Source organism: Taklimakanibacter albus (genome assembly GCF_016595235.1).
GTDB lineage: Bacteria > Pseudomonadota > Alphaproteobacteria > Rhizobiales > Aestuariivirgaceae > Taklimakanibacter > Taklimakanibacter albus.
This window is the reverse complement of the sequence record NZ_JAENHL010000007.1, coordinates 1,726,970-1,929,942: the sequence shown is the minus strand read 5'-3', so window position 1 is coordinate 1,929,942 and position 202,973 is coordinate 1,726,970. Positions and strand designations below refer to the sequence as shown.

190 protein-coding genes (1 of these 190 cut by a window edge) are annotated in these 202,973 nt (G+C 63.0%); 126 read left to right on the top strand and 64 right to left on the bottom strand.

Annotated features, from left to right (window positions below; translation table 11 throughout):
• The first annotated feature begins 147 nt into the window (after positions 1-147).
• On the top strand, positions 148-1,440 hold the full coding sequence (gene rhaI, locus JHL16_RS20680; RefSeq protein ID WP_200186722.1) for an L-rhamnose catabolism isomerase: 1,293 nt from the start codon (positions 148-150) through the stop codon (positions 1,438-1,440).
• A gap of 59 nt (positions 1,441-1,499) precedes the next feature.
• Complete coding sequence (locus JHL16_RS20675) at positions 1,500-2,606, top strand: alanine racemase (protein WP_200186721.1); 1,107 nt, start codon at positions 1,500-1,502, stop codon at positions 2,604-2,606.
• 115 nt (positions 2,607-2,721) lie between these two features.
• Here JHL16_RS20675 and JHL16_RS20670 read toward each other — a convergent pair whose 3' ends face one another.
• From JHL16_RS20670 to JHL16_RS20655, 4 genes are read right to left on the bottom strand one after another with little or no spacing between them, the layout of a single operon-like run.
• A complete protein-coding gene (locus JHL16_RS20670) occupies positions 2,722-3,216 on the bottom strand; it encodes a hypothetical protein (protein WP_200186720.1) in 495 nt (164 codons plus the stop codon).
• Positions 3,217-3,242: 26 nt separating this feature from the next.
• Entirely contained in the window at positions 3,243-4,124 is an 882-nt protein-coding gene (locus JHL16_RS20665; protein ID WP_200186719.1) for an SIS domain-containing protein, read from the bottom strand.
• Complete coding sequence (locus tag JHL16_RS20660) at positions 4,121-5,194, bottom strand: ABC transporter ATP-binding protein (RefSeq protein WP_200186718.1); 1,074 nt, start codon at positions 5,192-5,194, stop codon at positions 4,121-4,123. The genes JHL16_RS20665 and JHL16_RS20660 overlap by 4 nt, the downstream gene beginning before the upstream one ends.
• Positions 5,191-5,958, bottom strand: a complete 768-nt coding sequence (locus tag JHL16_RS20655; RefSeq protein WP_200186717.1) for an SDR family NAD(P)-dependent oxidoreductase — start codon at positions 5,956-5,958, stop codon at positions 5,191-5,193. The genes JHL16_RS20660 and JHL16_RS20655 overlap by 4 nt, the downstream gene beginning before the upstream one ends.
• A gap of 265 nt (positions 5,959-6,223) precedes the next feature.
• On the opposite strand from JHL16_RS20655, the gene JHL16_RS20650 reads away from it, so the two are divergent.
• From JHL16_RS20650 to JHL16_RS20520, 27 genes are all read left to right on the top strand, one after another.
• Entirely contained in the window at positions 6,224-7,459 is a 1,236-nt protein-coding gene (locus JHL16_RS20650) for an ABC transporter substrate-binding protein (RefSeq protein ID WP_200186716.1), read from the top strand.
• A 124-nt stretch (positions 7,460-7,583) separates the two neighbouring features.
• Positions 7,584-8,459 carry a carbohydrate ABC transporter permease gene (locus tag JHL16_RS20645; protein ID WP_200186715.1) on the top strand — a complete coding sequence of 292 codons (876 nt, stop codon included), beginning with the start codon at positions 7,584-7,586 and terminating at the stop codon, positions 8,457-8,459.
• Entirely contained in the window at positions 8,459-9,280 is an 822-nt protein-coding gene (locus JHL16_RS20640) for a carbohydrate ABC transporter permease (RefSeq protein ID WP_420884555.1), read from the top strand. The genes JHL16_RS20645 and JHL16_RS20640 overlap by 1 nt, the downstream gene beginning before the upstream one ends.
• A gap of 13 nt (positions 9,281-9,293) precedes the next feature.
• Entirely contained in the window at positions 9,294-9,662 is a 369-nt protein-coding gene (locus JHL16_RS20635; protein WP_200186714.1) for a RidA family protein, read from the top strand.
• 11 nt (positions 9,663-9,673) lie between these two features.
• Positions 9,674-11,143, top strand: coding sequence for a M81 family metallopeptidase (locus JHL16_RS20630; RefSeq protein ID WP_200186713.1), 1,470 nt, complete (start codon positions 9,674-9,676; stop codon positions 11,141-11,143).
• Positions 11,144-11,322: 179 nt separating this feature from the next.
• Positions 11,323-11,574, top strand: coding sequence for a type II toxin-antitoxin system RelE/ParE family toxin (locus JHL16_RS20625; RefSeq protein ID WP_200186712.1), 252 nt, complete (start codon positions 11,323-11,325; stop codon positions 11,572-11,574).
• A complete protein-coding gene (locus JHL16_RS20620) occupies positions 11,571-11,867 on the top strand; it encodes a helix-turn-helix domain-containing protein (protein ID WP_200186711.1) in 297 nt (98 codons plus the stop codon). Before JHL16_RS20625 ends, JHL16_RS20620 begins: the two co-directional genes overlap by 4 nt.
• Before the next feature lie 61 nt (positions 11,868-11,928).
• A complete protein-coding gene (locus tag JHL16_RS20615; RefSeq protein ID WP_200186710.1) occupies positions 11,929-12,495 on the top strand; it encodes a thiamine phosphate synthase in 567 nt (188 codons plus the stop codon).
• Complete coding sequence (locus tag JHL16_RS20610; RefSeq protein ID WP_200186709.1) at positions 12,492-13,394, top strand: tetratricopeptide repeat protein; 903 nt, start codon at positions 12,492-12,494, stop codon at positions 13,392-13,394. Before JHL16_RS20615 ends, JHL16_RS20610 begins: the two co-directional genes overlap by 4 nt.
• A 174-nt stretch (positions 13,395-13,568) precedes the next feature.
• Positions 13,569-14,717, top strand: coding sequence for an OpgC family protein (locus JHL16_RS20605; protein WP_200186708.1), 1,149 nt, complete (start codon positions 13,569-13,571; stop codon positions 14,715-14,717).
• A gap of 128 nt (positions 14,718-14,845) precedes the next feature.
• Positions 14,846-15,148, top strand: a complete 303-nt coding sequence (locus JHL16_RS20600; protein WP_200186707.1) for a hypothetical protein — start codon at positions 14,846-14,848, stop codon at positions 15,146-15,148.
• 41 nt (positions 15,149-15,189) lie between these two features.
• Positions 15,190-16,821, top strand: coding sequence for an acyl-CoA synthetase (locus JHL16_RS20595; RefSeq protein WP_200186706.1), 1,632 nt, complete (start codon positions 15,190-15,192; stop codon positions 16,819-16,821).
• A 79-nt stretch (positions 16,822-16,900) separates the two neighbouring features.
• The gene (locus tag JHL16_RS20590; RefSeq protein ID WP_200186705.1) at positions 16,901-17,662 is read left to right on the top strand and encodes a DUF1444 family protein; all 762 of its coding nucleotides are present in this window, start codon (positions 16,901-16,903) and stop codon (positions 17,660-17,662) included.
• A 43-nt stretch (positions 17,663-17,705) separates the two neighbouring features.
• Positions 17,706-18,524: an FkbM family methyltransferase gene (locus JHL16_RS20585; RefSeq protein WP_200186704.1), complete on the top strand. Its 819-nt coding sequence runs from the start codon at positions 17,706-17,708 to the stop codon at positions 18,522-18,524.
• Positions 18,525-18,559: 35 nt separating this feature from the next.
• A complete protein-coding gene (locus JHL16_RS20580) occupies positions 18,560-19,885 on the top strand; it encodes an adenylate/guanylate cyclase domain-containing protein (RefSeq protein WP_200186703.1) in 1,326 nt (441 codons plus the stop codon).
• Positions 19,886-19,890: 5 nt separating this feature from the next.
• Positions 19,891-20,859: a polysaccharide lyase family 20 protein gene (locus tag JHL16_RS20575; protein WP_420884565.1), complete on the top strand. Its 969-nt coding sequence runs from the start codon at positions 19,891-19,893 to the stop codon at positions 20,857-20,859.
• 85 nt (positions 20,860-20,944) lie between these two features.
• Positions 20,945-22,831: an ABC transporter ATP-binding protein gene (locus JHL16_RS20570; RefSeq protein ID WP_200186701.1), complete on the top strand. Its 1,887-nt coding sequence runs from the start codon at positions 20,945-20,947 to the stop codon at positions 22,829-22,831.
• Positions 22,828-24,726 carry an ABC transporter substrate-binding protein gene (locus JHL16_RS20565; RefSeq protein WP_200186700.1) on the top strand — a complete coding sequence of 633 codons (1,899 nt, stop codon included), beginning with the start codon at positions 22,828-22,830 and terminating at the stop codon, positions 24,724-24,726. The genes JHL16_RS20570 and JHL16_RS20565 overlap by 4 nt, the downstream gene beginning before the upstream one ends.
• 2 nt (positions 24,727-24,728) lie before the next feature.
• On the top strand, positions 24,729-25,727 hold the full coding sequence (locus JHL16_RS20560) for an ABC transporter permease (protein ID WP_200186699.1): 999 nt from the start codon (positions 24,729-24,731) through the stop codon (positions 25,725-25,727).
• Positions 25,728-25,732: 5 nt separating this feature from the next.
• Positions 25,733-26,905: an ABC transporter permease gene (locus JHL16_RS20555; RefSeq protein ID WP_200187208.1), complete on the top strand. Its 1,173-nt coding sequence runs from the start codon at positions 25,733-25,735 to the stop codon at positions 26,903-26,905.
• Between the two features lie 107 nt (positions 26,906-27,012).
• Positions 27,013-28,224, top strand: a complete 1,212-nt coding sequence (locus JHL16_RS20550; RefSeq protein ID WP_420884564.1) for a glycosyltransferase family protein — start codon at positions 27,013-27,015, stop codon at positions 28,222-28,224.
• Positions 28,225-28,369: 145 nt separating this feature from the next.
• Positions 28,370-29,605: a glycosyltransferase family 4 protein gene (locus tag JHL16_RS20545; RefSeq protein WP_200186697.1), complete on the top strand. Its 1,236-nt coding sequence runs from the start codon at positions 28,370-28,372 to the stop codon at positions 29,603-29,605.
• On the top strand, positions 29,602-30,729 hold the full coding sequence (locus tag JHL16_RS20540) for a glycosyltransferase family protein (RefSeq protein WP_200186696.1): 1,128 nt from the start codon (positions 29,602-29,604) through the stop codon (positions 30,727-30,729). Before JHL16_RS20545 ends, JHL16_RS20540 begins: the two co-directional genes overlap by 4 nt.
• A gap of 139 nt (positions 30,730-30,868) precedes the next feature.
• Positions 30,869-33,598, top strand: a complete 2,730-nt coding sequence (locus JHL16_RS20535; protein ID WP_200186695.1) for an ABC transporter ATP-binding protein — start codon at positions 30,869-30,871, stop codon at positions 33,596-33,598.
• A gap of 32 nt (positions 33,599-33,630) precedes the next feature.
• Complete coding sequence (locus JHL16_RS20530) at positions 33,631-34,095, top strand: cyclic nucleotide-binding domain-containing protein (RefSeq protein ID WP_137859619.1); 465 nt, start codon at positions 33,631-33,633, stop codon at positions 34,093-34,095.
• Positions 34,096-34,113: 18 nt separating this feature from the next.
• Complete coding sequence (locus JHL16_RS20525) at positions 34,114-35,808, top strand: adenylate/guanylate cyclase domain-containing protein (RefSeq protein ID WP_200186694.1); 1,695 nt, start codon at positions 34,114-34,116, stop codon at positions 35,806-35,808.
• Positions 35,809-35,846: 38 nt separating this feature from the next.
• Positions 35,847-36,680, top strand: coding sequence for an MBL fold metallo-hydrolase (locus JHL16_RS20520; RefSeq protein ID WP_210346037.1), 834 nt, complete (start codon positions 35,847-35,849; stop codon positions 36,678-36,680).
• A gap of 159 nt (positions 36,681-36,839) precedes the next feature.
• Here JHL16_RS20520 and JHL16_RS20515 read toward each other — a convergent pair whose 3' ends face one another.
• Together JHL16_RS20515 and JHL16_RS20510 are read right to left on the bottom strand one after the other, a co-directional pair.
• Entirely contained in the window at positions 36,840-37,607 is a 768-nt protein-coding gene (locus JHL16_RS20515) for a polysaccharide deacetylase family protein (RefSeq protein WP_200186693.1), read from the bottom strand.
• Positions 37,604-38,689, bottom strand: a complete 1,086-nt coding sequence (locus JHL16_RS20510; RefSeq protein ID WP_200187206.1) for a glycosyltransferase — start codon at positions 38,687-38,689, stop codon at positions 37,604-37,606. The genes JHL16_RS20515 and JHL16_RS20510 overlap by 4 nt, the downstream gene beginning before the upstream one ends.
• A gap of 82 nt (positions 38,690-38,771) precedes the next feature.
• Between JHL16_RS20510 and JHL16_RS20505 the strand changes: the two genes are divergently transcribed.
• Together JHL16_RS20505 and JHL16_RS20500 are read left to right on the top strand one after the other, a co-directional pair.
• Positions 38,772-39,905: a DUF3095 domain-containing protein gene (locus JHL16_RS20505; protein WP_200186692.1), complete on the top strand. Its 1,134-nt coding sequence runs from the start codon at positions 38,772-38,774 to the stop codon at positions 39,903-39,905.
• 76 nt (positions 39,906-39,981) lie between these two features.
• Complete coding sequence (locus JHL16_RS20500) at positions 39,982-41,307, top strand: UDP-glucose dehydrogenase family protein (RefSeq protein ID WP_200186691.1); 1,326 nt, start codon at positions 39,982-39,984, stop codon at positions 41,305-41,307.
• A 1-nt stretch (position 41,308) separates the two neighbouring features.
• Here the strand turns inward: JHL16_RS20500 and JHL16_RS20495 are convergent, their stop codons facing one another.
• From JHL16_RS20495 to JHL16_RS20475, 5 genes are read right to left on the bottom strand one after another with little or no spacing between them, the layout of a single operon-like run.
• The gene (locus JHL16_RS20495; protein WP_200186690.1) at positions 41,309-42,151 is read right to left on the bottom strand and encodes a protein phosphatase 2C domain-containing protein; all 843 of its coding nucleotides are present in this window, start codon (positions 42,149-42,151) and stop codon (positions 41,309-41,311) included.
• Positions 42,148-43,287 carry an N-acetylglucosamine-6-phosphate deacetylase gene (gene nagA / locus JHL16_RS20490; protein WP_200186689.1) on the bottom strand — a complete coding sequence of 380 codons (1,140 nt, stop codon included), beginning with the start codon at positions 43,285-43,287 and terminating at the stop codon, positions 42,148-42,150. Before nagA ends, JHL16_RS20495 begins: the two co-directional genes overlap by 4 nt.
• Positions 43,284-44,285 (bottom strand): SIS domain-containing protein, encoded by a 1,002-nt coding sequence (locus JHL16_RS20485; protein WP_200186688.1) that lies wholly within the window; start codon positions 44,283-44,285, stop codon positions 43,284-43,286. The genes nagA and JHL16_RS20485 overlap by 4 nt, the downstream gene beginning before the upstream one ends.
• Positions 44,282-45,046 (bottom strand): GntR family transcriptional regulator, encoded by a 765-nt coding sequence (locus JHL16_RS20480; protein ID WP_200186687.1) that lies wholly within the window; start codon positions 45,044-45,046, stop codon positions 44,282-44,284. The genes JHL16_RS20485 and JHL16_RS20480 overlap by 4 nt, the downstream gene beginning before the upstream one ends.
• A complete protein-coding gene (locus JHL16_RS20475; protein ID WP_200186686.1) occupies positions 45,043-45,933 on the bottom strand; it encodes a glucosamine kinase nucleotide-binding domain-containing protein in 891 nt (296 codons plus the stop codon). Before JHL16_RS20475 ends, JHL16_RS20480 begins: the two co-directional genes overlap by 4 nt.
• Before the next feature lie 128 nt (positions 45,934-46,061).
• On the opposite strand from JHL16_RS20475, the gene JHL16_RS20470 reads away from it, so the two are divergent.
• From JHL16_RS20470 to JHL16_RS20405, 14 genes are all read left to right on the top strand, one after another.
• Positions 46,062-46,802, top strand: coding sequence for an SDR family NAD(P)-dependent oxidoreductase (locus JHL16_RS20470; protein WP_348647240.1), 741 nt, complete (start codon positions 46,062-46,064; stop codon positions 46,800-46,802).
• 133 nt (positions 46,803-46,935) lie between these two features.
• Positions 46,936-47,949, top strand: coding sequence for a sugar-binding transcriptional regulator (locus tag JHL16_RS20465; protein ID WP_246770987.1), 1,014 nt, complete (start codon positions 46,936-46,938; stop codon positions 47,947-47,949).
• 29 nt (positions 47,950-47,978) lie between these two features.
• Positions 47,979-49,418 carry an ABC transporter substrate-binding protein gene (locus tag JHL16_RS20460; protein ID WP_200186684.1) on the top strand — a complete coding sequence of 480 codons (1,440 nt, stop codon included), beginning with the start codon at positions 47,979-47,981 and terminating at the stop codon, positions 49,416-49,418.
• 90 nt (positions 49,419-49,508) lie between these two features.
• The gene (locus tag JHL16_RS20455) at positions 49,509-50,435 is read left to right on the top strand and encodes a carbohydrate ABC transporter permease (RefSeq protein WP_200186683.1); all 927 of its coding nucleotides are present in this window, start codon (positions 49,509-49,511) and stop codon (positions 50,433-50,435) included.
• Between the two features lie 3 nt (positions 50,436-50,438).
• On the top strand, positions 50,439-51,296 hold the full coding sequence (locus tag JHL16_RS20450) for a carbohydrate ABC transporter permease (RefSeq protein ID WP_200186682.1): 858 nt from the start codon (positions 50,439-50,441) through the stop codon (positions 51,294-51,296).
• Between the two features lie 2 nt (positions 51,297-51,298).
• Positions 51,299-52,378 (top strand): ABC transporter ATP-binding protein, encoded by a 1,080-nt coding sequence (locus JHL16_RS20445; RefSeq protein WP_200186681.1) that lies wholly within the window; start codon positions 51,299-51,301, stop codon positions 52,376-52,378.
• The gene (locus tag JHL16_RS20440) at positions 52,375-53,499 is read left to right on the top strand and encodes an ABC transporter ATP-binding protein (RefSeq protein WP_200187204.1); all 1,125 of its coding nucleotides are present in this window, start codon (positions 52,375-52,377) and stop codon (positions 53,497-53,499) included. Before JHL16_RS20445 ends, JHL16_RS20440 begins: the two co-directional genes overlap by 4 nt.
• Positions 53,496-55,061, top strand: coding sequence for an FGGY-family carbohydrate kinase (locus tag JHL16_RS20435; protein WP_200186680.1), 1,566 nt, complete (start codon positions 53,496-53,498; stop codon positions 55,059-55,061). Before JHL16_RS20440 ends, JHL16_RS20435 begins: the two co-directional genes overlap by 4 nt.
• 37 nt (positions 55,062-55,098) lie before the next feature.
• A complete protein-coding gene (locus JHL16_RS20430; RefSeq protein ID WP_420884563.1) occupies positions 55,099-56,094 on the top strand; it encodes a 2-hydroxyacid dehydrogenase in 996 nt (331 codons plus the stop codon).
• A gap of 10 nt (positions 56,095-56,104) precedes the next feature.
• Positions 56,105-57,607 carry a glycerol-3-phosphate dehydrogenase gene (locus tag JHL16_RS20425; protein ID WP_200186679.1) on the top strand — a complete coding sequence of 501 codons (1,503 nt, stop codon included), beginning with the start codon at positions 56,105-56,107 and terminating at the stop codon, positions 57,605-57,607.
• On the top strand, positions 57,600-58,631 hold the full coding sequence (locus tag JHL16_RS20420) for a class II aldolase/adducin family protein (RefSeq protein WP_200186678.1): 1,032 nt from the start codon (positions 57,600-57,602) through the stop codon (positions 58,629-58,631). The genes JHL16_RS20425 and JHL16_RS20420 overlap by 8 nt, the downstream gene beginning before the upstream one ends.
• 322 nt (positions 58,632-58,953) lie before the next feature.
• Positions 58,954-59,400 carry a GNAT family N-acetyltransferase gene (locus tag JHL16_RS20415; RefSeq protein ID WP_200186677.1) on the top strand — a complete coding sequence of 149 codons (447 nt, stop codon included), beginning with the start codon at positions 58,954-58,956 and terminating at the stop codon, positions 59,398-59,400.
• Positions 59,401-59,418: 18 nt separating this feature from the next.
• Positions 59,419-60,303: a DMT family transporter gene (locus tag JHL16_RS20410; RefSeq protein ID WP_200186676.1), complete on the top strand. Its 885-nt coding sequence runs from the start codon at positions 59,419-59,421 to the stop codon at positions 60,301-60,303.
• Between the two features lie 239 nt (positions 60,304-60,542).
• Entirely contained in the window at positions 60,543-60,863 is a 321-nt protein-coding gene (locus JHL16_RS20405; protein WP_200186675.1) for an addiction module antidote protein, read from the top strand.
• A gap of 127 nt (positions 60,864-60,990) precedes the next feature.
• Here the strand turns inward: JHL16_RS20405 and JHL16_RS20400 are convergent, their stop codons facing one another.
• The 4 genes from JHL16_RS20400 to acnA form a co-directional block, all read right to left on the bottom strand.
• On the bottom strand, positions 60,991-61,671 hold the full coding sequence (locus tag JHL16_RS20400; protein ID WP_200186674.1) for an HAD family hydrolase: 681 nt from the start codon (positions 61,669-61,671) through the stop codon (positions 60,991-60,993).
• 123 nt (positions 61,672-61,794) lie between these two features.
• On the bottom strand, positions 61,795-62,637 hold the full coding sequence (locus JHL16_RS20395) for a universal stress protein (RefSeq protein WP_200186673.1): 843 nt from the start codon (positions 62,635-62,637) through the stop codon (positions 61,795-61,797).
• A 169-nt stretch (positions 62,638-62,806) separates the two neighbouring features.
• Entirely contained in the window at positions 62,807-63,574 is a 768-nt protein-coding gene (locus JHL16_RS20390; RefSeq protein ID WP_200186672.1) for a DUF1223 domain-containing protein, read from the bottom strand.
• A 104-nt stretch (positions 63,575-63,678) separates the two neighbouring features.
• A complete protein-coding gene (gene acnA / locus JHL16_RS20385; RefSeq protein WP_200186671.1) occupies positions 63,679-66,387 on the bottom strand; it encodes an aconitate hydratase AcnA in 2,709 nt (902 codons plus the stop codon).
• A 335-nt stretch (positions 66,388-66,722) separates the two neighbouring features.
• Between acnA and ccmA the strand changes: the two genes are divergently transcribed.
• The 5 genes from ccmA to JHL16_RS20360 are packed head-to-tail and all read left to right on the top strand — an operon-like array spanning position 66,723 to position 69,450.
• Positions 66,723-67,325, top strand: coding sequence for a heme ABC exporter ATP-binding protein CcmA (ccmA, locus tag JHL16_RS20380; protein WP_200186670.1), 603 nt, complete (start codon positions 66,723-66,725; stop codon positions 67,323-67,325).
• Complete coding sequence (gene ccmB, locus JHL16_RS20375; protein WP_200186669.1) at positions 67,322-67,978, top strand: heme exporter protein CcmB; 657 nt, start codon at positions 67,322-67,324, stop codon at positions 67,976-67,978. Before ccmA ends, ccmB begins: the two co-directional genes overlap by 4 nt.
• Positions 67,979-68,001: 23 nt before the next feature.
• Positions 68,002-68,724, top strand: coding sequence for a heme ABC transporter permease (locus JHL16_RS20370; RefSeq protein WP_200186668.1), 723 nt, complete (start codon positions 68,002-68,004; stop codon positions 68,722-68,724).
• Positions 68,724-68,882, top strand: a complete 159-nt coding sequence (ccmD, locus tag JHL16_RS20365) for a heme exporter protein CcmD (RefSeq protein WP_200186667.1) — start codon at positions 68,724-68,726, stop codon at positions 68,880-68,882. The genes JHL16_RS20370 and ccmD overlap by 1 nt, the downstream gene beginning before the upstream one ends.
• Positions 68,875-69,450 (top strand): DsbE family thiol:disulfide interchange protein, encoded by a 576-nt coding sequence (locus JHL16_RS20360; RefSeq protein ID WP_200186666.1) that lies wholly within the window; start codon positions 68,875-68,877, stop codon positions 69,448-69,450. The genes ccmD and JHL16_RS20360 overlap by 8 nt, the downstream gene beginning before the upstream one ends.
• On the opposite strand, the gene JHL16_RS20355 is transcribed toward JHL16_RS20360, so the two are convergent.
• The 5 genes from JHL16_RS20355 to dapF form a co-directional block, all read right to left on the bottom strand.
• Positions 69,428-69,928: a MarR family winged helix-turn-helix transcriptional regulator gene (locus tag JHL16_RS20355; protein WP_200186665.1), complete on the bottom strand. Its 501-nt coding sequence runs from the start codon at positions 69,926-69,928 to the stop codon at positions 69,428-69,430. The two genes, JHL16_RS20360 and JHL16_RS20355, sit on opposite strands and share 23 nt — an antisense overlap.
• Positions 69,929-70,293: 365 nt before the next feature.
• Positions 70,294-70,848 (bottom strand): septation protein A, encoded by a 555-nt coding sequence (locus JHL16_RS20350; protein ID WP_200186664.1) that lies wholly within the window; start codon positions 70,846-70,848, stop codon positions 70,294-70,296.
• Complete coding sequence (gene ftsY / locus JHL16_RS20345; RefSeq protein ID WP_200186663.1) at positions 70,845-71,927, bottom strand: signal recognition particle-docking protein FtsY; 1,083 nt, start codon at positions 71,925-71,927, stop codon at positions 70,845-70,847. Before ftsY ends, JHL16_RS20350 begins: the two co-directional genes overlap by 4 nt.
• Positions 71,924-73,186 carry a tRNA (N(6)-L-threonylcarbamoyladenosine(37)-C(2))-methylthiotransferase MtaB gene (gene mtaB, locus JHL16_RS20340; RefSeq protein ID WP_200186662.1) on the bottom strand — a complete coding sequence of 421 codons (1,263 nt, stop codon included), beginning with the start codon at positions 73,184-73,186 and terminating at the stop codon, positions 71,924-71,926. The genes ftsY and mtaB overlap by 4 nt, the downstream gene beginning before the upstream one ends.
• A gap of 2 nt (positions 73,187-73,188) precedes the next feature.
• Positions 73,189-74,046, bottom strand: coding sequence for a diaminopimelate epimerase (dapF, locus tag JHL16_RS20335; protein ID WP_200186661.1), 858 nt, complete (start codon positions 74,044-74,046; stop codon positions 73,189-73,191).
• Positions 74,047-74,153: 107 nt separating this feature from the next.
• On the opposite strand from dapF, the gene olsC reads away from it, so the two are divergent.
• From olsC to JHL16_RS20285, 10 genes are all read left to right on the top strand, one after another.
• On the top strand, positions 74,154-74,996 hold the full coding sequence (olsC, locus tag JHL16_RS20330) for an ornithine lipid ester-linked acyl 2-hydroxylase OlsC (protein WP_200186660.1): 843 nt from the start codon (positions 74,154-74,156) through the stop codon (positions 74,994-74,996).
• Positions 74,997-75,132: 136 nt separating this feature from the next.
• Positions 75,133-76,392 (top strand): MFS transporter, encoded by a 1,260-nt coding sequence (locus JHL16_RS20325; RefSeq protein ID WP_200186659.1) that lies wholly within the window; start codon positions 75,133-75,135, stop codon positions 76,390-76,392.
• A 191-nt stretch (positions 76,393-76,583) separates the two neighbouring features.
• Positions 76,584-78,155, top strand: a complete 1,572-nt coding sequence (gene ffh / locus JHL16_RS20320; RefSeq protein WP_200186658.1) for a signal recognition particle protein — start codon at positions 76,584-76,586, stop codon at positions 78,153-78,155.
• A 1-nt stretch (position 78,156) separates the two neighbouring features.
• Positions 78,157-78,663: a GNAT family N-acetyltransferase gene (locus JHL16_RS20315; protein WP_200186657.1), complete on the top strand. Its 507-nt coding sequence runs from the start codon at positions 78,157-78,159 to the stop codon at positions 78,661-78,663.
• 20 nt (positions 78,664-78,683) lie between these two features.
• Positions 78,684-79,055 carry a 30S ribosomal protein S16 gene (gene rpsP, locus JHL16_RS20310; RefSeq protein WP_137858888.1) on the top strand — a complete coding sequence of 124 codons (372 nt, stop codon included), beginning with the start codon at positions 78,684-78,686 and terminating at the stop codon, positions 79,053-79,055.
• Positions 79,056-79,064: 9 nt separating this feature from the next.
• The gene (rimM, locus tag JHL16_RS20305; RefSeq protein ID WP_200186656.1) at positions 79,065-79,598 is read left to right on the top strand and encodes a ribosome maturation factor RimM; all 534 of its coding nucleotides are present in this window, start codon (positions 79,065-79,067) and stop codon (positions 79,596-79,598) included.
• The gene (gene trmD, locus JHL16_RS20300; protein WP_200186655.1) at positions 79,595-80,287 is read left to right on the top strand and encodes a tRNA (guanosine(37)-N1)-methyltransferase TrmD; all 693 of its coding nucleotides are present in this window, start codon (positions 79,595-79,597) and stop codon (positions 80,285-80,287) included. Before rimM ends, trmD begins: the two co-directional genes overlap by 4 nt.
• Positions 80,288-80,339: 52 nt before the next feature.
• Positions 80,340-80,762 carry a 50S ribosomal protein L19 gene (gene rplS / locus JHL16_RS20295; RefSeq protein ID WP_200186654.1) on the top strand — a complete coding sequence of 141 codons (423 nt, stop codon included), beginning with the start codon at positions 80,340-80,342 and terminating at the stop codon, positions 80,760-80,762.
• Between the two features lie 73 nt (positions 80,763-80,835).
• The gene (locus JHL16_RS20290; protein WP_200186653.1) at positions 80,836-81,654 is read left to right on the top strand and encodes a class I SAM-dependent methyltransferase; all 819 of its coding nucleotides are present in this window, start codon (positions 80,836-80,838) and stop codon (positions 81,652-81,654) included.
• Between the two features lie 68 nt (positions 81,655-81,722).
• The gene (locus JHL16_RS20285; protein WP_200186652.1) at positions 81,723-83,018 is read left to right on the top strand and encodes an amidohydrolase family protein; all 1,296 of its coding nucleotides are present in this window, start codon (positions 81,723-81,725) and stop codon (positions 83,016-83,018) included.
• Between the two features lie 6 nt (positions 83,019-83,024).
• Here the strand turns inward: JHL16_RS20285 and JHL16_RS20280 are convergent, their stop codons facing one another.
• The gene (locus JHL16_RS20280; RefSeq protein ID WP_200186651.1) at positions 83,025-84,188 is read right to left on the bottom strand and encodes a WG repeat-containing protein; all 1,164 of its coding nucleotides are present in this window, start codon (positions 84,186-84,188) and stop codon (positions 83,025-83,027) included.
• 116 nt (positions 84,189-84,304) lie between these two features.
• Positions 84,305-85,462: a WG repeat-containing protein gene (locus JHL16_RS20275; protein ID WP_200186650.1), complete on the bottom strand. Its 1,158-nt coding sequence runs from the start codon at positions 85,460-85,462 to the stop codon at positions 84,305-84,307.
• A 180-nt stretch (positions 85,463-85,642) separates the two neighbouring features.
• On the opposite strand from JHL16_RS20275, the gene JHL16_RS20270 reads away from it, so the two are divergent.
• The 3 genes from JHL16_RS20270 to JHL16_RS20260 all read left to right on the top strand — a co-directional run bounded on the left by JHL16_RS20270 (position 85,643) and on the right by JHL16_RS20260 (position 89,212).
• On the top strand, positions 85,643-86,974 hold the full coding sequence (locus JHL16_RS20270; protein ID WP_200186649.1) for an NAD(P)-dependent oxidoreductase: 1,332 nt from the start codon (positions 85,643-85,645) through the stop codon (positions 86,972-86,974).
• 11 nt (positions 86,975-86,985) lie between these two features.
• Entirely contained in the window at positions 86,986-88,296 is a 1,311-nt protein-coding gene (preA, locus tag JHL16_RS20265; protein WP_200186648.1) for an NAD-dependent dihydropyrimidine dehydrogenase subunit PreA, read from the top strand.
• 61 nt (positions 88,297-88,357) lie between these two features.
• On the top strand, positions 88,358-89,212 hold the full coding sequence (locus tag JHL16_RS20260; protein WP_200186647.1) for a sugar phosphate isomerase/epimerase family protein: 855 nt from the start codon (positions 88,358-88,360) through the stop codon (positions 89,210-89,212).
• Between the two features lie 4 nt (positions 89,213-89,216).
• Here the strand turns inward: JHL16_RS20260 and JHL16_RS35545 are convergent, their stop codons facing one another.
• The 3 genes from JHL16_RS35545 to JHL16_RS20245 form a co-directional block, all read right to left on the bottom strand.
• Positions 89,217-89,402, bottom strand: coding sequence for a YjiS-like domain-containing protein (locus JHL16_RS35545; RefSeq protein ID WP_200186646.1), 186 nt, complete (start codon positions 89,400-89,402; stop codon positions 89,217-89,219).
• An 87-nt stretch (positions 89,403-89,489) separates the two neighbouring features.
• Complete coding sequence (locus JHL16_RS20250) at positions 89,490-89,831, bottom strand: MmcQ/YjbR family DNA-binding protein (protein ID WP_200186645.1); 342 nt, start codon at positions 89,829-89,831, stop codon at positions 89,490-89,492.
• Entirely contained in the window at positions 89,828-90,514 is a 687-nt protein-coding gene (locus JHL16_RS20245) for an alpha/beta hydrolase family protein (RefSeq protein ID WP_200186644.1), read from the bottom strand. Before JHL16_RS20245 ends, JHL16_RS20250 begins: the two co-directional genes overlap by 4 nt.
• 80 nt (positions 90,515-90,594) lie before the next feature.
• On the opposite strand from JHL16_RS20245, the gene JHL16_RS20240 reads away from it, so the two are divergent.
• The 14 genes from JHL16_RS20240 (at position 90,595) to JHL16_RS20175 (ending at position 101,841) form a co-directional block, all read left to right on the top strand.
• Complete coding sequence (locus JHL16_RS20240; RefSeq protein WP_200186643.1) at positions 90,595-91,071, top strand: helix-turn-helix transcriptional regulator; 477 nt, start codon at positions 90,595-90,597, stop codon at positions 91,069-91,071.
• Positions 91,068-91,469, top strand: coding sequence for a VOC family protein (locus JHL16_RS20235; RefSeq protein ID WP_200186642.1), 402 nt, complete (start codon positions 91,068-91,070; stop codon positions 91,467-91,469). Before JHL16_RS20240 ends, JHL16_RS20235 begins: the two co-directional genes overlap by 4 nt.
• A 3-nt stretch (positions 91,470-91,472) precedes the next feature.
• The gene (locus JHL16_RS20230; RefSeq protein ID WP_200186641.1) at positions 91,473-91,856 is read left to right on the top strand and encodes a DUF1801 domain-containing protein; all 384 of its coding nucleotides are present in this window, start codon (positions 91,473-91,475) and stop codon (positions 91,854-91,856) included.
• Positions 91,857-91,917: 61 nt separating this feature from the next.
• Entirely contained in the window at positions 91,918-92,184 is a 267-nt protein-coding gene (locus JHL16_RS20225; RefSeq protein WP_137858904.1) for a DUF2277 domain-containing protein, read from the top strand.
• A 22-nt stretch (positions 92,185-92,206) separates the two neighbouring features.
• Positions 92,207-93,193, top strand: coding sequence for an MBL fold metallo-hydrolase (locus JHL16_RS20220; RefSeq protein ID WP_200186640.1), 987 nt, complete (start codon positions 92,207-92,209; stop codon positions 93,191-93,193).
• A 119-nt stretch (positions 93,194-93,312) separates the two neighbouring features.
• Positions 93,313-94,440, top strand: coding sequence for an ABC transporter ATP-binding protein (locus tag JHL16_RS20215; protein ID WP_200186639.1), 1,128 nt, complete (start codon positions 93,313-93,315; stop codon positions 94,438-94,440).
• A complete protein-coding gene (locus JHL16_RS20210; RefSeq protein ID WP_200186638.1) occupies positions 94,440-95,324 on the top strand; it encodes an ABC transporter permease in 885 nt (294 codons plus the stop codon). Before JHL16_RS20215 ends, JHL16_RS20210 begins: the two co-directional genes overlap by 1 nt.
• Before the next feature lie 2 nt (positions 95,325-95,326).
• Positions 95,327-96,121: an ABC transporter permease gene (locus tag JHL16_RS20205; RefSeq protein WP_348647261.1), complete on the top strand. Its 795-nt coding sequence runs from the start codon at positions 95,327-95,329 to the stop codon at positions 96,119-96,121.
• A gap of 8 nt (positions 96,122-96,129) precedes the next feature.
• Complete coding sequence (locus tag JHL16_RS20200) at positions 96,130-97,179, top strand: ABC transporter substrate-binding protein (protein WP_200186636.1); 1,050 nt, start codon at positions 96,130-96,132, stop codon at positions 97,177-97,179.
• A gap of 74 nt (positions 97,180-97,253) precedes the next feature.
• Entirely contained in the window at positions 97,254-97,925 is a 672-nt protein-coding gene (locus JHL16_RS20195; RefSeq protein ID WP_246771102.1) for a GntR family transcriptional regulator, read from the top strand.
• On the top strand, positions 97,922-98,467 hold the full coding sequence (locus JHL16_RS20190; RefSeq protein WP_200186634.1) for a cysteine dioxygenase: 546 nt from the start codon (positions 97,922-97,924) through the stop codon (positions 98,465-98,467). Before JHL16_RS20195 ends, JHL16_RS20190 begins: the two co-directional genes overlap by 4 nt.
• A complete protein-coding gene (locus JHL16_RS20185) occupies positions 98,445-99,695 on the top strand; it encodes an aminotransferase class V-fold PLP-dependent enzyme (protein WP_200186633.1) in 1,251 nt (416 codons plus the stop codon). Before JHL16_RS20190 ends, JHL16_RS20185 begins: the two co-directional genes overlap by 23 nt.
• Complete coding sequence (metC, locus tag JHL16_RS20180; protein WP_200186632.1) at positions 99,692-100,840, top strand: cystathionine beta-lyase; 1,149 nt, start codon at positions 99,692-99,694, stop codon at positions 100,838-100,840. The genes JHL16_RS20185 and metC overlap by 4 nt, the downstream gene beginning before the upstream one ends.
• A gap of 32 nt (positions 100,841-100,872) precedes the next feature.
• A complete protein-coding gene (locus tag JHL16_RS20175; RefSeq protein WP_200186631.1) occupies positions 100,873-101,841 on the top strand; it encodes a succinylglutamate desuccinylase/aspartoacylase family protein in 969 nt (322 codons plus the stop codon).
• Here JHL16_RS20175 and JHL16_RS20170 read toward each other — a convergent pair whose 3' ends face one another.
• On the bottom strand, positions 101,842-102,516 hold the full coding sequence (locus tag JHL16_RS20170; protein WP_200186630.1) for a TetR/AcrR family transcriptional regulator: 675 nt from the start codon (positions 102,514-102,516) through the stop codon (positions 101,842-101,844).
• A gap of 67 nt (positions 102,517-102,583) precedes the next feature.
• Between JHL16_RS20170 and JHL16_RS20165 the strand changes: the two genes are divergently transcribed.
• The 6 genes from JHL16_RS20165 (at position 102,584) to JHL16_RS20140 (ending at position 107,122) form a co-directional block, all read left to right on the top strand.
• Positions 102,584-103,888 carry a phenylacetate--CoA ligase family protein gene (locus tag JHL16_RS20165; RefSeq protein WP_200186629.1) on the top strand — a complete coding sequence of 435 codons (1,305 nt, stop codon included), beginning with the start codon at positions 102,584-102,586 and terminating at the stop codon, positions 103,886-103,888.
• Positions 103,885-104,640, top strand: a complete 756-nt coding sequence (locus tag JHL16_RS20160; protein ID WP_200186628.1) for an enoyl-CoA hydratase/isomerase family protein — start codon at positions 103,885-103,887, stop codon at positions 104,638-104,640. The genes JHL16_RS20165 and JHL16_RS20160 overlap by 4 nt, the downstream gene beginning before the upstream one ends.
• 33 nt (positions 104,641-104,673) lie before the next feature.
• On the top strand, positions 104,674-105,405 hold the full coding sequence (locus JHL16_RS20155) for a hypothetical protein (protein WP_200186627.1): 732 nt from the start codon (positions 104,674-104,676) through the stop codon (positions 105,403-105,405).
• A gap of 80 nt (positions 105,406-105,485) precedes the next feature.
• Positions 105,486-106,298, top strand: a complete 813-nt coding sequence (locus JHL16_RS20150; RefSeq protein ID WP_200186626.1) for a methyltransferase domain-containing protein — start codon at positions 105,486-105,488, stop codon at positions 106,296-106,298.
• Between the two features lie 78 nt (positions 106,299-106,376).
• Positions 106,377-106,727, top strand: coding sequence for a GFA family protein (locus JHL16_RS20145; protein ID WP_200186625.1), 351 nt, complete (start codon positions 106,377-106,379; stop codon positions 106,725-106,727).
• Between the two features lie 35 nt (positions 106,728-106,762).
• Complete coding sequence (locus JHL16_RS20140; protein WP_348647239.1) at positions 106,763-107,122, top strand: DUF302 domain-containing protein; 360 nt, start codon at positions 106,763-106,765, stop codon at positions 107,120-107,122.
• Between the two features lie 7 nt (positions 107,123-107,129).
• Here the strand turns inward: JHL16_RS20140 and JHL16_RS20135 are convergent, their stop codons facing one another.
• Entirely contained in the window at positions 107,130-107,621 is a 492-nt protein-coding gene (locus JHL16_RS20135) for a GNAT family N-acetyltransferase (RefSeq protein WP_200186623.1), read from the bottom strand.
• A complete protein-coding gene (locus JHL16_RS20130; RefSeq protein WP_200186622.1) occupies positions 107,618-108,244 on the bottom strand; it encodes a TetR family transcriptional regulator C-terminal domain-containing protein in 627 nt (208 codons plus the stop codon). The genes JHL16_RS20135 and JHL16_RS20130 overlap by 4 nt, the downstream gene beginning before the upstream one ends.
• 93 nt (positions 108,245-108,337) lie before the next feature.
• Between JHL16_RS20130 and JHL16_RS20125 the strand changes: the two genes are divergently transcribed.
• From JHL16_RS20125 to JHL16_RS20100, 6 genes are all read left to right on the top strand, one after another.
• Positions 108,338-109,123, top strand: coding sequence for an ABC transporter ATP-binding protein (locus JHL16_RS20125; protein ID WP_200186621.1), 786 nt, complete (start codon positions 108,338-108,340; stop codon positions 109,121-109,123).
• 9 nt (positions 109,124-109,132) lie between these two features.
• Complete coding sequence (locus JHL16_RS20120; protein WP_200186620.1) at positions 109,133-110,041, top strand: ABC transporter permease; 909 nt, start codon at positions 109,133-109,135, stop codon at positions 110,039-110,041.
• Positions 110,038-111,009 (top strand): ABC transporter permease, encoded by a 972-nt coding sequence (locus tag JHL16_RS20115; protein WP_246770986.1) that lies wholly within the window; start codon positions 110,038-110,040, stop codon positions 111,007-111,009. The genes JHL16_RS20120 and JHL16_RS20115 overlap by 4 nt, the downstream gene beginning before the upstream one ends.
• A gap of 30 nt (positions 111,010-111,039) precedes the next feature.
• On the top strand, positions 111,040-112,032 hold the full coding sequence (locus JHL16_RS20110; RefSeq protein WP_200186619.1) for an ABC transporter substrate-binding protein: 993 nt from the start codon (positions 111,040-111,042) through the stop codon (positions 112,030-112,032).
• 67 nt (positions 112,033-112,099) lie between these two features.
• The gene (gene hydA, locus JHL16_RS20105) at positions 112,100-113,557 is read left to right on the top strand and encodes a dihydropyrimidinase (protein WP_200186618.1); all 1,458 of its coding nucleotides are present in this window, start codon (positions 112,100-112,102) and stop codon (positions 113,555-113,557) included.
• A 133-nt stretch (positions 113,558-113,690) separates the two neighbouring features.
• The gene (locus JHL16_RS20100; protein ID WP_200186617.1) at positions 113,691-114,053 is read left to right on the top strand and encodes a hypothetical protein; all 363 of its coding nucleotides are present in this window, start codon (positions 113,691-113,693) and stop codon (positions 114,051-114,053) included.
• A 79-nt stretch (positions 114,054-114,132) separates the two neighbouring features.
• Here the strand turns inward: JHL16_RS20100 and JHL16_RS20095 are convergent, their stop codons facing one another.
• Together JHL16_RS20095 and JHL16_RS20090 are read right to left on the bottom strand one after the other, a co-directional pair.
• Positions 114,133-115,062 carry a COG3904 family protein gene (locus tag JHL16_RS20095; RefSeq protein ID WP_200186616.1) on the bottom strand — a complete coding sequence of 310 codons (930 nt, stop codon included), beginning with the start codon at positions 115,060-115,062 and terminating at the stop codon, positions 114,133-114,135.
• Positions 115,063-115,155: 93 nt separating this feature from the next.
• Positions 115,156-115,782 (bottom strand): TIGR02466 family protein, encoded by a 627-nt coding sequence (locus JHL16_RS20090; RefSeq protein WP_200186615.1) that lies wholly within the window; start codon positions 115,780-115,782, stop codon positions 115,156-115,158.
• A 230-nt stretch (positions 115,783-116,012) separates the two neighbouring features.
• On the opposite strand from JHL16_RS20090, the gene JHL16_RS20085 reads away from it, so the two are divergent.
• The 9 genes from JHL16_RS20085 to mmsB all read left to right on the top strand — a co-directional run bounded on the left by JHL16_RS20085 (position 116,013) and on the right by mmsB (position 125,617).
• Positions 116,013-116,822, top strand: a complete 810-nt coding sequence (locus JHL16_RS20085) for a lytic murein transglycosylase (RefSeq protein ID WP_200186614.1) — start codon at positions 116,013-116,015, stop codon at positions 116,820-116,822.
• Entirely contained in the window at positions 116,812-117,051 is a 240-nt protein-coding gene (locus JHL16_RS20080) for a DUF3329 domain-containing protein (RefSeq protein WP_200186613.1), read from the top strand. Before JHL16_RS20085 ends, JHL16_RS20080 begins: the two co-directional genes overlap by 11 nt.
• A 22-nt stretch (positions 117,052-117,073) precedes the next feature.
• Positions 117,074-118,318: a Zn-dependent hydrolase gene (locus tag JHL16_RS20075; RefSeq protein WP_200186612.1), complete on the top strand. Its 1,245-nt coding sequence runs from the start codon at positions 117,074-117,076 to the stop codon at positions 118,316-118,318.
• Between the two features lie 7 nt (positions 118,319-118,325).
• A complete protein-coding gene (locus JHL16_RS20070) occupies positions 118,326-119,927 on the top strand; it encodes a M20/M25/M40 family metallo-hydrolase (RefSeq protein ID WP_200186611.1) in 1,602 nt (533 codons plus the stop codon).
• Between the two features lie 16 nt (positions 119,928-119,943).
• Complete coding sequence (locus tag JHL16_RS20065) at positions 119,944-120,294, top strand: RidA family protein (protein ID WP_137858925.1); 351 nt, start codon at positions 119,944-119,946, stop codon at positions 120,292-120,294.
• A gap of 108 nt (positions 120,295-120,402) precedes the next feature.
• Positions 120,403-121,476: a lysine-2,3-aminomutase-like protein gene (locus tag JHL16_RS20060; RefSeq protein WP_200186610.1), complete on the top strand. Its 1,074-nt coding sequence runs from the start codon at positions 120,403-120,405 to the stop codon at positions 121,474-121,476.
• Between the two features lie 248 nt (positions 121,477-121,724).
• Positions 121,725-122,795 (top strand): multiple monosaccharide ABC transporter substrate-binding protein, encoded by a 1,071-nt coding sequence (chvE, locus tag JHL16_RS20055; RefSeq protein ID WP_200186609.1) that lies wholly within the window; start codon positions 121,725-121,727, stop codon positions 122,793-122,795.
• A gap of 97 nt (positions 122,796-122,892) precedes the next feature.
• Entirely contained in the window at positions 122,893-124,425 is a 1,533-nt protein-coding gene (gene mmsA / locus JHL16_RS20050; protein WP_200186608.1) for a multiple monosaccharide ABC transporter ATP-binding protein, read from the top strand.
• 1 nt (position 124,426) lies between these two features.
• Entirely contained in the window at positions 124,427-125,617 is a 1,191-nt protein-coding gene (mmsB, locus tag JHL16_RS20045) for a multiple monosaccharide ABC transporter permease (RefSeq protein ID WP_200186607.1), read from the top strand.
• A gap of 16 nt (positions 125,618-125,633) precedes the next feature.
• Here mmsB and JHL16_RS20040 read toward each other — a convergent pair whose 3' ends face one another.
• Positions 125,634-126,977 (bottom strand): NAD(P)/FAD-dependent oxidoreductase, encoded by a 1,344-nt coding sequence (locus JHL16_RS20040; protein ID WP_200186606.1) that lies wholly within the window; start codon positions 126,975-126,977, stop codon positions 125,634-125,636.
• Positions 126,978-127,048: 71 nt separating this feature from the next.
• Between JHL16_RS20040 and JHL16_RS20035 the strand changes: the two genes are divergently transcribed.
• Positions 127,049-128,290, top strand: a complete 1,242-nt coding sequence (locus JHL16_RS20035; RefSeq protein ID WP_200186605.1) for a D-amino acid dehydrogenase — start codon at positions 127,049-127,051, stop codon at positions 128,288-128,290.
• Between the two features lie 190 nt (positions 128,291-128,480).
• Positions 128,481-128,840, top strand: coding sequence for a septal ring lytic transglycosylase RlpA family protein (locus tag JHL16_RS20030; protein WP_420884553.1), 360 nt, complete (start codon positions 128,481-128,483; stop codon positions 128,838-128,840).
• Between the two features lie 44 nt (positions 128,841-128,884).
• Here JHL16_RS20030 and JHL16_RS20025 read toward each other — a convergent pair whose 3' ends face one another.
• The 7 genes from JHL16_RS20025 to JHL16_RS19995 form a co-directional block, all read right to left on the bottom strand.
• Entirely contained in the window at positions 128,885-130,093 is a 1,209-nt protein-coding gene (locus JHL16_RS20025; protein WP_200186604.1) for a serine hydrolase domain-containing protein, read from the bottom strand.
• Positions 130,094-130,140: 47 nt separating this feature from the next.
• On the bottom strand, positions 130,141-131,175 hold the full coding sequence (locus JHL16_RS20020; RefSeq protein WP_420884552.1) for an ABC transporter substrate-binding protein: 1,035 nt from the start codon (positions 131,173-131,175) through the stop codon (positions 130,141-130,143).
• A gap of 12 nt (positions 131,176-131,187) precedes the next feature.
• Positions 131,188-132,225: an ABC transporter substrate-binding protein gene (locus tag JHL16_RS20015; RefSeq protein WP_200186603.1), complete on the bottom strand. Its 1,038-nt coding sequence runs from the start codon at positions 132,223-132,225 to the stop codon at positions 131,188-131,190.
• Positions 132,226-132,453: 228 nt separating this feature from the next.
• Entirely contained in the window at positions 132,454-133,260 is an 807-nt protein-coding gene (locus tag JHL16_RS20010) for an ABC transporter permease (protein ID WP_200186602.1), read from the bottom strand.
• Complete coding sequence (locus JHL16_RS20005; protein ID WP_200186601.1) at positions 133,253-134,194, bottom strand: ABC transporter permease; 942 nt, start codon at positions 134,192-134,194, stop codon at positions 133,253-133,255. Before JHL16_RS20005 ends, JHL16_RS20010 begins: the two co-directional genes overlap by 8 nt.
• A 2-nt stretch (positions 134,195-134,196) precedes the next feature.
• Positions 134,197-135,306 (bottom strand): ABC transporter ATP-binding protein, encoded by a 1,110-nt coding sequence (locus tag JHL16_RS20000; RefSeq protein ID WP_210346036.1) that lies wholly within the window; start codon positions 135,304-135,306, stop codon positions 134,197-134,199.
• 249 nt (positions 135,307-135,555) lie between these two features.
• Positions 135,556-136,299, bottom strand: a complete 744-nt coding sequence (locus tag JHL16_RS19995; protein WP_200186600.1) for an SDR family oxidoreductase — start codon at positions 136,297-136,299, stop codon at positions 135,556-135,558.
• 74 nt (positions 136,300-136,373) lie between these two features.
• Between JHL16_RS19995 and JHL16_RS19990 the strand changes: the two genes are divergently transcribed.
• The 6 genes from JHL16_RS19990 (at position 136,374) to JHL16_RS19965 (ending at position 140,257) form a co-directional block, all read left to right on the top strand.
• Positions 136,374-137,810: an amidase gene (locus tag JHL16_RS19990; protein ID WP_200186599.1), complete on the top strand. Its 1,437-nt coding sequence runs from the start codon at positions 136,374-136,376 to the stop codon at positions 137,808-137,810.
• A 4-nt stretch (positions 137,811-137,814) separates the two neighbouring features.
• Entirely contained in the window at positions 137,815-138,519 is a 705-nt protein-coding gene (locus tag JHL16_RS19985; RefSeq protein WP_200186598.1) for a hypothetical protein, read from the top strand.
• A gap of 82 nt (positions 138,520-138,601) precedes the next feature.
• The gene (locus tag JHL16_RS19980; RefSeq protein WP_200186597.1) at positions 138,602-138,928 is read left to right on the top strand and encodes an ArsR/SmtB family transcription factor; all 327 of its coding nucleotides are present in this window, start codon (positions 138,602-138,604) and stop codon (positions 138,926-138,928) included.
• Positions 138,925-139,437 carry an SRPBCC family protein gene (locus JHL16_RS19975; RefSeq protein ID WP_200186596.1) on the top strand — a complete coding sequence of 171 codons (513 nt, stop codon included), beginning with the start codon at positions 138,925-138,927 and terminating at the stop codon, positions 139,435-139,437. Before JHL16_RS19980 ends, JHL16_RS19975 begins: the two co-directional genes overlap by 4 nt.
• Positions 139,438-139,447: 10 nt before the next feature.
• Complete coding sequence (locus JHL16_RS19970) at positions 139,448-139,828, top strand: VOC family protein (RefSeq protein WP_200186595.1); 381 nt, start codon at positions 139,448-139,450, stop codon at positions 139,826-139,828.
• Positions 139,829-140,257, top strand: a complete 429-nt coding sequence (locus JHL16_RS19965; RefSeq protein WP_200186594.1) for an SRPBCC family protein — start codon at positions 139,829-139,831, stop codon at positions 140,255-140,257.
• Between the two features lie 225 nt (positions 140,258-140,482).
• Here JHL16_RS19965 and JHL16_RS19960 read toward each other — a convergent pair whose 3' ends face one another.
• Together JHL16_RS19960 and JHL16_RS19955 are read right to left on the bottom strand one after the other, a co-directional pair.
• Positions 140,483-141,511: a histone deacetylase family protein gene (locus JHL16_RS19960; RefSeq protein ID WP_200186593.1), complete on the bottom strand. Its 1,029-nt coding sequence runs from the start codon at positions 141,509-141,511 to the stop codon at positions 140,483-140,485.
• A gap of 58 nt (positions 141,512-141,569) precedes the next feature.
• On the bottom strand, positions 141,570-142,337 hold the full coding sequence (locus JHL16_RS19955) for a DeoR/GlpR family DNA-binding transcription regulator (protein WP_200186592.1): 768 nt from the start codon (positions 142,335-142,337) through the stop codon (positions 141,570-141,572).
• Between the two features lie 202 nt (positions 142,338-142,539).
• On the opposite strand from JHL16_RS19955, the gene JHL16_RS19950 reads away from it, so the two are divergent.
• The 5 genes from JHL16_RS19950 (at position 142,540) to JHL16_RS19930 (ending at position 149,979) form a co-directional block, all read left to right on the top strand.
• Positions 142,540-143,505 carry an ABC transporter substrate-binding protein gene (locus JHL16_RS19950; protein WP_200186591.1) on the top strand — a complete coding sequence of 322 codons (966 nt, stop codon included), beginning with the start codon at positions 142,540-142,542 and terminating at the stop codon, positions 143,503-143,505.
• Between the two features lie 120 nt (positions 143,506-143,625).
• A complete protein-coding gene (locus JHL16_RS19945) occupies positions 143,626-144,675 on the top strand; it encodes a quaternary amine ABC transporter ATP-binding protein (protein ID WP_200186590.1) in 1,050 nt (349 codons plus the stop codon).
• Positions 144,672-146,651 (top strand): ABC transporter permease, encoded by a 1,980-nt coding sequence (locus JHL16_RS19940; protein WP_200186589.1) that lies wholly within the window; start codon positions 144,672-144,674, stop codon positions 146,649-146,651. Before JHL16_RS19945 ends, JHL16_RS19940 begins: the two co-directional genes overlap by 4 nt.
• On the top strand, positions 146,648-147,535 hold the full coding sequence (locus JHL16_RS19935) for a choline kinase family protein (RefSeq protein ID WP_200186588.1): 888 nt from the start codon (positions 146,648-146,650) through the stop codon (positions 147,533-147,535). The genes JHL16_RS19940 and JHL16_RS19935 overlap by 4 nt, the downstream gene beginning before the upstream one ends.
• Positions 147,532-149,979: a GcvT family protein gene (locus JHL16_RS19930; protein WP_200186587.1), complete on the top strand. Its 2,448-nt coding sequence runs from the start codon at positions 147,532-147,534 to the stop codon at positions 149,977-149,979. The genes JHL16_RS19935 and JHL16_RS19930 overlap by 4 nt, the downstream gene beginning before the upstream one ends.
• Positions 149,980-150,070: 91 nt before the next feature.
• On the opposite strand, the gene JHL16_RS19925 is transcribed toward JHL16_RS19930, so the two are convergent.
• Genes JHL16_RS19925 through hutI form a run of 6 tightly spaced genes read right to left on the bottom strand, consistent with a single transcriptional unit; the run spans position 150,071 to position 156,270 of the window.
• Complete coding sequence (locus tag JHL16_RS19925) at positions 150,071-150,673, bottom strand: HdeD family acid-resistance protein (RefSeq protein WP_200186586.1); 603 nt, start codon at positions 150,671-150,673, stop codon at positions 150,071-150,073.
• Positions 150,674-150,713: 40 nt separating this feature from the next.
• Positions 150,714-151,121 carry an AprI/Inh family metalloprotease inhibitor gene (locus JHL16_RS19920; RefSeq protein WP_200186585.1) on the bottom strand — a complete coding sequence of 136 codons (408 nt, stop codon included), beginning with the start codon at positions 151,119-151,121 and terminating at the stop codon, positions 150,714-150,716.
• 18 nt (positions 151,122-151,139) lie between these two features.
• Positions 151,140-152,654 carry an aromatic amino acid lyase gene (locus JHL16_RS19915; protein ID WP_200186584.1) on the bottom strand — a complete coding sequence of 505 codons (1,515 nt, stop codon included), beginning with the start codon at positions 152,652-152,654 and terminating at the stop codon, positions 151,140-151,142.
• An 8-nt stretch (positions 152,655-152,662) separates the two neighbouring features.
• Positions 152,663-154,339, bottom strand: a complete 1,677-nt coding sequence (gene hutU / locus JHL16_RS19910) for a urocanate hydratase (protein ID WP_200186583.1) — start codon at positions 154,337-154,339, stop codon at positions 152,663-152,665.
• 9 nt (positions 154,340-154,348) lie between these two features.
• The gene (hutC, locus tag JHL16_RS19905) at positions 154,349-155,074 is read right to left on the bottom strand and encodes a histidine utilization repressor (RefSeq protein WP_200186582.1); all 726 of its coding nucleotides are present in this window, start codon (positions 155,072-155,074) and stop codon (positions 154,349-154,351) included.
• On the bottom strand, positions 155,074-156,270 hold the full coding sequence (gene hutI, locus JHL16_RS19900) for an imidazolonepropionase (protein WP_200186581.1): 1,197 nt from the start codon (positions 156,268-156,270) through the stop codon (positions 155,074-155,076). Before hutI ends, hutC begins: the two co-directional genes overlap by 1 nt.
• 44 nt (positions 156,271-156,314) lie before the next feature.
• Here hutI and JHL16_RS19895 point away from each other — a divergent pair, with 44 nt between their 5' ends.
• Together JHL16_RS19895 and hutH are read left to right on the top strand one after the other, a co-directional pair.
• Positions 156,315-157,700, top strand: coding sequence for a formimidoylglutamate deiminase (locus JHL16_RS19895; protein ID WP_200186580.1), 1,386 nt, complete (start codon positions 156,315-156,317; stop codon positions 157,698-157,700).
• 15 nt (positions 157,701-157,715) lie between these two features.
• Positions 157,716-159,251 (top strand): histidine ammonia-lyase, encoded by a 1,536-nt coding sequence (gene hutH / locus JHL16_RS19890; protein WP_200186579.1) that lies wholly within the window; start codon positions 157,716-157,718, stop codon positions 159,249-159,251.
• Here hutH and JHL16_RS19885 read toward each other — a convergent pair.
• Positions 159,225-160,415: a methyltransferase family protein gene (locus tag JHL16_RS19885; protein WP_200186578.1), complete on the bottom strand. Its 1,191-nt coding sequence runs from the start codon at positions 160,413-160,415 to the stop codon at positions 159,225-159,227. The genes hutH and JHL16_RS19885 overlap by 27 nt on opposite strands.
• Before the next feature lie 47 nt (positions 160,416-160,462).
• Here JHL16_RS19885 and JHL16_RS19880 point away from each other — a divergent pair, with 47 nt between their 5' ends.
• Entirely contained in the window at positions 160,463-161,380 is a 918-nt protein-coding gene (locus JHL16_RS19880; protein WP_200186577.1) for a hypothetical protein, read from the top strand.
• 286 nt (positions 161,381-161,666) lie between these two features.
• Here the strand turns inward: JHL16_RS19880 and JHL16_RS19875 are convergent, their stop codons facing one another.
• The 9 genes from JHL16_RS19875 to JHL16_RS19835 all read right to left on the bottom strand — a co-directional run bounded on the left by JHL16_RS19875 (position 161,667) and on the right by JHL16_RS19835 (position 181,898).
• Positions 161,667-162,266 (bottom strand): hypothetical protein, encoded by a 600-nt coding sequence (locus JHL16_RS19875; protein ID WP_200186576.1) that lies wholly within the window; start codon positions 162,264-162,266, stop codon positions 161,667-161,669.
• Positions 162,267-162,278: 12 nt separating this feature from the next.
• Positions 162,279-163,235: an OmpA family protein gene (locus tag JHL16_RS19870; protein WP_246770985.1), complete on the bottom strand. Its 957-nt coding sequence runs from the start codon at positions 163,233-163,235 to the stop codon at positions 162,279-162,281.
• Positions 163,236-163,254: 19 nt separating this feature from the next.
• The gene (locus JHL16_RS19865; protein WP_200186574.1) at positions 163,255-163,782 is read right to left on the bottom strand and encodes a hypothetical protein; all 528 of its coding nucleotides are present in this window, start codon (positions 163,780-163,782) and stop codon (positions 163,255-163,257) included.
• Positions 163,783-163,815: 33 nt separating this feature from the next.
• Positions 163,816-170,769, bottom strand: a complete 6,954-nt coding sequence (locus tag JHL16_RS19860) for an SMP-30/gluconolactonase/LRE family protein (protein WP_200186573.1) — start codon at positions 170,767-170,769, stop codon at positions 163,816-163,818.
• Between the two features lie 165 nt (positions 170,770-170,934).
• Entirely contained in the window at positions 170,935-177,675 is a 6,741-nt protein-coding gene (locus JHL16_RS35300) for a hypothetical protein (RefSeq protein ID WP_200186572.1), read from the bottom strand.
• 271 nt (positions 177,676-177,946) lie between these two features.
• Positions 177,947-179,023: a helix-turn-helix transcriptional regulator gene (locus tag JHL16_RS19850; protein ID WP_200186571.1), complete on the bottom strand. Its 1,077-nt coding sequence runs from the start codon at positions 179,021-179,023 to the stop codon at positions 177,947-177,949.
• Positions 179,020-180,102, bottom strand: a complete 1,083-nt coding sequence (locus tag JHL16_RS19845; RefSeq protein WP_200186570.1) for a helix-turn-helix transcriptional regulator — start codon at positions 180,100-180,102, stop codon at positions 179,020-179,022. The genes JHL16_RS19850 and JHL16_RS19845 overlap by 4 nt, the downstream gene beginning before the upstream one ends.
• Positions 180,099-181,007: a helix-turn-helix transcriptional regulator gene (locus tag JHL16_RS19840; protein ID WP_246770984.1), complete on the bottom strand. Its 909-nt coding sequence runs from the start codon at positions 181,005-181,007 to the stop codon at positions 180,099-180,101. The genes JHL16_RS19845 and JHL16_RS19840 overlap by 4 nt, the downstream gene beginning before the upstream one ends.
• 300 nt (positions 181,008-181,307) lie before the next feature.
• Entirely contained in the window at positions 181,308-181,898 is a 591-nt protein-coding gene (locus tag JHL16_RS19835; RefSeq protein ID WP_200186568.1) for a CGNR zinc finger domain-containing protein, read from the bottom strand.
• An 88-nt stretch (positions 181,899-181,986) separates the two neighbouring features.
• Between JHL16_RS19835 and hutG the strand changes: the two genes are divergently transcribed.
• Positions 181,987-182,775 (top strand): N-formylglutamate deformylase, encoded by a 789-nt coding sequence (hutG, locus tag JHL16_RS19830; RefSeq protein WP_200186567.1) that lies wholly within the window; start codon positions 181,987-181,989, stop codon positions 182,773-182,775.
• Positions 182,776-182,836: 61 nt separating this feature from the next.
• On the opposite strand, the gene JHL16_RS19825 is transcribed toward hutG, so the two are convergent.
• The 3 genes from JHL16_RS19825 to cysD are packed head-to-tail and all read right to left on the bottom strand — an operon-like array spanning position 182,837 to position 186,686.
• The gene (locus JHL16_RS19825) at positions 182,837-183,844 is read right to left on the bottom strand and encodes an ornithine cyclodeaminase family protein (protein ID WP_200186566.1); all 1,008 of its coding nucleotides are present in this window, start codon (positions 183,842-183,844) and stop codon (positions 182,837-182,839) included.
• Positions 183,841-185,778, bottom strand: coding sequence for a sulfate adenylyltransferase subunit CysN (cysN, locus tag JHL16_RS19820; RefSeq protein ID WP_200186565.1), 1,938 nt, complete (start codon positions 185,776-185,778; stop codon positions 183,841-183,843). Before cysN ends, JHL16_RS19825 begins: the two co-directional genes overlap by 4 nt.
• Positions 185,778-186,686, bottom strand: coding sequence for a sulfate adenylyltransferase subunit CysD (gene cysD / locus JHL16_RS19815; protein ID WP_200186564.1), 909 nt, complete (start codon positions 186,684-186,686; stop codon positions 185,778-185,780). The genes cysN and cysD overlap by 1 nt, the downstream gene beginning before the upstream one ends.
• A gap of 111 nt (positions 186,687-186,797) precedes the next feature.
• On the opposite strand from cysD, the gene JHL16_RS19810 reads away from it, so the two are divergent.
• The 7 genes from JHL16_RS19810 (at position 186,798) to glnT (ending at position 193,220) form a co-directional block, all read left to right on the top strand.
• Complete coding sequence (locus tag JHL16_RS19810) at positions 186,798-187,463, top strand: helix-turn-helix domain-containing protein (protein ID WP_200186563.1); 666 nt, start codon at positions 186,798-186,800, stop codon at positions 187,461-187,463.
• Positions 187,464-187,465: 2 nt separating this feature from the next.
• The gene (locus JHL16_RS19805; protein ID WP_200186562.1) at positions 187,466-188,233 is read left to right on the top strand and encodes a hypothetical protein; all 768 of its coding nucleotides are present in this window, start codon (positions 187,466-187,468) and stop codon (positions 188,231-188,233) included.
• 98 nt (positions 188,234-188,331) lie between these two features.
• Positions 188,332-189,231: a class II glutamine amidotransferase gene (locus tag JHL16_RS19800; RefSeq protein ID WP_200186561.1), complete on the top strand. Its 900-nt coding sequence runs from the start codon at positions 188,332-188,334 to the stop codon at positions 189,229-189,231.
• 46 nt (positions 189,232-189,277) lie between these two features.
• Positions 189,278-189,961, top strand: coding sequence for a GltB/FmdC/FwdC-like GXGXG domain-containing protein (locus JHL16_RS19795; RefSeq protein WP_200187198.1), 684 nt, complete (start codon positions 189,278-189,280; stop codon positions 189,959-189,961).
• Positions 189,962-189,968: 7 nt separating this feature from the next.
• Positions 189,969-191,297, top strand: coding sequence for an FMN-binding glutamate synthase family protein (locus JHL16_RS19790; protein ID WP_137858962.1), 1,329 nt, complete (start codon positions 189,969-189,971; stop codon positions 191,295-191,297).
• A gap of 122 nt (positions 191,298-191,419) precedes the next feature.
• A complete protein-coding gene (locus JHL16_RS19785; RefSeq protein ID WP_200186560.1) occupies positions 191,420-191,887 on the top strand; it encodes an OsmC family protein in 468 nt (155 codons plus the stop codon).
• 25 nt (positions 191,888-191,912) lie between these two features.
• Positions 191,913-193,220 (top strand): type III glutamate--ammonia ligase, encoded by a 1,308-nt coding sequence (gene glnT / locus JHL16_RS19780; protein ID WP_200186559.1) that lies wholly within the window; start codon positions 191,913-191,915, stop codon positions 193,218-193,220.
• Here glnT and JHL16_RS19775 read toward each other — a convergent pair.
• Complete coding sequence (locus JHL16_RS19775) at positions 193,217-194,008, bottom strand: NAD(P)H-dependent oxidoreductase (protein WP_200186558.1); 792 nt, start codon at positions 194,006-194,008, stop codon at positions 193,217-193,219. The two genes, glnT and JHL16_RS19775, sit on opposite strands and share 4 nt — an antisense overlap.
• A gap of 84 nt (positions 194,009-194,092) precedes the next feature.
• On the opposite strand from JHL16_RS19775, the gene JHL16_RS19770 reads away from it, so the two are divergent.
• Positions 194,093-195,013 carry a LysR family transcriptional regulator gene (locus JHL16_RS19770; protein WP_200186557.1) on the top strand — a complete coding sequence of 307 codons (921 nt, stop codon included), beginning with the start codon at positions 194,093-194,095 and terminating at the stop codon, positions 195,011-195,013.
• 2 nt (positions 195,014-195,015) lie between these two features.
• Here JHL16_RS19770 and JHL16_RS19765 read toward each other — a convergent pair whose 3' ends face one another.
• The 4 genes from JHL16_RS19765 to JHL16_RS19750 form a co-directional block, all read right to left on the bottom strand.
• A complete protein-coding gene (locus JHL16_RS19765) occupies positions 195,016-196,029 on the bottom strand; it encodes a LacI family DNA-binding transcriptional regulator (RefSeq protein WP_200186556.1) in 1,014 nt (337 codons plus the stop codon).
• A 17-nt stretch (positions 196,030-196,046) separates the two neighbouring features.
• Complete coding sequence (locus tag JHL16_RS19760; protein WP_200186555.1) at positions 196,047-196,922, bottom strand: phytanoyl-CoA dioxygenase family protein; 876 nt, start codon at positions 196,920-196,922, stop codon at positions 196,047-196,049.
• 99 nt (positions 196,923-197,021) lie between these two features.
• The gene (locus tag JHL16_RS19755) at positions 197,022-197,948 is read right to left on the bottom strand and encodes an SMP-30/gluconolactonase/LRE family protein (RefSeq protein WP_200186554.1); all 927 of its coding nucleotides are present in this window, start codon (positions 197,946-197,948) and stop codon (positions 197,022-197,024) included.
• The gene (locus JHL16_RS19750) at positions 197,945-198,901 is read right to left on the bottom strand and encodes a GlxA family transcriptional regulator (RefSeq protein ID WP_200186553.1); all 957 of its coding nucleotides are present in this window, start codon (positions 198,899-198,901) and stop codon (positions 197,945-197,947) included. Before JHL16_RS19750 ends, JHL16_RS19755 begins: the two co-directional genes overlap by 4 nt.
• Positions 198,902-198,992: 91 nt before the next feature.
• Here JHL16_RS19750 and JHL16_RS19745 point away from each other — a divergent pair, with 91 nt between their 5' ends.
• The 3 genes from JHL16_RS19745 to JHL16_RS19735 all read left to right on the top strand — a co-directional run.
• Positions 198,993-200,243: a sarcosine oxidase subunit beta family protein gene (locus tag JHL16_RS19745; RefSeq protein ID WP_137858971.1), complete on the top strand. Its 1,251-nt coding sequence runs from the start codon at positions 198,993-198,995 to the stop codon at positions 200,241-200,243.
• Positions 200,244-200,469: 226 nt separating this feature from the next.
• On the top strand, positions 200,470-200,760 hold the full coding sequence (locus JHL16_RS19740) for a sarcosine oxidase subunit delta (protein WP_200186551.1): 291 nt from the start codon (positions 200,470-200,472) through the stop codon (positions 200,758-200,760).
• Positions 200,760-202,973 carry the 5' portion of a sarcosine oxidase subunit alpha family protein gene (locus JHL16_RS19735; protein WP_200186550.1) on the top strand. It continues 726 nt past the right edge of the window, so the window shows 2,214 of its 2,940 coding nt (coding positions 1-2,214); its start codon is at positions 200,760-200,762; its stop codon lies off the right edge, out of view. The genes JHL16_RS19740 and JHL16_RS19735 overlap by 1 nt, the downstream gene beginning before the upstream one ends.

Sequence of the window (202,973 nt, the reverse complement as noted above, 5' to 3'; positions counted from 1 at the left end):
GAGAGGGCAGGGTGAGGGGGAACCGGCATTGCCTATGGATGTATCTCGGAAGAGGTTGCGAGACTGGTTCCCCCTCACCTTCCCATTGCTTCGCAATGGGCCCCTTCCTCTCCCCCGCAGGGGGAGAGGGGAATTACTGGAGGCGTCATGACCTTTTCCATATCCGCCGACTTCATCGGCGCGCAGAACCGCAAAGCGGAAGCGGCATTGGCGGAAGATTATGCGGCGCTCGGGCGGCAGCTCGAGCGGCGCGGCGTCGATATCGAAAAGATGACGGCGCGGGCCATGGCCTATGCGGTGGCGGTGCCGAGCTGGGGCGTGGGCACCGGCGGTACCCGCTTCGCCCGCTTTCCGGGGCCGGGCGAGCCGCGCAACGTCTTCGACAAGATCGATGATTGCGGCGTCATCCATCAGCTCGGCCGGGTGACGCCGACGGTCTCGCCGCATATTCCGTGGGACAAGGTCGACGACTACAGTGCGCTGCGCCAAAAGGCGGCCTCGCATGATCTCACCTTCGACGCGGTGAATTCCAACAGCTTCCAGGATGCCAAGGGCCAGAAGCTCTCCTATAAATTCGGCTCGCTCACCCATGCCGATCCGGGCACGCGGGCCCAGGCGGTCGAACACAATCTCGAATGTATCGAGATCGGCCGCAAACTCGGCTCGTCAGCGCTCACCGTATGGATCGCCGACGGCTCGAACTTCCCCGGCCAGTCCAATCTCAATGCCGCCTTCGATCGTTACATGGCGTCGCTCAGAGAGATCTATGACGCGCTGCCCAAGGACTGGTCGGTGTTCCTCGAGCACAAGCTCTATGAGCCGGCCTTCTATTCGACCGTGATCTCCGACTGGGGCTCGAGCTTCATGGCGGCGAGCGAATTGGGGCCCAAGGCCAAATGCCTGGTCGATCTCGGCCATCACGCGCCCAACACCAATATCGAGCAGATCGTGGCGCGGCTCATCCGGGCGCAGAAGCTCGCCGGCTTCCATTTCAACGATTCCAAATATGGCGATGACGATCTCGATTCGGGCTCGGTCGATCCGTTCCGCCTGTTCCTGGTCTTCAATGAGCTGGTCGATGCCGAATTGCGCAAGGCACCGGGCTTCAACCCGGCCTATATGATCGACCAGTCGCACAATGTCACCGATCCGATCGAAAGCCTGATCCAGTCGGCCAACGAGATCCAACGCGCCTATGTGCAGGCCTCGCTCATCGACCGCGCGGTGCTCGCTGCCGTGCAAGCGGAAAGCGATGTGCTGGGCGGCCATCTCCTCGTCAAGCAGGCCTTCGTCACCGATGTGTCGCCCGTCCTGGCGGAAGCCCGGCGGCGCAAGAGCGGCGCCATCGATCCGATCGCCACCTACCGGGCGTCAGGCTACCGCCGGCATAAGGCCGAGGAGCGGCCTGATAGCGGCACGGCATCAGCCGGAATCGTCTGAGCATTTCCCTGCTGCGCCGAAATGCTCTAAAAGCCTCGGGCCGCATAGAGGATAAGAAAATGAGCAGCAAGGACATCACCAGCTTTTTCCGTTTCGAATCGGTGGGCAAGAAGATCGCGGATCTGGAGACGCCGACGCCCGTCATCGACATCGACGTCGTCGACCGCAATCTCAAGCGCTGGCAGGCGCGCTGCGACAAGCTCGGAATCGCCAACCGGCCCCATATCAAGACCCACAAGCTGGTGCCGCTGGCCAAATACCAGCTGGCGCTGGGCGCCAAGGGCATCACGGTGCAGAAGCTCGGCGAGGCGGAAGTCATGGCCGATGCCGGCATCCGCGACATGCTGCTGACTTTCAATGTGGTGGGCGAGCATAAGCTGAAGCGCCTCGCCGATCTCGCCAAACGCAGCGACATTTCGGTGGTCGCCGACAATGAGGCGCTGCTCGAAGGCCTCGGCCGCGCCGGCGTCGCGGCGGGCCGCGACATCGCGGTGCTGGTCGAATGTGATACCGGCGCCAAGCGCAATGGCGTGCAGTCACCGGAGGCCGCGGCCGCGTTGGCCAAGGCGATCGAGCGGACCAAAGGTCTCTCCTATGGCGGCCTGATGACCTATGCGGCGCCTGGCCAGCGCCGGGAAACCGAGGCCTTTCTGGTCGCGGCGCGCGAACGGGCCGCGGAAGCCGGGCTCGCGACGAAGGTGATCAGCACCGGCGGCTCGCCTGATATGTGGAAGGACGAGGGGCTCGCGGTCCCCACCGAATATCGCGCCGGCACCTATATCTATTTCGACCGCTCGCTCGCCGAGCGCGGCACCTGCACTTACGAGGATTGCGCGCTCAATGTGCTCGCCACGGTGGTGAGCCGGCCGACGGATCAGCGCGCCATGATCGATGCCGGCAGCAAGTCGCTGACCAGCGATCTTCTGGGCCTGCAAGGTTATGGCGTCGTCCATGCGCTGGGCAAAGCGCAAATCTATGCGACCAGCGAGGAGCATGGCTTCCTCGATATTTCGAATGTCGCGGAGAAGCCAAGGGTCGGCGATCTGGTGCGCATCACGCCCAACCATGTCTGCCCGGTGACCAATCTCTTCAACCGCGTCGTCTTCGTGCGCGGCGATGAGGTGCTGGGCGCCGTCAAGGTCGATGCGCGGGGATTGGTGCAGTAGAAGGACCGTCACCCCGGCGAAAGCCGGGGCCCAATGAATAAGTGCAATATGGGCGGCACTGCCCGCGTGGCGGAAATTTAATGGGCCCCGGCTTTCGCCGGGGTGACGGATAGGGTTACGTTCTCGCCTTGCCCATCGGGAAGGGCATGTAGCCGACGAAGCCGGTCATCTTCCACACGCCGTTGAAGCGGCCGCAGAAATAGAGCGTCTGCCAGCTCAGCACGTCCTGGCCGCCATCGGCCCGGGCGACGACGCCGTCGAATTTCTTGTGGCAGACGGCGCGGTCGCCGGCGATGTCGATGTCGCGCATATTGGTGGCGCGGAACAAGGCCTCGCGCAAAGGCTCGGCATATTCGACCTTGGCGGTGGCGGCGGCCTGGCGCAGCCATTCGTCGCGATAGGCGTCGAGATTGGGGAAATCGAGCCGCCAGCTGTCGGGCAGCTCGGATTTGTGCGCATTCACGCCGAAGAAGGATTCGGCATGGAAATCAGGGCCGTGCTTCGACCAGTCGGCGGCGATGAACGCGTCGATGTCGCGCTCGACCAGCATGGCCCAGATCTGATGCCGGTCGGTGTCGTTCGGCGCAAAGGGGTTCTTCGTGTAGTCCATTTTTCTCTCCCTGTATTATCGGATGGTTAGTCGCCGAGCGGCAGACGCGGATCGTCGACCTTCAGCGTGTTGAGGCTCTGCTTGATGCGGCGCATGCCCTCGATGACGCGCGGGCCCATATTCTCGGCGACCATGGTGGCGATGATGTCGACGATGGCGAGGAGGGCGTAGCGCGACGAGGTCGGCTTGTAGATGTGGCTGTCCTCATAGGTCTGGAACGGCACCACGATATGCGCCGCCTCGGCCAGCGCCGAGGGTTGAGCGGTGACGGCAGCCGTGTGCGCGCCATATTGGCGGGCCACCATCACCGCATCGACCACGGAACGGGCGTAACCCGACACCGAGAAGCCGATGACGAGGGTCGATTTGTCGGCGACGGCCGAGGTCATGCGCTGCATCTGGCCGTCTATATGCGAGACGGCGTTGATGCGGAAGCGGAACAGGCGGTTCTGCAGTTCCACCGCCATCATCGAGGAAATGCCGCCCGAGCCGTAGATCAGCACATGCGGGCTCTCGGTGATCTTGGCGCTCAATTCGGCGATGGCGCCGATATCGAGGGTGGGCTTGAGCTTCTCGATGGCCGAGACGGCGCCGTCGCAGATCGCCTGCAAGGTGCGCTCTTCGCGGGCGTCGCGGTTGAGCGGCACCGGATTGAGATAGAGGGCGCCGACCGCCAAAGCCTGGGCGAGCTTGAACTTGAAATCGCGGGTGCCTTCGCAGCCGAGACCCCGGCAGAAGCGCGTCACCGTCGGCTCGCTCACCTCGGCGCGGGCGGCGAGGTCGGCGATCGCCGCCTTGGAGGCGAAATCGATATCGTCGAGAATGAGCTGCGCCAGGCGGCGGTCGGATTTGGAGCCGTCCTCGGAGCGCTCGCGCAGACGCGCGACGATATCGATGATGTCGTTCACACCGGGCGCCCCGTCTCGCGGTCGAAGACATGGGTGAGCTGATGGTCGATGGCGAGGCCGATCTCGGCGCCGGGCGCCAGCTTGAGCCGTTCGCGGAAGACGCAGCGCACCGGCGTACCGGCGATGGCGCCGTAGAGATGGGTCTCCGAGCCGGTCGGCTCGATGACGTCGACCTTGAACGGCATGCCCTGGCCCGTGTCGGCGAGACGGAAATGCTCGGGCCGCATGCCGACCTCGACCTGGCGGCCATCATTGGCGGCGGCGAGTGTCCGGGTCGGCAGGACGACGCCGTCATCGGTGACGACGGCGGCGCCGTCGGCAGTCTTCTTCACCCGGCCGGGCACGAAGCTCATCGAGGGGGAGCCTAAGAAGCTCGCGACGAATTTGGTGGCGGGATGGTCATAGAGCTCGAGCGGCGAGCCCGCCTGCTCGATGCGGCCCTTGTTCATGACGACGATGCGGTCGGCCATGGTCATGGCCTCGATCTGATCATGCGTCACATAAACGATGGTCGAGCCCAGCCGCTGATGCAGCGCCTTGATCTCGGTGCGCATCTGCACGCGCAATTGCGCGTCGAGATTGGAGAGCGGCTCGTCGAACAGGAATACCTCGGGGCTGCGCACGATGGCGCGGCCCATGGCGACGCGCTGGCGCTGGCCGCCGGACAGCTGACGCGGAAAGCGGTCGAGATAATCATGCAGATTGAGGATGCCGGCGGCCTTTCCGACCTTGTCGGTGACGGCGCTTTCGGCCTCTTTGCGGATACGCGGACCGAAGCCAATATTGTCCTTGGCCGTCATATGCGGGAAGAGCGCATAGGACTGGAACACCATGGCGATGTTGCGTTCCTGGGGGCTGAGCCCATTGGCGCGCTTGCCACCGATCATGAGCTCGCCGTCGCTGATCTCCTCGAGACCGGCGATCATGCGTAGAAGGGTGGACTTGCCGCAGCCCGAGGGACCGACCAGGACGACGAATTCGCCATCGGCGATATCGAGATCGAGGCCCTTGGGAATGATCGTCACCGCCCCGAATTGCTTGGCGATGCCGCGCAGATGGACCGTGCTCATGAGACGCCTTTCAGAACCGTGTCGATGAAGGGAAGGAAGCCCGCCGTGGCGCCGGCGTCAACCGGCAAAGTCACGCCGGTGATGCCGCTCGACAAAGGCGAGGCGAGGAAGACGACCGCATTGGCCACTTCCTCGGGACTGACCAGGCGCTGCAGCGGATAAAGCCTCGTGACGCGTGGCAGAAGCAAAGGCTCGGCTTCGAGCCGGTGATCCCAGGCATGGGTGCGGGTCGAGCCCGGGCAGACGCTGTTGGAGCGGATGCCTTGCGCGCCATGCTCGACCGCGATGGCGCGCGAATAGGCCTCGATGCCGGATTTGGCCGCGGCATAAACGGGATTGCCGAAATGCATCAGCGCATTGACCGAGCTGATGAAGACGATGCTGCCGACCTTGCGCTCGACCATCGCCGGCAGGAGAGCATTGGTGAATTGCATGACGCCGCCGAGATTGAGCTGCAATTCACGCGCGATGACCTCGTTGGTCACGTCTTCCATCAATTCGGCCCGCGTCCAGCCGGCATTGTTGACGAGACAGTCGGGGGCGCCGAATTTGGCGGTGATGTTCTCCACCGCCTTGCCGATGGAGGCGGGATCGAGAAGGTCGAAGACCTCCAGGTGATCGGGCCTGATCGGCTCGGCGGTTTCCGCCGTGCGGTCGCAGGCGATGACGGTGGCGCCTTCATTATGGAAGGCCTGGACCAGGGCCGAGCCGATGCCGCCGCCCGCCCCGGTGATGATGACTTTCTTGCCCTTGAGACCCGTCATGTTTCCTCGCCGTATTTGGTGCCAGTTACGATCGCTCCAGCTTGAGCGAACCGCAAGCAACCTTGCCGGGATTCCGGTCGAAACCGGCCCCTCGCTGTTCCTGTCTTCATTCCAGTCTGTGCGCAATTTTGTAAGTTGGCAACATAATTTCAGCTTGTTTTCCTTTATTTTTGAAAGTATGTAACTCGGCAACATCGAAAACGATGTCCGTGAAAGCCCGAAAACGGGCTCCCAAAATCCCCATTTCCGACTGAGGAGGAACTCCATGAAAAGCCGATTTCTGAAGACTATTCTGACCGCGGGCTTGAGCCTCGCGGCGCTCACCAGCGTGGCGCTCGCCGGCACCGTGCGCGTCACCGTCGCCGAATACAGCGCCAAGACCGGACCCTATTTCGCCGAGGCCGAGAAGGCCTTCGAAGCCGCCAATCCGGGCGTCGACATCCAGATCGAAGTGGTGCCGTGGGACGTGCTGCTGCAGAAGCTCACCACCGATATCGGCGCCGGCTCCAATGCCGATCTGTCGATCATCGGCACGCGCTGGCTGATCGACTTCGTGAAGCAGGATGTCGCCGAGCCGCTCGACCAATTCATCACGCCGGAATTCAAGGACCGTTTCATCGAAACCTTCCTGTCGCCCTCGGTGATGGACGGCAAGACCTATGGCCTGCCGATCGCCGCCTCGGCGCGCGCCATGTATTACAACAAGGAATTGTTCGAGAAGGCCGGCATCACCGAGCCGCCGAAGACCTGGGACGAGCTCAAGGCCGCGGCTGAGAAGATCTCCGCATTGGGCGGCGGCGTCTATGGCTACGGGCTCCAGGGCAAGGAGATCGAGACCGACGTCTATTACTATTATGCGATGTGGTCGCAGGGCGTCGAAATCCTCGACAAGGACGGCAAGTCCGGTCTCGGCAGCGACGGCGCCATTGCCGCCGCCAAGATCTACAAGGAGCTGATCGACAAGAAGCTCACCCAGCCGGGCGTCACCTCCTTCTCGCGCGAGGATGTGCAGAACCTGTTCAAGCAGGGCAAGATCGGCATGATGATCACGGCGCCCTTCCTGTCGAATCAGATCAAGGAAGAAGCGCCGAACCTCAAATATGGCGTCGCCGCCATTCCGGCCGGCCCGTCGGGCGCGCGCGGCACCTATGGCGTGACCGACTCGATCATCATGTTCAAGAACTCGCAGAACAAGGAAGAGGCGTGGAAGTTCCTCGACTATCTCTTCACCACCGACATGCGCGCCAAGTTCACGCAGGGCGAAGGCTTTCTGCCGGTGAACAAGGAAGAGGCGAAGATGGACTATTATGTGAATAATGCCGATCTCAAGGCGTTCACCGATCTTCTGCCGTCGGCCCGCTTCGCGCCGGTCATCCCGGGCTGGGAGGAAGTGGCGCAGAAGACCTCCGACGCGCTGCAGAAGATCTATCTCGGCGATGTCGAGCCCGACGTGGCGCTGAAAGCCACCGCCGAAGAGATCAACGGCATCCTGCAGAAGTAAGTCATACGGAAACCCCTCTCCCCTGCGGGGGAGAGGGTGTAAAAGACATTCCGTAAGCTTCATCATCTTTGTTTGCGCATCGGCTTATCCGAAAACCGCTGCGCACTTTTCGGGCCGATGCTTGATGACCTCGCGCCAGACCGCCATTCCCTATCTCCTGATCCTGCCGAGCCTTGTGCTGGCGGCGGCGATCATCTTTTGGCCGGTCGGCAGCCTGATCGAAATCGCCACCAATGACGTGAACCGTTTCGGACAGCTCAAAGGCTGGAACGATTTCGCCAATTTTTCAGCGCTCTTTGCCAATGCCGATTTTATATCGGCCTTGTGGCGCACCGGCTTGTGGACGGTTCTTGTGGTCGGCGGCGCGCTGCTCGTCTCGGTGCCGGTGGCGCTCATTCTCAATGAAGATTTCTACGGCCGCGACATCGCGCGGGTGATCCTGATGCTGCCCTGGGCGGTTTCGCTCACCATGACGGCGGTGGTGTGGCGCTGGTCGCTCAATGGTGAAAGCGGCATGCTCAATTCGGCGCTGATGGGCTTAGGGATCATCAGCGAGAATGTGCAGTGGCTGGCGAGCGGCGATCTCGCTTTCGCCATGCAGGTGCTGATCGGCATATTGGTGACGGTGCCCTTCACCACCACGATCTTTTTGGGCGGCCTCTCCTCGATCCCGCAGGATCTCTATGAAGCCTCGGCACTCGAAGGCGCCTCGCGCCTGCAGCAGTTCCGCCATATCACGCTGCCGCTGCTGAAACCCTTCATCAATATCGCACTGGTGCTCAACACCATCTATGTGTTCAATTCCTTCCCGATCATCTGGGTGACGACGCAAGGCGGGCCGGCCAATTCGACCGATATCCTGGTCACCCATCTCTACAAGCTCGGCTTCCGCATCGGGAAGCTCGGCGAGGCCTCGGCGGTGTCGCTCATCATGCTGGCGATCCTGCTCGTCTTCACCATCATCTATGTGCGGCTCGCCATGAAGGAGCGTGAGGCCTGATGAGCAAGCTCAAACGCTCGATCATCGCCTGGGCGCTGTTGTCACCGTTGGTGGTGCTGTCGCTGTTTCCGTTCGCGGTGATGTTCATCACCGCGGTCAAGCCGCAGGCCGAGGTCTTGAACCCGACCTGGTGGCCGAGCGAGATCCGCTGGCAGAATTTCATCGACATGTGGACGGTGACCAATTTCGGCCGGGCGTTGTTCAACTCGCTCTATACGTCGCTCATCGCCACGATCGGCGCCATCCTGATCTCGATTCCGGCGGCCTATGCCTTGTCGCGCTTCCGTTTCCGCGGCCGCGGCGCCTTCAACCAGTTCCTGCTCATCTCGCAGATGCTGTCGCCGATCGTGCTGGTGGTCGGCCTGTTCCGGCTCATCGCCGCCCTCGGCCTCGTCGACAATGTGCCGACCGTCGGCGTCATCTACATGGCCTTCAACATCGCCTTCACCGTGTGGATGCTGCAGAGCTATTTCGCCACCATCCCGAAGGACCTCGAGGAGGCGGCCTGGATGGAAGGCGCGTCGCGCGGCCAGACGCTGATCAAGGTGTTCCTGCCCCTGGTGACGCCCGCCATCGCCGTCACCGCCATCTTCACCTTCATCAATGCATGGAACGAATTCGTCATCGCGCTGACGCTGCTCAGGCGCCAGGAGAGCTACACCCTGCCGATCCAGGTCTTCTCGCTGGTCGCCGGGCGCTACACGGTCGAGTGGCATCATGTGATGGCGGCAACCCTCGTCGCCACGATCCCCGTTGCCATTCTCTTCGCCTGGCTGCAACGTTACCTAGTGCGCGGCCTTTCGCTCGGCGCAGTCAAATAAAAAGGAACGATCCATGAAGAAGCAGGTTTTCGGCACATCGCATGTCCCTTTGTCGCCCGCCGTCCGGGCCGGTGATTTCGTCTATGTGTCGGGGCAGGTACCGGTCGACGCGCAAGGCAATGTCGTGCCGGGCGGCATCAAGGAGCAGACGCGCCAGGTACTGGAGAATGTCAAAGCGGCCCTGGCGCTGGCCGGCGCCACAATGGATGAAGTGGTGAAAACCACCGTGTGGCTCGATGATGCCCGCGATTTCGGCGGCTTCAACCAGGTCTACGGCACGTTCTTCGCCAAAGAGCCGCCGGCGCGCACCACCGCCGAAAGCCGGCTGATGATCGACATCAAGGTCGAGATCGAAGCCATCGCCTTCTCGCCCAAGAAATAATCCGGACAGCCATGCGCATCTTCACGGCGTCGCTCGCGACGGAGACCAATACTTTCTCGCCGGTGCCGACGGATCGCGCCAGCTTCGACATGGCGTTCTATGCCGCCCCGGGCAAACATCCGGAGACGCCGACGCTGTGCTCGTCGCCGATGCTGGTGCTGCGCCGGCGGGCGCGTGAAGACAAAAGCCTCACCGTGATCGAGGGGACCGCCGCCTGGGCCGAGCCCGGCGGCCTCCTCAATCGCCAGGCCTATGAGGCCTTGCGCGACGCTATTTTGGCCGAGCTCAAGGCCGCGCTGCCGGTCGATGGCGTCGTGCTCGGCCTCCATGGCGCGATGGTGGCGCAGGGCTATGATGATTGCGAAGGCGATCTTCTTGAGCGGGTGCGGGCGATCGTCGGGCCGAAGGTCGTCATCGCCGCCGAGCTCGATCCGCACAGCCATCTGACGCCGAAACGCGTCGCCAATGCCGATATCCTCGCCGCCTTCCTGGAATTCCCGCATACGGATTTCTATGAACGCGGCGAGCATGTCGTCGATCTGGCGCTCCAGGCGATCAGAGGTGAGATCAAACCGGTGATCTCCGCTTACGATTGCCGGCTGATCGATGTGTATCCGACGAGCCGCGAGCCGATGCGGTCCTTCGTCGACCGAATCAAGGCGCTGCAGGGCAAGGACGATATCCTGTCGGTCTCCTTCATCCATGGCTTCATGGCGGCGGATGTGCCGGAAATGGGCAGCCGCATGCTGGTGGTGAGCGACAGTGCGAAAGAGAAGGGCGATCGTCTCGCCGAAAGACTCGGGCGCGAGATCTATGCGCTGCGCGGCAAGACGCTGATGCCCAATATGAGCATCGATGAAGGGCTCGACCGGGCGCTTCAGGTGACGCGGCCGGGGAAGCCGGCGGTCATCGCCGATATGTGGGACAATCCGGGCGGCGGCGTCGCCGGCGACGGCACGCTCCTGCTGCGCCGCATGATCGAGCGGAAAATTCCGAAGGCGGCGCTGGCGACGATCTGGGATCCGATGGCGGTCAATTTCGCTCATGGCGCGGGCGCGGGGGCGGAGATCGATCTGCGCATCGGCGGCAAGTCCGGGCCTTTGGGCGGCGAGCCGGTCGATGCGCGCGTCATCGTCCGCAAGGTCGTGCAAGAGGGCTGGCAAAGCTTCGGCGGCAGCCGCGTCACGCTCGGCCCCGCAGCGGTGGTGCGTATCGCCGGCACCGAGATCGACGTCATCCTCAACACCAACCGCACGCAGACTTTCGAGCCCGACATCTTTGCCAATCTCGGCATCGATCCCAAGGCCCAGCCGCTGCTGGTGGTGAAGTCGACCAATCACTTCTATGCCGGCTTCGCCCCGATCGCCTCGGAAGTGATCTATGTGGCGGCGGGCGCCACCTATCCGAACAATCCGCGCGTCACCAATTACCGCAAGCTCACCCGCAAGCTGTGGCCCCGGGCAGAAGACCCCTTCGCGTGAAGGTGATGATCCGGATTGCGGAGCTTCCGTAGCTTTCGGTATTGACGAATCTACGGAGATTCCGTATATATGATTTGCGCACACGGTAGTCGAGACTCCTGCGTTTCTCAGCGCGCCCATCTGGCGGGAATTTCTGAAGCTGAGCGCGAACGGATCGTCGAGACCTGGCACGAGATCCTATGCTGGGCGTCGAGATCAAGGGGACAGGCGGGTGCCGAAAATTTCGTTTCGCCGGCCGCGGCAAGGGTAAGAGTGGTGGCTACCGGGTTGTTACCTTCTTTACGGGAGAAGCCTTGCCCGTCTACCTGATCACGGTCTTCGGCAAGAACATGAAGGACAATCTCTCGGACGCCGAAGCCAACGAGTTGAAGAAACTCACCAAGCAGATTGTCCTGGCCTACGCAGCGAAAGCACGGAGAAAAAAGTCATGAGCAAAGCTTTTGAGATGATCAAGGCCGGTCTCGAAGATGCGCTGGTTCATGCCAAGGGGCGCGCGGATAAATCGAAGTACAAGATTCATGTTCCTACCGAGATCGACGTCAAGAAGATCAGAACCGAACTCGGCCTGTCCCAGGATGAGTTCGCCCGACGATACAGCCTCACCGCCGCCAGGGTGCGCGATTGGGAGCAGGGCCGATCCAAGCCGGACAGCGCTGCCCGAGCCTACCTGACGGTCATCAAGAAGGAGCGCAAAGCGGTCGAGCGGGCTCTCAAGGCCGGTTGAGACCGTTTGCCTTCCGGGGCCATCTCTGATTGAACGGGGCGAGGAGGCCTTCGAATCAGCCATGGCGCAGCCCCGACTTCATCTTATCGTCCCCGAAACGACTGGCCCCCATGCGGTCCGCTGCTTTGCGGCGGCCTGCGAAGCGGGCGATGTCGCGAGCGCGCTGGCGCCCGGCGAGCTGGTCAGCCTGCTTTTGCCGACCGCCCATAAACATGGTGTGGCGCTGCTCAGCCTCGATGAGAAACATGCCCAGGCCTGCGACGGCATCGAGGTGACCGAGCGCGCCGATTACGAACATGCCCGCAAGCTTCTGGGGCCGGACAAGATCATCGGCGCCCTGTGCGGCACGTCGCGCCATATGGCGATGGATCTGGCCGAGGCGGGCGCCGATTATGTCGCTTTCCATCAGGCCCGGCTCCTGCCGCATGACGAGCCGATCATCGCCTGGTGGACGGGGCTGTTCGAAGTGCCCTGTATCGCCGCCGATCCGGTGGGCCCCGAGGGGGTTGCCGCATTATTGACGCAACAACCCGATTTCATCCGGCCGCCGGAGTCGATTTGGACCTCGCCCGAAGAGGCCCGGCGCATCGTCACCGAGCTCATGCAGGCGATTTCGACGACCCCATGAACCGCCTTCCCGCTTATCTGCTGGCCTTGGGCCTGGCTTTTGCCGGCCCAACCCTGGCGCAGGCCCAGGCCCAGCCGCCTTACGAGGAAGCGGTCTCGCTCTACGAAGACAAGGATTACAAAGGCGCCCGCGTCATCGCCGAGGCACTCGCCAAGAAGGGCGATGCGCGCGCCATGGCGATGATGGGCGTGCTCTACCAGAAGGGCCAGGGTGTCGAGGCCGATCTCAACAAGGCGGCCGACTTCTATGCCCAGGCGGCCGACAAGGGCAATGTCGGGGCGCAATATTCACTGGGCGAAATCTATCTCAACGGCATGCTCGGCGAGGCGGATCCCGACCGTGGGCGCTACTGGATGGAAAAGGCGGCCAAGCAGGGCAAGGCCGAGGCGCAGCACCGGATGGGGCTGCTCGCCGCCAGCGAAACGCCGCCCGACTGGCTCGAGGCGGCCGAATGGTTCGACAAGGCGGCCCTCCAGGGCTACGCCGATTCACAATATAATCTGGGCGTCCTCTTCACCGAGGGGCGGGGCGTCGAGCAGAACAAGATCAGGGCCGGCGAATGGTTCGCCAAAGCGGCGGTCAAGGGCCATCGCGACGCCGCCCTCGATTACGGCATCATGGTCTTCCGCGGCGATGGGGTGAAGAAGGACGAAAAGGTCGGCGCCCAGTGGCTCCTGGTGTCGGCCAAGCGCGGCAATCCGGTGGCGCAGAACCGGGTGGCGCTGCTCTTCGCGACCGGGCGCGTCTTCGCCGTCAATCCGGTCGAGGCGGTGAAATGGCACACTCTCGCCAAAGCCGGCGGGCGCAACGACGCCTGGCTCGATGAATTCGTCGGCCGCCTGCCGGAAGCCCAGCGCCAGGAAGGCGAAGCCAAGGCGAAGGCCTTCAAGCCGGATTGACGTAGCGCATCCCGGTGACGTGGATCCGCTTCGCCCACAGGGATTCGCGCCAAATCAATATGTTGGAGCAAATTTTCGTCGCCGAGGTCTTCAATTTCGGCGGAATTTGTTCTACTTATTATGCCGCAATAACAATGCCTTGATCCTGCCATCCCGGTCCTTCAAGCACGCCTTATGACGACTGCCGCCGCCCCCTCACGCCGCGACCACCGCATCGATTTTCTGCGGGGACTGGCGCTCGCCTCGATCTTCATCAATCACGTGCCGGGCAACTTCTACGAAAAGTGGACGCATAAGAATTTCGGCTTCTCGGATGCCGCGGAAGTCTTCGTCATGCTGGCCGGCTTCGCCTCGGCCTATGCGTATTTCGCCCGCTTCGAGCGCGGCGAGACCTGGGATGCGACCGTCAAGGCCATCAAGCGCGCCTGGACGCTCTATATGAGCCATATCGTGACGACGATCATCGGCATCTCGCTGTTCTGCGCCGCGACGCTCTATTTCATGCATCCGGGCTATCTCGACGACACCATCGTCTATATGGATATCAAGCCTCTGGCGGAGGATCCGGTGCGCGGCGTCATCGGGCTCGTCACGCTGGGCCACCAGCTCGGCTATTTCAACATCCTCCCCATGTATATGGCGCTGCTGCTGATGCTGCCGCTGTTCATGGTGCTGGCGCGCTACAGCCTGTCGCTGTTGCTCGCGGTGTCGGTGACCTTGTGGTTCGCCACCGGCGTCTTCGGGCTCGATGTCCCCAACTATCCGATGCCGGGCGGCTGGTTCTTCAATCCGCTCGCCTGGCAGCTGCTGTTCGTCGTCGGCTTCATTCTCGGCCAGCGCCAGCGCGAGAACCGGCCGATGCCATTTTCGGCGCTGCTCTATGGCCTGTGCGTCGTCTATCTGCTGCTCGCCTATTGGTGGGTACCGTTCGACTGGGTGATCAATTTCTCCGGCATCAAGCTGCCGTCGACGATCTGGAGCTTCGACAAGGGCTTCGTCGCCTGGCCACGCCTCCTGCATGTGCTGGCGCTCGCTTATGTGGTGATGATGTCGCCGCTCGGCCGCCTGATGCACCGCATCCCGGCGAGCAATTTCCTCACCGCCATGGGCCGCCATTCGCTCCCGGTTTTCTGCGTCGGCTCGCTGATGTCGATGACGGGCGCCATCGTGCGCCATGAATGGGGCGGCAGCTTCGCGCATGACACGGTCATCATCGCGACCGGCCTTCTGGTGATGGGCACGCTCGCCGTCGTCCTGGACGGGCGCAAGCCGTCGAGGCCCGACCAGCAGCCCTTGCGGCAGCCCTATCCCGCCACCACATAATGAAGTGGGACTGGTGAAGTCCTGGTCCGGCCTGGCCGGATCGCCGAAGTCTCTACAACCGGGCGCCGTGCTTCGCCCGTGATGACGTTGCTGCCGGGCAAGAAGGCGCTCATTCGAGAGTGGCTCACATGGCTCGCATCCTCATGAAATGGCTTTTGGTGGCTGCCGCTTTCCTGTTTCTTTCCTCGATCGCCAAGGCGGAGATGCTTCCCTGCGCCTCGCATGATGATCTCGTCAGCCTGCTGGCAAAGCAATACAAGGAGACGCCAGAGGCCATCGGCATCACCCAGGATGGCACCCTGCTCGAAGTGTTCGTTTCCGAGCAGCGCAGCTGGACCGTGCTGCTCACCACGGCGACAGGGGTCTCCTGCATCGCCGCCAGCGGCGAGAACTGGGAGCGCGAAAGGCGTAAGCCCGAGGCCGGCCTGTAAACCGTCTTCCGCCGCGAAAGCGGATGGAATATGACGGCTCCATGAGCACCTCCATCTATGACCGCGATTTGCCCAAGACCCCGGCCAACTACCAGCCGCTGACGCCTCTGTCCTTCCTCGCCCGCGCCGGCGCCGTCTACCGGGATCACACCGCCATCATCCATGGCCGGCAACGCATCACCTATTCGGAATTCTATGCGCGCGCCCGCCGCCTCGCCTCGGCGCTCGGCAAGGCCGGCATCAAGCGCGGCGAGACCGTCTCGGCCTTGCTCGCCAATACGCCGGCGATGCTCGAGGCCCATTACGGCGTGCCGATGGCGGGCGCTGTCCTCAACACGCTCAATACCAGGCTCGATGCCGCCATCATCGCCTTCTCGCTGGAGCACGCCGAAACGCGCCTCGTCCTCGTCGACACGGAATTCTCCGGCCTCATGAAGGAGGCGCTGGCGCTCCTCAAGGGCAAGAAGCCGATCGTCATCGATTATGTCGACAGCGAATTCGTGCCCGACGGCGCGCGTCTCGGCGCCATCGATTATGAAAGCTTCATCTCAGGCGGCGATCCCGATTTCGCCTGGGTGATGCCCGAGGACGAGTGGGACGCGATCTCGCTCAATTACACGTCGGGCACCACCGGCAATCCGAAAGGCGTCGTGTGCCATCATCGCGGCGCCTATCTGATCGCGCAGGGCAATGTGCTGACCCAGCAGATGCAGCGCCATCCGGTCTATCTGTGGACGCTGCCGATGTTCCATTGCAACGGCTGGGGTTATCCGTGGTCGATGTCGGTGATGGGCGGCACCCATGTCACCTTGCGGGCGGTGCGCGCCAAGGCGATCTGGCAGGCGCTCGCCGAGCACAAGGTCACGCATCTGTGCGGCGCGCCGATCGTGATGGCGACCATCCTCAATGCGCCGGAAGATGAGAAGACGAAGCTTCCGCATGCGGTCGAGTTCACCACCGCGGCGGCGCCGCCGCCCGAAGTGGTGCTGGCGCGCATGGCCGAAGCGGGCTTCAACGTCACCCATGTCTATGGCCTCACCGAGACCTATGGGCCGGCAGTGGTCAATGACTGGGATAGCGCCTGGGACGCGCTCGCGCCCGAGGCGCGCGCCGCCAAGAAGGCGCGCCAGGGCGTGAATTATATTCCGCTCGAGGCGTTGACCGTGATGGATCCGGAAACGATGACGAGGGTACCGGCCGATGGCGAGACACTGGGCGAAGTGATGTTTCGCGGCAATATCGTGATGAAGGGCTATCTCAAGAACAAACAGGCGAGCGAGGATGCCTTCAAGGGCGGCTGGTTTCATTCGGGCGATCTCGCGGTGCTGCATCCCGATGGTTATGTGCAGCTGAAGGACCGCTCGAAAGACATCATCATTTCGGGCGGCGAGAACATCTCCTCGATCGAGGTCGAGGAAGTGCTCTACAAACATCCGGCCGTCCAGGCCGCCGCCGTCGTCGCAAAGGCGGATGAGAAATGGGGCGAAAGCCCGTGCGCCTTCATCGAAATCAAACCGGGTGCGAGCGTCACGGCCGACGAGATGCTCGACTGGTGCCGCAAAGGCCTGGCGCGCTACAAGGTGCCGAAACATGTGGTCTTCGCCGAATTGCCGAAGACGTCGACCGGCAAGATCCAGAAATTCAAGCTCCGGGAAATGGCGAAGAACGTTTGAAACGATGTGGGGGCGGCGTTTCCTGACGGCCATCTTCTCGTGGTTTTCGTCTTCCGAGGCCACGCCAACAGAAACTGTAATGACAGCCGAACAGTTTACCCACGTCTACGCCGAAAGGGCCGAGACGCTCCTGCCGGGTATGAAAGCGACGATCAAGGGAGCGCTGGAGGTGCATGTGGGGATGATGTCACATGATGACGACGATGGCGTCGCCAAGGTCTTTCTCGAGAACGCTTTCCGAGAATATGCGGAAAATCCTGCGGAGATCGATGCGATCATAAGCCGTTATCTCGTCGGCCTTCGAGGCGCATTGACGGAGGTGCCGACATTCACACGCGAGCACCTTGTGCTCGTCGTTCGCCGCGAAATCGCTTTCGAATGGCAAGCGTTGCTTCATTGGCCGCTGGCGGGAGATGTCCATGCTATCTATGCTTTTGATGCGCCTGATACCGTGCATTATGCACCAAAGGAAAAACTGGATGAACTGGGGCTCGGCGAGAGCGCACTGAAGGCCCTGGCGCTCAAGAACCTGAAACACAATCGGGTGGTGCCCCGAATCGAGACGCACCCCACTTTCGCGATTGTGAGCAGTGGAGATTCCTATTCGCCGTCGCTGCTTCTCGATGACGATTTCTGGTCGACGGAGCGGCTTCACTTTCGTGGCGATATTGTCGTCATCGTTGCGGCCAACGATCTCGTGTTGGTGACCGGCAGTCAGGAAAACGAAGGATTGGAAGCCATTGCGGAGATGGCGCACGAGGCCGCAGGCGAGGCGGTGCACGCCATTTCAACCACGCCTATCGTCCGCCGAGACGGCGCATGGCAGTCATTCGTCCAGTAACCTTTGCGTCAACCGCATTGAACTGCCGGCCCAGTTGGCGCAAATGACGGCCATGAAGCATTTCGACATCACCTATCACGGAGAAACCGTCACCCTCGCGGACCTGCCGGAATACCGAAAATTCTATGCAAAACTGGCAAGCGGCCAGTGGGAGCCGCGGACATTCCGTGCCCTGAGCGATCATCTCGGCCCCGACGTCACCTATATCGATATCGGCGGCTGGATCGGCGTCACGCCGTTCTGGGCCAGCAAGAGGGCCAAGCGCGTCCTGGTGGTCGAGCCCGATCCCAAATGCCGGGAGATCCTCAACAGCCTGCTGCCGCTCTATCCCAATGTCACGCTGCTCGAATCCGCTTTGTCGCCGGAAGACTGCATCAAGCTCAACGCGGTGGAAGGCTTCGGCAGCTCGGAGACGAGCGCGCTCGCCATCGGCGACGGCGCCTCGGTCGAGGTCCAGGGCTGCTCGATGAAGAAGCTCCTCAAGACGGCGGGGCCGGGGCCGCTCTTCGTCAAGATCGACATCGAAGGGTATGAATATGTCATCGCCCGGGAGCTCAAGGCGCTCGATGCGCCGCAGGTGAAGGGGGTGCAACTCGCCGTCCATCCGGCCCTGTATGAGAAGACACAGACCGGGCCGGCACTGTTCCGCCGGGGCAAGGCGCTTCTCGCCACATTCCGGCTGGCGCGGCTGTTCGAGCGCCTCGAGCGGCAGACGACGGTCGGCAAATATCCGAGCCTTGTTACTTATTTGTCGCAAGGGATCGCTTTGGCACCCACGCCCCGGGGCGCAGATATTCTTTTCCTTAACAGGGCGACCCCGTTGCAATCGAGCGTCCCGGATCACACATTATCGGGCCAATAGTCCCGATTCCCTCGCCCTTTCCGGAGCACAAGCCCATGGCCGTCGACCACGCCATTTCCGATACCCTCATGGATGAAGTGTCGGCCTGGCTCAAGCAGGCCTCGTTGCGCAGCACCGATCTCGAGACGGTGATCCGCGGCTGCTGCGAAAGGCTCGCCGCCACCGGCCTGCCGCTCAAACGCATCAATATCTCGCTGTCCATCCTGCATCCGCTCTATCGCGCCATGGGCTTCACCTGGCGGCGCGGCGAAGGGCTCAAGGTCGAAGGTTATCGCCATGTCGAGCCCGGCCAGGAAAAGGACGACATGCTGATCAAGAGTCCCTATTACCAGCTGATCAATAACGGGCTCGAGCACATGCGCCGGCGCATCGACGTCGACTGCAAGCCGGAATTCCCGATCTTCGAGGATTTCAAGAAGGAAGGCATCACCGACTATCTGGCTTTCTTCCTGCCCTTCGGCGAAGATTCGGGACAGGGCATCGTCGGCTCATGGTCGACGGACCGCGCCGGCGGCTTCAATGAAAGCGAGATCGCCGCCTTGCTGCGCATCCAGGGACGGCTCGCGGTGGCGACACGTGTTGCGGTTCTGAGCCAGCTCGCCGGCAACATGCTCACCACCTATCTCGGCAATGGCGCCGGCAAGCGGGTATTGTCCGGACAGATCCAGCGTGGCGACGGTGAAACGATCCGCGCCGCCCTCATCATGGCCGACATGCGTGACTCGACCGCCATCGCCGAGCAGGCCGGCCGGCAAGTCTTCATCGACACGCTCAATCAGTTCTTCGATGCCATCGCGGTGCCGTTCAGCGAGGGTGGGGCCGAGATCCTGAGCTTCCTCGGTGACGGGTTCCTCGCCGTTATTCCCTGCGCCCGCCATCGCGGCCCATCCGAGATCGCCTGCCGCCAGGCGCTCTCCGCCGCGCAGAACGCGGTGGCGCGGATGAGCCAGCTCAACGAGCAGCGCAAGGCCGAAAATCTGCCAGCGGTCGGTTATGGCCTCGGCCTTCATGTCGGCAATGTCATGTTCGGCAATGTCGGGTTGAAGGAACGGCTCACCTTCTCGGCTTTCGGGCAGGCGGTGAACGAGGTGCAGAGGCTCGAGGGCCTGTCGAAGAAATACAAGACCCCGATCATTGCCAGCGACGAATTTGCGCTTTATAGCGGCGGTGACTGGAACATGCTGGGGATCGAGACCTTGCGCGGCACCGATTATGACATGAAGGTCCATGCGCCCCTGGCGGGCAAGGGCACGGTCAGCGATTATGTGCCGGCCAGCAAAGGCCGCGAGCTCACCGATGCCGAGCGGCTCATCCTGCTGCATCGCGACAATGTCGTGCCGGCGCGGCGCAAGGCGAGCTGATGGGGATCTTCCGCGGAACCGTGCAAATCGGCGCAGTGTTGACGGGCCTGTTTCTGGCCACGGCCGCAGCACCCGCCGCCGAGCTCACCTATAAGGACAAGCTCGCCGACGGCTTCGAGGCCAAGGATTTCGCGCCGGAAGGCGGTCTCTACTACAAGAAGAATTACGAGCAGAGCGCCGGCACCGTCGAATTTCAGGACAAGGTGGTGAAGACCGGCAAGGGCGCGCTCCGGTTGTCGGTGAAGCCCCACTGTCCGGTGACCGAACGCTTATGCAGCGAACGCGCCGAGGTCTGGGAGCGCAGCAAGCTCCGCGTACCTTACGACCAGGGCGCCTGGTTCGGCTTCGCGGTCAAGTTCGAGGAGCCCTTGCCGCAGGACGATCACCGCTATCTGGTCGCCCAATGGAAACGCGAGATCAATGCCGGCGCCGACGGCGATTTCAGCCCGTTCCTGGCCTTCCGCTTCAACGAGGGCAAGTTCTTCATTACCGTCGAGACCAATCTCGTGCCCGGCAAGGAAATCGAAAAGGGCAAACGGGCGCATTGCAAGGACGGCGAGACGGCGGTGTGGCTCAGGCCTGACACCAACCAGACAAGGGCGCTCGTCGCCTATGACAGGAATTTTGGCCCTGACAACGGGGATGAATTCACGGCCTGCACCGACAAGATCACGGTGATCGACCGCGGCAATCCGCTGCCGGCGCCGGAGACGGGGTGGATCGATTTCGCCGTCTATACGAAGCCGGGCCCCGAGGGCACCGGCCATATCGAAATCTTCGCCAATGGCAAATGGATCGTCACCGTCAAGGGACGCATTGGCCACAATGACAAAGGCCTTGGCGAGAACCAATATTTCAAGTTCGGGCCGTATCGGGCCGGTGGTCCAGGCGTCTGGGCGCTCTATTATGACGACTTCCGCCGAGGTCTTGCCTGCGCGGATGTGCTCGACCCGAAGATTTGCCCCTTTCCATGAGACCCGAAAAACGGCTAGGCTTCCCCTTAACTTAAGGGGAAGGCGTTTGGTTAGCCATGCTGGCAAGGCGTAAGTCCGTTCGGCAATGACGGCGGCAGGTGATATTCTCCGCATCGAAGATCTGGGCATCGGCTTTGCGCTGCATGCCTGGGATTTTGACGCGGTCAAAGGTGCCAGTTTCCGGGTCCTGCCCGGCAAAGTGACGGCGCTTGTCGGCGAATCAGGTTCCGGCAAATCAGTGATTGCCCAGACCATCATGGGCATCCTGCCGCGACCCGGCCGCATCAAACACGGCCGGATCGTGTTTTCCGACCCCAAAAAGGGCAAGGTCACCGATCTCGCCGCTCTCGATGTCGACAGCGACAAATACCGCCATATCCGCGGCGGGCGCATCTCGATGATCTTCCAGGAGCCGATGACGTCGCTGTCGCCGCTGCACACGATCGGCGACCAGGTCGGCGAAGCCTATCGCATCCACTTCGAGGCCTCGGAAAAGGAAGTGCGCGAGCGCACCGAGGAGATGCTGGGGCTGGTCGGCTTCCCAGACCCCAAACGCGCCTATGGCATGTATCCGTTCGAGCTGTCGGGCGGCCTGCGCCAACGCGCGATGATCGCCATGGCGCTGATCTGCCGGCCGGCTCTGCTCATCGCCGACGAGCCGACCACGGCGCTCGACGTCACCATCCAGGCGCAGATCCTGCAGCTCCTCAAGGAACTGCAGCAAAAGCTTAACATGGCTGTGCTGATCATCACCCATGATCTCGGCATCGTCGCCAATATCGCCGACGAGGTGGTCGTCATCTATCGCGGCGAGATCATGGAAGCAGGCACGGTCACCGACATCTTCACCGACCCGCAGCATCCCTATCTCAAGGCGCTGCTGGCGGCGGTGCCGCATTTCAACATGACGGCGGGCGAAAGGCTGAAAGCCTTGCGCGAAGTGCCGGTCAATGCCGGGGCGCTGCTCGGCGGCAACGGCAAGCGCGAGCGCAAGAAAGTCGGCGTCCTGCTGTCGGTCAAGAACCTGGGCAAGTCCTTCGCGACGCGCCAGTCCGGCTGGTTCGGCAAGGGCGATGGCCACGAGATCCGCGCCGTCGACAATGTCAGCTTCGACATCAAGCAGGGCGAATGCTTCGGCCTGGTGGGCGAATCAGGCTGCGGCAAGACCACCGTCAGCAAGATCATCATGCGGGCGCTGACGCCCAGCCAGGGAACGGTCACCTTCGACAGCGGCGAAGGACCCGTCGATCTCCTCAAGGCCGAAGGCGACAAACTGAAGGATCTCAGGCGCCGCATCCAGATGGTGTTTCAGGATCCGTTCAGCTCGCTCAGCCCGCGCATGACGGTGCAGAACATCCTCAGCGAGCCGCTCGAGATCCACAATATCGGCACGGCGGCCGAACGCCAGGCGACGGTGGAAAGACTGATGCAGGCGGTCGGCCTCGATCCGCGTTATCTCAGCCGCTATCCGCACAGCTTCTCGGGCGGCCAGCGCCAGCGCATCGGCATTGCGCGCGCGCTGGCGCTCGGTCCCGATCTTCTCATCTGCGACGAGCCGGTCTCCGCCCTCGATGTCTCGGTGCAGGCGCAGATCCTCAATCTGCTGAAGGACCTGCAGAAGGAGCTCGGGCTCACCTATCTCTTCATCTCGCATAATCTGGCGGTGGTCGATTACATGGCCGACCGCATCGCGGTGATGTGCCGCGGCCGCATCGTCGAGGTGGCGCCGCGCGAGACCTTGTTCCGCAATCCGGTACATCCCTATACGCGCGCCCTTCTCGCCGCCGTGCCCTATCCCGATCTGGGCCGGCCGCTCGATTTCAAGACGCTCAAGCTCGGCGGCGCTTCCGATGACAGCGCCTGGGGACAGGATTTCCGCGATGGGGGTGGGGGCCTCGACTATCGCGATCTCGGCGGCTCGCACTGGATATTGGCCCGGCGCGAGAAACAATACGGGGAGTTAGCTCAATGATCTCGCGGCTTCTTTACGGGCTCGTGGCCCTTGTCCTGTGCGCCCTGCCGGCCATGGCAGGATATGTCGAACCGGATTCGCTCAAGGACAAGGTGGCCAAGGGCGAATTGCCCCCGGTCGATCAACGCCTGCCGAGCGAGCCGCTCAAGGTCACGATCGAAGGCGAGGGCAAGTCCGTCGGCCAATATGGCGGCACGGCGCGCATCCTGATCGGCGGCCAGCGCAATATCAGCCTGATGACGGTCTATGGCTATACGCGGCTCGTGCGTTATGACGACAAGCTGCAGCTGCAGCCGGATCTTTTGAAATCCTTCGACGTCCAGGACGGCCGCGTCTTCACCTTCCATCTGCGCCCAGGCCTCAAATGGTCGGACGGCGAGCCGGTCACCACCGAGGACTTCCGCTACGCGCTCGAAGACGTGCAGCTCAATGAAGAGCTGAGCAAGGTCATCTCCCCCTATCTCCTAGTCGACGGCAAGCCGCCCAAATTCGAGATCGTCGACGACAATACGCTGCGCTACAGCTGGGATGCCCCCAATCCGGATTTCCTGCCGCAGATCGCGGCCCCCCAGGCGCTGAGCCTGGTGATGCCGGCCAAATATCTGAAGCAGTTCCACAAGAAATATCAGAGCGAGGACAAGCTCGCCGAACTGATCAAGGCCAATGGCGAGAAGAAGTGGACGGGCCTCCATATCAACAAAGCCCGGCAATACCGGCCGGAAAACCCGGACCTGCCGACGCTCGATCCGTGGCGCAACATCACCAAGCCGCCCTCCGAGCAGTTCGTCTTCGAGCGCAACCCGTATTTCCATCGCGTCGACCAGGAAGGACGCCAGCTTCCCTATATCGACCGCTTCGTTCTCAATGTGAGCTCCTCGTCGCTGATCGCGGCCAAGACCGGCGCCGGTGAGACCGATCTCCAGGCGCAGAATATCAGCTTCGCCGACTACACGTTCCTGAAGGAATCGGAAGCGACCCATCCGATCCGCGTCAAATTGTGGGAAAGCGGGCGCGGCTCGCGCGTCGCTCTGTTCCCCAATCTCAACTTCGCCGATCCGGTGTGGAGCAAGGTGCTGCGCGATGTCCGCTTCCGCCGGGCGGCATCGCTGGCGATCAACCGCGACGAGATCAATCAGGCCAAGTTCTTCGGCCTGAGCCGGCCGAGCGCCGATACGGTGCTGCCGGCGAGCCCGCTCTATCGCGAGGAATATGCGACGGCCTATACCGCTTACGATCCCGACAAGGCCAATGCGCTTCTCGATGAAATGGGCCTCGACAAACGTGGCAGTGACGGCGTCCGCCTGCTTCCCGACGGAAGGCGCGCCGAGATCATCATCGAGACGGCGGGCGAGGATTCGGTCGAGACGGACGTGCTCCAGCTCATCACTGACCATTGGAGCAAGGTCGGCCTCAAGCTGGTGATCCGGACGTCGCAGACCGACGTGCTCAGGAGCCGGGTCATCGGCGGGACGACGATGATGACCGTCGCTTCCGGCCTCGACAATGGCGTGCCGACCGCCGACATGAATCCGAAGGCCCTGGCGCCGACGAGCCATGAGCAGATGCAATGGCCGCAATGGGGCATCTTCGTCGAATCGGCCGGCGAGAAGGGGACGCAGGCCGATGTGAAGGAGGCCCAGGAGCTTTTCGATCTCTACAAGCAATGGGAGAAAGCCGCCGACAGCGCGGCGCGGGCCGAGATCTGGCACAAGATGCTGGCGCTCTATACCGACCAGGCCTTCTCCATCGGTATCGTGAATGGCGCCAAGCAGCCTATCGTCATATCGGCGAAATTGCGCAACGTGCCTGAAACGGCGTTGTTCAGCTTCGACCCGACCGCCTATTTCGGCGTCTATGGCATGGACACGTTCTGGTTCGACAAGAAGGGCCCCTGAGGATGTTGCGTTACATCATCGGGCGCATCTTCATGATGGTGCCGACGCTGGTAATCATCTCAGCGCTGGTCTTCACCATCATCGAGCTGCCGCCGGGCGATTATTTCGAAAGCTATGTGGCGGAACTGCAGGCGCAGGGCGAAAGCGTCAATGCCGAACAGATCGAGGCGCTGCGCCAGGAATATGGTTTCGACAAGCCGCCGGTGGTGCGTTACTTCCATTGGGTCGCCGGCATGCTGACCGGCGATTTCGGCTATTCCTTCGAATACCGGCTGCCGGTGATGGATGTGGTGGGCGACCGGCTGTGGCTCACCATCCTGGTGTCCTTCACCACCATCATCTTCACCTGGCTGATCGCCTTTCCGATCGGCATCTATTCGGCGACGCATCAATATAGCTGGGGCGATTACGGCCTCACCTTCCTCGGCCTCATGGGCATCGCGGTGCCAAACTTCATGATGGCGCTGGTCTTCATGTATCTCGCCAATGTGTGGTTCGGCACCTCGATCGGCCATCTGATGGATCCGCAATATATGGATCAGTCGATGAGCTGGGAAAAGTTCAAGTCCATCATGGCGCATCTGTGGATCCCGGTGGTGATCATCGGCACGGCCGGCACCGCCGGCATGGTCCGGCGCCTGCGCGCCAATCTGCTCGATGAATTGCAGAAGCAATATGTGGTGACGGCGCGCGCCAAAGGGCTGCATCCGTTCAAGGCGCTGGTCAAATATCCGTTGCGTATGGCGCTCAATTTCTTCATCTCCGATATCGGCTCGATCCTGCCGGCGATCATCTCGGGCGCCGAGATCACCGCCATCGTGCTGTCGCTCGAGACGACCGGACCGCTTCTGATCCGGGCGCTCAAGAGCCAGGACATGTATCTGGCGGGGTCGTTCCTGATGTTCCTCGCCTTCCTCACGGTCATCGGCGTCCTCATTTCGGATCTGGCGCTTGCCGTGCTCGATCCGCGCATCAGGCTGCAGGGCGGAAGCACGAAATGAACGACATGACGCCGCTGCCGCCGCCGGGCCAGCCGCTCAGGCATTATGTCTCGACGGCTCCCTTCGATCCGACGACGACAGAGACGATGAGCGAGCAGCAGAAGCGGGTGTTCCTCGCTTCGCAATGGAAGCTGATGTGGTGGAAGTTCAAGCGCCACAGGCTGGCGCTCATCTCCGCCATCATCCTCGCCATTCTCTATGCGATGATCATCATCGCCGAATTCCTGGCGCCCTATAATCTCGCCACCCGGAATGTTAGCGCCATCTATGCGCCGCCGCAGAGTGTCCGGCTGTTCCATGAGGGGAGTTTCGTCGGGCCGTTCGTCTATGGCCGGACCGTCCAGCTCAACATGGACAATCTCAAGCGCGAATATAAGGACGACACCAAAAACGTACAGAAGCTGCGCTTCTTCTGCTCAGGCGACAAATACAAGTTCTGGGGCCTGATCGAGGCCGACCGTCATTTCGTCTGCCCGGCCGAGGGTGGCCAGTTCTTCCTGCTCGGCACCGATCAGCTCGGCCGCGATGTTTTCTCGCGCATCATCTACGGCGCCCGCATCTCGCTCACCATCGGCCTTCTCGGCGTCTCGGTGAGCTTCATCCTCGGCATCGTGATCGGCGGCATTGCCGGCTATCGCGGCGGCATCATCGATCTTTTGACGCAACGTCTCATCGAAGTGCTGCAGTCACTGCCGAGCATCCCCCTGTGGCTGGCGCTCGCCGCCATCATGCCGGTCACCTGGTCGCCATTGCTTGTCTATTTCGGCATCACTTTCATCCTGGGTCTGCTCGACTGGACCGGACTTGCCCGCGCGGTACGCTCGAAACTGCTGGCGCTGCGTGAGGAGGATTACGTCCTTGCGGCACAGCTCATGGGCGCCAAGGGCAGCCGCATCATCGGCCGTCATCTGGTCCCCGGATTCATGTCGCATTTGATCGCCTCGGCCACCATATCCATCCCCGGCATGATCCTCGGTGAAACCGCATTGAGCTTCTTAGGCCTGGGCCTGCGGCCTCCCATCGTCAGCTGGGGGGTGCTGCTCAATGAGGCCACCAATATCAACGTCGTGGCGCTCTATCCCTGGCTCATGCTGCCGGTCATTCCGGTGATCGTCGTCATATTGGCCTTCAACTTCCTGGGGGACGGACTGCGCGATGCAGCCGATCCGTATAAGTAAATGAAAGAGCGGACCGGCCAGCAACAGGGATTTGACGCGTTCATGCCCTGTGGCATAGTCCGCCGTTTCGGGGCGAGCGAGGTCGGCATGGAGAGAGGGGAATGACGATGCGTCGGCTGGAACATGCCCGCATTCTCATGTACAGCCACGACACGTTCGGGCTCGGACATTTGAGGCGGTGTCGCACTATTGCACATTCTCTGGTCGAGAATTACCGGGGCCTGAGCGTTCTCATCATCTCAGGGTCCACCATCGCCGGCGCCTTCGATTATCGGGTGCGCGTCGATTTCGTTAAAATCCCGTCGATCATCAAGCTGCACAACGGCGATTATACGTCGATCGACCGGCATACCGATCTTCACGAAACGCTGGAGATGCGCCAGGCGATCATCCGCCACACGGCCGAGTCCTTCCAGCCCGATCTCTTCATCGTCGACAAGGAGCCCCTGGGCCTGCGCGGCGAGCTCGAGGAGACGCTCTCCTATCTCAAGACCCACGGCACCACGCTGGTGCTGGGCCTGCGCGAGGTCATGGACGCACCCGAACTGCTCAAGGCGGAATGGGCGAAGCGCGACGTGCTGCGCAAGATCGGTGTGTTTTATGATTCGATCTGGGTCTACGGACCGGAGGATTTCTACGATCCGCTGACCGGCTTCGACGTTTCGCCCGCGGTGCGCTCACGCATGCACTATGTCGGGTTCCTGCAGCGTCACATGACGCAGGTCGATGTGCCGGTGCGCGACGTCGAAGGCAGTTACATCCTGGCGACGACGGGTGGCGGCGGCGACGGCGCCGATCTCATCCACAATATCTTCGACGCCTATCATCATGATCCGTCGCTGAAGCACAAGATGCTGATCGTGCTCGGCCCTTTCATGCCGGCACGCAAGCGGCGCAAGCTCGTGAAAAAGGGCTCCGCCATTCCGCATGTCGAGATCATCGAATTCGACAACCGCATGGAAAATCTCATCGCCGGCGCCCGCGCGGTCGTCAGCATGGGCGGCTATAACACCTTCTGCGAGATCCTCTCTTTCGACAAGCCGGCCTTGATCGTGCCGCGCGTCACGCCGCGCGAGGAGCAATTGATCCGCGCCAGCCGCGCCGCCGAGCTCGGCGTCATCGACATGCTGCGGCCGGAAGAGGCCGAAGATCCGGCCAAGCTCGCCAACGCGCTCAAGGCGCTGCCCGAGCGGGCGCCGCCGTCGCAAGTGACCTCCAAGCTCAAGCTCGACGGGCTCGAGAAGATCACCGATCTGGTCGGCGAATGGCTGGAGCCCGGCTCGCAGAAACGCCTGACCGTCGTCGAAGGCGGCAATTAGAGCATGATGAGTTTATCCCGGCTCTTCACCCTGAGGTGCCTGCCGAGGGCGAGAAAAGAAGGGTCTGCTTCACCATCTTCGCTCTGTCCTGATGGATGCTTCGAGGCTCGCTGCGCTCGCACCTCAGCATGAGGGGCATTGAGAGATGACGAAGATCGTCATTGTGCTCAAGGGGTATCCGCGTTTGTCGGAAACCTTCATCGCCCAGGAATTGCTCGGGCTCGAGCGCGCCGGCCATGAGCTTTATCTCGTCTCGATGCGCCATCCGACCGACAAGAAGCGCCATCCCGTGCATGACGAGATCAAAGCGCCGGTGCGCTATCTGCCGGAATATCTCCATGACGAGCCGTGGTGCGTCATCCGCTCGTGGTGGAAAGCGCGGCGGCTGCCGCAGTACAAACGCCTGCGCAAAGCCTTCCTCGCCGATCTCAAACGCGACTGGACGCGCAACCGCTGGCGCCGCTTCGGCCAGGCCCTGGTGCTCGCCGCCGAGTTTCCCAAAGATGCCGACTGGCTCCATGCGCATTTCATTCACACGCCGGGCTCGGTCACGCTCTATGCGAGCCTCGTTCTCGATATCGGCTGGAGCTGCTCGGCGCATGCCAAGGATATCTGGACGTCGCCCGACTGGGACTTGCAGGCCAAGCTCGGCCAGGCCCGCTTCGTCGTGACCTGCACCAGGGCCGGCTTCGACAAGCTCAGAAGCCTCAGCCCCTATCCGGCACGCGTCCATTTGAGCTATCACGGCCTCGATCTCTCCCGCTTCGCATCCTTCGCAGGCACGCGTCCGGCACGTGATGGCACGGATGCGCATGATCCGGTCCTGCTCCTCAGCGTCGGCCGGGCGGTCGAGAAGAAGGGCTATGACATCCTGCTCGCCGCTCTGGCGCTTCTGCCGAAGACGCTCGCCTGGCGGTTCGTCCATATCGGCGGCGGCGAAGAATTGAGCAAGCTCAAGGCGCAGGCTGAGACATTGGGACTTGCTTCGCGCATCACCTGGCTCGGGTCACGGGCGCAAGAGGAGGTGCTGGCGCAATATCGCGAAAGCGATCTCTTCGTGCTGCCCTGCCGCATCGCCAGCGACGGCGACCGTGACGGCCTGCCCAATGTCCTGGTCGAAGCGTCGAGCCAGGGGCTCGCCTGCATATCGACGACGGTCTCCGGCGTGCCGGAGCTTTTGAGCGACGGCGTCAACGGGCTCCTGGTGCCGCCTGAGGACGCCCAAGCTCTGAGCGGCGCTTTGGCCAAGGCGATCACAGATCCGGAATTGCGCCTGAGACTCGGGGCCGCGGCGGAGACGCGCGTGCGCGCGAATTTCGATCACAAGAGCAGCATAGAAGAGCTCACCCAACTCTTCCGCGCCGCGCGGGGGCATTCATGAAGGTGCTCGTCTATGTGCAGCACCTCCTGGGCATCGGCCATCTGGCGCGGGTCAGCCGGATCGCGTCGGCGCTTGCCAAAGCGGGCGCCGACGTCACGCTGGTGAGCGGCGGCGCCGTTGTCTCAGGCTTCCCGCCACCCGGCGTCAAGCTCGTCCAACTGCCTGCCATCCGCGCGCGCGACATGTCCTTCTCGGCGCTCATCGACGATGACGGCAACGCCATCGACGACGTATTCAAGGCCAAGCGGCGTGACCGGCTCATCCAGGTTTTCGACGCGGTGAAGCCGGATGTCCTGATCGTCGAAGCCTTTCCCTTCGGCCGGCGGCAGATGCGCTTCGAATTGCTGCCGCTCCTGACGCATGCGCGCGCAACCGCCAGGCCGCCGCTCATCGCCAGCTCGGTGCGTGACATATTGCAGGAGAACCGCAAGGTCGGGCGCGCCGAAGAGACGCTCGGCACGCTGCGAGATTTCTTCGACCTCGTGCTCGTCCATGGCGATCCTCATTTCGCCCGCCTCGAGGAGACTTTCCCGCAGGCGCGCGAGATCGCCGACCGCATCGTCTATACGGGGCTGGTGGCGGGGGAGGCGGCGACATCGCCCGACCGTTTCGACGTGGTGGTCTCGGCCGGGGGCGGCGTGGTCGGCCGCAAGCTCATCGATGCCGCGCTTGCGGCGGCGCCTGGCCTTCTCGGCCGCTGGCCGCGCTGGTGCGTGCTCACCGGACCCAATTTCCCCGCCGCCGAACGGGCCGCACTCCAGGCCGGCCTGCCGGCCGGCGTCGTCCTCGAGACCTTCCGGGCCGATTTTCCGGGCCTTCTCGCCAAAGCCCGGCTGTCCGTCTCGCAGGCCGGCTACAATACGGTCTGCGACATATTGCGGGCCGGCTGCCCGGCGGTGCTCATTCCCTTCGCGGAAGGCGGTGAAACCGAGCAAAGCGACCGTGCCCGGCGCCTGGCCAGGCTCGGGCTCGCGGCGGTGGTGACGGAAGACCGCCTCACGCCCGGCAGCCTGGCGGATGCCATGGCGGCGGCGCCGGCTCCCGGCGGCCTTGCGCTCAATCTCGACGGCGCGGCCGAAACGGCGCGTATCCTCGAACACCGCCTGGCTCCGCCCTTGCCGTGAAGAACCGGCTTAACCTTGATTCCAATGGATTTTCGGCAGTAGCCGGGACTGGATCGATTTTGTATGCTGAGGCGAGCGGTCATGTATAAAACAGTTTCACCATCCCATCGGCTCCCGCCCTTCGAGCGCTTCCTCCTGCATGGATAAGAATCTCGCCAAATATATCTGGAGGCATACGAGCCGGCATCAGATCTGGATTCTGTTCATCATCCTCCTGTCGATGCCGACTTATTTCCTCTCGCTCGACCTGCCCAAGCAGATCGTCAACGGGCCGATCCAAGGCGACGGCTTCAACACGCCCGATGCGCAGCAAGTCTTCCTGCGGCTGGTGATCGACCTGCCGGACTGGCTCTCGAAGGCCGAGCCCTTTGTCCTGTTCAACGGCTTCAGCCTCGACCGGCTGCAGATGCTGATGGCGCTGTCGGGCGCCTTTCTCGTTCTCGTCATCATCAACGGCCTGTTCAAGCTCTATATCAACACCTTCAAGGGCCGGCTCGGCGAACGCATGCTGCGCCGCCTGCGCTTCCAGCTCATCGACCGCGTGCTGCGCTTTCCGCCCAATGTCTTCAAGCGCGTGAAGGCGGCCGAAGTCGCCACCATGGTGAAGGACGAGGTCGAGCCGCTCGGCGGCTTCATCGGCGATGCTTTCGTGCAGCCGGCCTTTCTCGGCCTCCAGGCGGCGACCGCGCTGTTCTTCATCCTTCTGCAGAATGTCTGGCTGGGCCTTCTCGCCGCCTTCATGGTGGGCATCCAGGGCGTCGTCATCCCGAAGATGCGCCGCCGCCTCATCCGGCTCGGCAAGGAGCGTCAGCTTACCGCGCGCCAGCTCGCCGGCCGCGTCGGCGAGATCGTCGACGGCATTTCCTCGATCCATGTCCACGACACGTCGAACTACGAGCGCGCCGATGTCGCCGACCGGCTGGGGCGCATCTTCAAGATCCGCTACGACCTCTATCAGTGGAAATTCTTCGTCAAGTTCCTCAACAACTTCCTGGCCCAGGTCACGCCGTTCCTGTTCTACGCGATCGGCGGCTATCTGGCGCTGCGCGGACAGCTCGACATCGGTCAGCTCATCGCGGTGATCTCGGCCTATAAGGACCTGCCGTCGCCGATCAAGGACCTGATCGATTGGGACCAGCAGCGCATCGACGTTCAGGTCAAATATGCCCAGGTCTATGAGCAGTTCCATGTCGACCAGATCATCGAGCCGGCCATACAGGACGTGACGAGCGGCCCGGTGGCGCCGATCAAGACGCCGATCTCCGTCGTCAACTTCTCGGCCAGCGACGACAGCGGCGCCAGGCTCCTCGAGAACATCACGCTCGACATGCGGCCCGGCGAAAGCGTCGCCGTCATCGGCACGGCAGGCGGCGGCAGCGAGGCGCTCGCCGATACGCTGGTGCGTCTGGTGTGGCCGGAACAGGGCCGCGTCAGCATCAATGGCGAGGATCTGCTTTTTCTTCCGGAAGCGCTCACCGGGCGGCGCACCGCCTATGCCTCGGGCGACGCTTTCCTGTTCCAAGGCACCATCTACGACAATCTGACCTATGTGCTGAAGCATTATCCGGTGCGCGAGCGTGTTTATGAGGGCGCGGCGCTGGCGCATCGCGATTGGGAAAAGGCAGAAGCACTCAATGCCGGCAATCCCGATCACGATCTGCATGGCGACTGGATCGACTATGCGACGATCGGCGTCGACGGGCCGGACGAGCTGTTCACGGCCATGGAGCAGACGCTCGAGGCCGTACAATTCTCGGACGATGTTTTCGATCTGGGCCTCAGGGCATCCGTCGACGAGAAAGTCCATCCGGCAATCCCCGAGCATATCGTGGCGGCGCGCAAGGCGCTCCGGACACGGCTCGAGGAAGAGAACCTGGCGAGCCTCGTCACCTCCTTTGATGCGGCGCTCTACAATGCCGAGGCGACGGTCGCCGAGAATCTGCTGTTCGGCACGCCGATGGGGTCGGAGCTTTCGAATGTGAATCTGGCGTCGAATGCCTATTTCCGCTCGGTGCTGGCGCAAGCGGGGCTCGATGAGGCGCTCTACCGGATGGGCGTCGAGATCGCCCGCAACGCCGTCGAGCTGTTCCGCGACCTGCCGCCCGACCACCCGTTCTTCCAGCAACTGGGTTTCATGACGGCGGACGAGATCCCCGATTACCAGGCGCTGCTGCAAAGGCTGCAGGACAAGCCCTTCGCGCAAGTCGCCGAGGCCGACAGCAAGCGAATGATGAAACTCGCCTTCTCCTATGTCGAGCCGCGCTATCGTTTCGGCCTTCTCGACCAGGAGATGATGGATCGCATCGTGGCGGCGCGCGCCGCCTTCCATGACAATCTGCCGGAGAGCCTCAAGGGGGCGATCGAGCCTTACGATGCCGAAGGCTACAACAAGTCCGCCAGCATCCTCGATAATGTGCTGTTCGGTCGCATTGGCCATCGCCATGCCGACGCCGCAGACCGCATTCGCGCCATCGTGCGCTCGGTTCTCGACGATCTCGATGTCAGCAGAGATGTGGTGAGGGTCGGGTTGGAGTTCAATGTGGGCGTCGGTGGCCGCCGCCTCACCTCGGTGCAGCGCCAGAAGCTGCATGTCGCCCGCGCTTTGCTCAAGCGCGGCGATTTCATCATTCTCAACAAGGCGTTATCCTCGGTCGAGCAGCGCACCCAGGAGCAGCTGGTGCGCTCGGTGCTGGGCGAGGCGGCGCGCGACGGGCGCAAGCCGGCGGTCATCTGGGTGCTGAGCAATCCAAATCTCGCCCGGCTGTTCGATCGGGTGGTGGTGCTCGACCGCGGAACTGCGGTCGAGGATGGGAATTACGACCAGTTGATGGCTCGAAAGGGCGTATTCGCCGGGCTTCTGGCGTCGTAATATGGATGGAGTGGAAATGGGAGTGATGAGACATGCAGCTCAAGGATGAAGTGGAGCTGTTGCGGCGCGTGCCGCTCTTCTCGAATGTCGCGCCGGCCAAGCTCAAGCTTCTGGCCTTCACGTCGGATCGCGTCAACTTCGACCAGGGCCAGACGCTGTTCAAGCAAGGCGACCCGGGTGATGCCGCCTATGTGGTGTTGTCGGGCTCGGCCGATGTGCTGGTCAATTCGCAAAGCGGCGAGATCAAGGTGGCGACACTCGAGCCCAATTCGATCGTCGGTGAGATCGCCATTCTTTGCGATGTTTCGCGCACCGCAACCGTCAAAGCCAATGCGCCGCTCGAGACGCTGCGCATCCGCAAGGATCATTTCCTCAGATTGCTGGCGGAGTTTCCGGAAATGGCCGTCGAGATCATGCGGGTGCTCGCCGATCGCCTGAGCCACACGACCGCCGAGCTCAGCGAAGCGCGCAGCGATCTCCGGCGAAAGGCAAATTAACGCGTCAGGAGGCTCGGGATGACCGCTCCCGATTCTGCCGTGCGGTACAGGCCCGCCCTCCGTATAACACTGCGCCAGCTGCGGCTGGCGACGGGGCTTGTGCTGTTCGCCTTCGCGGCGACGCATTTCCTCAATCACGCCGTCGGCCTCGTGTCGATCGACACGATGGAGGAGGTGCGCTCATGGCGCATCGCCGTCACCCGCAGCGTTCCCGGCACGGCCATCCTGCTCACCTCGTTCCTCGTCCACTTCGTGCTCGGGATCGTGGTGTTCATCCGGCGCCGCAGCCTGAAGATCAGCACGCATGAATGGGTGCAACTCGGTTTCGGCCTGCTCATCCCGCTTCTGCTGATCCGCCATGTCACCGCGACCCGCGGCGCCCATATCTATGCCGGTGTCGATGACAATTACTTTTATGCATTGTGGGCCATGTGGCCGGCCGAGGCCTGGCGGCAGGCGTCGCTGATGACGCTGGTCTGGGTACATGGGCTCATCGGCCTGCATCACTGGCTGGAATTCAAGCCCTGGTACCGCCGCCTGAAGTGGCTTTGGGTGGTGCTCGCGACGTTGATTCCGACGCTTGGTTTTGCCGGCTTCACCTCGGCCGGGCGCGCCATCCGTTATGAGACGGATTTCCAGCCGCCGATGAGCCAGGAGCAGTTCGACTTCCTGCATGGGCTGCTCGACTATGAATTCTACGGCTATCTGGGATTGCTCGCTTTGATCGTGGCGGCGCGCCTTGGCCTCGGATTGCTCGACCGCTACCGGCACACGATCGCCATCACCTATACGGGCGGGCAACGCGTGTCGGCGCGCCGCGGTCTTTCCATCCTCGAAATCAGCCGCCTCAACAACATACCGCATGCCTCGGTCTGTGGCGGACGTGCCCGCTGCTCCACCTGCCGGATCCGCGTGATCGAAGGACCGGCGGATCAGCCCCCGGCCGATGCCAATGAGCAGAAGGTGCTGAAACGGGTGGGCGCCCCCGCCAATGTCCGTCTCGCCTGCCAATTCCGGCCGGAGACCGACCTCACCATCACGACACTTCTGCCGGCGGTGACGGCCGATACAGTGAATGGACTCGTCGATAAATATTTCTGGGGCGTGGAGCAGGAGGTCACCGTCATGTTCTGCGACCTCAGGGGCTTCACCAGATTGTCGCAGCAACGTCTCTCCTATGACGTCGTTTTCCTTCTCAACCAGTATCTGGGCCGCATGAGCGAAGTCATCATCGATACCGGGGGCTATGTCGACAAATTCATGGGGGACGGGATCATGGCGATCTTCGGCATGGACAAGAGCGGCAAAGCCGGGGCCCGGGAAGCGCTGGGCGCGGTGCGCGCCATGGGCGGTGTGCTCGATGCTCTCAATCAAAGCCTGCATGACGAAATGCGCGGCATGCTCGAAATGGGGATCGGGCTTCATTCGGGGACGGCCATTCTCGGCCGTATCGGGGCGGCCGGCAAAGGCTCGGCGGCGCTGGGCGTCACCGCGCTCGGCGACACGGTAAATACGGCGAGCCGGCTGGAGGGCGCCTGCAAGGAGCTCAACATGCAAGCCATCATTTCGCGGGCGGTCCTTGACAAGGCGGAAGCGGAATTCGCCGGGCTCGAGACCCAGAGCATCGAGATCAGGGGGAGGGCCGGGGCGCTCGATGTGATCATGGTGAAGCGGGCGACGCAATTGCCCGCTTTAGAGTCGCCTAAGCCGTAGAACCTGCTACGATAAGGCCTGAGCGAGGGTTCAAGTCGTTGAAAGAAAAGAGTGAATTCACAGTAAAATTCTGGGGCTCCAGAGGCAGCATTCCGGTGTCGGGACCGGAAGTCTCGCGCTATGGCGGTGATTCGTCCTGCGTCGAGATGCGCTGCGGCGAGCATGTTCTGATGTTCGACGCCGGGTCAGGCCTCAAGCGCGCCGGCCAGGAGCTCGAGCGCGAAGGCGTCGAGCGTCTCGACATGTTCTTCTCGCACTGCCATTGGGATCATATCTTCGGCATTCCCTTCTTCATGCCGTTCTATCGCGGCAGCAACAAGATCCGTATCTGGTCGGGCCATCTCGCCGGCGTGATGACAACGCATGAAATGATCTCCGGCATCATGAAGGCGCCCTACTTCCCGATCGCGCCGGAAATTTTCATCGCCGATGTCGACTACAAGGACTTCAAGCCGGGCGATGTGCTGAAACCCCATGCGGGCATCGTGCTGCGCACCGCGAGCCTCAATCATCCCAATGCCGCGGTCGGCTACCGCGTCGAATTCGCGGGCAAGTCCGCCTGCTATATCACCGACACCGAGCATGTGCCGGGCAAGCCCGATCAGAATGTGATGAAGCTCATCGATCATGCCGATCTCGTCATCTATGACGCGGCCTTCACCGATCATGAGATGCCGCGCTATCGCGGCTTCGGGCATTCGAGCTGGGAAGAAGGTGTGCGCCTGTGCAAGGCGGCCAAGGCCAAGCAGCTCGCCATCTTCCATCATTCGCCTTTGCGCAACGACGATGAGCTGGACAGGATCGGCGTCGAGGCGAAGGAAGCTTTCCCCGGCGCCGTCGTGGCCAGCCAGGGATTGGTGATCAAGCTCTGATCAGTTTGCACCGACCTATCATCCTCACCCTGAGGTGCGAGCGCAGCGAGCCTCGAAGGGTCACTCTCCGCAACCCCATTCTATCCTGAGGGATGCTTCGAGGGCCGCTTCGCGGCCACCTCAGCATGAGGGGGGAGGGAATATTCTTCGCCTTGCTGATCAAATGCTTCTGGGCGCAACACTCTGAAGCAGATCAGCAGGACTTTTCCAATTGACTGTGCCGCTCTGCGCCGCGAGCGCGAACAGATCGGCGAGGAAGCGGAAGGCGTCGTCATCGCTGACCAGATGGTGGCTGAGCACGCCGACCGGCCTGCTGCCGCCCACGGCGCGCGCTTCCTGCAGTTCCTGAACAAGCCCCGCGATCAGCATGCCGTGATCGCGGCAGCGATTGCCGGCGCGCGAATCGACGATGTCGATATGGGTGTTGATGACGGCGAGGCCCGGCCGCGAGGCGAGCTTGTGGCCGAAGGCCGACAGGCCGGTGAAGCCGGTTTCCGGCAGATCGTCGAGCAAGGAGGGATCGATGCGATTCCAGGGCGGCACCAGCATCGGCGTCAGCCTGTCGCCATAGAGCGCGCGCAGACGCGCCAGGCCGTTGGCCAGCTCGCCCAACAAGGTGGCGCGCGGGCGATGCGGCCCAAGCTCCTGCTTCTTCTCCGGCGCCGGCGCGTGATTGGCATGCGACCAGCCGTGGATGACCGGGTGGATGATCGTCTCCGCCGCGAGACGGCTCGCCAAATCAGGGCCGGTGCGGGCCGGAATGATCGCCAGCGCCACCGGCACGTCATGGCCGCGCGCGAGATCGGCGAGCCGGTCGAGCGCCGGCGTCGGTGCGATGGCGTCGTCGTCGCGCAGCCACAGCGACGCGCTGCGGCCGGCATCGCGCCACTGCGCCAACTCGTCCTGGAGCGGCTGCCAGAGAGTCATGCCCGCGCCTTATCGAGGAGGGCCGCGAGGCGTTGCGCCGCGTTGGTCAGCGAACGCTCCTCGAGCACGAATGCGCGTGCGGCGCGGCCATAGGTTGCACGCCGGGCATCATCGGTGAGAAGCGCGCGGATCGCCAATGCATAGGCTTCGACATCACCTTCCGGCGTCAGGATGCCGGTCTCGCCATGGCGCACCACGGCGGGAACGCCGGCCGTCTCCTGCGCCACCACCGGCAGACCGGCGGCCTGCGCCTCGAGATAGGCAATGCCATAGGCTTCACCCGAACCCGGCCAGACGTAGACACCGCCGTCGGCCAGAGCGGCGGGCACTTTTTCGGGCGCTATCTCGCCGCGCCAGTCGAGCCGCCCGGACGGAATGCCGGCAAAGAGGGACATCGTCTCGGCGCGCAAGGGACCATCACCGATGACGGTGAGCCGCCACGGCAGATCGAGGAGCAGGGGCAGCGCCCTTGCGAGCATGGTGAAGCTCGTGAATTTGTCACCCTTGCGCATCATCGCCACCGTCATCAGGCGCGCCGGCGGGGTGTTCGCGAAACCATCGGCGAAAGCCTGCGTATCGATGAAAGGCGGAAGGGCTGCCAGGCGGGCGCCCGGCACCGCCTTCTCCAGCCCGGCGCGGTCGCGCTCGGTGAAACAGAGATTGAGCCTGGCGAGGCCGATGGCGTCGCGGATCAGCGCCTGGCGTTCGGCCCAGCCCTGGCGATCGCGTTTGCCCGCATAAGAGGCCTCGGCGGTGACATAGGGAATAGCGAGATGACGCGCGAGATCGGGACCCAGAAGATCGGGCGCCTTGTAATAAGGATGATAGGTGAACCACAGATCGGGTTTTTCGCCGGCGTGCCAAAGCGCCTTGAGCCGCGCCTTCTCGTCATCGGCCGCCTGCCGCACGGGCGCGAAGGCCTGCGGCTCGGGATCGGGTGTGAAGGCGCGCAAGGTGCTCACGACATCGGCCGCGAAACCGGCGAGATGCAACGCCCGCAGGAGCAGCCGCGCCATCTGGCGGTCCCCGGAGGGAACCGGATGGTCGGGCGCTTTGAGCGGGGCGTAAAAGGCGATCCTCACCCCTTTGCCTATGGCGATGTCGCGTCCGGGCGTCAATCGGGGATCGGTCGCCAAGGTCCTCCCAGCATGCTAGCTTTTCGCCATGACTCATGATGATTTCTTTGCGGCGCTGCCCACTTTCGAGAAATTCTCCGGCGTCGCCGATGCGGCGAATTATCAACCCTTGCCGGACGACTGGTCGCTGGCGACCGCCGACATCGTGAGCTCGACGCAGGCGATCGCGCGCGGCGAATACAAGGCCGTCAACATGGCCGGCGCCAGCGTGATCTCGGCGGTGCTCAATGCGCTGGGCGGCGCGCATAAGGTTCCGTTCGTCTTCGGCGGCGATGGCGCGCTCCTGGCGGTGCCCGAAAGTGTTCTGCCCAAGACGCGCGAGGCGCTGGCGCTCACGCAAGTCTGGGTGAAGGAGGATCTCGATCTCGATCTGCGCGCCGCCATCGTGCCGATGCGCGATATCCGGGCAGGCGGCCATGATGTGCGGGTGGCGCGGTTCCGCGCCAGCCCCGAAGTCACCTATGCGATGTTTGCCGGCGGTGGCGCCAGTTGGGCGGAAGCACAGATGAAAGCGGGCAAATACCGCGTGCCGGCCGCCGCCGCGGGGGCGCGCCCGGATCTCTCCGGCCTGTCCTGCCGCTGGGACCCGATCGCGGCGAAGAATGGCGAGATCATTTCCCTCATCGTGACCCCGGTCTCGGCGGAGCGCAGCGCGGACTTCACCCGGCTCGTCGACGACATCGTCGCCATCATCGATGGCGAGGACCGGGCCGGCCTGCCGGTGCCGCGCAAATTCGGCTTCCCGCCCAAGGGGCTCAAATATGAGACGCTCGCCACGCATCGCGGATCACCCTTGTTGCGCAAGCTTCATATCCTGGCCGAGAGCCTCGCCGGCTGGCTGGTGTTTCAAGGAAACCTGAAGGTCGGCCGCTTCGACGCGGCGGTCTATAAGAACGACGTGGCGCAGAACACCGACTTCCGCAAATTCGACGACGGTCTCAAGCTCACCGTGGATATCGAGCCCGCCCTCATCACCCGCCTCATCGAGCGCCTCAAGCAGGCTTATCAGGCCGGGCTCTGCCGGTATGGCCTGCACCGTCAGGACCAGGCCCTGATGACCTGCTTCGTTCCCAACCCGTTCGCGCGGGATCATTTCCATTTCATCGACGGCGCCGCCGGTGGTTACGCCATGGCGGCGGCCGATTTGAAGGGCCGCGCGTGAGCTTGCAGAGCTTCTTAAGCTCCTCTAGCGTAACATGTAACGCAATTGATCTTCTCAAAAGGGCGAGCCAGCCGTCATGAAAATAGCTGTTATCGGGGCCGGTTATGTCGGGCTGGTCTCAGGCGCGTGTCTCGCGCAATTCGGCTTCGATGTGTTCTGCGTCGATCATGACGCGGCCAAGGTCGAGGCGCTCAATGCCGGCCGCGTTCCCATCCACGAGGCGGGGCTCGGCAAGCTCATCCATGACAATGCGCGGGCCGGCCGGCTCCATTTCACCATGGATCTGAAAGCGGCCGTCTCGAAGGCCGAGGCGGTGTTCATCGCGGTCTCGACCCCGACCAGGCGCGGCGATGACGCCGCCGATCTCGCTTATGTGCATCAGGCGGCAAGCCAGATCGCCGCGGCGCTCGACGGCTACAGTGTCATCATCACCAAATCCACGGTGCCGGTCGGCACGGCGCGCAAGATCAAGGCACAGATCACGGCGGAACGGCCCGATGCCGATTTCGATGTCGCCGCCAATCCGGAATTTTTGCGCGAAGGCTCGGCGGTCGATGACTTCCTGAAGCCCGACCGCGTCGTCATCGGTACCGAAAAGAAACGGGCGCAGGAAGTCCTGCGCAAGATCTATCAGCCGATCGCCATGACGGGCGCGCCGCTCATCTTCACCGACTTCGAATCGGCCGAGCTCATCAAATATGCCGCCAACGGCTATCTGGCGATGCGGCTCGCCTTCATCAACCAGCTCGCCGATCTGTGCGAGGAAGTGGGCGGCGACATCGCGGTGGTGGCCAAGGGCATCGGCCATGACAAGCGCATCGGTCATCACTATCTGCAGCCGGGGCCGGGATTCGGCGGCTCATGCTTCCCGAAGGACACCAAGGCGCTGGCCGTCACGGCGCGCGAGGCGGGCGCCCCCTTCAGCCTCATCGAGGCGGTGGTGAAGGCCAATGACAAGCGCAAGCTGGATTTGTCGACGCGCGTCACCCGCATGCTGGGCGGCTCGGTCGCCGACAAGCGCATCGCGGTGCTGGGGCTTGCCTTCAAAGCGGATACCGACGACATGCGCGACGCGCCGGCGCTCGATCTCATTCCGGCGCTCACCGCCGCGAAAGCTCAGGTCGTCGCCTATGACCCGGTGGTGAAGCCCAATGGTGTGTCAGCCTTTGAGGGCGTGGAATGGGCGAAGTCAGCCTATGCGGCCGCCAAAGGCGCCGATGCGGTCATCCTGCTCACGGAATGGAACGAGTTCAGAGGGCTCGATCTGGCCAAGCTCGCCAAGTCGATGCGCGCGGCGGTGATGATCGACCTGCGCAATCTCTACTCGCCGACCGACATCGCCAAGACGCCTTTCGCCTATCACAGCATCGGCCGGCAGGCGATGGGGCCTTCGTCAAACTGAATCATGCGATGAGCGCAATCGCGCTCGCATCGTCCTTGGGCTTGAAGCGCGGATACCTGGCACCGTCGGGATCGCCGTCCTCGAGCTTGCGCATCATGTCATAGAGGCGCGCAAGCTCGCCGTCGCGGCCTGAGCGCGCGAGGAGATCGGTCTCCGACATCTGGCCGTAATAGTCGACCAGGCGGAAGAAGCCATCGCTGGTCAGCAGCACCGAGGAGGGCTCATCGAGCTCCATATACTCCGCGAAAGCGAGACAGGCGCGGTCAGCCTCGATCACGCCATAACCGCCCGGCCGGTTACGGCGGCGGCGATTGTCGAACTGGACTTGCCGCATGGCGCGCGCGATTTCCTTGAGATCGCTCATGCCGGTGCCGCGCAGGCGCATCGCCTCGGCGGTGACCCAGTGATCGAAATCATCATTGGCGAAATCGACGATGCGCTGAAGACCGTTGCGATCCTCGGCCAGAAAGCGGCAATCGCCGAGGCGCACCGCCTGCCATTGCCCCTCGATGCGGCAAACGGCGGCGATGCAGGCGGCCGGCGGATCATATTTGTCGGGCAAGACATGCTGGCCGAGATCGGCGATGAGATGGTCGATCAGATCGGACATCACAAGCGGCAGATCTTTTGCGCCGGGAAGAAGACGGCGCAGATGGTGATCGATGCGCGCGACGAACCATTGCGCGTCGCTGCCCATGAGCCCCAGGCCCTTGTCATTGATGCCGGTGACGCCGTCGAGAGCCCAGGCGGCCTCGATGTCATGGGGATCGCCGACGAAGCCGACCGCGTCCTCGTTCACCTTGCCGCTGCCGAGGCTCAATTGCCCGGCGAGTTTGAGTTTCATGAGCTCTTTCCGTCGATCCAGGTCCGGGTGACGGCGAGATCATCCGTCAGATGCACGAGATCGGCGCGGTAATCTGGGGCGATTCGGCCGAGCTGGCGATCCTTTCCGAGGAAGGCGGCGGGATAGAGTGAAGCCATGCGCAGGGCCTCGGTGACATCGAGCTTCAGGACATCGACGCAATAGCGCAAAGCATCGTCCATCGTGATGATCGAGCCCGCCAGCGTGCCGTCGGCAAGCTCGAGGCGGCCATTGCGGGCGAGAACCATGCGGCCCTGGAGTTCGAAGCGATCAGGACCGCCGGCGGCGGGCGGCATCGCATCGGTGACCAGGAAGATATGGCCTCTGGGCTTCGCGGCGATCGCCACCTGCAAAGCGAGTGGGTCGACATGGTGGCCATCGGCAATGATGCCGCAATAGCTCGCGCGATCGGCGAGCGCCGCGCCGACCATGCCAGGCTCGCGATGCTGCAGCTGGCTCATGGCGTTGTAGAGATGGGTGAAGCCGCAGGCGCCGGCGGCGAGGGCGGCTCGCGCTTGTTGTGCAGTGGCATCGGAATGGCCAAGCGAGACGATGATGCCGGCCTTGGCCAGGATTTCGATCGTCGCGGGCGCGACATGCGACGGCGACACGGTGAGGAGGACGATGCCGCAATCGAGCTTCGTCAGCCAGGCGATATCATCGGGCGTGATGGCGCGGATATGTTCGGGCGGATGAGCGCCGCGCCGGCGCGGATCGAGGAACGGGCCTTCGATGTGAATGCCGAGAATGCCCGGCACTTTCTCCCGGCGCGCAGCGGCCACCGCCGCAGCGGCTTGGTGGATGATCCGGGTGTCGTCGGTGATGACGGTCGGCAACAGGCCGGTGGTGCCGAAAACGCGATAGGCCTCCGCCATGCGGCGCACCGTGGCGACGGTCGGCGCCTCGTTGAGCAGCACGCCGCCGCCGCCATTCACTTGCGCATCGATGAAGCCCGGCGCCAGGAGGCCGCCCTCGAGATCGATCGTCGAGACACCGGCCGGCACTTCGGATGCAGGGAGGATGCGGTCGATCCTCTCTTCCTCGATGAGGACAGCCATATCCTTGTGGATCGTCTCCCCGTCGAAGAGACGAGCACCTGTCAGCGCGATGCGGGTCATCTGGTCTCCGTCACCTTTTTCAGGAGCCGCGGCCGGTCGGGATCGCGCCCGCGCAGGCGGGCGATGCGCTCGGCACTGCCATAGAAGCTCTGGATCATCGAAATCGGATCGAGAAGCGGATCGCTGGTGCGCGCGAAATCGGGCGTCATCACATGGGCGCCGGCATCGGCGAGCCGTTTGGCCGTGTCACGCGTGGTGGCGAGCGCCTTGTCCTCGGGCGCCAGCACGACGACCGGGAAGCCCGGGCCCACGAGCTCCATCGGTCCATGAATGACTTCGGCGGCGGAATAGGCTTCGGCATGAAGGCCGGAGGTTTCCTTGAGCTTGAGCGCAGCTTCCTGCGCCATCGGCAAAGAGGGGCCGCGGCCCAGCACGTAAGCCGAGCTCGCCACGGTGAAAGCGTCCTCCATCTCGGTCCAGCGGATGGCGAGCGCCTTGTGCAGATCCTCGGGCAGTCTTTCGACCGCCTTGGCGAAACGCGCGTCCCCGCCGCAAGCGGCGACGAGGGCGGCCGCCATGGCGGCGGAAGCGATGAAGGTCTTGGTCGCGGCGACGCTCTTTTCCGGGCCGGCGCAGAGCAGCAGGCAGAGATCGGCGTCGCGCGCCAAGGGCGAATCCTCGGTGTTGGTCACCGCAAGAGTGGGAATGCCGGCACGTTTCGCTTCCGCCTGGAAGGCCAGGATGTCGGGGCTCTTGCCCGATTGCGAGATGGTCAGCAGCAGCGTATCGCGTAAGCTGAGCCTGGCGCCATAGACCGAAACGACGGACGCGCCGACCGAGCAGCAGGGCAGGCCCAGCGTGATCTCGATCAGATATTTGAAATAGGACGCGGCGCAGTCGGAGGAGCCGCGCGCGCAGGTGACGATGTGGCTCGGCTTCTTCGCCTGATAGAGCCTGCCCAGCTCGGCAAGGCCGGCGCGATTATGGGCGAGCATGCGGGCAACGGCTTCGGGCGCTTCGGCGACTTCGCGCGCCATGTCGGTCTGATGGTCTGTCATGATCCTTCCGAGAGATGAAGTTCGGCGACGAAGTCATAGGAATCGCCGCGATAATGTGAACGGGTGAATTCGACGACACGTCCGTCGGCGAGATAGGCCACACGTTCGGTGAACAGCGCCGGACTTCCTTCCGGAAGGCCGAGCATTTCGCCATCGCCTTTGCTGAGGGCGGTCGCGTGGAGGCGCTGCAAGGCGCGCACCGGGCGCAACCCCCGGTCGGTGAGCGCCTCATAGAGCGAGGTTTCGATGGCGAGGGGATCGGGCAGGAAGCGATGCGGGATGGCGGCGCGCTCGATGGCGAGCGGCTTGTCTTCGGCGCGGCGCAGGCGCTGCAGCCGGCTCACTTTCTCGCCGGGCGACAGCGCCAGGACGAGCGCCTCCTCGGGCGTCGGCAGGCCGACGGAACGTTCGATCCAGTCCGATGTGGTCGGAAGACCGCGCAGGCGCATATCCTCGGTGAAGCTCGTCAGCCGCGACAGCGGCAGTTCGATGCGCTCTTCCTTCGCGGCTACGAAGGTGCCGGAGCCGCGGCGCTGCACCAGCACGCCGTCGGCGACGAGATCGGCGAAGGCCTTGCGCACCGTGACGCGCGAGATGCCGAGCATGCGGGCGAGATCGCGCTCGCCCGGAATGGCGTCGTGGTCGGCGAGGTCGCCTTGCGCAATGGCGTCGGTGACGAGCCGCTTGAGCTTCAGATAAAGCGGCGCCGGCCCGCCATCGGCGATGCGGGCGCGGGCGAAGATCTGTGGCGCGGCGCTCATATGTTCCAGCCGGTGAGGCCGGCGGCGCGGCGCGCCATCATGATGGCGCCGTCGAGCGCATCTCGCTTCGGGGCGATCAGATGAGCCGTGAGTTCTTCCGGCATGAAAGGCGTCAAGGGTTTGGCGAGGCCGCCGACAAGGGCCACGCTCGGCGCGCCGCGGGCGAGAAGCTCGCGCGCGAGGCGGGCGACGGCGCGCGCCGCTTCCTCGACGAGCTCAGCTCCATAGCGGTCGCCTGATGTGGCGGCGGCGAAGATACGCGGCGCGTAGCGGGCATAATCGCGCGGCAGCGCGTGGCGGGCCCAGTCGGCGAAGCCGTCCCGGTCGCGGTGGAATTCGGCGAGGATTTCCTCGAGCAGCGGCGAGGAGGGAATGAGATTGTCGAGAGCGAGCGCGGCGCGCCGCAAGGCGCCGCGGCCCAAAATGGCGCCCGAGCCCTGGTCGCCGAGCCAGAAGCCGAAACCGCCGATCCAGTGGCGCTCGCCTTTGACCACCGCGAGGCCGGCCGAGCCGGTGCCGGCGATGACGATGCCGCCATCTCCGCCGTCATGGGCGCCGAGAAAAGCGGCGTAGCCGTCGACATCGACGCTGGCGCTGCCGAAGTCCTGCAAAGCCTGGCGGACGGCGCTCGTCGTCTCCTCGGTGACGGCGCCGGCGAGGCCGAGGCCGACATGGATGGAGCGCCGGTCGGTTTCGGTGAGCCCGGCCTGGCGCAGGGTCTCGGCCATGGTGGCGCGGATGGTGGCGATGGCCGCCTCGAGATCCTGATAGAGATTGGCGAGGCCGCCCACGGCCTCGGCGACGGAAGCGCCGGACCGGTCACGCAGGCGGACCCGGCATTTGGTGCCGCCGCCGTCGACGCCCATGAATAGAACTCTATCGATCATGCGGCCACCTATAATACCAAAGCAATACCTGTGTATAGTGGTATTGTAGTGGTATTGTCTCGGGTTGAAAGCCGGGATGGGACAGGTTAAGCGCAAGCGTATCACGATCACATCTCGGAGAGGCTCTGGTGGCTGGACAGCAGAAAGACCGCGTCATCCTGGTCACCGGCGCCTCGCGCGGCATCGGCCGCGCCGCTTTGCGGGCGCTGGCCGAAGAGGGCGCCCATGTGGTGGCAACGGCGCGCAGCCTGGAGGCGCTGGCCGGGATCGAAGCCGAAGCTAAGGCCTTGGGCGGTGCGGCGACACCGGTCGCCTGCGAGATGAGCGAGGCCTCCGACATCGACCGGCTGGCGACAGTGATCGCCGCGCGGTTCGACCGGCTCGACGGGCTGTTCGGCAATGCCGGCATTCTCGGCAAGAAGCAGGCGGTCGGCGACTTGCCGCCCCAGGAATTCGAGGCAGCGCTCGCCATAAATCTCACCGCCAATTTCCGCCTGCTGCACCGGCTCGATCCATTGCTCCGGAAAAGCCCGGCGGGTCGGGCGCTGTTCGTGACCTCGGGCGTCGCCTGGAAACGCCATGCCGGCTGGGCGCCTTATTCGGTCAGCAAAGCCGGGCTCGAAGCGCTGGTCGGGGTCTATGCGCATGAGATCCAGGACACGTCGGTCCGCGCCAATCTGATCAGCCCGGGCCCGATCCGCACCGAATTGCGGGTCGAGGCCTGGCCCGAGGAGGATCCCGAAAGCGTGCCACTGCCGGAAGCGCTGGGGCCCGCCATCGTCACCATGCTGAGCTCCGACTTCGCCCAGAACGGTGTGATTTTCGATTTCAAATCAGGGCGTTACACCCGCTGCCGGGCGCCGGCTTAGGCGCTTTCCTACGCTCTCTTCCAAGCTCTGATTACGCGCCTGTGCTGCAGCGCCGCGACGAATTTCGTTGACTCATATTCGCTATTGCAAAATATTGCAGGCAACGAAAAAAAATTCAAAATGGATGGGAGCCTTGGATCAGCCGCGATCACATCTGCAGATCGACGAGGAAGCGACGCTGGCGGCGCGCGCCGCCTGGCTCTATTTCGCCGGCGGCCAGACCCAGGGCGAGATCGCCGAGAAGCTCAATATCCCCAACACCAAGGCGCACCGCCTCATCGCACGCGCCAGCCGCGACGGGCTGATCCGGGTCTTCGTCGAAGGCCCGATCGCCGGCTGCGTGGCGCTGGAAGAGGGGCTCAAGGCCAAATTCGGCATCAGCCATTGCGAGGTGGTGCCCAATATCGATGACGGCGCCTTGCCGCTGCGCACGCTCGGGATGGCGGGCGCGCGTTACCTGCGCAATGTGCTCGACCGCGCCACGCATGAGATCATCGGCGTCGGCCATGGCCGCACCCTCGCAGCGGCGATCGACTTCCTGCCGTCATCGCCCGCCCCGCATGTGAAATTCGTGTCGCTGCTGGGCGGCCTCACGCGGCGCTTCGCCGCCAATCCCTATGACGTGATCCACCGCTTGTCCGAGCGCACCGGATCGGAAGCCTATCTGCTCCCCGTTCCGTTCTTCGCCAACAGCGTCGAGGACAAAGCGGTGCTGCTTTCGCAATTCGGCATCGCCGATGTCGTGGCTTTAGCGCGACAAGCGAGCCTGCATCTCGTCGGCATCGGCGAGGTCGACAATGCCGGCTTCATCACCTCCGCCGGCATGATTGCCCCGGCCGAGATCGAGGAAGTGGCGCGCGATGGCGCCTGCGGCGAAGTGCTGGGCTCGTTCTTCGCCGAGGATGGACGGCTTGTGCCGACCGATCTCTCCGACCGCGCGCTCGCCCCCGATATCGAAGTGCTGCGCGGGCGCGAGATGGTCGCCATCGCCGGCGGCCGCAACAAGATCAAAGCCATTCGCTCGGTGCTGAAGAGCGGTCTCCTGACCGGCCTCATCACCGACGAGACGACCGCCCGGCAATTGACGGGCGAAGAGCCGGGCGCAGAAGCCGGCAATAAGAACGGCAACAAAGCCGCATCCGCCTGACGACGTTCAACCAACGGAGGAAAATGGGAATGTACGAGAAAGAAAAAGGGCTGTTCGACGCCTTCGTGGCGGGGAAGCTCTCCCGGCGCGAATTGCTCGCCGCTTCGGCCAAGCTCGGTATTTCAGCGGCCGCCGGCGGCATGCTGCTGACCCAGGCGCAGACCCGCGCCATGGCGGCGGAGTTCGACTGGATGGCCTACAAAGGCACCAAGCTCAAACTCCTGCTCAACAAGCACCCTTACGCAGATGCGATGATCGCCAATCTGCAGACCTTCAAGGACATGACCGGCATGGACGTCACCTATGACGTCTTTCCGGAGGACGTGTATTTCGACAAGGTGACGGCCGCCCTCTCCTCGGGCTCGAGCGAATACGATGCCTTCATGACCGGTGCCTATATGACCTGGACCTATGGTCCGGCCGGCTGGATCGCCGATCTCAACGAATATATCAAGGATCCGGCCAAGACGAACCCGACCTATAATTGGGACGACGTGCTGCCGGGCCTGCGCGCCTCGACCGCGTGGAACGGCGTGCCGGGCGGTGAACTGGGCTCGGCGGATGCCAAGCAGTGGTGCATCCCGTGGGGCTATGAGCTCAACAATCTCTCCTACAATGTGAAGATGTTCGAAAAGGCCGGCGTCCAGCCGCCGAAGAATCTCGATGAGCTCGTCGCGACCGCGGCGAAGCTCACCAAGGATCTCGGTGGTCCCTATGGCGTCGGCGTGCGTGGCTCGCGCTCCTGGGCGACGATCCATCCGGGCTTCCTGTCGGGCTATTCGAATTTCGGCCAGAAGGACTTCTCCGTCGCCGACGGCAAGCTGACCGCGGCGATGAACACGGCCGAATCGAAAGCTTTCCACAAGCAATGGGTGCAGATGATCCAGGAATCGGGGCCGAAGAACTGGTCGACCTATACCTGGTACCAGGTCGGCACCGATCTCGGCGCTGGCGCTTCCGCCATGATCTTCGACGCCGACATTCTGGGCTACTTCATGAATGGCGGCGACAACAAGGAGAAGGGCAATATCGGCTATGCGCCCTTCGCCGCCAATCCGAAGGCCACGGCGCCCACGCCCAATGTGTGGATCTGGTCGCTGGCGCTGTCGAACTTCTCCGGCCAGAAGGACGCCGCCTGGTACTTCATGCAGTGGGCCTCTTCGGTCGAGCATGATCTGTTCGGCGCCCGCAAGATGGACTTCGTCAATCCGGTCCGCGCTTCGGTGTGGAAGGACGAGGAGTTCAGGGGCCGCATCGACAAGTCCTATCCGGGCTATCTGAACCAGCACGACACGTCGGCGCCGGGAGCGAAGATCTACTTCACGGCGCAGCCTCTGTTCTTCGACCTCACCACCCAATGGGCGGAGACGTTGCAGAAGATGGTGGCCAAGGAGCTTCCGGTCGATGAAGGCCTCGATAAGCTCGCCGCCAATGTCGACAAGCAGCTGAAGGATGCCGGGCTCGGCTAGGCATCGAAGCGCAGTCCGGCCGATCCTCCCCGGCCGGGCTGCGCACCCCCTAAATATGACCTATACTCGGATGGAGAACGGGCCAGGATCATGACCGCGGCAGCCGATCACGTGACACGACCGAAGACGAGCAGCCGGTTCATGCGCCGGGCGCTGCCCTATCTTCTCAGCCTGCCGGCTTTGCTCGTCTGCATCGGCATCCTCATTCCGTTCTTCACCGCCGTCTATTATTCGCTCTTACGCTTCCGGCTGAACCTGCCGGCGATGAAAGGTTTCATCTGGTTCGACAATTACATCAACTTCCTGAGCGATGCGGCCTTCTGGAACACGGTCAAGATCTCGCTCGTCTATGCCGGCCTCACCGTCGGCGTCGAATTGCTGCTGGGCCTCGGCATCGCCCTCCTTCTGCAGAAGCCGACCCGTTTCAACAATATCGCCTCGATTCTGCTGCTGCTGCCCTTGATGACGGCGCCGGCGCTCGCGGCGCTGATGTGGAAGCTGATGACCAATCCCAATTTCGGCATCCTCAGCTACTTCGTGAGCCTGCTCGGCTTTCATGATTTCAAATGGGCGTCCGATCCCTCGACGGCGCTGTTCACCGTCACTTTGGTCGATGTCTGGGTCTATACGCCCTTCATCATGATCCTGCTGCTTGCCGGGCTGCGCTCGCTGCCCAAGGCGCCTTTCGAAGCGGCGGCGCTCGACGGCGTGCCGCGCAGCTTCGTCTTCTTCCGCATTACGCTGCCGATGCTGCTGCCCTATATCATCACCGCGTCGCTGTTCCGCCTTCTCGACTCGATCCAGCAATTCGACATCGTCTATTCGATGACGCAGGGCGGGCCCGGCGACCGGCTCATGGTGTTCCAGGTCCAGTCCTATCTCGAATTCTTCCAATATACGAATGTCGGGCGGTCGGCGGCGCTGCTGATCGTCCTGTGGGCTATCACCTATCTGCTGTCGAACATCTTCATCAAGCAGTGGCTCAAATTGCGCGAACGCGCGCATGGAGGAGCGTGAGACATGGACCACACCTCCACTCTCGAGCAGGTCATCCGCGGTGTTCTCATCACCTGCGTCCTGGTCTTCTTCCTATTCCCGATCTTCTGGATCGTCCTGATGTCGTTCCAGACCAATGAGACGATCCTGCGCATTCCGCCCAGCATCGTCTTCGAGCCGACGCTGTCCAACTACTCGGCGCTGATCACCGGCCGTCTCGAAAGTGCGGCCGGCAATCTCGACATCGCCTTCATGAAGAACCTGTGGAACAGCTTCTTCCTGTCGGCCTCCTCCGTCCTGATCGCGCTTGTCCTCGGTATTCCGGCGGCCTATGCCTTCGCCCGGTTCCGTTTCCGGCTCGGCGAGGACATCGCCTTCACGCTGCTGTCCTTCCGCTTCGCGCCGCCGCTCCTGGTGCTCTTACCGCTCAGCCTCTATTTCAAGCAACTCGGCCTCACCAACACCTATATCGGCCTCATCTGGGTCTATCAGCTGATCTGCCTGCCGCTCATTCTGTGGATCGTGCGCGGCTATTTCGAGGATATCAGCCCCGACATCGAGCACGCCTATCGGATCTCCGGCAACAGCTGGCTCAAGACCTTCTGGAAGATCGCCGTGCCGCTCGCCAAGCCGGGCATCGCCGCGGCGGGGCTGCTCGCCTTCATCTTCGCCTGGAACAATTTCGTCTTCGCGCTCATCCTCGCTTCCGCCGACAAGCAGCCGGTGACGGTGGGCGCACTCGCTTTCGTGACCGCGTCCGGCATCCAATATGGGCAGATCGCGGCGGCCATCGTGCTGTCGATCGCGCCGACCTTGGCGCTCGCCCTCTATGCGCAGCGCTACCTGGTCGAAGGCCTGTCGCTCGGCGCGGTGAAGGGTTGATCATGCCGCATCTCGAACTCGCCTCGATCTCCAAGTCCTTCAAGTCCAACAAGGTGCTGGACGACATCTCGCTCGCCGCGGATGCGGGCGAGATCGTCGTCATCTTCGGGCCGTCCGGCACCGGCAAGACGGTGCTGCTCCGCCTCATCGCCGGCGTCGAGGAGCCGACGGCAGGCACGATCAGCATCGACGATCAGGACATGGCCGATGTGGCGCCCGAACATCGCGATGTCGGCATGGCCTTCCAGAATTTCGCGCTGTTCCCGCATTTCGACGCTTTCGAGAATATCGCCACTCCCTTGCGCGCGCGCGCCCAGAGCGCCGCGCAGATCAAGGAGGGCGTGGCGCGGGTCGCCAAACTGCTCAAGATCGACCATGTGTTGAGCCATGCGCCACGGCAATTGTCGAACGGCCAGAAGCAGCGCACCGCTTTGGCGCGCGCGCTCGCCTCATCGCCGAAGCTCCTGCTGCTCGATGACCCCTTGCGCAATGTCGATGCCAAATTGCGCTTCGAGATGCGTCTCGAATTGCCCAGGCTTCTGCGCGAGGCGAAGTCCACCGTGCTTTACGTGACGCAGGACTACAAGGAAGCGATGGCGCTCGCCGATCGCATCGCCGTCCTGGCCCATGGCAAATTCGTCCAGGTGGCAACTCCTGAGGAAATCTATCGTCATCCGGCGACGGTGAATGTGGCGCGGCTGTTCGGCGATCCGACGATCAATCTCGTCGAGACCGTGGTGGGCGAGGGGGCGACGATCGATCTGGCCGGCGAGACAGTGGAGATCGACAAGGCCTATGCCGGGCTCAAAGGCAGGTCCGTCACTTTCGGCGTCCGGCCGGAAGCAGTTGCGCTTGGCGACGGCGCCGGCCTCAAGGCGCAGGTCATGGCGGTGACACCGCTCAATGAGCGCACCGTGCTGCTGCTCCAGACCAAAGGTGGGGCGGAACTCCTGGCGTCGCTGCCTTCGTCCTCACCCGCCATCCCCAAGGCGGAAAGCGAGGTCACCATCAGCTTCAATCCGATCGGCAGCCATCTCTTCGATCGCGAGACAGGCGCCACACATGCCAAGGGTCGTGCCTGATGTCGTCCGAACTCGTCCTCCAGAATGTCGACAAGATCTATGGCGCGGGCACCGTGCATGCGGTGAAGGATCTGAGCTTCACGGTGAAGCCGGGTGAGATCACGGCACTGCTCGGCTCATCGGGCTGCGGCAAGACCTCGACCTTGCGCATGATCGCGGGTTTCGAGACGGTGACCAATGGCGCGATCGCGCTCGACGGTCGCGCCATCCACGAGCTGGCGCCGGCGCAGCGCGGCGTCGCCATGGCGTTTGAAACCTATTCGCTCTATCCGCCGCTCACCCTTGCCGAGAATATCTCATTCGCGCTCAAGGCGCAGAAGCTTCCGAGTGCCGACGTCGACAAGCGGGTCAAGGCGATGGCCGAGATGCTCGAAATCGGCGATGTACTTCATAAATATCCAAGCTCGGTGTCGGGCGGCCAGCAGCAGCGCGCCAGCCTTGGCCGCGCGCTGGTGCGCAAGGCCGGCCTCTATCTGCTCGATGAGCCGATGGGCCAGCTCGAGCCGCAATTGCGCGCCGTCTTGCGCGGCCGCATCAAGCATTATCTGCGCGAGCATCACTGCACGACGATCCTCGTCACCCACGACCAGACCGAGGCCAATGCTCTGGCCGACCGGATCGCGGTCATGGAGGGTGGCGTGCTGCAGCAATATGCGACGCCGGCGGAGCTGAAAGTGCGCCCCGCTAATCTTTTTGTCGGCACCTTCATCGGCGAGCCGCCGATGAATGTCTTGCCCGTCCGGGTCAAGGACAATGGCCAGACGATCGACTTCGTGCTCGAGGGCAGTGACGGCCAGGTGCTGTCCTATGCGGCGCAGGACTTTCCGGATGCCGTGCGCCGGCGCCTGAAGAATGACGACGGGCTGGTGCTGGGAGTCCGGCCGCATGCGGTGCATATCGGCAAGAAGGGACTGATGGCGCGCGTCGTCACCTGCCAATGGCTCGGCGATCAGACCCATATCGCCGCCGAGATCGCCGGACGCACCGTCGTCTCGGTCTCGCATGAACAGATCAAGGCGGCGCCCGGCAGCAGCCTCTTTCTGCGCATCGCGCCGCAGGACCTGCACATCTTTGCCGCCGACAGTGGTGCGGCCATCGCGCATGGGGCGGAGCTCGCATGAGCGACGGCATCATCATCGGTATCGATGCCGGTACGTCGGTGATCAAATCCGTCGCCTTCTCGACGGCCGGAGATCAGCTCGCCGTCGCGGCCATCGCCAATCACTACAAGACGCTGAAAAACGGCGGTGTCGAGCAGGACATGGCGCGCACCTGGAAGGATGCGGCGCAGACCTTGCGGGACCTCGCCGACAAGATCGAGAATCTCAACAACCGTGTCGTCGCCATCGCGGTCACCGGACAAGGTGACGGCATGTGGTTGATCGACAAGGACGGTGAGCCGGCCGCCCCCGCCTGGCTGTGGCTCGATTCACGCGCCGCGTCGATCGCCGAGGACTTCACCCGGTCCGCCGCCTATCCGGCGCATTATGAACGCACCGGCACCGGCGTGAATGCCTGCCAGCAAAATGTCCAGCTCGCCTGGTTGAAGCGACATGCGCCGGAGGTTCTGGCATCGGCGCAGTCGGCGCATCACTGCAAGGACTGGCTTTATTTCAAGCTGACGGGCGAACGGGTATGCGACCCTTCCGAAGCCAATTTCACCTTCGGCAATTACCGCACCCGCCAATATGCACCCGACATATTGGATGCGCTCGATGTCGCCGATGCCAAAAGGCTGCTGCCGCCGATCATCGAGGGAACGGAGGTGGCGCATGGCTTGAGCCTCGAAGCGGCTTCGGCCACCGGCCTCGCCGTCGGCACGCCCGTCGTGCTCGGTTATGTCGATGTCGCCTGCACGGCGTTGGGCGGCGGATTGTTCGACCGCGAAGGCCGGGTCGGCTGCTCGATCGCGGGCTCGACCGGCATGCATATGCGGCTCGCACCTTCGGTCGACAGTGTGCGCCTCAATGACGAGCGCACCGGCTATACGATGGCTTTTCCGGTGCCCGGCATGCTGGCGCAGATGCAGTCCAACATGGCCTCCACCCTCAATATCGACTGGCTGCTCGATATGGGCCGCGAAATTCTGGCGAGCCAGGGTGTCGAGCGCAGCCGCCGCGACCTCATCGAAGGGCTCGATGACCGCATATTGGAGCGGCCGGGTGGCCGGCTTCTCTATCATCCCTATATTTCGCAAGCGGGCGAACGGGGACCGTTTCTCGATGCGGGCGCGCGGGCTCAGTTTACCGGGCTCGAAGCCGGCATGGGCTATGCGGATCTGATGCGCGCGGTGTTCGAGGGCCTGAGCTTCGCCGCGCGCGATTGTTATGCCGCGATGGGGCCTTTGCCCAAGGATATCCGTCTCACCGGGGGCGGCGCCCGCTCCAAAGCGCTGAGACTGCTTTTCGCCAGCGCGCTCAATGCGCCGGTCAGCAGCGTGCTGCGCGAGGAAGCCGGGGCCGCCGGCGCGGCGATGATCGCCGCCGTGCAGCAGAAGATCTATCCCGACATGGCGGCATGTGCCGCGCAATGGGTCGATCCGGCGCTCGGACCTGAGACGCAACCCGATGCGGCACTGGTGAAGATGTTCGATACGATGTTCCCGATCTACAAGGAAACCCGCGACCGGATGCGGCCCATCTGGCGCGGGTTGCAGAGTGCGAGGCAAATAAGTGAAACGTAAGCTTGTCATCATCGGCGATCATTTCATGCGGTCCGACATGTTCGAGACGGCGTTGCGGCAGAAATGCCCGCAAGCCCCGCTCGACATCGTGCGCCATGATCTCGACTGGCCGGACAAGCCGATGGAGCATGGCTATGCGCATGCCGGCATGGACGGTCTCAAGGAATATATGGGCGGTGCCGACGACACGGTCGCGCTGATCGACGGCGCCGAGATCCTGGTCACCCATCTGGCTCCCCTGTCGGCCGGCATCATGGACCGCTGTCCATCGCTCAAATTCGTCGCGGTGTCGCGCGGCGGGCCCGTCAATATCGACATGAAGGCGGCGCGTGAGCGCGGCATCACCGTCGTCAACACGCCGGGCCGCAATGCGTCCGCCGTCGCCGAATTCACCATCGGCGCCATTCTCGCCGAGACGCGCCTCATTACCAGGGGGCACGACGCTCTGCGCCAGGGCCTATGGCGGGGCGATCTCTATCGTGCCGACCGGACCGGCGAGGAGCTCTCGGAGATGACGGTTGGCGTCATCGGTTATGGCGAGATCGGCATGCGCGTGGTGCGGCTGCTGAAAGTTTTCGGCTGTCGCATCCTGGTCGCCGACCCTTATGTGCAATTGTCGGCGGGCGACCTGGCTGACGGTATCGAGCAGGTCTCGCTCGAGACGCTGCTGGCGCAATCCGATGTGGTGACCTTGCATCCGCGCGTGACCCAGGAGACGGAGAAGCTCATCAATGCCGAGACGCTGGCGCAGATGAAGCAGACGGCGATCCTGATCAACACGGCGCGCGGGCCGCTCGTCGATTATGATGCGCTCTATCAGGCGCTGGCCAATGGAAAACTGCGCGGCGCGATGCTCGAAACCTTCGCCATCGAGCCGGTGCCTGCGGACTGGCCGCTGCTCAAGCTCGAAAATGTGACGCTGACGCCCCATATCGCCGGCGCCTCGGTCAAGACCGTCACCTATGCCGCGGGTCTCGCCGCGGAAGAGGTGCGTCGTTATCTGGCGGGCGAACCGCCGGTCAACCGGTGCTGAGGCTCGCGTGATGGCGAAGCGCGATCCTTATGATCTCGTGGTCATCGGCGGCGGCATCAACGGGGCCGGGATCGCGCGTGACGCGGCGGGGCGCGGCCTCAAGGTGCTGCTCTGCGAGAAGGGCGATCTGGCGCAGGGCACCAGCTCGCGCTCGGGCAAATACATTCATGGCGGCCTGCGGTATCTCGAATATTACGAATTCCGGCTGGTGCGCGAAGCGCTCACCGAGCGCGAGGTGCTGCTCAAGGCGGCACCGCATATCATCTGGCCGATGCGCCTGGTGCTGCCGCATTCGCCCGAGCAGCGGCCGGCCTGGCTGATCCGGCTCGGCCTCTTTCTTTACGATCACCTCGGCAAACGCGAGACCTTGCCCGGCTGCCGGCGCATCGATCTGCGCCGCGATCCGGAAGGCGCCATCATCCGCGATCAGTTCAAGACCGGCTTCGAATATTCCGATTGCTGGGTCGATGATGCGCGCCTCGTCGTCCTCAATGCCATCGACGCCCGTGACCGGGGCGCCACGATCCTCACCCGCATGGAAGCCATGTCGGCGCGCCGGGATGAGGGCCTGTGGCAGGTCGATCTCAAAGGCTCGGAAGGTGGGCGGCGGGTGACGGCGCGGGCGCTTGTCAATGCGGCAGGGCCCTGGGTGCAGGATGTGCTGGGTCAGGTGAGCGGCGTCAATTCCAACCGGCGCGTCCGCCTTGTCAAAGGCAGCCATATCGTGGTGCCGAAATTCTGGGACGGGCCGCAGGCCTATCTCTTCCAGAACGACGACAAGCGGGTGATTTTCGTCAATCCCTATCAGGACAATCTCTGTCTCATCGGCACCACCGACATTCCCTATGAAGGTCGCGCAGAAGATGTCGCGATCGACGACCGTGAGATCGATTATCTGCTGGCGGTGGTCAACCGTTACAGCAGGCGCGAGCTGAAACGAGCCGACATCGTCCAGGCTTTTTCGGGCGTGAGACCGCTTTATGACGACAATGCCGCCAACCCTTCCGCCGTGACGCGCGACTATGTCTTCGATATCGATGGCGGCGAAGGCATGCCGCCTCTGCTGTCGATCTTCGGCGGCAAGATCACCACCTATCGCAAGCTCGCCGAACATGCGCTCGAGAAGCTCAAGCCTTATTTTCCGGCGATGGGCGGCGCCTGGACCGCGACGGCGCATCTGCCGGGCGGTGATCTGGGGGTGCCAAGCTTCGAGGCGTTTCTCGGCGATCTGGCCAGGCGCTATCCGTGGCTTCCGGCGCCACTGGCGCAGCATTATGCACGGCTCTATGGCAGCATGGCGCATGGCCTGCTGGCGGGTGCCCATTCGGTGGGTGATCTCGGCCGGCATTTCGGCGCGCTTCTCTATGAGCGGGAAATCGCCTATCTGCGCGAGGCGGAATGGGCGCAGACGGCCGAGGACATATTGGAGCGGCGCACCAAGCATGGCCTGCATCTCAGTCCCGGGGAGACCGAGGCGGTCAGGACCTATCTGAAGGGCTGGACGAATGGATGAGATGACGAGGCTCAAGGCGCTCTCCGCCAAGGTCGGCGCCAATCCGCTCCTGGTGCAGGCGGCGGGCGGTAACACCTCGCTGAAGCAGGCCGGCGTGATGTGGATCAAGGCCTCCGGCACCTGGCTCCAGCATGCGCAGGAGCGCGACATCTTCGTGCCGGTGGCGATGGCGCCGCTGCTCGCAGGTCTCGAACGGGACGATCCGGCCTGCGAGAGCTGCACTGATTTCGTGCGAACCGATCTCAACGCCTTGGGCTTGCGCCCCTCGATCGAGACGACCGTGCATGCAAGCCTGGCGCATCGGGTCGTCGTCCATGTCCATTGCGTCGAGACGATCTCCTGGGCGGTGCGTGCCGACGCCGAGGCCATGCTCGCCCCGCGTCTCGCCCGCTTCAGCTGGGCCTTCATTCCCTATCGCCGTCCGGGTCTTCCGCTCGCCAAGGAAATCCGCCTCAGGCTCAAGCCCGACACGGATGTGCTGGTTCTCGGCAATCATGGTCTCGTGGTGGCGGGTGACAGCGTCAGCGAGGCGGAGAAGCTGCTGCGCGAGGTCGTGAAAGCGCTCGTCCGGCCAGCCCGCGCGGCGGCGCCGGCCGATGTGGCGGCCCTGGATAAACTTACCGCAGGGAGGCCGTATGAGCCGGCGCGCGACCCTGCCATTCATGCCCTGGCGCTGGATGAGGTGAGCCTTGCTCAGGCCGGCAAGGGTACGCTCTATCCCGATCATATCGTCTTTCTGGGGGCCGGCATCGCGGTCGTGCAACCCGGCGAAAGCCCGCGGGCGGCGGCGGAGCGCGTCGGTCTTTCCGGCCGGCCCGAGCCCAAGCTCGTCGTCCTGCCGGGTAAAGGCGTGGTCCTCCCCCGCGATGCGACGCCTTCGGTGCTCGCCATGGCGCGCTGCCTCGCCGATGTCGGTCTAAGGCTCGGCGCCCAGGACCCGGTCCGCGCCCTGTCGCTCGAAGACGAGCTCGCTCTGGTCAACTGGGATGCGGAAAAATACCGGCAGTCGCTGCCGGCGGCCTGAAGCGTGATCGCCTTAGAGCCCTGCCCGTTTTGATCGAATCGTTCCGCTTCGATCAAAATGGGTAAAAGGGCTCGAAAGCATATAAATCTGGAGCGCTTCCTTATCGCCAAAGTCGAGCAACTTTGGCGGGAAGCACTCTAGGAAGGAGCCATCTCGCTCTATTTTCCTGTTTGCGCATGATCTTTCCGGAAAACCGTTTCGCACTTTTCCGGATCATGCTCTCGGTGGACTGAATTCCTTTTGCGAAAGTGGCTCTGTCTGGAGCAAGGTGAACCGGCGATGGTCGCGCCTCCCGGACCGCCACCGCTTTGAGAGGATTGCCATGCCCGACGTCGTCATTCGCCCCGCCGCGCCCAAGGACGAAGCCCGTTGGCGCGAGCTGTGGGCCGGCTATGTCAAATTCTATCGCGGCGCGGTGCCGGAAGAGGCGACCGCCAATACCTGGCGGCTCATCCTCGATCCGGCCAGCAATATCGAAGCCCTGGTGGCCGAAAGCGACGGCCGGGTGATCGGCATCTGCAACTATCTCTTCCATGACAGCACCTGGAGCACCCAGCCGATCTGCTACCTGCAGGATCTGTTCGTCGACCCGCAAGCGCGCGGCGGCGGCGCGGCCAAGAAACTCATCCTCGCCTGCGAGGAGAAGGCCAAGGCGAAAGGCGCTTTCCGACTCTATTGGCAGACCCAGGAATATAACGGAGCGGCGCGCTCGCTCTACGATACGATCGTGCCGCGCTCGTCCTTCATCGTCTATCGCAAGAGCCTGTAGCCCGGACGCTACTGACATATGAGTAAGCGCGAGGCCTTCTATCCCGTTTTGCTGGCGCTGCTCTGGGGCTTCAACTGGCCGGCGGTGAAGATCGTGCTGGGCGAAGTCCCCGTTTTCGTCCTGCGCAGCATCGGCCTGACCAGCGCCGGCCTCCTGCTCCTCGGCGTGGCGCTGCTCATGGGCCGGCGGCTTCTCGTGCCCTCCGCCTCCTGGCCCGCGCTTGCTTTGGCCGGCTGTCTGAATATCGCCGCGTTCAACATATTGAGCGCCTTCGCGCAGCTCAACACCACGACCTCGCGCGCCGCCATCCTGACCTACACGATGCCGATCTGGTCGACCTTGCTGGCCGTCATGGTCCTGCGCGAACCGGTCGGTCGCGACAAGCTCGTGGCGCTTGCCGCCGGCGCCGCCGGCGTGGTGCTGCTCGCTTTGCCGGTGCTCGAATCGGGCCGATTCCTCGGGGTAATTATGCCGCTGCTCTCCGCTTTTGCCTGGGCGCTCGGCATCGTCGTGCAAAAGAAATGGCCGATCGAGGGCGATCCTCTCGCCACCACCGCCTATCAGCTTCTGATCGGTGCGGTGATCGCCATCCTTTGTCTTTTCGCCACCGGCCAATCGCTGCCGGGCACGCTCTCAGCCCCCGTTCTGGGCGCCTTTGCGTTTCATATCATCGGCGCCACGTCGACGGCCTATCTCCTGTGGTTCACCATTCTCGACCGCAACTCGGCCTCGACCTCGGCATTGCTCAGCTTTGCCGTTCCGGTGGTGGGAGTCCTTTCCGCCATGCTGCTGGTCGGCGACCGGCCGAGCCTTGCGGATATTGCGGGTTTTGCCGCGATTCTCTTCGCGGCGGGCCTGGCCATGCGATCGAGCCTGCGCCAGAGGAACGCTCCAGACGCGTAACTTGCCTTATGCGTCAATGTAAGAATCCGGTCACCTTATTGCCGGGCAAATCCCGCCAAAGTTGAAAGGATTTATTCCACCCTTGGTAACCGGGTATGCCTCTATTTGACCGCAAGCCGCTTTTCCCAATGATGTGATGGCGCTACCTGCAATTTTGTGCTTGCTAAAATTGTTGCAATTGTGCTCTGTTGGATAACGGCGACAGGGAGATCGCCCCGGATCCGGGGAGAATCATTGCAATGAAAAAGAGGAAAGTGGATGTGTCTAAAAATCTGGACACTCCTGAGCGGCAGAAAGACTTTATCGGGAAGGCGATTGCGTCGGGTGACGCAGATGCCATCCGTGACGCGCTGGGATTGGTCGCGCGCAAACGCGGGATGACCGATATCGCCACCGCCACGAACCTGAACCGTGAGAGCCTCTACCGGTCTCTCGGGAGTGGCGGCAATCCGGAATTCGCGACGGTCATGAAGGTCATGAAAGCGCTCGGCTTGCGCCTGTCGATCGCGCTGGACAAAGCGACGTCCAGCCGCACCGGGCGCGGCAGGTCCAGCGCCTGACCGGCAAGAGCGGCGGCTCAGCTTGAGATTCCGATCACGTTTATCAGTTCAGGTCGAACCGATCTGAATTGATCGTGATCTGTTTTGCTGCGCCGCAATAGTCCGAACGACCATCAAGGCGCCGGCCTCAAACCTGGCGGCCGCCGATCTCATCGATATGGCGCAGCATGTCGGCGGGCTCAGCGAAGACGCGATAGGCGCCGGAGCGCACCAGCTCCTCCTCGCCATAACCGCCGGAAAGAAGGCCTATGCCCAGGGCCCGGGCACGCCGCGCCGCCAGCATGTCCCAGATGGCGTCGCCCACCACCGAAGCAGCGGTGATGTCGATGCCGAGACGATCGGCCGCTTCAATGAAAAGATCGGGATCGGGCTTGGCGAAACGCACCTGGTCGCGGGTCACCACCGGGATCTTCTTGAGATCGACGCCCAAGGTCTTGAGCACCGGCCCGGCGGTCTCCATCCGGCCACTGGTGGCGATGGCCCATGGAATCTTGTTCTTGGTCAGATAGGCCAGCAGCTCCTTGGCGCCCGGCAACGGCCTGACCTTGGCCGAGCGTTTCGCGTAGGATTCGGCATGGACGCGGCGCAGATGGTCGATGCGTTCCTTGCTGATCTCCTGGCCGACTTCCCGAAGCAGCATATTGGCGAAAAGCCCGCCCGACATGCCGATGCGGCGGTGGATGCGCCAGACCGGCAGCTCGATATTCTCGGAAAGCAAGGCGTCGTGCCAGGCGAGCACGTGATCATAGACGCTGTCGACGAGGGTGCCGTCGAGATCAAACAGGAAGGCGGGTTTCGCTACGGGCATGGCTTCCTTCAGCAAGTACGCATCGGCTTATCCGAAAGGTCTGCAACTTTTCGGGCCGATGCTTTTAGATCATTGGCGCGGGATTCTCGCGAAAAACCGGTATCCATTTTTTCGCATCCCGCGCTAATGCGACATGAGGACGGGCCGAGTCATGTCGTCGAGCACATGACGGGTGGCGCCGCCGAAGACGAATTCGCGCAGGCGGCTGTGGCCATAGGCGCCCATCACCAGAAGGCCGGCATTGATCTCCTGGGCACGCTTGAGAAGCGCCTTGCCGGCGCTTTCGCCGCCACCTTCCATGGTGCGCGCCTCGGCCTTCACGCCATGGCGCTGCAAGGTCGCCACGATGCGGCGCCCCGGTTCTTCCGGTGTGACCCGTTCCTCGTTCTTGGGGTCGACACAGACGATATCGACGGCTTGCGCGTCCTTGAGCAGCGGTATGGCGTCGAAGACCGAACGGGCGGCCTCGCGCCCGCCGTTCCAGCCGACGACGACGCGCGACAGATCGAGCACATGGTCGTTGCGCCGTGGCAGGACAAGCAGCGGACGGCCGGCGCCGATGAGCACACGCTCGATACAATCGAGCTCGACGCCCGAAACCTCGGCCGGGTCGGTGGCGCTGGCGATAATGAGATCGGCGGATTTGCCGTGGCTGATGATCTCATCCGAGATCAAAGGCGAGTGGCCTTCAATGGCGATAAACTCGCCCTGCAGACCGGCCTTCTGCAAAGACGCTTCGAAAGCGCTTTTCACCTTGGCGAGATTGTTCTTGAAAAAGGTCTGATGGCCTTCGAACATCTGCGGCACGGCCTCGAAGCCGGTCGAGGGATAAATCTGCGCGGCCGGGATCGTATAGAGGCCGCGCACGAAAGCGCCCCCGAGCTTGGCGATCTTGACGGCGGCTTCGTTCAGGGCATCGAGTCGGTTGATTTCATTGAGGGCGACGAGAACGGTCTTGTAAGACATCATCATTCTCCGTGTTGGGCACGATCCATGCGGCCATCGCGTCAGGCGCGATAACGGCGTCCCCAATATATAATCATTGAGATAGGAATTGCGAGCCCTGGCGCAGGGTTAGTAAATGCGGGCGCCGGCTTCGGTCAGGCGGCACAAAGCGCCCAAGATACCGGAACGGCTATGAATTCAGGCGGCCCCAGATGGCGCAGCCCAATATGCGGCCCAAAGGCTTCATCTGCAGCAAAGCGACGCAGCTGGTGCTGTCCTCGGTCATCACGCTGTCTTTGGGCAAAGCCAAGGTTGTCCGCTCGCCATGCCACATGCCGACCGGCACAAGCTTGCGCACGACATTGAGATAGATGATGTGCTGGCCGGCATTCTCGCCCTTTTCGATCTCGACCGGCACTTGCGGCGCGACCGACACGAACCACAGGCTCGCGGTGGGCGCCGGCGTGTCGAGCGGCGCCTGATCCACGGTGATCTGGAATTCCGTGTCATTGGCGAGGATCGAGACCGGAACCCACATCGGCGGCGGATTGGCGAGCGAATGCTTGATCGCCGAGACGACGGCGCTCTTCTGGCTGCCGACCACATGGGTGGCGCCGTCGATGATCATCTGCGGCGTATAGACATCCATGTCGCCGCGCGCCTTGGCATATTTGTACTGGCGCTTGGAATTCTCAGGCGAGGCCAGCGTGTCGCGCCAGCCGCGATAGTCCCAGTAGTCGACATTGTAGGTGAGCGCCACGACATCCTTCATGGCGCGTACTTCCGCCATATAAGCATCGGCGGGCGGGCAGGAAGAGCAGCCCTGGCTGGTAAAGAGCTCGACGATCGTCGGCCGTACCGTGTCGGCCTTCACGACCCGGCCCACGGCACCGGTCGCGACCGCACCCGCGGCCAGCCCCAGCACCTGTCGGCGGGTCAGTTCAATCGCGTTCTGCATGCGGCCTATATGACGTAAACATGACACCCCTTCGAGTCACGTTCAGGTGAGCCCGCTCACGAGGGAGTGAGGGGCCATTCCTGGACTTGGCACATGATCATATCTCACGCCGCCTTGGCGAGACTCCGCAGAACATAGGGCATGATCCCGCCGTTCTTGTAGTAGTCCAGCTCGTCGAGCGTATCGATCCGGCACTGCACGTCGATGACGCGGCCAGCTCCATCCGGCGCCGTGATCATCAGCTGCAGCATGGCCCGCGGTTTCAGCCCTTCAGCTAACCCATGAATGGTTACTATTTCGTCACCCTTGAGGCCGAGGGTCTGCCAGGATTCACCGTCCTTGAACTGCAAGGGCACCACACCCATGCCGACGAGGTTGGAGCGGTGGATGCGCTCGAAGCTCTGCGCCACGACGGCGCGCACGCCCAGGAGCTTGGTGCCCTTGGCCGCCCAGTCGCGCGATGAGCCGGTGCCATATTCCTTGCCGGCGAAGATGACGAGCGGCACGTTCTCGCGCGCGTAGCGCATGGCCGCGTCATAGATCGGCATCTGCTCGCCGGACGGGTAATGCTTGGTCACGCCGCCTTCGACGCCCGGCACCATCTGGTTCTTGATGCGGATATTGGCGAAGGTGCCGCGCATCATCACCTCGTGATTGCCGCGGCGCGCGCCATAGGAGTTGAAGTCGACCGGGCGCACCTGATGCTCGGTGAGATAGGTGCCGGCCGGGCTCGTCACCTTGATGTTGCCCGCAGGCGAGATGTGGTCGGTGGTGATCGAGTCGAGGAAGAGACCCAGGATGCGGGCATTGACGACGTCGGTCACCGGATCCGGCGTCATCTTCATGCCCTCGAAATAAGGCGGGTTCTGCACGTAGGTGGAGGACATGCTCCATTTGAAGGTGAGGCCGCCCTCGACCTTGATCTTGCGCCATTCGGCGTCGCCCTTGAACACGTCCTTGTATTTGGTGGCGAAGGCCTTGCGCGTCACGTTCTTGCGCACCGCGGCGGCGATCTCCTTGGTGCCCGGCCAGATGTCCTTGAGAAATACGGGCTTGCCGTCCTTGCCGGTGCCCAGCGGGTCCTTGCTCAGATCGACATTGAGCGAGCCCGCCAGCGCATAAGCGACGACGAGCGGCGGCGAGGCAAGATAGTTGGCGCGCACATCCGGATTGACGCGGCCTTCGAAGTTGCGGTTGCCGGACAAGACCGCGGCAGCGACGACATCGTTCTTCTTGATCGATTCCGAGATCGCCTCGGGCAGCGGACCCGAATTGCCGATGCAGGTGGTGCAGCCATAACCGACGAGGTCGAAGCCGAGCTTGTCGAGATCCTTCTGCAGGCCGGAGGATTTCAGATATTCGGTCACCACCTGGCTGCCGGGGGCGAGCGAGGTCTTGACCCAGGGCTTCACGGTGAGTCCCTTCTTCACCGCATTGCGGGCGAGAAGGCCGGCGCCGATCATCACCGAGGGGTTGGAGGTGTTGGTGCAGGAGGTGATCGCGGCGATCACCACATCGCCGTGGCCCAGATCGAAATTGGCGCCGTCGACCTTGAAGCGCGTATGCAACTGCTCGGCCTTCTTGAACTCATTGGCCATGACATTGGCGAAGTCGGGGGCGGCGTTCCTGAGGGTGACACGATCCTGCGGGCGCTTGGGACCGGCCATCGAGGACTCGACGGTCGAGAGGTCAAGCGCGAGCGTGTCAGTGAAGACCGGATCTTCCGACTTCGGCGTCCAGAACATGCCCTGCGCCTTGGCGTATTTCTCGACCAGCGCGATCTGGGCTGAGGGCCGCGCGGTTCCCTTCAGATAATCGAGCGTTTCGGTGGAGACCGGGAAGAAGCCGCAGGTCGCGCCATATTCGGGCGCCATATTGGCGATGGTCGCCATGTCCTCGAGGGTCAGATTGGCGAGGCCGGGGCCGTAGAATTCGACGAATTTGCCGACGACGCCCTTCTTGCGCAGCATCTGCGTGACGGTGAGCACGAGGTCGGTGGCGGTGGTGCCTTCCGGCAGCCTGCCGTCGAGCTTGAAGCCGATGACTTCCGGAATGAGCATGGAGGTCGGCTGGCCGAGCATGGCGGCTTCCGCCTCGATGCCGCCCACGCCCCAGCCGAGGACGGCCAGGCCGTTGACCATGGTGGTGTGGCTGTCGGTGCCGACGAGCGTGTCGGGGAAGGCATATTCGACCGTCTTGCCCTTCTCCTTGACCTTCTTGGTCCACACGGTGCGGGCGAGATATTCGAGATTGACCTGGTGACAGATGCCGGTGCCGGGCGGCACGACGCGGAAATTGTCGAAAGCGCCCTGGCCCCATTTGAGGAAAGTGTAGCGCTCGCCATTGCGGTCATATTCGAGCGCGACATTCTGCTTGAAGGCCTTGGAGTTGGCGAAGAAGTCGACCATGACGGAGTGGTCGATGACGAGGTCGACCGGAGCCAGTGGGTTGATCTTCTCGGGGTTGCCGCCGAGCGCCTTCATCGCATCGCGCATGGCGGCCAAGTCGACCACCGCCGGCACGCCGGTGAAGTCCTGCATCAGCACGCGCGCCGGGCGATAGGCGATCTCGTTCTCGGCCTTGCCGCGATTCTTGAGCCACTTGGCGAAATTGACGATGCTCTCCTTGGTGACCGACCGGCCGTCCTCATGACGCAGGAGATTCTCGACCAGGACCTTCAGCGAATAGGGCAGGGAGGAAATGCCCTTGAGGCCGTTCTTCTCGGCCGCCTTGAGGCTGAAATAGACATAGGTCTTGGCGCCTACCTTCAAAGTCTTCCGGCTTTTGAAGGAGTCGAGGGACATCGCGGTCATGGCTGATCCTTGGTGCAAATTGGTCCAGGCGGGATTTGTCGAGCATATAGGTCCATTTCCATGACAATGCCAAGGCTGCATGTCACACAAGCGGGGTGGGGGATTGGAGGGAATCCCTCCCATTTTTCCCTTCTCCCGCGCGCAGCGTGGGAGAAGGTGGCCGACAGGCCGGATGAGGGCTCCTTAGTAAAACTTGGAAGCCCAAGAGCCCTCACCCGCCCTTCGGGCACCCTCTCCCATTGCTGCGCAACGGGAGAGGGGGAATGCTGGCGAGTGCGGGGCGAGGCGAGGGTATCGCTTTGCCTCACGCCTCCCGATGGGTTAAGCGGGGGCCGATGGTCCAACTCCACGCAGACTCGCTTGCCTGCCAGCGCGGCGGCCGGACGGTGTTCACCGATGTGAATTTCACCCTGTCCTCCGGCCAGCTCCTGGAGCTCAGAGGTCCCAATGGGGCGGGCAAGTCCTCGCTCCTGCGGCTGATCGCCGGGCTGGGCGAGGCCATTTCCGGCCAGATCACCCTCGCGGGCGGCAACGGCGATCTCTCGATCGGCCAGCAGGCGCATTACGCCGCCCATCAGGAGGCAATCAAAGCGCCGCTGACGGTGGCTGAAAACCTGAAATTCTGGGGCGACTTCCTGGGCGGCGGGGATATGGCGGCGGCGCTTGCCGCCTTCGACCTCGGTGCACTTGCCGATTATCCGGCCGCTCTTCTTTCGGCCGGGCAGAAGCGGCGCCTGTCGCTGGCGCGGCTCGCTCTGGTGCCGCGTCTCCTCTGGCTTCTCGATGAGCCGACGGTCGGCCTCGATGCCAATTCGCTCGACCGGCTGACCAGGCTGCTGCGCGGGCATCTGAGCGGTGGCGGGCTCGCGGTGGTGGCGACGCATGCGCCGCTCGACCTCACCGCAGACGCGACGCTTGTCCTGGGGACCGCCCGATGAAGCTCATCTGGGCGCTGATCCGCCGCGATCTCACGCTGGCTACGCGGCAGGGCGGCGGCGCCGGTACGGCGATCGGCTTCTTCGTCACGGTGATCGTGCTCTTGCCCTTGGGGCTCGGGCCTGACCAGGCGTTGCTGCAGCGCATCGCGCCCGGCGCCCTGTGGATCGCGCTCCTTCTGTCGGTGCTGCTCTCGGCGGAACGGATCTTCCAGGCCGATTACGAAGACGGCTCGCTCGATGCGATGGCCCTGGGCGTCGTGCCGCTCGAGCTCGTGGTGCTGGCCAAGGCGATGGCGCATTGGCTCACCACCTCGCTGCCGCTTGCCGTCGTTGCCCCCTTGTTCGGTTTCCTGATCAATCTCGATCCCCAGGACATTCTGCCGCTCTGGCTGGCGATGATGCTGGGCTCGATCTTCCTGTCGCTGCTCGCGGCGCTGGGGGCGGCGATCACCGTGGCGCTGAGGCGCGGTGGGTTGCTGGTGTCGCTGCTGATCCTGCCCTTCTACGTGCCTTGCCTGATCTTCGGAGTGGCGGCCAGCCGGGCGTCCGAGCTCGTCCAGCCGTCGCTTCTGATCCTGACGGCGCTGGTGCTTGCCAGTTTCGTGCTGGTGCCGGTCGCCGCCGCTGCGGCGTTGCGCGCCTATCTGAAATGAAGCGGGGTCCCTAAAATAGAGCCATGCAGAAATTCGCCAATCCGGCCCGGTTCCTCAAGCTCGCCGAGACGCTGCTACCTCCCATCTGGGGGGTAACGATCCTCGCTTTCGCCGCCGGGCTTTACATGTCGCTCGTCACCGCGCCGCCCGACTATCAGCAGGGCGAGACGGTGCGGATCATGTTCGTGCATGTGCCGGCCGCCTGGATGGCGCTGATGGTCTATACGTCGATGGCGGCGGCGAGCATCATGGCGGCGATTTTCCGGCATCCGCTCGCCGACATGGCGGCCAAGGCGGCAGCGCCGATCGGCGCCATGTTCTGTCTTCTGGCTCTCATAACGGGCTCGCTCTGGGGCAAGCCGATGTGGGGCGCCTGGTGGGTGTGGGACGCGCGCCTCACCTCGGTGTTCGTCCTGCTGCTTCTATATCTGGGCTATATGGCGGTGTGGCAGGCGATCGAGGATCCGCATCGCGCCGCACTCATCGCCCGCATCGTCGCCATTGCCGGCTTCATCAATGTGCCGATCGTGAAATTCTCGGTCGACTGGTGGAATTCGTTGCATCAGGGCGCCTCCGTCTTCCGCATGGGCGGACCCACCATCGATGCGCGGATGCTGTGGCCGCTGCTCATCATGGCGCTCGCTTACACGCTGCTATTCGTCGGGCTGCTCCTCGTCGCCATGCGCAGCGAGATCGCCCAGCGCAAATTGCGCCAGCTGCGGCTCGCCGGCATCGAGGGGCGTTGATGGACTGGAACGCCGCCCATATCGATTTCGTCATCGCCGCCTATGCGGTGAGCTTTGCCGGACTCGCTTTCCTGATGGTCTTCATCCTGCTGCGCGACCGGAAATTGAAGCGCCAGATCGCCACCCTCGATCGCGAAAGGGACCGCAGGGATGGCTGACCCGGCTCCGCCGCGCAAGACGCGCGCCTGGCTCACGCTTCTGCCGGTCGCCGTCTTCGCCCTCTTGGCGGTCCTCTTCTATCGCGGGCTGTCGGGCAATCCGGCCGACGTGCCGTCGGTGCTCATCAACAAGCCGGTGCCGTCCTTCACCCTGTCCCCCATCGCCGGGCTGGATCTGCCGGGGCTTGCCGATGGCGACCTCAAAAAGGGCGAGGTCACGCTCGTCAATGTCTGGGCATCCTGGTGCGTGCCGTGCCGCGAGGAGCATCCGCTGCTCATGGAACTGGCGAGCCGCGGCGATCTGCGTGTCGTCGGCATCAATTACAAGGACGATCCGGAGAATGCCCGCCGCTTCCTGGTGACGCTCGGCATTCCCTTCACCGCCGTCGGCGCCGATCCCAATGGCCGGGCGGCGGTCGACTGGGGTGTCTATGGCGTGCCGGAGAGCTTTCTCGTCGACGGCACGGGCACCATCCGCATGAAATGGATCGGGCCTCTCACCCGAGAAGCCCTGACAAAACAAATCATTCCGAAGATCGAAGAGATCAGGCGCGGCGGCGGTTCTTGATCTTGAGGGCGGGCTTCGCGTCGCTCTCTTCCTCGACGCGGTCCATCTCGGCGGCGAGCAGAGCCAAGGCCTCGGTGAAGGACTTGCGGTGGCTCACCGGCACCGCGGCCAGCACCTGCTTGTCCACTTCATCGGCGCCGGGCTGCGCCAGCTTCAGCATGCGCTTGCCGGAGGAGGTGATGCGCACCGAATTGGTGCGGCCGTCATCCTTGGTACGGCGACGCTGCAGATAGCCTTGCGCCAGGAGACGCGCGACGAGATCGGCCAGCGTCGAACGATCGATACCGGTCATCTTCACCAGAGCCGTCTGGCTGACGCCTTCATTCTGATCGACGGCGATGAGAACGGTAAATTGGCGCTGTGTGAGTCCGGCCTTGCCGACCTCACCTTGATAGACATAGGCGGCATACTGAGCCGCTCTCTTCAAAAGATGATATGGCGAGCGTGAAAGCTGCTTCACGTCTTTGTTGCCTGTCATCGACCCCTACTCCTGCCACGCCGCGAGCCGCCAGCCCCGCCACGCGTCTAACTTTGATGCCTCACTCCGGATGGTGTTGCTCCGCTTCCTCGCCCCGAAAAATGCGAGAGCTTATCGTTGCCGTCACCCGAAGCCATTTGTCCTAGCGCCTCGCAACGGCGACGGCAAGAGGATAAAGCAAAGCGCTCTTGTGCAATTGCGAGAAACATTTTTGTGATGGTCGGATGGCCGCATCGTCAGCATACGGAACGGTCTCCGGAGTATAGGACGTTCTCATAGAATCGTCCGGCGCTCTATCTCTTTGTTTTACGCATCGGATTGCCCGAAAAATTTCGGTCCATTGCTCCAATTTGTGACAAGGCTAGTTACTGAGGCGACTTGGGGTCGTCCTGAATCATGTGTTTGGTCATCATTGGCGCCTGGGACAGGGCGAAGACCAGCGTGACCGGCAGAAGGGCCACCTTGAAGTTCACCCATGTGTCGGTCGTGACCATGCGCCACACCACTTCATTGACGATGGCGACGATGATGAAGAAAATTCCCCAGCGTATGGTGAGCGCACGCCAGCCGGCTTCGGTCATCTTGATGGCTTCACCCATGACATATTTGAGGAATGTCTGTCCAAAGAGCAAACCGCCGAGGAGCAGCACCCCGAACAGGGCATTGATCAAAGTGACTTTCACCTTGATGAAAGTTTCGTCATGCAGCCACAGAGTGAGCACGCCGAAAACAGCGACGAAACCGGCGCTGATCAGCGGCATGACCGCGAGCTTGCGGGTGAGGATCCACGAAAGAAGCAAAGCGACCACCGTCGCCGCCATGAAGATGCCGGTGGCCCAGAAGATGCCGGCGAGCCAGTTGGACAGGAAGAAGGCGACCAGTGGGCCGGCTTCGATGATGATTTTGACCAGAGGGTTCATTCGGCAAGACCTGCTATCGCGCGGGAGAACGCCTCGGCGTCGAAAGGCTGCAGATCCTCGATCTGCTCACCGACGCCGACGGCATGGATGGGAAGCTTGAAGCGCTCGGCGATGGCGACCAGGATGCCGCCGCGCGCGGTGCCGTCGAGCTTGGTCATGATGAGGCCGGTGACGCCCGCGACCTTGGTGAAAACATCGGCCTGCGAGATCGCATTCTGACCAGTAGTGGCGTCGAGCACCAGCAACACAGCATGTGGTGCCGTCTCGTCCTGTTTCTTGATGACGCGCACCACCTTGTCGAGCTCGGCCATGAGATTGGCCTTGTTCTGAAGACGTCCGGCGGTGTCGATGAAGAGAATGTCGGCGCCGTCGGCCTTGGCCTCTTTCATCGCATCAAAAGCGAGACCGGCGGCGTCGGCGCCGGTCGGGCGGGAAATGACCTTGGCGCCGATGCGCGTGCCCCAGACGGTGAGCTGCTCGATGGCGGCGGCGCGGAACGTGTCGCAGGCCGCCAGCACGACCGAATGACCCTCGCGCGCCGCGATGGCGCCGAGCTTGCCGATGGTCGTCGTCTTGCCGGCGCCGTTGACGCCGACGACGAGGACGACGAAAGGCTTCTGGGTGCCGAAATTGAACGGAACCTCGACCGGCTTCAGGACTTTCGCCACTTCGCCGGCAAGAATGGACTTCACTTCCTCAGGCTCGATCTCCTTGTCGTAGCGCCCGGCCGAGACCGCCTGGATGATGCGACCGGTCGTCTCGACACCGAGATCGGCCTGGATCAGCGCATCCTCGAGCTCCTCGAGCGTCGCCTGATCGAGCTTGCGCTTGGTGAAGATGGCGCTGATCGATCCGGTGAGCGAGCGGGAGGATTTCGCCAGACCGTCCCTGAGCCGGCCGAACCAGCTGCCGCGCGGTTGCGATTGCGGCACAGGATCGGGCGAGGGGGCAGTTTCCGGTTCAGGCTCGGGCTCTGGTTCCGCGGCGGCCGCGGCCGGGACTTCCGGCTCCGGCGGCGGCACTGCCTCATCGATGCGATCTGATCCTCGGCTGAAGAGTTTCTTGAAGAAACCACTCATGCGGCCAGGCTCGCCTCGAGATGGTCGGTGCCGCGTCCCGTCACCATGGCGCGGACGATGGCGCCGGCATTCATGCGCTGCACAAATTTGACCGCGGCGAAATGCTCGGTGCGCCCGGTGCTCTCGGTCTCGATCAGGATCGAGCGCGAGGTGCCGACTTCCTGCCCCAGGAACGCATCGAGGCGCTGCTTGCCCCTTTCACGCAATTGCCGGGCGCGCTCCTGGATGACCGGTTTCGCCAGTTGCGGCATGCGCGCCGCCGGGGTGCCGGGCCGGGGAGAAAAGGGGAAGACATGCAGATAGGTGAGGCCGCATTCCTCGACGATCTTCAGCGAATTTTCGAACATCGCCTCGGTCTCGGTCGGGAAGCCGGCGATGATGTCGGCGCCGAAGACGATGTCGGGGCGCAGCTTGCGCACCTCTTCGCAGAAGGAGATCGAGTGATCGCGCAGATGCCGGCGCTTCATGCGCTTCAGGATCATGTCGTCACCCGCCTGGAGCGAGAGATGGAGATGCGGCATCAGCCGCTCCTCCTCGGCGATCGCCTGCATGAGATCGGGATCGGCCTCGATCGAATCGATCGAGGAGAGACGCAGGCGCTTCAGCTCCGGCACCGCCTTGAGGATGCGGCGCACCAGATTGCCGAGGTGTGGGCTTCCAGGCAGGTCGGCGCCCCAGGAGGTGATGTCGACGCCCGACAGGACGATCTCGGAATAACCATTGGCGACGAGGCGGCGGATCTGCTCGACCGCTTCGCCGGCCGCCACCGAGCGCGAATTGCCGCGTCCGAAGGGGATGATGCAGAAGGTGCAGCGATGGTCACAGCCATTCTGGATCTGCACGAAGGCGCGGGTGCGCTCGGAGAAGCCTTCGATCATGTGGAGCGCCGTCTCGCGCACCGCCATGATGTCGTTCACCTTGACGCGCTCTTCGCCGGCAAGTCCGAAATCGGCGAAGCGGTAGTTGCGGGCGTCGAGCTTTTCCTGATTGCCGAGCACCAGATCGACTTCCGGCATCGCGGCGAACATCTTGGGATCGGTCTGGGCGGCGCAGCCGGTAACGATGATGCGCGCGTCCGGGTTCTCCTTGCGGGCGCGGCGGATGGCCTGGCGCGCCTGCCGGGTGGCCTCGGCCGTCACCGCGCAGGTGTTGAAGATGACCGCGTTTTCGAGGCCGGCTTTCTCGGCCTCATCGCGCATCACTTCCGATTCATAGGCATTGAGGCGACAGCCAAAGGTGATGATGTCCGGCTTCGACATGATCACACCGCGAGATGAGCGGGCAGGACACCCTCATATTCATAGGTGACGGGGCCAGTCATCAGGATGTGATCGTCGGCCTCGCGCCATTCGACGAGAAGATCGCCGCCCGGCAAAGTCACGGTGGCCTTGCGATGGGTGAGCTTGATGCGGGCCGCCGCCGCGAGGACGGCGCAGGCGGCCGTGCCGCAGGCGCGGGTCAGGCCGGCACCGCGCTCCCATACTTTCAGCGTGATGTGATCCTTGGCGTCGACCCGGGCGAGCGAGATATTGGCGCGCTCGGGGAAGAGCGGATGATGCTCGAGCATAGGACCCGCCTTGGCGAGATCGACGACGGCGAGGTCCTTCACCCAGAAGATGCAATGCGGATTGCCGACATTGACGACCGAGGGCGAATGGATCAGCGGCGCATCGATCGGACCCAGCTGCAATTCGATATGGCGGGTGTCGGCGAAAGGCTCCGACAAGGGAATGTCCTGCCAGCCGAACCGGGGGGCGCCCATATCGACCCGCACCAGCCCGTCGCCGGCTTTCTCGCAGGTAAGGTAACCACCCAGGGTGTCGATGGTGGCGACCGTCTGGCGCTTCTCCGCAAACAGCATGTCAGCTATGCAGCGGGAGGCGTTGCCGCAGGACTCGACCTCGAAGCCTTCATTATTCCAGATGCGCATGCGCACATCGGCCGTGCGCGACGGCTCGAGGACGATGAGCTGATCGCAGCCTATGCCGGACGTGCGATCGGCGATAGCGCGCGCCAGTTCAGTGCTGATCGACAAAGGGCGCAAGCGGGCGTCGAGCACGACAAAGTCATTGCCGAGCCCGTTCATCTTGCGGAAGTCCATGGGAGCCAACCCGTTCATGGCCGGTTTATATGGTGAAAGCTTCGGGAAAGGCTAGCCTTTTGCTAACTCTTAGGCAAAGTTTCTGCCATAGAGCCGCCACGATGCGGCCATATCCGGGGGTCGTCATGACCGCAAATCCTACGGATGGTGCATTCACTCCTGCGCAGCAGGGGGAAGCCCAGCAGCAATTCGGCACCGCCGGCGTCGCCCCCCTGGACCGGCCCAGTGCTCTCACCCGCTTCTTCATGGGCATCGTCGCCAAGGCGGAAAAGCTCAATCTGAAAAGCGCCAGGCTCGGCAACCCGCCGGTCTACGACAACAAGGTCTTCCCCTGGGTGGGCGAGATCGAGAAGGCCTATCCGGCGATCCGCGCCGAGCTCGAGCGGGTGCTGGTGCGCAAGTCGGAGCTGCCGAATTTCCAGGATATCTCGTCCGACGTGAAGACGATCAGCACCGATCAGGGCTGGAAGACCTTCTTCCTGCTCGCCTTCGGCATGAAGTCGGAACAGAATATCGCGCAGTGCCCCGAAACCTGGAAAGCCGTGCAGCATATTCCGGGGCTCAAGACCGCGATGTTCTCGATCTTCGAGCCGGGCAAACATCTGCCCGCCCATCGCGGCCCCTATAATGGCGTGCTGCGCCTCCATCTCGGCATGATCGTGCCGGAGCCGCGCGACAAGATCGCCATCCGGGTGGACAAGCAGATCTGCCATTGGAGCGAAGGCAAGGTTCTCATTTTCGATGACGCCTATGAGCATGAAGCCTGGAATCATTCCGACAAGACTCGGGTGGTGCTGTTCGTCGATTTCGTGAAGCCGATGCGTTTCCCGGGCAACTTCGTCAACTGGCTGCTGATGAATATCGCGCTGTTCACGCCCTTCATCCGCGAGGGGCTGGACAATCACAAGGAATGGGAAAAGCGCTTCTACGCGGAAGCCGAAAGGCTGCGTAATCAGCCGAAGGGCTGACCCCCTACCGTCATCCCGGCGAAAGCCGGACGGGTTGTATTTGGGCGAACGCAAGTTTGGACTCATCAGCGGCCGCGATGGGTCCATCAAATAAATTTGCTGGACGGAAGCTTGCCCGGCTGGCCATCTGCCGGGCATGACCAGCATTTCCGCCCCGACTCGAGACAGCACCCGCCACGTCAATCCGTGGATCGTCGTGTGGCTGTGCTTCTCCGTGCTCTCCATCGTGATGTCGGCGCGCCAGGTCGTCGCCATCATGACCGACGACTGGACGCGCACGCTCGGCTGGTCGAAAACCTTCATCAGCTCGGGCCAATCGGTGGCGCTGGTGATGATCGCCATCGTGGCGCCGATCGCCGGCAATCTCGCCGACCGCTATGGCGCCAGGCTCATGCTCACGGTGGGGTTGCTCGTCGTGGCGGCCGGCCTTCTGATCTTCGCCGCCTATCCGATCGCCGCTCTTTATATCATAGGCTACGGCCTCGTCGGCGGCGTCGGCTTCGCCACCGCCAATATGCATCTGATCTCGACCGCGGTCGCCAAGCTGTTCACCGAGCAGCGGGGCCTCGCCACCGGCATCGCCAATTCGGGCGCCACCGCCGGACAGTTCATCACCGTTCCTCTGGTCACCGCGGGGCTTGCCTATATTAGCTGGCGCTGGAGCATCCTGGCCGTGGCGGTGGTCTGCCTGGTGATGGCGGCGGTCATCTGGGTGGCCCTCAAGCCGCCGGCAGGCGCCGATGCGGGCGACAAGGAAGCTCTGGCCGAGCCGCAGGAAGCCCTGTGGACACGGCTCAAATTCCTGCTCACCAACCCGACCTTCCACATTCTCTATTGGAGCTTCTTCATCTGCGGCGTCACCACCACCGGCGCCATCGAAACGCATTTCCTGCCCTATGCCGCCTTCTGCGGCTTCCCGCCGGTGCCGGCCTCGGGCGTCTATGGCGCCGTCATGGCCATCAATCTCGCCGGCATGTTCCTGGCCGGCTGGCTCACCGACCGGGTCAACCGGCCGTTGCTTCTGGGCTCCATCTATATCGTGCGCTCGTTCTCCTTCCTGGTGCTGATGCAAGTGGGCACCAGCTACGAGATGCTGATCCTCTTCGCCTTCATCTACGGCATCTTCGACTATTCGACGGTGCCGCCGACGGCGAGCCTCGCCGCCTCGCATCTGGGGCTCAAGATCATGGGCCTTGCCATGGGGCTCATCAGCGGCGGTCATGCGCTGGGCGGCGCGCTCGGCTCCTTCATGGGCGGCTATCTGTTCGACCTCTTCGCCCGCTATACGGAAATGTGGTGGGCCGCCTTCGGCACCGCGGTGCTGGCCGGCATCATGGTCTTTTTCCTGAAAGAGGACCGGCCGGTGAAAAGGTTAATCTGGGCGCCAGCGAGCTGACGCGGGGCCCATATCGGGCCAGAATTGACTTTCTCGGGCCGTTTCCCTAGAACACCCCTCGAATTTCAAGACGCTTGAACGTCTTCAGGCCTTATCACACATGGGACATGATCCCGGGAGGTGATGAGCCGGCATCCGGCAGCGCGTGGCGCCCCCGGGTGTTTTTGCGTTTGGGCGAAAGGACTTAGGGTATGTTTGACACACTGCAAGAGCGGCTTTCCGGCATTCTCGACAAGCTCACCGGGCGTGGTGCGCTGTCGGAGGCTGATGTCGACACGGCGATGCGCGAGGTCCGCCGGGCCTTGCTCGAAGCCGACGTGGCGCTCGATGTGGTGCGCGGCTTCATCGACAAGGTGAAGGAACGGGCGGTCGGCGCCGAGGTGGTCAAATCGGTGACCCCCGGCCAGATGGTCGTCAAGATCGTCCATGACGCGATGGTCGAGATACTGGGCTCGGAAGGCTCCGCCCTCAATCTCCGGGCCTCGCCGCCGGTGCCGATCCTGATGGTCGGCCTGCAGGGCTCGGGCAAGACGACCACCACCGCCAAGATCGCCAAGCGCCTGCAGGAGCGCGAGAAGCGCAAGGTGCTGATGGCCTCGCTCGATACGCGCCGTCCCGCGGCGCAGGAGCAGCTCGCCATTCTAGGTACCCAGACGGGCGTCGAGACGCTCCCCATCATCAAGGGCCAGACGCCGATCGAGATCGCCAAGCGGGCGATGTCGGAAGCCCGCCGCGGCGGCTTCGACGTCGTCATGCTCGACACCGCCGGCCGTCTTCATATCGACGAGGAGCTTCTCGCCGAAGCGGCCGCCGTCCGCGACATCGCCAAGCCCAATGAAACGCTGCTCGTCGCCGACGCGCTGACCGGCCAGGACGCCGTCAATCTGGCGAAGAGCTTCGATGAGAAGATCGGCATCACCGGCATCGTGCTGACCCGCATCGACGGTGATGGCCGTGGCGGCGCGGCGCTGTCGATGCGCGGCGTCACCGGCAAGCCGATCAAGCTCATGGGCACCGGCGAAAAGCTCGACGGGCTCGAGGATTTCCATCCGCAGCGCATCGCCGGGCGCATTCTCGGCATGGGCGACGTCGTCAGCCTCGTCGAGAAGGCGGCGCAATCGATCGACGCCGAGAAGGCGAAGCGCATCGCCGAGCGGATGAAGAAAGGCGCCTTCGATCTCGAGGATCTCGCCGATCAGCTGAACCAGCTGCAGAAGCTGGGCGGCATGTCGGGCATGATGGGATTGCTGCCCGGCATGGGCAAGATCAAGAAGCAGCTCGATGGCGTCGATCTCGATAATTCGGTGCTGAAGCGCCAGATGGCGATCATCAAATCGATGACGGTGTTTGAGAAGCGCAACCCGAAAGTCATGAACGCCTCGCGCAAGAAACGTGTGGCGGCGGGCTCGGGCACCAAGGTCGAGGAAATCAACCGGCTGCTCAAGATGCATATCCAGATGGCGGATATGATGAAGAAGATGGGCGGCAACCGGGGCCTGATGAGCCGCATGTTCGGCGGCAAGGGCGGGCCTGATGCGGCCGAGATGGAAAAGATGCAGGCCGAGCTCGCCAAGATGGATCCCAATGCGATCCCGGCCGAGCTCAAAGATATGATGCAGGGCGGTGCTTTGCCCGACATGCCGAAACTGCCGGCGAGCCTGCCGGGTCTCGGCGGCGTCAAGCTTCCCGGCCTCGGCGGATTGCCGGGCCTTGGCGGCGGGTCACCCTTCAAAGGCTTGCCGGGGCTCGGCAAGAAGAAATGACATGGCTTTTCCAGAATTCGAGACGGAAAGACTGCGCTTGCGCCAGTGGCGCGAAAGCGACGTCGATCCGTTTCTCGACTTCTATCGCGATCCGCAGTCGGTCGCGGTCTATGACAGCGGCGACGTCACGCGCAGCGATGTCTGGCGCCGTATCGGGCTGTTCATCGGCCACTGGACCTTGCGGGGCTTCGGGCCGTGGGCGCTCGAAGAGCGCGCGAGCGGAAAATTCGTTGGCCATAGCGGCCTGTGGTTTCCCGATGGCTGGGGCGATCCGGAAATCGGCTGGGGCATCATGCCGGAATTCCGCGGCAAAGGTTTCGCGCGTGAAGCGGCGGAACGCGCCCGCCAGCATGGCTATCGCACGCTCGGGCTGCCGCGTCTCGTCAGCTACATCAATCCCAGCAACACGGCCTCGCAACGCGTCGCCGAGAAGCTCGGCGCCAGACGGGAAGGTGAATTCCTTCTCCATGGCACACATCACCATGTCTATCTGCATTCCCAATACTGAAACATCCAAGGAGAACTAGAATGTCCCTCAAGATCAGACTGTCGCGCGCCGGCTCGAAGAAGCGGCCCTATTACCACATCGTGGTCGCCGATGCGGCGTCGCCGCGCGACGGCAAGTTCATCGACGTGGTCGGCGCCTTCAACCCGATGCTCGGCAAGACCGACGAGAAGCGCGTTCAGCTCGATGCTGAGAAGGCCGCGGCGTGGCTCAAGAAGGGCGCCCAGCCGACCGATCGCGTGCTGCGCTTCCTCGACAAGGCCGGCCTCAAGAAGCGTGAAGCCCGCAACAACCCGAACAAGGCTCTCCCCGGCAAGAAGCGCCTGGAGCGTGAGAAGGCCCAGGCCGACGCTGCCGCCAAGGCCGCTGAAGCCGCTGCCGCGCCGCAGAGCTAAGCATCACGGATGGTCTCGCCCGACGATAACGTGCTGGCCGGTGTCATCACCGCCGCGCATGGCATCAAGGGCGAGGTGAAGCTCAAGAGCTTCACCGCCGATCCGGAAGCGATCGCCTCCTATGGCCCGCTTCGCACCTCACGCGGCGAAAGCCTCGTGATCGAGAAGCTCCGGGCCCAGAAGGACGGTTTCATCGCCGTGCTGAAAGGGGTGCGGGACCGCAACCAGGCGGAGACGCTGAAAGGTGCGGAACTGTTTCTCAAGCGCGGGCAGCTGCCGGAGCCCGAAGATGACGAGGTCTATGTGCATGACCTCATCGGGGCCTCGGTGGTGACGGTTGCAGGCGAGAAATTCGGGACAGTGATCGCGATGCCGAATTTCGGCGCCGGCGATCTTCTCGAGATCCGCCGCGACGGGGTGAAGGAAACCGTGCTGGTGCCGTTCGCCGATGCGTATGTGCCGAAGATCGATCTCGCCAAGCCCGAGCTGACGCTCGATCTGCCCGAGACCTATCTGGATGAGGGCGAGCCGGACGACCCATGAGCTGGCAGGCCACCATCCTGACGCTGTTTCCGGAGATGTTTCCGGGACCGCTCGGCACCTCGCTCGCCGGCAAGGCGCTCAATGCCGGCATCTGGTCATTGGCGGTGCGCGATATTCGCGCCTCCGCCACCGACCGCCACCGCACGGTGGACGATTCCCCGGCGGGCGGCGGACCCGGCATGGTCATCAAGCCCGATATTCTCGCGGCGACGATCGACCAGACCGAGCATCAGGGGCCCAGGCTTCTGATGAGCCCGCGCGGCGAACGTCTCACCCAAGGCCTGGTCCGCCATCTGGCGGCGGGGCCGGGCGCCCTCATCATCTGCGGCCGGTTCGAGGGCGTGGATGAAAGGGTGATCGAGCGGCGAAGCTTGCGCGAGGTCTCGCTTGGGGATTTCGTCCTGTCGGGCGGTGAACCGGCGGCGCTGGCGCTTTTGGACGCAGTGGTAAGGCTTTTGCCGGGCGTCATGGGCGATGAGCGGTCAGGCTTCGAGGAAAGCTTCGAGGACGGGCTTCTCGAGCAGCCGCAATATACCCGCCCGCGGACCTGGGAAGGCCTTGAGATTCCTGAGGTTTTGCTCTCCGGCGACCATAAGGCGATGGCCCGCTGGAAGAAAGAGCAGCGGGAGCGACTAACCGAGAAACGCCGCGCCGATCTTTGGCAGGCTTATGTGCAGAGAAAGAATTGATTTTACCCGGCTCAGCAGGTAAAGAGCCGCAACTCCAAAAGGATTTAGTGCCATGAATATCATCGAGCAGCTCGAGAAAGAGCAAGTAGCGGTGGTGGCCGCGAAGCGCGCCGTTCCCGATTTTGCCCCCGGCGACACGGTCGTCGTGAATGTGAAGGTCGTCGAAGGCGATCGCAGCCGCGTGCAGGCCTATGAAGGCGTGGTGATCGCGCGTTCGGGCGGCGGCCTGAACGAGAACTTCACGGTCCGCAAGATCTCCTATGGCGAAGGCGTGGAGCGCGTCTTCCCGGTCTATTCGCCGCTGATCGACTCGATCAAGGTGGTGCGCCGCGGCCATGTCCGTCGCGCCAAGCTTTATTATCTGCGCGGCCGCACCGGCAAGTCGGCGCGTATCGCCGAGAAGCAGCGCGCTCTGGTGCCGGGTGCGTCGGACGCCGTTCCGGTGACGCAGGCGAGCGAAGCCGACAAGGCGTAATTCAAGCATCAGCTTGTTGAGATTTGGCGCGGGCCGGCTCATCGAGCTGGCCCGTTTCCTTTGGGGGGAACACATGGACAAGCAGAGCTATTTCGACGCCAACCGCAAGAGCTGGGACGAGCGCGTGGCGATCCATCGCCGCGACGACACGAAGTTCTATGACGTCGAGCAGTTCATCGCCGGCAAGGACAGCCTGAGCCCGATCGAGGCGGCCGAAATCGGCGACGTGAAGGGTTTGCGCATCGCGCATCTGCAATGCCACTTCGGGCTGGACTCGATTTCGCTGGCACGGCGCGGCGCGTCGGTGACCGGGCTCGATTTCTCCCCCGCTGCTGTCGCCGAGGCGCGCGCCCTCGCCGAAAGGCTTGGCGTCGATGCGCAATTCGTCGAAGGCAATGTCTATGATGCGCGCGATCTGCTCGCAGGCGAATTCGACAGGGTCTATGTCACCTGGGGCGCCATCAACTGGCTGCCCGATATCGCTTTGTGGGCGAAGGTCGTCGCTTCGCTGCTCAAGCCGGGCGGCAAGCTCTATCTCGCCGAGACGCATCAGACGATCCTGAGCCTCGACTGGGTCGAGGAGCGCATCGTTCCGCGCTATGATTGGCGCACGCCCAAGGAAGCGCCGATCGTGGAAGAGGTCGCGACGACCTATACGGGTGCGGCAGACGAGCTCGCCAACAAGAAGACCTATTCCTGGCAGCATCCTCTGTCCGACATCATCAACGGCCTGATCGCGGCGGGGCTGACGCTCAACTGGTTCCGCGAGCATGCGGCATTGGTATGGCCGCTGTTTCCCAATATGAAAGCGGGCGAAGACGGGCTCTACCGGTTGCCCGCTGATCACGTGCAGCTGCCGCTCGCCTTCTCACTCGAGGCGCGCAAGGGCTGACGAGACGAGCGCATGGACGACCGCGGAGAATCCTGCTCACATGGCTTTTTTCAGAATGAGCGGAGCCCATGACCAGCGATCTCATCATCAGAAATGCGAGCCTGCCGGATGGCCGGACGGGACAAAGCATCCTGTGCCGCAATGGCCGTATCGCCGAGATCGGCACGGTGCCGGCGATCGCCGGGGCGCGTGAGATCGACGCCAAGGGTTATCTGGTCTCGCCACCTTTCGTCGACGCGCATTTCCATATGGATGCGACGCTCTCGCTCGGTCAGCCACGGCTCAACCGTTCGGGCACCTTGCTCGAGGGCATCGCGCTGTGGGGCGAGCTCAAGCCGCTCCTCACCCATGAGGCGGTCATCGAGCGGGCCTTGCGCTATTGCGACCTCGCGGTGTCACAAGGGCTCCTCGCCATCCGCACGCATGTCGATGTGTGCGACGACCGTTTGCTGTGCGTCGAGGCGCTGCTCGAAGTGCGCAAGAAGATCGCGCCCTATATCGACCTGCAGATCGTCGCCTTTCCGCAGGACGGCTATTACCGCTCACCGACGGCAGCGAAGAATCTCGAACGCGCCCTCGATCTCGGCGTCGATGTGGTGGGCGGAATCCCGCATTTCGAACGCACCATGGCGGATGGCGCGCAGAGCCTGAAGGCGCTCTGCGAGATCGCGGCCAAGCGTGGGCTCCTGGTCGATATCCATTGCGACGAGACGGACGATCCGATGTCGCGCCATGTCGAGGCGCTGGCTTATGAGACGCAACGGCTCGGTCTCCATGGCCGCGTGGTCGGCTCGCATCTCACCTCGATGCATTCGATGGACAATTATTATGTGTCGAAGCTCATCGCCTTGATGGTCGAGGCGCAGCTTCACGCGACACCCAATCCGCTGATCAACATCACGCTGCAAGGCCGCCATGATACCTATCCCAAGCGGCGCGGCATGACGCGGGTGCCGGAACTGCGCCAGGCCGGCATCAACGTCTCCTTCGGCCATGATTGCGTGCTCGATCCCTGGTATTCGCTGGGCCAGGGCGACATGCTGGAGGCGGCCCATATGGGCGTGCATGTGGCGCAGATGACGAGCCGCGAAGGCATGCGCTGGTGCTTCGATGCGGTGACGGTCAATCCCGCCAAGGCGATGCATCTCGACGGTTATGGTCTCGACAAGGGCTGCCATGCCGACATGGTGGTGCTGCAGGCCAAGGATCCGATCGAGGCGATCAGGCTCAAGCCGCAGCGGCTTTTCGTCATCAAGCGCGGCAAGGTGATCGCCGAAGCGCCGGAACGACTATCGACGCTTCATCTCGACGGCCGACCGAAGAGCGTGAACGGCGCCGACTATGCGCCGAAGCCGGCGAGCTGACGGCGATCAGTTCACCTGGATGGGGCGGCCATCCAGGGCGAAATAGTGATAGCCGCCTTTCCAGGCCTTGATGAGGTCGCCGTTGATCTCGAGTGATTCATATTGCGGCTCGATGATCCATTTGCCGGACTTGTCGATGACACCCCACAAGCCCTCGGCTCCTTCGGACATGCCATACTCATCAAGGCTGCCGCCGCGATTGGCGCGGGCGATGTCGTTGACGAAGGAGTCGATGTAGTCGAGCTCCGGTTTGACGAGGAAGCGGCCTTTGCGGTCGATCACGCCCCATTTGCGCTTCTGGGCGACAGAAGCGACGCCGTTCGAGAAGGCCTTGGCGGAATCGTATTTGAAGGGAATGGCGAGCTTGCCGTTCCTGGCCATGTAGCCCCGCTTGCCCTTGGCATCGACGATGGCGAGACCTTCGCTGAAATCTCCTCTGACACCGAATTTGGATTTGATGACCCATTTGCCGGTCCGGTCGATATAACCTTGCTCCTTGTTGCTCTTGAATGCCATGGCGAGGCCCTCCGACAACGGCCCCGTCACCGTATAGCCTGTGACGATCTCCTTGCCCTTGAGATCGATGAGACCGGCGACGACGTCGGCATCCATGAACTCGGCGACTCCATCCACGAAATCGCCGATCTTGATATATTTATGCGGCGTGAGCGGGGTGCCGTTGACGTCGATCAAGCCCAGATTGTCGCGGCCGCGGACAATGGCCGCTGTCGTCAGGAAATCGCCGGCGCTTTCGAATTGAGGCGGGATGACCATCTTTCCGCGGCCATCCACATAACCCCATTTGCCCTCGCGCTTGACCGCGATCCGGTTGTTGCGGAGATAACCCATTTCCTCATAATCGGACCCCGGCTGCAGCAGCCACTTGCCGGTGAGATCGAAGATGCCGGTCTTGCCGCCGACCGGCTCGGCGATCACCTGACGCGGGATGCCTGGTGACGAAGGGCCGACGACAAGCCGGCGATAGGTCTGCTCCAGGATCAGCTCGCCCGCCGAATTCATGAGTCCACATTCCTGCTCCTTCTTGCACAGGACATGGACATTGGCATCGGCCGCGACCGGCTTGAGAAATTTCACCAGCTCTTCCGACCCCTCTGCCGCCGCCGGCAGGGCAAGGCAGATCAGAAACGGAACGAGAAGGGACAGGCGCATGAGATGTCTCCGAGTTGGCGGTCGCAGCCTGAGTCTAAGGGAATGCCGTTTCCTTGGCTCACCCCAGATGAGAGGTACAGTGGCGCGCGAGGGTCGGAGGCACGCCGCCTGGCCGGCTATTCGGAGGTAACCAGCTTGCCGTCGAAGTCGAAATAGCGGCGTTTCTTGTCCTTCCAGGCGACGATGAGGCCGTCCGTCACTTCGACGCTGTCGAATTGCGGCTTGACGATCCAGTCGCCCGACACGCTGATGGCGCCCCAGGTTCCGGCGTCCTTCTCCGGCACGCCGAATTCATCGAAGCTGCCGCCGCGATTGGCGACGGCGACGCCCTTGGTGAACGACCAGAGATAATCAAATCGGGGCTTGATGGCCCAGCGTCCCTTGCGGTCGATCACGCCCCACTTCCCATTGACGGCGACCGGCGCCACGCCGCCGGAGAAATCATGCGCGTCGTCGAATTTGAGCGGGATCGTCACGCGGCCATCCTTGGCCACGAAACCCGTCCGGTCGCCATTGGTGACAGAGGCGAGGCCTTCATGGAAATTTCCGGCGCTTTGAAACCTGGTCCTGAACATCCATTTGCCGGTCTTGTCGATGAAGCCGACTTGATTCAGCTCCTTCAGCGCCATGGCGAAGCCTTCGGAAAAGGGCTCGATCGTGGTGTAGCCGGAGAGGATTTCCTTGCCGGCCGCATCGATCAGGCCATAGCCCTGGTCGGCGGCGAAGATCGCCACGCCGTCGGTGAATTCCCTGATGACGCTGTATTTCGGCTCGGCGACGACGAGGCCGTTCGTGTCGATGAGCCCCCATTTTCCATTGAGATAGACCGACGTGACAGGGGCCGTGAAGTCGGTCGCTATTTCATATCTGGGCTGAACGATCATCCGATCGCTGCCGCTGACATAACCCCAGGCGCCGCCCTTCTTGACCGCGATGCGATCATTATAGAGGAAGCTCGCATTTTCATATTTCGGGCGCAGCAGCCATTTGCCGGTGAGATCGAACAGGCCGGTCCGGCCGGCGACAGCCTCGGCAATGACCTGGCGCGCGCTGGCCGGCATTGGCGGGCCGACGGTGAGCCGGCGATAGACCTGGTCGAGAACCAGCTCGCCCGCCGAATTGATGAGGCCGCAGGCCTGCTCCGCCTTGCAGAGAACATGGACCGGCTCGTCTGGCGCCACGGGCTTGAGGAATTTCACCACCCCGTCCCAGTCCTCGGCCGCGGCCGGCGCGGCCAGGCAGAAGGCAAGCAAAATGAGGAAAGGCAGGCGCATGAGACTTCCCGGATTATCCGCCATTTCCGGAGTTTAGGAAGAAGTCACCCGCTTTGCCCACCTCAAATGAGGGGTGGTCTCCGACAATTTTTGACCTTTTGATAAATAATTTGACCAAATGAGAAAACTGATTCAATATTCCGGCATCCGGCGTGAAGATCGGACGTGAGGAGACTACCTATGGGCCATCCCGACATAACGGGCCGGCGTCTCGGCAAGGACGCCTACGCAAAGAACTTTTCCGACCTGCATCCGCCGTTGAGCGCGCATGAGGCGCTGGTCGAAAGCGACCGCTGCTACTTCTGCTATGACGCGCCCTGCCAGCAGGCCTGTCCGACCTCGATCGACATTCCGCTGTTCATCCGTCAGATCAGCGCCGGCAATGCCAAGGGCGCGGCCGAAACGATCTTCGAGCAGAACATCTTGGGCGGAATGTGCGCCCGCGTCTGCCCGACCGAGACCTTGTGCGAAGAAGTCTGCGTGCGCGAGAAGGCGGAAGGCAAGCCGGTCAAGATCGGTCTTCTGCAACGCTACGCCACCGACACGCTGATGCGCGCCAATGCGCAACCCTTCCAACGCGCGCCCGCGACCGGGAAAAAAGTGGCCGTCGTTGGGGCGGGGCCGGCGGGCCTCGCTTGTGCTCACCGCCTGGCGCTGCACGGCCATGACGTCACGATCTTCGAGGCACGCAAAAAACCGGGCGGCCTCAACGAATATGGCATCGCCGCCTACAAGACGGTCGACGGCTTTGCGCAGGAGGAGGTCGATTTCGTCCTCGGCATCGGCGGCATCGACATCGAGCACGGCAAGGCGCTGGGCAAGCAGATCAAGCTCGAGACCTTGCGCAAGGACTATGACGCGGTGTTTCTCGGCATGGGGCTGCAGGGCGTCAATGCGCTCAACACCCGCCATGAGGAAAGCGCCGGCGTCGAGGACGCGGTCGATTATATCGCCGAGCTGCGACAGGCGAAGGACCTCGGCAAATTGCCGGTCGGGCGCCAGGTGCTGGTCATCGGCGGCGGCATGACCGCCATCGACATAGCGGTGCAGTCGAAGCTCCTGGGCGCCGAGGATGTCACCATCCTCTATCGCCGCGGCGCCGACCAGATGAAGGCCTCGGACTTCGAGCAGGATCTGGCGCAGACCAAGGGCGTCAAGATCAAACATTGGGTGATGCCGAAGAAGGTCATCGTCAAGGACGGCAAGGCGGTCGGCCTCGAATGCGAATATACGGAAGAGAAGAAGGGCAAGCTCACCGGCACCGGCGAGACCTTCAAGCTCTCCGCCGACATGATCTTCAAGGCGATCGGCCAGACTTTCGTGGCCGATCCGATGCAGGATGCGATCGTGCTTGACGGCGGACGCATCAAGGTCGACGCTTCACGGCGCACCAATCTCGCCGATGTCTGGGCGGGTGGCGACTGCGCGGCGGGCGGCCAGGATCTCACCGTCGCCGCGGTCGATGACGGCCGGCGCGCCGCCGAAGCGATCCATCTCCATTTGTCAGCCTAAGGAGAACCCCCATGGCAGACCTTCGCAGCAATTTCGTCGGCATAAAGTCGCCGAACCCGTTCTGGCTCGCCTCGGCGCCGCCGACGGACAAGGAATATAACGTGGTCCGCGCCTTCAAGGCGGGCTGGGGCGGCGTCGTATGGAAGACGCTGGGCGAGGATCCGCATATCGTCAATGTGAACGGGCCGCGCTATGGCGCCATTCATTCGGGCGACCGCCGGCTTCTCGGCCTTAACAATATCGAACTCATCACCGACCGGCCGTTGCAGACCAATCTCGACGAGATCAAACGCGTCAAACGCGACTGGCCGGATCGCGCTATGGTCGTTTCCCTGATGGTGCCCTGCGAGGAGCCGAACTGGGCGGCGATCTTGAAACGCGTCGAGGAGACGGACTGCGACGGCGTCGAACTGAACTTCGGCTGCCCGCATGGCATGTCGGAACGCGGCATGGGCTCGGCGGTGGGCCAGGTGCCGGAATATATCGAAATGGTGGCGCGCTGGTGCAAGGCCCATACGCGCATGCCGGTGATCGTGAAGCTCACGCCCAACATCACCGATGTCCGGAAGCCCGCCCGCGCCGCGAGAAAGGGCGGCGCCGATGCCGTGTCGTTGATCAATACGATCAATTCGATCATGAGCGTCAATCTCGACAGCTTCGCGCCGGAGCCGACGATCGACGGCAAGGGCACGCATGGCGGCTATTGCGGCCCGGCGGTGAAGCCGATCGCACTGTCGATGGTGTCGGAGATCGCGCGCGACGCCGAGACGAAGGGCATGCCGATCTCGGGCATCGGCGGCATCACCACCTGGCGCGACGCGCTGGAATTCATCCTGCTCGGCGCCGGCACGGCGCAGGTCTGCACCGCCGCCATGACCTATGGCTTCAAGATCGTCGAGGAGATGACTTCAGGGCTTGAGAACTGGATGGACGAGCGGGGTTTCCAACATCTCGATGAGCTCGTCGGCAAGGCGGTGCCCAATGTCACCGACTGGCAATATCTCAATCTCAATTACATCGCCAAGGCGCAGATCGACCAGGACAAATGCATCCAGTGCGGGCGCTGCTACGCCGCCTGCGAGGACACGTCACACCAGGCGATTTCGAACGCGCCCAAGAACGGCAAGCGCCATTTCGAGGTGATCGACGCCGAATGTGTCGCCTGCAATCTCTGCGTCGAAGTCTGTCCGGTCGAGCAATGCATCACCATGGTGCAGATGACCAAAGGCACCGATCCGCGCACCGGCAAGAAGATCGATCCCAAATACGCCAACTGGACGACTCATCCGAACAATCCGGCGGCAAAGGTGGCGGCGGAGTAGGGCTGCGCTTCGGGGTTGGCATCTCGCGCAAAGTCGGTGAAGATGGCGCGGGAGGTGCTCTATGCCGCAGAATGGAAGTTGGACACTCGGTTTGATCGACTCGGCCTGGTTCGGCACGGAGTATGAGGGCAGGCGCGGGCGCGAGGAGGCGAAGCGGATCGGTTTCGAAAGCCTCGATCTCTTTGTCGGATTCGATCCGGGCAAGCTCTCCAAGGCGGAGCGCCAAGCCTATATCGACGAAAATCTGTCGACCGGGCTGCCGGTCGTTTCGCTCGTCTGCACCTGCTTAGGTCTGAGCGACTTCAATCCGGCGATCCGCGGCTATCATATCGAGCGGGCCAAGAATGTCGTCGATCTGGCCGCCGACATGCCGACCACCCGCAATCTCTGCTTCGTGCCCGGCGAATATATGTTCCAGAAGAAGCTCATTCCGGCCAAGGGGGAGTGGGACGCAGTCGTCGATGCGACGCGGCAGGTCGGCGCCCATGCGGCAACGCGCAAGCGTGAGCTCGCCATCGAGCTGCTGCCGTTCGAATTCTCCTTCATCAACTCGCTTGACACGATGGAGCGTTTCCTCGACGAGGTCGGACTCGCCAATGTGAAGGCGACGATCGACATCTCGCATTTCTGGCTGATGCGCATCCCGCCGGTCGAGGTCGCCAAAAGGCTGAAAGGCCGCGTCGCCCATGTGCATATGTCGGACTGCGACGGCACCAACCATGGCGACATGCCGCCCGGGCGCGGCAACACGCCGTTCGCCGACTATCTCGCCGCCATCCGCGAGACAGGTTTCGTCGGCGCCGCCTCGATCGAGCTCGAATTCCCGCCTGATCCGCGCGGCATGGCGGCCTGGGTGGCGGAAGCGCATGGCGCGGCCTTGCAGCTCCTCAAGGACGCGCATGTGCATACGCGTTGACGGCCTATTTTCGTCGCTCCCGGACGTGGATGCGGTCGAGACCAATATCGCGCAGCAGGTGATTGTTTAATGCGCCAACGTCACGCGCCGAAACGCGGCGCCGGCGATGTCTTGCGCGTACGGGCAGCACGACAGAAAGCAGCCGCTGCAGCAGTCGGGTCTCACAGTGGTCGTCTATATCCGGACTCATAGCCTGTACTCCTAGATCGGCAGGGAGCGGCAATAAACCGAAGTCGCGGGGCAGGGGCTAGGCCAGGAACTGTACTGGCGATCAAGCCTATGATTTCTGCGCGAATTCCTTCACCAGCCGCTTCGGCGCGGTGGCCTTCCAGGAGCGCAGCAGCAGCGCCTTCACCTGATCGGGATGCGCCCTGGAGAGGCGCATCAACACCATCGGCCAGCCCTTGTAGTGATCGGTGACGTAGAAGATGTCGGGCTCGGCCTCCATCAGCATATCGCGCTCGTCGGGATCGACATCCTTGATGACGAGGCTGTCGCCATCCTCCTTCAGGCGAGTGAAGAACTTGCCTTTGATCTTGAGCGACGGCGCGCCGTAAGAGGTGCCGTCCTCGACGCCGGGCCAAGCCAGCACCATCGTCCGCACCTCGTCATAGGTCATGACGCGATCACTTTGTCGACCCAAGCCGCAAAATCGTCCAGGATCTCGTTCAGCACTTCCGGATCCTTGCGGCCGCTCTTCGCCGGGACATGGAAGGAATGATCGGCGGGATCATAGAGCTTCAGCGTGGCGCGCTTGCCGAGGCTCTTGATCACCGGTTGAAGCTCGTCGAGCTCGGCCAGCGCATCGCGGGTGCCTTGCAGGAACAGCATCGGAATCTGGACATTGCTCAGATGATCGGCACGATCACGCGCGGGCTTGCCCGCGGGGTGCAGCGGGAATCCCAAGAAGGTGAGACCACGCACATCCTCTAGCGGGCTTGCGGCCTGCGCCCCCGATGTCATGCGCCCGCCGAAAGATTTGCCGCCGGCGAAAAGCGGCAGCTTGGGCGCGAGACGCCGGGCTTCGGTGATTGCCGCGCGGACCGCGGCCTGCGCGAGCTTCGGCGGGTCAGGGCGCTTCGATTTACGCTCCATGTAAAGAAACTGATAGCGCAGACTGGCGATGCCGCGCTCGGCCAGGCCATTGGCGATCGCCGCCATCGATGCATGTGTCATGCCGGCGCCGGCGCCATGGGCGAAGACATAAAAAGCGCGGGCATCTTTCGACTTCAGCAGGAGGCCGGAAACCTGGCCTTCGCCGGCGACATCGATGGTGACGGGGGTTGCATCCGGTACCGGCATGGCGATTTCCTGAGCTTGGGCAGAGGCTAGGGTTTCACCTATACTGCCATCCGAAATCACTATTCTCCAGAGGAAGACAAATGGGTCAGGATCCGGAACTGCTGCGACGCCTGCTGCGCGCCAAGGACCGGATGGATGGCGCCTCGCAGGAGGAATGGCCGGTCCGGCGGCTGGCGGAAGCGAGCGGCACGTCGGCGGCGCATTTCGCGCGCTCCTTCAAGGAGGCTTTCGGTGTCCCGCCGCATCGCTACCTGCTCACCAGGCGCATCGAGCGGGCCATGGCGCTGTTGCGGGAGACGGATCTGCCGATCACCGAGATCGCCTTCCAGACCGGCTGGAACAGTCTCGGCACTTTCGGGCGGACGTTCCGCAACGTCACGGGCGACAATCCCGCCGCGGTCCGGGAGCGCGAGCAGGCGACGCCGCATCAGCGTGAGCTGGTGCCGGAATGCCTCCTGCGCGCCGCCGGGCGTCCCGGCCTCACAATAGCAGTTTCGGAGAAGCGACGGCGGGCCGAGGGTGATACGGAGGGCCCCGAAGAAATGGAGGTCCTATGAGCCAAGGTATCGATGTCGTTGGTATATATGTTCGCGATCAGGATGAGGCGCTCGCCTTTTATGTCGGCAAGCTCGGATTCGAGGTCCATGCCGATATGAGCAATGGCCCGTTCCGCTGGCTCACGGTGAAACATCCGGAGCAACCGTCCTTCCAGCTTGGCCTGTTCACGCCCGGACCGCCCTTGCATGACGCGGCGACGGCGCAGACCTTGCGTGAGATGGTTGCCAAGGGCGCCATGCCGCCGTTGGTTCTGATGGTCGATGATTGCCGCGCCGCCTATAAGCGACTGCAGGTGCCTGGCGTGGAATTCACGCAAGAGCCGGTCGAGCGTTACGGTCGCGTTGATGCCGGCTTCCGCGACCCTTCCGGCAATGGCTGGAAGCTGATCGAAGGGTGATGGATGAGCACAGCAACGGAACAGATCGACCAGCTGATCGCCAAGCTCACGGACTGGCGCGGCAAGACGCTCGCCAAAGTCCGCAAGAGCATCCTCGCGGCCGACCCTGAGATCACGGAAGACTGGAAGTGGATGGGAAGCCCGGTGTGGTCGCGCGACGGCATGATCGCGGTCGGCAATGCGCATAAGGACAAGGTCAAGCTCACCTTCTCGCAAGGCGCCAGCCTTGCCGATCCCGACAAACTCTTCAATGCCGGGCTCGACGGCAAGGTCTGGCGGGCCATCGATCTGTTCGAAGGCGATGTGGTCGACGAGCGGGCGCTCAAGGACCTGGTGCGCGCCGCCATCGCGTTCAATCAGAGCAAGGCGAAGAAGAAGAAAAAATGATGCCGGCGCGGGCGCGGCCGCTTATATTGAGCGCTGAGAATTTTCTTCGAAGGAGGCGCCGATGTGCCGGAACATCCGCACTTTGTTCAATTTCGAGCCGCCGGCCAGCGACGACGAGATCCGCGCCTCGGCGGTCCAGTTCGTGCGCAAGCTTTCAGGTTTCGGCAAGCCGTCGAAAGCCAACGAAGCGGCCTTCGATCGCGCCGTCGTGGAAGTGACGGAAGCGGCACGCAGGCTCATCTTCGCGCTCGAAACGCAGGCGCCGCCTCGCAACCGCGAGATCGAGGCGATCAAGGCGCGCGAGAGATCGAAAGCGCGCTTCGCTTGAAGAGCGCAGGAGGAGGGCGGTCATGACCCGGCTCGATCCCGTCGACAGCGTCGAAATCCATATCCTGGTCGACAATGTCACCGACAGCCTGTCCTCGGTGCCCTCCTTCGCCGAAACGGAGTTCGCCGGACTCGGCCGGCGCCGGCACGGTCATTGGGTCTTGAGCGGCAGCTGCCTGTGCTGCGCGGCGCATGGGCTCTCCTGCCTGATCACGGCGCGCCGTGGCGACGAAACGAAGACGTTGTTGTTCGATACCGGGCCTGAAGACCGCGTCTTCGAGCAGAATGTCTCGCGGCTCGGCGCCGATCTTGGCGCGGTCGAGGCGATCGTGCTGTCGCATGGCCATTGGGACCATGGCGGCGCCATGCTCAAGGCGCTGCAGATCATCCGCGACCGCAATGGCGGCAAGCGCGTGCCCTATTACGCGCATCCCGACATGTTCCGCACCCGCGCGATGAAGCGGCCGGACGGCCAGATGCTCATCATGGAAGACGTGCCGGGTGTGGAAGCGCTCAGCCTTCACGGCGCCGATGTCGTCATTACGGCCGAGGCGCAAACGCTGTTCGGTGGGATGGCCTATGTGAGCGGCGAGATCGCGCGCGTCACGCCTTTCGAGCGCGGACTTCCCGGCCAGCACCGGCGCATGGCGGACGGGCAGGGATGGGAGCTCGACGAGTTGATCATGGATGAGCGCTTCGTCGCGCTCAATGTCAAAGGCAAGGGGCTCATCGTCTTCACCGCCTGTTCGCATGCCGGTGTCATCAATGTGCTGAAACAGGCCAAAGCGTCGTTTCTCGACGTGCCGCTCTATGCGGTGGCGGGCGGACTTCATCTGTCCGGCACCAACGAGCGGATCATCCCGGAGACGGTGGCGGCGCTGCGCGAATTCGGCCTCACGGTCATCGCGGCCGGTCACTGCACCGGCTGGCGCGCCGTCACCGCGCTCGCCAATGAGTTCGGCGACAAGGTCCTGGTGCCGCTGGCGGTCGGCAAGCGCTTCTCCTTCTGAACGCGATACGCCGGGTTTCGTCCCGCGCTTCCTCCTCTGACGCTGTTCTCTAAACACGCCCTATTGACTCTGACATGTCACTTGATATGTTAGAAAAAATATCAGGGCGGAACGACCGAATGAGAGAGCAGCAGTTGAGGCTTGCCGATGACCGAACGGCCAGGGTGGCCGGACGGGAGATGCGCGTTGAGGCGGTCAGCAAGAAATTTGGTCAGGCCGTGGCGGTGGACGATGTCACTCTCGGCATTTCCGCCGGTGAATTCGTGTCCCTGCTGGGCCCAAGCGGGTCGGGCAAGTCGACTCTCCTGATGATCATAGCCGGCTTCGAACAGCCTGATTCGGGGGAACTGTTTCTCGGCGGCGAGCGCCTGACAGATATCCCGCCGCACCGGCGCAACTTCGGGCATGTGTTCCAGAAATACGCGCTTTTCCCGCATATGACCGCGGCCGAAAATATCGCCTTTCCGCTCAAGATGCGCGGCATCGAGAAGGCGAAGCGCGGTCCCATGGTCGCCAATGCGCTGGAGCGGATGCGCCTGTCGGCCCTCGGGGAGAGGCTGCCGCATCAGCTGTCCGGCGGACAGCAGCAGCGCGTCGCGCTGGCGCGCGCCATCGTCTTTCAGCCGGCGCTTCTCCTGATGGATGAGCCCTTGGGCGCGCTCGACAAGAAGCTGCGCGAGGAGATGCAGATCGAGATCAAGCAGATCCAACGCGAATTGGGGATCACCGTCGTCTTCGTCACCCATGATCAAGACGAGGCGCTCAGTCTTTCCGACAGGGTCGCCGTCATCAACCAGGGCGGGCTCAGCCAGTTTGCGACACCGCGTGAGCTTTATGATCGGCCATCCTCTCGCTTCGTCGCGGACTTTGTCGGCGACAATAACTTCTTTCCAGGTCAGCTCATCGCCACTGCCGGCCGCAAGGGGCAGGTGAAGCTCGATGGCGGAAAGGTGCTGGCCGGGCAACTGCCGGAGGGAAAGAGCATCGCTCTCGGCGCCAAGGTCGAGATCGCCGTCCGTCCAGAAGCCGTGAGCCTCAATAGCAAACCAGATTCTCGGGTGAGCGGCACTCTCATCGATGTCCAGTTTACCGGCGGGACAACGACGCGCATCGTGCGCCACGCCTCCGGCGCCATCTATCTCAGCCGGGCCTTGTCTGCCGGCAGTCATGCCGCCCAGGGCGACGCCGTATCGCTGCAGTGGGACGAAACCAGCGCCTTCATCTATCCCGCCGACGGACGCGCGTGATGACCGCAGCAAGCATTGTATCGTCCGGCAGACCGCTCCGGCTGGCGCTCGGAAACCGCCGGGCTCTGGTGGCCTTGCTGTTGCTGGCGCCCGCGCTCGTCCTCTATGTGGCGCTCTATTTCGTGCCGCTCTTCGATTTTCTGTCGCTCAGTGTGGTCGATGGGGGCCTCTCAACCGCCCATTTCTCGACCCTTCTCGACATGACCTATCTTTCCGTGCTGTGGCGGACTTTGTGGATGAGCGCCCTGGTCGGCGCCATCTGCACGGCGCTCGGCTTCCCGGTCGCCTATCTGATGTCGAGATCATCCGCCATCGGCGCCGCCGCTATCGGTGCGTGCGTGATGGTCCCGCTATGGACCAGCGTATTGCTGCGCACCTATGCCTGGACGGTGGTGCTCCAATATCGCGGCGTCCTGAACGATCTCCTGCTCACATTGGGACTCATCGATCAGCCGCTGCGCTTCATGTACAGCAAGGGCGCGGTGATCACCGTCATGGTGCATGTCCTCCTGCCCTATGTCGTGCTGCCGCTTTACACCAATCTCGCCTCCATCCCCCGCGAACTCCCGACGGCGGCGCGCGGTCTCGGCGCGACCGGGCTGCGGATCTTCATTCATGTCACGTTGCCTTTATGCCTGCCGGGTGTCATCGCGGGCTTCACGCTCGTATTCGTCCTGTCCACCGGCTTCTTCGTGGTGCCGTCGCTGGTTGGCGGACCCGCGAGCATGATGGTGGCCACTCTCATCGGCCGCGAGATCAGCGAGAATCTGAACTGGGCGCAAGGCGCTGCGATGTCGGTGGTGCTGCTCGCCACGGCGACGGTCTGCCTGGCGATGCTCTCCCGCCTGCGCCATATGGACAAAAGACAAGGGAGCGCCGCTTGAAAGTGTCCCGTCTCGTCCAATGCATCGCCTGGGCCGTATTGGCATTCCTGGTCCTGCCCAGCCTTCTCATTGCCTTCATGTCATTTGGGACCGACCCGTATCTGCGCTTCCCGCCGCGCGGCTTCACCTTCGACTGGTATCGGCTCTATTTCTCCGACGCCGACTGGCAATCGGCGACGCTGTTCAGCCTGAAGATCGCCATCGTGGCTGCCGTAATCGCCGCGGCCATCAGCCTCAGCACGGCGTTCGGTCTCGAAAGAGTGAGCAATCCACGGCTCAAGGAATCACTCCGCCTGGTGCTGCTTTCACCGACCGTCGTCCCCGGCATCGTCAGTGCGCTCGCTTTCTACAAGCTGTTTTCCGCGGTCGGCCTGACGGGAACGTTTCTGGGCTTCGTGGTCGCTCATACGATTCTGGCCACGCCCTTCGCCTATCTGTGCATCAGCTCGCAGCTCCATGCCTATGACAGAACTCTCGAAACCGCCGCGCGCGGCCTTGGCGCAACCAGGCTGCAGACCTTCATCCATGTGACGCTGCCATTGCTTTCGCCGTCAATCGTCATCGGCGCGATCTTCTCATTCCTCGTGTCCTTCGATGAGGCCGTCGTCTCTTTCTTCATATCCGACACGCAGGGCAAGACGTTGCCGCGGAAGATGTTCGAGGACATCGATTTCAGCGTCTCACCGGTGCTCGCGGCGGTGGCGACGACGATAACCGTCGGAACCATTCTGCTCCTGGCGGTCATCACCATCTTGCAGAATCGAATGAAGCGTATCCCATCGCAACAGAAGGAATAGAGGGTAACATGCGCATCTGGAAAAGTGTCTATGGCCTGCTGGCAGCTGCCGCGCTGCTCACCGGCCCCATCGAGTCCCGCGCCGAGGAGCTCGTCGTGGTTACGCCGGGCGGCATCTTCGAAAAGGCGCTCAAGGAGAATTTCTTCGAGCCCTTCACCAAAGAGACCGGCATCAAGGTCATCGCGATATCGTCCGGCTCCAACGAGCAGTGGGCGAAGCTGAAGGCGATGCAGGAGGCCGGCAAGGTCGAATGGGATATCGTCAATTCGAGCCCGGACGAATCGATCAAATTCGCGGACATGCTTATGAAGATCGACTGCGCAAAGCTGCCCAATATCGAGAAACACGGCTTGCCGGGCACCTGCTCGGAGAATGGCATCGTCCAGATCTCCGGCGCCGGCGTGATGGCCTGGAACACCGAGAAGTATCCGAAGGATCACCAGCCGAAAGACTGGGCGGACTTCTTCAATGTGAAGGAGTTTCCGGGCAGCCGGGCTCTGATGGATAATGGCGCCGAAAGCTGGATGATGATGCTGGCGCTGATGGCGGATGGTGTTCCGGTCGACAAGCTGTTTCCATTGGATGTCGAGCGGGCCGCCAAGAAACTGGAGGAGCTCAAGCCCAATATCGTCTCCTGGTGGAAGACCGGCGATCAGAGCCAGAATCTGATGCGTTCCGGTGAAGCCGACATGTCCATCATGTGGTCGGGGCGCGCCGTCGCGTTGATGAAGGAGGGGGCGCCCGTCTCGTTCACCTTCAATCAGGCCATCCGGGATCCGGGTATCTGGTCGATCGCAAAAAATGCGCCGAACAAGGAGGCCGCCATGAAGTTCTTCGACTTCTTCATCCTCAACCCGTCGGCTCATCTGGCCTTCAGCAAGGCGGTTGTCTATGACACGCCGAACAAGGAGGCTGCGGCGCAGGTGCCGGAGGCGGACCGTCCGTTCCGTGCGTCGACGCCGGAGAACTGGGCGCGGCAAGCGGTTCCCGACTGGGCGTGGATCGCCGCGCATCAGGACGAATTGCAGAAGCGCTTCATGGATGTAATCAGCAAGTAAGATCATTCCGGAGGAGCAGGCTTGCTTCTCCGGAATCTTCCCCCCGGCCCGTTCGACACAGGAGATCGCTGGTGATGACAATCGACAAGCCCCATCTGGGCGAGAATGCGCTGCAACTGATCCGGCAGGACATCATCACCTGCTCATTGTTGCCCGGCAGCCAGATCAGCGAGGCGCAACTGGCCAGCCGCTACGGGATCGGCAAGGCGCCCGTCCGCTATGCGCTGGCGCAATTGAATCAGAGCGGCCTGATCAAGGCCCTGCCACGACGTGGCTATCTCATCACGAATATCAGTCTTGGCGATGTCGTGCAGCTCTATGATCTGCGCGCCATCATCGAACCGGCCACCGCACGCCTGGCGGCTGGCCGCATCGACACGGCCTACCTGCAGCGACTCGATCAGATCTATGCCGATGAGACCGCCGATGAGGAGGCGCTGATTGCGGCCAACCGTGAAATCCACGCCGCCATCGCGGTCGCAACCGGCAACAAATATCTGGAGGAGATCACCATCACCATGCTGGACCGGATGGAGCGCATCCTGCGCTACGCCTGGTTCGAAAGGCGGCGCACCGGCCGCACCTTCCAGGGGCATCGCGATCTCATCGAAGCCATTGGCGGGAACGAGCCGGAACGGGCGGTGGAGCTTGCCGCCGCGCATGTCGAGGAAGGCCGCAGGGTGGTGCTCGGCGGCCTCACCCAAGGCGACGCGAACAAGGATATCAAATTGACGAGGATAATATGAGCAATATCGACAGTCTCGCGCAGAAGCTCACACAGCTGCGGGATGAGAAAATGGATTCTTTCGGCTGGAGCGAAGGCTCGCTCGCAGCCATCGGTCGCGAGATCGCGTCGTTCCTGGAGCCGGGAAGCCTGCTTGCCGACGACAGGATCGAGCCGGATCCGAATGAACGGCGAAAGATTCCGCTGTGGAGTGCCGAAGACGGCAGCTTCACCATTCTGGCGACGATCTGGGCGCCGAAACAAAACACGCCCATCCATGACCACGAATATTGGGATGTGTCGGGGATGATCGCCGGCGTGCTGCTCGAGACGCATTACGAAGCGGACCCGGCGATTGGCGACGTCGCTATCCCCAGACGCAGCGTCTATCATCATCCGGGGGATGTCTGGTCGGTAAGCCCGCAGCGTCCCAATATCCATACCTTGGTCAATCCCACATCCGAGATCGCCGTCGCTCTCAATGTGCACGGCACTGGCGCCACGAATTTTGAGCGCAATACATCCAGGGTTTTCCGTTTGGATGGCCGCTTCGACCATGACTAGTTCGCAGCCCTTGGCGGATCAGGGCGCCACGGCTCCGGGAGTCGTCGGCGCCACCGCTTTGCAGCATGCTAGGCGGGAGTTCGCTGGCGCACCTCTCTATGCCGATTGCGCTTCCCAAGGCCTGCTCTCGATTGCCGCCTTGGAAGCCGCGGTTGTCGAGATGGAGTATCAAACGAAGGGCGAGCAGAGACATGCCGCCCGCGCCGAGATTTTCCAGAATGTCCGCTCGTTGTTTGCACAGCTCATCGGTGCCGAAGCGGACGAGATCGCCATTACCCGGAATGTCTCGGAAGGCCTCAACGCAATCCTGCATGGATTCCCTTGGGCGCAAGGCGACAATGTGATCGTCTGTCCGGGCATCGAGCACCAGGCGGCACTGGCCTGCGTCCTCGGCCTCAGGAGCAGGGGCATCGAGATCAGATCGGCGGTCGCTGCCGATGGCGTCCGTCTGGATTTCACGGCGCTGGAGCTGCTCGTCGATACGTCGACCCGCATGATCGTCGTCTCTCATGTCAGCTTCCTGCCGGGCCTGTGCTGCAATCTGGAGGATCTGAGCCTGCGCTGCCGGGAGCGCGGGATATTCCTGCTCGTCGATGCCGCGCAGAGCGCTGGTCTCCTGGAAATCGACGTCCGGAAGTCGCCGGTCGGGGCTCTCTGCGCACCCTCCGGCAAGGGCCTGCTCGGCCTTCCTGGTTGCGGCTTTCTCTATTGTTCGCAGCAATGGTCCGAGCGCATCCGGCCGATCTACATATCGTCCACCGGACTCGCCAATCAGTTGTTGCATGTTCAGACATTGGCGGATGGCGTCACCTTCGCTGCGGGATCAGCACGCTTTCATCTCGGGACACCGAACTGGGTATCGCTGGCGTCTTTACAGGTGGCGTTGACGCAATTGATCGCGGTCGGGCCCCGGATCATCGAAATGCACGTCATTGGTCTGGCGCGTGCGCTTTCAAAGGCGTTCCAGACACTTGGCTATTCCGTTCGCGCAGGGACACCCGGTGAGGCCCGGTCACATATCGTGTCCCTCGGCATGAGGTCGGACATCGCGGACAATCAGCTGGTCGACGAAAAACTGTCGTCGCTCGCTTTGGCGCTGAAGCGCGGCGGCGTGCGCTTCTCCGTCAGGCGCGGCATGATCCGCTTTTCTTTCCATCTCTACAATGATCTGAGCGATGTCCAATCGATCATGGACATCAGCTCGCGCGGGATCACCGCAGGGAAATGAAAGCGTCCACGCAAGTCGTGCGGGCCGGCCGGGCCGATGCCGCGCACAATATCGTCAATCCACCAATCTATCGCGCCTCGACGGTGTTATTCGAGAATTATGCGCAGATCTTCGAGATCAGGCAGAGCAAGGAACGCCGTCTCTATTATGGAAGAAACGGCACGCCGACGACCTGGTGTCTCGCCGATGCCATCGCCGAACTCGAAGGCGGTGCGGGCTGCGCGCTGTTTCCTTCCGGGCTCGCGGCGATCGCGACATCCATCCTGGCCTTTGTGCGTCCCGGCGATTCAATCCTCGTAGCCGACAGCGTGTATGGGGCGACCCGGATCTTCTGTGACAGCCATCTCCCCAAGATCCAGGTGAAGACGATCTATTATCCGCCCGCCGTGGCGAATATCGAAAACTACTTCGACGACACCACCCGACTGATCTTCGTCGAGTCCCCGGGATCGCAGACTTTCGAGATGCAGGACCTTCCCGCCATTGCGAAGGCCGCCCGGGCGCGCGGCATCAAGATCCTGGCCGACAATACTTGGGCTTCGCCTGTTTTCTTCCGGCCACTGGACTTTGGCGCCGATGTATCGATCCAGGCGGCAACGAAATATGTCGTCGGGCATTCCGACGCGCTCGCGGGCTCAGTGGCGGCTTCGAAAGACGCATGGCCCGCGATCGAGGCGGCGGCGCGTCATCTCGGCCAATGTATCGGTCCTGATGAAGCCTATCTCGCGCAGCGCGGCCTGCGGACCTTGGCCGTGCGGTTGTCGCGCCATCAGGAGTCGGCGATGGCGGTCGCCCGGTGGCTCGAGAAACATCCGCTGGTCACCAGAGTGCTCTATCCGCCCCTGGAGAGCTCGCCGGGTCATGAGATCTGGGTGCGCGATTTCGCCGGCGCCTCCGGCCTGTTCTCGATCGTCCTGGATGAAAAATACAAAGCGCGGATCGCGCTGCTCTACGATTCGCTGAAGCTGTTCGGCATCGGCGCGTCCTGGGGTGGGTATGAAAGCCTGATCTATCCGGCCGACCCCGTCAGGACGGCGGAGCCCTGGCCGGCGAGAGGCAGTGTCGTGCGGCTTCACATAGGCCTGGAAAATCCACGCGATCTCATTGACGATCTCGAAAACGCCTTGAGCCTGATGCGGGCCTGACAGGCGTGAAAATCCGAAGGAGAGAGACTTCCATGCAGATATGCTGGAACGAAGCGATGAACGAGCCGGGATTACGACACGGCCATGTCACTTTCGCCAATCCCGGTCTGTCCGGATATCGCTGGCCCTTGCTCGAGGTCGTCGGTCAATTGCCGGGGCCCCGGCTCTGTGTCATGGCCGGCGTTCATGTCAATGAGGCGTCGAGCGTCGAGGCTGCCTATCAGATCGCCGCCATCGTCAAGGCGAAGGAGCTGCGTGGTCGCGTCTCCATTCTCCCCGTGGTCAATATCGCCGGAGCCTTCGAGCATCAGGCCGCGAGTCCGGTTGATGGAAAGAACATGCACTGGCTCTATCCCGGAAATGCCGAAGGCACGTTTTCCGATGCGCTGGCGCACGCGCTGGTGAGCGAGTGGGCGGAGGGCGCCGATGCCGTGGTCGACATGCATGGCGGAGATACCGGCGAAGACCTCATCCAATATGTGGTCTATCAGGAAACCCGCGACGGCGGCCTCTCCTCGCGCAACGAGGAGCTCGCCAGGTGTTTTCACCCGGACGTGATGTTTCGGATACCGGCCGATTGGCTTTCGCGTCCTGGCCGTTCCTGCACGGCGCTGGCGAACAGGAGTATCCCCGCGGTCGTATCGGAAGCTGGAAGGTTTCCGATGCTGAATGCGGAGGATGTCGCCTTTCACGTGACCGGCGTCCTCAATATCGCCCGCCATCTCGGAATGATCGATGGCGCACAAGGAGTGGCGCCGTCGGAGTCGATCGTCTTGCAGGATTACCGGTTCCTGGTCGCGCCGGCTTCAGGGCTATTCTATCCGCTCGTCAAAAGTGGGGATCGCGTTTGCGCTGGCCGGCCATTGGCGCGGATGAAGGATCTCTTCGGACAAGATCAGTGTGATCTTTTGGCGCCCGCTTCCGGCGTCATCATGTGGATCGGTACGCATCTGCTGGTCAAGGAAGGCGAATGGGTTGCGGGCTTCGGCGTGTGTGCCTGACTATCCCTTCCCGCCATAGGCACCAAAGCACCACAGGTCGGTGAGGATCCCGGCGATCCTTTCTTCGTCATTGGCCAGATGCGCCAGCGCCGGCTCGCGGCGGAGATAGATCTGCGCCAGGAACTCGTCGATCATGCCGCCCAGCGCATAGGCCGCGGGGAGGTGCTCCTCACTTGGCCGGCCGTCCTCACGATCCCTGGCGATGGCGCCGGCGACGCGGCCATACCAGTCGCGGTTGAGCCGGCGATAGGCGCGGGCAAAGGCGGTTTCCTCGGCCGCGAGACCGATCAGGCAGCGCATCAGCCCGGCATTGCGGCGGAACAGGCGGGCGAAGACGAGTGTCGCCGCCTTCACCCGCTCGCGCGAATCCGTCTCGGTGCCGGTCCGTGCCGCAACGAGATGCATCTGCACGAAGTGCGAGAATTCCTCGATCAGGGTTTCGACCGCTGCCGGCATGTCGGGGAAATAACGGTAAAAGGTGCCATGGGCGAGGCCGGCCGTCCTCGTCACCTCGGCCACCTTGAGATCGTGCCGGGTGAGACCCGAGCCCAGCTCGCGGGCCAGAGCGGCAAGGAGGCGGGCGCGGGTGCGGTCGGTCTTGCGCGCCGCGCCGTCCCGGGCCACGGCCAGCAGGGTGGCGGCGAAAATCAGGGGGTCGGGGGCCTCATTGTCCATTGGGACAGATTGACATGATTCACCTTTAATGGAAATGATATCAGAATCATTTTAATGGATAAATGACATGCTGATCGAGCGGGCGGATTATGCCGATCTCATCGAGCTGGCCGCCCACCGGCAGCGCCTGTGGGAGGGCCAGTCCGCCTATGTCCAGGCGTTGTCGGCGCTGCATCGGCGCGCCTGGGGCGGGAAACGGCCACCAGCGCGCCTCGCCGGCCTTGCCGAGCTGCCCCTCATCGACAAGGAGATGCTGCGCCGGAGCCAGCGCGATACCCCGCCTTTCGGCGATTATCTGGCGGCGCCTGAAACGGCGGTCGCCCGCATCCACCGGACCTCCGGCACCACCGGCACGGCGATGAATCTGGCGCTCTCGGCCCGGGACGCCCATGAGACGGCGGTGATCGGCGGGCGCGCCCAGGCGGCGGCCGGCCTCGGCCCCGGCCACCGGGTCGTCCACTGCCTCAATTACCGCCTGTGGATGGGCGGCTTCACCGACCATGCGACCCTCGAGGCGACGGGCGCCACCGTGGTGCCCTTCGGCGTCGGCGACACCCAGCTCCTGGTGCGCACGATCAAGGAGCTCGGCATCACCGCGATCTCCTGCACGCCCTCCTATCCGGCGGTATTGGAGCAGGTCATCGCCGAGCACTATCCGGAGCTGAAGCCCCGCGATCTCGGCCTCAGGCTGGGGCTGTTCGGCGGCGAGGCCGGGCTCGACGACCCGGAATTCCGGCAGCGGCTCGAAACCGTCTGGGGTTTTTCGGTGCGTAATTCCAATTATGGCGTGACCGACGTCTTCTGCAATTTCGCCGGCCAGAGCGAGGTCGACAACGACCTGCATTTCATGGCGCTCGATGTCCTGCAACCGGAACTGATCGATCCGGCCACGGGCGCGGTGCTTGCCTGGCAGGAGGGCCAGCGCGGCGAGCTGGTGCTGACTCATCTGAGCCGGCAATGCCAGCCGCTGGTGCGCTTCCGCACCGGCGACATCATCCTTCTCACCGGCACCGGCAAAGCGCGCTGCGGCCGCACCGCGCCGCGCTTCCGTGTCGTCGGGCGCTCTGACGACATGGTGGTGGTGCGCGGCATCAATGCCTTCCCGACCCAGGTGGCGGCGGTCCTCCATCAGTTTCCGTCGCTGTCGGGCGAATACCGGATCGTGCTCGAGGGAAGCGGACCTTACGACCTGCTGCCGGTCGAGGCCGAGCTTGCACTGGGTGCGGCGCAGACCGAAGGGCTGGTGGCCGAAATCGAGCGGCGCATCAAGCAGGATATCGGCGTCTCGGCGCGGGTGACGCTCTCTCCCTTCAACAGCCTGCCGCGCAGCGAGGGCAAGACACGCCGGGTCATCAGGAAAGACAGATCATGAGCAAGACGGTTCTCAGCGACTATCTAAGCGAGGGCGTGCAGAAGATCTCGCTCAACCGGCCGCATCGGCTGAATGCCATCGTGCCGGAGCTGCTTGACGATCTCATCGCGGCGCTCGACGCCGCCAATAAGGATGAGCGGGTGGGCGCGATCCTGCTCACCGGCGAGGGCCGCGCCTTTTGCGCCGGTGACGATCTCAAGGAATTCAGCTCGCAAGCCTCGGACGAGACGGGCACCACCGCTTACATCGAGCGTATCCAGGACGTCACCCGCGCCATGGTGCTGGGCAAGCGGCCGGTCGTCGGCGCCATTCATGGCTGGGCAGTGGGTGGCGGCCTCGAATGGGTGATCAATTGCGACTTTGCGCTTGCCGCGCAAGGCACACGCTTCTTCTTTCCCGAGATCGCGCTCGGCGTCTTCGTCACCGGTGGCGTCACCGAGCTCCTGCCGCGCCTCGTCGGTCTGCAGCGGGCGCGCGAAATGATCCTGCTCGGCGAAAAATTCGATGCCGACCAGGCGAAATCCTGGGGGCTTCTACGCGATGTCGTGGCCGATGCGGCGCTGATGCCCGAAGCGACCGGTCTCGCAAAACGTCTGGCGGCCTTGCCGCGCGACCGGGTGAGCGATCTCCGACGCATTTTGGCGCGCCATGATGGGGCGGGGCTCGCGGCGGCGATGCGCGCGGAAACCGCGGCGACGGTCAAAGGCTTTCTCGATCCCGAGACGACGAAACGCGTGGCGCAATTCCGTTGAAGGTGCCGCGACGGTCTGGCAAGGTGCCCAGCCATGCGATCTCCCATCCTCGGCCTCCTCATCGGCATTCTGTTCTCGGCCAGCGTCTCGGCGCAGGAGCTGGTCATCCCCAAGGTGACCTATCCGTCCTTGCCCAAAGAAGGGGCGACGGCCGAGGCTTTCGTGCCGAAAGGCTGGAAGCTCGAGAAGCAGCAGAGTGGCGATCTCAACAAGGACGGACAGGATGATCTCCTGCTTCTCCTGCGCATGGACGATCGCAAGAATATCCTCAAGAATGAAGGGCTCGGGCAGGATCCGTTCGACACCAATCCGCGCATTCTGGCGGTCGCCTTCAGCAACGGCACCGGCAAAGCCTTCACGCTCGCGCTCGAAAATCATACGCTGATCGCCAGGACCGAAGATCCGGTCATGGACGATCCGGTCGGTGAATCGGGCGGTGTCGCGATCGAGCGCGGAACGCTCAAAGTGGACCTGTATTCGTTCGCGAGCGCCGGCTCCTGGAGCACCGGGACCACCACCTTCCGCTTCCGCTCCGGCAAACGCGGCTTCGAGCTCATCGGCTATGACAGCTCCTCGACGCAGCGCAATAGCGGCGAAGTCGAAGTGGTGAGCATCAACTATCTCACCGGCAAGGTCCAGATCAGCACCGGCACGATCTCGGACGACAAGCTCAAGGACAAATGGCGCAAGATCCCTAAGAAGAAGCTTTTGCTTATCGAAGAGATCGGTGACGGGCTCGCATTCGATCCCGGAATCGGGAATTGACCGCAAGCCGCAACCGTCGCAGACTGCCAACATTGCCGTTCTGATCTTTCGCCTCACAATCGAAAAAGCAGGAGCGTGCCGTGACTCAGCCCGATGTCTATCTGCTGGGGCGCGCCGAGGCCGAGGAAATTCGCCTCAAGCGCCAGATCGCCAATCTCGCTCCCGACTCCGACGCGCAATTCGACAAGATCGGCATCAAGCTTGGCGAACGCGTTGTCGATCTGGGTTGCGGACCGGGCGGCGTGCTGCATCTCCTCGGCAAACGCGTGGGACCGCAAGGCTCGGTGCTCGGCCTGGAGCGCAGCGGGCATTTCGTCGAGCAGGCGCGCCGCTTCGTCAATGATCATGGCTTGGCGCATGTGGAAATTCGCGAGGGCGATGCCTATGACACCGGCCTGCCGCGACGTTCTTTCGACGGCGCCCATATGCGCCTCGTTCTCGTCAATGTGCCGGAGCCCGAGCGCATCGTGCGCGAAATGGTGGCGCTGGTGCGCCCGGGCGGTTGGATCGCGAGCTTCGAAGCCGATTATTTTGCTCATATCTGCGATCCGCCGCTGCCCGCCTGGACGCATCTGCTCGATGCCTATACCGCGTATACGCGCACGCAGGGCATCGACATCTTCGTCGGCCGGCGTATTCATCGCCTGTTCCGTGAAGCCGGTGTCGAGGATATCCGAGTCGATGCGATCATGCATGTCTATCCGCCGGGGCATGACCGGCGGCCGATCCTGCGCGATTTCATCACCAATGTGCGCGACAGGCTGATTGGCGGCGGCTTCATCACACTGAGCGAGCTCGAGCGCGACATGGCCGATCTCGAGCGCCATCTGGCGGATCCCGATGTGATGGTGACCTCGCATATGTTCTTCAGGCTCATCGCGCGTGTGCCGTAAAAATGGATCCCGACTTTCGCCGGGATGACGGATGAGCTAGCCTCATGTGGACGGCTGCCTTTTTCTGGGGAGAGAAACATGCGCTATAAGGGAAGCTGTCATTGCGGCAAGGTCACGTTCACCGTCGAAGGTGATCTCTCCGGCGGCGCCGTCGATTGCAATTGCTCGATCTGCGCGCGCAAAGGCGCGCTCCTCATCGCGGTGCCGCGCAACAAGCTGCAGCTGCTCTCGCCCGAGACCGACCTGCAGAAATACACCTTCAACAAACATGCGATCGCGCATCGCTTCTGCCGTACCTGCGGCATGCATCCGTTCGCCGAGGACACCGCCGACAAAACTGAGCGCATGGCCTATGTGAATATCCGCTGCCTGCAGGGCGTCGATCTCGCCCAGGTGGCGGTGATGAACTTCGACGGGCGCGCGATGTGATGCAGGATCTCATCGGTGTTGCGTGCGAAGGATCGGTGCCTGACATCGCGGACAGATTGGTGAAGCTCATCGAAGCGAATGGGCTCAAGGTCTTCCTGCGCCTCGATCACGCGGCCAATGCGAAAGGCATCGGCATGAATCTGCGGCCGACGATACTCCTGATCTTCGGCCATCCGAAAGGCGGCACGCCGCTGATGCAGGACCAGCAGACAACGGGTCTTGACCTGCCATTCAAGCTGCTCGTCTGGGAAGACGCGCAGTCACAAGCGTGGGTGACTTATGCCGATCCGGAAGAACTCATCGCGCGGCACGGGTTGAGTCCGGCCAGCACCGCGACGGTCGACGCGATCAAGTCAGGTGTCGCCAGGATGGTGAAGGCGGTCTCGAAAGCCTGAGTGGTGCTCAACTCAGGTCGTAGCGCCAGTCGTTGCAGCGCATGATTTGGCCGGGCGGGAACTCGAAATCATATTCGCCTAAAAGCACGAAGCCGGCGCGGCGGCAGATGGCGTTGGAGGCGGGATTCAGGGGTGATGGGAAAGCGTGCAGGTGGCGATGGCGCGCTTCGGGCTTCAGCCGCGCAATCAGCACCGCCGTCGCCTTGCCGGCGATGCCGAGGCCCTGGAATTGCGGCATCACCGCCCAGCCGGTTTCATAGACGGTGGCGCCCTGCCAATCCTTTTCCCAATAACCGATCGAGCCCGCGGGCCTGCCGTCATGGTCGATGCAGAACATGCGCGTCTCGCCCGGCACGGCATGTTCGGCATAGTCGCGATTACGCTGCAAAAGGCGCTCAGGCGTCTCGGGGCCGCCCAGATATTTCTTCTCCTCGGGCGTATTGCAGGCTTCGAGAACCGGAAGATCGGCTTCCATCCAGGGACGCAAGGTTAACGTCATCTGGGCCGCAGGCCGTCCTGAATGAGCCGGATGATGGTCGTCTCGGCATTGGGGAAGTGGTCGCTCGACTCACCCAGCACGGCGCGGATCTGGATGTCGAAATCGGCATAATGCTGGGTCATCGCCCAGATGGTGAAGATCAGATGATACGGATCGATCGCGGCGATCTGGCCCTTGGCGATCCAGGCGCGGATGATCTGGGCGGTGTCGTCCACGAGCGCCTTCATGGGACCTGACAGGAAGTCGCCGATGATGGGCGCGCCATGCAGCATCTCGTTGGCGAAGAGGCGGGAGGCCTTGGGGTTGTCGCGCGACATGGCCATCTTGGCGCTGACATAACGCGAGATCTCGGCCAGGGGCTCACCCTCGGGATCGAGGCCGCGCAAGGGCGCGAGCCAGTCGGCCAGTGTCTTTTCCAGGACGGCGCGGTAGATGTCGTCCTTGCGGCGGAAATAATAGAGCAGGTTGGGCTTGGACATGCCGGCCCGCTCGGCGATCTGGTCGACCGTGGTGCCGCGATAGCCATAGGCGGAAAACACCTCGAGCGCCGCCCCAAGGATGATATCCTCGTTGATGGCCTGGATGCGGGTCTTGCCCGGGGTCTTTGGCTTGGATTGCGCCATGAGCCGATGGTGTTAATTCTTGATCAAATGGTCAAGACCGCTTAGCATCATTTGCAACGAGTCTCGAACAAAAATGAAGACAGGGGAGGTTGAATGGCGGCAGCGTCCGTAATCGAGGCGCGCGAGCTGAGTCTGACATTCGAAACGGCCGATGGGCCGGTCTATGCCTTGTCGAAAGTCAATCTCACCGTCCAGGACGGCGATTTCGTGTCCTTCATCGGGCCGTCGGGCTGCGGTAAGACCACCTTGCTGAGGGTGATCGCCGATCTCGAGCAGGCGAGCGAGGGCCATATCTCGGTCAATGGCATGAAGCCGGACGAGGCGCGCCGCAAGCGTGCTTACGGCTATGTATTCCAGGCGCCGGCGCTTTATCCGTGGCGCACCATCGAGCGCAATGTGGCGCTGCCTTTGGAGATCATGGGCTTCAGCGCGGCGGAACGCGCCGAGCGCATCGCGCGCAATCTCGATCTCGTCAATCTCAAGGGTTTCGAGAAGAAATTTCCCTGGCAGCTTTCTGGCGGCATGCAGCAGCGCGTCTCGATCGCCCGTGCGCTCGCCGTCGACCCCAAGCTCCTCTTGATGGATGAGCCTTTCGGCGCGCTCGACGAAATCGTACGCGACAAGCTCAATCAGCAGCTGCTTGAATTGTGGGGCCGCACGAAGAAGACGGTGGTCTTCGTCACCCATTCCATACCAGAAGCGGTATTTCTCTCGACCCATATCGTGGTGATGTCGCCCCGGCCGGGGCGCATCATCGATGTCATCGAGACGAAATTTCCGAAAGACCGCACGCTCGATATCCGCGAGACGCCGGAATTCCTGAAAGTGGCGCATCGCGTGCGCGAGGGCCTGAGACAAGGGCACTCCTATGATGATTGAGCTCGCCCCATGACTCTCGCCGCCACCCGATCCAGGCCGTCGCTGGCGGGCGCTTTCGCCCATGGCTCGACGCTGCCGGTCACGATCATCGTCCTGATCGTGATCGTCGTCTGGTATCTGGCGGCGATCCCGATGAACCGGGTGCTGAGCGAGCCCTTGATCGCGGCGGCGGGCGGCGGCCTCGGCAATACGCTGTCGATCTCGTGGTCATTGCCGCGCCCGGTCCTGCCGGCGCCGCATCAGGTGCTGATCGAATTGTGGAACACGGTTTTCATCGTGGCGCCGTGGCGGCCGAAATCACTTCTCTATCACTGCTGGGTCACGCTTTCCTCGACCCTGCTAGGCTTCATTCTCGGCACTCTTCTCGGTGTGGGTCTGGCTATCGCCATCGTGCATGTGAAGGCGCTCAGCCGCAGCCTGATGCCGTGGATCATCGCGTCGCAGACCATTCCCATTCTCGCCATCGCGCCGATGGTCATCGTGGTGCTGGGTTCGATCGGCCTCACCGGCCTGCTGCCCAAATCGCTGATCTCGATGTATCTCTGTTTCTTCCCGGTCACCATCGGCATGGTGAAGGGCCTCGCCTCGCCCGATCCGATGCAACTCGACCTGATGCGGACCTATAATGCCAGCACGGCGCAGGTGCTGTGGAAGCTGCGCTGGCCGGCGGCGCTGCCGTTCCTCTTCGCCTCGCTCAAAGTGGCGATCGCCATCGCACTGGTCGGCGCCATTGTCGGCGAATTGCCGACCGGCGCCCAGGCCGGCATCGGTGCGAGGCTTCTCAACGGCTCCTATTACGGCCAGACGCAGCAGATCTGGGCGGCGCTCGTCGCCGCGGCGGTGATGTCGTCGGGGCTCGTCTGGCTCGTCGGTTTCATCGAGCGCCGGGTGGCACTGGCGATGGGAGGCCGGCCATGATCGCAAGTCTGCGCCGCAATCCGCTCGCGGTGATCGCGCTCATCGCAGTTTCGGCAGTGCTGCTGTGGCTGATGGCGCATCAGGCAGCGCTGAAGCCCGGCGCGACCTTCTGGCTCGGCGTCCTCGTCCTCTGGGCGTTGATCTGGATCGGCAATGATGCGTTGTCGGGGCTTTCGACGGCATCACCCGTGGCGGCGCGGCTGCGCAATCTGGCGGTACCGGCGATCTTCGGCGTGACGCTGCTGTTGCTGTGGCAGCTCGTCGTCAAAGGCTTCGGCATTCCGCTGGTGCTGCTGCCGGCGCCCTCCGACATCTGGGCCAAGCTCATCACCTCGCTGCCGACGCTGAAGGCGGATTTCATCCAGACTTTCCTGCGCGCGGTGCTGCCCGGCTGGATCATCGGCTCGCTTGCCGGCTTCCTGGTGGCGATCCTGTGCGATGCCTGGGGCTTCCTCAAGCGCGGGCTCCTGCCGCTCGGCAATCTGTTCGCGGCGCTGCCGATCGTCGGCGTGGCGCCGATCATGGTCATGTGGTTCGGCTTCGACTGGCAATCCAAAGTCGCCGTCGTCGTCATCATGACCTTCTTCCCGATGCTGGTGAATGCGGTGACGGGCCTCCAGGCGGCTGGCGCCCTGGAGCGCGATCTGATGCGCTCCTATGGCGCCTCCTATCTCGACACGCTTCTGAAGCTCAGGCTTCCCGCCGCGATGCCTTTCATTTTCAACGCGCTCAAGATCAACTCGACTCTGGCCCTGATCGGGGCCATCGTAGCGGAATTCTTCGGAACCCCCATTGTCGGCATGGGCTTTCGCATCTCGACCGAGGTCGGCCGGCTTGGCCTCGATATGGTTTGGGCCGAAATCGCCGTCGCAGCCATCGCCGGTTCGGCCTTTTACGGGGTGATCGCGCTCGTCGAACGCGCGGTGACCTTCTGGCATCCGTCCTACCGGGCCCGCAAAGGCTCGTAGACACACAGGGAGAAAGAGGAGACGTTCAGCATGAAGAAATATCTGATGGCCGCGGCGGCGACCGCGGCGCTTTTGGCGGGCAGCGCCGCGGCTTATGCCGAGGCGGTGACCATCCAGCTCAAATGGGTGACCCAGGCCCAGTTTGCCGGCTACTACGTGGCGCAGGCGCAGGGCTTCTACAAGGAAGCCGGGCTCGACGTCACGATCAAGCCGGGCGGCCCCGATATCGCGCCGCCGCAGGTGATCATGGGCGGCGGGGCCGATGTCGTCGTCGACTGGATGCCCTCGGCGCTGGCGTCGCGCGAGAAAGGCGTGCCGCTCGTCAATATCGCTCAGCCCTTCAAGCGCTCCGGCATGATGCTCACCTGCCGGAAGGACACCGGCATCACCAAGCCGGAGGACTTCAAGGGCAAAACCTTGGGCGTGTGGTTCTCTGGCAACGAATATCCGTTCCTGTCCTGGATGAGCCAGCTCGGGCTCAAGACCGATGGCGGGGCGGACGGCGTCACCGTGCTGAAGCAGGGCTTCAATGTCGATCCGCTCCTGCAGAAGCAGGCCGACTGCATCTCGACGATGACCTACAATGAATATTGGCAGGTGATCGAAGCGGGCGTGAAGCCGGAAGACCTGATCGTCTTCAAATATGAGGACCAGGGGGTCGCTACCCTCGAGGACGGCCTCTATGTGCTCGAGGACAAGCTCAAGGATCCGGCCTTCGTCACCACCATGGCGAAATTCGTCAAGGCGTCGATGAAGGGCTGGGACTGGGCGCGCGAGCATCCGGATGATGCGGCCAAGATCGTGCTCGATAATGACGCGACGGGCGCGCAGACCGAAGGCCACCAGAAGACGATGATGCAGGAGATCAACAAGCTCACCGAAGGCTCCGACGGCACGCTCGATACTGCTGCCGCTGACCGCACGGTGGACACGCTGATGAAGGGCGGCTCGGATCCCGTCATCTCCAAAAAGCCGGAAGGCGCCTGGTCGGCGGCCGTCACCGACGAAATGAAGAAGATGTAACAACCCTGTGCCCCTCCCCCTTGTCTCCACGAGGGGGAGGGAGAATTACCAGCTAACGGAGGCATCGATGTCCATTCTCATCCGCGGCGGCACCGTCGTTAATCATGATCATTCGCGGCGCGCCGATGTGCTGATCGAGGGCGGCCAGATCGTCGCCGTCGGCGAAAAGCTCGAGGCGCCGGGCAAGGCCGAAATCATCGATGCGGGCGGCCTTTATGTGATGCCGGGCGGCATCGATCCGCATACGCATATGGAGCTCATGTTCATGGGCACCGTGTCGGCGGATGATTTCGAATGGGGCACAAAGGCGGCGCTCTCCGGCGGCACCACGATGATCGTCGATTTCTGTATTCCCGCGCCCAAGCAGTCGATGCTCGCCGCCTATCAGGACTGGCGGCGCAAGTCGGAGAAGGCGGCTTCCGATTATTCTTTCCATATGGCGGTGACCTGGTGGGACAAGCCGGTCTTCGACGAAATGGAAACCGTGGTGAAGACCTACGGCATCAACACCTTCAAACATTTCATGGCCTATAAGGGCGCGCTCATGGTCAATGACGATGAGCTTTATCATTCCTTCTCGCGCTGCGCCGGTTTGGGCGCCATGCCGCTCGTCCATGCCGAGAACGGCGATGTCGTCTTCCGCATGCAGGCCGATCTCCTGGCGCAAGGCGTCACCGGTCCCGAGGGCCATGCCTATTCGCGCCCGCCGGAAGTCGAAGGCGAGGCGACCAACCGCGCCATCATGATCGCCGATATGGCGGGTTGCCCCCTTTACGTGGTGCACACCTCGTGCCGCGAGGCGCATGAGGCGATCAAACGGGCGCGGGAAGCGGGAAAACGTGTCTATGGCGAGCCACTCATCCAGCATCTGACCCTCGATGAGGACGAATACCGCAACAAGGACTGGGATTATGCGGCGAGGCGCGTGATGTCGCCGCCTTTCCGGCCGAAGAAGCATCAGGATTCGCTGTGGGCCGGCCTGCAATCGGGCTCGTTGCAAGTGGTGGCGACCGACCACTGCTCCTTCACCACCGAGCAGAAGCGCATGGGCGCCAAGGACTTCACGCGGATCCCCAACGGCACCGGCGGTCTCGAGGACCGCATGCCGATGCTGTGGACGGCCGGTGTCAATACCGGTCGCCTGACCAAAGAAGAATTCGTCGCCGTCACCTCGGCCAATATCGCGCGCATCCTCAACATGTATCCGAAGAAGGGCCGGGTCGATGTCGGCTCCGACGCCGATCTCGTGCTGTGGGATCCGACACGGTCGAAAACCATCTCGGCCAAGACGCAAGTGAGCCGCATCGACTACAATGTCTTCGAAGGCTATCAGGTGACCGGCCTGCCGGTAACCGTGCTGTCGCGTGGCCGGATCGCCTGGAAGGACGGCGATCTCCGGGCCAAAGCGGGCGACGGCGAATTCGTGCGCCGCGATCCTTTCCCCGCCGCGCATGTCGCCAATTCGACCTGGCGCGAAATCAACCGGCCGCGCGCGGTGAAAAGAGCGGGCGTCGTGACGCCTTAGAGCGCCGTAAGTTGTCAGAATCGCCGTGGCGCTCTAAGTCTTTGTTTTGCGCATCGGATTATCCGAAAACCGCTTCGCACTTTTCGGTCCGATGCTCTATTTGGGGGCAAGCGTGATACGTGCAAGAAAAACGATGGCGGCCGCCTTTGTGGCGGCGACCGTTCTGTTTCCAGCCGCGGCGCAAGCAAATTTCTGCGGCGTAGCCGGCAACTCCGCGCAAGAGATCGCCGCCAATGTGCTGAAAACGAAGGATTTCACGAAAATCGGCGGCAATGCCCGCTTTGTCGGCTACTGGCACAAGAAGACCTACCAGATGCTGGCCGTCACCAAGCCCGGCAACAAAGCGCATCCCGCCGTCGCCTGCCGGCGTGTCATACGCCGGGGCGATTGGCAGGCCTGGACCACCATCAAATGCCAGGCTGGCGGCAGAGCCTGCAGCGCGCTCCTCGATGAGTTCAAGGTTCTCGACGCGCAGCGAAATCGCGCGGTCCAGTAGAGGGGCCGGATGCACCAATATTTCTTCACACTCTTCGTGCTGTCCCTGCTGACGGCCTCAGTGTTCATCTGAAACGACATCAGGGCTTCGCCGTCTCCTTCACGGCCACGCAATTGGCGGCGGGCGGTGCGGCGAGGCAGCGGCCGACCAGGGCCAGATCGGCGCTCGGCGTACTATCGGTGACAAGCTTCGTGGTCCGCAGCTCATCGCCCATCAAGCGATACATGGACGAGGGCGGGGCGCGATCGAACAAAGCGAGGAGCTTGGGCTCGACCCCCATCTTCTTCAGATAGGCGACGAGCTTCTTCTCGAGCCGCTTGTCGAGCTTGGTCGAGATCTGGCTTTTCATCGGCTTGCGGCTGACGATCTTGCGGCTCACCACCTTCTTCTTGCCGTTCACGATGAGATATCTTTCGAGATAACGCACCTTCTCGCGGGTGATGACACGGCTGATCTTATGCACGCCGATATAATTCTCCGGGCCGCCGAAGCGGTGCGCGCCGGCGGCGAGGATCATCGGACAGGCCGATACGCAGAAGCCCTGCTGGGTGACGACGAAGCCGCGATAGATGCCTTTCTGCTCCTTCGGCAGCTTGCAGGATTTCTGAAAGGGCGCGCAGCCGCCGAAATGCGTGCCGCCGACCGCCACGTCGAGGCCGCGCTTGCGGATCATGTCGCCGATGGCGAGCGCCGCATCGAGGTCGCCGCCGGGCGAGGTGATGACGACGGGAAGCTTCTGGTCGCCGATCTTGGCCAGCGCCTTCCTGAACACGGCGGGCGATCTCGCGGTGATCTGGCCTTCGGCCGAAATCCATTGCGGACAGAGCGGCTCGCAATTGCCGATGATGTTGCGCACGACCACCACCCGCAAGGGCTGGTCATAGACGGACTGCTCGGGCTCGGGCTGTTTTTGCTTCTTCTTGGTGGCGGCTTCGCCTGAGCCGGCGAGCAGAAACACAGAAGTCAGCAGCGCGGTCAGCGCCAGGAGGAGAGGCGAGGAAAGCTTCATGATACGCACCGGATAATCGCCAATCGCGGGACTATATACGGTTTTAACGCGGCGGGAAGCGGGTGTGTTACTTGCGCACCGGCCTATCGATGTTCAGCCGATTACCAGATTGAAGCTGACGCTGATGCGCTCGCCCGCCGCCCGGTTGAGCGGCACCTCATGGCGCAGCCAGCTTTCCCACAGGAGCAGGGTTCCGGGTATCGGGTCCTGCGCGACATAGGTTCTGGAAGCGCGGGGGGCTGAGGCCTTGCGCGGCGGGGCGGCCATCATCAGCGCATGGCGCGGGTCTTCGAAAACGATCGGCCCGGCGCCCGGCGGCGATTTCACGTAATAGGTGCCGCTCAGCACGGCATTGGTGTGAAGGTGGGAGCTGTGGGAACCGCCTTCCGGCAGGACATTCACCCACATCGTGTCGCAGAGCGGCTTGCCGCCGCGCAGATCCCAGTGAAGCTCCCGGGCGAAACGGGCGGCATGCTGCTGGATCAGGCGCTTCAGCCGCGCGAAGGGCGGGCTGCGGTCAGGCAGATCGGCGAGCGAGCCATAGGACGTATATCCCGGATAGCCATGCCGGGCGCACCAGCGCCGGCCGGCCTCGTCATGCTCGGCGAGCTCGAAAGCGGCCTGTTCCAGCGCATGGTTAAGGCTATCGGCGCGGTCGAGACCGGCGCGATAGACGAGAGTCGGAAACAATGCCTCGATTTGGGGTTGCGTCTTCTGCATGGGGCTATCCACCCCCTGATGCCATCTCATCCAAGCGGTGACAAGGGCGAGTTCTGATGGCAATGTCCGCCAGCGAGATGGGGTTACCTAGAGCGCTTCTCGCCAAAGTTGCTCGACTTTGGCGATAAGGAAGCGCTCCAGATTAAATGTAATTCGAGCCTTTTTACCCACATTGATCGGATCGTTCCGATCCGATCAATGTGGGTAAGGCTCTAGAGGCGGAGAATGGCATGAGGCACGGCAAATTCATGGGCATGGTCGCGGCGTTGGCGGTCATGGTCGGGGGCGCGGCGGCAGAAGCGGCGAAATGCAGCAGCACAGGCGCCAATTTCGAGCGCTGGAAGCAGAGCTTTGCCGCCGAGGCGAAAGAGAATGGCGTCAAGCCCCGGGCGCTCGCCGCCCTCATGGACACGACCTATTCGACGGCCACGATCCGGGCCGATCGCGGCCAGAAGAGCTTCAAGCTGTCTCTGTCGGCCTTCATGGCGAAACGCGGCGCCCCGGCGATCGTGTCGCGCGGGCGGTCGCTCAAGAATTCCAATGCGGCGCTGTTCGCCTCGATCGAGAAGCGATATGGCGTGCCGCCCGGTCCACTGCTCGCCATCTGGGGCATGGAGACGGGCTTCGGCAATGTGACCGGCAATCAGCACACGCTCTCGGCAGTGGCGACGCTCGCTTATGACTGCCGGCGCACCGAATATTTCACCGAACAGCTTTACGCAGCGCTCGCCCTCGTCGACCGCGGCACGTTGTCGGCCTCGGCGCGCGGCGCCATGCATGGCGAGGTCGGGCACACCCAATTCCTGCCCAAGAATGTCCGGCTCTATGGCGTCGACGGCGATGGTGACGGCCGCGTCAATCTCAATTCCAAGGCCGATGCGCTGGCCTCGACCGCCAATTTCCTCAAAGGCCATGGCTGGGTGAGAGGCCAGGGTTACCAGCCGGGCCAGACCAATTTCGGCGCCATCCAGGGCTGGAATGCGGCTACTGTCTATCAGCAGGCGATTGCCATCATGGGCAAGCAGATCGATGGACGATAGACCGCAGCCAGGTGGTGGTCGGGCGAAAACCTACGAGCAGGCCTCGCCCTTCTACAAACCTCTGTGGCGCCGGGTCGCCATCACCGCCGCCGTGGCGGCCTGGCTCGCCTTCGAAATCTACCAAAATGAGGGGCTGTGGATCGCCATCGCCTGCGCGATGCTGGGCTATGCGATCTGGACATTCTTCCTGACTTGGCCGAAGACGCCCCCCGACGACACTTCAAAATAAACTGCCGCGAGAGACTTTATTCATGACCAGCAAGAGCAACCTCACCATCAATCCGCAGCGCCTGTGGGATGCGCTCATGGAGACCGCGAAATATGGCGGTACGCCGAAAGGCGGCATCAAGCGTCTCACCGTCTCGGATGAAGACAAGAAGGTGCGCGACTGGTTCAAGGCGCAATGCGAAGCGCTCGGCTGCAAGGTCTCGATCGATTCGGTCGGCAACATGTTCGCGGTCAGGCCCGGCAAGAACAACACGCTTCAGCCCATCGCCATGGGCTCGCATCTCGACACCCAGCCGACGGGCGGCAAATTCGACGGCGTGCTGGGCGTGCTCGGCGCGCTGGAGGCGATGCGCAGCATCGTCGATCTCGGCTATGAGACCAACGCGCCCTTGATGATCGTCAACTGGACCAATGAAGAAGGCTCGCGCTTCGCGCCCGCGATGTTGTGCTCGGGCGTCTATGCCGGCGTCTTCACCGAGGATTACGCCTATTCCAGAGCCGACCGCGATGGCATCACGCTCGGTGAGGAGCTCACGCGTATCGGCTACAAGGGCACCGAGAAGGTGGGCTCGCACAAATTCCAGGCCATGTTCGAGCTCCATATCGAGCAGGGCCCGATCCTCGAGGCCGAGGAGAAGGTGATCGGCGTCGTCACCGGCGTCCAGGGCATGCGCTGGTATGAGGTGACGGTGAAGGGCCAGTCGGCCCATACCGGCGCCACGCCGATGCTCCTGCGCAAGAATGCGCTCGTCGGTGCGGCGCGCATGATCGAGGCGATCAACCAGATCGGCCTCGACCATCTGCCGGGCGTCGCCAGCGTCGGCCTCATCGAGAACCAGCCGAACAGCCGCAATGTGGTGCCGGGCGAAGTGTTCTTCACCGTCGATCTGCGCCATCCCGACGAGACCGTGCTCGACAAGATGGAGAAGGCCTATCAGGAGGTGATCCCGAAGATCGCCAAAGAGCTCAAGCTCGAGGTCGAAGAAAAGCGGATCTGGAAATCGCCGGCGGTCAAATTCGCCGCCGATCTCATCGACTGCGTGCGCCACGGCGCCGATCAGGCCGGCTTCCCGACCCGCGACATGGCCTCCGGCGCCGGCCACGACGCGGCCTACATCGCGCGCGTCGCGCCGACTACGATGATCTTCGTGCCCTGCCTCGGCGGGCTGTCGCACAATGAAGAGGAATCGACGACATTCGATGAATGCGGGGCGGGTGCGCAGGTGCTCCTCAATGCGGTCCTCGAATACGACCGCCGTTTCGCCTGAGGTAGCCGTGACCTTCGATCTCTCGGCGCGGGCCCGCGCGGCGGCCATCCAGATGACGGAATGGCGCAGCGTCACGGGCACGCCGGGAGAATGCGATTTTCCGCATCTCCTCAAGACGATGCTGGCGCAGGACCGCTATTTCCACCTGAATCCTGAGCATCTGAGAGTCCAGCCGCTCGATGATGGGACGGCGCGGTCCAATCTCCTGGCGCTGGTGAAGGGCGAAGGCCGCCGGACCGTGGTGCTCGCCGGGCATTTCGACACGGTGCCGTTCGACGATTATGCGGAGCTCGTGCCCTTCGCCTGCGATCCGGAAGCGCTGCTGCCGCTGATCATCGACAAGCTCAAGCGCACCGGAGAGAATCCGCAAGCCCTCGCCGACCTGTTGTCGGGCGACTATCTGCCGGGACGCGGGCTGCTCGACATGAAGGCAGGCATCGCCGCCGGCATCGCGGTGCTCGAGGCCTTCGCGGCGCAGGATCACCGCCAGGGCAACGTGCTGCTGCTCGCCACGCCCGACGAGGAAGACCGCTCGGCCGGCATGCGCAAGGCGGCGGCCCTCCTGCCCGAGATTGCGCGTGAAAGCGGTCTCGATATCGACCTCGTCATCAATCTCGATTCGATCGCCGATGACGGCGACGGCTCCTTCGGCCGCTCGGTCACGATGGGTTCGATCGGCAAGCTGCTCTTGACAGCCCTGGTGATCGGGCGTGAGGCGCATGCGTGTTATCCCTTCGCCGGCATCAACGCCAACTACCTGGCGGCCGAGCTTCTGGCCGAGCTCGAATGCGCGCCCGAGCTCGCCGAAACGAGCGGCCACGAGATCGCGGCACCGCCGACCGCGCTTTATGTGAAGGATGTGAAGGCCGGCTATAATGTCACCACGCCGGCACGCATCTTTCTCTATTGGAACACGTTGCAGCATCGCCGCGGCCCGGCGGAGGTCCTGAGCATCGCGACCGGCATGGCGCGGGAAGCGATGGAGCGGGCGGTGAGCCGGCTCAAGCAACGCGCCCAGACGGTCAGCCCACCGCAGCCCTTCGGCGCGGAGAGTGTGCCGGTGCTGAGCTATGCCGAGCTCCTCGAGCAGGCGCGCAAATCCGATCCCGACTTCGAGGCGTCGCTCGAGCTTCTCAACCGCGAGCTTAGCGAAAGGCAGGATCTCGATTTCCCGGCGCGGGCGCGGCTCGTCACCGAATTCGTCTGGGCTTCGACCAAACTGCCGGAGCCGGCGGTGATCCTGGGCTTCGGCTCGCTGCCCTATCCGGCGGTGACGCTCAAGGACGAGGTGCTGGCGGAGCGCCTGATGGGCGTGCTCGGCGCGGCGGCGGCCGAAAAGGGCACCAGCGTGTCGCGGCTCAGCTATTTCCCCGGCATTTCGGATATGAGCTTCCTCGGCGAAGCTTCGGGCGATCTCGCGGTCGCCGAGGCCAATACGCCGATCTGGGGCGCCAGTTTTGACCTGGCCCCGTCGCCCGCTTACCCGGTCATCAATATCGGCCCCTGGGGCAGGGACTATCACCATTGGCTGGAAAGGCTGCATACGCCCTATGCATTTGACGTCTTGCCTCTCCTGGTCCTTCGTGCCACCAAGGCCACGCTCGAATAACACGGAGGAGAGTACAATGGCTTTGAAGCGTATCGGCGCCGGCAACCGCATGAGCGATGCCGTGATCCACGGCAATATGGTCTATCTTTCGGGCTATGTGGCCGAAAAGACGGTCGGCAAGTCGGTCAAGGAACAGACCCAGGACATCCTGGAGCAGATCGATGCCACGCTGAAGGAAGCCGGCTCCGACAAGACCAAAATCGTCAAGGCCAATATCTGGCTCACCGACATCAAGACCTGGGCGCAGATGAACGAAGCCTGGGACGCCTGGGTGGTTCCCGGCCAGTCGCCGGCCCGTGCCACGGTCGAATCCAAGCTTGCCGGCCCCGGTCTCGATGTCGAGATCATGGTCGAGGCGGCGATCTGAATTGAATCATAGGCGCCGTGCGAAAGCCGGCGCCCGGTTGCGAAGGGGAAGCGCGCGAGCCATCCCGCCGGAAGCGGCGGGAGGTTCGCGCGCTTCATATTTTCAGTCATGACACAGAAGAAGCCCGTGAATCTTCCGGCCAAGGCGCTGTCCTCGGTCGATGCCCTCGTCGCGCATGGCGTCGTCGCGCCCGACATCGGTGTGTCATTGCGCCAGGTGGAGGAGAGTTTCTCGATCCGGCTGACGCCCGAGACCTTCCGCCAGATGCGGGGCCTCGACACCCATGATCCCATCTATGCGCAATATGTGCCGTCGACGGATGAACTCCATGTCGGGGATGGGGAGTTGCCGGACCCGATCGGCGACGACACTTTTGAGAAGGTCAAGGGCGTCACCCATCGTTATCCGGACCGGGTGCTGCTCAAGCCCACTCATACCTGCCAGGTCTATTGCCGTTTCTGCTTCCGGCGCGAGAAGGTCGGGCAGGCGGATGAAGCGTTGAACCGGGAAGAGCTTGCGGCGGCGCTCGACTACATCGCGCGGACGCCGGAGATCTGGGAAGTTATTCTCTCGGGCGGCGATCCACTCATTCTGTCGGACCGGCGGCTCGCGATGATTCTCGATCGTCTCGAACAGATGGAGCATGTGGAGGTCGTCCGCTTCCACACGCGTATTCCCGTCGTCGACCCTGGGCGCATCACCGACAGTCTCATCGCGACGCTGAAACGCCAGACGGCCGTCTATATCGTCATTCATGTCAATCACCCGAACGAACTGACCGAGGCCGTGAAAGCGGGGCTCGCCCGGTTCGTCGATGCCGGCATTCCGCTCCTGTCGCAGACCGTGCTGCTTAAAGGCGTGAACAATGATGTCGAGGTTCTGGCGAAGCTCATGCGCGACCTCGTGCGCGCGCGGGTGAAACCCTATTATCTCCACCATCTCGACAAGGCGAAGGGCACCGGACATTTCCGTTGCCCGGTGGAAGAGGGGCAGAAGCTCATGCAGGCTTTGCGCGGAAGGCTTTCAGGCCTCTGCCAGCCGACCTATGTGCTCGATATTCCGGGCGGGCACGGCAAGGTGCCGATCGGCCCTGTCTATCTCACGCCCGATGGTGAGGAAAGCTACATCGTCCGTGATTATCGGGGCGGCCGTCACCTCTATGGGGACAGCTGCGGCGCGTAGCCGGCGAAGCCGCCGTCCTCCATCTCATTGAATGCCAGACAGTAAAGGCACGGTGCCGGCATGCCGGTGCCGGTGTTTCAGATTCTTTGCGTTCCAAAAATTTGAACCACAGGCAAATGCCCGGCGTCCCCTCAATTGTAATACAAATAGGCGTTGAACGTCCGTTAGTTTCAATCTAATGGACATGTGGAGAGCTGGGACGCTCTGTCATGGGCGACGGCTCCGCAGCATAAAGAGGGAGGAAACTCATGCTGAATCGCAGGCATTTTGTCGCTTCCGTCGTGGGCCTCGCGGCACTTGCCGCCGGCGGCGACGCCTTTGCCGAGAGCAAGGGGCTCATCGGCATCTCGATGCCCACCAAGTCTTCCACGCGCTGGATATCCGACGGCGAGAGCATGGTGAAGGAATTCACCGCGCTCGGCTACGAGGCGGATCTCCAATATGGTGAAGACGATATTCCAAACCAGCTGGCCCAGATCGAGAATATGGTGACCAAGGGCGCCAAGGTTCTGATCATCGCCGCGATCGACGGATCGACCCTTTCGGATATCCTGAAGAAGGCCAAGGAAGCCGGGGTGAAGGTTTTCGCCTATGACCGCCTCATCACCAAGACTCCGGATGTCGACTACTACACCACTTTCGACAATTTCGGCGTCGGCGTGCTGCAGGCACAGTCGCTGGTTCAGGGGCTGAAGGAGCGCTTCGCCGGCGTCAAGCCGTGGAATGTGGAGCTGTTCGGCGGCTCGCCGGACGACACCAATGCGTTCTATTTTTATAATGGCGCGATGTCGGTCCTGCAGCCGATGATCGATGCCGGCGAGATCGCCGTCGTCTCCGGCCAGATGGGCATGGACAAGGTCGGCACGCTGCGCTGGGATGGCGCGGTGGCTCAGGCGCGCATGGACAACCTGCTGTCGGCCAACTACACCGACAAGAAGGTGAATGGCGTGCTGGCGCCTTATGACGGCCTGTCGCGCGGCATCATCTCGTCGCTCAAGGGCGTCGGCTATGCGCCGGGGCCGGAAATGCCGATCGTCACCGGCCAGGACGCCGAGCTTGCCTCCGTCAAGGGCATGATCGCCGGCGAGCAATATTCGACCGTGTTCAAGGACACGCGCGAGCTCGCCAAGGTGACGGCGAAGATGGTGGATACGGTTCTCCAGGGCAAGGAGCCGGAGGTCAACGACACCAAGACCTACAACAACGAGGTCAAGGTGGTGCCGTCCTATCTGCTCACGCCCCATTCGGTCGGCAAGGACGACATCAAGAAGGCGCTGGTCGAGTCCGGCTACTATACGCAGGAGCAGGTCGACGGCTGATCGGCCGCCCGGGGCTTCGCGCTTGCGAAACCCCGGGCTTCTTGTTCTAATCGCGTCAAGTTCCGGGCCAACCGGGCGGCAAACGGGGAGGCAGGGATTGGCGCAGCCCATTCTTGAAATGCGCGGCATCACCAAGACGTTTCCGGGCGTGAATGCCCTGACGGACGTCAATCTCGCGGTGATGCCGGCCGAGATCCATGCGGTGGTCGGCGAGAACGGCGCCGGCAAATCGACCCTGATGAAGGTTCTGTCCGGGGTCTATCCGCATGGCAGCTATGACGGCGAGATCGTGTTCGAAGGGGGGGCACGGAAATTCGCCAGCATTTCCGACAGCGAAGGCGCCGGCATCATCATCATTCATCAGGAGCTGGCGCTGGTCCCGCTGCTCTCGATCGCCGAGAACATCTTTCTCGGACATGAGACCGCGAAGCGTGGCGTCATCAACTGGTTCGAGGCCTTCCGCCGCTCGGTGGAGCTGCTCAAGAAGGTCGGCCTCAAGGAACATCCCAACACGCTTATCACCAATCTCGGCACCGGCAAGCAGCAGCTGGTCGAGATCGCCAAGGCGCTCAACAAGAAGGTGAAGCTGCTCATTCTCGACGAGCCGACCTCGAGCCTCAACGAAACGGATTCGAACGCGCTCCTGGCGCTGCTGCAGGAGTTCAAGGCGCACGGCATTTCCTCGATCCTCATCACCCACAAGCTCAACGAGGTGCTGAAGGTCGCCGACCGCATCACGGTCCTGCGCGACGGGCGTACCGTCGACACGCTCGACACCTCGACCGCGAAGGTGAGCGAGGACCGCATCATCAAGGCGATGGTCGGCCGCGAGCTGACCGACCGCTATCCGCCGCGCCATGCGAAGATCGGTGAGATCATGCTCGAGGTGAAGGACTGGAACGCCTTCCACCCGCTGCATGCCGACCGCCAGGTGATCCGCAATGTGAGCATGAATGTGCGCCAGGGCGAGGTGCTGGGCATCGCCGGCCTCATGGGCGCCGGGCGGACCGAGCTTGCGATGTCGCTGTTCGGGCGCGCCTATGGGCAGAAGATCTCGGGCGAGGTCCTCGTCCAGGGCAAACGCGCCGATGTCTCGACCATCCCGAAGGCGATGGCGGCCGGCCTTGCCTATGTGACGGAGGACCGCAAGACCTACGGGCTCGTTCTCATCGACCACATCAAGCACAATGTGACGCTCGCCCATCTCGACGGCGTCGCCCGCCGCGGCGTGATCGACGATCTGAAGGAACTGGCGGTGGCGAACAAATACCGCCGCGAGCTGGCGATCCGCAGCGCCAGCGTCTACCAGGCGACGGTCAACCTCTCGGGCGGCAATCAGCAGAAGGTCGTGCTGTCCAAATGGCTGTTCTCCGGGCCGCAGGTGCTCATTCTCGACGAACCGACGCGCGGCATCGATGTCGGCGCCAAATATGAGATCTATAACATCATCAATGCCCTGGCCGAGCAGGGCAAGGCCGTCATCGTCATTTCCTCGGAGATGCCGGAGCTGCTCGGCATCTCCGACCGGCTCTATGTGATGAATGAAGGCCGTTTCGTCGCCGAGATGGCGACACGCGAGGCCTCGCAGGAGAAGATCATGCGGGCCATCATGAATTCATGGGAAAAGTGAGATGAGCGAAGTCACCGCACAGGACCACGCCAAGCCGGATCTCCTGCGTTTCATCAAGGCCCATATCCGCGACTACGCGCTGCTGCTCTCGCTGCTGGCGATCATGGTCTTCTTCCAGTTCACCACCAACGGCACATTGTTCATGCCGGTGAACATGACCAACATCATCCTGCAGAACAGCTATATCGTGATCATGGCGCTCGGCATGCTGCTCGTCATTGTCGCGGGCCATATCGACCTTTCGGTCGGTTCGGTATCGGGCTTCATCGGCGCGGTGGCGGCGGTGATGATGGTCAGCTGGAAGCTCGACCCGTTCGTGTCGGTGGCGGCGTGCCTGGCGTTGGGCGCACTGATCGGCGCCGTGCAGGGTTATTTCATCGCCTATCACAAGATTCCCGCCTTCATCGTCACGTTGGCGGGCATGCTCATCTTCAAAGGCTTGGCGCTCACCGTGCTGGGCGGCGCCTCGGTCGGGCCGTTCCCCAAGGAATTCCAGCTCCTGAGCTCGGGTTATGTCCCGGACATCTTCGGTGGCTCGATCAACATCCTGGCCCTGCTGATCGGCGCGCTGGTGACGGCCATCATCATTTATTTCAACTATCGCGAGAGGCTCAACCAGCAGGAGCATGGGCTCGCCGAGGAGCCGGACATCATCTTCTACGGCCGCAATGTCCTGATCGCCATCGCCTTTCTCGGTTTCTCCTTCCTGATGGCGCGCTACAAGGGGTTGCCGAATGTGCTGATCGTCATGTTCGCCCTGATCGCGTTCTTCGTCTTCGTCACGACCAATACGACGATGGGCCGGCGTATCTATGCCATGGGCGGCAATGAGAAGGCGACGAAGCTCTCCGGCATCGACACCGAAAGACTGACCTTCCTGATCTTCGTCATCATGGGCGCCCTCGCGGCCCTCGCCGGCCTCATCTTCGCGGCGCGGCTCAATGTGGCGACGCCCAAGGCCGGGCTTGGTTTCGAACTCGACGTGATCGCCGCCTGCTTCATCGGCGGTGCCGCCACCACCGGCGGCGTCGGCAAGGTCATCGGCGCGGTGATCGGCGCCTTCATCATGGGTGTGATGAACAACGGCATGTCGATCATGGGCATCGGCATCGACTGGCAGCAGGTGATCAAAGGCACGGTGCTGATGCTCGCCGTATTCCTCGACGTCTATTACAAGAATAAGGCGCGGTAAGCCGGATCGAAGAGATTTAGTGGCTGTCCTGGTAGTTGAACCACAGATAGGCGCCTTTCATGTAGAGCGGGCGCAGGCCGGCAAAGGGGAAACGCGCCAGGCGCCGGGTCACGACCGAGGGAAGCTTGGCGCGCTCGGGCTTTCCGGACATGAGATCGGCAAGCGCCGAGCCCGAATAGGTCGCCATGGCGACGCCATTGCCGTGATAGGCGATCGCCGTCCACACGCTCCTGCGGTCATCGAGCGGGCCGACATAGGGCACGAGGTCGTAGGCCAGGCAGACGAAGCCGCGCCAGAAATGGGTGATCTCGGCTGTGCCGAAGACCGGGAACATCCGGCGTAGCGTCTCGGTCATGTGCCGCTGCATGGGCGCCGCGCCGCCATCGGTCGCATCGGTGCCGCCGCGCCCACCGAACAGGAAGCGGCCATCGGGCAGCAGGCGGAAATAATGCAGGAGATTGCGGGTGTCGAAGGCCATCAGGCGCGAGGTCCAGCCCTGCTCGGTGCGTTCCGCTTCGCTCAAAGGCCGGGTGACGATGATGTTGGAGAGCGCCGGCATCAGCCGTCCCGCGTGATAGGAGGAGACGTCTTCCGGCGTATAGCCATTGGTGGCGACGACGACACGATTGGCGGTGAGCGTTCCGCCCGCTGTGGTCAGGCGATGGCGGCCGCCGGTTTCCTCCCACCTGAGCACGCGTGATCCGCCATGAATGGGAACACCCGCCTGATGCACGACGCGGGCGAGGCCGCGCACATAGTTGAGCGGATGGATGCTGAAGCCGGTGGTATTGTGAATGCCGCCATGAAAAGTGGGCGCCCACAGGCCTTTTTCTTTCAACTCCGCGACGGTGAGGAGGGTGAGCTTCTCGCCAAAGATGCGGGCCATGAAGTCGCGCTCCTCCTCGAGCTCAGCCCAGCGGCTCGGCAGATGGGCGAGCGAGATCTCGCCGCCATCATGGATCCAGGCGTCGATGCCGTGGCGCCGGCAGAGATCGCCGACCATGTCGACGGCGTCCTTCATGGTGCCGTAAAAACGGCGGGTATCGTCGAGGCCATAGGATTTGATCAGCGACGAATAGCTTCGCTTGTGGCTGCCGATGCAGGCGAATCCGCCATTACGCCCCGAAGCGCCCCAGCCGGGCTCGGCCGCCTCCAATATGCGCACATCGACACCGTATTCAGTCTTGAGCCGGAGCGCCGCGGCAAGGCCGGTATAACCGCCGCCGATGACGGCGACGTCGCATTGGGTGTCGCCTGAGAGGGGCGAGGTGGCAATGCCGAGCGGTGCGGCGCTCGCCTCCCAGTAGCTCTGGACGGGATGGTCGAAGTGGAAGGCATCGGCGTGGATCGTGGAGGGCATGATCTCTTGTATGTTGTCGGACGGCCTCATCTCGCCTACCACTAGCGCGTGATCAGGAAAAGTGGGCAGTCATGAAGGCATTGGTTCTGGGGGCGGGCATCGTCGGGGTGACGACGGCCTATGAATTGAACCGCGACGGGCACGAGGTTACGGTCATCGACCGCGAGATGGTGCCGGCCGCCTTCACCTCCTACGGCAATGCCGGCCTGTTCGCGCCGAGCCATGCCTATGCCTGGTCGTCGCCCGCCGCGCCCGGCATTCTCCTGCGCTCCTTGTGGCGCAACGACCAGGCCTTGCGCTTCCGCCCCACCCCCGATCCGCAATTCTGGCGCTGGATGTGGAAATTCTGGCAGCAATGCACAGCCGAAAGGGCGGCGCTCAATACCGCGCGGAAGGCGCGGCTCTGCGCCTATTCGCTCAATGTGTTCCACGATACGCTGGAGCGCGCCAAGATCGCCTATGACGGGCGCAAGGACGGGCTGCTGTATCTCTATCGCAGCCAGAAGGGGCTCGACGGGGCAGCCGCGAAAGCCGATCTCCTGCGGAAAGAAGGCTGCGTCATCGAGGTGATCGGGCGCGACCAGATCACCGCCAAGGATGCAGCTTTGAGCGACGTGAAAGACAAGTTCGCCGGCGCCCTCTATGCGCCCCATGACGAAAGCGGCGATTGCCGGCTGTTCACGCGCAACATGGCGAAATGGCTCGAAGGCCAGGGCGTCACCTTCAAATTCGGAACGACGGTGACCGGCTTCGAGAAAGAGGGCGACCGCATCAAGGCGGTCGTCACCGACAAAGGCCGCGAGGCGGCCGATATCATCGTGCTGTCGCTCGGCGTCTACTCGCCGCATCTGGCGAAGGAGCTCGGCGCCAGCCTGCCGATCTATCCGGTCAAGGGTTATTCGATCACCGCGCCCGTCGCCGGCAAGAACAATCCGCCGGGCATCGGCGGCATCGATGAGGAGAATCTCGTCGCCTATGCGCCCTATGGCGACCGGATGCGCGCCACGGCCACTGCCGAGTTTTCAGGCTTCGATCGCACGCACCAGCCGGAGGATTTCCGCACCATGATCGCGGTGATGAGGGAGCTCTTCCCCAATGGCGCCGATTGGCAGCAGGCGGAGCATTGGGCGGGCTTGCGTCCGATGACGCCCGAAGGCACCCCGATCCTGGGGCGCGGCCGCTACAGGAATTTGTGGTTCAATACGGGCCAGGGCCATATGGGCTGGACGATGAGCCATGGCGCGGCACGTATCACCGCCGATCTTGTTGCAGAAAAGACACCGCAAATCCCGCTCGACGGAATGCTGACCTAGCGTAATCGCGGTCACATTCTCGCCTTATACGGCACTTACGCCACATTCTTACGGAATGCGGGGAACAAAACTGCTCCTTACGGCATTTTCGGCCTAATTAGTGGGAAGACGGAACGATCCTGTTTCTGGACTGAATAGCTCCGGAAAGCACAACAGGCCCGATCTTCCATAATTATAATCGTGGGGATATATGATGAAGCGATTTCTCGCTGCACTGATCTTTTGCGCCTTTACAACGCCTGTCTTTATTCTTTCTGCCGATATCGCCCAGGCGCAGGTCGGTATGGCTTCCTACTACAAATCTGGCCGCAAGACGGCCAATGGCGAGAAATTCAATCCCAACGGCTACACGGCCGCCCATCGTTCGCTGAAATTCGGCACCAAGGTGCGCGTCACCAACCTGCGCAATGGCCGCTCGGTCATCGTGCGCATCAATGACCGCGGCCCGTTCATCCGCGGACGAATCATCGACCTGGCCTTTGGCGCGGCCAAGGCCGTGGGCCTGCACAATTCGGGCGTCGCCAAAGTGCGCGTCGCCGTCCTGCAGTAATTCGGAGATGTCACGCCGGGGCGTCAGCTCCGGCGCTTTGCTGTTCAAACGAGCTCGTTCGCCAGCGCGTGGATCATGCGCAAGGTGTTGACGCCGAATTCGATATTGAGAAAGTCGGGCCAGCTCGACAATTTGACGACCACGAGGTCACGGCTCGAGTCGATATAGATGAGCTGCCCGAAAACGCCTCGGCACATGATGGCCGGGCGCGACACGTCCTCGATCCAGAACTGATTGCGATAGGCGCCATTGGGCGTGGTGAGCGTGTAGGGCTCGCCGAACAGCCGCGCGTCGCCGATGCGTGTCTGCCGTACCCAGTCGGCCGGCACGATCTGGCGGCCGTTGAAAAAGCCATCATGCAGATAGAGCGCACCGAAGCGGGCATAATCGCGCAAGGTGGCATTGAGCCCGCCATCGGCCAGCGCGTAGCCGGCGCGGTCGAGGGTGAAGCAGCCGCTCTCATCGGCGCCCATCGGCTGCCAGAGAAATTCAGAGACGAGCTCGGGCAGACGCCTGCCGCTGGCGCGCTCCATGCAGAAGGCGAGCACGTCGGTCTCGATCGAGCGATAAGCGAAGAGCTCGCCATGCGGGCGCTCGAGCGTGGTGAGGGAGAGAATCAGCTCCCACATATGCTCGGGGAAGTCCGTCACGCCAGCGGGGGCGGGCTTCCAGCCCGAAGCCACATCGCTGCGGCCGATATCCGAAAGCGGATCCGTATAGTCCTCGTTGAAACGCACGCCCGACGTCATGTCGAGGACATGGCGGAGCCTCGCGCCCTTATAGGCGGTCGCCTCGAGCTCAGGGAGGTAATGGGTGATGAGGGCGTCGGGATCGAGCAGGCCTTGCGCCACCAGGCAGCCCGCCGTCGCAGCGGTCACCGATTTGGCCATCGACTGGGAGAGATGCAAGGTGCGCTCGCCCATGCCGTTGAAATAGCGCTCGGTGAGGATGCGGCCCTTGTGCAGCACCAGGAAGCCGTCGGTGTAGCTCTCATCGAGGAAGCTCTCGACGGTGCGGGTGGCGCCGTCGACGCCGGTGAACGGGATGCCGCTCAGATCCTGCGGCAATTGCGGCAAGCTCGACGGCTGGCCGTTGCCGCGCCAGACCTCGGCGGTGGGCAGCACTTCGCGCACATGCTGGAACGACCAGCGGTTCCAGGGCGCGCGATCCCAATCGGCGAAAGGCACGCGCAGTCTGGGTGGGCTCTCGCGCATGATGGGCAGGCGCGGCTCTGAATTCCTGTAGGATGTCATGATTTGAAGAAGGACTCCCGGCACATTCCGCCGGGAGTCCTTACACACTATTTCGTCAGTTCCGTCCAGATCGCCGTATAGAGCTGCTGCACGTCGGGCGGGCAGGTCTTGGAGATCTCGCCGGCGGCCAGATATTTCTCCGGAATGATCACTTCCGGCGCCGTCTTCATGTCTTCCGGCATGAAATCCTCGGAGCCCCTGATGCCGTTGGCATAACGGGCGAAGGCCGAGATCATCGCGGCGTTCTTCGGATCCATGATGAAATTCTGAAACAGCTTGGCATTATCGACATTCTTGGCGTCCTTCAGCACGGCGACATTGTCCATCCAGACATTGTAGCCTTCCTTCGGATAGCCGTAGTGGATCTTGCCGTTCTGCAGGCGCTGGCGCAGCACCGAGCCGTTCCAGTCGCTCGTCGCGGCGAAGTCGCCCTTCACCATCTTCTCGATGGTCGAATATTCCATCGACATCCAGTCGGGCTTGGCGGCAATGAGCGTGTCGCGCGCTTTCTTGAGCACCGTCTTGTCGCCGGTGCAGATCTCGCCGCCATGATATTTGATCGCGGCATAGATGACGTCGTTCATCTCCGGCACGACATTGAGCTTGCCCTTGAGCTCGGCCGGCACGTTGAAGATGATGCCCCAGGTATCGATGTCACCCTTATAGACATCGGTGTTCACCGCGACGCCGACCGTGCCCCACTGCCAGGGCACCGTATAGTGGCGGCCTTTGTCGTAATCGACATTCACCCAGCGATCGTCGATATTCTTGAAGTTCTCCATCTGGTCGGGCCGCGTCTCGGCGAGCAGGCCTTCACTGATCCAGATCGGAACATAGTTGCCGGACGGCACGACGATATCGAAGCCATGGCCGCCGGCCTTGATCTTGGCGAGGGCGGTGTCGTTCGAGTCATAGTCGGTGATCGTGACCTTGACCTTGTAGGTCTCCTCGAACTTCTTGATCAGCTCGGGGCTCGTGTAATTGCCCCAGTTGTAGATATTGAGCTCGCCGTCGGCCAAAGCCGGCCCGGCGAGGGCCGCCATGGCAAGAGCCACGGCGGCGCCTTTCAGCGCATAAGTCATCTGCGAAGTTTCCTATTTCAGTAGTTCGGTCCAGATCTTCGAGTAAAGCGCCGTCACGTCCGGCTCGCAGAGCTTGAAGAAGTGACCCTTGTCGACGAATTCGGCCGGGATCTCGACTTCCGGCGCACCCTTCATTTCGGCCGGCAGATATTGCTCCGAGCCCTTGATGCCGTTCGCATATTTGGCGAAGGCCGAGATCAGCGCGGCATTCTGCGGATCCATGATGAAGTTCTGGAACAGCTTGGCGTTCTCGACATTCTTGGCGTCTTTGAGCACCGCGACGCTGTCCATGAACAGGGGATAACCTTCCTTCGGATAGCCGAAGCGGACATCCTTGTTCTGGAGCCTGGAGCGTAAAGCGGCGCCGTTCCAGTAGTAAGCGGCGCCGAAATCGCGGCTGGCGAATTTCTCGATCACGCCATAGTCCATGGAGATCCAGCTCTTCTTCGCCTCGATCAGCGTGTCACGCGCCTTCTTGAGAAGCTCCTTGTCGGCGGTGCACCATTCGCCACCCAGATTCCAGATCACCAGCGCCATGACGTCGTTCATCTCGGGCGCGACATTGATCTTGCCCTTGAGCTCATCCGGCGGGTGGAAGATGATGTTGGAGGTGTTGATGTCACCCTTATAAAGTGACGTGTCGACGATGACGCCGGTGGAGCCCCACTGCCACGGCACCGTATAGTGGCGGCCCATATCCCATTCGACATTCACCCAGCGGTCGTCGACATTCTTGAAATTTTCCATCTGGTCCGGGCGCGTCTCGAGGATGAGCCCTTCCTTGACCCAGACCGGCACGAAATTCGCCGACGGCACGACGATGTCGAAGCCATGGCCGCCGGCGCGGACCTTGGCGAGCGCCGTGTCGTTCGAGTCATAGTCGGTCACCGTGACCTTGACCTTGTAGGTCTCCTCGAATTTCTTGATGAGGTCGGGGTTGGTGTAGTTGCCCCAATTGTAGATATTGAGCTCGCCTTCGGCCAATGCCGGCCCGGCGGCGAACGCCGTCATGGCAAGGCCGAGGCCCGCGGTTTTCAGTTTCGATATCATCTGTCTTCTCCCTAACGTCGTTATGTTTTGGGCCCCGGTTGGATGCCGAGGCCCGTTCAGTCTGCTCTTATTTGGTGATGTTCGTCCAGATGCGGGCATAATGCGGCTGCGCCTCGGCGGGGCCGGTCGTCGGCAGGATATTCAAGGCTGCGATGACTGTTCCATGCTTCATGATTTTCCTTTTCCGCTTGTTGCTCGCCTTCACGAGACGCCATTTGATCCGATGCGTCAAGTCTGCTTGCGGTTGAGGAAGAAGAACAAGGTGACGATGACGATGGAGATGAGCAGGAACACGCTCGATATCGCGTTGATCTCGGGCGTCACCACGCGGCGCAACTGTCCCAGCATGTAAGTGGGCAAAGTGTCCTGGCCACCGGATTTGACAAGCTCGGTGATGACGACATCGTCGAGCGAAACGACGAAAGCCAGCATCAGCCCGGCTATGATGCCAGGCCACAGCAGAGGCAGCGTCACCTTGCGGAATGTCATCCAGGGCGTAGCGTAGAGATCGGCGGCGGCGCGCTCGAGCGTCAGGTCCATATTCTCGAGGCGGGCGCGAATGGGGAGATAGGCGAAGGGAATGCAGAAGGCGGTATGGGCGACGATGAGATAGCCGAGGCCCGTATAGCCGGTCCAGATCTTCACGATGGCGAAGAAGATGAGGAGCGCGATGCCGGTGACGATCTCCGGCACCATCAGCGGCTGGTTGATGAAGCCATAGATGAAATTGAGCCCGCGATAGGGCCTGGTGCGGGTGGTGGCGAGCGCCGCCATGGTGGCGGCGGTGGTCGCGACCACGGCGGCGATGCTGGCGATCACGAAAGAGCGGACCGATGTCTCGACGATCTGCTGATTGTTCCAGGCGGCAATGTACCAGCGCCAGGAGAAGCCTTCCCAGATGGCGATCGAAGGGCCGGCATTGAAGGAATAGGCGACCAATGTCGCGATCGGGACATAAAGCAGGACGAAGCAGAGAAGCGCTATGGTCCCGAAGCCAGTCTGACGTTTTACGGAGAACGTTCTGGAGCTAACCATGACGCATCTCCGAACGCCCAGCCGAGCGCACATAGATCATGAGCGCGATCATCACGATCGCCATCAAGGTGATCGAGAGTGCTGCGCCGAGCGGCCAGTTGCGGCCCTGGCCGAATTGCAGCTCGATCAGATTGCCGAGCATCATGTTCTTGCCGCCGCCCAGCACACGTGGCGTCACATAGGCGCCGAGCGAGGGGATAAAGACCAGGATGGAGCCGGCGATGATGCCGGGCTTGACCAGGGGAATGATGACGCGGCGCAGAACCTGGAAGCGATTGGCATAGAGATCGTAGCCCGCCTCGACCAGGCGGAAATCGAGCTTCTCCATGCTGGCGTAAAGCGGCAGCACCATCAGCGGCAGATAGACATAAAGCATGCCCAGCATGATGGCGACGTCGGTGAACATGATCTGGATCGGGCTCGAGATGATGCCGAGCTTCATCAGCAACGTATTGAAGATGCCTTCATTGCGAATGACTTCCTGCACCGCGAAGGTGCGGATGAGCAGATTGGTCCAGAACGGAATGGTGATGAGGAAGAGCCAGATGTCGCGGCTCTTTTCGGGCCGTGTGGAGATGAAATAGGCGGTCGGGAAACCGAAGGCGAGCGCTATGAGGGTGGTGAAGAAGGAAAGCTTCACCGAGCGCCACAGAATGGACAGATGCGCGTCGGCGAAAGTGGTCGTGTCGTCGAAAATGTCCTTCTGGAACAGCACCTGGAACCAGGCCTGGCCGGAAGGTTTCCAGACCACGCCGCCATAATCGGCGGGGGTGAGGAAAGAGAAGACGAGAACGATGAAGAGCGGCCCGATGGCGGCGAAGAAGATGATGAAGAGGGCGGGAGAGGCCAGGAACCAGCGATTGCGGATTTCCTGCCGGTCAGCCGCGGCAGCGACTTCGGCGGCACGCGTGAGAGGCGGATTGTCCACTGCCATGATCAGTCCTTCAGAACCTGTGCCGCATTCTGGCCGATCTCGACGCCGACCGGCATGCCGGTCTTGAACTCCTCACCCGCGCCATGCCGATTCTGCTGGCGCACGATGAAATGCGGTCCGGAGGCAAGCTTGATATGGAAATGCGTGTCGGTGCCGAAATAGACGATGTTCTCGATCGTGCCTTTCAAGGCATCGGCGCCCGGCCGCGCCTGGATCGCCGCGTGCTCGGGACGCACCACGATGGTGACATTGCCTTGCGGGTTGGCGCCCTCGGAAATACCGGCCTCGACCTCGGCCCCGGCATTGAGGGCGATGCGCGCCTTGCTGCCGTGGACTTCCTTCACCTGGCCTTCGAGGAAATTCGTGTCACCGATGAAATTGGCGACGAACCGCTCGGCCGGACGGTCATAGATGTCGCGCGGCGAGCCGATCTGCAGGATGTGGCCCTTGGACATGACCGCGATGCGGTCGGACATGGTGAGCGCTTCTTCCTGGTCATGCGTCACGAAGATGAAGGTGATGCCGGTCTCGTGCTGCAGGCGCTTGAGCTCGATCTGCATGTCCTTGCGCAATTTGAAATCGAGCGCCGACAGCGGTTCGTCGAGGAGCAGCACCTTGGGGCGCGGCGCCAGAGCGCGGGCGAGAGCGACGCGCTGCTGCTGGCCGCCGGAAATCTGGCTGGTGCGACGGTTGCGCAATTCCTCCATGCGCACCAGCTTGAGCATCTCACTGATACGGGCGTCGATCTCAGCCTTGGGCTTGCCCAGCATTTCGAGACCGAAGCCGATATTCTGGGCAACGGTCATATGCGGGAACAAAGCGTAATTCTGGAAGACGGTGTTGACCGGCCGCTTGAAGGGCGGGAGGGGCGCGATGTCCTCGCCATAGAGACGGATCTCGCCCTCGGTCGGGAAATCGAAGCCGGCGATCAGCCGGAGGAGGGTCGTCTTGCCGCAGCCGGATGGCCCGAGCAATGTGAAGAATTCATTTTCGCGGATGGTGACATCGACATTGTCGAGCGCTCTTACCGCATCGTCACCATTGCCGAAGACCTTGCTGACGCCGATCGCCTCAATGGCGCTGCGCCGTTCCCCAGAACCGGCTCTACCCAATCACAACTCCCCTGTTGGCCGTATTACTTATTTTTATTGCCCATGATCCTATGAGGATTGAAGGGCGTTGCCAACAGGGATTGCAATTTTCGCGTTTAGAGCCCTTCCCGTTTTGATCGAACCGTTCCGATTCGATCAAAACGGGGGCTCGAAGCGCATGTTATCTGGAGCGCTTCCTTATCGCCAAAGTCGAGCAACTTTGGCGGGAAGCGCTTCTAACGTGGTCGCACTTGGGGAAAATGAAAACGATCAGCCCGACCAGCCGCCATCGATCACGAAGGCCTGGCCGGTGATGAAGGCCGATTCCTCGCTGGCGAGATAGACGACCAGAGCGGCGATCTCCTCGGCCTGGGCCAGCCGGCCCATGGGCTGGCGGGAGATAAAGGCCTGGCGGGCCTTCTCATAATCGCCCTGCTGGCGCATGCGGTCATTGAGGGAGGGGGTGTCGACGGTGCCGGGGCAAATGGCATTGCAGCGGATGCCCTTGCCGACGAAATCGGCGGCGAGCGCCTTGGTCAGGCCGATGACGGCAGCCTTGGTGGCGCCATAGACGAAGCGGTTCGGCACGCCCTTCACCGAGGAGGCGACCGAGGACATGTTGACGATGGTGCCCTTGCCTTTGGCCAGCATCGAAGGCAGGAAGGCCTTGATCATCCGGTAATGCGCCTTGGTGTTGAGATCGAAGGAGAAATCCCAGGATTTCTCGTCGCAATCGAGAATGGTGCCGTGATGGACGAAACCCGAGCAGTTGAACAGGACATCGACATCCTTGGCGCGCTCGGCGGCAGCCTGGATCGCTTCCGGCTTGAGCACGTCGAGTGCGAAGGTCTCGACGCCCGGCACATCCTTGGCGAGATCAGCCAGGAGATCCTCGCGGATGTCGGTGGCATAGACCTTGGCGCCCTCGCGCCGCATGGCGATCACCGTCGATCGTCCGATCCCTTGCGCCGCCGATGTCACGATCGCCGTCTTGCCCTTAAGCCTCTCGCCCATGGATACTGTTCCCTTGTTGGCTGCGCCGGATTAGTGTCAAAGCTCGCTCTACCTTGCTTGACCGAGGCTTGTCCATGACCGATGACGATCTCTGCTATTTGCCCGCCGGGCAGGCCCTGAAGCTGTTTCGCGCCCGCAAGTTGTCGCCGGTCGAACTGCTCAACGCCCAGATTGCCCGCGCCGAGGAAGTGAATCCGGCGATCAACTGCTTCACCGACCGTTATTTCGAGGAAGCGCTCGCCCAGGCCAAGGCGGCGGAAGCCGTCTATGCCAAAAGGAGCGGCCAGCCGCGGCCGCTCGAGGGGGTGAGCCTAGCGGTCAAGGACGCGCAGCGCCTCAAGGGCAAGCGCACCACCCATGGCTCGCTCATCTTCATCGACAATATCGACGATCATTCCGATCCGATGATCGAGCGCCTGACGGCTGCCGGCGCCATCGTGCATGCGCGTACCACGACGCCGGAATTCTGCCTGTCGGGCGCCTGCCATTCGCGCGCCTGGGGCACGACGCATAATCCCTTCAACACCGATTACGGGCCGGGCGGATCATCGGGTGGTTCAGGCGCCGCCTTGGCCTCAGGTCTCACCACGCTCGCCACCGGCACCGATATCGGCGGATCGATCCGCATCCCGTCGTCGGCCTGCGGCACGGTCGGCTTCAAGCCGCCGCATGGGCGCAATCCCGACGGCGCGCCCAATTGCTTCGACCGCTACAATCATTGCGGGCCGATGACGCGTTCGGTCGGCGATGCGGCGCTGATGCAGTCGATCATTGCCGGGCCGCATCCGCTCGATCATGATTCATTGCGCGAGAAGGTGGTGCTGCCGGAACGCGCCAATTCGCTCAAAGGCTACAAGGTCGCCTATTCGATCGACTTCGATTACGTGAATGTCGATCCCGATGTGCGCAAGAACACGCTGAAGGCGCTTGGCCTGTTCCGGGCGCTCGGCGCGGAAGTGAAAGAAGTGAGCCTCGGCTGGACCAGTGACGTCGAGACGAATGCGCTCCATTGGTACAATGCGATGGATTTCGGCCGCCAGACCGTGTGGTGGAAGAAGACGCATGGCCATCTGATGACCGACTATGCGCTCAAGATGGCGGAGGCGATCGAGAAGACCACCGGGATCGATGATGTCCACAAGGCCTGGGCGCAATCGCATCGCATGTATCAGACTTTCGGACCGGTGCTCGAAGAGCACGACTTCTTCGTCTGCCCGACGCTCAACCTGCCGGCGGTGCATGCCGATCACGATCCGTGGGATCCGGATTTCCGCGTCAACGGCGTCAAGGCCGACGGCGAATATGGCTGGGTGATGACGCATCAATTCAACATGCTGCACAACTGCCCGGTCATGGCGGTGCCATCAGGCTTCGCCGGCAGCGGTGTGCCGACCGGCATCCAGATCGTCGGGCGGACTTTCGACGACGCCACCGTCTTCAAGGCGGCGCTCGCTTACGAAAAGGCGGCGGGCGGCTGGTTCATCGACCGGAAGGGGCGGCCCAAGCTTTGAGGCCATGCAGCTTCTCGACAGCTCTGATCTGGGACTGCGGTCGGCGCGACTGACCTTCAGGAGTGCTGACTCCAATGTCGTCATCACGCTCTTCCCCATGGTTCATCTGGGTGGGGCGTCGTTTTATGAAGCCGTCGACACGGATGCCGGCGCGCATGACGCCATGCTGGTCGAAGGCGTAGGTTCGCCGGTGGTGGCGCGCATCACGCGGGCCTATCGGTGGATCGAGGGGGCGAAGCGCATAGGGCTCGTCGTGCAGCCCCGTACTCCCGCGCAACAGCATGCACAGGCCGCCATCATCCATGCGGATTTGCCCAAGGATGAATTCGAGCGGCATTGGCGCAAGGTGCCTCTTTATATGAGGCTGCTGCTCTATGCCGGGGCTCCTCTCTACGCTCTCCATTGCCGATGGTTCGGCAGCCGGGCGAAGCTCGCCAAGGCCCTGGCGCTCGATGATCTCCCCAGCCGTGCCGAAACCCTCGGCTGGCGGCCGGAATATGAATCGATCGACGAAGCGATCGTCACCGCGCGAGACCAGCAACTTGTCACGGTGATGGGTGATTATCTCGATACGGCGCCAGCCGAACCGCGCCGCCTGGCTATCGTCTATGGTGCTCAGCATATGCGGGCCGTCGTCAAGGAACTGGTGGGCAGGCGGCACTACCGCTGTGTAAAGAGCGAATGGATGCTGGTCTTCCCTCTCGTTTGAAATTACCCAGATTATTCAGCCAGGTAGTTGGGATTATTATTTAAGTATTGACTTATTTAAGTGATTTCTACAATATCTGGCCATGGATAGTTTCACGGCCATTTCCGATCCCACCCGCCGCCGCATCATCGGCCTTCTGGCCGAGCGCGAGCTGTCCGCCGGTGCGCTGGCGGAGAATTTCCAGATGTCAGCGCCGGCGGTGTCGCAGCATCTCAAAGCCCTGAAGGAGGCGCGCCTGGTGCAGGTCCGCATTGACGGCCAGCGCCGCATCTATTCGCTGAACCCGCAAGGCCTGAGCGAGATCGACAGCTGGCTCGACACGGTCCGACGCTTCTGGCGCGGCCGGCTCGATGCCCTCGAAGAGGCGCTGCGCCAGCCCGCAGACCCCAAAAAGGATAATCGGTCATGAGCTACGATGGCGTCTTCCTGGACAACAGCACGGTGCGGTTCGAGCGCCTGCTGCCCGGACCGATCGAGCGGGTGTGGGATTATCTGACCAAGTCGGAATTTCTCGAAACCTGGCTCGCCGGCGTCGAGGGCGACTGGCGGCCGGGCGGCGAGATCATGCTCTCCTTCACCTTCAGCGCCCATGACGACTGCGGTGACAGCAGCGCCGCAGGTGTCGTGCAGGATTACGATCCGCCGCGGCTGCTCTCCTATACGTGGCGCGAAGTCGATTCACAGGGGCAAGAGAAACCCGCTTCGATCGTGCGTTTCGAGCTGACGCCCGAAGGCGACAAGGTCCGCCTCATCCTTACCCATCGCAAGCTCAGCAGGGCTGAGATGCCGGGCTTCGGGGCAGGGTGGGATTCGCATCTGCATTATCTCGCCGCGCGGCTCGGCGGAAAAACTGTCCGGCCCTTCATCGAGCTCTTCGAGCCGGCGCTCGCGCATTATTCAATTTCGGCAAAACAGTAAGGAGTACCCCATGGCCAATAGCGATCTCACTTTCCGTGGCGGACGCAATATCGCGATGAAACTGCCGCCGCACCAATATGAGGCGACGATCAAATTCTATCGCGACACGCTCGGCCTCGAGGTGAAGCAGACATCCGAGAACTCGCATGCGGTCGATTACGGTCCGATCCGCCTATGGCTCGACCGTTGCGTGAAAACCTCGCAGGCTGAGCTGTGGCTCGATATCGGGACGAACGACACCAAGGCTGCCGCGCGGCATCTGGCGCAGAAGGACGTGGTGCGCTGCGATGCAATCGAGGAGCTGCCGCAAAATTTCGACGGCTACTGGATCACCAGTCCCGCCGGCGTCGTCCATATCGTCAGTGGCTACGAGGATTCGGGCGCGATTTGAATGGCTAATATCGAGCATATTCAATACATCAATTCTCCATCCGCCCGGGTCTTCGCTGCTCTCACGCAAGCGGAAGGCTTGGCCGAAATCTGGACAAAGACATTGTCGGTCGACGCGAAGCTCGGCGCCGTCAATGAGTTCAGATTCGGCGACGAGGCGCCCACGCTGATGAAGATCACCGAGCTGGAGAATGCCAAACGAATTATGTGGCATTGCGTCGATTCCGAACCGGAATGGGTGGGAACCGATGTCAGCTTCGATCTCACGGAAGAGAACGGCAAGACCTCCGTTACTCTGAAGCACATGAACTGGCGCGCGGTGACGGAATATTTCCGCTCCTGCAACTACAACTGGGCCATGTTCCTCTACAGCCTCAAGACCTATTGCGAGGCGGGCGAGGGGCTGCCCTATCAGAGGCGCGCGTTCTAGCGCGTTGCGTCTTTACCTCGCCCCGCGTGAGCGGGGAGAGGGAGGGACCCATTGCGAAGCAATGGGAGGGTGAGGGGCACCCGGTCTCTTGGTGCAGTAACAGGCGAACCTATTGCGAAGCTCACGTAGCTTGAAGGAAGGTAACAGGGATGCCCCTCACCCTCCCAACGCTGACGCGTTGGGCCCCTCCCTCTCCCCTCTTCGAGGGGCGAGGGGACGCAAAGTTCACCCGTTCAGGAAGCCATCCAGCACGTTCACCGTGTTGATGCCGATGGCTTCCACCGCGTAACCGCCTTCCATCACGAACAGGGTCGGCAGCTTGGCCTTGGCGATTGTCGCGCCATAGGTGCGGAAGTCTTCGGAGGTCAGCTTAAAGAAGCTGATCGGGTCGTCCTTGAAGGTGTCGACGCCGAGCGAGACGACGAGCGCGTCGGGCTTGAAGCGTTTGATCTGGCCGAGCGCAGCTTTCAGCGCCTTGCCCCAGACATCGTATTTGGCGCCAGGCGGCATCGGGTAGTTGATGTTGAAGCCTTCACCCTTGCCCGTGCCCTTCTCGTCCCTGTAGCCGAGGAAATAGGGGAAGGCGTCCTCCGGCTGGCCGTGCAGCGAGCAGAAGAGCACGTCGTTGCGGGCATAGAAAATATCCTGCGTGCCGTTGCCGTGATGGAAATCGACATCGAGAATGGCGACGCGTTTGGCGCCCGCATCGCGGAAACCTTGCGCCGCGATCGCCGCATTGTTGAGGAAGCAATAGCCGCCATACATATCGTGATGGGCATGATGGCCAGGCGGGCGGCAGAGCGCGAAGGCGGATGAGGCGCCGGACGAGACGAGCTTCTGCGCCGTCTGGGCGACGGCGGCGGAAGAGAGAGCTGCTTCCCAGGTGCCGGCGGTGATGCAGGTCTCCATCGACAGGATGTAATAACCGACCTTGCCGTCGATATGATTGGGCTTCTTCGCCCGCATGCCGCGCGCGGCGAAGCCGGTCGGGATGATCTCGCCGCGGAAACCGGCTTCGGTCCATTCGCGCCAGGCGCTTTCGAGAAATTCGAGGAAGCCCCTGTCATGCACCTTGGCGACCGGCTTCATGTCGAGCCTGGCCGGCGCCATGAGGTCGTCCATCTTGCGCTTCTTCAGTTCACGCAGGATGTATTCGACGCGCGAGGGCCGCTCGAAAGGCGTCACGAACTCACCGCCATAAAGCTCGCCTTGCGGAAAATGCAGACGGTGGTCCTCGGAATAGACGACTTTCATGATGGGCTCGTTTCCTTCGTTGTTCCGTCGAGATGTGTAGAGTCCAAAAGCTGAGCGCTCAAGGGGCGGCGATCTCGACCAGGACATTGGCGGCAGCCAGCGCGCGGGCAAGATCGGCCGGCGGCCTGGCGTCGGTCACCAGGCAATCGAGCGTCGCGAAGCCGCAGACATTGACGAGAGCGGTCTTGCCGAATTTGCTGTGGTCGGTGACGACGACGCGGCGTTCGCCGCGCGCCAGGACGGTCGCGGCGAATTCGGCCTCGGCCAGATTGTAGTCGTTGACACCGGTCTTCGGGTCGAGCGCGCCCGCGGTGATGATGGCGTGGCGGACATTGAAACGCTGCACGAAGGCGATCGTCGAATTGCCGAAGGCGGCGCCATTGTCGCCCTGCAGCTCGCCGCCCGCCAGATGCACCTTGTTGCCGTTGACGGTCGACAGCGTGCGCGCGATGTCGGAAGAATTGGTGACGACGGTGAGGCCGCGCTTCTGCAAAAGCTCGCGCGCCAGATAACTCGTCGTCGTGCCGGTATCGAGCATGACGCTGTCGCCGTCGGCGATGGCTTCGGCGGCGCGGCGCGCGATCGCCCTTTTGCCCGCCGCATTTTCGCGCATGCGCCGCTCGAAGGGCGCCTCGCCCACCGCATGGGGGAGCGCCGCGGCACCATGCATCTTCAGAACCTCGCCGCGCTCCGCCATCAGGCGCAGATCGCGGCGGATGGTTTCGGCCGAGACGCCCAGCCATTCGGCAAGATCGGTGACCGAGGCCGACATATGGTCATGCAGCATCTGGCGGATTTCGGCGTGGCGACGGGAGAGACGATTCATAGGTTCCATTTGCCCGATTTCGATCAATATTCCCCTAAAACGGTCAATTACGGCAAGAAAATTCTCTCAAATCCACAAAATGCCACGAAAATTGCGGTTTAGCATTGACACTCAAGGGCTTGTGCCGTGACATTTGTCGCTGCGGACAAAAGTACAACAATCGAGGTCCGTGTTCTGGGAGCCAGGAAGAGGATTTACATCCATGAGCAGATTGCGCGTAAGACGTGCCTTGCTTGGCCTTGCCGCTCTGGCGGCGACGGCGCTGACGCCGATGACCTCCTATGCCGTCGAGTCGAATGATCCGATCAAGATCGCTCTGTTCGACTGGACCAGCGTCAATCTCAACGCCAAGATCCTTGGCGGCATCCTCGAGAAGCTTGGTTACACGGTCGAATATCCGACCGCCGACTACCTCTCGAGCCTCACCACCGGTCTCACCAATGGCGATCTCACGGTGGGCGTCGAATTCTGGGACACGACGGCGGGCGAGGCGATGAAGGCCTCGGACGCCACCGGACAGACCGAGAAGCTCGGCATGCTCGGACCCAAGGCCAAGGAAGAATGGTGGTATCCGGCCTATATGAAGGAGAAGTGCCCGGGCCTTCCCAATTGGGAAGCGCTCAAGGACCCGAAATGCGCGGAAGCCTTCTCGACACCGGAAACGGCGCCCAAGGGCCGCTATCTCGGCGGGCCGGTGACCTGGGAAGGTTTCGATGACGAACGTGTCGTGGCCCTCGACCTGCCCTTCACCGTCGTCCACGCCGGCACCGATGCGGCGATGTTTGCCGAGCTCGATTCCGCCTATCAGCGCAAGGCGCCGATCATGCTGTGGATCTATTCACCGCATTGGGCGCCGGCGAAATATGAGGGCGAATGGGTGAATTTTCCCGAATACACGCCCGAGTGCTACACCGACCCGAAATGGGGCGGCAATCCCGACAAAGCCTATGATTGCGGCAAGCCGCATGGCGAGATCTGGAAATATTCCTGGGCCGGCATGAAGGATAAATGGCCGGTCGCCTACAAGGTCGCCAAGGCCTATCAGATCGACACAGCGGAGCTGAACAAGCTTTCCGGCCAGGTCGACCTCGAAGGCAAGTCGCTCGACGAGGTCGCGGCCTCGTGGATCGCTGCCAATGAAGCGAAGTGGAAGGCCTGGGCGCAGTAAGCTCTGGTCTGAAGCCGCTCGACCCCCACCCCTAACCCCTCCCCGCAAGGGGGAGGGGAATCAGGGCGAGGTGGCGGCACGGCTGGCGCGTTGACGATCAATGATACGGAATGACCTTCAATGACCGATGTGAAGCGGCCGGTGAAGCTTTCTTGCCGCAATCTGTGGAAGGTGTTCGGCGCCGGCTCGGAGGAGTTCATGCGCCGCAACAATGGCGCCGCCTCGGCGCAGGCGCTCGGTGAAGCCCGCCTCATCGGGGCAGTACGCCAAGCCAGCATCGATGTGCATGAGGGCGAGATCTTCATCGTCATGGGCCTGTCGGGCTCCGGCAAGTCGACATTGCTGCGCTGTCTTTCGCGCCTCATCGAGCCCACTTATGGCGAGGTGAATTTCGACGGGCGCGATCTTCTGAAAGCGAGTGACGCGGAGCTCATCGAGATCCGCCGCCACAAGATGGGCATGGTGTTCCAGCATTTCGCGCTGCTGCCGCATCTGACCGTGCTCGAAAATGTCGGCTTCCCGCTTTCGGTGCAGGGTGTGCCCAAGCCGGAACAGAAGAAACGCGCCCAAGCGGTGATCGATCTCGTCGGGCTCAAGGGCCGTGAGCATCACTATCCGCGCGAATTGTCGGGCGGCCAGCAGCAGCGCGTCGGCATCGCCCGCTCGCTCGCGGTCGAGCCGGAAATCTGGTTTCTCGATGAACCCTTCTCGGCACTCGATCCCCTGATCCGGCGCGAAATGCAGTCGGAGCTGATGCGGCTGCAAGGCGTGCTGAAGAAGACGATCGTCTTCATCACCCATGATTTCGACGAGGCGATCAAACTCGCCGACCGTATCGCCATCATGAAGGACGGTGAGATCATCCAGATCGGTGCGCCCGAAGAGCTGGTACTCAATCCGGCGACCGACTATGTGGCGGAATTCACCCGCGACGTGAACCGCGCCAAGGTGATGTCGGCACAGAGCCTGATGCGCGCCAGCGCAGCGGGCGGCCAGCATGCCGGCAAGGTCGATGCCAAGGCGAAGGTCGAAACCTTCGCCGCCGATATCGTCGGCGCCAACCTGCCTTTCGCCGTCACTGATGGAAAGGGCAGGCTTCTCGGCGAGGTCACGCCGCAGGCCGTCATCGATCTGCTTGCCGGGCGCCATGTGAAGCAGGCGCAGCCATGACCGATGCCGTCCTGACCCATAGCGATTCGCGGATAAGCGCGCTGCCCGGCTGGCGTGTCGCGGCACTCATCGCCGGCGTTGTGGCCATTGCCTTCATCATCTCCTGGATCGTGCCGGGCGCCTGGGATTATCCGACGCAAGCGATCATCCCCTTCGCCGAGTGGATCAGCGCGATCATGCTGTGGATCAAGGCGACCTTCACTTGGGCGACACGCGGCCTCGCCGATCTCGTCAATATTCCGCTGCAGCTCGCCATCGGTTTTCTCGCCAAGGGCTATCGCATCTATCTCACCGAAGGCTTCATCACGCTGCCGCGCTTCTCCTGGGTCGGTGTCTGCGCCGTCGCCGCCTTTGTCGGCTATCGCTTCGGCGGACTGAAGCTGGCGCTGCTCAGCGGTCTCTCCTTCCTCGCCATCGCGCTGTTCCGGCAATGGGACAGCGCCATGCTGACACTGGCGCTGATCCTGGTCTGCGTGCCGATCTGCGTGGTGACCGGCCTTCTCCTCGGCATCTGGGGCTATCTCAATCCGAAGGTGAACCGCGTCCTGATCATGCCGGCGCTCGATCTCCTGCAGACGATCCCGACCTTCGCCTATCTCATCCCGATGCTGCTCCTGTTCGGCAACAGCCCGGTCTCGGCGCTGCTCGCCACCGGCCTCTTCGCGACGCCGCCCATGGTGCGCGCCACCGTGCTCGGACTCTCAAAGGTACCGCAGGACATCAAAGACTTCGCCGACATGGCGGGCTGTACAAGACGGCAGAAGCTGTGGCGCGTGCTGGTGCCGAGCGCCAAGCCATCTTTGATGCTGGGCGTCAACCAGGTGATCATGCTGGCGCTCAATATGGTGATCATCTCCTCGATGATCGGCGCCGGCGGGCTCGGCTATGACGTGCTCCTCGCCTTGCGCGCGCTGAAAGTCGGCCAGGCGATGGAAGCGGGCCTCGCCATTGTCGTCCTCGCCATCGTGCTCGACCGGGTGAGCCAGGCCGCCGCCCTTAAGCGGCCCGAGCAGGACACGACGCAAAAGCCGTGGGTTCAGCGCCATGCGAGCCTCATCGCCATATTGGCTGTTCTCGCCGTGACGACCTTGGCGAGCCTCGTTCTGCCGGCCTTCGGCAAGGTGCCGAACGAAATCACCTTCACCACGGCGCCGGCCTGGAAGGCGGCGGTGGATTGGGTCACGGTCAATTACTTCGACGTCATCGAGGCGGTGCGTATCACCTTCCTGCTGTATGTGCTCAATCCCTTGCGCGCCTTCTTCGAAGGCCTGCCGTGGCTCGGTGTGGTGCTGCTTCTCGCTTTCGCCGGCTGGCGGCTTGGCGGTATCTGGCTTGCCCTCATCGTGGCGCTCCTCACCGCCTTCTGCGCCACCACCGGGCTCTGGGTCCAGACCATGGCTACGCTTTATCTCTGCGGCGTCGCAGCGCTGATCGCGGCCGCCATCGGCATACCGATCGGCGTATGGGCGTCGCGCTCCGACCGGGTCGAGAAGGTCGTGACGCCTTTCATCGACACGCTGCAAACCATCCCGTCCTTCTGTTTCATCATTCCGGTGGTGATGCTGTTCCGCGTCGGCGACGTGACGGCGCTCATCGCCACGGTTGCCTTCGCCGTCGTGCCGGCAATCCGCTACACCAATCATGGCATCAGGCAGGTGCCGCATGAGCTGATCGAAGCCGGCACCGCGGCGGGCTGCACGAAACGGCAGCTGTTCTGGCGGGTGCAATTGCCGGTGGCGATGCCGGAAATCATGCTCGGCCTCAACCAGACGATCCTCCTGTCGCTCAGCATGATCGTGATCTGCGCCATGATCGGCACGCGCGATCTCGGCCAGGAAGTGTTCAAGGCGCTGTCCAAGGCCGATTCCGGCAAAGGTCTCGTCGCCGGTCTCGCCATCGCCTTCATCGGCATCATCGCCGACCGGCTGATCACCGCCTGGGTCGAGCGACTGAAAGCCAAGCGGGGTCTGGCATGAGTGATACGGCCGAACAACGGGTGCGCAAACTCCCCTGCTGGCGGGGGACGGTCACGCTTCAGCCGCTCAAAGGCGGCTTGAGCAATGCGAGCTTCATCGTCAGCGACGAGCGCGGCAAATATGTCGCCCGGGTGGGGGAGGATTTCCCCTGCCATCATGTGTTCCGCGACCGCGAATTGCGCGCCAGCCGCGCCGCCTTCGAGGCCGGGCTGTCGCCGGAAGTCGTCCATGCCGAGCCGGGGCTCATGGTGGTGCGCTTCATCGAGGCGCATACCTTCAGCGAAGAGGACGTGCGGAAGAATCTCGAGCGCTGCGTCGATATCGTGCACAAGTGCCATCGCGACATGAAGCGGCTGGTGACCGGGCCGGCCTCGATCTTCTGGGTCTTCCATGTGCTGCGCGACTACGGCAACACGCTCACCGAAGGCTTCCACCGCCTCAAGCTCGAGGTGCCGCGCTGGCTGTCTGCGGTCGATGCGCTCGAGGATGCGCAGATTCCGCTGCCAGTGGTCTTCGGCCATCACGATCTGCTGCCCGGCAATTTCATGGATGACGGCGAGCGCATCTGGCTGATCGACTGGGAATATGGCGGCTTCGGCACTGCGATGTTCGATCTCGCCAATATCGCCGCGAATAACTCGCTGAACGAGGCGGAAGAGCGCCAGGCGCTGGAAATCTATTTCGATCGAAGCCCCAGTGAGGCCGTGCTCCGCGCGTTCGATGCGATGAAGACGGCCTCCGCCTTGCGCGAGGCGATGTGGGGCATGGTGTCCGAGCTGCATCTCAACGCGCCGGGCGTCGATTATGTGGCGCATGCCAATGAATATCTCGGGCGCTATGAGCGGGCGCTCGCGACCTTCCATGACCGATATGGAGCATCATGACCGTTTCCCTTCCGAGCCACGCCCAGATCATCGTCATCGGCGGCGGCATCATAGGTTGCTCGACCGCTTATCACCTGGCGCGTGACCACAAGGCCGACGTCATCCTCCTCGAGCAGAACAGGCTGACCTCGGGCTCGACCTGGCATGCGGCCGGGCTCGTCGGGCAATTGCGGTCCTCGGCCTCGATCACCCAGGTGCTCAAATATTCGGTCGAGCTCTATAAGAACCTCGCCAAGGAAACCGGACTCGAAACCGGCTGGAAGATGACCGGCTGCCTCAGGCTCGCCTGCAATGAGGACCGCTGGATCGAATATAAAAGGCTCGCCACCACGGCGCAGAGCTTCGGCATGGAGATGCATCTGCTCTCGCCGAAAGAGGTCAAGGCGATGTGGCCCCTGATGGAAGTCTCCGATCTCGTCGGCGCCAGCTTCCTGCCGACCGATGGCCAGGCGAGTCCGTCCGACATCGCGCAGTCGCTCGCCAAGGGCGCCCGCATGCATGGCGCCAAGCTCTTCGAAGGTGTCAGGGTCGAAGGCTTCGATATCGAGAATGGCTGCGTGATCGGGGTCCGGACCAATCACGGGCGCGTTGCCTGCGAGAAGGTGGTCAATTGCGGCGGGCAGTGGGCCCGGCAGCTTGGCGCCATGGCCGGGGTGAGCGTGCCGCTGCAGCCGGTCAAACATCAATATATCATCACCGAGAAGGTCGACGGCCTGGCGACGGATATCGCTACCATCCGTGACCCCGACCGGCGCACCTATTTCAAGGAAGAGGTCGGCGGGCTGGTGATGGGCGGCTATGAGCCCAATCCGCAGAGCTGGACCTTGGGGGACGTGCCGGGCGATTTCGAGTTCCAGCTCTTCGGTGACGACTGGGATCATTTCGAGCAGCATATGGAGCAGGCGCTGGCACGCGTGCCGGCGCTCGAAACGACCGGCATCAAGAAGATGATCAACGGTCCGGAGAGCTTCACGCCCGACGGCAATTTCATCCTGGGGGCGGCGCCCGAGCTCGCCAATTATTATGTCGGCGCCGGCTTCAACGCTTTCGGCATTGCGAGCGGCGGCGGCGCCGGCTGGGTGCTGGCGCAATGGGTGGCGCAAGGCGAGGCGCCGATGGATCTGTGGGTCGTCGATATCAGGCGCTTCTCCGATCTCCATAAGGACCGCGACTGGGTCAATGAACGCACGCTCGAGGCCTATGGCAAACATTACACGATCGGCTTTCCGCATGAGGAGTATCTGAGCGGCCGGCCGCGTATCGTCTCGCCGCTTTACGAGCGGCTGAAAGCGGCCAATGCCTGCTTCGGCTCGAAGCTCGGCTGGGAGCGGCCGAACTGGTTCGCCGCCCCCGGCGCGGAGCCGAAGGATGTCTATTCGATGGGCCGGCAGAGCTGGTTCGACACGGTGGGCGAAGAGCACAAAGCAGTGCGCGAGCGGGTCGGCGTCTTCGACCAGTCGTCCTTCGCCAAATATGAGGTCAGGGGCAAGGATGCGGCGGAAGCTCTGTCCTGGATCGCGGCCAATGACGTGGCGCGTGCGCCTGGCCGGCTCACCTATACGCAAATGCTCAATTCGCGCGGCGGCATCGAATGCGATCTCACCGTCGCCCGGCTCGCGGAAGATCATTTCTATGTCGTCACCGGCACGGGCTTCCGCACCCATGACCTCGCCTGGATCAAGGACCATATCAAGCCGCGCCTCGATGCGAAGATCGTGGATGTGACGGAGGGCTGGGGCACGCTGTCGGTCATGGGCCCCAAATCGCGCGACGTGATTGCGGCGATTACCAAGGCCGACATGTCGAATGGGGCTTTCCCCTTCGGCCATGTGCGCGAGATCGAGATCGCCGGCCACAAGGTGCGGGCGCTGCGCGTCACCTATGTAGGCGAGCTCGGCTGGGAACTGCATATGCCGATTGGCGCCACCGGCGATGTCTATGACGCACTGATGAAAGCGGGAGAAAAGACTGGGATCGCGCCCGCCGGCTATCGCGCGCTGGAAGCGTTGCGTCTCGAAAAGGGCTATCGCGCCTGGGGCTCCGACATCACCCCCAATGACAATCCGTTCCAGGCCGGGCTCGGCTGGGCGGTGAAGCTCAAATCCACTATCGCCTTCATGGGCCGCGAGGCGTGCGAGAAGGCAGCGTCAGCGCCACTGCCCAAGAGGCTCGCGGCCTTCACCACCGATGATCCTTCCATCGTGCTGGTCGGACGCGAGACTATCCTGCGCAACGGCAAGCAGGTCGGTTACCTCACCAGCGGCGGCTATGGTTATACGGTCGGCAGGCCGATCGGCTATGGCTATATCCGCGACAGCGCCGGCGTCGACGACGGCTATGTGCAGGGCGGGACTTATGAGCTCGTGGTGGCGAAGGACGTCGTCAAAGCGCAAGTCCATCTCGAGCCGCTTTATGACCCTCGGAATTTGAAAGTGAAGGCGTAGTCTCAGACCTGTCACGAAGGGGGCCGTGTTGCCCTCTCCCCGCTTCCGCGGGGCGAGGGCATTTCCTTCGCCGCAAGATTGTGAACGCGCTTTACGCAGGAGGTTGCGTCGGCGTGGCGGCGTCGCTCTTCCTCACTTGCCAGGCGAGATAGGCGATGGCCGCACCTATGCTGATCAGATTGACGCCGAGCAGGACGCCGATGAGCCACACCGCCGTCACCGGCAGGCTGGCCCACAGGATCAAGGCCAGGAGGATGCCGACGAGGCCGCTCGCCAGCACCCAGCCCCAATTGGGGAAGGGGCGGATGGTGAGCGCGAAGACGACCTTCGAGATGCCCTCCATCATGAAGAAGATGATGAGCAGCAGCGCCAGCGTCATCAAGCCTTGCGTCGTGTCGCGCAGGAACAGGAGGCCGATCAGGATGGCGAGGATGACCGAGATGAGCTGCAGCCAGAAATGCGGCACCTGGCGCGCGCCGATGAGGCTCAAGCCCTGCAGCAGACCGCTGGCGATCAGCAGCCAGCCCAGAAGGATCACCACGGCCCCGGACGAGATCACCGGATAGATGATGGCGAGAATGCCGGCGACGACGAGCAGGACGCCCTCGACAAGGTACCAGAGCGAATAACGCTTGACCGTCTCGCGCATCGCCTCGCGGAAGACCTCGGCGGCGAGATCCAGGGACATGCTCATGATCGCGCTCCTCTGCAGATGGGCCTGAAGAGGAATAATATCAGTTTTCGAGCACCCCGCCCAGCTTCACGATGGTGGCGATGCCGTCGGTCTCAGGGTCGGCGACATAGGCATTATCGGGCGTGAAGAAGCGGATCAGCGATTTGCGCGTCGCATCGACGAGCACGATCTCCCAGCCTTCGAGAAGCCGCCAGCTCGCGACGTCGTCCATCACCGGAAAAACCTTGCCGCAGTGCGGATCGACATCGATCTGCATGCCGCCGATGACCTGGTCCTTATGCAAGGTCACCTTGCAGGTCTTGCTGCCATCGGCATTCTGGATCGACCAGTCGCCGAGGAAATCGGCGGCCATGGCCGGATCGACCGAATCGAGATCGAGCGGTGCCTGAGCCAGGGCCGGGCCATTACTCAATAGACCGAGCAGGGCTATCGCCCAGAGTTTCTTCATGATGACCGCCATGTCCCGTCAAGTCAGGACAAGATCAATCCTTTCACCGGCTTCCGTCAAGGCGCGGTCGAGGAGAGGCCCTGACTGCAATTCGGCGATGAGCGGCGCGATGTCGAAGATCGCATCACCCTCGCGGCCGATCGGCAGCATCTCGCCCAAAATCTCCATGGCGGGGCGGATGCCGCGGCCGAGATCGGCCTTGCGCAGCCGGCGGCGCTTCATCGCCCAGAGCGCGATCATCAATTCGAGGCCGGCGATCTTCCAGCCGGCATCGACGACACGCATCAGATCATGCACGGCATGCAGCGCGTGGCTCGCAGTATCCTCGACGCCGTCCGCCACCTGGCCCACGGAGTTGAGCAGGCTCGGGCGCGCCCAGATCTTCACCGAAGTGACGAGCGAGGCGGTGATGTGACCCAGATTGAGGAACTGCACGCCGCCAATGGCGCCGCCTTCCTCGGCAAGGCCGGTGGGCAATCCCGTGAAAGCCGGCCATTGCTGCTTATGCACCCGCTCGCCGGCGAGATCGCAGATTTTGCCCAAGGCCTGGCGCAAATGGTCGGCGGCGAGCGTCAGGCGCGTCGTGTCCATATTGCCGTTCGACACGGCGCCCGCCGTCTCCTGGTCGATGATCGGGTTGTCGTTCACCGAACTGAGCTCGGAGTTCCAAATACGCGCCGTTTCGGCAAAAACCTCGGCGGATGCGCCATGCACTTGTGACACGCAGCGGAAGGACAAGGGATCCTGGAGGAGACGCGCTTCCCCCTCTCTCCACAAACGGCTGTCGCCGAGAAGATTACGCAGGCGGAGCGCCGAGCGGCGCTGGCCTTCGCGTTTATGGGCGCGGTTCGCCGCTTCCGAAATGGCGCCGAGATTGCCGCGGAAACCTTCGAGCGCCGCCGCGGCGGCAAGGTCGAAGGCGGCGAGCAGGCGCTCGGCCGAGGCGAGGGCGATGGCGCCCTGCGCCAGCGAGACGGCATTGTTGTTGATGAGCGAAAGGGTTTCCTTCGGCTTCGGCAGGCCAAGCTTCCTGGCTTCCGGCCGGTTGAGCAGCCAATGCGCCAATTGCGCATTGGGCACCAGATCGGACGCGCCGACCGAACCCGAGCCGTCGATCTCCGGCATCTCCGTGCCGTTGATGGCCGTGGCGATCAGCTCGACGAGCTCCGGCGAGACGCCGGACAGCCCGTTGGCGAACTGGTTGGCGAGAAAGATCAAAGCGCCGCGCACCGCTTCAGCGGGCAAGGTCGGGCCCGGCACACGCGTCGCATGGGCGGCGACGAGCCGCGCATTGTATTGGGCGGCGGTCGCCGGATCGACGGCGAAGTCCTTCTGCGAGCCGACCCCGGTGGTGATGCCGTAGGCCGGGCGGTTCTCCTTGAGGATCGTCTCGACGATAGCGCGCGAGGCGGCGATCGCCGTGAAGGCGGAGGCCGCGACGGAGACGGGCAGAGAGCCCGCCGCCGCCTTGGCCATAGCGCGGAAATCGAGATCGTGACCGGTGATGACCAGGGACGCCGTATGCCGTGTCATGATCGGGCTCAGACTCCAATGCCAAGTGACGGCAATTTCAGACCCTGTTCCTTGGCGCAGTCGATGGCGATGTCGTAACCGGCATCGGCATGGCGCATGACGCCAGTGCCGGGATCGTTCCACAATACCCGCTCGAGCCGGCGCGCCGCATCATCGGTGCCGTCGCAGACGACAACCATGCCGGAATGCTGCGAGAAGCCCATGCCGACGCCGCCGCCATGATGCAGCGACACCCAGGTGGCGCCGCTCGCGGTGTTGAGCAGCGCATTGAGGAGCGGCCAGTCGGAGACGGCGTCGGAGCCGTCCATCATCGCTTCCGTCTCGCGGTTCGGCGAAGCGACCGAACCCGAATCGAGATGGTCGCGGCCGATGACGATCGGCGCGTCGACCTCGCCTTTGCGCACCATCTCGTTGAAGGCGAGACCCAGACGGTGACGCTGGCCGAGACCGACCCAGCAGATGCGCGCCGGCAGGCCCTGGAATGCGATGCGCTCCCTGGCCATGTCGAGCCAGTTGTGGAGATGCGGGTCGTCGGGGATCAGCTCCTTCACGCGCTGATCGGTCTTGTAGATGTCTTGCGGGTTGCCGGAGAGCGCGGCCCAGCGGAATGGACCGATGCCGCGGCAGAAGAGCGGGCGGATATAGGCCGGCACGAAGCCCGGAAAGGCGAAGGCGTCCTTAAGGCCCATATCCTGGGCGACCTGGCGGATGTTGTTGCCGTAATCGAGAGTCGGCACGCCGGCCTTATGGAAGGCAAGCATCGCCTCGACATGGGTGCGCATCGATTTCTTCGCTGCCGCCTCGACCGCCTCGGGATCGGAGACGCGCTTCGCTTCCCATTCGGCGATGGTCCAGCCGGCCGGCAGATACCCATTGACCGGGTCATGCGCCGAGGTCTGGTCGGTGACCGCGTCGGGCCTGATGCCACGCTTGACCATATCGGGCAGGATCTCGGCGGCATTGCCGAGCACGCCGACCGAGATCGGCTTGCCCTGCTTATGCGACCGCTCGATCATCGCCAGCGCCTCGTCGACCGATGCCGCCTTGGCGTCGAGATAACGCGTCTTCAGGCGCATCTCGATGCGCGACGGCTGGCATTCGATGGCGATCATCGAGGCGCCGGCCATGGTGGCGGCGAGCGGCTGGGCGCCACCCATGCCGCCGAGGCCCGCGGTCAGGAACCATTTGCCCTTGAGATTGCCGCCATAATGCTTGCGGCCCACTTCGGCGAAGGTCTCATAGGTGCCCTGCACGATACCCTGCGTGCCGATATAGATCCACGAGCCCGCCGTCATCTGGCCGTACATCATGAGCCCCTTGCGATCGAGCTCGTTGAAATGCGCCCAATTGGCCCAATGCGGCACCAGGTTGGAGTTCGCGATGAGAACGCGCGGCGCATCCTTGTGGGTGCGGAAGATGCCGACCGGTTTGCCCGACTGAACCAGCAAGGTCTCATCCGCCTCGAGCTTACGCAGCGAGGCGACGATGCGGTCAAACGCTTCCCAATTGCGCGCGGCGCGGCCGATGCCGCCATAGACGACGAGCTCCTCGGGGCGCTCGGCGACGCCGGGATCGAGATTGTTCATCAGCATGCGCAAGGGCGCTTCGGTGAGCCAGCTCTTGGCGCTGATCTCGTTGCCGATCGGCGATTTGATGACACGGCTATTGTCGCGGCGGGGATCCATGAATGACTCCTACTGGCTCAGTGTTCCGGAGGGTGATGTCTTGTAGCGGCTGTACAGGGCGTAGCGGCTGGCGGGATAGATCAAGGTCGCGACGGTGACGACGTGACCCTTGCTCCAGCTGCGGCGGTGCAAAGCGAGGCAGGGCTCGTGCTCGCCGATATCGAGAAGCTCGCGCTGCTCCACTGTCGGCATGATCGCCTCGACCGTATGCTCGAGCTCATCGACCGGCACCGCGGCGACGAGATAGGCGGTCGGCGTGATATCGGCGAAGTCCTGGTCGTTGAATTTCGGCGCGACGAAAGGATTCACATAACGGTCCTCGAGCTGCACCGGCACGCCATTTTCGGTATGGACCATCACGAGATGGAAGAGCTTGGAAGCTTGCCGGAGCTCGAATTCGTCGGCCAAGGCCTGTGGCGCCTCGATCGTCTCGCGCCGGTCGATGTAAGCCGCGTGCTTGTGTCCACGCGCCGCGATCTCCTCGGCGATGTTACGCAATTCGAGCAGGCTCGAACGGGCCGGCGGTTCCTTCACGAAAGTGCCCACTCCCGGCACGCGGGAGAGGAAGCCGTCGGCGGTGAGCTCACGCAGGGCCCGGTTGGCGGTCATGCGCGAGATGCTGAAGGATTCGACGAGCTCGTTCTCGGACGGCACGCGGGTGCCGGGCGTCCAGGCACCGGAACGGATATGCTCGAGGATATGCTCCTTCACCTGAGCGTAAAGCGGGGAGGTCATCAGAGACTGCCTCGCACGATCTCACCCTGGCGGATCACCGCGGCGCACGGATTGAAGCCCAGCGGATAAGCAAGATCGCCCGGCCGCTCAACATTCCATAGAACGAAGTCGGCCTTGAGGCCGGCCGCTATCACGCCGCGGTCCGTGAACCCCAGAGCGCGGGCCGCATTTTGGGTCACGCCGCGCAAGGCTTCTTCAGGCGTTAGGCCGAAGAGGACGCAGGCCATGTTCATGGTGGCGAGCAGCGAATGGACCGGCGAGGAGCCGGGATTGAGATCAGTCGCGATGGCGATCGGCACTTTGTGGGCGCGCAGAGCGGCGAGCGGCGGATGCTGCTTCTCTCTCAGATAATAGAAGGCGCCCGGCAGCAGCACCGCGACGGTGCCGGATTGGGCGATCGCCGCAACGCCGGCTTCGTCCAGATATTCGATGTGATCGACGGACAACGCGCCATAACGAGCGGCGAGAATGGCGCCGCCCAGATTGGACAGCTGCTCGGCATGGAGCTTGATGGGAAGTCCCAGCTTCTTGGCGACGGTGAAGACACGGTCCATGTCGTCGACCGAGAAGGCGATGCCCTCGCAGAAGCCGTCGACCGCATCGGCGAGTTTCTCGCGCGCAGCGGCGGGCAGGGACTGGCTGCAGACCAGATCGACATAAGCGGCGTGATCGTCGCGATATTCGGGTGGGAAGGCATGGGCGCCGAGGAAGCTCGTCACCACATCGATCGGATATGTCGCGCCGAGCTTGCGGGCGGTGCGTAGCATCTTCAACTCGGTTTCGACATCGAGGCCGTAGCCCGATTTGATTTCGATGGTGGTGACGCCTTCGGCCAGGAGAGACTGCAGCCGGGTCGCCGCCGATTTGAGGAGCTGCTCGTCGCTCGCCTCGCGCGTGGCGCGCACCGTCGAGACGATGCCGCCGCCGGCCTTGGCGATCTCGGCATAAGACACGCCATTGAGGCGCTTCTCGAATTCATGGGCGCGGTTGCCGCCATAGACGATGTGGGTGTGGCAATCGATCAGGCCCGGGGTGAGGAGGCGGCCGCCGCAATCGATCCGGTCGCCCTTGGGCGCGTCCTTGGCGGGACCTGCCCAGGCGATGCGGCCCTTCTCCACCAGCACCGCCCCGTCCTCGATCAGCCCATAAGAAGAGCCGTCGGCCATCGTCGCCAGCTTGAGATTTGAAAAAAGCATCGAAACCCACTTGTATAAGGTTGTATATACAGTATAGTCGGATCATGGCACAGCGCAAGTTGAAATTCGCATCCGCCCTGCTTCCCGCCGGCTGGCAGAAGGACGTCGTCCTTACGATCGATGCCCAGGGCCTGATCGAGACGGTCGAAACCGGCAATTCCGACAAGAGCCTCGCCGCCGTGAAAGGCTTCGCCATCCCGGCGGTTCCCAATGTCCATTCCCACGCCCATCAAAGGCTGATGACGGGCCTCGCCGAAGTGGCGGGCCCGGGCGCCGATTCCTTCTGGACCTGGCGCGAGGTGATGTATGGCTTTGCGCTCAAGCTCTCCCCCGAAGACCTTCAGGCGGTCGCCGCCCAGCTCTATGTCGAGACGCTGAAAAGCGGCTCCACCATCATCGGCGAATTCCAGTATCTGCATCATCAGCCGGACGGCTCACCCTATGTCGAGCCCGCCGAGCTCACCTTGCGCTGCCTCGCGGCGGCGGAGGAGGCGGGCATCGCCATCACGCTGCTGCCGACGCTTTATGCCTATGGCGGCTTCGGCGGCCAGGCACCGACCCAGGGCCAGCGCCGCTTCATCAATGGCGCCGAACGTTATCTCAAGATCCTCGCCACCTTGCAGAAGGCCATCGCCGACAAGCCGCTGCACCGGCTCGGCATCTCGCCGCATTCGCTGCGCGCGGTGACCAAGGAATTGCTGGGCGAGGTCATTGCCGGCCTTGACGGCATGGGCAAGAAGGACGCGCCGATCCATATCCATGTCGCCGAGCAGACCAAGGAAGTCGATGACTGCCTCGCCTGGTCTGGCGGCACACGGCCGGTCGAATACCTGCTCGATAATTTCGCGCTTTCCCAGCGCTGGTGCGCCATCCACGCCACCCATATGATGGCGGATGAGACGCTCCGCATGGCGAAGAGCGGCATGATCGCCGGGCTCTGCCCGACGACGGAAGCCAATCTCGGCGATGGTATTTTCCCAGCCGACAGTTTCCTCAAAGCCAAGGGCGCCATCGCTATCGGCTCCGACAGCCATATCAGCGTCAGCCCGGCGGAAGATCTGCGCCAGCTCGAATATTCGCAGCGCCTGCGTGACCGGACGCGCAATGCGCTGGCCGCCGGCCCCAATCAGTCCACTGGGCGCACGCTTTTCGATGCCGTGCTCGCCGGCGGTGCGCAATCAATGACCCAGCCGGTCGGCGTGCTCAAAGCGGGCCTCCGGGCCGACATCGCCGTGCTCGATGAAGACCATCCGGCGCTCATTGGCCGCAAGGGCGATGCGGTGCTCGACAGCTGGATCTTCTCCGGCGGTAATCCGTGCGTTTCGGATGTCTTCGTCGCCGGGCGGCAGGTCGTCCAAAGCGGCCGGCATATCCACGAAGACGCGATCAAGAAGAATTTCCAGGCCGCGGTGAAGCGGCTGAGCAACTAAGAACAAGGTGCATCGATGACCATCCGTATCGGCGACAGCCCGCTCACCCTCGCTTTCATCCGCCAGGCGCTGGCAGGACCGATCACCGTCGAGCTCACGCCCAAGGCCCGCGCGGCCATCACGCGCAGCGCCGAGACGGTGACCAAGCTGCTCGCCACCGGTGATGCGATCTATGGCGTCAATACCGGCTTCGGCAAGCTCGCCAAGCAGCGCATTGCGGCGGCCGATCTCTCGGCCCTACAGCTCAATATCGTGCGTTCGCATGCGGCGGGCGTCGGTGCGCCGCTGGGTGCAGGCGTGGTGCGCGCTATCATGCTGCTCAAGATCAATGCGCTGTCGCAGGGCGCCTCGGGCATCAGCCTCCAGGCGATGGAGACGCTCGCCGGTCTTCTCAATCAGGACATCCTGCCGATGATTCCGGGCCAGGGTTCGGTCGGCGCCTCGGGCGATCTGGCGCCGCTCGCCCATCTCTCGCTGGTGCTCATCGGCGAGGGCGAAGCCTTCGTCAAAGGCAAACGTGTGCCGGGTGCGGAAGCCCTCAAGGCGGCGGGGCTCTCACCCGTGCCGCTCGGCCCCAAGGAGGGGCTCGCCCTTCTCAACGGCACGCAGGTGTCGACGGCACTGGCGCTCTACGGTCTCATCGCCGCCGAGCGCAATGCCGCTGCGGCCATCCTGGCCGGCGCGCTCTCCGTCGATGCGGTGATGGGCTCCGACACACCTTTCGATCCGCGCATCCATGCGCTCCGGCCGCATCCCGGCCAGCAGCTCGCGGCGAAACATTATCGCCGGCTGATGGCGGGCAGCGCCATCCGCGCCTCGCATGTTTCGGGCGACGACCGGGTGCAGGATCCCTATTCCTTCCGTTGCCAGCCGCAAGTGATGGGCGCCTGTCTCGACATCCTTACCAATGCGGCGCGCACGCTGGTCATCGAAGCCACTGGCGTTTCCGACAATCCGCTGGTCTTCGCCGAAGATGGCGCGGTTTTGTCAGGCGGCAATTTCCATGCCGAACCGGTTGCCTTCGCCGCCGACATCATCGCGCTTGCCGTCGCCGAGATCGGCTCGATCAGCGAGCGCCGCATCGCCGCTTTGATCGATCCGACCATCTCGCTGCTGCCGCCTTTCCTCATCCGCAATCCGGGGCTCAATTCGGGCTTCATGATTCCGCAATGCACCGCCGCGGCGCTGATGAGCGAGAACAAGCAGCTGTCGCATCCGGCGAGCGTCGACAGCGTGCCGACCTCGGCCAATCAGGAAGATCATGTCAGCATGGCGACCCATGGCGGGCGCAGGCTCGCTTTGATGAACGCCAATCTGTCGCGCATCATCGCCATCGAGCTGATGTCGGCCGTCGAAGGCATCGACTTCCGCCGTCCGCTCAGCTCGTCCGAGCCGCTCGAGGCCGCCTACAAGCTGGTGCGCGGCAAGGCCAAGGCGCGTGAGATCGACCGCGAATTCGCCACCGACATTGAGGCCATCGCGACAATGGTGGAGACCGGCGCTTTCGAAAGCTTTGTGCCGGGTCTATTGAGCGAGCTTGGCGTAAGCTAATCTGATCACGCCCGCGGCACGGGCGAACAGGCCGTGCCTGGCGATGAAGGCCTGGTAGTCCCGATAGACCGGATCGGCGCTCAAATGGCGTTCCTCCGTCCTGGCGCGCAGGTAATAGATGAGATTGGCGGCGCCCAGCATCAGGCAGGACTGAACCGCCGTGAGCGAGCCCGCGCCGGCGATGAACGGCACCGCGATCAGCCACCAGCTGAGATTCTTGGCCAGATAGGCCGGGTGTTTCACCCAGCGATAGGGGCCGTTGGTGATGATGCCGCGATGGGTGAGGTTGGAGAAGCGCAGGCCGAAGGTGGCCGTCGACCAGACATAGATGAAAACCAGGAGCAGAATGGCGCTACCCCATAGGGCATAAAGCAGGGGATAGGGCGCGAGGACCTTTTCCCAGGAGAGGTTGTCCAGCTCATATTGAATGTAGTGTCCTTGCACATCCACGAATGGCCGGTAGCAGATGAGGCAGATGGCCCAGCCGCCAATCGTCGGCTCGGTGCTCCTGATGTGACTGTCGATCACCCGCAAGGTCAGCGCATAGGCGATCACCGCCAGGAGCACATCGAGAAGGAAGAAGATATCGATGAGCCGGGAAAAGACATGCTGGAAGTCCATTTGCAGGAGCGGCGGCGCCGACCACAGCTCGGCGAGATCGTTATTGGCATAGACGAACATCAAGGGCAGGAAGAAAGCCTTCACGAGCCAGCCGCGCGCGTGAGCCGCCAGCATGCTCCAGTCGGCCGGACGGTGCCCGGTGAGCAGCAGAGGAAGCTGCGCATAGGCATCGAGGGGATCGCGCTGCCGGCGGTCGACATGGAGAATGTAGAAGGGCGACGCGACGATGAGCCCGGGCAGCAGATATAAAGCGGCATCCTTGAAGGGCTGGTAGAACGCGTTGCCATATTCCGGCAGGAGGGCATAGAGCGCCGCGATGCACCCGATGGTCATCCAGAATCCGATGAGCTTCTGAAGGAGCCGCAGCGGATCGATCGGCCGGATCGGTTCCGGCGCCAGCTCCGTGGTGGGATTGAACTGGACCCGGTAGACAAGCAGATCCATGGCCAGCATGGCGGCGGTCGACAAAGCGAGCACGGCGAGCGTCTTGAGATGGGCGGCTTCGGCCCAGTCGCGCAAAAGCCACGCGCTTGCCAGGGCCATGAGCACACCTGCCGCACCGGTCCATTGGCCGCTGGCGGAGCCCGGACATGTTGGGATCAGTGGAGCATGGCTCTCTTGATGGCCTTGGCCGCGGGTACGGACAGTTTGCCCGGCCTGAACATCAATATGTGTTGGTCGCCGGACATCCATTTGCGTCGATCAAGTTCCAGCTGGATTATCCGCCACCCAATCCACCGGACGTGCCGCCGCTGGTGTTGCCGGAAGTCTGTCCGGAGGAACCTGAGCTTTGCCCGGACGTGCCAGATGTGTCGCCGCTCGTTCCACCGCTGGTGTTGCCGCTTGTGCCACCGCTGGTGTTGCCGCTTGTGCCGCCACTGGTGTCGCCAGAACTCTGCCCGGAAGAACCTGAGCTTTGCCCGGATGTGCCGGATGTGCCACCGGACGTGCCGCCGCTGGTGTTGCCTGATGTACCACCGCTGGTGTTACCGGACGTGCCGCCACTGGTGTCGCCCGAACTCTGTCCTGAAGAACCTGAGCTTTGGCCGGACGTGCCAGATGTGCCACCACTCGTTCCACCGGATGTGCCGCCGCTGGTGTTGCCCGATGTGCCACCGCTTGTTCCACCGCTGGTATTGCCCGATGTGCCGCCGCTGGTGTTGCCGGAACTCTGTCCGGAGGAACCTGAGCTTTGCCCGGAGGTGCCAGATGTGCCACCGCTGGTTCCACCACTGGTGTTGCCGGAAGTCTGTCCGGAGGAACCGGAACTTTGTCCGGGACTGCCGGATGTGCCGCCACTGGTTTCGCCGGACGAGCTGGAACTAGAGGCGGTCCGGGATTTTTTGGGACTCTTCGGATTCGTGCGATTGTCCGAAGACCTCGTATCTCCACATCTTCCATGCTCCACGCGGTCCGGGCAGCGCTCGAGAATTGTCTTCGACGTCGCCAAGAGCTGCGGAAAGCCCACGACCGCTATCGCCGCTGCGGTCGCCACGCCCATGAAATAGATCGCCGTCTTCATAAATCCTCCTCCGCCATGTTCCGGCGGAGGAGGTCCGTGCCCACCGGATACCACATCGGTTCAACTCCGAAGCGTGATGACTTCAGGAAGAGTCGCGATCACGCTTTATCTTCCTGTATGCGCATGATCCTTCCGGAAAACCGCGCCGCACTTTTCCAGATCATGCTTCAGGCAAAACATTGCCGGAAAGAGCGCGGTTCGCCTAGCATCATATGATGCTGAAATGAGCGGCGTTCGGCGTTTGAATCGGGAAACTCCTTGCAATGCCGGCCTCAATGTCCTGCAAGTTTGCAGTTCTTGGGATAGGTATCGATGGTGACTTTGTCGCCTGCGGGCGTCTTTATGTCCACATAGCTGCGCTTGATCTCGACATTCACGTCGGGCGCGTCCGGGTTGCTTCCAGGGAAGATGCCCAATGATATGCTGGCATGGATGGCAATTGGAGAAGCGCCCATGGCCACCTTGGGCACACAGCCGAGCATCGTCGTGAACTGCACATCCGCATCGTCTTTGAATTCGGGCTGCAGCGAGCTGGCTACGCAGGCCATGAGCGCCTGCGGATCAGGCATCAGGGATGATGTCTCGCCAGAGCCTGAGATCGTGGTTGCCGTCACTTCAGCCCCATCAACGACGTCCCTCGTTAATGTCTGCGCGGCGGGCAGGCTGAATGTCACATGTTCCGACGTCACGGTCAGACCGCCGCTGTCACCGCCCGGATAGGAAAGGATGAGCGGCGCGGCCCAGCCCGGCACGATCACATCCTCCCTCTCGCATTCGACGGTGAGAGACGCGGCGCCGGCGATCCGCGAGCTACAAATCAGCGCCAGAACGGCCAGCGGCCATACGAACTTGCAGTGCCTGACGTCATTCATGATCCGACCCGCTCATTGCACGACAAGCTCGACCCGCCGGTTCTTGGCGCGTCCTTCATCGGTATCGTTGGATTCGATCGGGCGTGACAGGCCGGCCCCTTCGAAGGACAAGCGGGCAGGGTCTATTCCATAACCGCCGACAAGGGCTGCAGATACGTTGGCGGCGCGACGGCTGGACAAGTCGAGATTATAGGCGGCGCTGCCCACATTGTCGGTATGGCCGATGATCTTGAGGCGCAGCGACGGCTTGTCGGCCAGGACCTTGGCGATCTCGTCGAGCGCCGGCTTCGATTCCGGCTTCACGGTATCCTGATCATAGTCGAACAGGATGCCGTAGAGATTGACGCTACCTTGCGCGGCGAGTGACGCCGATAAATCTTCCGGCGCCGCCGTCGCCACCTTGCCGGACTCCATGCCCTGGGCTTCCAGCACCCGAAGAAATGCGACCGTCTTGTCCTTGTCCTCGCCCGTGATGACGCTGGCATAGACCGCACCCTCCGGTCGCTCGAGCTTCGCCAGGAGATAACGGGCATGGTCGGAATAGGCGGTGGACACGCCATTGGTCGGATCGAGCTGCTCGCCCAGCAGATAGAGATCACGCAGATTGCCGGCCAGACACTCCTGATCGGCGCAGGAGAAAATGATGTTGAAGCCTTTGGCCCTCAGATCCGCTTCATAACTGGCGGCGACCTCGAGAGATGAGCTGCCGGCCGGCAATTCATAACGGATCTCGCTGGCTTTTCCCTGCTGCTTGAGCCATTCCGGCCCCGACCTGTCCTTGGTGGCATTGCGCTCCAGCAGCGCGCCATAATCATGCGGTGACTGCAGGAACACCAGCTCATCGAAATCCTTCGCCTTGCAGTAGGCGATCGCCGCGCCCTGGAAACGTCCGACGAGTGGATTGTCCTTGCAGCCCTCGGCATCTTCCGCCTGCGCCAGCGCTGAGGAGAGCGTCAAGCCAAGCGCCATCAGGCCTATCCGAAAAATATCAGTCCGGCACACATTCGTCTCCTTCAACATGGAAGCCCTGTCGGCACGGCACGCACCGGCCATTCTCCAGATGGTCATTATGCGAACAGGTTTGCTCCTCCTCGCCTTCCACGGGCGGGAATTCGCTCCTGCGGCATTTGCCGCGGCTGAACTCGGTGCCTTCCGGACAGTTTCTGGTCTGCTTCTTGCTCTTCCGGTCGCGCACGCATTCACCGTCTTCCCTATGGAAGCCGTCCGAGCATTCAAACCTCTTCTTCTTGCCTCTTCGGTCGCGCACACATTCGCCGTCTTCCCTGCGGAAGCCGTCCGGGCACTTGAATTTTATGTTTATCTCGAAGGCGAGCATCTGCGGTGAGGCAGCCTGATCGAGTTTGCCGCTTTTGCTTTCCACGGCTTGCGAAAGGCAGGACGCTCCATCGCAGCCACCGGTCAACGGCGTCCCGGCATGGAGCTCCACGGGTTGAAAGATCGAAACACCCGCCATGGCCAGCATGCCCGCCAGCGTTGCGAAGAACGAAGATCTCATAGGTGCAATCTCCTGATGGTCATTTCACCTGGTTCATCTGACGCTTTCGACGCACTGACCATCACCGTCCTCCCTCTTGCCGTTTGGACACAAGCAGCCGCTCGGCGTGCTGACCTTGCCGCCTGCGCATTGCTGCGGCTGGGGTTGCGGCTGAGGTTGCGGCCGAGGCGCCGGCCCTTCATTCGGGCATCGGCTGTATTTGCCAAAGACGACCGTACCGTCCGGACAGGTTTTCCGGTTGGGCCTGGTGTTCTGTTCCGGCTGCTGCTGATCCGGGTCGCGGAACTTGCGGCATCTGCGGCCGGTGAATTGATATCCCTCCGGACAGCAATTCGGGTAGACCCCGACCGGCCGGCTGGCGGGACAGGCTTGCTCTTCCTGCCGCTCGCGTTCCGGGCGGCATCTGCGGCCGGTGAATTGATATCCCTCAGGACAGCAATTCGGATAAATCCCAACCGGGCGATCGGCAGGACAATATTGTTGTTCCTGGCGCTGCTCGCGGAACCGACGGCATTTGCCATTGGCGAACTGATAGCCTTCCGGACAACAATTGGGATAAGCGCCGACAGGACGGTCAGCGGGACAGAACCGCTTCCGCACGCGGTCGATGCAGACGCCGGTCACAGCATCAAACATCTGGCTTTTACGGCATTTCACCGGCGCGGCCTTCGTGAAGCGGCATTTGCCATTGCGGAAGTCGGTGCCCTGCGGACAGCAATTGGGGTAAGCGCCGACCGGCCGGTCGGGCGGACAGACGCGCGGCAGGGTGTTTGTTTCAAGTTTCTTCTTCTTGTCGGAGACGCAAGCATCGCCCTCGAGATGCGTGCCGCGCTTGCAGCGGCTGACGCATCGTCCGGTTTTTTCATTCATCACGAGGGCGCCAGCGCACAGCGGACTGCATTTTCCGAAGCGGAATTTGGTACCATTCGGACAACAGTTCGGGAAATCACCTACCGGCCTGTCGGCCGGACAGGTCCGCTGCGCCGGTGTGGCCTGCTTGATCATGTCGAAGCCACCGCCGCCCTTGCCACCTTCACAGGCCTTGCCGGTCCATCTGGTGTTGGCGGGGCAGGCGCACAGGCCGTTGCCGGCGAGGATCATGCCGGACCCGCAAGTGGCGGGCGGTGTGGTGATGACCGGAAGCGCGGGCTTTGGCTGCTCGTCGCCCGGCTTCGACATAGAGGCTCCGCCGGAGCCATAACCGCATTCGCGGCCGTTCCATATCTTCGGGGCCGGGCAAGCGCACAGGCCGGCGGATGTGAGCACCATTCCGTAGCCGCATCCCGGCGCCTGGGCCGGAGCTTGTTTGAGGGCGATGCTGGCGCAGGATTTCTGCTGTGCCTGCCCGCCCGCGATCTCGGCGCAATTGTCGATCTTCAACGCTGCGCCCAGCGAGCCTGCCAGCGGCTGCAGGCCGAGCGTCAGCTCGACCGTCGCCTTGGGGGGCAGCGGACCCGGCATGGAGCACTGCATGCCGGGTGCGGCGGAGGCCAGGCATGTCCAGCCGACAGGCGGGCCGCTGACGAGCTGGACCTGCGTCATCGGCGCATTGTTCACGCTCATCACGTCATAGACGGCAACGGGGCCCGGGAAAGATTGCGTGCCGTTGTTGGTGACTGCGATCTTGAACTGGCAAGGCTCGGTTTCGCTGCAAGACGCTGACACCGCCGACTTGGTCACCGTCAGGTCACCGACGGTCGCCGGCGGAGGCAGGCTCTTGACTGTGACGCAGGATTCTTCCGCGGATGCCGCGCCCGCCGCTGCGCCGGAGACGTCGGCGCAATTCGAGAACTGGGTGGCCGATGCATCGTTCGGCAGCCGCACGACCATCTTGAAGTCGCGTGGGCCGAACTCGCTGCCTTCAGGAGCGTCGAGATCGAGGCGCACCGGACCAGGTGACGTGCAGGAGAACGGGATCTGCGTCGGCTGCGTCGCGCAGGGCAAGGGCGGCGTGATCGAAACGATCTGCGCCGAAGCGAGCCCGGTCAGCTTGTCGGAAATGGTGACCGGCGCATTGTGGTCGATCGGACCCGGATTGAACAGCCTGAGCGTGAAGTGACAATCCCCGCCCTGAGTGCAGGATTGATCGCCGGACTTCGCCACCTTGACGCTGAAGGGATCGAGCTTGACCGATGCGCAGGCTTTGTCGTCGTTCGGGGTGCTGTCACCCGGCGGTATCTGCGCGCATAAAGTGAGCGTGTCGTTCTTTTTCCAGGTCGCTCCCGCGGTCACCGGAACACTGGTATCGCGTAACTCACCCGGGGGTAAGGCCGTGCCGTTCTGGCAAAAGACCGTCTGCGTGTCGCCGGCTCTCTGACTGCAGGAGAAGGCGCCGCCTTGTAGTCCACCGATACCGATCGATTGAACGATGCCATTGGCGACCTTGGCATCGAATGCCGACGTGCCGACGACGGCAACGCCATTGCTTTTCACCCTGACCTTGAAGTCGCATTCACTGTCGAGGCTGCATTCGCCGATGCCGTCCGGCTTGGCGTTGGGCGGGATGACCTCGATCATCAGATTGGCGCCCTGTTGCGTCGCGTCCTTGATCGTGACACAGCGGCCGGCGAAATCGTTGTCGAACGGGCTGGGCTTGGCGTTGGCGGCAGGATTGTAGTCGATGCAGTTCGTGTAGGCCGGAGAAGTCGTCGAGGTCTTTATATTCACGCGGCCATTGAGCGTTTCGCCGGGTTTAAGAACGTTCGTGCCCTTGTTGGTCGAGATGCATCCGAATGTGCCATTGGTGTTCGAGCACGCAAAGTCGCCATCGACGGTCTCGATTGTGGTGTCGCCATTGATGGGTTTGAAATCCTCAGTGAAGACGAAGGGACCCGTAGCGGCGTCCGTGCCCATATTCTTCAGCGAGATTGCAAAGGCGCAATTCGGTACACACGAAGTGGCCGCGGTGGTTTTCTGTGCCCTGAGCAGCGAACCCTTGACGAGTGAGATATTGGCGCATGACGGCTCTGCGCCGGCAAAAGAAGCGCAGCTCCTGATCGCCGTCGCCATCGTTCCGCCACCGGGCTTGAACGACATCGGCACCGGCACGCTCTTGCCGGGCGGAATTTTTGCCGCCGCCGCCGTGCAGGTTACGTCATTGCCGTCCTTCTTGCAGGCGATCGGCGCGGTTACACCGGCGACGTTCGGTGCCTCGCCGCCGCTCTCCATCGTGATGTTGGGAAAGGCACTGCCGTCCGGCTGCGAGAGATGGACCACGAATGAGATCGGTCCGTTGAACTCGGGCGCGTCGGCAGGGTTACTGATCAAGGTCGTGAAAGCGCATCCGCCGCCCGTGTCCGAGCATTGCGCCACCGCCGGATTATGCGCCAGCGCCAGGTTCTTGGGCTGCTCGGGCGCCGGGCCGGGCGGCTCGACGATGGGACCAGGCGGTTTGACGTCTTCGATAGCGACCACCGCGCACTGCTCGGGCGCGGGTTCTTGCGCCTGTCCGCCGCCGCCCGCATCAGCCCCGCCCGCGCCGGCATTCCCATTGGCGGCGAGCCGGGCTTTGCAGACATCGAGCCTTCTCTGCATTTCCTGTGTGACAGTCGCGTCGGGCCCAGTCTTCAGCAGGCATATGCTGGTCCCGCCCTCGACCGTCAAATTCGGCAGGGCGTCCTTGCAACTGATGGCCTTCATCTGCTCGTTGATCGCCACCACGTCCTTGGCGAAGCTGGTGCAAGCGTCGCGGTTTTTCTTCGCGAGAAGGCAAGAAGCGTGCCCGTCGGTTCGGGCCTTGTTTTCCGCCTCGATCGCGGGATCGACGGTGCTGGCGCGCGCCATGCAGAAATCGACGTGCTCCTGCCGGTTTGCCGTCCAGCGGCCGCCAGCGCCCGCAGGGACTCCGAGGTCGGCCAACGAGCAGCCGTCTTTGCGGGCCGCTACAAATGCCTGGACAGCCTTGTCGGCATAGGCTTCGCAAAACGGACTGCTTTTGCAAACCCACTGATTGGCTTCGTCCACGAAAGTGCCGCGGTTGCCGGCCTGATCGACCCAGGTGCCTTTGGCTTTCCCGTCACTGCCAATGTCAAAAAAATAATTTCCGTATTCGCCGCTTTTGGGCCAATAGGCCTTAAAAGCCGGCTTCTGGTCTGTCCCAAAACTCGTAACGCGACCAACGACTTGGGGACCTTTGGTCCCGTCGGCCGAAATCGAATAATACCTCGCCGTCCCGATGATCTTGCTGTATTGGTCGACCTCGACACCGGAGAAATAGGTCAGCAAGCCGTTGCTTTGCCGGAGGGCGAGGCGTTTCTGCTTCAGTCCCCATCTTGTGCAGTTCTGCGCAACGCCCGAGACGCCACCGATATTGCCGCCCGCCGGGGCAGGGGCGGCGGCACCGCCGCCGATAACGCCTTTCACCGCATCCCCGACACCACCACCGGCGCCTTGTTTGACCTCGCCCCCAACGTCGTCGAGAATACCCGCCAAATGCAGGAGGCCGTTGCCCTTGGCGAATGACTGGGGACGGAAGCTTGCATTGGTGACCGGCAGGCTTCTGTTCAAAGGAATTTGCAGCTCGGCTTTCTTCTGGAGCGCGGGCTTCACCGCGCAATTTTTGAGACTGGTGGTGCCCGCGGGCAAATTCAGGTTTATGCGCAGCGGAACGGTTCTCGATTCGCGCGGACCCAGCCCGGTGCCGGCGCCGCCGAACCGGCAGACGAAGGGCGGACCACCCTTGTCGCAGGCGAAGGGCGCCGGGAGCGCCTCATCGGCAAGGGTCGCACCCGGAATGTCGATCGTGTCGGTGAAGGGGATGGGGCCCGGCACCACCGCGTCGGTCGTGTTGGTGAGCGTGATCTCGAATGTGCAGGTGCCGATGAGCGGGCAACTGGCCGGTCCCTTTTTCGAAATCACCACCGGCCCGGTCTGCACCGGCACATTCGGATCGAGCGCCATGGTGGCGCAAGCCGACTCCCCGCCGGCGATGGACGCGCAGTTCTTGAGCTCCTTGGCTTCCGGCGGCGTGTTCGGGGCAAAGACCAGCCGCATGTCGAGCTTGCCATTGGCCGGCACCGGGCCTGGATGGGTGCAGGTGAAGGGCGCCGCCTTGCTGCATTGCCAGGGGGCATTGGGCTCGCCCGTCAACACCGCCTGCGGCGCTTCGATGAGCTCGTTGATCGTGATGGGGCCGGGGATTTCCCCGCCATCATTCGTGACTTCTATGTTGAAGGCACAACCGCCTTTGGGCGAGCATTTCGGCACGGAAGCGGACTTGGCCAGCGTGAGCTTGCCCGCCGTCTTGCCGCCACCGCCGTCTTCGACATCCGGAAAGACCTGGCCGCCACCGCCTTCAACGTCTGGAAGGCCAGCTTGTCCGCCGCCACCCTCGACACCTGGAAAACCGGCCTGTCCGCCGCCACCGTCAACACCGGGAAAGCCGGGCTGACCGCCGCCGCCGTCAACGCCCGGAAAACCAGTCTGGCCGTCATTTCCGGCCACTCCCGGGAACTGCGATCCTCCTGAAGCGAGAGTGGGGAAGCCGGATTCGCCGACACATTGCGACAGCACGGCGACGCCACCCGCATGGCCGCGGGCTCCCGCCGCATCCTGAGCGGGATCGAGAGCAATGAAGGCGGTTGGAACGGTTGCGCCGGCCGTGGACTGAAACCGGCTCACATCACCGATCTGCAGGCCATGGGCGGTACGCTCCGGCCCCAATATGTCCCCTGAGGCAATCAGCGTTCCGCCACAGGCCGTGAGATCGAGGCCGCCATCGGGCTTGTAGGCATATTGCAACGCTATGCCGCCGCTGCCGTCGCGGCGTTCGGGAGACTGGCCGACAGGGTAGGTGAGCGTGTCGAAATGCCAGGACGAAGCGGTTTGCGGATCGTCCGGGGATTCAGGGGCGTAGCGGATAATATCGGTGGGGCTGGCCCCGGTGAGAGCGGAATAGTCGCCGGTGTTTTGCACGGCGTCGCGCATCGCCAGCACCATGGCGCCTTTGTTGTCGAAGGCGATTCCGGATATAATGCCCGCCTCGGAGGCGGTGACGCTCAACTCGATCCGCGCATCGCCAAGGAACGAACCATCATCGGCGAGGCCGACGGACCAGACCTCAGGCCCTTCCGCCACGGTGTAGTAAAGCCGCCTGCCTTGGACGGCCATTCCGTCGATCCGGCGCGCGGCCTGCGTCAATCCCCAGGTTGCCGGGTTGGCCGTGTCGAAGCTCGGCGACGTGATGTCGAGCCTTAGCCCGTCATCGGCCACGCCGTCCTTTCCCGCCAAGGGCCGGCCCTGCAGGCCATGGTCGAACTCGGCGAGGCCGGCGCCGGAGCCTGAGCCCTTCAGCTGATGGATGAGGCCGGTGTCGAGATCGGAGACATAGAGCGAGCGGCTCAACCCGTCGAAGGCAAGGCCGCCGATGCCGGGGCCGCCATTGTTCACGAGCTCCGCATAAAGGCTCACCGCGCCGGTCACGCTGTCGATCTTCCAGATCGCGCCGGCGCCACCACCGGGGGCCGGGCCGAACAAACCTTCCATGAACCGGGCGCCGGGCGCGCCTTTCATCAGCCGGTCGGGCTGTCCGTCGCCATCGCTGTCGGGGCCCACGATGTAGAGGCCGAAGGCGGAAGTGGCGGCGGCATAGAGGCCGGGCGTTCCGCGCTCATCCGCCGGCAGCGTGTCAAAGGCCAGTCCGAAGACATGGCCGATGTCCTTGGCCGTGAATTCCGTGCGCAGAGGCGGGGCAAGCTGCTGGCCGTCCAGCGGCCCCTGAACCGGGCCGCCATTATAGATGCGCAGCGTGACGCCGTCAGGATCGATGACGGTCTTGGAGAGAGGATCGACGCCGGGCGGCAATCCCTCGACCTGGAGCTTCACGCCGGAAAAGCCGGAGGCGGCGATATCGCCCGGCTGCAACAGGCTTTCGGCCGCAGGCGCAAGTGTATCCTGGGCATGTGCCGCGAACAGAGGCGGCAAGGCGGCGAGAAGGGCCGCGATCGCAAGCCGAATGGAGAACCGCGCGATGTGGAATGCTCCAGGCATTGCCATTCCCCTGTTGGCGACGCCTTGCTCCAATGGGTGAACTGCGGGGAGTGCCGCCTCTCACCCGCGGGACAGCATCTATCCGGTTCTGATGCAGGGAAAGGGTGCCGGGAAAATCCGGGACCGCCTATCACCATATGATACTAAAATGAGCGCTAGATTGGACTACCAGGCGTATCTTACTCCGGCATTGGCGCTGATCGCTTCGAAGTCGTCGGCGAACTGGTAATTGCCACGCAGGAAGCCCGACCAGCCCTCGGGTGCCGCCGCGCTGAAGCCCAGCGACACATCACCAACCGTCGCCGCCGGATCGTCGGACACGCCGAGGGAGCCCGGAAGGCCAGGCGCCAGGATCACTGCGTCATTGTCGCCGTTAAGCTCCTCCCACACGCTCGCCGTCACATCGCCGGAGAACACCGTGCCGGTGTCGCCGGTATGGTCGAAGCCGAGCCTCAGGCCCAGCCTGCCGCGCAGGCTCGTCGCGTCGTCATATTTCACCGTGCCGCCGAAGATGCCGACATCGTCGATCTCGGTGTTGACGATGGCCAGCGTCGCCTGCGGCTCGACGAACAGCGTCTTGCCGAACTTGTAGCCCGTGTCGATCCGGCCACCGATGTTGAATACCTGCGTATCGGCCTCGCCCGACTGCATCGCGAGATCGCTCGCGTCGATATCGACATCGAGGAAGTCCGCCTTGACCACCGCATCGATCGAGAAGGCATGGTCGAGATAGGTGGCATAGACGCCGACCGAGGGACCTTTATAAGTCCATTCCGTGTTGGTCTGATCGAAGTCGAGCTCGGATTTGAGATAACCGCCGAACAGGCCGAACATCCACAGTTCTCCGGCGCGTTCCGTGCCGAAATCGAAGCCGGCAAGGGCGCCGTAGATCGACTGGTCGCGATCGGTCGTGGTGACACCACTGCCTTCGTCACGCTCGAGCCAGGCACCTATGCCCTTGAGCCAGAAGCCCGGCGTCATCTTCGCGACCGGCGTCGGCTCCACCGGCTCGGCGTAGTCGGCGACCGGCATCACCGCCGGACCGTCGAGCAACGGCCGCAGATCGGCCTGGCGCTGCAACAGGGTGCCGGTCGTCTGGTACCAGATATCCTGCGCGCCGGTGAGGCCGGCGGCGAATTCATAGGCGCCGGCGCCGACACCCGACGTATAGAGCTCGTGCTCCAGGTTCGGCGCATCGTAGCGCAGATCCCAGGTGAAGAAGCCGGCGTTTATCGGCCCGCCATCGAGGACGAAATCGCCCGCTTGCGAACTGCCCGGGCCTGCGGTCCCGGTCACGATCACCACCGGAATGCCGTCGAGATTCGCACCCTGCACATCGACGACATTGACCGAAACCCTGGTCGTGCCTTCCGTCGTGCCGGTGATCAGGAGCTTGTCCGACAGGCCGAGGCCGGGCGCCGCCAGGATCGCGTCGACCGCGAGGCCGCCGCCGCCGATATAGCGGGTGGCGGGGGCCATGGCCGATGTCCGCGTCATCTCCAGGCTGTCACCGGCCTGGCCGTCGATCAGCGAGATCTGGCCGACCGCATTGTCGAAGGTCTCCAGATCCTTGAAGACGACCGTCTCGAGAGTCGCCGCATCGGCGGCGCTCGCCACCGTTCCTTCGTTGCGGAAGAGATCGCCGCCGCCGCGGAATTCGGATGTCATCCGGGCCGCGAAAACGCCGCCTGCTTCGTTGGTGATCGTGTCGCTATTGTCGGTGAGATCGACGAAGCCCCGGATCGTGCCGGAATTCATGATCGAGGTCGCGGCGCCGACGGTGTCGATGGCGAAGAGATTAGCCGAGGTGATAAGTCCCGAATTGATGATGTCGATATCGCCCGTCGCGGAAGCCAGCACGCCATGTGTGCCGCCCGCAATGGCGGCAGAATTGGTGATGGCGATCGTGGCGGCGGAGCTTTCGGCCAGGGCATTGATGCCGTCACCGCCGGCGGTTACCGCGCCACTATTGTCGATGTTGATCGATCCGCTCTCTCCGCCTGAGCCCGACCCGCCGAGTGTGCCAGTGCCCGCTGCGCCCAGTCCTTTCTGAGCTACCGCGAGAATGCCATGAGAGCCGGCGCCCGAGACCCTGATCGTGCCGCTGTTGGTGATGGCGATGTCGCCGCCGTCACCACCTTTGCCGGCGCCCCCGGCGCCGCCATTCCCCGCCGCGCCGGTACCGCCGGCGCCGCCAGCGCCCAGGCCGTCTGCGCCGGGTGTGCCATTCGTCGCCGAACCGCCAACGCCCCCGCTGCCGCCGGTGCCATCGCCGCCGATGGTCAAAGCGTGAATGCCATGCGCGGCATTGGCCGTGGTGGTGATGGCGCCGCTGTTGTCGATGACGATGTCGCCGCCATCGCCGCCCGTGCCGTCGCCACCATCGCCGCCGTTGCCGCCGATGCCGGGCTTGCCATCACCGCCGGCGCCGAGCGCTCCCGATCCGCCATTGCCGCCGGCGCCCGTGCCGCCATTGCTGCCCTTGCCGCCCGTTCCATCGCCGGCACTCGCCACCGCATGAATGCCGGTGCCGCCGCTGACGATCGCGCCGGTGTTGGTGATGACGATGTCGCCGCCGTCACCGCCCGTGCCGTCGCCACCATCGCCGCCATCCCCCGCCCTGCCGGTGCCGGCGGCACCACCAGCAACGCCGAGATTTCCGGCGCCTCCTGAACCCCCCGTCCCATTATTGCCCGCGGCGCCGTCTCCACCCGTGCCGTGGCCGGCGCCGGTCAGCGCTTCAATGCCGTTGCCACCCGTCGTCAGGGCACCGTTATTCGTGATGGTGATCTTGCCGCCGCCACCGCCCATGCCGTCTCCCCCGGCGTCGCCGCTGCCCCCCGTGCCGGTGCCGCCATCGCCGCCGGCGCCCACGCTGGCGCCGCCGCCATTGCCGCCAGTGGCGCCGCCACCAGCGCCGCCATCTCCACCGCTTCCATTGGCGGCAGATGCCGCCGCCAGTAAGCCGTGCATCGCGGCGCCCGATGTGGTGATCGCCGCCTCATTGGTGATCGTGATGTCGCCGCCGGCACCGCCAGTCCCGTCACCGCCATCGCCGCCATGACCGCCATTCGCGCCACCGCCCTTGCCGCCAATGGCGCCGCCGGCGCTGCTGCCGCCGGCACTGCCGTTCTTGGCGGTCGCGCTGCCGCCGGCGCTGCCATCACCACCCCGGCCATGGCCGGCCGCGCTCAGGGCCACGATGCCGCTGCCGCCGCTCACGATCGCGCCGCGGTTGGTGATGGTGATGTCGCCACTATCGCCGCCCGTGCCGGCAGCGCCGCGACCGCCATTCCCCGCGGCCCCGATGCCACCGTCACCCCCGGTGCCGGGACCCGCGCCGCCGACAGCACTGTCGCCGGCCGTGCCGGTATTGCCGCTGCCCCCGGTGCCGCCTGTGCCGATCCCGGCCTGAGCCACGACCGTGATGCCGTTTCCGCTCGTCGTCAGAGCGCCGCTATTGGTGATGGTGATGTCGCCGCCGGCACCGCCCGTGCCGAGCGCTCCCGATCCGCCCTTGCCGCCGGTGCCGCTGTTGCCATCGCCGCCGGCGCTGAATGATCCGGATCCACCGTTGCCGCCGGTGCCCGTGCCGCCATTGCCGCCCTTGCCGCCGGTGCCGTCGCCTGCCTGCGCCACCGCCTGGATACCATGCGCGCCGGCGCCCGAGGTGATGATCGCGCCGCTATTGTCGATGACAATGTCACCACCGTCGCCGCCGGTGCCGTCGCCACCGTCGCCGCTTTTGCCACCGGTGCCGGTTTTGCCATCGCCACCGACGGCGAGTACTCCGCCGATCCCGCCATTGCCGCCGGTGCCCGTGCCGCCATTGTCGCCCTTGCCGCTGATGCCGTCGCCCGCTTGTGCCAACACCCGGATACCGGTGCCGACGCTGACGATCGCGCCGGTGTTGGTGATGGCGATGTCGCCGCCGTCACCGCCCGTGCCGTCGCCGCCGTCGCCGCTGCTCCCCGCCGTGCCGGCGCCGCCGGTGCCGCCCGCGCCACTGATTGAGGCGGCGGCACCTCCCGAACCTCCCGTGCCGCCATTGCCGGTACCGCCATTTCCACCCGTCCCGTTGCCGGCATTGGTCTCCACATCAATGCCATTGCCGCCCGTTGTCAGGGCACCATTGTTCGTGATGGTGATCTTGCCGCCGTCACCGCCCGCACCGGCGCCACCTTGACTGCCATTCCCCGCCGTGCCGGCGCCGCCATCGCCGCCGGCGCCCTGAATGCCCACACCGCCATTGCCGCCGGTGGCGCCGCCACCGCTGCCGCCATCTCCGCCCGTGCCATCTCCGGCACTTGCCACCGCCTGAACGCCATGCGCCGTGCCGCCCGACGTGGAGATCGCCGCGTCGTTGGTGATCATGATGCTGCCGCCGGCACCACCGGTCCCGTCACCGGCATCGCCGCCATGACCGCCGTTCGCGCCGCCGCCCTTGCCGCCAGAGCCGCCGCCGACGCCGCTGCCGCCGGCACCTCCGTTCTTGGCGGTCGCAACACCGCCGCCATTGCCATCACCACCTGCGCCAGTGCCGGCCTGAGCCATGGCCAGGATGCCGCTGTTGCCGCTCACGATGGCGCCCGTGTTGGTGATGGTGATGTCGCCGCCATTGCCGCCTGTTCCGGCGCCACCGCCGCCGCCGTTGCCGCCGGTGCCGGTGCCGCCATCACCGCCGGCCCCCAGGCCGCCGGCTCCACTGTCGCCTGCCGTGCCAGTATTGCCACTGCCGCCAGCACCGCCCCTACCGTTTCCGGCTTGCGCCAGGGCAAGGATGCCGTTTCCGGTCGTCGTCAGAGCGCCACTGTTGTCGATGACGATGTCGCCGCCGTCACCGCCCATGCCGACGCCGCCGTCACCGCCGTTGCCGCCGGCGCCGGCCTTGCCATCGCCGCCCGCGGCGATTGTCCCGGGTCCACCCTTGCCGCCGGTGCCCGTGCCGCCATTGTCGCCCTTACCGCCCGTGCCGTTGCCCGCCTGCGCCACCGCAAGGATACCACGCGAGCCAGCACCCGAGGTCGTGATCGCGCCCGTATTGGTAATGGCGATGTCGCCGCCGTCACCCCCCGTGCCGGCACCACCATTGCCGCTGTTCCCCGCGGTGCCGGAGCCGCCATCGCCACCAGCGCCGAGGTTTCCAGCACCTCCGGAGCCTCCCGCACCGGCATTGCCCGCACCGCCATCTCCGCCCGTCCCGACGCCGCCATCGGCCTGCGCGGCAATGCCATTGCCACCCGTCGTCAGAGCGCCATTATTCGTGATGGTGATCTTGCCGCCGTCACCGCCCGTGCCGGCGCCACCGTCGCCGCCGTTACCCGCCGTGCCGCCGCCGCCGTCGCCGCTGCTGGCGCCCAAACCGGCACTGCCGCCATCGCCGCCGGTGGCGCCGCCGCCACCGCGGCCATCTCCACCCGTCCCATAGCCGGCTTCCGCCAACGCCATGATGCCATGCGCCGAAACATCTGATGTGGTGATCGCCGCGTCATTCGTGATCGTGATGTCGCCGCCGGAACCGCCCGTCCCGGCACCGCCATCGCCACCATGACCGCCGTTCGCGCCACCGCCCTTGCTGCCCGTGCCGCCGATGCCGCTGGCACTGCCGTCCTTGGCGGTTGCGGCACCGCCGCCACCGCCATCGCCACCCGCGCCATTGCCGGCCTGAGCCATGGCCATGATGCCGCTGCTGCCGCTCACGATCGCGCCGCTGTTGGTGATGATGATGTCGCCGCCGTCGCCGCCCGTGCCGGTACCTCCGCCACCGCCATTGCCGCCGACGCCGGCACCGCCATCGCCGCCGGCATCCAGGCCGCTGGCACCACTGTCGCCGCCCGTGCCAGTATTGCCACTGCCGCCGCCTTCGCCTGTGCCGCTTCCGGCTAGCGCCATGACAAGAATGCCGTTCCCGGTCGTCGTCAGAGCGCCGCTGTTGATGATGGCGATGTCGCCGCCGTCACCACCCGTGCCGGTGCCGCCGTCACCGCCCTTGCCACCGGTGCCGGTGTTGCCATCGCCGCCCGCGCCGGTCGTTCCGGGGCCGCCGTTTCCGCCGGTGCCCGCGCCGCCATTGCTTCCCTTGCCGCCGGTGCCGTCGCCCGCTTGCGCGATCGCATGGATGCCATGCGAGTCAACACCCGAGGTGGTGATCGCGCCGCTGTTGGTGATGGCGATGTCGCCGCCGTCACCACCCGTGCCGCCGCCACCGTTGCCGCCCTTGCCACCGGTACCGGTACCGCCATCGCCACCAGCGCCGAGGTTTCCGGCACCTCCGAAACCTCCCGTTCCGCCATTGCCGGCGCCGCCATCTCCGCCCGTGCCGCTGCCGGCATCGGCCAACGCCCCTATGCCATGGGCCGCGCCGCCCGATGTGGAGATCGCCGCGTCATTGGTGATCGTGATGTTCCCGCCGGCCCCGCCCGTGCCGGGGCCGCCGTCGCCACCATCATTGCCGGTCGCGTTACCGCCAGGGGCGCCATCGCCGTTCCCGCCGCCGCCACCCGTGGCGCCAGCGCCGGGATTTCCGTTAGCGCCGGTTCCGCTGCCGGCCGAGGCCGTGGCGGAGATGCCGTGGCTCGCCGATGTGATATTGCCGAAATTGTCTATGAGGATGTAGGCGCCCGCGCCGGCCGTCGAGGTATTGATGCCCATGCCGCCGGCGGTCAGCGCCGCCGTATTTGAGAGGTCAATGAAATTGCCATTGCCGGTCGAGAAAATGATGATGCAGTCGCCGGCGGAGACGCAAACGGTGCTGTTGTCGGTGGTCGTGGGAACCGCCTGCGTCGGCAGATCGATGACCTGGGCCACGGCTGGGGACAGCGCCGCCAATCCGGCAAACAGGGAAGCCGACAGCAGCGCCGCGCATTGGCCCCCGGTGAGGATCGAGCTGCCCAGGAGAGCCCGCATTCCGGGCCACTTGCCCGCCCGCTGGATGCCTGCTCGCTCTGGCTCAGCCGCCGAATGGCCGCTGGCCGCCGTCTTGAATGGCATCATATGAGTACCCCGATGAGCCTGCCTGCTCCAATGGGGACCGGCGCGCCGAACCGCTCGTCGCCCGCCCGGTTCGCATCGATTCAGGCCCGATGCAGGAAAAGTGCCGGGAAAATCCGGGGCCGCCTATCACCATATGATGCTAAAATGAGCGGCAGCCGTGCGAAGCCTCAAATCGATGAAGCGCTCAGGAGCGAATCGGGTGCGCCGACTTCAGCAGCGCGACGAGCTGGCTTTGCTGGTTGGTGCCGGTCTTGCGAAAAACGCGGTTGAGATAGGTGCGCACGGTCGAGAACTGCAGTCCCGCCTCGGCGGCCGCGGCCTTCAGGCTGAGACCCTTGGCGAGGGCGGCCGCGAGGCTCACTTCCGCCGGTGTCAGATCGAACAGGCCGGTCAATATCGTTGGCGACGGCACCAGCGTGCTGGCGCTGATCGTCGTCGCCACGATGAGCAGATCGCCGCCCGAGAACAAGTCATGCGCATCCCGTTTGAGTGGCAGGACATGCATCACCATAGGTGGAGTCCCTGTATTCTGGAGCGGTATCGAGCGTGGAACACGCGTGCCGCTCGAGGCCTGGAGCGCCAATTGCAACAAGCGATTGCTCTCAGGATTGGCGAGCGCAACGCGCCCGAAGGCCGTTGGCACGAAACTCACTTTCTCCCGGTCGAACAAGGAATTGGTGATCCTTACGTGGCCGTTTGTCGTGAGAACAGCGGCCGGAAGCCCCATCACGGCCATGGTATCGACAGCGCCGCGGGCGCGCTCGATCCCCAGGCGCGCCGCCGCGAGGCCGGCCCGTGCCATGTCGGGCCTGAGGCGACCGAGCAACGCAAAATGCTCCGGCCCGTAGCCTCCATCCTCCAGCCCGCGCTGGAATGAGAAGTGGACGCTCTCACCGCTCGGCATGGGAATAATCGTGCGGGCGCTCGCGCCGAGACCATGGGCACGCAAGCGGATGCGCAGCGGGTCGTTTCGAATTTCTTCCGGCGCCATGGAATTGTCGAGATCGATGAATTTCGCCGACTGCAAGGCGCTTACGTGTGATGAGTGAGCGGAGCGCCGCATCCTCTCGTTGGAAAGAAACTCCTCCATCAAGTCCTGCAGCGCAGGAATGGTCGTTCCACGGACGGGCAGGCCATCCGCGAACAGAACGATCGCGCCGCACTTCGATCCCGCCGCGTCGGCAATCCCGGCGAGAATGGCGGGCCACTTCTCGGGGATGAAGGCAGCTTCGTAGGTCGCGTCGATGAGTTCTGCGATCATGGATTCAAACCCTGGAAGGGATGCGCCGACTTCAGCAGCGCGACCAGCTGGCTTTGCTGGTTGGTTCCGGTCTTGCGGAATATACGGTTGAGATAGGTGCGCACGGTCGAGACCTGCAAACCGGCCTCGGCCGCCGCCGCTTTCAGGCTCAGCCCCTTGGCGAGCGCGGTCGCAAGACTCACTTCCGCCTGTGTAAAATCGAAGAGGCCCGTCAATATGGTCGGCGACGGGACCAGATTGCTGGCGCTGATCGTCGTCGCCACGATGAGAAGATCGCCGCCTGAGAACAAGTCATGCGCGTCCCGTTTGAGCGGCAGGACATGCACCACCATGGCCGGCGCCGCTGCATTCTGGAGCGGTATCGAGCGGACGTGAGTGCCGCTCGAATTCTGCAGCGCCAGCTGCAGCAAGCGATTGCCATCGGGATTGGCGAGCGCGACGCGCCCGAAGGCCGTCGGCACGAAGAGCGCATTCTCCTGATCAAACAACGTGTTGCTGACCTTGACGCGGCCGTTCGCCGCGAGAACAGCGGCCGGAAGTCCCATCGTGGCCAGGGCATTGACCGTGCCATGGGCGTGCTCCAGCCCTAAGCGCGTCGCCGCCAGGCCGGCCCGCGCCATGTCCGGCCGCAGGCGATCGAGCAGCGCAAAATGCTCCGGCTGGTAGCCTCCGTCCTCCAGCCCGCGCTGGAATACAAAATGGATGATCTCACCGCCCGGCATGGGAATAATCGCGCGGGCACTCGCGCCGAGCCCGCGGGCGCGCAATTGGATGCGTATCGGGTCGTCCCTTATCTCTTCGGATTTCTTGAAACTGTCGACATCGATGAAACTCGCCGGCTGCACGGTGCTCATGCATGATGTGGAAGCGGAGAGCCGCAACGTCTCGTCGGAAACAAATTCGTCCATCAAGTCTTGCAGCGACGGAATAGTCGTTCCGCGGACGGGCTGGCCATCGGCAAACAGAACGAGCCCGCCGCTCTTCGAGGCTGCCGCTTCGGCAATCCCGGCGAGAATGGCAGGCCATTTCTCGGGGATGAAGGCGGCTTCGTAGATCGCGTCGATGAGTTCTGCTATCATGGCCTCAAGCCCTGGAATGGATGGGTCGACTTCAGCAGCGCGACGAGCTGGCTTTGCTGGTTGGTTCCAGTCTTGCGAAATATGCGGCTGAGATAGGTGCGCACGGTCGAGAATTGCAAACCCGCCTCGGCCGCCGCGGCCGCCAGGTTCAGCCCCTTGGCGAGCGCGGTCGCGAGCCCCACCTCTGCCGGCGTCAGATCGAACAGGCCCGTCAATATGGTCGGCGACGGAACCAGCGCGCTGGCGCTGATCGCTGTCGCCACGATGAGAAGATCGCCGCCTGAGAACAGGTCGTGCGCGTCCCGTTTGAGCGGCAGAACATGCACCACCATGGCCGCCGCCGCTGCATTCTGGAGCGGTATCGAGCGCGGGACATGCGTGCCGCTCGTGGCCTGCAGCGCCAGCTGAAACAAGCGATTGCTCTCCGGATTGGCGAGGGCAACGCGCCCGAAGGCCGTCGGCACGAAAAGCGTATGCTCCCGGTCAAACAACGCGTTGGTGATCTTGACGCGGCCGTTCGCCGCGAGAACGGCGGCCGGAAGTCCCATCATGGCCAGGGCATCGACGGCGCCGCGGGCATGCTCCAGCCCCAGGCGCGCGGCCGCCAGGCTGGCCCGCGCCAAATCGGGCCGCAAGCGGTCGAGAATGGTGAAATGCTCGTCGCGGTAACTTCCATCGTCCTGACCGCGCTGGAAAACAAACATGGCCATCTCACCGCTCGGCATGGGGATTGCCGTACAGGCATGGGCGCCAAGGCCCAGGGCCCGCAACCGTATTCGTATCGGGTCGTCCCTGATCTCCGCTGGAGTCATGAAACTGTCGACATCGACGAAGCTTGCCGGCCGTATGGTGTTCATGCGCGTGGCGGCGGTGGAAAGCCTCACATCGGCCAGAACCTCATCCATCAGAGACTGCAAAGGCGCTATGGCCTTGCCGCGATTGGGTTGGCCATCCGCGAACACAAAAAGCGCCCCTCCCTTCGAGGCAGCCGCAGCCGTGACCCGCGCGAGTGCTACGGACCATTTTTCCGGAATAAATGCCGCTTCGTAAAGTTCGTCGATGAGTTCTGATACCATGGGCCGGGCGCCGTCTCCCGTTTGTCGTTCCCTCAGGCAAGCGTCGCTTAAAACTACAACAATTCACTCCGAAGTTGAAGCTTTTGGCAGGAGGCGAGATTCTTGCGGATCAGGAGCGGCTGCTGCGCATTAAGATTTATGACGTTTGCGGAAGAGAGCCACATTGTAACGCGTGGCGCAGCGCTTGCTGCAGAAGCGCTGGCGGCCGGGTTTTGAGTGATCGGCGAAGAACTCCTCGCAAGGCGGCGCCTCGCATTGATGCAGCCGCTTGGGGCCGAGCTCGGCGATGAGATCGGCAAGGCCGCGCGTCACCACCGCCTCGACATGCTGGGTGGCTTTCAGCTGCGGCGACGGCACGAAGACGACGCGGAAGGACGTCTCGGCCTGGACGGGCTTGGCGATCCACGGCCAATGAGCGAGCTTGTGGTCGAGATAGAGCGTGAGGTCGGCCATCGTCATCTCGTCCGCCACGAAGCGGCGCAGCATGGCGCGCAGGTCATCGCGATAGAGCTGCAGGCTTCTGGCCAATTTGCCCCAATCGAGGTCCCAGTCGAGCTCGCACCATTCGCTCAGGAAGACGCGCGCATATTCAGGATTGGCGAAGAGATCGGGGACGGCGCGCACCGGGTCGTAGCTGTTGACGAAGGCCAAGGCAAAGGCTGCGGGATCGCGGTCCCCGCGCAGCTGGGCCGGACCATGAAGTGCGATGCCTTGTTCCATCTTCTCGTGCAATCCACCTCTGGCGCCAGTATAGAAGCCGCCTGTTATTCGTCTACCGCTTTGTCCAGTTGCAGATTAGGTTCCTTCCATGACCCGACTCTTCGATCTCCGCCCCGGTGATGGTCCGCTGATCTTCTCGGTGCCGCATGCCGGCACCGATGTCCCGGCTGACATCGCAGGCCGCCTGACGCCCCATGCGGCGACACTTCCCGACACCGACTGGCATGTCGAGCAGCTCTATGATTTCGCGGCCGAGCTCGGCGCCGGCATGATGCGCGCCAATGTCAGCCGCTATGTGATCGATCTCAACCGGCCGCCCCTGGACGAAAGCCTCTATCCGGGCCAGGCGACGACCGGCCTCTGCCCGCCGATCGAATTCGACGGCACGCCGATCTATCGGGACGGCAAGGAAGTCTCCGCCGACGAAGTGGCGCGTCGGCGCGAGGTCTATTGGCAGCCTTATCATGACGGGCTCGCCGCCGAGATCGCGCGGGTGAAGGCGCGCCATGGTTATGCGCTGCTCTTTGATTGCCATTCGATCGCCTCGCGCGTGCCGCGGCTCTTCCCGGGCCGGCTTCCCGATCTCAATCTCGGCACGGTCAAAGGCGAAAGCTGCGCGCCCGGCGTTCAGGCCGCGATCGAGAAGGTCATGCAGGAAAGCGGTCTCACGCAGATCTCGAATGGCCGCTTCATCGGGGGCTTCATCACGCGCCACTATGGCAAGCCCGATGAGAATGTACATGCGGTGCAGATGGAGAAAGGGCAGGACTGCCATCTGATGGATGACGGCTCCAACCGGCTCGATCCCGCCAAAGTGGCGAAGCTCAAGCCGGTGCTGCGCCGCATCGCCGAAGCGATGCTCGCCTGGCGGTCATAATGCACTCTCTTGTTGCCGTCTTGCCGGCTTTTGCCGGGATGACGGATTGTAGGGGTGTCAGTTACGCGTAATCGAGCGTCTGGCCGAGGCCGAGTTTCCTGGCCTTCTCCAGCATCGCGGCGCCCAGCGCGATGTCGGAAAGCGACAGGCCGCGATGCCAGAACAGGATCGTCTCGTCGTCACGCTCGCGGCCCGGCTTCTTGCCCGCGATGATCTCGCAGAGCTCGCCATGGACGGTTTCCTCGCTGACGAGGCCGGCATCGATATGCGGACGCAGTGCCCCGAATTTGCCGGCGCGGAACTGGCTGAAATCATCGATGACGATCTTGTCCATGATCGACATCATGGAAAGCTCCAAGGCGCTCACCGTGCCATAGGGAATGACGCAGGCGCCCTTTTTGATCCAGGACGTCTTGAAGATCTCCTCACGCGCTTCGAGGCGCGAGGCTTCGACCATGATGTCGGCGCCTGCGAGGCAGCTTTGCCAGTCTTCGGTGACGATGATCTTTTTACCGAGGTCGCGCTCAAGCGTTTGCGCAAAGGCCTCGCGGCTTTCCTTGCGGCGTGAATGGACGCGGATCTCGTCGAAATCGAAATAATGATCGAGCAGGCGGACATTCCAATAGGACGTGCCGCGGGCGCCGACATGGCCGAGGATCTTCGACTCTTTTCGCGCCAGGCGGCGGGCGCCGAGCGCCGTCAAGGCGCCGGTGCGCATTTCGGTGATGGCGGTGGCATCGAGAATGGCGACCGGCATGCCGGTCCGGGGATCGAAGAGATTGAGAAGGGCCATCTCGGAGGGCAGGCCCTTCTGCCAGTTGTCGACATAATCGCCGACGATCTTGACGCCGGCGAGCGACAACGGCGCCACATAACCGCGCAGCACGTTGAAATGGCCGCGAAAGGCGGGATCGGGCGTCAGATGCATGCGCGGCTCGATCACCGTCTGGCCCTGGCCCTGCGCCAGGAGTCCGCCTTCGACGGCGGCCAGGATCTCGCCATCCGTCATGGCGAGACGGGCGATATCGGGCCCGTTCAGCCAGGTGAAGCGGATGGCGGCAGCCGTCATTGGAAGCCCGGCGGGTCGATGACCGGAATGTCGGGGGTGAGCCGGCCGCTGCGGGTCAGATGCGTGATGATCGCCTGAGCCGCTTCCTCGGGCGACATCTTCGTCGTGTCGAGGCGGAGCTCAGGCTTCTCCGGCACTTCGTAATCGGAATCGATGCCGGTGAAGTTCTTGATCTCGCCACGCCGCGCCTTGGCATAAAGGCCTTTCACGTCGCGGGTTTCGGCGACGGCGAGCGGCGTGTCGACGAAGATCTCGACGAATTCCCCCTGGCCCACCAGCTCGCGCGCCATCAGCCGCTCCGAGCGGAAGGGCGAGATGAAGGAGACGAGGACGAGGAGGCCGGCATCGACCATCAGCTTCGACACTTCGGCGACGCGGCGGATATTCTCGACGCGGTCGGCATCGGTGAAGCCCAGATCCTTATTGAGGCCGTGGCGCACATTGTCGCCGTCCAACAGATAGGTCATGTGGCCGGCGGCATGGAGGCGCTTCTCGACCATATTGGCGATGGTCGACTTGCCGGAGCCGGAGAGACCGGTGAACCACAGAATTGTCGGCTTCTGGCCGGCCTTGGCGGCGCGCGACGCCTTGTGCACGTCCATCGCCTGCCAATGAATGTTGGAGGCGCGACGCAGCGCGAAATTGATCAGCCCCATGCCGACCGTATTGTTGGAGAAGCGGTCGATGACGATGAAGCTGCCGAGATGACGGTTCTCGCCATAGGGGGCAAAGGGAATGCCGCGGTCGAGATCGATATTGACGATGCCGATCTCGTTGAGGCTCAGCGTCTTCGCTGCCACATGTTCGAGCGTGTTGACATTGACCTTGTATTTCGGCGCCTCGAAGGTGCCGGGAATGGTGAGAGATCCCACCTTGATGAGATAGGGGCGGCCGGGCAGCATCTCCTCGTCGTCCATCCACAAGATGCGGGTTTCGAATTTGTCGGCGACGGTCAATGGCGAGGTCGCGGCACAGATGACGTCGCCGCGGCTGATGTCGATCTCGTCCTCGAGTGTCAGCGTCACCGCCTGGCCGGCAATGGCCTCGGTGAGATCGCCGTCATGAGTCACGATGCGCTCGACCTTCGAGGTGCGCCCCGAGGGTACGGCGCGGATCTCATCGCCGGGTTTCACGATGCCGGAGACGACATTGCCGGAAAAGCCGCGGAAAGCCTGGTTCGGCCGGTTGACCCATTGCACCGGCAGCCGGAAGGCGCCGTCAGTCGATTCACGGCCGACAGGCACGCCTTCGAGATGCGCCATCAAGGTCGGCCCGTGATACCAGGTCATGATCTCGGACGGGTCGATGACATTGTCGCCTTTGAGCGCCGAAAGCGGAATGCAGGTGAAATCCTCGAGGCCGAGATTCTTGGCGAAGGCGCGGTAATCCGCCTCGATCGCCTCGAAGACGTCGCGGCGATATTCCATCAGGTCCATCTTGTTGACGGCGACCACGATGTTCTTGATGCCGAGCAAAGTGGCGATGAAGGAGTGGCGGCGCGTCTGGGTGAGCACGCCTTTGCGCGCATCGATCAGGATGATGGCGAGATCCGCGGTCGAGGCGCCGGTCGCCATATTGCGGGTATATTGCTCATGGCCCGGCGTGTCGGCGACGATGAATTTGCGCTTGTCGGTGGTGAAGGCGCGATAGGCGACATCGATGGTGATGCCCTGTTCGCGCTCGGCCGACAGACCGTCGACGAGAAGGGCGAAATCGAGCGCGCCGCCTTGCGTGCCGACGCGCTTCGAGTCCGCTTCGAGCGCTGAAAGCTGGTCCTCGAACAGCATCTTGGCTTCATAGAGAAGCCGGCCGATCAAGGTGGACTTGCCGTCATCGACACTGCCGCAGGTGATGAAGCGCAGGAGATCCTTCTCTTCCTGCGAACGCAGATAGGCTTCGACGTCGCCGCCCTGGAATTCGATGAAGCGTGACATCAGAAATATCCCTCCTGCTTCTTCTTCTCCATCGAGGCGGCCTGGTCCTTGTCGATGACGCGGCCCTGGCGCTCGGACGAGGTGGTCACCAGCATTTCCTGGATGATGTCGAGCAATGTCGCGGCGCTCGATTCGATGGCGCCGGTCAAGGGATAACAACCAAGCGTGCGGAAGCGGATCAGCTTCATCTCCGGCGTCTCGCCCTGATGCAGCGGCATGCGGTCATCGTCGACCATGATCATCTGGCCGTCGCGCATGACGATCGGGCGTTCCTTGGCGAAATAAAGCGGCACGATCGGAATCTTCTCGAGGAAGATATATTGCCAGATGTCGAGCTCGGTCCAGTTGGAGAGCGGGAAGACGCGGATCGACTCGCCCTTGTTCTTGCGGGCATTGTAGATGTTCCACAATTCCGGGCGCTGGTTTTTCGGATCCCAGCGATGGCGTGAATCGCGGAAGGAGAAGATACGCTCCTTGGCGCGCGATTTTTCCTCGTCGCGGCGGGCTCCGCCGAACGCGGCGTCGAAGCCATATTTGTCGAGCGCCTGTTTCAGCGCATCGGTCTTCATGATCTGGGTGTGCAGCGCCGAGCCGTGATCGAAGGGATTGACCTTCTTGGCGAGGCCGTCGGGATTGATATGGACGATGAGGTCGAGGCCGAGCTTGGCGACCGTCTCGTCCCGGAAGCTGATCATGTCGCGGAACTTCCAGGTCGTGTCGACATGCATGAGCGGGAAGGGCGGCTTCGAGGGATAGAAGGCCTTCATGGCGAGATGCAGCATGACGGCCGAGTCCTTGCCGATCGAATAGAGCATCACGGGATTTTCACATTCGGCCGCGACCTCGCGGATGATGTGGATGCTCTCGGCTTCCAGCCGCTCAAGGTGGGTCAGCTTTCTGGAGGACATTCTTTATCTCACGGAATGGGGGCCTGCTTATGGCTCTTGTGCACCGCAAACTCAAGCTTCTGTTGAGCTTGGGTTCCCCGCGCCCTATGAAGGCTCACCAGGAGGTAAACCTTGGACAGATCAAGTAGCGCGCGGGCGAAAAAATCCCGGCGGGAGGCGAAATCCCTCCCGTATCAGGAACCGCATCAGACGGCACCAGGCCCGCATAAGCTGCTCGAAGAGTCGATTGGACGCGAGGTCAAGCGCTTCCGCGAGAAGCTCGGCCTGACGATCAGCGAGGTCGCCAAGGCGGCCGACATGTCGGCGGGCATGTTGTCCAAGATCGAGAACGGCGCGACGTCGCCGTCGCTCGGATCCCTCCAGGCCCTGTCACGTGCTTTGCATGTGCCGGTCACCGCTTTGTTCCGCGGCTACGAGGAGCTTCGGGACGCAACTTTTGTCAAGGCAGGTCAAGGACTTACCATCGAAAGGCGGGGCACGCGGGCGGGCCATCAATATCAGCTCCTGGGCCACAGCCCGCATGGGCCGGTGATGGTCGAGCCCTATATGATCACGCTCACCGCCCAGTCGGACGTCTTTCCGACCTTCCAGCATGCCGGCGTCGAGTTCCTCTATATGCTGGAGGGCGAGGTGGTCTACCGGCATGGCGACAAGACCTATGACATGCTGCCGGGCGATGCTTTGTTCTTCGACGCCGACGCGCCGCACGGGCCGGAAGAACTGCGCAAGCTTCCCATACGGTATCTTTCCGTGATCTGCTATCGCCGCGACGAATAGGCATGAAGCTCATTCGTCTTCTGGCCCTGTGTCTGGGGATCGCCGGCAGCGTGATCTTCACCGGCGCTTTCGCCGCCTCCTGGACCAGCGAACATTTCATCGGCGAGACGGCGCGCGAGGTCATACGCTATCGGGTGGCCCAGGAAATGAACGCGAAAGTCGACGCGCTCGGCGCCGAATTCCTGGTGGACAAGGCCAAGATCCTGTTCAAGGAAAAGGCGCGGGAGATTGAGCTCTTGAAGCTCGCGCTCAAGTCGAAGCTGCCCGAGATTGTCACCGGAATCGCCAATCAGATGACCGATCCCAGATGCCCGTGCCGCAAATGGACGCCGGAGCCGGTGCGCAATGTCCTTCTGGCCATGCTGGCCGACGCCACCCAGATCCAGGACCGGCTGGCCGGTCTGATCAAGACGAAATATCTGGAAGTCGAGGCCCAGCTGACGCGGGAATACCGCATCTTCACCGGCACCAATGCACTGGCCTTTATTCTTCTGACGGTCGCGGTGCTGGTCCGGCGCCGGGCCGGGCTGCATTTCCTCCCCGTGGGCCTCATCTTGCTGCTGGCGACGGGGGTGACGAGCTATTTCTACCTGTTCAACCAGAACTGGCTGCATACGATCGTGTTCGGCGACTATGTCGGCTTTGCCTATTCCGCCTATCTCGGCTTCGTCTTCGCCGCTCTTGGTGACATTCTGCTCAACCGTGCACGGGTCACGACCGCGGTGCTGGATGTCGTTCTGGCGCCTTTTACCGCGATCAGCCCCTGTTGACGTCATTCCTGTGGGGAAAAAATTATTCCCCCCAGTTGCAAGTTCTGCGGACCGCTGATACATGAGCGGGGAACCTCACCTGAACGGGAGACTTTGCCATGTGCGGTATTGTCGGCCTCTATCTGAAGAACCCCAAATTGCAGCCGAAGCTCGGCCAGCTGTTCAAGCCCATGCTCATCGAGATGACGAGCCGCGGCCCCGATTCAGCCGGCGTCGCTATCTATCGCAACCCGGCGAAGAAGGGCTTCACCAAATTCTCGCTCGCCCATGACGATGCGAAATTCGGCTGGAAGAAACTGGCCGCGGCGCTGAAAAGCGCGACCAAGAAGCAGGTCAGCGTCCAGCAGATCGGCAATCACGCCATCGTCACCACCAACGCCAAGGAAGAGGCGGTGACGTCGTGGCTCAAAGCGCATCACCCCGATGTGCGCGTGGTGGGCTCAGGGCAAGCGATCGAGATTTTCAAGGAAACCGGCCTGCCCGAGAAGGTCTATGAGAAGTTCGATCTCGGCAAAGCCAAGGGCAGCCACATCATCGGCCATACCCGCATGGCGACGGAAAGTGCGGTAACCACCGCGGGCTCGCATCCTTTCGCGACCGGCGCCGATCTCTGCCTCGTCCATAACGGGTCACTGTCGAACCACAATCGCCTGCGCGAAAATCTCAAGCGCGAAGGCCTCGAATTCCAGACCGAAAACGACACCGAGGTCGCCGCCGCCTATATGACCTGGAAGCTGCGCCAGGGCTCTTCTCTCAAAGAGACGCTCGAAGCCGGCATCAAGGATCTCGACGGCTTCTACACCTTCTGCGTCGGCACGCATGACGGCTTCGCCGTGGTGCGCGACCCGATCGCCTGCAAGCATGCCATTCTCGCCGAGACCGATGACTGGGTGGCCATGGCGACCGAATTCCGCGCCATCGCGCATCTGCCCGGCGCCGACAAGGCGAAGATCTGGGAACCGGCGCCGCAGACGATCTACAACTGGGGTGGTCACTGACATGGCTCCGCGTAACGCGCTGGCGAGAAAATCCAACGAGCAGCACATGATTGAAATCGATCTCGAAAAAGAAGGCGTGCGGGGCGTCAATTCACGCCTTCATACGCTTCCGAAGGACACCAATGAGCGGCATTGGCTGATCAGGAATCCGATGGGCCAGCATGCCATCGCCTGCGGCCTCGATGCGCCGATCACGGTGGAGGTCGGCGGCCATGCCGGCTTCTATTGCGGCGGCATGAACAAGCAGGCCGAGATTTTGATCCACGGCCATGCCGGACCTGGCGTCGCCGAGAATATGATGTCGGGCATCGTGCGCGTCGACGGCAATGCCAGCCAGTCGGCCGGCGCCACCGGCAATGGCGGCCTTCTCGTCATCAAGGGTGATGCGGCGTCACGTTGCGGCATCTCGATGAAGGGCATCGACATCGTTGTCGGCGGCTCGGTCGGCCATATGTCGGCTTTCATGGCGCAACGCGGCCATCTGGTCGTGTGCGGCGATGCCGGCGAGGCGCTGGGCGACTCCATCTACGAGGCCCGCCTCTATGTGCGCGGCAAGGTCGACAGCCTCGGCGCCGACTGCATCGAGAAGAAGATGACCGACCATCATCTGGCCAAGCTCGCCCGCCTTCTCGACAAGGCCGAGATCAAGGCCAATCCGAAGGACTTCCGCCGCTTCGGTTCGGCGCGCAAGCTCTATAATTTCAACATCGATCACGCCGACGCATACTGAGGCCATCATGGATCCCAATACGCCGCGTACCACGCCCCGCAAATCGGCAACCTTCGACGACTATACGCTGTCGGAAATCCGCCGCGCCGCCACCACCGGCATCTATGACATCCGCGGCGCCGGCGCCAAGCGCAAGCTGCCGCATTTCGACGACCTGCTGTTTCTCGGCGCCTCGATCTCGCGCTATCCGCTCGAAGGCTATCGCGAGAAATGCGGCACCAATGTCGTGCTCGGCACCCGCTTCGCCAAGAAGCCGATCGAGCTGAAAATTCCGATCACCATCGCCGGCATGAGCTTCGGCTCGCTCTCGGCGCAGGCCAAGGAAGCGCTCGGCAATGGCGCGACGATCGCCGGCACCTCGACGACGACCGGCGACGGCGGCATGACGCCGGAAGAGCGCGGTCATTCGAAGACGCTGGTCTATCAGTATCTCCCGTCGCGCTATGGCATGAATCCGGACGATCTGCGCCGGGCGGATGCGATCGAGGTCGTGGTCGGCCAGGGCGCCAAGCCGGGTGGCGGCGGCATGCTGCTCGGCCAGAAGATCTCCGACCGCGTGGCGCAGATGCGCTGCCTGCCCAAGGGCATCGACCAGCGCTCGGCCTGCCGGCATCCCGACTGGACCGGTCCCGACGATCTCGAGATTAAGCTGCATGAACTGCGCGAGATCACCAATTGGGAGAAGCCGATCTATATCAAGGTCGGCGGCGCCAGGCCCTATTACGACACCGCGCTCGCGGTGAAATCCGGCGCCGATGTCGTCGTGGTCGACGGCATGCAGGGCGGCACCGCGGCGACGCAGGAAGTCTTCATCGAGCATGTCGGCCAGCCGACGCTCGCCTGTATCCGCCCCGCCGTGCAGGCGCTGCAGGATCTCGGCATGCATCGCAAGGTGCAGCTCATCGTGTCGGGCGGTATCCGCAACGGCGCCGATGTGGCGAAGGCTCTGGCGCTCGGCGCCGATGCCGTGTCGATCGGCACCGCGGCGCTGGTGGCGCTCGGCGACAACGATCCGCATCTCGAGGAGGAATATCAGAAGCTCGGCACCACCGCCGGCGCCTATGACGACTGGCATGAGGGGCGCGATCCCGCCGGCATCACCACGCAGAATCCCGAGCTCGCCAAAAGGCTCGATCCCAAGATTGCGGGGCGTCGTCTTGCCAACTATCTGAAAGTCATGACGCTCGAAGCGCAGACCATCGCGCGCGCCTGCGGCAAGAATCATGTGCATAATCTGGAGCCGGAAGATCTGGTGGCGCTCACCGTCGAAGCGGCGGCGATGGCGCAAGTGCCGCTCGCCGGCACCAGCTGGATTCCGGGCAAGGGCGGCTATTGATGAGGGATGACCTCCTCATGAGCGGAGGGTGAGAAATGGCCATGGACCTTGCCGCCTTTCCGATCTTCACCGGCGCGTTTCCCGTGGACAGCGCCGCGGTTGTCATGGCAACGAGGTAAGACATGGCCCATCTCCATACCGCCCGCGTTCTGTGGGAAAGCAACACCCCGGACTTCGTCAAGAACACCTATTCGCGCGCCCATCACTGGTCCTTCGATGGCGGCCAGACGGTGCTCGCCTCATCCTCGCCGAGCGTGGTCAGGGTGCCGTTCTCCGATCCCGCCGGCATCGATCCCGAAGAAGCGCTGGTGGCGGCGATCTCGAGCTGCCACATGCTGACCTTCCTCTATTACGCGGCCAAAGGCGGTTTCACGGTCGCCCGCTATGAGGACAATGCGGAAGGCCTGATGGGCAAGAACGCGCACGGGCGGATCGCCATCACGCGCTGCACCTTGAAGCCCAATGTCACTTTCACCGGCAAGGCGCCGACGCGGGCCGAGCTCGATCATCTGCATCACGTGGCGCATGAGGAATGCTTCATCGCCAATTCCGTCACGACAGAAATCATCTGCGAACCGCAGAATGTATAACTAGGGTTGGAAACAGGAGACCTTCATGGCCGGCGATCTGGCTAAATTCGCTAAAGACAAGAAAGTAAAATTCTTCCTCTTCAATTTCACCGACCTTTTCGGCACGCAGCGCGCCAAGCTCGTCCCGGCCGAAGCGGTCGCCAGCATGCAGAAATCGGGGGCGGGCTTCGCGGGCTTCGCCACCTGGCTCGACATGACCCCGGCGCATCCGGATATTTTCGTGATGCCGGACGCGTCGTCGGTGATCCAGTTGCCGTGGAAGCCGGAAGTGGCATGGGTCGCGGGCGACCCGTGGATGGAAGGCAAGCCCGTCGCCCAGGCGCCGCGCAACGTGCTCAAGAACCTGCTCGCGAAATGCGGCAAGCGTAACATGAAGCTGATGGCGGGCGTCGAGCCTGAATTCCATCTCATCAATGCCGATGGCTCCACCGTCTCCGACCCGCGCGATACGCAGGAAAAGCCCTGCTATGACCAGTCGGCGGTGATGCGTCGCTTCGACGTCATCTCCGAGATCTGCACGACGATGATAAATCTCGGCTGGGGCCCGTATCAGAACGACCATGAAGACGCCAACGGGCAGTTCGAGATCAACTGGAACTTCAACGACGCGCTGACGACGGCCGACCAGCTGTCCTTCTTCAAATTCATGGTCAAGTCGATCGCCGAGAAACACGGGCTCCGGGCCACCTTCATGCCCAAGCCCTTCGTCAACCTCACCGGCAATGGCTGCCATGTCCATATCTCGGTGTGGGACAATGCGCGCAAGCGCAACCTCTTCCACGACAAGAAGGGCGATCTCGGCCTGTCGCCGCTGTGCTACAACTTCCTCGGCGGCCTGATGCATCACGCCGAAAGCTTCGCCGCCATCACCAATCCGACGGTGAACAGCTACAAGCGCATCAATGCGCCGCGTACCACGTCCGGCGCCACCTGGTCGCCCAACACGGTGACGTTCGGCGGCAACAACCGCACCCATATGGTGCGCGTGCCGGATGAAGGCCGCGTCGAGCTGCGGCTGCCCGACAATGCCGCCAATCCCTATCTGCTGATGGCGGTGATCCTGGCGGCGGGCCTGCACGGCATCGACGAGAAGATGGATCCGGGCAAGCGCCTCGACATCGACATGTATGCCGAAGGCCACAAGGTCAAGGGCGCCAAGAAGCTGCCGCTCAACCTCCTCGATGCGATCCGCAATTTCGAGAAGGACACATATATCCAGGACGCGCTCGGTGCCGAATTGTCGTCGGCCTATGTCAAGCTCAAGACGAATGAGTGGAACCAGTTCTGCCGCCATCTCACCCAGTGGGAGCGCGACACGACGCTGGACTGCTAGTTTCCTGCGCCATTGATATGTAGCGCGAAGCCGTTTGCGCCCGGGTCTTCAAGGTCCGGGCGCAATTGCATTTTCGGGATGAGGTAGTCACCGCCATTCTGCCGGCGATAGGCGATCGGCGCCGTGGTCGCGAGGGTGCGCATCCGCTCGCGCAGCTGTTCGGCGGCCGTTGTGAAGTCGGCCGCACTGAAACGGTCGACGCGGTAGACGACGTGGGGTGGCAGCACCTCATAACCCGGATAATAAAGAATGCCGTGATTGATCGGGAACAGCAGATCCTCGATCGGCCCGTTGACGCCGCGCGGCGAATAATGCTCCTCCCAGCCGCCGGCGGTCACGATGAGCATCGCGCGCTTGCCGGCAAGTGTCCCCTCGCCATAACGATCACCCCAGCGCGCCTCGCTGTGCTCGCCGACGCCATAAGCAAAGCCATAGGCGAAGACTCGGTCGACCCAGCCTTTCAGGATCGCCGGCATGGCGAACCACCAGAGGGGGAATTGGAGAATCAAGACGTCGGCCCAGAGGAGCTTGTCGATCTCGGCTTTGACATCCGGGGTCAGCGTGTTGCCGTTGAAGGCCTGCTTGGATGCCGCGACCGGTATGAGCCGCTGATCGTCAAGGAGGGCGGGAAAGTCGGTGCGGTCGACCTCGGATTTCCAGCCTTCGGCATAAAGATCGCTCACCTTCACCTCATGACCTTGCGCCACGAGTTCGGCGACCGCGACGTCACGGAGTGCGCCATTGAGAGAACGAGGGTCGGGATGGGCGAAGACGAGCAGAACTTTCATGAGGGGATCCTTTCTAGCCCCCTCAGCTAGGCGCCCTCCGAATAATCCGCTAGATAGGCATAATGCATAAGATTGTGCCGAATAATGGATAGATCAGATATCACGCTCGACCGGATGCGCAGCTTCGTCCGGGTGGCCGAGCGCGGCAGCCTCTCGGCGGTGGCGCGCGAGCAAGGGGTCGGACAGTCGACCATCACCCGGCAGATCGCCGAGCTCGAAGACGCCGTCGGCGTGCCGTTGCTCAGCCGGACGACAAGGCGCGTCACTCTGACCGATGAGGGCCGGCGCTATTACGCCAATTGCCTGCAGATCCTCAGGCTCGTCGACCAGGCAAGCGACGACGCCCGCGGCGCGCAAGGCGCCGTCGCCGGCACGATCCGCATCTCGGCGACCGCCGCGCTCGGAATCCGACATGTGAGCCGGCTGATCTTCGCCTTCCAGGACATTCATCGCGATATCGGCATCGATCTCAATCTCACCGACGAGCGCATCGACCTCGTGCGCGAGGGCGTCGATATCGCGCTGCGCCTCGGACCTCTGGACGACAGCTCGCTGAAGCTCAGAAGCCTCGGCCGATCGCAACGCCTGCTCGTGGCATCGCCGGACTATCTCGGCAGGCGAGGGCGCCCGCTCGTGCCGGAAGATCTCGCCGCCCATGAGGGCATCCGTCTGTCGAATATCGCGGGCAGCGACAAGCTCACGCTGTCGGGGCCGGATGGCGCGCATCATCAAGTGGCCTTCAAAGGACGCTTCGTCGCCGATCATGGACTTGCCGCGCGTGAAGCGGTCGCCCAGGGACGTGGCATCGCCTCCGCGCATCGCTGGCTGATCGATGATCTTCTGGCCACGGGAAAGCTCGAGCCGGTTCTGCCCGACTACAGACCCTCAGCCGTGCCGCTCAGCATGTTGATCGTGCCGGAACGGGCAGGCATCGCGCGGGTGCGGCTGCTGGCCGACTTCCTTGCCGAGGAAATTGCCCGGCTGCCGGGCATCGAGAAAAATTAGCGTTACGCGTCCTCGAGGGGAGCCCGGCAGGACTGTCGGATGACCAGCTCGGGCGCCAGGACAACGCGGCAGGGATCCTCCTGGAGGCCGCCAACGCGCAGCTTCAGCCGCTCGATGGCGGCTTCCGCCAGTGCGTCGATCGGCTGGCGCACCGTCGTCAAAGTCGGCGTGAAGGCCGCCGCCCAGGGAAAGTCGTCGATCGCTATGATGGAGACATCACGCGGCACGGAGAGCCGCATCTCGGCTACGGCCTGCATGGTCCCGATCAGCATCTGGTTGTTCGCCACGAAGATCGCGGTGGGCCGCGGCGCGCTTTGCAGCAGCGCGAGTCCCGCCTCGCGCGCCGACGCCACATGGAAGTCGCCGCGCTTCACGTGATCCGCGCCGACGGAAAGACCTTTGCCCTCGAGGACCGTCGTGAAACCGACGAACCTCTCGTGGCTCACGAAACGATGCGGCGGGCCTGCTATGGTGGCGATGATCCTGTGACCAAGCGACAGGAGATGCGAGGTCGCCAGCGTGGCGGCCATTCGATTGTCGAGGACGACGGTGTCGACCGCCATGCCGGGCGGCGCATTGTCGGCGGCCACGAGCGGCATTCCGGCCGCGAGGCGGCTGAGATTCATGCAATCCTGCTCGCCGCCGCACGGAATGACGATGGTGCCGGCCACCTGATGCGAGCGCATGAGCGCGATCAATTCCACCTCGCGCGCCACCTGGTCGTCGCTGACGCCGAGAAGCACGACAAAACCCGCCTCCGCCGCCCGTCGCTGGATGCAATGAACGAGCTCGGTAAAGAACGGATTGGTGATGTCAGGGACGATAAGACCAATGAGGCTGGACGTGCCGCGCTTCAGGCCGCTGGCCATGGCGTTGGGCGCATAACCTAGCTCTCTGATCGCGGCTTCCACTCTCTGCTTGAGCTCGTCGCTGACGAAGCTGCGACCTGAAAGAGTGGAGGAGACTGTGGCAACGGAAACACCCGCAAGCTTCGCCACATCCTTCATGGTCGCCATAGAGATGTCTCAACGTGTCAATTCCACCAGCCCTTTTGCTCTTTCTTCGGTTGACGCGCAATGCCGTCGCCCGGCTTGGGTGGTTCGATCTCGAGCAGATAACGTTGCACCAGGCTCATGCGGTTGTAGAGCTCGGGCGTCAGATAATCGAGCTGCAGGAGCTGTTGCGGCAGATCGCGCCGCGTATAGGTCAGATGCAGCATGCGGCGCGGTTCATCGGTCTTCTTGAGCGTTCCGGCGTGCCACATGGATGAGTTGCAGATGATGGCCGAACCGGCGGGGGCTTCGACGAGCACCTCGCCCGGATAGGGCGCGGAGAGATCTTTCGGGATGCGCGCCTCTTCACCGGGGTCCAGCGGTGTGGGCTCCCAGTCGCCGATATTGGCATAAGGCACGTTGATCGGCGCCCAATAATGCGATCCGGGCACGATGCGGGTCGGCCCGTTGTCGAGCGTCATATCGTCGAACATGATCATGGAATTCACGACCCACCAGTCATCGGTGAATCTCTTGGGGACATCCACATGCAGATCCTGGTGACCGTAGCCTTTCACGGGGTCACGAAGATTGGCGCCATGGACCTTGATCTCGCCCAGCGCATAGGCCGATACGGCGAGAACCTCAGGAACCCACAGGCATTTGTCGAAGGCATCGGTCTTGTTGAAGATGTTGGAGATGCGGCGGGCGCCAGGCTCGACATGTACTTCATGGCCGCCGGTTTCTCTTTCCTTGGCGTGCAGACGCTCGAAGGCGTCACGCATCTGCGCGCAGTCTTCCCGTGACAGGGCATTTTCGACGACGATGTAGCCCTGTTCATCGAACTGCTGTTTCTGGGCGTCCGTGATGGTCGAGGCGGTGACGCCGAGCTCACGCAGGGCTTGCTTGGTATACATGCAATTCTCCCTTTTTCAGCCGAAGCTGGCATGAATTAAACGTTTAGCTAAACGTTTCGTCAAGGGGGATTTTTCGGGCGACTTCACCCAATATTGGAATTACACGCAGGGATCGAAGTTCAGGCGATGGCCCGGACGCGGCCAGGGTCGGCTGACGAGCCGGCCGGTGCTCGACAAAGTGATATACGCCGTCTTCAGCTCGGCGCCGCCGAAGCAGATATTGGTGCAATAGGGATCCGGCATGGCGATGAACTCGACAAAGGTGCCATCGGCGCCAATGACATTGATGCCGCCAAGGACCAGTGACGCCACGCAGACAGTTCCGTCCGCCTCGACAGCGAGAGAATCGAAGGACGTGTAGCCGGCTGGGCCCGCCAGATGGCGGCCGCCATTCTCATGCGGCGGTATCTTGTGGATGACGCCCGGCGCTGCGATGTCGAAGGCCCAGAGATGGCCGGTGCGCGTCTCGGCGACATAGACGCTCTGCTCATCAGGCGACAGGCCGACGCCATTGGGCATGATCATCGGCTGGACGAGCTCGCGGATGAGACTGCCATCGGTCTTCGCATAATAGAGACCGCCCAGATCGACATCGCGAGGACGTCTTTTGCCATGGTCGGTGAAATAGAAACCGCCATGCCGGTCGAAGACGAGGTCATTCGGGCCTTTGAGCGGACGGCCGTCGCAGCTGGTGTAAAGCACCTCCACCTTGCCGGTCCCGATATCGATGCGCTCGATCCAGCCACCCTTATAGTCATCGGGCTGGCCGGCAGGCACGAGCCGGCCGTCCACCGTCTTCCAGGCGAAGCCGCCATTGTTGCAGACATAAAGATGACCGTCGGGTCCGAAAGCCGCGCCATTCGGTCCACCTCCCGGTGTGGCGATCACGGTCTTGCGGCCGTTGCGATCGATACGCGTCACGCAGCCTCTGGCGATTTCCACCACGGCGATGGCGCCGTCCGGCAGCATGACCGGGCCTTCGGGAAAAGCGAGGTCCGAAGCAATTTCGGTCAGAAGAGAGGTCATCCGCGCTCCGCTCTCGGCGACATGCCGGTCTCGGCCTTGTAGCAGGTCGAGAAATGGCTGGCATTGGCGAAGCCGCAGGCAATGGCGATCTCGGTGATGGTGAGGGCCGAATGGCGCAGAAGCTCGCCCGCCGCCTCGACCCTCAGGCCGCGATAATGATCGGTGAAGCTCTTGCCCAGATACCGGGCGAAAAGCCGGTCGAGCTGGCGGGTCGACAGGCCGATGCTCTTCGCCACGGTATCGCGGTCGAGAGGCTCGCTCAGATTGTTCTGCATCAGCTCGAGCGCGGCGATCAGTTCGCGGCGGTGGATGCCATAACGCTCGCCGACCGAGGTGCGTTGCGGCCCGCCGCCCGGATGGATGTCCGTGTGCAGGAACCAGTCGCTGGTCCGCATCGCCAGCGCGGTGCCGTGCCGCTCGGCGATGAGCGCATGCATCATGTCGAGTGGCGCCACGCCGCCGGCACAAGTCACCCGGTTGCGGTCGATCACATAACGCGCCCGGCTCAGCGACAGATCGGGAAACTCCTCGGCAAAGGCCTGCGCATGTTCCCAGTGAATGGTCATGCGGTGGCCGGCCATGATGCCGGCGCGGGCGAGGATGAACGGCCCGCCCGAGACGCCGCCCATGCGCACGCCCCTTTGCGCAAGGCGCCTCAGCCAGGCGAGGGTGGGGCGATGCGTGAACTGGGCCGGATTGCCGCCGGCGCAGACGAGGAGCAGATCGAGATCGAGATCGTCGCCGACACGGGCCGAGCAGGGCAAAGTCGCGCCGCAGGAGGACGTGACGATCGGCTCCTTATGCGTGATATGAACCCAGCGATAAAGCTCGCGGCCGACGAAATGATTGGCGGCGCGCAAGGGCTCGATCGCCGAAGCGTAGGACATCAGCGCCAGCCCCGGTATGACCAGGAAGCCGATGGTCTGGGGTAAAACTTCGCTTGCGGACGCCATGTCTCAATCTTATCAGAATTTGTCTCCAGGAGACAAGACAGTCCCGCATCCTCTGTCACACTGCCGGCACCCAACAGAGGTTTCGACGCTCGTGCGCTATTCCGTCTTCTCGCTCCTCAAGAATTCATTCTCCGGCCACAAGAACTGGGCGCCCGCCTGGCGCGAGCCGCAGCCGAAAAAGGAATATGACGTCATCATCGTCGGCGGCGGCGGCCATGGTCTCGCGACCGCCTATTACCTCGCCAAGGAGCATGGCATCACCAATGTGGCGGTGCTGGAGAAGGGCTGGCTCGGCTCCGGCAATATCGGGCGCAACACGACGATCATCCGCTCCAACTATCTGCTCGTCGGCAACAACCCGTTCTACGAATGGTCGCTGAAATTGTGGGAAGGCCTCGAGCAGGACTTCAATTTCAACGCGATGGTGTCGCAGCGGGGCGTGCTCAATCTCTATCACTCCGATCCGCAGCGCGACGCCTATGCCAGGCGCGGCAATGCGATGCGGCTCGATGGAGTCGATTCCGAGCTCCTCGACCGCGAGGCGGTGCGCGAGATGGCGCCTTTCCTGAGCTTCGACAATGCGCGCTTCCCGATCATGGGCGGCCTGCTGCAGCGACGTGGCGGCACCGTGCGCCATGACGGCGTGGCCTGGGGCTATGCGCGTGGCGCGGATTTGCGCGGTGTGGACATCATCCAGAATTGCGAAGTGACCGGCATCCGCATCGAAAACGGCAAGGTCCAGGGTGTGGAGACCAACAAGGGTTATATCGGCTGCAAGAAGCTGGGCTTGGCTGCGGCCGGCAATACCGGTGAAGTCGCGGCGATGGCCGGCATGAAACTGCCGATCGAAAGCCATGTACTGCAGGCCTTCGTGTCGGAAGGCATCAAGCCTTATCTCGACACCGTCATCACCTATGGCGTCGGGCATTTCTATGTGTCGCAGTCGGACAAAGGCGGCCTCGTCTTCGGCGGCGATCTCGACGGCTACAACTCCTATGCCAGGCGCGGCAACATGCCGACCGTCGAACATGTGATCGAGGCGGGTGTCGCCATGATCCCCGGCATCGCGCGCATCCGCGTGCTCAGATCCTGGGGCGGCATCATGGACATGTCGATGGATGGCTCGCCGATCATCGACAAGACGCATGTCGACGGCCTCTATCTCAATTGCGGCTGGTGTTATGGCGGCTTCAAGGCGACGCCGGCGTCGGGCTGGTGCTTCGCGCATACGATCGCCAAGAACGAGGCGCATGCGCTCAACGCGCCCTATCGCCTCGACCGGTTCCGGCGCGGCTACATGATCGATGAAAAGGGCGTCGGCGCCACGCCCAATCTGCACTGATGGCCATGGACGCGGTTTCATACATTTCTTCTCCCTCCGCCGCGCGTAGCGCGGGGAGGGTGGCGCGCGCCAGCGCGACGGGTGGGGTATTTCCGCAAGCGCGGTCTTCCTCACTTCTGCAAGACCTTGCCAGCGGCATTACCCCACCCGACCACGGCTTCACCGTGGCCACCCTCCCCGCCTTCGGCGGCAGAGGGAGATTCAGCTCGATGAGGAACGCCTTTCCATGCTGATCAAATGTCCCTATTGCGGCCCGCGTCCGTCGGAAGAATTCACCATCCTCGGTGATGCGTCGGTCAGGCGGCCCACCTCCAATGATCCCGCCACGATGGATCAATGGTTCGACTATGTGTATCTGCGCGATAATCCCAAGGGCCGATACAAGGAATACTGGCATCATGGTGGCGGCTGCCGCTCCTGGATCGTCGTTGATCGCGACACCCAGACCCATGAAATCTTCGGGACGCAAGCGGCGCGCGACGTCACGCTTGCCGAGAACAAGAAGGGCAACTCCTGATGGCCGGCTTTCGTCTCGCCAAGGGCGGTCTCATCGACCGCTCCACCACGCTCGACTTCACCTTCGACGGCAAGAGCTTCAGCGGCCATCCGGGCGATACGCTGGCTTCCGCCCTCATCGCCAATGGCGTCCATCTCATGGGGCGCTCGTTCAAATATCACCGCCCGCGCGGTGTGATCGCGGCGGGTGCGGCCGAGCCCAATGCGCTGGTCGAATTGCGCGACGGCGGACGCAAGGAAGCCAATACCCGCGCCACGGTGATCGAGCTCTATGACGGGCTCAAGGCCCGCAGCCAGAACCGCTGGCCGTCGCTCAATTTCGACATCGGCGCCATCAATTCCCTCGCCGCGTCCGTTTTCGTCGCGGGCTTCTACTACAAGACCTTCATGTGGCCGAAGAGCTTCTGGGAGAAGATCTACGAGCCGCTCATCCGGCGCGCCGCGGGCCTCGGCTCCGCCACGCATGAAGCCGATCCCGATAAATATGAGAAGTCCTACGGCCATTGCGACCTCCTGGTGATCGGCTCGGGGCCTGCCGGCCTCTCGGCGGCGCTCACCGCCGGTCGTTCCGGCGCGCGGGTGCTCCTCATCGATGAAGGCTCGCGCCTTGGCGGCTCGCTCCTCAATGAAAATGAAGAAATCGGCGGCGTCGCCGGCTTCGACTGGGCGCAAGCGGCCATTGCCGAGCTGGCCAGCCTCGCCAATGTCACGCTGATGCCGCGCACCACCGTCTTCGGCGCCTATGACGGCAATGTCTTCGGGGCGCTCGAGCGGGTGAACGATCATGTGCTGGCGCCGTCGCCCTTCGAGCCGCGCCAGCGCTACTGGAAGATCATGGCCAAACGCGCGGTGCTGGCGGCGGGCGCCGAAGAGCGGCCGATCGTGTTCGGCGGCAATGATGTGCCGGGCGTGATGCTCGCCTCCGCCATGCGGACCTTCGCCAATCGTTATGCGACGGCTTCCGGCAAATCGGTCGTCGTCTTCACCAACAATGATTCCGGTTACCGTACCGCGCGCGATCTCAAGGCCAAGGGCGTGCATGTCGAGGTGATCATCGATTCACGCAAAGACGCTGCCGCCGAAGCTTCTGGCATTCCGGTGCTGAAGGGACGCTCTGTCAGCGATGCCACGGCCGGCAAGATCGTCTCGGGTGTCGAGCTTTCCGATCATACCCGTATCGCCTGTGACACGGTGGCGATGTCGGGCGGCTGGAGCCCGGTCGTCAATCTGCTCTGCCATAAGGGCGCCAAGCCGGTCTGGAACGACAAGCTCCAGGCCTTCCTGCCGTCCAATGGCGATGCGCAACTGGTCGCCGCCGGCGCGGCCAATGGCGCCATGCTGCTCTCCGAAGCTTTAAACGAAGGCGCTGAAAAGGCGGCCAAGGCGGTCGGCGATCTCGGCTTCACGGCCAAGGTGGATGTCCCCAAATGCCGCGACGAGGCCTATAAGATCGCGCCGCTCTGGTGGGTGAAGGAAAGCCATGGCAAGGCCTTCGTCGACTATCAGAACGATGTCACGCCGAAGGATCTGCCGCTCGCGGCGCGCGAAGGCTACAGCTCTATCGAGCTCGCCAAGCGCTACACGACCGCCGGCATGGCGACGGATCAGGGCAAGCTCGGCAATGTGAACGCCATCGCCATTCTCGCTGAAGCGGCGGGCAAGAGCATCGCCGAGATCGGCACCACCACCTTCCGCCCCTTCTATACGCCGGTGGCTTTCGCCGCTTTCGCCGGCCCGTTCACGGGCCATCACTTCATGCCGACGCGCAAGACGCCGCTGCATGACTGGGCCGAGGAGCTTGGCGCCGTCTTCGTCGAAACCGGCCTGTGGCTGCGCTCGAGCTGGTTCCCGCTGCCCACTGAATCCGGCTGGCTCGATCCGGTCATCCGCGAAGTGAACGCGGCGCGCCAGAAGGTCGGCATCTGCGATGTCTCGACGCTCGGCAAGATCGATGTGCAGGGGCCCGATGCGGCCGAGTTCCTCAACCGGCTCTATTGCAACGGCTTCGCCCAGCTCGATGTCGGCAAGGCACGCTACGGCCTCATGTTGCGCGAGGACGGCATCGTCATGGATGACGGTACGACCTCGCGGCTCGCAGCCGATCATTTCTTCATGACCACGACCACGGCGAATGCCGCCAAGATCATGACGCATATGGAATTCTGCCATCAGGCGCTGTGGCCCGAGCTCGACGTGCAATATGTGTCGGTCTCC

Bases quoted from the DNA above. Each gene is read 5' to 3' on its own strand.
- JHL16_RS19880 (WP_200186577.1), top strand. From the start codon at position 160,463: ATGTTGGGATCAGTGGAGCATGGCTCTCTTGATGGCCTTGGCCGCGGG.
- JHL16_RS20480 (WP_200186687.1), bottom strand. From the start codon at position 45,046: ATGAGCGCCGCGCCACAGATCTTCGCCCGCGCCCGCATCGCCGATGGC.
- hutI (WP_200186581.1), bottom strand. From the start codon at position 156,270: ATGCTTTTTTCAAATCTCAAGCTGGCGACGATGGCCGACGGCTCTTCT.
- JHL16_RS19785 (WP_200186560.1), top strand. From the start codon at position 191,420: ATGGCCCATCTCCATACCGCCCGCGTTCTGTGGGAAAGCAACACCCCG.
- JHL16_RS20420 (WP_200186678.1), top strand. From the start codon at position 57,600: ATGGATGAGATGACGAGGCTCAAGGCGCTCTCCGCCAAGGTCGGCGCC.
- mmsB (WP_200186607.1), top strand. From the start codon at position 124,427: ATGAGCGAAGTCACCGCACAGGACCACGCCAAGCCGGATCTCCTGCGT.
- JHL16_RS20400 (WP_200186674.1), bottom strand. From the start codon at position 61,671: ATGCCCGTAGCGAAACCCGCCTTCCTGTTTGATCTCGACGGCACCCTC.
- JHL16_RS20240 (WP_200186643.1), top strand. From the start codon at position 90,595: ATGGGTCAGGATCCGGAACTGCTGCGACGCCTGCTGCGCGCCAAGGAC.
- JHL16_RS20425 (WP_200186679.1), top strand. From the start codon at position 56,105: ATGGCGAAGCGCGATCCTTATGATCTCGTGGTCATCGGCGGCGGCATC.
- hutU (WP_200186583.1), bottom strand. From the start codon at position 154,339: ATGGATCCCCGCCGCGACAATAGCCGTGTCATCAAATCGCCGATCGGC.
- JHL16_RS19950 (WP_200186591.1), top strand. From the start codon at position 142,540: ATGAGCAGATTGCGCGTAAGACGTGCCTTGCTTGGCCTTGCCGCTCTG.
- JHL16_RS20315 (WP_200186657.1), top strand. From the start codon at position 78,157: ATGGCTTTTCCAGAATTCGAGACGGAAAGACTGCGCTTGCGCCAGTGG.
- JHL16_RS19765 (WP_200186556.1), bottom strand. From the start codon at position 196,029: ATGGCGACCATGAAGGATGTGGCGAAGCTTGCGGGTGTTTCCGTTGCC.
- JHL16_RS20035 (WP_200186605.1), top strand. From the start codon at position 127,049: ATGAAGGCATTGGTTCTGGGGGCGGGCATCGTCGGGGTGACGACGGCC.
- JHL16_RS20615 (WP_200186710.1), top strand. From the start codon at position 11,929: ATGGCGCAGCCCCGACTTCATCTTATCGTCCCCGAAACGACTGGCCCC.
- JHL16_RS20090 (WP_200186615.1), bottom strand. From the start codon at position 115,782: ATGCAGAAGACGCAACCCCAAATCGAGGCATTGTTTCCGACTCTCGTC.
- JHL16_RS19845 (WP_200186570.1), bottom strand. From the start codon at position 180,102: ATGATAGCAGAACTCATCGACGCGATCTACGAAGCCGCCTTCATCCCC.
- JHL16_RS19860 (WP_200186573.1), bottom strand. From the start codon at position 170,769: ATGCCTGGAGCATTCCACATCGCGCGGTTCTCCATTCGGCTTGCGATC.
- JHL16_RS19965 (WP_200186594.1), top strand. From the start codon at position 139,829: ATGGCTAATATCGAGCATATTCAATACATCAATTCTCCATCCGCCCGG.
- JHL16_RS19755 (WP_200186554.1), bottom strand. From the start codon at position 197,948: ATGACCTCTCTTCTGACCGAAATTGCTTCGGACCTCGCTTTTCCCGAA.
- JHL16_RS20110 (WP_200186619.1), top strand. From the start codon at position 111,040: ATGAAGAAATATCTGATGGCCGCGGCGGCGACCGCGGCGCTTTTGGCG.
- JHL16_RS20370 (WP_200186668.1), top strand. From the start codon at position 68,002: ATGCAGAAATTCGCCAATCCGGCCCGGTTCCTCAAGCTCGCCGAGACG.
- JHL16_RS20500 (WP_200186691.1), top strand. From the start codon at position 39,982: ATGAAAATAGCTGTTATCGGGGCCGGTTATGTCGGGCTGGTCTCAGGC.
- JHL16_RS19835 (WP_200186568.1), bottom strand. From the start codon at position 181,898: ATGGAACAAGGCATCGCACTTCATGGTCCGGCCCAGCTGCGCGGGGAC.
- JHL16_RS20610 (WP_200186709.1), top strand. From the start codon at position 12,492: ATGAACCGCCTTCCCGCTTATCTGCTGGCCTTGGGCCTGGCTTTTGCC.
- ccmB (WP_200186669.1), top strand. From the start codon at position 67,322: ATGAAGCTCATCTGGGCGCTGATCCGCCGCGATCTCACGCTGGCTACG.
- JHL16_RS20015 (WP_200186603.1), bottom strand. From the start codon at position 132,225: ATGATATCGAAACTGAAAACCGCGGGCCTCGGCCTTGCCATGACGGCG.
- chvE (WP_200186609.1), top strand. From the start codon at position 121,725: ATGCTGAATCGCAGGCATTTTGTCGCTTCCGTCGTGGGCCTCGCGGCA.
- JHL16_RS20360 (WP_200186666.1), top strand. From the start codon at position 68,875: ATGGCTGACCCGGCTCCGCCGCGCAAGACGCGCGCCTGGCTCACGCTT.
- JHL16_RS20040 (WP_200186606.1), bottom strand. From the start codon at position 126,977: ATGCCCTCCACGATCCACGCCGATGCCTTCCACTTCGACCATCCCGTC.
- ffh (WP_200186658.1), top strand. From the start codon at position 76,584: ATGTTTGACACACTGCAAGAGCGGCTTTCCGGCATTCTCGACAAGCTC.
- JHL16_RS20460 (WP_200186684.1), top strand. From the start codon at position 47,979: ATGTACGAGAAAGAAAAAGGGCTGTTCGACGCCTTCGTGGCGGGGAAG.
- JHL16_RS20515 (WP_200186693.1), bottom strand. From the start codon at position 37,607: ATGACTCTCTGGCAGCCGCTCCAGGACGAGTTGGCGCAGTGGCGCGAT.
- JHL16_RS20550 (WP_420884564.1), top strand. From the start codon at position 27,013: ATGCGTCGGCTGGAACATGCCCGCATTCTCATGTACAGCCACGACACG.
- JHL16_RS20675 (WP_200186721.1), top strand. From the start codon at position 1,500: ATGAGCAGCAAGGACATCACCAGCTTTTTCCGTTTCGAATCGGTGGGC.
- JHL16_RS20555 (WP_200187208.1), top strand. From the start codon at position 25,733: ATGACGCCGCTGCCGCCGCCGGGCCAGCCGCTCAGGCATTATGTCTCG.
- JHL16_RS20145 (WP_200186625.1), top strand. From the start codon at position 106,377: ATGCGCTATAAGGGAAGCTGTCATTGCGGCAAGGTCACGTTCACCGTC.
- olsC (WP_200186660.1), top strand. From the start codon at position 74,154: ATGACCGCAAATCCTACGGATGGTGCATTCACTCCTGCGCAGCAGGGG.
- mtaB (WP_200186662.1), bottom strand. From the start codon at position 73,186: ATGTCGAAGCCGGACATCATCACCTTTGGCTGTCGCCTCAATGCCTAT.
- JHL16_RS20485 (WP_200186688.1), bottom strand. From the start codon at position 44,285: ATGACAGACCATCAGACCGACATGGCGCGCGAAGTCGCCGAAGCGCCC.
- cysD (WP_200186564.1), bottom strand. From the start codon at position 186,686: ATGTCCTCCAGAAAGCTGACCCACCTTGAGCGGCTGGAAGCCGAGAGC.
- JHL16_RS19750 (WP_200186553.1), bottom strand. From the start codon at position 198,901: ATGGCGTCCGCAAGCGAAGTTTTACCCCAGACCATCGGCTTCCTGGTC.
- JHL16_RS20445 (WP_200186681.1), top strand. From the start codon at position 51,299: ATGCCGCATCTCGAACTCGCCTCGATCTCCAAGTCCTTCAAGTCCAAC.
- JHL16_RS20190 (WP_200186634.1), top strand. From the start codon at position 97,922: ATGAGCAATATCGACAGTCTCGCGCAGAAGCTCACACAGCTGCGGGAT.
- ccmA (WP_200186670.1), top strand. From the start codon at position 66,723: ATGGTCCAACTCCACGCAGACTCGCTTGCCTGCCAGCGCGGCGGCCGG.
- JHL16_RS20220 (WP_200186640.1), top strand. From the start codon at position 92,207: ATGACCCGGCTCGATCCCGTCGACAGCGTCGAAATCCATATCCTGGTC.
- JHL16_RS19935 (WP_200186588.1), top strand. From the start codon at position 146,648: ATGAGTGATACGGCCGAACAACGGGTGCGCAAACTCCCCTGCTGGCGG.
- dapF (WP_200186661.1), bottom strand. From the start codon at position 74,046: ATGAACGGGTTGGCTCCCATGGACTTCCGCAAGATGAACGGGCTCGGC.
- JHL16_RS20120 (WP_200186620.1), top strand. From the start codon at position 109,133: ATGACTCTCGCCGCCACCCGATCCAGGCCGTCGCTGGCGGGCGCTTTC.
- JHL16_RS20085 (WP_200186614.1), top strand. From the start codon at position 116,013: ATGAGGCACGGCAAATTCATGGGCATGGTCGCGGCGTTGGCGGTCATG.
- JHL16_RS19960 (WP_200186593.1), bottom strand. From the start codon at position 141,511: ATGAAAGTCGTCTATTCCGAGGACCACCGTCTGCATTTTCCGCAAGGC.
- JHL16_RS20095 (WP_200186616.1), bottom strand. From the start codon at position 115,062: ATGAAGCTTTCCTCGCCTCTCCTCCTGGCGCTGACCGCGCTGCTGACT.
- JHL16_RS20355 (WP_200186665.1), bottom strand. From the start codon at position 69,928: ATGACAGGCAACAAAGACGTGAAGCAGCTTTCACGCTCGCCATATCAT.
- hutC (WP_200186582.1), bottom strand. From the start codon at position 155,074: ATGACCTCCCCGCTTTACGCTCAGGTGAAGGAGCATATCCTCGAGCAT.
- JHL16_RS20655 (WP_200186717.1), bottom strand. From the start codon at position 5,958: ATGACGGGTCTCAAGGGCAAGAAAGTCATCATCACCGGGGCGGGCGGC.
- JHL16_RS19925 (WP_200186586.1), bottom strand. From the start codon at position 150,673: ATGAGCATGTCCCTGGATCTCGCCGCCGAGGTCTTCCGCGAGGCGATG.
- JHL16_RS20590 (WP_200186705.1), top strand. From the start codon at position 16,901: ATGACAGCCGAACAGTTTACCCACGTCTACGCCGAAAGGGCCGAGACG.
- JHL16_RS20075 (WP_200186612.1), top strand. From the start codon at position 117,074: ATGACCAGCAAGAGCAACCTCACCATCAATCCGCAGCGCCTGTGGGAT.
- JHL16_RS20170 (WP_200186630.1), bottom strand. From the start codon at position 102,516: ATGGACAATGAGGCCCCCGACCCCCTGATTTTCGCCGCCACCCTGCTG.
- hydA (WP_200186618.1), top strand. From the start codon at position 112,100: ATGTCCATTCTCATCCGCGGCGGCACCGTCGTTAATCATGATCATTCG.
- JHL16_RS19840 (WP_246770984.1), bottom strand. From the start codon at position 181,007: ATGGATGAGGTTCTGGCCGATGTGAGGCTTTCCACCGCCGCCACGCGC.
- JHL16_RS20130 (WP_200186622.1), bottom strand. From the start codon at position 108,244: ATGGCGCAATCCAAGCCAAAGACCCCGGGCAAGACCCGCATCCAGGCC.
- JHL16_RS19955 (WP_200186592.1), bottom strand. From the start codon at position 142,337: ATGAATCGTCTCTCCCGTCGCCACGCCGAAATCCGCCAGATGCTGCAT.
- JHL16_RS20230 (WP_200186641.1), top strand. From the start codon at position 91,473: ATGAGCACAGCAACGGAACAGATCGACCAGCTGATCGCCAAGCTCACG.
- JHL16_RS19775 (WP_200186558.1), bottom strand. From the start codon at position 194,008: ATGAAAGTTCTGCTCGTCTTCGCCCATCCCGACCCTCGTTCTCTCAAT.
- JHL16_RS19795 (WP_200187198.1), top strand. From the start codon at position 189,278: ATGATTGAAATCGATCTCGAAAAAGAAGGCGTGCGGGGCGTCAATTCA.
- JHL16_RS20545 (WP_200186697.1), top strand. From the start codon at position 28,370: ATGACGAAGATCGTCATTGTGCTCAAGGGGTATCCGCGTTTGTCGGAA.
- JHL16_RS19790 (WP_137858962.1), top strand. From the start codon at position 189,969: ATGGATCCCAATACGCCGCGTACCACGCCCCGCAAATCGGCAACCTTC.
- JHL16_RS20260 (WP_200186647.1), top strand. From the start codon at position 88,358: ATGCCGCAGAATGGAAGTTGGACACTCGGTTTGATCGACTCGGCCTGG.
- JHL16_RS19760 (WP_200186555.1), bottom strand. From the start codon at position 196,922: ATGTATACCAAGCAAGCCCTGCGTGAGCTCGGCGTCACCGCCTCGACC.
- JHL16_RS20670 (WP_200186720.1), bottom strand. From the start codon at position 3,216: ATGGACTACACGAAGAACCCCTTTGCGCCGAACGACACCGACCGGCAT.
- JHL16_RS20270 (WP_200186649.1), top strand. From the start codon at position 85,643: ATGGGCCATCCCGACATAACGGGCCGGCGTCTCGGCAAGGACGCCTAC.
- JHL16_RS20290 (WP_200186653.1), top strand. From the start codon at position 80,836: ATGGACAAGCAGAGCTATTTCGACGCCAACCGCAAGAGCTGGGACGAG.
- JHL16_RS19945 (WP_200186590.1), top strand. From the start codon at position 143,626: ATGACCGATGTGAAGCGGCCGGTGAAGCTTTCTTGCCGCAATCTGTGG.
- JHL16_RS19875 (WP_200186576.1), bottom strand. From the start codon at position 162,266: ATGAATGACGTCAGGCACTGCAAGTTCGTATGGCCGCTGGCCGTTCTG.
- JHL16_RS19740 (WP_200186551.1), top strand. From the start codon at position 200,470: ATGCTGATCAAATGTCCCTATTGCGGCCCGCGTCCGTCGGAAGAATTC.
- JHL16_RS19865 (WP_200186574.1), bottom strand. From the start codon at position 163,782: ATGAGATCTTCGTTCTTCGCAACGCTGGCGGGCATGCTGGCCATGGCG.
- JHL16_RS20325 (WP_200186659.1), top strand. From the start codon at position 75,133: ATGACCAGCATTTCCGCCCCGACTCGAGACAGCACCCGCCACGTCAAT.
- JHL16_RS20660 (WP_200186718.1), bottom strand. From the start codon at position 5,194: ATGAGCACGGTCCATCTGCGCGGCATCGCCAAGCAATTCGGGGCGGTG.
- JHL16_RS20390 (WP_200186672.1), bottom strand. From the start codon at position 63,574: ATGCAGAACGCGATTGAACTGACCCGCCGACAGGTGCTGGGGCTGGCC.
- rhaI (WP_200186722.1), top strand. From the start codon at position 148: ATGACCTTTTCCATATCCGCCGACTTCATCGGCGCGCAGAACCGCAAA.
- JHL16_RS20175 (WP_200186631.1), top strand. From the start codon at position 100,873: ATGCAGATATGCTGGAACGAAGCGATGAACGAGCCGGGATTACGACAC.
- ftsY (WP_200186663.1), bottom strand. From the start codon at position 71,927: ATGAGTGGTTTCTTCAAGAAACTCTTCAGCCGAGGATCAGATCGCATC.
- JHL16_RS20010 (WP_200186602.1), bottom strand. From the start codon at position 133,260: ATGGTTAGCTCCAGAACGTTCTCCGTAAAACGTCAGACTGGCTTCGGG.
- JHL16_RS20200 (WP_200186636.1), top strand. From the start codon at position 96,130: ATGCGCATCTGGAAAAGTGTCTATGGCCTGCTGGCAGCTGCCGCGCTG.
- JHL16_RS20600 (WP_200186707.1), top strand. From the start codon at position 14,846: ATGGCTCGCATCCTCATGAAATGGCTTTTGGTGGCTGCCGCTTTCCTG.
- JHL16_RS20640 (WP_420884555.1), top strand. From the start codon at position 8,459: ATGAGCAAGCTCAAACGCTCGATCATCGCCTGGGCGCTGTTGTCACCG.
- JHL16_RS20530 (WP_137859619.1), top strand. From the start codon at position 33,631: ATGCAGCTCAAGGATGAAGTGGAGCTGTTGCGGCGCGTGCCGCTCTTC.
- JHL16_RS20210 (WP_200186638.1), top strand. From the start codon at position 94,440: ATGACCGCAGCAAGCATTGTATCGTCCGGCAGACCGCTCCGGCTGGCG.
- JHL16_RS20185 (WP_200186633.1), top strand. From the start codon at position 98,445: ATGGCCGCTTCGACCATGACTAGTTCGCAGCCCTTGGCGGATCAGGGC.
- JHL16_RS35300 (WP_200186572.1), bottom strand. From the start codon at position 177,675: ATGCGGGCTCTCCTGGGCAGCTCGATCCTCACCGGGGGCCAATGCGCG.
- JHL16_RS20350 (WP_200186664.1), bottom strand. From the start codon at position 70,848: ATGAACCCTCTGGTCAAAATCATCATCGAAGCCGGCCCACTGGTCGCC.
- JHL16_RS19995 (WP_200186600.1), bottom strand. From the start codon at position 136,299: ATGGGCGAGAGGCTTAAGGGCAAGACGGCGATCGTGACATCGGCGGCG.
- JHL16_RS20650 (WP_200186716.1), top strand. From the start codon at position 6,224: ATGAAAAGCCGATTTCTGAAGACTATTCTGACCGCGGGCTTGAGCCTC.
- glnT (WP_200186559.1), top strand. From the start codon at position 191,913: ATGGCCGGCGATCTGGCTAAATTCGCTAAAGACAAGAAAGTAAAATTC.
- rplS (WP_200186654.1), top strand. From the start codon at position 80,340: ATGAATATCATCGAGCAGCTCGAGAAAGAGCAAGTAGCGGTGGTGGCC.
- JHL16_RS19930 (WP_200186587.1), top strand. From the start codon at position 147,532: ATGACCGTTTCCCTTCCGAGCCACGCCCAGATCATCGTCATCGGCGGC.
- JHL16_RS19770 (WP_200186557.1), top strand. From the start codon at position 194,093: ATGGATAGATCAGATATCACGCTCGACCGGATGCGCAGCTTCGTCCGG.
- JHL16_RS20100 (WP_200186617.1), top strand. From the start codon at position 113,691: ATGGCGGCCGCCTTTGTGGCGGCGACCGTTCTGTTTCCAGCCGCGGCG.
- JHL16_RS20275 (WP_200186650.1), bottom strand. From the start codon at position 85,462: ATGCGCCTGCCTTTCCTCATTTTGCTTGCCTTCTGCCTGGCCGCGCCG.
- JHL16_RS20595 (WP_200186706.1), top strand. From the start codon at position 15,190: ATGAGCACCTCCATCTATGACCGCGATTTGCCCAAGACCCCGGCCAAC.
- JHL16_RS19895 (WP_200186580.1), top strand. From the start codon at position 156,315: ATGGCACAGCGCAAGTTGAAATTCGCATCCGCCCTGCTTCCCGCCGGC.
- JHL16_RS19940 (WP_200186589.1), top strand. From the start codon at position 144,672: ATGACCGATGCCGTCCTGACCCATAGCGATTCGCGGATAAGCGCGCTG.
- JHL16_RS20570 (WP_200186701.1), top strand. From the start codon at position 20,945: ATGACGGCGGCAGGTGATATTCTCCGCATCGAAGATCTGGGCATCGGC.
- JHL16_RS20195 (WP_246771102.1), top strand. From the start codon at position 97,254: ATGACAATCGACAAGCCCCATCTGGGCGAGAATGCGCTGCAACTGATC.
- JHL16_RS19825 (WP_200186566.1), bottom strand. From the start codon at position 183,844: ATGACGGCTGCCGCCATCCGCTTCACCTGGCTGAACGGGCCCGATATC.
- JHL16_RS20580 (WP_200186703.1), top strand. From the start codon at position 18,560: ATGGCCGTCGACCACGCCATTTCCGATACCCTCATGGATGAAGTGTCG.
- JHL16_RS20525 (WP_200186694.1), top strand. From the start codon at position 34,114: ATGACCGCTCCCGATTCTGCCGTGCGGTACAGGCCCGCCCTCCGTATA.
- JHL16_RS35545 (WP_200186646.1), bottom strand. From the start codon at position 89,402: ATGAGTCCGGATATAGACGACCACTGTGAGACCCGACTGCTGCAGCGG.
- JHL16_RS19850 (WP_200186571.1), bottom strand. From the start codon at position 179,023: ATGATCGCAGAACTCATCGACGCGACCTACGAAGCTGCCTTCATCCCC.
- JHL16_RS20065 (WP_137858925.1), top strand. From the start codon at position 119,944: ATGGCTTTGAAGCGTATCGGCGCCGGCAACCGCATGAGCGATGCCGTG.
- JHL16_RS20080 (WP_200186613.1), top strand. From the start codon at position 116,812: ATGGACGATAGACCGCAGCCAGGTGGTGGTCGGGCGAAAACCTACGAG.
- JHL16_RS19805 (WP_200186562.1), top strand. From the start codon at position 187,466: ATGAAGCTCATTCGTCTTCTGGCCCTGTGTCTGGGGATCGCCGGCAGC.
- JHL16_RS19885 (WP_200186578.1), bottom strand. From the start codon at position 160,415: ATGGCCCTGGCAAGCGCGTGGCTTTTGCGCGACTGGGCCGAAGCCGCC.
- JHL16_RS19985 (WP_200186598.1), top strand. From the start codon at position 137,815: ATGCAGCTTCTCGACAGCTCTGATCTGGGACTGCGGTCGGCGCGACTG.
- JHL16_RS20620 (WP_200186711.1), top strand. From the start codon at position 11,571: ATGAGCAAAGCTTTTGAGATGATCAAGGCCGGTCTCGAAGATGCGCTG.
- JHL16_RS19990 (WP_200186599.1), top strand. From the start codon at position 136,374: ATGACCGATGACGATCTCTGCTATTTGCCCGCCGGGCAGGCCCTGAAG.
- JHL16_RS20415 (WP_200186677.1), top strand. From the start codon at position 58,954: ATGCCCGACGTCGTCATTCGCCCCGCCGCGCCCAAGGACGAAGCCCGT.
- JHL16_RS20455 (WP_200186683.1), top strand. From the start codon at position 49,509: ATGACCGCGGCAGCCGATCACGTGACACGACCGAAGACGAGCAGCCGG.
- JHL16_RS20165 (WP_200186629.1), top strand. From the start codon at position 102,584: ATGCTGATCGAGCGGGCGGATTATGCCGATCTCATCGAGCTGGCCGCC.
- metC (WP_200186632.1), top strand. From the start codon at position 99,692: ATGAAAGCGTCCACGCAAGTCGTGCGGGCCGGCCGGGCCGATGCCGCG.
- JHL16_RS20005 (WP_200186601.1), bottom strand. From the start codon at position 134,194: ATGGCAGTGGACAATCCGCCTCTCACGCGTGCCGCCGAAGTCGCTGCC.
- JHL16_RS20285 (WP_200186652.1), top strand. From the start codon at position 81,723: ATGACCAGCGATCTCATCATCAGAAATGCGAGCCTGCCGGATGGCCGG.
- nagA (WP_200186689.1), bottom strand. From the start codon at position 43,287: ATGACCCGCATCGCGCTGACAGGTGCTCGTCTCTTCGACGGGGAGACG.
- JHL16_RS20025 (WP_200186604.1), bottom strand. From the start codon at position 130,093: ATGACATCCTACAGGAATTCAGAGCCGCGCCTGCCCATCATGCGCGAG.
- JHL16_RS20215 (WP_200186639.1), top strand. From the start codon at position 93,313: ATGAGAGAGCAGCAGTTGAGGCTTGCCGATGACCGAACGGCCAGGGTG.
- JHL16_RS20645 (WP_200186715.1), top strand. From the start codon at position 7,584: ATGACCTCGCGCCAGACCGCCATTCCCTATCTCCTGATCCTGCCGAGC.
- JHL16_RS20435 (WP_200186680.1), top strand. From the start codon at position 53,496: ATGAGCGACGGCATCATCATCGGTATCGATGCCGGTACGTCGGTGATC.
- JHL16_RS20030 (WP_420884553.1), top strand. From the start codon at position 128,481: ATGATGAAGCGATTTCTCGCTGCACTGATCTTTTGCGCCTTTACAACG.
- JHL16_RS20135 (WP_200186623.1), bottom strand. From the start codon at position 107,621: ATGACGTTAACCTTGCGTCCCTGGATGGAAGCCGATCTTCCGGTTCTC.
- JHL16_RS20605 (WP_200186708.1), top strand. From the start codon at position 13,569: ATGACGACTGCCGCCGCCCCCTCACGCCGCGACCACCGCATCGATTTT.
- JHL16_RS20250 (WP_200186645.1), bottom strand. From the start codon at position 89,831: ATGACCTATGACGAGGTGCGGACGATGGTGCTGGCTTGGCCCGGCGTC.
- JHL16_RS20160 (WP_200186628.1), top strand. From the start codon at position 103,885: ATGAGCAAGACGGTTCTCAGCGACTATCTAAGCGAGGGCGTGCAGAAG.
- JHL16_RS20635 (WP_200186714.1), top strand. From the start codon at position 9,294: ATGAAGAAGCAGGTTTTCGGCACATCGCATGTCCCTTTGTCGCCCGCC.
- rpsP (WP_137858888.1), top strand. From the start codon at position 78,684: ATGTCCCTCAAGATCAGACTGTCGCGCGCCGGCTCGAAGAAGCGGCCC.
- JHL16_RS20020 (WP_420884552.1), bottom strand. From the start codon at position 131,175: ATGACTTATGCGCTGAAAGGCGCCGCCGTGGCTCTTGCCATGGCGGCC.
- JHL16_RS20115 (WP_246770986.1), top strand. From the start codon at position 110,038: ATGATCGCAAGTCTGCGCCGCAATCCGCTCGCGGTGATCGCGCTCATC.
- JHL16_RS20475 (WP_200186686.1), bottom strand. From the start codon at position 45,933: ATGATCGATAGAGTTCTATTCATGGGCGTCGACGGCGGCGGCACCAAA.
- JHL16_RS20155 (WP_200186627.1), top strand. From the start codon at position 104,674: ATGCGATCTCCCATCCTCGGCCTCCTCATCGGCATTCTGTTCTCGGCC.
- JHL16_RS20125 (WP_200186621.1), top strand. From the start codon at position 108,338: ATGGCGGCAGCGTCCGTAATCGAGGCGCGCGAGCTGAGTCTGACATTC.
- JHL16_RS19800 (WP_200186561.1), top strand. From the start codon at position 188,332: ATGTGCGGTATTGTCGGCCTCTATCTGAAGAACCCCAAATTGCAGCCG.
- JHL16_RS20585 (WP_200186704.1), top strand. From the start codon at position 17,706: ATGACGGCCATGAAGCATTTCGACATCACCTATCACGGAGAAACCGTC.
- JHL16_RS19970 (WP_200186595.1), top strand. From the start codon at position 139,448: ATGGCCAATAGCGATCTCACTTTCCGTGGCGGACGCAATATCGCGATG.
- JHL16_RS20625 (WP_200186712.1), top strand. From the start codon at position 11,323: ATGCTGGGCGTCGAGATCAAGGGGACAGGCGGGTGCCGAAAATTTCGT.
- JHL16_RS19870 (WP_246770985.1), bottom strand. From the start codon at position 163,235: ATGGCGCTTGGCTTGACGCTCTCCTCAGCGCTGGCGCAGGCGGAAGAT.
- ccmD (WP_200186667.1), top strand. From the start codon at position 68,724: ATGGACTGGAACGCCGCCCATATCGATTTCGTCATCGCCGCCTATGCG.
- JHL16_RS20245 (WP_200186644.1), bottom strand. From the start codon at position 90,514: ATGCCGGTACCGGATGCAACCCCCGTCACCATCGATGTCGCCGGCGAA.
- preA (WP_200186648.1), top strand. From the start codon at position 86,986: ATGGCAGACCTTCGCAGCAATTTCGTCGGCATAAAGTCGCCGAACCCG.
- JHL16_RS20430 (WP_420884563.1), top strand. From the start codon at position 55,099: ATGTTCGAGACGGCGTTGCGGCAGAAATGCCCGCAAGCCCCGCTCGAC.
- JHL16_RS20560 (WP_200186699.1), top strand. From the start codon at position 24,729: ATGTTGCGTTACATCATCGGGCGCATCTTCATGATGGTGCCGACGCTG.
- JHL16_RS20630 (WP_200186713.1), top strand. From the start codon at position 9,674: ATGCGCATCTTCACGGCGTCGCTCGCGACGGAGACCAATACTTTCTCG.
- JHL16_RS20565 (WP_200186700.1), top strand. From the start codon at position 22,828: ATGATCTCGCGGCTTCTTTACGGGCTCGTGGCCCTTGTCCTGTGCGCC.
- JHL16_RS20395 (WP_200186673.1), bottom strand. From the start codon at position 62,637: ATGTCTTACAAGACCGTTCTCGTCGCCCTCAATGAAATCAACCGACTC.
- rimM (WP_200186656.1), top strand. From the start codon at position 79,065: ATGGTCTCGCCCGACGATAACGTGCTGGCCGGTGTCATCACCGCCGCG.
- trmD (WP_200186655.1), top strand. From the start codon at position 79,595: ATGAGCTGGCAGGCCACCATCCTGACGCTGTTTCCGGAGATGTTTCCG.
- JHL16_RS20280 (WP_200186651.1), bottom strand. From the start codon at position 84,188: ATGCGCCTGTCCCTTCTCGTTCCGTTTCTGATCTGCCTTGCCCTGCCG.
- hutG (WP_200186567.1), top strand. From the start codon at position 181,987: ATGACCCGACTCTTCGATCTCCGCCCCGGTGATGGTCCGCTGATCTTC.
- JHL16_RS19915 (WP_200186584.1), bottom strand. From the start codon at position 152,654: ATGACACGGCATACGGCGTCCCTGGTCATCACCGGTCACGATCTCGAT.
- JHL16_RS20235 (WP_200186642.1), top strand. From the start codon at position 91,068: ATGAGCCAAGGTATCGATGTCGTTGGTATATATGTTCGCGATCAGGAT.
- JHL16_RS20060 (WP_200186610.1), top strand. From the start codon at position 120,403: ATGACACAGAAGAAGCCCGTGAATCTTCCGGCCAAGGCGCTGTCCTCG.
- acnA (WP_200186671.1), bottom strand. From the start codon at position 66,387: ATGACCGCGATGTCCCTCGACTCCTTCAAAAGCCGGAAGACTTTGAAG.
- JHL16_RS20535 (WP_200186695.1), top strand. From the start codon at position 30,869: ATGGATAAGAATCTCGCCAAATATATCTGGAGGCATACGAGCCGGCAT.
- JHL16_RS19920 (WP_200186585.1), bottom strand. From the start codon at position 151,121: ATGAAGAAACTCTGGGCGATAGCCCTGCTCGGTCTATTGAGTAATGGC.
- JHL16_RS20450 (WP_200186682.1), top strand. From the start codon at position 50,439: ATGGACCACACCTCCACTCTCGAGCAGGTCATCCGCGGTGTTCTCATC.
- JHL16_RS20495 (WP_200186690.1), bottom strand. From the start codon at position 42,151: ATGAAACTCAAACTCGCCGGGCAATTGAGCCTCGGCAGCGGCAAGGTG.
- JHL16_RS20225 (WP_137858904.1), top strand. From the start codon at position 91,918: ATGTGCCGGAACATCCGCACTTTGTTCAATTTCGAGCCGCCGGCCAGC.
- JHL16_RS20405 (WP_200186675.1), top strand. From the start codon at position 60,543: ATGAAAAAGAGGAAAGTGGATGTGTCTAAAAATCTGGACACTCCTGAG.
- JHL16_RS20505 (WP_200186692.1), top strand. From the start codon at position 38,772: ATGACTCATGATGATTTCTTTGCGGCGCTGCCCACTTTCGAGAAATTC.
- hutH (WP_200186579.1), top strand. From the start codon at position 157,716: ATGACCATCCGTATCGGCGACAGCCCGCTCACCCTCGCTTTCATCCGC.
- JHL16_RS20410 (WP_200186676.1), top strand. From the start codon at position 59,419: ATGAGTAAGCGCGAGGCCTTCTATCCCGTTTTGCTGGCGCTGCTCTGG.
- JHL16_RS19980 (WP_200186597.1), top strand. From the start codon at position 138,602: ATGGATAGTTTCACGGCCATTTCCGATCCCACCCGCCGCCGCATCATC.
- cysN (WP_200186565.1), bottom strand. From the start codon at position 185,778: ATGTCACGCTTCATCGAATTCCAGGGCGGCGACGTCGAAGCCTATCTG.
- JHL16_RS20540 (WP_200186696.1), top strand. From the start codon at position 29,602: ATGAAGGTGCTCGTCTATGTGCAGCACCTCCTGGGCATCGGCCATCTG.
- JHL16_RS19975 (WP_200186596.1), top strand. From the start codon at position 138,925: ATGAGCTACGATGGCGTCTTCCTGGACAACAGCACGGTGCGGTTCGAG.